This is a genomic window from Rhizobium ruizarguesonis (genome assembly GCF_017357285.1).
Classification (GTDB): Bacteria; Pseudomonadota; Alphaproteobacteria; order Rhizobiales; family Rhizobiaceae; genus Rhizobium; species Rhizobium ruizarguesonis.
This window is the reverse complement of record NZ_CP071682.1, coordinates 57672-288357: the sequence shown is the minus strand read 5'-3', so window position 1 is coordinate 288357 and position 230686 is coordinate 57672. Positions and strand designations below refer to the sequence as shown.

Here is a 230686-nt window from a genome sequence, read left to right as displayed (position 1 = left end):
TTCAAGTACCTGCACGAGACCAGCGCGTACCAAGGTGCCGGGGCTTGTGCGTAGGACATCGAGCCCGTCAAACCGGATACTGCCTGAAACGACCTGCCCACGTTCGGCTGGAAGCAGGTTGGACAGCGCCTTGAGCGTTGTCGTCTTGCCGGCGCCGTTGGCGCCGAGGAGTGCCAGGATTTCACCGCGTGCCAGATGGATGTCGACGCCATCGAGGGCCGTGATGGCATGATTGTACGTTGCCTTCAGACCATCGACGGCAAGCAGAGCAGTGTCGTGACCCATGATCGTGTTCCTGTCCATGCCTGAGAGCTGCAATTGAAAAAGGAGAAGGCGCGAGGCTGGGTTGAGAGGGAACAACAGCCATTCCCACGCCTTTGCTTGAAGCCGCGCCCGCCGCGCGCGGCTTCAATGGATCAGTTGGTCGCTGTTTCGGCGTCTGCCGCCGTACGAAGCTTGATGCCCTTTTCCGCAGCGTAAGCCTCCGACGACTTTTCGATGATCGGACGTAGCAATGCCCAGTCCGGCGCGATCCAGTCAGAGACGACGTTCCAGTTCTTCCCATTCCACTGCTGGAACGTCACGTAGCCGTTGCCCTCGTGGTTGTCCCAGGTGACATTGATTGAGTGGAACAGGCCCTTGGCGCCGAGCGCCTCGACACGCGCCGGATCGAGCTGCAGGTGTTCAAACCCCCAGCGGACCTCGTCGCCGGTCAGCGTCCGCTTGCCGAACTTCTCCTGGGCGATACGGATCGCTTCGACATTGAGGATGCCGTTGACGATACCGAGATTGTGATAGACCGAGCCAATGCGGTTCTTATCTTCGAGGTTGCCCTTGCCGGCGTCGTAGATTGTTTTGACGATTTCCTGGACGACCGGATATGCGGCGCCCGATGCCTGGGTGGTGATCGCCGTATAGCCCTTGGCGGCATCGCCAGCGGGGATGACGTCTTCTTCTGAATTGGACCAGACATTGCCGATAATGTGGTCTGCCGGGAAGCCGACCTTCGCTGCGGTCTTCAGCGCGACCGGGTTCATCACGCCCCACCCGCGCAGGACGACGTAGTCCGGCTTGGCGCGCCGGATCGTGAGCCACTGCGACTGCTGTTCGTTGCCGGGATGCGGCACCTCGATCTGCTGCAGTTCGAAACCGTATTTCTTCGCCAGCAGTTCATAGATCGGAATGGTTTCCTTGCCATAGGGCGAGCCGTGATAGAGAACGACGATCTTCTTGCCTTTCAAGCTTTCGAGTCCACCCTCCTTTCCCGCGATATAGTTCACGATGCCGGACGTTTCGCTGTAGGGATTGAGAAGCAGCGGAAAGACGTAAGGGAAAACGCGGCCGTCGGTCGAATCGGTGCGACCATGGTTGATGGTGATCAGCGGCACCTTGTCTGCGGTGATGCGATCGATCATCGCATAGGCAATGCCGACGGAGAGCGGGTTCCAGGCAGCCACGCTCGGGTTGCTCTTGAGGCGCTCGTACGCTTCGACGCCACGCTCGACCTCATACTGCGTTTCAGCTTCCGACCATGTCAACTTGACGCCGTTGACGCCGCCGTCGCGCGTGTTGATCAGATTCAGATAATCAATGAAGCCACCGAAGAAGCCGGTGCCGCCGGCAGCATAGGGGCCGACGCGATAGCTCTGGAGCGGGAAGTATTGTTCATCCGCGTGGGCCATCGGCAGCGCCACCGTAATGGCGAGGCTGGCGGCAAGAGCCACGATCTTGAATTTGGCAAGGATCGTCATTTTTGGACATACTCCGGGTATCGACCGGGCAAGGCGCCGGTTCGGGTTGATCTGATGAAGGCTGTTGGTATTTCAGAGCTTTGAAGGCTCCGTTTCGATCAGGACCGCACGATCGCGGCGCCGATGCGTTTTCGAACCCGGTCCCAAAGCGCGACAAGCCCATCCGGTTCGAGGATCAGAAAGAGAATGATGAGTGCGCCGAGCACGATGCGCTGGCTCATATCGAGCACGCCCGAATTGAAGATGTCGCCGAGCAGGAACGAACCAAGCCGCGACAGGACTAGTGGAAAAACAACGATCAACGCCGCTCCAAAAAAGGCCCCCCGGATCGAGGCAAGCCCACCGATGATGACGATGAACAGGATCTGGAATGAGCGGTCGAGATTGAAGCCGGCAGGCTCGACCGTGCGGAGATAGGCGAAGGCCCACAGGACGCCGGCAATTCCGATGATGAAGGAGGAGACCGCGAAGGCCAGAAGCTTGGTCTTCAGCACCGGCACGCCAATGATCCGCGCCGCTGTCTCGTTGTCGCGCACGGCAATGAAATTGCGGCCGGTCTGCGAATTCATCAATCGATAGGTCAGCACCGTGAGGACGGTGACCACCGTCAGCGCTAAATAATATCGTCCGACCGGGCCATCGAAGACAAGGCCGGAGACCGAAAGCTGCGGCGCATCGATCACGCCGGATGCGGAATCGTTGGAGAACCAGCTGAATTTGGTCAGCGCCCACTGTACGAAAAACTGCGCGGCGAGGGTCGAAACCGCAAGGTAAAAGCCCTTGAGGCGCAGGCTTGGGAGGCCGAACACCAGGCCGATACCGGCGGCTGCTAAACCCGCAAGAACCATGCTGACGATCAAAGGCAGACCGTCGACGCGAAGGTTGAAATTGAACGCGGCGAAGGCGCCAACCGCCATGAAGGCAGCACTTCCAAGCGACACCTGCCCCGCATAACCCGTCAGGACATTGAGACCGAGGCCGGCGAGGCTGAGCGCCAGGAACGGCAGCAGGATAGCCTCGAACAGATAGTCGGACCCGAGAAGCGGCACAACGACATAGGCAATGGCAAGCGAGGCCAGTGGCGTCGCCCAGCGGGCGGGGAAACTGTATGCCGGAAGATCATGAGTGATCGTGGACATCGGTCAGACCCTTTCCACGAGCTTCTGGCCAAACAGGCCGGAAGGTCGCACGAGGAGGAAGGCGAGCGCGATGACATAGGCAAACCAGCCCTCGATACCGCCGCCAAAATATTCACCAATATAGACCTCGGCCAGCTTCTCGGACGCACCGATCAACAGTCCGCCGACGATCGCACCGAGGATCGAGTCAAAGCCGCCGAGCACAAGAACAGGCAGAGCCTTCAGGACGATCAGCGACAGGGAGAATTGCACTCCGACGCGGGCTCCCCACAACAGGCCGGCGACCAGCGCCACTAGGCCTGCAGCCGCCCACACCGTCGCCCAGATCCAGGGGAGCCTCAATCCGACGGTGAGCGCCGCGAACTGGTCGTCGGCGACGGCGCGAAAACCAAGCCCGATGCGGGTGTAACGGAAGAAGAGAGAAAGCAGCAGCACCATGGAGGCGGCAACGACGGCTGCGAAGATGTCGAACTGACTGATGTAGACACCACCGACGTCGAACGGCACGTCCTCGATACCGAGGTTAAGGCCGTGCACCTGCGTGCCCCAGATCAACTGCGCCGCCCCCTCGATGATGTAGGAGAGGCCAAGCGTCGCCATGAAGAGCGTGATCGGCGGCTTGTTGGTCAGCGGCCTTAACACCGTGCGCTCGACGGCTATTCCGATAACGACCATGATCGCGAAGGTAATAGTGAATGCCAGCGGGAAGGAAATGCCCCGTTCTGTCAGGCTGACGAAGGTCAACGCCGCGAACAGAAGCATCGCCCCTTGCGCAAAATTAAGAACGCCGGATGTCTTGTAGATCAGCACGAAGCCGATCGCGACCAGCGAATACATGACGCCGGACAGAAGGCCGCCGACGAGGACCTCGGTGAAGAACAGCCAGTCGAAATCAGCCATTAGATGCCCTCCCCGTTTTCGTTCTCAGGGGCGACACCGAGATAGGCATCGATCACGCGCTGGTCGCGCTGGACCTCGTGGGGCGTTCCATCGGCGATCTTGCGGCCGTAGTCGAGCACGGCGACGCGGTCGGAGAGGTCCATGACGACCCCGATATCGTGCTCGATCAGCACGACGGTGGTACCGAACCTGTCACGGGCGGCGCGCACGAAACCGGCCATCTCGTTCTTTTCCGTCGCCGTCATGCCGGCCATCGGCTCATCGAGCAGCAGGATGTCGGGCTCGGCCACCAGCGCGCGCGCCAATTCCACCCGCTTTTGCAAACCATAAGGCAGTGTACCGGCCAGACGATCGCCGAAATGCGAGAGGTGGAGGAACTCGAGCACGTTCAAGGCCCGACTGCGGGCATCCGTCTGTTCCGTGCGGGCACGACCGAGGCCGACGATCTGTTCGATGAAGCTCGACCGCGTCGTGTGCGCCCGACCAATGACGACATTGTCGAGAACGCTCAAGCCCTTGAACAAGGCCAGATTTTGAAACGTGCGGGCAATACCCAAACGGGCGAGCTTCTGTGTCGGGACCTGGGTGTAGAGGCGCCCGGAGAGCCGCACATGACCGCGATCCGATCGGTACACGCCGCTGATCACGTTGATGATTGAGCTCTTGCCCGCGCCGTTCGGCCCGATAATGGCGAGGATTTCTCCCCGACGCGCTGACAGATCGATGTCCGTCAGGGCGACGACACCGCCGAACGACAAGGTCACCCCGACAAGATCTAGAATTGTCTCACTTGTGGTCGCTTGCCGCTCGCCGTCCTGGCGCAGCTGACCGTCAAGTCCAGCCAAGTGCTCCTGTATTTCCGGCGGAAAAGGCGCGGAACCCAGCGATCCAAAAGCCAATGTCATCGTGCGCATGCCCCCGTTTTCCATTACGCCCAGTCGATAGCTTTTTGCGCAATATCCCGCCCGCAGGTGTCGCCATCTGCGGCTCCGTTATTCCCCGTGGCGGCCGAAAACCGGCCGCCTGTCTCATGATGACTTATTCCGCAGCAATTGCGCTCGAAGCTTCGGCCTCTTCGATCGCCCGCACCAGCGGGATCACGTGTTTGCCGAAATACTCGACCTCTTCCTGGAAATGCAGGAAGCCGAGCAGGATGAGATCGGCCCCGGCACGCTTTAGATCGACCACACGCCGCGCCACCTGCTCCGGCGTACCGATCAGGTTGGAGCGGAAGCCGTCATTATATTGGACCAGATCTTCGAAGGAGGATTTCGCCCAGTTGCCCTCGCCTTCAGGCGACGCCTTTCCGGCATTCTTGACCTCGTGGCCAAAGGCATTGACCGCGTCCGGATTGGCCTTCTCGATGATTTCGGCAAGGACGGACCTTGCCTCTTCCTCGGTCTCGCGGACGATGGCGAAAGCGTTGACGCCAACGCGGACGGAATGACCGTTGCCCTTGGCCTTGCCCTGAATGTCAGCGACCTGCTTGCCGATTTCCTCTGGCGTGTTGCCATTGGTGAAGTACCAGTCGGAAACGCGCGATGCCATGTCGCGCGCGGCGCGCGAGGAGCCCCCCTGGAAGATTTCCGGCTGCGGATCGATCGGCTTGGGCTTCAGCGAATAATTGTTGAAGCGATAGAAATCGCCGTGGAACGTGAAATTATCCTCGGTCCAGATACCACGTAGCGCGCGGATGAATTCCTCCGAGCGGCGGTAGCGCTCGTCATGATCTAACCAGTGCTCGCCGATCGCGTGGAACTCGCCGCGGAACCAGCCACTCACGACATTGACGGCGACACGGCCATTGGTGAGGTGATTGATCGTGGCAATCTGCTTGGCCGCCAGTGTTGGGTTCCACGGTCCCGGCAGAATGGCTGCGATCACCTTTAGTGTCGTCGTGGATTCCAGCAGTGCATGGCTAAAGGAGACTGATTCATGCTGGAACTCGGCGCCGTAACCGGCGGTGAAGCGAATCTGGCTCAGTGCGTAATCGAAGCCGCTCGCCTCGGCGATTTGCGCCAGCTTTCTGTTGTACTCGATCGTCCAGCTGGTGCGTTGCTCGATGTTGGAAATGACGAGGCCGCCCGAAACATTGGGCACCCAGTATGCAAATTTGACCGGCTCTCTACTGGCATAGGACATGGTACTCTCCCTTAAAATGGCTAGGCTGACGCGGCGACGAGCGCTGGACGGTTTCCACGAGCGCGGGCGGCGGCAGTGTGATCGGCGACGGGCAGCACCTGCGCGAGTTCCGAAACGGCGCGCTCAATACGCTCGCGAAGCACAGGGCTGGTGATCTCATAATCCACGAAATCGGATTCGGTGGCGTAGATCGAAGTCGGCAGCGTCAGGGCGTTGAAGAAGCCGAACAGCGGGCGCAACTGATGTTCAGTCATCAAACCGTGCAGCGGTGTGCCGCCTGTGGCAGCTAGAATGACCCGCTTGCCGGTCAGCGCGCGGTAGTCAACAAGATCGAAAAGATGCTTGAGGGCGCCCGTATACGATGCCCGGTAGACCGGCGACCCGACAACCAGGACATCAGCCGCCTCGACGGCGTCGATAATCGCACGCCCCGCGGCATCCAGCTGGTCGGATCGAAGCGCCCTGAATAGAATCGGAGCAGCGTCAAACAGCTCTATGGTTCGGCTTTCGAGGCCCAGCTTCGATGCCGCTGCAACGACGACGGCCTCCACAACAGAGGCAGTTCGCGACGGCTGCTTGACATTGCCCGATAGACCCAGAATTTTCATTTCGCAAAACCTCATTTGTTGTCATAGTCTATATATTTAATATACTAATGATAACGACAGGATGCTAATATTCCTTCCAGTTGTGGAATTCTGATCCTGAAATCGAGCATGCCGGCCGAAATAATAACTAAGCAGCCCGTGCGCGGAGCCTCTATGTGGCGTGACTTCGGCGCGCCATTGGCCACCAACCGGTGTGCTGAAGATAATCGTCTTATAGGAATTCGAACCACCGCCAAAAGTCTAAGCGGACGATTTCCCCTTAGATGCCTCCGTTCCCTCGATCTGACATTTGAGATCTGATCTGCTGGTCCTGAAGGGAGCCGAACCGGTGGCTCGTTAGAAGAATTTCAAGGCACTAATTAATTGGGTTATATTGAGATGGACAGGCAACACGATGTTGATTGCGACTTAGAATTGACCCAGCGCCGGGTCAATTCATAGCGGTTATCAACATCGTAGCTTGAAGGCGCTACCTCCGCGCCACCATATCGCTGAAGTACCTTTGGCCGCAGCAATCGCGTCCGTTGGCCACAATAGCTTGAACCACCTTCCCCGTTCGATGCGGGCTCTGCGGTAAGGGTACGTTCGCGCTGATAACGGCTTGCTGCCGCACAGTCTTGCGAGCAGCCGAGCTACGCCATCCAGGATAGCCTATGTGCTCGACGAAATCGTGCAGGTTCGCCGCAATACCAAGGCTGCCAGTCGTTTGTTGATGCGTCTGCTAAAAAACCAGGGCATGGTGCCGAGGCGCATGATCACTGACAAGCTCCGCTCGTATGGAGCGGCAAAACGTCAGGTCATGCCGGGTGTTGAGCATCGCTCACACAAGAGCTTGAACAACCGGGCGGAGAACTCGCATCTGCCGTTTCGAAAACGGGAACGAACGCGCCAGGGATTCCGATCAAACGGGAGCCTGCAACATTTTGTCTCGCTGTTCTCCGCCGTTCGCAATCTCTTCGTTCCAGATCACACAAAACCTTCTGCCAACCAAATTCGCAATCACCGACCGCATGCCATGGCCCATGGGAAAAGCCGTCAGCGGCCAGCTCGTCTGAAAACTGTCCGCACGAGCCTTGATTCGTGCCCATGCTCAAGGCTTCAGACGAGTTCGTCAGAAGCGAAAGTTGAGGCCCGCCTTGATTACATTATCGTTGAGGTCGGACTTCGAGCCGATGCCTGCGCTCGGGGTCGGGACGGCGTTGTTAATGACGTAGTTGTACTCGATCTTTGCCGACACGCCGCCCGAAAACGCGTGCTCGACGCCGCCGCCGAAGAGGTAGCCCTGTTTCCAGCTATCCGGTCCGGATTTCCACTTGTCCGATCCGGATGCGGGGCGGCGGCCCTCGAACTCGGTCGTTGTGACGCCCGCGGTGCCGTAGACGAAAGTGCGGTCAAAGCCCAGACCAGCCTTCGCCTTCGCGGCACCGCGGAAGCGGCTTTCCACCTTACCGCCAGGCACACGCACTTCGTTGTTCATGTAAGAGCCTTCCAGTTCTGCGCCGAAAACGCCTGGTCCGGCCTGGAAATTGTAACCTACCTGAGCGCCCACCGCTGGGGCGCGATCATTGTTGAACGGGTTGAATTTGGAGGCCGCGACACCTCCGTGAAGACCGGCGTAAGCCCCGGCCCACGAGAAGGTTCGCGGTGCGTCATAAGAGGGGGCGTTCGGAACGCTGTGGTCAGCTAGATCGGCCGCCGACGCGCCGCATGCCAATAGGATCGAGACGCCCACGGAGAAGATTTTTCTTTTAATTAGCGACATATATAACTCCATAACGAGCGGAAACTAACATCCGGTGCTGGGCTGGACTCCCAAAGGTCTGCAAACCCCGCCCGACCCGCGATAGCCGCGGAGAGGGCATCATGAGCTTCCATGAGAAGAGCCAGATCGCTCGACTGGATCAAGTTTCGCATCGCGTCCGTTGGGTCTTGTGTCGACCCGACGCTTTTTGGGACATAGGGGCGTTGTCCCCTGCTGTGCCGGAGCCTACCTCCTGGACCATAGCCCCGGACGTTCTTCCCTGCGACAGCCCTTCGCCTGTTGAATATTCCAGCGTTGTCACTTTCATAAGCAGACTCTCTACAAATACGTGATTCAAGACAAGGGACGCAGAGGATATATTTAATATTATATTCGTTTAGTCTATGTAAAAGAACGGTAATGCATTGATAGTTCACCAATAATTGGAAAAATATACAAAAATATATTTACAAATATATTCTGGTTTATTTTCCAGCTGGTGACCTGAAAGATGCGCTTTTTGGTTGTATGTATCAAGGGTATCTAATATGGTTTTTAGAGTTTAGCCGCCCACCGAACTGGGCACTCACTGCTTAGATGTGACGACGTTAATCTTGAGCCGAACCGGGAGGTTGTCGTGAAGGAAGAATCCTCAACGGTCTCGAATCTGGTGTTCGATTTCCTGTCAGAGTCAGCCAGTGCAAAGAGCAAAGACGATGTGTTACTCTTACTTGGCAAAATTTCACAATATTTCGGGTTTAGTTATTTCGCGATATCCGGAATCCCCTCGCCTCCGGAGCGAATTGATCCCTATTTCGTTTTGGGCAATTGGTCCGCCGGGTGGTTTGATCGCTATCGTGAAAACAACTATGTCCACGCCGACCCCATTGTACAGCTTAGCAAGACATGTGATCACGCATTTGTTTGGTCGGAAGCTCTGCGAGATCAAAAACTCGATCGGCAGAGCCGTCGCGTCATGAATGAGGCACGCGAATTCAAGTTGATTGACGGCTTTAGCGTTCCTTTACACACTGCCGCTGGGTTTCAATCGATTGTCAGTTTTGGAGCGGAAAAGGTAGAGCTCTCAACCTGCGACCGAAGCGCGCTCTATGTGATGGCGGCTTACGCGCACAGCTTGCTCCGCGCCCAAATTGGGAATGATGCCAGTCGAAAAATTCAGGCCTTACCCATGATCACAACGCGAGAGCGCGAAATCATCCATTGGTGTGCCGCAGGCAAAACAGCAATAGAGATTGCAACGATTCTCGGACGATCCCATCGAACCATCCAAAATGTCATTCTGAACATCCAGCGAAAGCTCAATGTGGTTAATACACCTCAGATGATTGCCGAAAGCTTTCGTCTCAGAATCATTCGCTGAAATATATGGAGTTTTCGGGCACTTCAAAGATCGGGCCTATTGGATCACGACAGCCATCACGATCAGATAGTAGCCCCGTTGAAATGCAGAGCTAAATTTGCGCCTGAATTGATAGACAGGCGCAACACAGTTTTCGGTAGGTCGAGCAGACAGGATCCATTGGGTGGCTGCGAGGACGTGCTTTGAATTTGTTTCCTCAGAAGTCGTCCAATGACCACCTACCGCCAGACGGCCCCCCCGAATTGACCAGTCGCGTCTTTTGGGGTGATCCCCGACAGATCGCAGTGGCTGGCATTTTCTGGTCGGGCAGCTTGGATTAGCCGCGCACTTTTGACCGGCGCATTTATCATGCAATACGCGTTAAAGCGTGCAGGTAGCCCAGGCAATGTATTCGCCAGGTTACCATTTGGTCTGCAGTTGACGCTTGCCCCCTCCAAACGTCCGGATGGATCCACGGGCTCACCGCTGAAGTCGCATGTTTTCCCGGTTGACGTTCCCGGATTTCCAAGCGGGCCGGCAAGCGTGACGCCGCGGATCACAACGCCAGTTTCTACGGGCTTCGCCGCGACCTTGCCTTTTTGGTGCTCCTCAGCTGCGGCTCCCTGCGCGAAGGTGACGGTCAGGGCGAAAGCAGCTAGGTATCCGAAAGCTCTCAAAGTAGCGGTCATTAAGCTTCTCCTCTTTTGCCGGCCGGCAAGATGTCGCTTCCGGACTGATGTCTCTGAATCGAATGAAAGGATCTGCGACCCTTTCAAGTTACCGAAACTTGATCAGGTAGTTCACGGCCACGTTCTTGGGACGCGTCTCAAGAGCTGTGCGTGCCGGATTTTCCGGTGAGCCTGTCGATTTGCTTGAAATGGAAGTTCCGGCGGCACTGCCTTGTTGCGAAATTCCCGCCGGCGTCGTTATCTCATAGGGATGCGCATGAACTTGCAGAGCATCGCATTGGAGTGATCCAACAACATTCGCAACATTATTGCCAGTTGGATCTAGCCGTCGTTTCGCGTCAGGGTCCATACCGGCACCGGCATCGAAACCACGCAGGAACAGCCCACGGTAGTCTGGAATCCGAAATTCCAGATCGGCCGTAGAATTCCGCTCTCCATAGAGTCCGCCGAGAACGGCGTAGAGTTCTGGATAGGCGGCTGCCCTGAGATAACGTCCGTCGCAAAGCATCCATCCCTGGGCTTCGATGTAGCAGATAGGAGCTTCCGCATTTGTACCCGCAGCCACGCCAGAGCTCGCGCAGGATGTATTGCTCCAGATTGTATTGACCGAGCTCGAGATAGGGGCAACTTGCCCCGCAAACGAACACACCGCACCGATTGGAGGCCCTGCAAACATCTTTGGTTCCTCGGTCAAGATTGATGTGTGAGTGAAGGAGTGCCACTTATCAGCAACAAGAGGCACTCCCATGCATCAGTTCCGACCTGACCGGCGGAGCTGAAGCCAATTCACCTTGCCATCAAGCCGGGTTGACATCCCAGGTATTGTCCTCGTGGAGCACGCCTACGAGATTGAAGACGGCAGAGGGAAACTTGGCTTCACTGGTCTGGGTGATCGTGTCGATACTGAGCACCGAGCCGATAGACACATTCGTTCCCGCCGCAATCCAATAGCTCGGAGTCGGCGTGAACGTGTGGAACAGATTGGTGCCCGCTTGTACAACATAAGTTCCTGTTCCGGACATGCCGATGCCCACGGAGAACCGGTTGTTTGGCACATTGCCAGCATCGTTGATGACCAGTGATCCTGCAGGATCCGCCTTGATCGGCACGGTCAGGCCGGGTCCACCACTTAATGAAAAAGTAGTGGTGTTTTTCCCGCTGGGGCTGCAGTCCTCCACCCCGGAGGCAAAAAAGTCCACGCCAGGAATCAGTTGTCCCGTGTCGCTCCAGACGAAATTATAGGCGAGCTCCCAAGTGAATTTGATTTGATTGCCAACCCGAATTTGATACGGAGAGCAGAACCATGCCAAGGAGAAAACATTGGCAACAGGTTGAGGCATCTTTTGATAGACATAGAAGGTCCAAGGTTGCGCCGATTGATTCTTCAACAGCAACGAATATTGCGTTCCTTGGGCAAGCGCCGCGCTTCCCGGCTGTGATGCACGGGCATGATCCGTCATTTCCTTGTCTACGTAGCTGACATGCAAGGACATTTGATTCTCCCTTTCCGCTGATTTTCTGTCTTCACGCCAGGACCGATCCAAACGTTTGGACTGCTCCTTGGCCCAGCTCCAACTGAGGCGAGTGTTATTGGAGACACCAATTCAGCTATAATCATTTCTGGGTGACGTAAATGAGTAGATATACTCCCTGACAGACCATCACGAACCCATAGGCATGCCCCCGAGACCCGGGACGGAAAGAGCGGTCGAAGCCTATTTGGTCGGTAGCGGATAAGCACCGGCCGAGATGGTTTTCTAACGTGATCCCATCAACGAAAAGCTGCCTGAGAGGCGGCTTGATCGAGCCTTAGGCGCCTTTGACGCACACCGGATGCTCTGCAAATTTACTCTAGCGGTACGGGATGATGGCATTCTTAAGCCCGTTTTGGCCGATCTTTCCGTTACCGCCATTTCCCATGCCGCGCGGATTGTTTGATTTCAAACCATGGTAGCGCGACGAACGACGTTAATCATCCGCGACCTAACTCAGAAATGAGTATTTCTACTCATTTTGAAGGACAGAAAGATCGCGCATAGTGATCTCCGGGGGCAGGGAGCGATGATGAAGATTTGTATTGGGGACTCTCGGGCTAACGCCGTGCTCATGGAGAAAATCTGGCGATTTCGACACCAGCAATTTGTGGAACGACGTGGATGGCAGGCATTACGCAAGAGTGACAGACGGGAAATAGATCAGTTTGATCACGATTGCGCTATTCATTTTAGCGTTCTCAAGAACGACGCGGTGATCGGGTATTCTCGGCTCCTTCCTACGGTGCAGCCACATCTTCTTTCAAGCGTCTACCCGCAAATCATGCGGGGCCAAAAGTGGCCAAGGTCGCACGACGTTTTCGAATGGACGCGGTGGGCGGTTGCAAGCGGTGACGAAAGGATTGACGGGGTTCGAGTATCGCGGGTTTTAATGATCGGGTTGATGGAGTTTTGCCGCGTTGCCGGCATCACCTCGCTTATCGGCGAGACGCACCCAAAGCTGATAAACTCCTTGCGCGCCAACGGGTGGCAAACACACATACTCTCAGAGCCCAGCATTTTCGAAAACGAATTAGTCGTGCCACTCGAAGTCATCCCCTCGTCCGCCCCGCAGACGTTGAAGGCAACTAGCTAGCATAGGAAATTCCGCTCGATGTTTGAACCTTACGGCTCAGGAAGTTTTGGTCACCAATTCGCCGCCAGTCCGGCTCATAAGCGCACACAAGTCCCCGCCTGGAATTCTTTTGCACAAGCGGTGCTACATCGCAATCAATGCTTAGGTCAGAGAGCCAGTCACGTAGCCGCCCGGATCGATTGCAGCCTAATGATTCCGCAGCCTATGCCACCCTAGAACGGCATGGGACAGTCAGTGTACCTCAGTCACTCGCGTCATTGGCATCCCTTTAGGGGGACGGCGAGGAAAGCAACCAACGGAGAGTCATAACATGGAAACGACAACTACCCGCAAGCCCGTTAATCTCATCGGTAGCGAGTTGAGCGTGTTTGCCAAGGCGCCGCGCGTCGGACCGACCCCTTCGACCACAGAAATTGCTGCCATGATCAAGGGGGGCAAGCCAGGCGACATGGACAAACTGGACGTTTAAGTTTCATCCGTGTGACCGTCGCCAAGGCGGCGGTCACTGCCCCTTTAGATTTTCATCAACTAAGCGATCACCCATGTTCAAGGGAACGATTGACCGAGGTCATCTCGAGTGCGTGGCTGAGCCCCCGATGTACCCGCCGCCCTACCCCAACATCTCTATCAAGATCCTAGACCATCCTTTGCTCGAAAGCTTCCGGTGGGACACCACTGATCAAATCATCCTGATCTGCCGCGAGCGTTCCGCCGAAGCGAATGGGCAGCTTGTGGCACTCAGGGATTGGCCGATAGAACGAGCGCAGGATTTCTGTGCCTTTGGGCAATGGCCATTGGACTATCAGACAATTTCGATCAACCGCCATTCCGGCACGGTGACCTTCAGCGCCGGACATGGAGGTGTTGCGCCACTTTATCTGAAGGTCAGCGGCGAGCGCATTGATCTCTCCTGGTCGATAGCGGACTTTTATTCGGGCATGACCCTCGCCGACATCGACACGGACCGAACTGGCCTGCGTCTTGTCGGCACGCTCCCCTATGCAACAACCACGATGTTTCGCGGTGTTTTCATGCTGACGGAGCGCGCGTCGCTTTGCATCAGCAGGACAGGAGACGTCGAGACGAAATATCCCCCTCCGGCACCGTATTTCATCCCGACCCCGCTTGTGGATGAGGCCGATGTTGCAGCCGCAGCATGCCGTTTGATCGACACCCTGCTGCGTCGCTGGCCCCTCACGCCGGGCCTCACGGCTAGCGAATTCAGCGGAGGATTGGATTCGGCAGTCGTTGCCGCCATTTTGGCGGGGCAGCAACCTGACGCCCTGCAAACCTATGCCTTGGAGGTCGAGGGGCCAGCTCGAAGTCAACAGACTTCGCGGCGCGAAATAGCAATCGAGCACTTTGGCTTTCGCGACCAAACGCTGCGTGTTGACACGATACCAATGGTTCCGTGTGGGTTCGAAGTGAGTAGCGACTACGTCCCCGCTCCCTACAATGCCGATCTGCAGCGGCCCCTCCATCAACTATTGAAGTCGCTCGCCACTGCCTCAGCCCCGCGGGCGGTCGCAACTGGTACAGGCGGTGATGAGTTGCTAATGGCCCATGCTTTCGAGCAAAATCACGAGCAATTCGCTCGTAATATTAGCGATGCATTCCTTCCTGCGATCCTTCCCTCCGCCATGACGCTGGTGCTCAAAAACCGATTGCCCGACTATGCAGCAAGCTGCGATCGGGCACCCTTCCCTATCCTGCCAATCTCGGTACTGGAGGCACACGCCGCGCGTGCTCCTTTGTTTGCGAGCCATGGCATATGGCCAATTAGCCCATTCGCCCAGCCAGAAGCCGTACGATTTTATCGGAGTTTGCCTTTTGCCTGGAGGCACGAAAAGGCGCTGCATCGCCGGATGTTGGAACGGCTTGGATATCCCAAACGGTTCTTCGGCGTTTCTATAAGAGAAAATTTCGAACACTATCTGACCGGCTCGCTGATTATCGGTGCTAGCGAGATCACTAGTCAATTATCCCGTCGTTGCCTGCTGCATGAACTGGGGCTGATCGATGCTGACCGCCTGATCGCCACAATAGACGACATCCGATACGATTCTCCGCTTAGCGAGCTCGGCTTTATCTTCCACGCAATTAACGTTGAACACATGCTTCGGCGAATTGACGGAACTTGAAGGAGATCACCCACTAACGCAGCGGGACTTCGACACGCCTGCAATTAGGTCCCTTACAATTCCGCCTGGTGCCGTCGCGAGGCAGATCGTGATTACTCTCGCAATACCGGCCAATAAGACTTTCGATTTCCTTCGCTACAGATAGAACCCGGCCGTCCGCACCTCGTGCACCAATAATCTGAATACCGATAGGTAGCCCCGTGGCGCTAAAACCGCAGGAGACCACACATGCAGGTTGCCCTGTCAAATTTAGCGGGTAGCTAAAGCCAGTCCATTCAGTCCAACTCTTGACTCCGGTATCGGGTGGAGCGTTCATGGCCGTTGCAAAAGGGAGATGGGCGGCGGCGGGCGAGATAACGACGTACACGCCGTTTAAAGCCACATCCAATGATGATCGAACAAGTCCAAGACGTCATCGATTGGAAGTGTAAATGGGGTGATGGATGCGCCCTGATCTGCTAGCGTTTCCATCGCTGACGACACAGCGTAAGCGCTCCGACTGGAGGCTGTCTCCAGAAACCTATTTTCATCGAGCGAAAACTAACCTCTAACATCGTCCTCTTACCGGCACGAGCGCCGGCAAGGTCCCCTCCCTGCCCGCCCCTCACGGCATAGCCGCTGGGACGGGTTAATTGGTTTCTCTGCGTTCCGCGTCCAGCCAGTTTTCGAGCTTCAGTCCGGGATACGCCAGGAAGTCCCGCGTGTTGTTGGTCACCAATACCGTGTCCAGAGCGATCGCATGCGATGCGATCAGTTTGTCGAGATGATCTTTCTTCCGGTCTCTCGTCGCCATTCGAACCGGACCGTAGGCACGCGCTGCTGCGATCCCAAACGGCTCTACCGTGATTAGCTCGGCCAGGGCGGTGAGATTATCAAGTTCTCGTTCCGGATCATCGGATGCGGAAACACCGTACTCGAGTTCCGCGAAGGTGATGGCGGACATCACGACGTCCCCCACATAGCAACTGGCAAAGCGGCGAGCGACCTGCTCCGGCTGGTTTTTCATCAGGTAGATACACATGTTCGTATCGAGCATGTAGCGCGCCATCAGATCTTGTCCCGCTCGTCTTGCTCATGGGACTCTCTTCCGTCACGCATGAAATCCGGAGAGAAGCGGGCGAATACATCCAGAACGCCGGCCAGGGAGCGATGTACAGGACGGATTCGAAGCTCGTCGCCGATGCGCTCGATCTCCAACTCAACATCGGTTCGCTCAAACGCCAGTTCCGCCGGTATGCGAACCGCCTGGGAATTTCCATTCTTGAAAGCTTTAGTGGTGTGCATGTCATTAACCTTGTGTGTACGTGGATGTACTATATCCTAGGCTTTCCAAATAGTACATCCCCAGTGTGTACGTAAATGTTTGGCGCTTGGGGCGACGGGGCGCATCTCGCAACAGGGTGAGGTCGCTCGTGCCGAATCGTGTGCTGGTCCACCCGCCAACGGGTATTGGCCAGCGGGGCATCAAGGCGCCCATCCTTCGGCGGCTCGGGTCGCGCGAGCCACCGTTTCTTCTGAGCGCGGCCGCGAGGAAGGCCCTGATCCTAGTATCTGGCGGGGGTAGCGGGTCGCCGAAGTGTCGATGCGACGTCAATCTTCGTCAACCCCGCGGTTTTGGCCGCCCTACTCTTGCATCCCGCGATCGGAGGGTGAGCACTTTTGCCGATGTTCATAGCCACCCCTGTCAACTTCATCGAAATGAAATCAGAAATTTGTCCACCGAACTTGATAGGCTTGCCGTTTATCGTGACGTCGCTGACCAAATAGCCCCGATCGGCGGGTACTTCAAAAACAGCGCGGACAGCCTTTTCAGCTGTTCCACGCGTAATTTTCCAGAAGAGGGCCGGTTGCGTCCCATCGGGGCTTGCCCAACCGGCCGTGTTCAAACCTGCGAAATAGATACCAACCGGATTGGCGAGTGAAATGTTTGCCTCAGTCCGCGCCAATAAATTGACGCCGCCCCCGATGGTCGGGTCACTATGCCTTTCCGCTTGCCCATAAGCGCCGCATCGAATGAGGTCCTGGTCGTTCGTTAACAGCACGCCTTTAGGCGCACGCGTATTGCTCGCCCCGGCGGCGAGTTCAATCTCTGCGCCAAGAGTGTTGTTCTGTTGGATCAGGTGCATGGCACCCTTAGACGTCCCGCTGTTCCACTTGTTTCTCGGATTATAAGTTCCGGCCGAGGTCAAAAGATCATTAGGCTGAACCGCAGGGTCTATGTGGCCACGGTAAAGGTCCAAAACTTTAGCTGGATCGGTTGCCGCGAGAAATTGCCAGTATTCGGGCCCCTCGCAGGTAAATGTCACGCGCGAAATACGCCCGTCGGCCAAGCGGGTTACACTCCACTCGCAATATTCGTCCTGCACGTCCCTGCTTCCATCAGCGGTCTTCCAACGCTCTTCGTCGGTGGCCGCATCGATTGCCACCAGGCGGGGAAACGCGGTCCAGCTTATATCTTTTTCGACAGCATCTGCCGCCAACGGCGTCTTAGTGACGTTGAAGAAGCGTGGGCGCGGGGCGTCAAAATCGTAAACGTCCGGCTGTCCGGCCTTCGCATCGTCAAGCTGTTGCGACATCCAGTCACTCCAAGCCTCTTGTTGCTGCTGGTTGAAGTCCTGCAAGAATCCAGGTGGGTCAAAACTTGGCATCACGCTTCCTCCGGGTCGGGTAAAACATGGGCGTCGACATCCATGCGTAGAAAATCAGTGATCTCAAGAGTGCTGGCGATCGGCAATGTCAGACCGAACTCCGACAAGGGGCGCTTACGGAACTGCCGACGTCTGGATTCGGCCAGCCGAAAAATTTCGTCAAAGCCATCTGCCGTACCCAACTTCTCGGTGAGCTTCGTCCAATGGGTCTCGATCATCGTTGCGAACGACTGTTCCCAGCCGCTTGGATCGACGTCCCATAGGGAGAGGAACTCTGCCCCCATTTCGCCTCCGGGATCGCGAACGGCCTGAACGAAAAGCGCCTCGCCGCTGCCGTCCAGCTTCATTTGGGTGGGGAAAAACCGCAGCAGATATTCTCGTTTTCGGGAAAAGATCGGGTTCTGGAAATCGACCATAAGCAAACAGGCTGCCAGGCGACGGGACAGAACACCTCTTCCCAGCAGGCCGGCTAGAATAACCCGGTCCTCCAGAGACGGCTCCGGAACGGCGAAGGCGAAATCGACATCCCCTTGAACCACGACGCCCCCGTCCTGCCGTTGGACGGCGTATCGACTGAGGCAATTCGTATAGAACGCGCCCGGAACTTTCAGACGCTGGATGTTCGCAGGTATGTTCAGTTCATCAAGCAGGCACTCTGTGTTCAAGAAGAACGTCGTGGGCAAGCGAAGCAGCTCATCTGGCGCCAGTGATGCCGACTGTTGAGGAGAGGATGTAAGATTGACCGTCGTCGTCGTGACAACTTGTCGTAGGAAGCTCTGGGCATTGGAAAGGATGCCATTTTGAGCCTCACGATCGAATCTCGATTTCGTCCAACGGGAGGTGCCAGAGCGCACGATAAGTTCGAGATCCTCAGCACCCTTGACCTGCGAACTGTGGTAGAGAGTGTCTGATCGCAACGGATCGTCAGGAGCAAAGATCTCGTCTTGAATCGGCGACGCCTGAGAGTGCCAGTGTAGCCATGGCACTTTCAGCTCTTTCATGACCGGTCCGCCGTTTACATGGCTGTCGAACGGACCGCGCCCCCGGGTTGGCGCTCGTAGCGAATGCCACGAGTTCCCAGCCCAAGACCAGGTTCCACTACGCCGCTCGTAAAAATTATAAGCGCCCGCGACCGGATCCCAGGCAAAAACCTGTAAAAAGATGCCGCTGGAATTGAAAGGAGGCGCCGTCGATACGAATATCTCGGCATCTTGTTCGCGGTGCCGTGTCACAACCAGCCTCAAATGGCGATCTAGATCTGCAGTGGAAGGATCCCAGGCAATTTGCCCGCCGTCTGCGACCCGATAGATCCGCTGATCTGGGAGCGCATCTGGGCCGACAACAGCATCAAGGACAGCCAGCAATTCAAGCAGGGTCTCCGGCCGGTGCCCGGGAGCAAGGACCAGCTTCGCAAAAGCGTCATTGACTGGTGAAGCTTCTGCCCTTGGATCGAGCACCGACGCCTTACGGTCGATCCCTAGGATAAAGCGCGCCGCGGCGCCGGTCGGTATATCCTTTAGGGGATCGGCGAGCCCGTCACGAGACAGCCCGGAGGCATTCCGGTGGTAAGGAAAATTACGAGTGGGAAATCTTGAGGCGCCTTCAAACTTCATGTTTGTCACCACTGCGTTTTGGTGGTTGGCCGCTGAATTCTTTTACTGCTTTGTCTCATTAGGGCTCGGCTCTGGCCTTTCGAGAGCAACCCCCGATTTAGCTTACCGGGGGCGGGCCACGCTCACCTACGAACCCAAGCTCATGGCAGCCTATGTCCGGCCCTCCCGCAAAGGCACCTAGTTGAGTGGAATCGATTCCACATTCGCCGGAGCTGTTGCACCGTCCGAACCAGCGGTCCCCTTATTCGCCAGAACACGATATTGGATCGTGTTCTGGCCTGAGATGACCTTTCCTTGAATCGTCGAGATCTTCAGTTCACCGGCCACTGAATAGTCGTTGCCGGTATTGATGATGTGAGCTTTGAGCGATACGATCCGCCATATCTGCGATCGTCGAAACAAGTGTTTTAATGTTATCCTCTGATAGGCCTACGTTCTTTAGAAGGTGGCGTATTTTATCATAACCTGCCTCAACGCCGCCGAAAAGATATCGGAAGAAATTCAGGTTCCCCTTTCCATGGACGCTTTCATAATGTTCGACCTCTTCACGAGCTGATGCCGAAAGAAGGGATTTGAACAGCGCGTCAATATCCTGAGCTTCTTGGCTCGTCAGTGCTGGGACCTTAATTTCTGCGTCCACCCAGCCCTCTGAACGCGCTGGATCGTATAGTCGATGCCCGAAATTATTCCGTCGCCATGAGCATCGACCGATAATGAATCTTCCGCTTACGGGCCTTGAGCGCCATCAGGAGCTAACACCCCATGCAAAAGCGAAAATTGTATTTTCTGAACTGCCATTGATTTTAACCCTTCAGGAGGAATCTTCGTGGATTTAGACTTTTGGTTCGCCAAAAAAAATGTGGCTGCGGTAGTGGTGATCTACGTCATGGTAGTGCCGATAGCCACCGATCACATGGGCGTCGTCCTTCCAAATGCCCTGGCCTCGGCTGAGCTCCTTCGCCAGAGTATTAGCCTTTGATTTGGTCGTATATACGTCCTTGCCGTCCTTCAGCCGCTGTATTGCTTGCGCCTTATCGATCCCATGAAGACGATAGATCTTTACGCTTTTATTTACGCCTTTAGATATTATCTGCGCTGGGTAGTAATCCATGCCCGTATAACTCCTTTCTGACGACGTTTAATGGCTTTAGTGCTGCCATGGTTTGTGAATCGTCCGTCCGCAATACAGGAGCCAAGCCACGTTCGGCGAGCGCGATACATCAGGAGTATAGCGTGCCAACTACCGGCAGGCTGTCGCCGTCATTTGTATTGAGGTGTACTTTGGGAGCCAAAAATCGCAGTTGCTTGTGATATTGCCCTTGTTGGATTGTTGCATCCATAACGATTGCAAAGAGACTACCGGTCACGTCATAATCGAAGTCGCGGTTATATATAGTGCCCTTGTAGTTGAACGTTGACTCGTTCTGAGCGATCTCCATCATGCCGTTAACGATTTTCCGCTGGTCCTCCGCACTCAGGCCCCAACCGTCCAACGTGTGTTTGACATCACTATAACTTGCTGACACGCCGCCCGACCAAAAAGCGAAGAATCCTAAGCCTCCGCTAACGTTCGTCGATTCTGTTTCCTCAAATTTATGAGAATGCGAAGCGTCAAGCATTCCTTTTATCATGTTGTTCAATGCAATCACGTCTGATGGAGTAACACACTGAAGTTTAATATTTAAGGCGACATCAATTTGCCCATGTGCAGGCACTGTATACATCACGCCTATGAGCTGTCCGCGACCGTATGAGGTAATTGATACTCCGTTCTCAACGGCCGGATCGGATCTAAATACAGAAATATGGTGCAGTACTGTCTCTATTCTTCCGACATTCGTGATTGGTTCAAATGTTAAGATGCGTGCTTTTCTAAGTCTGCCGTTCATTACATCCTCCAAAAGTTGATCCATCGCTCCAAGAAGCCAGTCTTTTGAGACCTTCTCAATTGCAAGGCGGACAAATTTGCGTAGAATCAGGCAGCCGGCCTCCATGTCTTGCAATTTGTCAATCAACATGTCTGCATAACTGGAGTAGGTTGAGGCTGTCCGGCATAACACTGATGCCATCGTTCTAGTAACGAACGTGCCGTCTCCCAATCCTTCGCGTCTATCGCCGTCCAGATGCGATCGATCAGGGATTGTTCAGCGGAGTCCATTGAGGGAGCTGTTTCACCTACCTTTAGGTTGGGCATGCTTGGCGTTCCTTCATGTGTTCGAAGCAATGCGGTTATCCCGCAATGCGGATGCGGAGGCCGTTCCGCTGCCTCGCAATAGCTCTCAAGATTCGTGCCAGGCAGGCCGATTGAGATGACGAACAATAATTCGCTGCGATTCCAGTTATGTGGCGCGAAAATACGCGATTGAGAACAAGGGCGCCTGTCACGTAACCGACAAAGGTAGCGACAATGCCGCAACGTCATGACGTACCCCAATTGAATAGGCCATTTGGAATTTGCCAGTTACGATCCCTGACGGTACTGGTAACCCTCCCCGCCATTAAGGGGCTTCAAAAGTGGAATTTTCTCGGGCTTTATGATCGAGGAGATTTCGATGAAGACGAGCAGATTTAGCGAACCACAAATCCTTGCCATTCTTCGCCAGGCGGAAGGCGGTGTCCCTGTACCCGAGCTTTGCCGGGAATATGGCATGAGCACGGCGTCATTTTACAAATGGCGATGGCGTTGGTGCACGGATGTGGAACTGAAGGGATGGGGATCTTTGAAACGGCTGATTATGGCTTGGCTGCCTTGCGGCGGACGGCTTTCGGGCGTGCGCAAGCAAGCATGCGGTTGAGGACGGCGCAGCCGATGGCGACTTCGGTCTGCTGACCAGGCAGCGACCTGGCCCGCAGACGCCGCCCGATGACGGACTTGTATCGCCCGATTGCCGTCTCAACCAGCGAGCGTTAGCCGTAGCCGTTAGAGACCTGCCATTTCATCCGGCCGTCACTGTTGATTGCGGCGATATGCCGGTTCCGTTGGCCGGGAGGTCTATCGTCGCTTGGCTCGACCGCGTTGGCGCGAGGCGGAATGACGATAGCCGCCGCCGCGCTATGATCGATGACTGCCTCGTATGTAGGTTTTCCATCATAGGCACCGTCGGCTGTGAACTGTCCGATCGGACCGCCAATCTGGTCCAGGAGTGGCGCAACTTGAGAGACATCGCCAGCATCCTGATGGGACTGTCAGGAATTTCGTGTACGGGCGTGCATAATGGGTACGAAGGAGACCACCCATGGCACGACGGAAAGAGCCTATCATCGCGGACAGCATTTTGGACCAGCTTCTCGCCGGTTCTGATGCGAAAACGGCTTTCGAGAGCAACGGTCTGCTCGATCAGTTGAAGAAGGCGCTGGCGGAGCGGGCGTTGAATTCGGAGATGGATCATCATCTCTCCGACGAAGAGACCGTCGGCAACAGCCGCAATGGCTACGGCCGCAAGACAGTGCTGACGGATAGCGGCTCTTTGGAGCTTTCCATCCCGCGCGACCGGCAGTCGAGCTTTGATCCTCAATTGCTTGCCAAGTATCAGCGCCGCTTCCCTGGCTTCGACGAGAAGATCGTGTCGATGTATGCGCGTGGGATGAGCACGCGTGAGATCGTGGGGCATGTCCAGGATCTTTACGGGATCGACGTGTCGGCCGACTTGATCTCGGCCGTCACCGACGCGGCGCTGGACGAAGTTGCGACCTGGCAGTCGCGGCCTCTGGAGCCGGTCTATCCGTTGGTGTTCTTCGATGCGCTGCGGGTCAAAGATCAGAGACGAAGGCCATGCAAGGCGGTGCACATCGCGCTCGGCGTGCGCGGCGATGGCACGAAAGAGATGCTCGGCCTGTGGATCGAAACGAATGAGGGTGCCAAATTCTGGCTGCGGGTGATGAACGAGATGAAGAACCGCGGCGTCGAGGACATCCTGATCGCCGTCGTCGACGGCCTGAAGGGCTTTCCAGACGCCATCAATGCCGTCTTCGCGCAAACGACGGTGCAGACCTGCATCGTCCATCTGCTGCGCAATTCTCTGGATTTTGCATCATGGAAGGACCGCAAGGATTTGGCCCGCGAGCTGAAAGCAATCTACGTAGCCATCGATGACAAGGCGGCGGAGGCGGCGCTGACAACGTTCGAGGGTGGCTTTTGGGGTCGGAAATTCCCAGCCGTCGCCCAGATCTGGCGGCGAGCCTGGCAGGAGGTCATCCCCTTCTTCGCCTTTCCAATGGATGTTCGCCCGATCATTTACACCACCAACGCCATCGAAGCCCTAAATTCCAAGCTGCGTCGCGCCGTCCGGGCAAGAGGTCATTTTCCGAGCGATGAGGCGGCGACAAAACTGCTCTACCTGGTCTTGAACAGATCGGAGAAAGAGTGGAAAATGCCGCCGAGGGAGTGGCGATGGCAAAATCCCAATTCGCCATTCTCTTTGCGGACCGCTTTCAGGCCGCAAGGGCGTAAGAGCAAATGTTCAACCGCACGCCCGTACACGAAATTCCTGACAGTCCCTCCGAAACCTCTTCGTCCCATCCCAGACCAACCGCTCCGCAGCACAAATTCGAACCCATCGACGCCAGGCAATGGCCGCGTGGGAAGCCGTGAGTGCACGGCCTGCCTGAAAAGCGCAGGCTCGGCCTCACGTGGCCACATTCAAACAACGTGACAACGCCCATCCGGGAGCTGGCGACGCAATCATCTCGAAACAAAGGACGACCTCATCGGAAACGGCAACAAACTGAGCAATAGTACTTATTTACGACATCACAAATATAGCTAGTCTAGCGGCGTCTTGTCCCGCCAAATTTCAATCAATTGTGGAGTCAGCCGATGACAGCAGCGTTTTGGAGTCAGCCGACGACACTTGCGGATTTGACCAGTACAGGCGTGGCCATCGGCGCTCTTGCGCGTGTGGTTACTCTGACACCTGCCTTCGCGCAGACCGACTTGGTTGCGTTGTCGCGCTATTTTTCCTGATGCGGCTTTGCGGGAATGATGGAGGATCAAAGTGCTTTTCCCACTCGAATCAGCACTGAAGGCGGATTCCAAGTCTGTCGCAGCGTCTGGCGATTACGATATCGTCATCGTTGGTTCCGGCATTTCCGGAGCTATAATTGCCAAGCAGGCTGCAGAAGCTGGCAAGCGTGTCCTTGTGCTTGAAGCCGGAACCGGTGCCAATAGCTCTTTGGCAGGCTATAACGATCTGCTGACGACCTTCTATTCGGCAGCCACCAAGGATAACCAGTCGCCCTTTCCGCTGAATGCGAACGCGGCCATGCCCCGCAGCACGCAGCTTCGCAAGCTGCAGGCGGGGGAAACCGATAGCTCGACCTATATCGTTCAATCCGGACCTTATGCGGCAATATGCGGCCCATCCTGTCGTTCACGGTTCCGGAATATACCATGAAGGGTGCCGCCTATGGCCGCCAGTTTGCGCGCACCGTCTTTACGCGTCTGGGCGCGCAGGATCATACCCATTACGACCCTAGCGATTTCGGCTGTGTGGCCTATGAGGGGCAAGGCTATGCGATCCGCGGCGGCAATCATCTGGCCGGCACCCACATCATGGGAACGACGAAGACCAATTCCGTCGTGGACAAGAACCAGCGCAGCTGGGACCACGAAAACCTCTACCTCGTGGGCGGCGGCAGCATGCCGACGATCGGCACGGCCAATGTCACCTTGACGCTGGCCGCCATGTGCTTCCGAAGCAGTCGCGACATTCTGAAATATCTGCACTGAACAAAGACCAATATCCGATACGCGGAACGAACTGCGGAACTCGATGCAAGCGACACGAAGCCGGACTGTGCACCTAACTATATTCCAGGGAGCTTGAGGATGGATCCTTATGGCATTAAGACGCTCGATGAGTTGAAAGAGTTTCTCTACCGGGCGATGCAGCTCGAACATGCGACGATTCCGCCGTATCTGACGGCGCTTTACTCGATCAAGCCCGGTGTAAACCGGGATGCGGCGCAAGTTCTGCGCGTGATCGTCGTGGAAGAAATGCTGGATTTGACCATTGCGGCCAATATCCTCAATGCCATCGGTGGCACGCCGGATCTTACTAGGCCAGATTTCGCGGTTAACTATCCCGCCTCGCTCCCTGACGGCGAGACCGACTTTAAGGTCAGCATACAGGCTTTCGGCCGTGAAGCGCTGGCGACATTCTTGAAAATCGAGCGGCCGGCCCGGCGCCCCGAACATCTCGCTGGCAAGGGCCTGATACAACGCAAGAACTCCCCGCATATCACAGCGCTTGGCAGTGATCCGAGGCACGAAGATCTCCATTTTTACAGTATTGGCGAGTTCTATTCGGCAATCGCAGACGGCATCAAATACTTAGAAGCCGAAGCGCGCCGGGCGGGCACAACGATTTTTATCGGCGACAAGTTTCGCCAGATTACCTCGGAATATTATTATTCCGGCGGCGGTGAGTTGTTTCCCGTGACCGATCTGAAAAGCGCCCTCGAAGCCATAGAGCTCATCATGGAACAGGGCGAAGGTGACGGTGGCGGTATCTACGACGATGACGAGCACGAACTGGCCCATTACTATCGTTTCGATGAACTGGTCAAAGGCCGCTATTACCGGAAAGGTGATCAGCCCGACCACCCCACGGGTCCGCATTTGCAGGTCGACTGGGAAGGCGCTTATCCCATCAAACCGAACCTCAAGGTGGCGGAAATATCCGAAGGCTCGGAATTGCGTGAGGCGGCGACCGACTTCAATACATGTTATGGCGAGTTTCTGGAGCTTTTGACGCGTGCCTATAATGGCCAGCCGAGCTTGCTGCTGGAAGCCGTTCCGATCATGTTCGAATTCCGCAATATAATCGTTGAACTGATCCGCAATCCCCTGCCGGGCCATCCCGGTAAGTACAGCAGCCCCACCTACGAGATTCCCCACAGTGCCAAACAGGCAGCTGTCGCCGGGCAGGCGGAGGTGATCGCATGAGCAGCCGTTTCGATGCATTTCTCGACCTTTCTGTCGAATTGACGGCCTTTTTCCGCTTCGATCTTTTGGGAACGGGCCTGGCGGAACTCTATCTGGCATCGTCAACTTAACGGAATGTGGAATTCGATGTGCGATGAAGGTTCATGACAGACCGTGATCCAGTCTATCGTCGACATCGCTTTCCCGCTGAAGTTATTGCCCACGCCGTGTGGTTCTATTTCCGTTTCCCTCTGAGCCTGCGAATGGTCGAGGACTTGCTGGCTGCCCGTGGGATCATTGTCTCGCACCAGACCGTCCGGCTGTGGGCGGAGAAATTCGGCCGCACCTTTGCCAACGAGATCCGTCGTCGATCATCCGGTCGGCTTGGGGACAAGTGGCATCTCGATGAAGCCGTTGTTTCAATCCGCGGCAAGAAGCATTGGCTGTGGCGCGCAGTTGATCAGGACGGTTTCGTCTTGGAGTTTCTCGTACAAAGCCGCCGAAATGCAAAGGCTGCCAAGCGCCTGATGCGCAAGCTCTTGAAGGGTCAGGGACGGTCGCCGCGTGCGATGATCACCGACAAGCTGCAGTCCTACGGCGCAGCAAAGCGAGAGATCATGCCGGGTGTAGAGCATCGCTCCCACAAAGGGTTGAATAATCGGGCGGAGAATTCTCACCAACCAGTCCGGCGGCGAGAGCGGATCATGAAGCGCTTCAAGTCACAGCGACATCTACAACGCTTCGTCTCCATCCATGATCCGATCCCAACCTACTTCAAATCCCGCGCCACGACATCTCCTCCGGCCACCAGCGCGAACTGCGCACGGCGGCGATGAGCCTGTGGGCGAAATTGCCCGAGCATGAGAGATATCTGCGGATGGCGTCTTTCGCTGGCCTTTCATCCGTTAAGTTTACGATGCCAGATGAGCACCCTCAGCGACGCGCAAAACCGAGCGCCAAAGGCACCGATAATGGCGTTTCGTTGGCGGGATTGGCAGATGTGCCTGCCATGATCTGCGCAAACAGGTGCGAACAGTTAGGGCTCGATCTTACCATGCAGTCAGGACTTGATGTAAGGTCGCACCAATTGCTTTGCCTTTTGAAAAGATCCGCTCGTTCGTCAGGCGAGCAAATCAGCTACGAGGCAATACTAGCAATCGCCTCCAGGAATGCATCGATCTCTTCCTCGGTATTGTAATAATGTGGCGACGCTCGCACCACGGGCGGGAGTTGTCGCGTATAGGCGTCGACGGGTGTACTAGAAGGAGGGGAAACTGAGACGTTGATTCCCTTGCCAGTCAGATAAGCCATGACGGATGACGAGTCCCAGTCGTTGACAGTGAATGAGATGATGGAAGCAAGGGGCCTCCCGAGATCATGCACGGACACGGCTCGTATACCCCGCAAGCCTTCGCGAAGCTTTGACGAAAGGTGATTGCAGCGCTCTTCGATATTTTCGAGCCCAATGTCGAGCGCGTAGTCCACTGCTGCCCGCAGGCCGAGACGAACCGAACAGTTCTTCTCCCATGTTTCAAAACGCCTGGCATCAGGGCGCAATTCGTATCGATCCGGACCAGTCCAGGGCGCGCCATAGAGGTCGATCATCGCTGGCTCGATCTTATCCACGAGTGATTTACGCATGTACATGAATCCCGTTCCGCGTGGCGCTCGGAGAAACTTCCTGCCGGTAGCAGTCAGGATGTCGCAGCCGAGCGCGTTGACATCGATCGGGATTTGACCCGCAGCTTGGCATGCGTCGAGAAGATAGAGGATGCCGTTTTTTCGCGCTATTCGACCGATCGCTGCTGCTGGATTGATAAGCCCGCCGTTGGTCGGGATCCAGGTAACCGCTATCAACCGAACGCGATCATCGATCATTTTCGCCAGTGCGTCCGGATCGAGGACCCCAGAAGCGTCATTCGGAATGACTTCGATCGATACGCCGGTGCGTTTGGCAACCTGCAGAAAGGCGATGTAGTTGGCTGCAAATTCGACACTTGCCGTCAGGATCCGGTCTCCAGGTCGGAAAGAGAGGGAATAGAAGGCGCGTTGCCAGGCGATCGTCGCATTTTCAGATATCGCAATCTCGTCGCGGCCACAGTTTACGAATGTAGCCAAGCTGTCATATGTCCCCTCCAGTAGAGAGTTGGACTCAGCTGCGGCTTCGTATCCGCCGATCTCGCCTTCCCGGCTTAGGTACCCAACCACCGCTTCAATAACAGGGCTCGGCATCAGCGCAGCACCAGCATTGTTAAGGTGGTTTCTGTTTTTTGTGCCGGGGGTATCAGCACGCAAGCGAAGAAGGTCCAAAGTCTTGCGAGCGTCGCGGCTGATTTGCGACATGAGGGGTTCCTTCCTTTGATCGAGCGTCAATCTTGTTGACGCAATCGGCGTTGTCACGGAAGCTGACAACTTCGCAACCCGATGTGCAGAATTGAGCGACGGGACGTAAGCGTCCGCCAATTCGGCCGGCAAGAGCGCTCCGCGCAGTCCGATTTGCGAAACTTCACGAAGACCAAGGTGAGTTTCTCAGAAGGCGTTGTTCGTCTCGACGTACCAGCTCTTTCACGAATTGCTTTACGGCTCTCACTCTTGGAAGATAAGCTAGATCCTGGTGTGCTGACATCCAGATCTCGCGCTCGCCGCTCAGTTCGTCGAGCACTGGAACGAGACCCAGGTTTAGACTGAGTGCGAATTCGGGAAGGGCTACAATTCCTGCGCCCGCAGACGCCGCGAACATCTGCGACATCATGCTATTTGAGCTGAACGCAATTTTTGGGGTGGGTACGAGTTCCTCTAGCCAGAGCACGCTTTCAAGCTGAATCAGCTCCTCAATATAGCCAACAAAGCGGTGCTCGCTAAGATCCGCCGCCTGAGAGGGAACTCCATTGCGCTCAAGATAAGCCTGCGAAGCGAATAAGCCAGTCTTGAAACGTCCGATCAGCTGACTGTCCAGAGAAGTTCCATGGGGCTTGAAGAAGCTTAGGAATAAATCCGCTTCCCGGCGAGCGACCCGAACCGTTTGCGGCGACGTTACAAGCTCGAGGTCAAGATCAGGGTGCCGGCTACTGAGTTCAACGAGGCGCTCGGAGAGATAAAGCGTTGCGATGCCTTCCATGGTGGCCAATCTGACTGTGCCGCGTATTTCGTCACGATTGCTTACGTCGCTGCGAAGAGCATTCACGCCGTTCTCGATTTCCTCCGCTCGCCGCATTGTAACCAGGCCGGCCGGTGTCAGCAGAAGTCCGTCCTTGGTCCGCTCGACGAGGGCACCGCCAACCGTATATTCCAGACGAGCAAGCCGGCGAGATACGGTGGAATGGCTGACTTTTAGTTCGCGAGCGGCGCCGGTCACGCTCTTGCACCGGACGACGATGAGGAAGAGTTTGAGATCGTCCCAATCAAGATGATCGATTGCAGTCGCCATGCTACCTCCGTCTATTTTTGCACAGGGTAGTGCATCCTATTCGGGTTGGCTCGCAAATTCGTTTTGATAGTTTCAAACGTGCTGTGCCGCTGTATGTGTGGTGCGCAGTGAAGCAAAATATCTTGCGGAAACGCTTATCGCCAGCAGCCCGCACTACTTGAACCTACCTTGGGAGAACGCATGTCCAGACGAACTGTGAATGCTTCAAACGCTTCGGCAGTGGGACCGTATTCGCACGCGATATGGGCCGGCGATCTTCTGTTCTGCTCCGGCCAGACACCGCTAGACCCCGGCACCGGCAAACTTGTCGACGGAAATGTAGCCGACCAGACACGCCAGTGTTTCGATAATCTGTTTCAAGTCCTTGAGGCAGCGGGCCTGGGGTCGGATGATGTCGTATCCGTCAATGTCTATCTCACCGACATGGGTGACTTTGGCCAGATGAATGAGATTTACGCGACGCGTTTTTCATCGCCCTACCCGGCCCGCACCACAATCGGCTGCGCCAGCCTGCCGCTTGGAGCACGCATTGAAATCGGTCTAACAGCAAAGCGGCAATTTTGAGCCTGCCTTTGCCGAGCTAGTCGAGATGGCTGATGGCGAGCCCGGATCTGTAGAGGAATGTCGATGGGAAACATGAAATTCTGGGCCGCGGCTGCTCATATTGCCCCCGTCTATCTCGATCCTGGGGCGAGCGCGGAAAAAGCTTGCTCGGTGATAGCAGAGGCTGCCCGAAACGGCGCATCGCTCGTGGTATTTTCGGAGAGCTTTCTTCCCGGTTTCCCTGTCTGGGCAGCACTTTACCCGCCCATTCAATCGCACGAACATTTCAAACGCTTCTTGAAAGCTTCGGTGTACATTGACGGCCCGGAAATTGAGCGTGTGCGAAAGGCCGCCTCCGAGAACGGTGTTTTCGTTTCAATCGGTTTTTCCGAGCGCAACCCGGCAAGTGTCGGAGGTTTGTGGAATAGTAATGTTCTGATTTCCGATACCGGCCAAATCCTGATCCACCATCGAAAACTGGTCGCAACCTTCTTTGAAAAACTAGTTTGGGATCCGGGCGATGGCGCAGGATTGGTCGTCGCAAACACGAGAATCGGTCGCATTGGCGGCCTAATTTGCGGGGAAAATACTAATCCGCTCGCGCGCTATAGTCTGATGACGCAGGGCGAGCAAGTTCATATAAGTAGCTATCCGCCGATCTGGCCCACTCGCGTTCCCACAGAAAGCGACAACTACGACAACCGAGCAGCCAACCGCATCCGTGCCTCAGCGCACTGCTTCGAGGCCAAGTGCTTCGGGATCATCGTGGCGGGGCACCTGGACGAAGTCGCACGCAAATCCATTGCCTTGGATGATCCTGCGATCGAAGCGATCATAGATGCCAGTCCGCGGGCCACTAGCTTTTTCCTAGGGCCGACTGGAGCGGCAACTGGTGACGAAATGACCGACGAAGGTATCGGCTATGCCCAAATCGATCTCGACGACTGTGTTGAGCCGAAACGATTTCACGACGTCGTTGCTGGTTACAACCGATTCGATATTTTCGACGTCACCGTGAACCGGATGCGTCGAAACCCAATCAGATTTTTGGAAGGCCGCGCTGAGGACGCTCTAACGAGCCCTGAGGCCGTGGCCATGCCGGAGTAAAGGTGATGGCGCGGACGGGTATGCACTTGACCAAGAAGGGTTTCTCCTTCCAGGGCCCTGCCGACGGCGTTCATGCCCTTAAATCGTGGATCACCCCTGAAGATGATCTTTTTCTGGTAACGCATATGGGGTTCCTGGAGATCAACCCCGAGCATTGGCATTTGGATGTCGATGGCCTCGTGGGTAAACCGACGAGATTGCATCTGTCTGACCTTCAAGCAATGCCACAGCGCGAGTACATGTCGTTTCACGAATGCGCTGGAAGTCCGCTTGCTCCGACAGTGGCTAAACGCAGGATCGGAAATGTAGTTTGGAAAGGTGTGCCGCTGTCGCTTATTCTGGAACGCGCAAAGATCAGCAGCCATGCGTCCTACATCTGGACTTCCGGCCTCGAGTGGGGCGAATACGCAGATGTTGGAGAAGCTTATCAAAAAGACCTGCCGATCGGCAAAGCACTTGCAGAAGAAGTTATCCTCGCACTTGAGATCAACGGTCGGCCACTCACTCCCGAGCGCGGAGGACCGGTTCGACTGGTCGTGCCAGGTTGGTATGGTACAAACTCCGTAAAATGGGTTGGTTCGATCACGGCTGCGGATCGGCGCGCAAGCGGCGCCTATACGACGCGCTTCTATAATGACCCTACGGCGTCGGGGATGAAGCCGGTTTGGGGCGTCGCCCCGGAGTCCGTTATCGTATCGCCGTCCCCAAATGATCTGCTGTCAGCGGACATGCCAACGAAAATATGGGGCTGGGCTTGGGGAGATCACCAGATCTCCAGCGTCGAGGTCAGCGTGGACGGTGGAGGCTCCTGGCGGACTGCCTCAGTAGGGCCGCGCGAGGGAAGGAGTTGGCAACGGTTCGAGTTGTCGTGGACCCCTAAATCAGGCCAGAATATCTTGCTATGTCGGTGCACGGATGAATGTGGGGAGGGACAGCCGCTGACTGACGCGAGAAATGCGGTGCACACGGTTAAAGTTGAAGTTGATCCTTGATCCGGAGCCCACTGCGACATTGCGATGGGCGTCCACCGACGCACGAAAAAATCGAGATTTCTCGATGAGCCAGCGGCACTACGGTCGGCCAGATCGACAGGACAAGAGCTTTCCTGCGAAAGTTACGGTCGGGTGGCACCGAATGGGGGGACCGCTGTCACTCCAGCCTACGCATGACAAACACCGCCCATTGAACGGTCGAGGCGAGGACCGCGAGCAATACGCGGTAGATCAGCAGCTGTCGCAACACCTTCCCCGGGCCATCCTGGGTGCATTTCGTTTGTGACTCGATTGAGAAAACCATCCACATGCGCCTTCACGTCCTGCCAAATCTGGGAGGCGCGCTTCTGAACGGCCGCCGATGTACTCGGGTTACCCACAATCTGGACAACCTCATTTGTACGCCGATTGTGGGCACATGGGCCCGACGAACATGTCTCGCTTTCTGTTACTCGCAAAGAAATTATGAAAATGACCGGTATTCTTCTCGACATCGGCGAATGTGCGTCGGCTCGTGGCTGCCATGGGGGAGTATGACATTAATCGGCTGTACCTTTGCTAAATCTGCTGCGAGACTGTTCACCTCTGTAGGTGCGTAACCGCCGGCGCGATAATCTAGCGTGGCGCGCCCAACGATTCTCGCGGCGACAATTACGTTCGTCGAATGTGCACGAATAGTAGCTGACCCTGCTACCTCATCCGGAAGACCGGATTGTCGGGAAAACCTTTCGCCTCCCAAGGCAGCGTGGTTGTCGTCGAACTTGTTTCGACGGCAGCCACGTGTTGTGGCTATGAGACCGCCTGTGTCGCGAGGATAAAGTATCAGTGTTCCGGGAGCGAGCGCCGGTGACTGGCACGATGAGAATGCCGTTCGTTTTTGCTATGCGCTGTGTCGCTCGCCCAGCGAAACTAGTCGGATCTACCGCAAGGGGGAGCCAGGATGTCATCGTTTCCGACCTGCCGAGAACGCTTTCTGTGCCGGCCGAATATAATGGTGGTCCGAGTAAACTGACTTCGGTGTAACCGGTGTTCTTCCCACGCGTTCTCCTGTCAGCGATCTGTGTTCGACTTTCAATACAAGAGCGAAGGAAGTGTCTCCGTCGAGAGTCAGATTCTGCCAATAAATTCAACTCACTGGCGATCGGCCCGATGGTGACGAAATACTCAACCCGACCAACATGTCGGGGTTGTCAGATAGAGGGGAACGTTTTGTGCTGCTTGAGGGAGTCATAGCCGTACATAACCACTTCGAGCTTTGGCCATCACCAACGGAAGATTGTCAGCTCGAACATTCGCGGACTCAAGCAAACCTTCAACGCACTTGCACAATACCATATCGTATCGAGTTTTGTATTCGATCACGAAAGTATAAACCTACGCTACGGCGATTTGCCAAATATATCAAAAAATATATTATTGTTAAATATTGATCTATGGCGGAGCGCCGTCTAGACCTGCTCAACACGCGGCAGGGGACTACCCTGGTCAGCGACGGGAGGGTTAGATGAACCGACGTGACAAAATGCATCCAGACAAAGCCAGGTGTGATAGCCCGGAAATGGGGCTCGCCTTCCTCGATGGCGAACGTGTGGTTGCTCCACGGCGTGCTATACGCTCGCCGGCCGCACGGAACGAGCATCTGGATGCGCTTCGCGAAGTCGCAGATAGCGAAGATATTATCGGGTTAACTGTCCCGTGGTGACCGGCATGGAGCTGAGCATTGAAAAATTGCCGACATTGCAACAACCATCTGCCGAATACGAGGCAAGCATAGGCCTGGGCCTAACCAAGGCACTTCTCGCCACCAACCACGAACCGGAACGAATGGGTCAGATCACATGGTCTCTTTCAAAATCTGAACGTGTCTTTGATTGCGCTGGAGGTGATTCTGACAACGGCGAAACCATCGCTACTGATGGACAAGTCGAGGCTCTCGCGAGCCGCGGATACATCAAACCCGCCGATGCCTATTGTCGGCTGGTTGATAGGGATAACCGATCGGCAAAATTACTCATTGACGATGAGGCCGACGCACGTCCACCGAAGAGCTGCCATGAGCATGTTGATTTCGAAAACTACCACTACATTGATGGCACTTGCAGGCCTTGGAGACACGGTTCGCTTAAAGCCGGCCGCTTACGCGAAATACGACAGGCGGTAGGCATTGGACCAGCGCGCCATCCCGACGCAGTCTTGTGCCTATGGCATTGAAATTAATGGCAGAATGCGATAGCTGCCAATTACGGCCGCGGCTGTAATACAGGTGGTTGATGCCGAATCTGGTTCGGGCGCGAAACACGGTGCCGGTATGGAAGGGCCGACTAGTTCGACCTTCAATTCGAAGCGACCGTCCGGTCTCAATGCAAGAAGCTCCTGTAGGGTCCTTGAAGGATATCGACAGAGGAAAACTATCAAATGCGGTGTTGCAAGAACGCGCCCCAAGGTCGTGGGGGTGACCTAAATGTTTCTACTGAACCAGAACCTGCAAAGGCCGATATTGCCTACGATGCTATTCGACAAATTCTCCACAGTAACGGTCGTGTGCCGGGGCAACATCTCAGGGAACAGGATCTAGCGTCTAAGCTCGATCTTGGTCGAACTCCAGTTCGCGAAGCGCTTCAGCGGCTTGCAGCTGAAGGGAAGATCCAATACATCCCTCAAAGAGGCTTTTTCACGAGGCCGATGTCGGAAAGAGCTCTGTTAGATTTTTATGTTGTCGGACGTGAGACCCTGATCTCGGCATTAAATCGAATGCGGCCGCAGGTCCCAGAGAGCTGGACCGTGACGGATAAATTGTCCCCTGACGAACTTGCCTTAAGGGCAGAAGCGATATTCACTAAAATCGCCCAAGAAGCATCGAATTGCGAGGCTTGCAAAATCGTCCACCGATTCTGTTTTTGCACTCACCCTTTACGAATGGAAATAACTGCGTCGGAACTTCGGCCCGCGTTTGTCGAAAGCCTCGAGAAGCTAATTGCCGCAATGTCTGAACTAGGCACGGCAACGACCCTGGTGGAGTCCGCGTTGGTGAACCACCTTGATCTAGAACAGGGTGCCGTCTCAAGGATTGTACAAGAGGTGAACGAACGTGGATTAACAGGGTTTCCGGGGCCTGCGAAAAGTTTGTGACATCGCATACCGTCATCTCGACGAAATGATCCTAATCAACGAGCTTGAAGAATTTTGTCGAGTGCCGCGCATATCTGCGGCTGCTGCGGGCAATCCAAAAGCCGACGTCGGCATCACCTACCAGCATTTTAATGATGTTGCCAAATCAAAGAGGCTGCCGCCATCGCTTCAGCATTCCAGAATACAGCGCCGGCAAAGCGAAAGGTGCTTGTGTCCTATCGAGCGACGCCCTCCGCAGGTTTCCATTTGCCGCGGCTTGCCCAGGCCAGCTATGATGATCGAGCGACGTTTTCAGCCGAAGTGCTAAAGGAGATCGTGCCAAAGATCATAACAGCCAACGGGATCGACGCTGCGACCTTGAGGACAGAGGTTATGCCAGGCGGGTATCTCCTCAAAACCAATGCATCGCTTCAGACCGAGGGTGATCTCGATGACGCCGCGGCGGGTCGACTTGCCGGCTCCCTGGGCTACGTCTTCCGCCAATATCGCGTCCTTCCTCTCGCCTCAACGACACGACAGGTAAGACAGGCTTTGTTGTCGTGCGGTTTCCGCAGGGCAGCCTTAACGCCACCGTCGCGCAGAGATTCTTCGAGGCAGCGGACGCAACGAAAAAAGGCTTGGGCGGCGGATATGCCGTGTTCGGTGACGAGCAGATCTTCCTTAATGCAACGAATTCCGAAGGAAAGCCTTATAGCGGACTCGATGACGCAAGCTTCCAAGACGGATTGAGCCGCGCAGCCGTATCGTTTGGCAGCCCCAAACCAATGGTTTCTTCCCTCGGCAATGCGACCGCGCGCTTTATTGGGAATGATTGGCAGAGGTCAACAAGAGGCGAGGACTATCAAACCTTGCTCGGTGGATCGGACGGCGAGTTAGTGAGAAAGCTCGACGAGATCAGCAGGTGTTATGCATTCCTCCTCGCGAAGACAGCCGACAGCAAGGGCTGGACCAAAGATGAATAAGGGCCGGACGAGGACCTACGCTCAAGTCGCTTAGCGAGTTCAAATGGCATTTCGCAAAACGGATCTCGCAGTCGATACGATTTTGAGTGATCGTACGCTGGCCACCTGGGGCCGCGCCGGAGAAAATCTCACTGCTGCAATGCTCGAGAAATTCAAGACGGCTTAATCCTGCTTTGGTTCTGGAATATCTTAGCGGTATTCCCACGGTGACGGCCGTCTTGTGATGTGAAGCCGAACATTGGAAGTCCTGGTGGTAGCACTAGGAGTAGTCCTATGACGAAGCAGCATATTGAGGTGATCACGTCGGTCGAGCGTCGCCGGCATTGGTCTCGCGAAGAGAAAGAACGGCTGGTCGCGGCGACGTTAGAGCCGGAAGCGGTTATCTCGGATGTGGCGCGCTCGGCCGGGATTCATGTCAGCCAATTATTCCGGTGGCGCAAAGAACTCTGCCAGATATCAGCGCCGTCCGTTCCTCCATTCATTCCGATTGAGGTCGTGGCGGCGTTGCCAGCGCCTGATCCTTTGGAGACGACACCGGCACCACGGGCGCGCAAGAAGACAAGCATCGTGACGATCGAGCTTGGCCGCGGCCGGCGCATTCGTGTGGACAGCGATGTCGATACGGAAGCTTTGGGTCGAATTCTCGACGTGCTGGAGCGACGATGATCCCGGTTCCGAGCGGCGTAAAGGTCTGGCTGGCGACCGGCTATACGGACATGCGGAGGGGATTTCCTGGCCTGTCGCTGATGGTGCAGGAGACGCTGAAGCGTGATCCGCATAGCGGCCATTTGTTCTGCTTCCGCGGCAGGAAGGGCGGCCTGATCAAGGTGATCTGGCACGACGGCCAGGGTGCCTGCCTGTTCACGAAGAAGCTGGAACGGGGGCGCTTCATCTGGCCATCGGCGGCCGACGGGACGGTGGTGATTACGCCGGCGCAGCTCGGCTATCTGCTCGAAGGCATCGACTGGCGGATGCCGCAAAAAACCTGGCGTCCGAGCTCGGCTGGATAGTGGAAATGGCTGGAAAGGTGGGAGCGAATATGATTCCATCTCGTTATGACCGATGCGGCAGATCAGCTTCCCGACGACCTTGCCAGCGCGCATGCGATGATCCTCGCCGAGCGCGCGGCACGCCGTGAAGCCGAGGCCGTTGCTGCCCGTGCCCAAGCGGTGAACTCACATTCGGATGCGCTGATTGCCCGGCTCCGGCTGGAGATCGAGAAGCTCAGGCGCGACATCCACGGCAGCCGCTCGGAGCGCAAGGCACGCCTTCTCGAACAGATGGAATTGCAGCTCGAGGAGTTGGAAGCTGATGCCAGCCAGGACGAAATGGCTGCGGAGCTGGCGGCAAAGTCCTCTAAGGTCCAAGCCTTCGAACGCAAGCGTCCATCCAGGAAACCGTTTCCGGAACACCTGCCGCGCGAACGTGTCGTCATTAGCTCGCCGACAAACTGCCCATGCTGCGGCTCGGCCAAGCTGGCGAAACTGGGCGAGGACGTTACCGAGACATTGGAAGTGATCCCGCGCCAGTGGAAAGTCATCCAGACGGTGCGCGAGAAGTTCTCATGCCGGGAATGCGAGAAGATCGCCCAGCCGCCGGCACCCTTCCATGTGACGCCGCGCGGCTTTGCAGGGCCAAACCTTTTGGCGATGATCCTGTTTGAGAAGTTCGGTCAGCATCAGCCGCTGAACCGGCAAAGTGAGCGCTATGCCCGTGAAGGCATCGACCTCAGCCTCTCGACGCTTGCCGACCAGGTTGGCGCTTGCACCGCGGTCTTGAAGCCGCTGCATGGCTTGATCGAAACGCATGTGCTTGCTGCCGAGCGTCTGCATGGCGATGACACGACCGTGCCGATCCTGGCGAAAGGCAAGGCCGATACCGGGCGCATATGGACCTATGTCCGGGATGATCGGCCGTTCGGCGGAACATCACCGCCAGCAGCTCTCTATTATGCCTCGCGCGATCGGCGGCAAGAACACCCCGAGCGCCATCTGAAGACCTTCACCGGCATTCTGCAGGCTGATGCCTATGGCGGCTACAATCCGCTGTTCAAGGCAGAGCGCCATTGCGGTCCGCTGACCCAGGCATTGTGCTGGGCGCATTCGCGTCGCAAGTTCTTCGTGCTTGCCGACATCGCCACGAACGCCAAACGGGGAAAGAACGCGACGCCGATCTCGCCGATGGCGCTCGAGGCAGTGAAACGGATCGATGCCCTGTTCGACGTCGAGCGTGACATTAATGGTCTCGCTGCAAGCGAAAGACTGGCGCGACGTCAGCGGGACAGCCGTCGTCTTGTCGAAGAGCTTGAGGCTTGGATGCGGGCCGAGCGGACAAAGCTGTCGCGCAGCTCGCCGGTCGCCGAGCCAATCGACTACATGCTAAAGCGCTGGGAGGGGTTTACCACCTTCCTAACCGACGGACGGATTTGCCTAACCAACAACGCGGCTGAACGGGCGCTGCGCGGTTTTGCTCTCGGCAGGAAATCGTGGTTGTTCGCCGGTTCTGATCGTGGTGCCGATCGCGCGGCCTTCATGGCAACGCTGATCACGACCGCCAAGCTCAACGATGTCGATCCGCAGGCATGGCTTGCCGATGTCCTGGCACGAATTGCTGACATGCCGACAACAAAGCTTGCAGAGCTGCTGCCTTGGAATTGGACAGGTCCGCGTCCTATGATGGCGTTGGCATCATGACCGTCGATCGCATCGCCAGGCTACATATCCAACTCGACGGTATCGAACCTTTGATCTGGCGCAGGGTCGAGGTTCCACTCACGATGAGCTTGAAGGGGCTCCACGATGTCATTCAGGCCGTGATGCTGTTCGAGGATTATCATTTGTTCGAGTTCGAGGCTGGTGGGCGGTGTTACGATGTGCCGGATCCAGAAGACCTCTATGAACGCAAAACCTTTGCAGCTCGCAACGTCCGCATCGCGGCACTCATCGAGCGTGGGATCGCGACCTTTAGCTACACCTATGACTTTGGTGATAACTGGCGACACACTATCACGGTCGAGGCAGTGGAGGATGGAAACCCCAGCATCGAATATCCGCGCTTCATCGATGGTGAGCGCAGAGCGCCGCCGGAAGATATTGGCAGCACCTCGGGGTTCGAGGAATTCCTGAACGTCATGGCGAAGCCACGACATGCGCAGCATCGAGAGTTCGTGCGTTGGTATGGTGGCCGCTTTGACCCAGAAGATTTAAGCGTTGATATCGTTCAAAACCGTGTCGCTAAAATTGCCCGCCGTCGGACACTCGGAAAAGCTGGATTTGCGAAGAGCCAAAACCGGCAGCACTGACCAAATCTGAAAGACACAGAACGAGGCATCATGGGCTACCGCAACTCCGCCCTCTATACCCTGAAATATGTCGCAGCGATGCTTGATGAGGACGAAGACTTCTTGCGAGAATGTTCGATTGAGATGTTCTCTGAAGATGGCTGCTTGTCTGCATATGACGACTATCCGGCCTCGGAGCTCAGCGAGCACATCATCTTGTTCACCCAAGTGGGGATCGAAAACCTTCAACAAATTATCCGCAATCTTCGCGGAATTGGCGACCCGCCATCGAAACCAGCGGCAGAAAGAAATCGCAAAAAGCCTCGGCTACTGCGGTCCTGACCGGATGGTTACTCTTAGCGCGGCGACGTCACAGCTTGAGTGGTCACCATCTTTGCTCGATCTGGCTCAGACATTCGCTGCGCAAGCAGCCGGGATTGCGGCATCGCGGTAGCTGAAACTGATGGCATCTGATCGCCGTTGGAACAAATGAGAGTCGTCCAACATCGCTATTCAAAGCGTTCGATATTGATGCGGATCGCATCACCAGCCACCGATTTTACATTCGACGGAGGATTGCCAGGACGAGCCGTGCCGCAGGGAGTCCTTATCTCGCCGGAAAGGTACTGGCCGCTGTTGCAGGGCAGCATAGTGACGTCGAGAAAGTCGCTCCTCTTCAGGGAATTCTGATACGCTATGACTTCTTTCATCGACAAGGGGTTCGAGAAGATCGTCACTCCCTCAAATCCCGGTAGCGCCTCAATTGGCTCAATCATGGGCGATGTCTGACCGGGCACTGCTGCAGCGCCAATAACCCATGGTCCAACCGATCCGAAAATGACAGATTTCGGACGATCGGCTGGCGTACCAGAGCTGAAAGGAGAATGCGGGAACCCACTGTCGAGCACTGCCTCATCCCATTGGTAAGCTGTAAAAGCTAGAAAATAGGTATACGGCGCAAAACGGTCGATGCGCACTTTGCCGTCTGGAGTAAAGGTATAGTAAATCCACTCTGTGCCGGAGAATGCCCCTGTTGGCCCCACGACGTTCATATCCCAGGGCTTCTGCCACCATGCAATAGACGCCATGTCGCTTTGAAGCAGGCTTTTCGCAAAAGACCACTTTTGACCATTCGGATTGGGCGTGGCTCCCAACGCGAATGATAGGTAAGCATCGTTCGAATTAGAACTTAGAAGCGATATGGCGCTACCGCCGTTAGGAACGGTATTTTCACGGGTCTTTTCGACCAAAAGGACAGTGAACCCCGTGTCCGGTCTGATCGACGCGCTTTGACTAGTCACGATTGACGCGTGCGGTGGAAAGTTGAAGGAAGTCTTGTTGGTATAGAAGTCAAATGCCTGCCTCGTATCTTCGGGCACCGGATAATCCGCTTCTGCCGCCGAGTCGTGGATGTACAGCTTTGGAAATTCCCAGAAAATTGGCACTACCTTCGGTGTGAGCGTCTGAGATACTTTGTCCGACGCGCTTCTAAGACAATTGGCTTCATTGGTGCATGATGCCCCTTGCCCTTCGCCAGCGACAAGACAGCCCAGCGTGGAAAACAATAGGAAGAATTTCATTCCATTATTCATCAAAACAATCCCGTTTTTGGAAGCGGAGGTCTTGCTCTAGCGCGTGAGCTCGGTGGTGTTGCGGCGCCCTATCTGACGCAACATATCGCCGACTACGTCGGGCCAATCAGTGGTGATAAGATTGGTACGATTGACGATCGCCATCTCCGGATCTCCTCGGTAATCTGGTACGATCCCTCGTTGAGCGGTCGATTTCGGATCCGTGTTGTGGTCAAAGCAGCATTTTCCGGCGCTGTTGGCGACGCCCTCTGGAAAGTAGTTACTTTCATGATAGGTGGCGAAGCCCTGCTTCTGGTCGATATAGTCGAAATATGCCTGCAGACCGTCACCTTTATAGAATTGGTTCATTTCAAACTGAATGGAGAACGGCGCCACATTCCATTGATCGTAGATTGAGTCCTCGTGGGGATCGTAGCTGGAATCCTTCACATTCTCGTCATCCGGGTTTTCGACGACAATTAGCCCGCCAATGAGGTTGGGGTCGTAGGTCGTCCGATTTAAAATCGTGCCGACATCCACCGCATCCTTTGCTTTGAGCTTGAATACAACGGCTTTGCTGAGTTTCGCATTTCCCTTGGTCGCGAGAATGTCAAGGCAGCGTTGCATGAGCTCGATGGGATCAGTAGGGTCCTGATCATCGACTGCCGCCTTGATATCGACGATCATCACGTAGCCATGACCATCATCGGAGACATATTGGGCGAGTAGATCGAGCGCGGCAGAGAACGTCAGGAACTTCGCCTTTCGCCCTTGTGAATCCGTAAAAACGCGGCCATGTCGGTCCCGTAGATCGGCCTGTCGTAGCTGCGAAAAGTTCTGATTATATAATAGGCCGCTTCCAGTTGACTCGCGCTCAATCCTGTAGTCGTGAGATAGAACGACTTCATTGTCAGCGGTGAAGCGGGCATCGACTTCCACGCTCTCGATCTGCGAATTCCAGGCGTCTTGCAAGGCATAGGCTGAATTCTCGGGATAGATCTCCCAAGATCCGCGGTGCGCAGATAGCAGGACCAAGTCATCGTCGGGTTTCGGCAGCTTAAACATGTTTCTTGTAATCGCACTTACAAGATATGGTGAAGGCTTTACCGGAAGCAGCGCCTCTGCTTCGGCATAGGATGGAATAGCGAAAGCAAAAAAAGAAGTCAAAATGAGCGATGCCCGCAGATCCCGTCGGCCGCCGAGGTAACCAAAACGCGAGGCGTAAGAATTTAGGATCGCTGATGCTACGTTGTTGCTGGTGTGCATAAGGTTTCGGAACCTTTCGATGAGAATTTGGGTAGCTCGCTACGTTGTACGGCCTGTTCCTGGGGCTTTTTGCAACAGCACGAACCGCCTCAGCAGTGGCTAAGGCCTGGGCTGGGAACGAAAGAGGGGAGATGGCCTCGCTACGCGATGGGATTTGTTAGCCGACCGCCTGGTTCCCCCCTTGCTCTATGGCTGTAATAACAGGCTGTTCGACATCAAGATGATCCATAAAAGCGGAGCCTAACAAAGGCGTTGCGTTGCCGGGTCGCGACATAGCGTGCTCCAGGGTTGAGAGAGTTTCGGTGAAAGCAGCTTGGAGCTCGACACGATTATTTTCATCCTGGTGCAGCGGTTCTCAGGTGAGGAGGCGTTGGCAGGGTTTTCTCCATCAAAGCTGCTGCGCCATAGGGTGTTTGGACGCAATCAATTGCCTGCCAGCCGCTCTTTTCGTAAAGAACTCGCGCGTCCTCCGTTATCAAGAAAAGGCTTTTGTAACCGAGGCGCGATGCTTCGTGCTCCAGCCGCTCGATCAACAACGTGGCTATCCCTTTCTTGCGGTGAAATGGATGGACAAAGAGCGACTTAAGCCACGGGGATAGATGAGATTTTCCATCGAAATCACGATCAGCCAACGTGACCATCCCAACCGGCAATGCGTTTTCAATGGCAATCAATGTTAGCGGTATCGAATTTTTTGTTGCTGCTTCAAACTCGCCCCGCGTTTGTTCGTACGAGCCATTTGATTGACAACCCCATTGTCCGAAAGTCCAACTTGCGCAAATCGAAATGAATTTCGGAAGTCTTTCCAGGTACTCGATCGTTACCGGAGTTGCAGCTACCATTGGTTTCGCGGTCATAGTATCTCCATTCTTCTGGCGGGCCGAGCAATCGAGCGAGGATCGGTCAATTTGAGGTGAAGCCCGTGCACCAACCGATGCTATCGGATCCCACGATATATCCTGGACGGTGACGCTGCGATTCAAGACGCTTCGCCTGAGCGCAACTGCGTGATCACAAAGCTGCTAAGATTTGTGGCAACGCCGTCATGCGGCTAAACAGCTTTGTGGCACCTGCCTCCATCAGTTTGTCTCCATGCCCAGCAAGGCAATGAGAGCCACCCACGAAGCCAATCACCATCATCCCGGCTGCCACTGCCGCCTGAGTTCCAGCAACGCTGTCTTCAATAACGAGACAACTGCCAGCCGGTGTGTTCATATTCTGTGCTGCAAACAGAAAGAGATCCGGCGCTGGCTTACCACGCGCAACTTGCGATGCGCTGAAGACATGGGGCCAAAAGAAATCATGCAGGTCTGTGACTTTAAGAGCCAAGCAGAGCTTCGCAGCATCACTGTTCGACGCCACGCACTTCCTTAAATTGATAGCTTCCAAGGTTTGCCGAACGCCGCTGGTTGCACGCAGATCACGAGCATATCGATTTGCAACTTCGGCCATCACACGTTCATGATGATCCTCCGGTAGGCGCAAGCCGCCCTCGGATTCTATGACTGAATAACTTTGCTGGTCAGTCATTCCTATGAAGCGATCGTTATACTCTTCAGCGGATATGATATAGCCACATTTCGCCAAAGCTTCGATGTGCACCCTGGTTGCGATAAGCTCGCTATCGACGAGAACCCCGTCGCAGTCGAAGATCAGTAATTCCGGACTTTTTGAAAAAGACATACAAGGAGTCCTCGTTGTAGAATCGCTCTGAGTTTTGTCCCAGCGCAGCTTTCAATCTTCCGGGCATTGAGCAAAGTATGATTGAAAAGGATCGGATGTTGACCATTGCGGCACTGGGAAATTGGTGCGACGCGCGAGGCTCAGCCAGAAATTGCTCCTGCGGCGACCTTCGGACCTTGCTTATGAAGAGCATTCCAAACCTTGTGAAACGCCTCTGCATAAAACTTCATCAATTCGCCATCGTTGGGTGGCGCAATCTCGGAAACGTAAAACATCGTATCCAAGAGTTTCACTGTATTCGGAAAATCGGCGGCCTTCCAGTTGTCGCGAATGTCTGGAAGATATTCGAATACGGGCTTCGTGAGCCAAACACAGATAGGCACGCCTTCGGCCTGCAGCGATTTCACCACGAAATCCCTTGCAGCCGGGCCTGGCGCGAAGCCAAGTGCCGCAGGTTCGATCCGGAGGGGAAAGTTGAGCATCGAATGGTCGCAGTCAGATGGGTTGAAAAGAGGAAATATACCCACAAGCTCGCTGATCATCTCCCATAAAAGCTTGCTATTGTCTCTTCGGATTTGCAGTTGCGTATCCATCTCAGTGACCCGCAAGTTCGCTATAGATGAAGAGAATACGTTGGGCCTGTAGTTGTACCCTTGGGAATAGGGCGAGAATATTCGCGCTCCGCTCCGAGACGAGCTGGACAGCGATACGCGATCAACATGTGCAATCAAGTTGGCGTCTTCCGTGATGACAAATCCTAGCTCCCCAGCCCCAAGGTGCTTGGCGCCGTTTCCGGATAGAGCGAGTGCGTCTGCATCAAGATGCGCACCGTCGACGATTGGTTTCGCGGCGCCGATCGATTGGCAGATGTCGTCGATCACAGCAATGCCTTGAGCTCGCGCTGCAGACCTCGCGTCGGGGACGAGAACATTGTTTCCGAAAAGGTGAGTGACTAAAACTGCAGCCACGTTGGGGCCGAACTCTTCAGCGGCGGCGCACTGATCAATCCCGGCCAAGTTCATGTCGACATCAACGAAGACGGGTTGAAGACCGCTGATCGTGATTGGCCCTACCGCTCCCGGCCAATTCAATGCTGCGGTAACAACTTGCTCGCCTCGCTCTTTGACGTAGTCGAGCTCGATGTGAATGGCTGCCGTTCCGCTGCCGACAGCGCGCACTTGCCACTTCCCGGTCCACCTTGCAAGGCTTTCCTCCAAACCGCTCACAATTGGATGATTAACGCGGTGATATCTTCCACCATCCACAACTCCACGCAGGGCATCCGAGTGCTTCTTCTCCGCGGCGGGCCAAGGTGTAACACGTCCCTGGGGGACCACAGGCTTCCCACCGAAAACGGCGAGCTTCTCGACTGAGAAAGCACCAGTTGCGTTGCGAGTTATGAGCCGTAGTGCACCGAATCCGTTCATCTCGATCTCCAATCATGCTCATTAGAATGCTGATCAGCCCACACAAACGCTAGCACTGCTTTCCCAGGTATGATAGCTCAAAATAAGTATATAAAAAAGTATATGCTAAATTATATTCAAGATACGCGAGATAAAATAAGTATAATATTCGATTCTGTCGTGTATGGTCAGGCAGCTGCTTGGGCGTCACCTTGGTCAGCTTCTGCACGGAGCGCTTGGGATATTTCAATAGTTTTTAACGATTGGGCGGACAACTAAGATCACTGAATGAAGGCTTGGGACGGGAACCGGCCAAAGTTTCCCGTAAACGCCAGGTGCCGATCATAAGATGCGTTGGAAGAACAGCACATGGCCCCCAGATCATAACCCGAGCCTCACCAGATTGCGAAGAAGCGGTTAGCCCCCTGATAGTGCTGGCCGTTGGCGGCGCAATTGGTTCGGCCAACAGGATTGGATGCCATGGACTCTTTGATAAGAAGACTCGAAGCTCACCGACTGGGAGAAAGTGAGGGCAGTTCTGACGATCGCCATAAAGATGAGAGCGCTAAGGGTATAGTACCGGCCCAAAAACTGATTCCAACGCGAACCTTGGGCCCTGCGAATCGGGGCCGATTGCTGCAGGCCTTGTACGACATAGGGCCATCCAGCAGGGCGGACCTGGCCCGCCTTGCGGGTGTGACTCGAGGGACTATCGGAGGGATTGTGCAGCCCCTGATCGATCAGGGTGTTCTTGCGGAAGGAGAGGTGATCCCTCCCAACGAAGCAGGCGGCAAGCCGGCTACCAAGTTGTGGTTTTCCAAGGATGCAAGGCCAATATGCGCGGTGCTCCTGATGCACGACCGCGTGAGTGCTTGTTTGGTCTCTTTGGAGGGCAAGGTCTATGCTCAACACGCCGCCGATTTTCCGAAGAACCTTACACACCCCACCGACGCATTCCGAATTATAAGCACCTGTGTCGAAGAAACCATCGCATCTGGCAAACCGATCTTAGGGATAGGTGTAGCAGTTGCAGGAATGATCAATACGGAGACGGGCACAATCGTGACCGCCAGTCTCGGGCCATTCCTGGACGGCTTACCGCTCGAAGCCGAGTTGCACAAAAGGTTCGGCGTTACCGTGTGTGTCGATCAGGATACCAGAGCCTTGCTGGTTGGGGACCGATGGTTTGGACAAGGCCGCGGTCGGAGAAACTTCGCCTCCGTCCATATCGGCGAGACTTTGGGTGGAGCGCTTTACCTTGATGGGCATCTCTATCGGGGACCCGCAGGTGCAGGCGGCGAAATCGGTCATACGACCGTAGACATCAAAGGTCGGATATGCCAGTGCGGCCGACGTGGATGCTGGGAAACAATCGCCGGCTCGAAGTGGTTAACGGACGAGGCCAAGGTTAGGCGGTTGCCACAACCGCACTCCCTGGATGTGAGCCGATTATTGACTCTGGCCAACGACGACGTCCCAGGCGCACGAGAATTACTTCGCGACTACGCGTTCAACATTTCGGTCGGCCTGGCGAACCTCCAGCAGTTCATGGCGCCCAATTTTATCGTTATTCACGGCGACATCGTACGAGGGGGAAACCCCATGCTTCATTTAATCCAGGAAAGTTTCCGGGAATTGGTATTCCATCGCCCGGGCGATGAAATTGCCCTTGCTTTCGGAGATAGCGAATGCCTGGCGGCTTTACGCGGTGCCGCCAGTCTGCTTCTTTCTGAATTGCTGAATTTTGTCATCTAATGGCCTCCGCAATACGATCCTCAGGAAACGTCTTAAGTGGCGCCAAGGTGGGCTGCCTTTGAAAGCATCTGGCAGACGGTAGGTAGTTCTTATAGGTGGCTTTCGAACCTAAAGCACCGTCCGCTTAATCGGACGCATATCCTGGGGCTTTGAGATAGTTCCAGCATTCGGTTCTGTTGAAGAGATTGCAGATTGAGCGAGAGCGTCGGAGAGGGAATCGAAGGTTCTTGCGGCTGCGGCGCGCAGGTCAGCCTTGATCTTGGAAAATGCATCTCCATGGGATTGAGATCGGGCTGTAGGGCGGCAGAAACAGTAGCCCGGCTCCTCGTTTAACGGTAAGGCCGTATGTCCGTCTTCGCGCCTGAGGTGGCTCGCCCTACACTGGTTTTCCGAGGGTTGCTCGGACAGGCCGAGCCGATCCTCATCACAGGAGGACGAGCCGTGGCAGATTATAGAGAAGCTTTTGTCGGAATCGATGTCGCCAAGCTGAAGAATGCAATTGCTGTTGCCGAATCTGGCCGGGAAGGAGAGGTCCGCTATTTCGGCGAGGTTGATGCATCCTATGCCAGCATGCGCCGCATTATCCAGCGAATAGCCGCGAAGTTTGATCGTGTACATTTCTGCTACGAAGCTGGCCCAACCGGTTTGTCAAGCGAAGCGAAGAATTGACCCCCTTGCCGAATTGAAGAACTGACCCCCGTCATTTGTTTGTGGTTTCGTTGGTTTCGAGCGCCGCTCCGGTCTTCTGCAGAAGACCGGAGCGGCGCTTTTCGCGAAGCCGGTAGCTGTCCCCTCGGATGGTCATCACCGTCGAATGGTGAAGCAGTCTGTCCAATATTGCGGTGGCTACGACGGGGTCTCCAAAAACACTCCCCCATTCGCCGACGGAGCGGTTTGAGGTGATCAGGACCGAACCTTTCTCATAGCGCCGGGATACAAGTTGGAAGAACAGATGGGCGGCGTTGGCCTCGAAGGGAAGATAGCCCAGTTCGTCGATGATCAGCAGCTTCGGTCGCGACAGGAGTGTCAGCTGTTTGTCGAGCGTGCCGTCGCTGTGGGCCTTGGCCAGCATCGCCACCAAGGTAGCTGCCGTGACGAACTGAACGTTGTAATTCTGACGGATCGCCTCGCGGCCGAGGCTCACGGCCAGATGGGTCTTTCCCGTTCCAGGCGGCCCGAGGAACAGAACCGTATCGCCGTGGGCGATCCAGCGGCAAGTTGCCAGTTCCCTGATCTGACCTGGATCCAGCGATGGCTGCGCCTCGAAGTCGAAGCCGTCCAGTTCACGCACGAAAGGGAACTGTGCCAGCTTGCTTGACATGGAGATGCGCCGCTCATCTCGCCGTGCGATTTCGCGCGACACCAGGAACGCTAACGCTTCACGCAGGTTCATCTTTGAACGGGCCGCCTCATCCAGCAGCGTATCGAGCTGGTCGCGGATTGCCGTCAACTTCAGCCGATCGAGAGTTGCGATCAGCAAGTCGTGGTCAACGTTTGCCATCACCATCCTCCTCCGACGACAGCTTCGTATTCCGCAAGCGGACGCAAAAGAGCGGGAAGCGGAAGCTCAACGGGTGCGATGGCTCGCACCAGTCCATCTGCTCCGGCCACGCCGACAAAATGAGCCCGGTCTACGATCCGTTGTCGCCGTCCTGCGCAAACCGCATGATCGGCCACCACCTGGCCGGCATGTCGTATGATGACGCGGCCAGCCAACACCACTACCTGAACACTCTCGCCGATCAGGCGCCAGGGAACCGAATAGCTGTTCGTGTCGAGGTCGACGGCGCAATCTGACTGAACTTTGCGAACGAGATCCCGCAACTGTCCAAACGGTGCCCGACCCGCCAGGGGGCGTAGCGCCTTCGCCTCATCGCCAAACCGATCTGCCGGTTTGATGCCGGTGGTCCCGTGCTCGCGCTGATCGGCAACCTCGCGTGTCCACCGATCTAGATGTGCCTCAAATGCGGCCCAGCTCTCGAAGCGGCGACCAGCGATTGCGTTCTTCTTGACGTAACCAACCCCGCGCTCGTCCTTGCCTTTCGTGCGGGCTCGATATGGTGCGCAAGCCCGTGGCATGAAGCCCCAGTACCGAGCGAAGGCATGCAGACGCTCATTGAATCTCACCTCACGCGTCACCGCATCATGATGCTCGACCAGAGCCTTGGCATTGTCGATCAGCACTTCCGCGGGAATTCCCCCGAACCGCAGGAAAGCGCCTTCCATTCCTTCGAACCAGTCCGTTTGGCGCTCCCTGAGCGAGACACGCGTGTGCAAACGACGCGAGTAACTGAGCGTTCCGACGAACACGTGGATGCGAACCCGCTCGCCCCCGATCCACACCTTCGTGTCGCCAAAGTCGATCTGCATTTGATGGCCAGGAGCCGTCTCAAAGCGAACTGTCGCACGTTTCTGCGCCTTCAATTCCCGCCGCCAATGACGAACTCTCAATTCCACTGAGCGCAGGCCGATGATGATGCCGTGCTCACTCGCCAACTCCTGACGGATTACATCTGAGTTGCCATCGTGCCGGAAAAAGCGCTCGCGTAGCCAGTCATCAAGTCCATCGAAAGCAGTTCGACGAACCGGCCTTTTGAAAGGTGTTGCGCCGCCCTCTCGTAGATATCGCCGAACCGTATTACGGGCACAGCCGAATTCCTTCGATAAGCGCTTGGCGCCCCAACCCAGCTCATGCAGCCGCAACATTGCCACCACCTCATCAGCCTGAAGCATATCCCCGTCCTGCATCGTTCGCGACAATGCAGGATGCGTCGAAATCTCGTTCGTCATCCATCTCTCCTCGTTTTGATACGAGGGGTCAGTTCTTCGTTTCGTTAGGGGGTCAATTTCTCATTTCGCCCGACACGGTTACGGCCTGCATCGGCTGATCCAATCCCTTGGCCATGAATGCATGGTTGTCGCTCCGTCATTGATTCCAAGGAAGCCAGGCGACAGGGTGAAGACAAACCGTCGAGATGCACTCGCGCTCGCCCGGCTATTGAGGGCCGGCGAGCTCACAGCGGTGTGGGTTCCCGATGAGGGTCATGAGGCGATGCGAGACCTCGTTCGCGCCCGGGCTGCAGCAGTCGAGACGTTGCGGGTTCACCGACAACAGATCAGCGCCTTCATGCTCAAGCATGGTCGCATCTATCCACGCAAGAAGGGCTGGACGATGCGATATCTGTGCTGGCTGCAGGAGCAACAATTCGATCACCCCGCGCATCAGATCGCTTTGCAGGAAATGGTCGAGGCGGTGCGCGTCTCGAAGGAGCGCGTCGAACGACTGGAGAAGGTCATCGAGGAATTCGTACCGAACTGGTCTCTTGCGCCGGTCGGCCGATCTCTACAGACGCTAAGAGGGGTCGATCTGATCGTGGCCGTCACCTTTGCCACGGAGGTCGGCGACGTGAGCCGATTTGAAAGCCCGCGCCAACTGATGGGCTATCTCGGCCTGGTACCTGGCGAGCGATCAACGGGTGAAACGGTTCGACGAGGTGCGATTACCAAGGCTGGCAACGGCCGGGTTCGGCACATGTTGGTCGAGAGCGCCTGGACTTATCGCCATCCGCCAAAGGTCGGCGCGAGGAAGCTGTACCGTCTGGAGCAAGCGCCGCCGAAAGTGCGGGAGATAGCATGGAAGGCTCAGAACCGGTTGACGGCTCGTTATCGAATGTTGACCGGACGCGGAAAGCGAACGACGGTGGTTTGTACCGCCATTGCCCGTGAGCTGACCGGCTTCATGTGGGCTGTTGCAAGGGAGGCGCAGGCGATCAGATCATAGATCGCCACATCGAACTTGCACCTCGCGCATGGGCGGGGGCGGAACAACGGCAGGGGAACACCCGTCAGACGCTTTGTGGCCGGCATTTGACCGACGCCCGCAGTAAGATCGGAGCAGCCCCGGACGCACTATCGGGAATGCGGTAGCCAATCCGCGCATCAGAGCTTGATCACCGACGTCCTTGAGTTCCGCCTCCACCCATACGCGATCATCATCATGAACAGCCGTTCGTTTGGGCGGTCGGTTCCTCGCGCCTAAAGCATTGACAACGGACATCAGAGCGCTGTCGTTCTGGCACCTTGACCACGATGCTTTATGCCGTTCGAAGACGGTTGCCATGACGAGGACGCTAGGTTCGCGCCAAAGCTGACTTCCGCGAACTGCTGTGCCGCTAGTTTCCTGATTTAACTCTCGGTGGCGTCCACACGCCACCGACTACGTCGGACTTGGGCCAGTATGCACGTACATAAAGCGAGAACGAACCGGATTTTGGCGCAGGCAGCCAGTTCGCTTCACGCGACTTCTCCGGACGTTCGGCCTGCACGTAGATGGTCAGCGAGCCGTCTTCGTTGAACTTCATCGCCTTGTTCTTGGTGCCGACCGAATACCGCTTGATCTCATTCGGTTCGAAAAAATGGTGCTCGTTGTAGAGCGTCAAGGACCAGAACCCGTTCACGGGCGGTGTCTGTCCCTTGGCAAAGGTGACCGTGTAGTTCCTGGAACCATCGAGCCGGTTCCCACTCTCATCGAGGTCCTGGTAGAAATATTTGGTCTCGCTCGGCGCGTTGACGAAGATGTTAGATTTGGCCGCTGCGGTGCGGGTGTAATAGTCAGTACCGAACGCGGCGTTGTTGTTCGTCGTCGTCCAATTATGCGGCAAGGGTATCCCGTAATTACGGAACTGGAAGAGCGGTTCGACCAGTGACTTGTCAGCGTCCACCGCCGCCGCATCGACTGCTTTGCGAATCTCCGGATTGTTCTTTGCCGCCTCGATGACGCTCAAGACCTGCGCATAGCGCGCTTCTTCTCCGGGCATGGGTGGAGCGTCGGCAAGGGCGATCGGGAGGCTATCCATGAATGTTTGCGGGGGGACCCAAGGCGTTTCGGAATTGCCTGAACCTTCCGCGGCGATCCTCTTCACCGCCTTCCAATCCTTCGTCTTCATCATTCCGTCGAACTGATCGAGCGGATACATCATGATGCCCGAGAGTGAGGACTGGATGGCCTTGCGATCTTCGTCACTATCGTCCTGGAAGACGCGCGGAATGACGTTGCCGGTATTGGTGGACGACCGAAAGACCTTGGTAATACCTTTGGGTGTCTCGCCCTTCCAATTTGGTCCAACAAGCATGTAGAAGCCCGGTTGGGTGCCGTACATCTTGCCGAGCTGGGCAAAGCTGTCGGTTCGGAGATCGACGACCTGATAGACCCAGAAGCGATCGCCGAAGTCGGGGACCTGGATGACGACAGGCGACTGGTCAAGCGCAAGCAAGCCCGCACCGTAGACGACGTCCTGGTTCGGGCATGCCACTGCACGCTCGTCAGGTTCGATATAGTCGGTCAGCATGGTCAGTTGGTTGAGGGGTGCGAGCGGTGCGCCGCCCGAGATTACATTGTCAGGAAGCTTGGAGAAGGTGATCCGGCGATTGGTGATGTTGACGAGCGGCCACGCCCAAAAGAAGGCGTCTCGTGTCACCAGCGCCGCGTATTCCGGGGTAATGCGCGTGCCGGCCACCGGCCCTGTTGGCATCGCAGCACTCCAGCCGGGCGACTGGCGGATCGGTTCTGCGCGGGCAACGACGCCGGAAACGCTCAGGGCAAAAAGGGTTGTGGCCATTATGGCATAGCGATGAAACATCGAGGTCTCCGTGATTGGCAGATGTTTGGGCCGAAAGGATCAAGGCTGCTTGACGATGTCGTCCGGCCTCCAGGTCTTGTCGAAGAATGCCTTGATCGGGCCGTAGAGGCGGAGCGTCGTGAACCAGCCTTTGCCAGGGATCGTCGCGATCCAGTTCTTGCCCGGTCCAGGCGATTGAGGCCCGAAATAGATGTCGGTCGAGCCGTCTGCATTCTGCTTCGGCTTGTCCATCGTGTTGAGCGACGGAAAGGGTTGCCCGTTGTCGAGGCCGGACCCGGTGATCGGATCGTAGACGGTCACTGACCAGAAGATTTTCGCAGGAATGTCCTTGGGTAGTACGAGCTTGTAACTGCGGTCGCCGGACAGGTAGTCGCCATCGGCGTCCTTGAACGCATTAGGATATTTGGCTCCCACATTCTCCATGCTGAGCGCCATGCCGGGACTGGCGGAATAGGCATAGGTGAAGAAGCTTGAGCGTTCGTCGATCTGGTTGAACGTGTCGCCCGCAAAGTTGGCGTTCGTCGGAAACGGGTTGATCCACTGACGGTCATCATAATATTTGACCGATGTCGGCCCGTAGGCGAAGGCGTGGCTCATACGTGAGGCGGTCTTGGCAGCCTCGTCGAGCACTGACTTCATCCTCTCGTCCGGCTCGAACGGCTGACCCTTGACGATGCCGAGATCGGCCGCCATGCCGCGCATCTCGAAATCCTTCGGATCGGCATATTCGTGCGCGATGAAGCGGGACAGCATCTCGAATGCGGAGCCGTCTTGGGGATAGAGCATGTTGACGGCCACGCCGGAGGCATCGGGAAACTCCATCTTCTTCGCGGACGCCTCTTTACCAAGTGGGTAGATTCTCGTTTGTTCGATGACCTTGACGGGCGCATCTAGCTGTTTGGGGTCCTGGAAAAAGCCGCGCCAGAAGACGAACACACCATAAGTACCCGAGCGGTAAGTGAGATAACCCTGTGGAATATCGCCGGAGTAGTCGGGAGGAAGGATCAGGTATTTGCCTCCCTTGCCTTTGTCCGGCCCTGGAAGGCCCACGTCGCCTGCCCAGGCGCGGCCATCGATCTGTTCTTCTGACGGGATCGGCCGCTGGAAGAAGTCGTCGAGGATTCCCTGAAGGCCGGGCGGCACCTCGATCACCATCGGACCGTCTTCCTTGAGGTCGAGGTAGCCGAGCGCGTAGACCACGTCAGAGTTCGGCGTCGTGATTAGGGTCTTGGCATTGAGGCGCTTCTTGAAGACGGGCAGGACATTGTAGCCTTTGCCAAACTTCGCCTCGGAGCCTTCCTTCATGGCGTACATGTTGAGTGCAGGCAGAGCCCAGAGATAAGTCTGGGTCGCGCGTTGGAAAAGCAGTTCGTCCTGCAGCTTTGCGACGTCGTCTTGTGCCAGATAGCCATGACTGTAAGGGACATCGGCCAGGCTGTCATCCGCCGCAAAGCTATTGGTGCTGGCAGCGATCAGCAACGCGACCGTATTGGCTAACTTCCGGATAAAATTCGACAATGGTTGCTCCTGTGAAATTTAGGAGCGATCGAAACAGAAACACAACTCTTCGGCAAGTACGTAACAGTAAATGCGGTGGTAAACTGCCCATGATTGCATCGGAAGGGATTCAAAAGCCGGTTCGGCCGACAGAAGCCCTTGGGCACATATTATCCTGCCGGGTAATTCCAAGGCAGGAGACCCTCAATCTGGCTCTGCATATGGCCGTTGACGATCGCGGTGAGCGTAGCGGTCAAATAGGCCTGCGGATCAACAGTGTTAAGCTTGCAGGTCTCGACGAGGGGGGCGATGGTCGCCCAGTTCACGGCTCCAGCGTCATGTCCAGCGAAGAGCGAGTTCTTTCGATTAAGGGCCATCCCCCGTTCATTCTGCCCATGTCGGCGACGAAGTCGAAGTCCATTATCGCTGGCATCCGTATTTCGGCCAAAAGGTGTCTGTTCGGCGCGTCGAAGAACGAGCGACAGGTCGGTTTTTGAAGGTTTTGGGACCGACAGGTGTCGTGATCGCGATTTCGGGGTGGATGATTGATCCTGTGGTGTGCAGCGGCATGACCATGGGAACGGCACGCGTCGATCTTGCGGCGCTGATCGAACTGAACAGACTGGTCTCAGGCGGTGCGAAGGCGGCACTCTTCCGAGGTGAACATAGAATCACTCAGGAGGAAGATGATGAGATCCCGCAACACGCTGGTGCCGGCGTCGGGCCGGCAGCTCGACCTGATATTCAAAACCCGCACGCTCGACGGACTGAGCGACAAGGATCGCAAGAAGGCGATATCAACACTGGCTTGCCTGCTGATGCAGGCGGCCGGTCTGGCCGTCGAGGAGCTCAACGATGATCAGCACTGATCTGATTCCGACAGTGCTGCTTGAACGCAAGGCCGTCGTTTACGTTCGGCAGTCCACTCAGTCACAGGTGATGACCAATCTGGAAAGCCAGCGACGGCAGTATGACCTTGTTGACGTCGCACGACAGCGCGGCTTTCTCGACGTTGAGGTCATCGACGATGACCTCGGACGCTCCGCCAGCGGAACGGTCGCGCGCCCCGGCTTCGATCGTCTCGTCGCCCTGCTGTGCGCCGGCAAAGTTGGTGCCGTTTTATGCTTCGACGCCTCACGGCTCGCACGTAACGGCCGCGACTGGCACCATCTGCTCGAACTATGTGGCCTCGTTGAAGCCCGCGTCATAGATCACGATGGTGTCTACAATCCATGTCGGCCCAATGATCGTCTGCTGCTGGGGATGAAGGGCAGTATCAGCGAGTTCGAACTTGGCGTGCTGAGAGCCCGCATGCTCGATGCCGCCAGATCGAAAGCGCGCCGTGGCGAATTGCGACTTTCCGTTCCGTTCGGCTACATTTGGCATCGGGAGGCGGGGCTTGGACTGGACCCCGATCTGCGTCTGCAAGACGTAATCCGATCTATATTCGCACGCTTCCACGAGCTTGGAAGCGCGCGTCAGATGCTGCTGTCGATGACGAAAGATCAAATCCACTTTCCGCGGCCGTCGGATGAAAGGCGCATGACCAACTTCGTCTGGACGCCGGTCCGTTATCGCAATGTAATCGGCATCCTCAAAAACCCCTTCTACGCCGGCGTCTACGTCTATGGGAAGAGCGAGAAGCGGACTGCCATCGTTGATGGACGAGCGCGTCGCAGCTATGGGCATGGCAAGCCTGTCGGCACCTGGGAGGTGATGATCCGGGATCATCACGAAGGTTACATCAGTTGGGACGAGTACGAGCGCAACCAACAGCAATTGGCGCTCAATAATTATGGCCGCTCGGGCGGGACTAAATCGGGCCGTGGCGGCAAAGCGTTATTATCGGGACTCCTGACCTGCGGACGGTGTGGGCGGCGGCTGAGTGTTGCTTATACGGGCAATCCACACAATCCTGTCTATCGCTGCGACAAGCAGAATCTAATGATGGGCTTGCCCCGGTGCATGACGTTCGGTGGCCCGAAGGTCGATGCGGCGGTTGCGCGCGAGTTGTTGCGCGCGGTAGAACCGTTAGCGATCGAAGCGACCTTTGAAGCAGAGCGGATGCACCGGGAGCGGCAAGAAGACCAGCGGCACATTCACGACCTGGAGCTACAACAGGCTCGCTACGAGGCCAGCCTGGCTGAGCGTCGCTATGCGGCATGCGATCCCGACAATCGTCTCATCGCCGCGCAGCTTGAGAAGAATTGGGAAACTGCATTACGCCGCGTGCGGGATCTGGAGGAGCGCAAGCCTGCCGACAGTCCTTCGACAATAGCGGTCGATCCAGGCACTTTCGCGAACTTGGCCGACAATCTCTTAGCTGCCTGGGAGTCGCCCGATGTGACCATGCGCGTGCGCCAGCAACTGCTGCGTACACTCATCGCCGACATTGTCGTTGATGTCGACGATGCGGTGCGTGACGTCGTGCTGACGATCCATTGGAAGGGCGGCCAGCATTCGGAACTCAAGGTCCGTAAGCCTCAGACCGGTGAACACGGTTGTGCCACCACTGAGGATGCCCTGGCGGTGATGCGCAGCATGGCTGGTCGCTGGTCCGATGAACATATCGCCGCGTCGCTGAATCGAATGGGCATGCCAACGGGGCAAGGAAAAACCTGGACCGCCCATCGGGTCGCTTCTGTAAGGCGGGTACGTGCGATCCACGCGTACAAATCAGCCGACAAAGACGGCGAATGGCTGACCATGACTGAGGCTGCGGCGGCATTAGGCGTAACTAACCATCGAATACGCCATCTGATAAAGATGAAGGTGTTGTCCGCCGAGCAGGTGGTTCGCGGTGCGCCGTATCAAATCAGGGTCAGCGACCTGGCTTCTGCGACGGTCCAAGCCGCGATAGCCCTGAAGGGCCGCCCGTGTCGCATTGCTGACACGGAGACGCTTCCAATGTTTACAGATACTTAGAGAAGGAGCGCACAATGACTCAGGTCCGGCAATTGGCCTGATGGTTCGCTCGACGCTGTTGTTATCGATCTCGATGCGCCCGTCGGTCAGGAACAGCTTCAGGCCATCCCAGTATTTGGCAATGTAGGCCAAAGCTTCGCCGAGCGGGGACTTGGTCGCGACACGGGCGCGGTGATGGACGAGCCAGGTCTGCATGTCGGCGATCAGCGACGCTGACCGATCCTGCCGTCCAGCAAGACGAACCTCCGGATCAAGGCCACGCAATTCGGCTTCGATCCGATACAGTTCACCGATCCGTTTGACGCCGTCCTCGGCAATCGGTGCTGAGCCGTTGCGGGTGATTTCCACCAGCTTGCGCCGGGCGTGGGCCCAACAATAGGCAAGCCGAATGTTCGGGCCGACACGGTCAGGTGCGATCAGCCTATTGTATCCGGCATAGCCATCGACCTGCAGGATGCCGGAGAAGCCCCGCAATATCCGTTCGGCATGAATGCCCCCGCGACCAGGCGCATAGGTGAAGGCCACAACCGGTGGAGCGCTGCCGCCCCATGGGCGATCATCCCGCGCCAAAGCCCAGAAGTATCCGGTCTTGGTTTTGCGCGAGCCGGGATCGAGAACCGGAGCACGGGTCTCGTCCATGAACAGCTTGGTTGAGCGCTTCAGGTCGGCAATCAGTGCATCGAAGACGGGACGCAATTCGAACGCTGCCCGGCCGACCCAATCGGCAAGCGTGGACCGGTCGAGATCGATACCCTGGCGGCTCATGATCTGGGCCTGACGGTAAAGCGGAAGATGATCGGCGTATTTGGAAACCAGCACATGGGCCACTGTAGCTTCCGTCGGTAAGCCCGCTTGGATCAACCGTGCCGGAGCCGAAGCTTGAACGACGCCGTCGGTGCAGGCACGGCACGCATATTTAGGGCGGCGAGTGACGATGACGCGGAACTGCGCCGGGACCAGGTCCAACCGCTCGGAAACATCCTCACCAATGCAATGCAGGCAACCGCCGCAGGCGCAGATCAAGCTTTCCGGCTCGATCACCTCTTCGACACGGGGAAGATGCCTTGGAAGGGAGCCGCGATTGATCGCGCGTGGTTTGGTAATCCTGTTTCCAACAGGAACGTCCGCCTCATCCTCGGCATGGATCCCTGCGATGGCCGTTTCCAGGTCTTCCAGTGCCAGATCGAACTGGTCGGGATCAGTCTTCTCGGACTTGCGGCCAAAGGCGGCCTGCTTGAAGGCGGCGACCAGCCTCTCAAGCCGTTCGATCCGCTCATCCTTGCGGGCAATCTGGGCGTCTTTGCCTGCCTCGCTTAGCCGAGCCGCGATCAGCATCGCCTTCAGGGCGGCAACGTCATCGGGAAAATCGGCGGCATCCAGCATGACCAGAAGTTACCAAATCCCGGCCCGTTTTGCCTTTGGAATTTGCCGTGCTGAGTCATCGTGCCGCAGCTATTCGGCAGTCTCCGGCGTTCTCGTCTGGACGGCATGTACCCGCCGCCAATCAAGGCCTGCAAACAGGGCTTCGAACTGGGCGTGGGTCAGCGTCATCAGTCCATCCTTGATGCCGGGCCAGGTGAAGGTGTGCTCTTCCAGCCGCTTGTAGGCCAGCACAATCCCGCTGCCATCCCAGTAGATCAGCTTCAACCGGTCCGCCTTGCGCGACCGGAACACGAAGACTGTTCCCGTGAACGGGTCCTTGTGCAACTCGTTCTTCACCAGCGCCGCCAATCCGTCATGCCCCTTGCGGAAGTCGACTGGTTTGGTCGCTACCATGATCCGAACGCGATTCGATGGAAAGATCATGTCGCCGCTGCCAAGACACGCGCGATGGCGGCGATCCGGGCAGCAGACGCACCTTCCTCAAGACGGATGGTGACAGGGCCGACGACAATCTCGGCGCGGGAGACTGCTTTGGCCGTCGGCGGCTCCGGTGCGGGCATCTCGACAACCATGGCCGCGAATTCGACTGCGTCTTCCGGCTCGGGCAAGACCAGCTTGCCCTGCCGCGCCAGTGTTCGCCAGGACGACAGGTGATTGGCCTTAATGCCATGGCGTTCGGCTACTTCGTTCACCATCACGCCCGGACGCAAACTCTCCGAAACGATCCGTGCCTTGACCTCGTCCGGCCACTGACGATGAGCCTCCCGTCGGCTCCGCCGTGTCGTGAGGACCTCCAACGTACTCTCCATGGAGAAACTCCTTGTCGCTCGTCCATGGAATGTCGATCACAGATCAAGCGACAGCGGGCAATGTGGAGATGGAACACCGGTTACGTTTAACGGCCTGTGCCGCGCTGTGTGCTTTTGTGAACGACGAGGTTGTCGAGAATGACGAGATCACCGGGTTCAAGTGTTGGCGAGAGCTGTGTCTGGACATAGGTCTCGGACGAGACGCGGTTCATGGCGTGATGGATGATCCACGGCGCGGTCAGGCCGTAACAGCGCAATGCTGCGATGAAGGTCTGCGTCCCCCAATGCGCGAACGGAGCATCCATTCGCAATCGTTCGCCGCGCAGGCAGCGTGACCACGTAGCCGGACCATCTTCGTGTTCACGGATGTTTCGTCAATGAACAAAAGACGATGCGGTTCCAGTCGCATTCGTGGCTGACGCTTGCCGATCCAGACGTCACGGTCCAGCCGCACCGTCGCGCGTGCGCGTTCGACGCCATCAGGGCTTGTTTAATATGTGAGCCCGTGGGCCACCAGGACACGCGACAGTGACGAGTGGAACCCGAACACCATCCGTGCCATCAAGCTTGTCAGCGGTTCCGGCATGGTGATGTCGGGCTTGCGCTCGACCTCAGCGGTAACCGGCGTTCCACTCCCACATTCCTCTCTTCGCCCTAATCTGTGATCGGCTTTCCATGGACGAGCGAAGGGAGTTTCTCCATGGAGAGTACAGCTCGCGCACATTACCCGGCCACCCGTAAGCCGTCATGAGGTCGAGTGTCCGGGGGTGGAAGCCGGCGACTTGCCGGTTGAACGACTGGTTGATCTGGGTAAGGATCCGCGCTGCGATCGCGGGAATGTCCTCCACCCGGTCCTTGAGCGCCGGCATGTGGATCGGAAAGGCCGCGAGCCGGTAATGAGGTCGCGACGAAACCGGCCGGCCGCCACCTCGGCGAGCAGGTTGCGGTTGGTGGCCGAGATCACCCGGACATTGACCTTGCGTGGCCGCAGGGCGCCCAGCGGCCGGATCCCGCCCTCCTGCAATACGCGCAGCAGCTTGACCTGGAAGGCGGGCGAGGTTTTCGCCGATCTCGTCGAGAAAGATCGTGCCGCTGTCGGCGAGTTCGAAAAGGCCGATACGATCCTGATAGGCGCCGGTATAGGCGCCCTTCTTGCAGCCAAAGAGCTCGCTTTCGAGCAGGTCATCCGGAAGGGCGCCGCAATTCTCCACAACAAAGGATTTTTCGGCTCGGGCCGATTCCTGATGGATGGCGCGCGCCAGCAATTCCTTGCCGGTCCCCGAGGCACCGGTAATGAGGACCGAGACATCGTAGCGCGCGGCGCGGCGGGCGAGTGTGATGGGGCCGACCAGCGGGCTGTCGCCGCGGTGAACGATGCGGTCGAAGCCGAAGGACTGGCTCTGGCTGCGGCGGCGATCGCTGATGACCTTCTTGAGCGCCTCGCTCGCCGGCTTCACCTCGATGCGCATATCGGTGACTCGTGCTGCAGACGCCAGAGATTGGCGCTTTCGCGAACGCAGTCGATCAGTTTGTCGGGGCTCCACGGCATGGTGATATATTGGTAGATGCCGGGATTGTTGACGCCCTCGATAATGTCGCTGGAATCGGTGTAGCCGGAAATGATGATGCGGATCGTGTCAGGCCAGAGTTCGCGCACGCGCTTCAAGAATTCGACGCCGGATTCGCCGGGCATGCGCTGGTCGCACAAGATCACCTGCACCATCTCGCCTTCCAGCACTTCCTCGGCTTCCTTGGCGTTGCGCGCGCCGATGACCTCGAATTCGTCGGACAGAACCCGCTGAATCGCCTCGATCGAGCGCACCTCGTCATCGACGACGAGAACGGTAGCGTGCGGGTTCGTCATCGCATGGTCCTCCCGCGGTCAGCCTCGTCGCCGGTTGCACGGTGGATCGCGAGCGTGAGGGGCGTGCGCGACTTGGGCGTCTTGCGGATAAAGTTGTAGCGCGCCACGTGATAGCTCGGATCGAAGCCGTAGAAATTGCGCCGCATGCGCCGCAATTCCTCCTCGCGATAGGCGGCAAGCGGTTTCTCGGCCTCGTCGCGGCCGCGCCGTGCCTGCTTGGCGGCAATGCGTCCGGCAAGTTCGGGAGACGCCGCGAGTTCCGCGACGGCGCGGTGCAATACCTGCTCGGCAGCGTCGATATTGCCCGGCAGGCGCCGAGTCGCGAGCCCAAACTCAAGGGCCTCGTCGATCCCCATCGGCAGCCTCGCCTGCATTACGCGGCGGGCGCGATCCTCGCCGACGCGGGCGGGCAGGAGATAGGTCCAGTATTCCGAACCGTAAAGATTGCCCATGTCCTTGTAATGCGGATTAAGAATGACGCCCTCGCGCATCCACACCTCGTCGGCAGCGAGCGAAAGGAAGACGCCGCCGGCGCCGGCATTGCCGAGCACGGCGGCGATCACCAGCCGATCGTCGGTCACGATGATCTCGCGCACCAGCTCGTTCATCGCGTTAATGTTGCGCCAAGATTCGTCGGCGGCGCTGTCGGCGCTCTCGATGATGCCGAGATGGATGCCGTTCGACCAGCAATCCGCGTCGCCCTGCAGCACAAGAACCGGAAGCGCACGCGCCTTCGCCGTCACGATCGCTTCCCGCAAAATATCACAATCCTCCGACGACATCGCACCGTTGTGGAAGCGGAACTCGAGGACGCCGACACCATTCTCCTCGCGGTAGCGGCAGGGTTGCGGCCGCGCCACGATCGGCAGAACGTCCGCGTCTACCCCAAGAAGCCGCAGCGCCGGCAGTTTCAGGCTCCGCGCTTCCGGCCGGCGAAGATGGGCGACCCAAAGCGCGCCTTCGCGGAAGGCCATGGCCACCGCCTGCCGTGACCGTCCGACCAGAGTGCCGGGCGGCCCCGCAAGCCCCTCCGCTGGCTCGGCGTCGAACACCAGGAATGTCTGGCCGACGATCGTCAGCAACGCGCCGGGATCTCCGTCCGAGGCCCGGATTATCCGGAGCGCTTCCTCGGCGGAATGAAGCGCGGGATCGAGCATGCGGTCGGACTTCCGGCAAGCGGACCGCTCGCGCCCGCGGCCCCAATTGGCCGGCATGACCGGACCTTCCCCGCGCTCGATGCGACCGAGCGCCTCGAAGACGCAGGCGGTGGCCGCCTCCGTTACCTCGCGGCGATAGAGGCTCGATTTCCGCGCGGGGCGCATCGGGAACTCCCGCCACGCCCAGACGGGGCCGGCATCCATTTCTTCCCGGGCCTCGATCAGCGTCACGCCCCAGCGCGCCTCGCTTTCGAGGATCGCCCAGTCAAGCGCACTCGGTCCCTTGTCGCCCCGGATGCCTGGATGAACGATCAGACAGAGCGTCCGGCGCCAGACGTCGGCCGGGATCGGCCGCTTGAGGAAGGGGGCAATTATGAGATGCGGCGAGAAGAGTGCGACGGCCTCGCGGGTGAGGTCGTCATGGATGTCAAGTTCGACCGACACTTCGTGTCCTGCCCGCCTCAGATCGACATGCAAGCGCTGGGAGAGCGAGTTGAAGCTGTGGCAGAGAAGCAGGATGCGCATCGTCCGCCCTCAACAGATCCGGGGCAGTTGTTCGCCCGAAAGCCAATCGACGATCCGGCCGCCGCCGAACGAGGTCACCATCTGCACGAAGTAATTGTCATCGGCCACGACATGGCCGATCAACGCCGCCTCGGCTCCCAGCGGATGGGCGTGGATCGCCGCGAGCACGGCGTCCGCGCCCTCCGGCGCGACAACCGCCACCAGTTTGCCCTCGTTGGCGACATTGAGCGGATCGAGGCCGAGGAACTCGCAGGCGGCCGCCACCTCGGGCTTCATGGGAATGGCTTCCTCGTCGATCCGGAAGCCGACCCGCGACTGGCTGGCGATCTCGTTCAGCGTCGCTGCGATGCCGCCGCGCGTCGGGTCGCGCATCAGCCGGATATGCGCGCCGCCGGCTGCGACCATGTCCGCCACCAGCCCGTGCAGCGCCGCGCTGTCGGAGACAATGTCCGTGTCGAATTCGAGGTTCTCGCGCTTCGACATGACGGCGACGCCGTGGTCGCCGATCGAGCCGGATATGATCACCGCATCGCCGGGCCGGGCGGCGTCCGAGCGGAGGTCGAGCGCATCCGGAGCCATGCCGATGCCGGCCGTCGAGATGAAGACGCCGTCGGCCTTGCCGCGCTCAACCACCTTTGTGTCGCCGGTGATAATCGGCACCCCCGCCTCGCGGGAGGCCGCGCCCATGCTGTCGGCGATGCGTTCGAGATCGACGAGCGGGAAGCCTTCCTCGATGATGAAGCTCGCCGAAAGATAAAGCGGCACGGCGCCCGCCATGGCGATATCGTTGATCGTGCCGTGGACGGCAAGCGTGCCGATATTGCCGCCAGGGAAAAACAGCGGAGAGACGACATAGCCGTCCGTCGTCATCACCATGCGGCCGCCCGGCACCGAAAAGGCCGACTGGTCATTGCCGGCCCGCAGCCAGTCATTGTCGAAGGCCTTGTGGAAGATGCCCTCGATCAGTTGGCCCATGGCGCGCCCGCCCGCGCCATGCGAGAGATCGATGCGGCCGTTCGCGACATCAAGCTTGCGTTTGTAGGCCTTGATCATCATGTTCATGCGACCGCTCTCCGCGCATCAACCTGCCGCACCTTTTCGCGGAAGCGGCCATAGGCCCAGTGCGCCGCGCAGGCGCCTTCCGACGAGACCATGCAGGAACCCATGGGTGTGTCCGGCGTGCAGACCGTACCGAACAGCTTGCAGTCGGCCGGCTTCTTGACGCCGCGCAGGATCGCGCCGCATTCGCAGGCCGGATTGTCCTTCGCGGCGGGCGTGACCATCGAGAAGCGTTTTTCGGCATCATAGGCCGCATATTGTGGCCTGAGCCGCAGCGCGCCATAGGGCACTTCGCCGAGCCCCCGCCATTCGAAGCTCTCCCGGAGTTCGAAGAAATTTGCGACCTCCGCCTGGGCCTTCTCGTTGCCGAGGGCGGTGACCGCGCGGATATACTGGTTTTCCACCTCATGGCGGCCATCGTTGACCTGCCGCACCAGCATCAGGATCGCCTGGATAACGTCGAGCGGTTCGAAACCCGCCACCACCACCGGCTTGCGGAACTCCTCGGCGAAGAACTCATAAGGCTCGGTGCCGATCACCGTCGAGACATGGGCGGGACCGATAAATCCATCGATCTTGATCGTGCCGAGCTTTCGGACATCCGGGCTTTCGAGGATGTTCTGGATCGCCGCGGGCGTCAGAACGTGATTGCAGAAGATCGAGAAATTGCCGAGCCCCCTGGCGATTGCCGCCTTGAGCGCGAGCGCGGTCGTCGGTGTCGTCGGCTCGAAGCCGATCGCGAAGAATACGACCTCGCGGTCGGGTTCGGCATCGGCGATCCGCAACGCATCGAGCGTCGAATAGACCATGCGGATGTCCGCACCGGCCGCCTTGGCCTTCAACAAGCTCGAACCGTTGGAGCCCGGTACTCGCATCAGGTCGCCATAGGTGCAGAGCGTGATTTCCGGCCGCATGGCAAGCGCGATCGCAGCATCAATGCGGCCGATCGGCAGGACACAGACGGGACATCCCGGCCCGTGGATCATCCGCACATTGGCGGGCAGCAGGTCCTCAAGGCCGTAGCGGGAGATGGCATGCGTGTGGCCACCGCAGAATTCCATGAAGTGATAGGAGCGCGCGGGGTCGGCGAGCGCGGTGATTTGCCGGGCAACGTCCTTGGCGAGGCTGCCGTCGCGATATTCGTCGATATATTTCATGCCGCATCTCCCATCGCAGCTTCGCGGATCAAAGCCAGCGTCCTCTCCGCCTCCTCTGGATCGATCTTCGCCAGGGCATAACCGACATGGAGGACGACATAATCGCCCACCTTCACATCATCGACGAGCGCCGTCGAAACGATTTTCGAGACGCCGTCGAGCGTGACCTTCGCCATGTTGTCGGGCAGCAATTCCTTAACCTGGACAGGTATGGCTAGGCACATGTCCGGTTCTCCTCGATTGATGCATGTTCGTTCATGATGACCTGCCGCGCATAGGCGGCCTGGCCGAGCGCGATACCGCCGTCATTGGCGGGCGCGAGACGCGGCAGGCTGGGCTCGAGGCCACGCTCCCTCAGAGCCCGCGCGAGGCCCGCCGCAAGGACGCGGTTCATCATGCATCCGCCGCCGAGCGCGACCTGCCGGGTGCCGCGCGCGGCCGCGCCCCTGGCCGCCCAATCCGCGAGACCCGCGATCAGCGTGCCGTGAAAGACGTCGGCGGCATCGGCGCCGCAAGGACGACCTTGTTCAGCGAGGTGCAGGATGAGCGGCCGGAAATCGAGCGTACCATCCCCAATCGAATAACCGCCGGCAAGGCAGCGCGGTGCCCGAACCAGCGCCTCGAACTCCATCGCGGCCTGCCCCTCGTAATCTTGCACGAGGCGAACACCCGCTATCGCCGCGGCTGCGTCGAACAGCCTGCCGAGGCTGCTGGTGACCGGAGTGCGCATGCTGCGCGAAAACATCGCCGTCAATTGCGTTACGCCTGAATGACCCGGCCAGAGCTGTGGCGCGAGATCGATGCGGCCGGCCGCCTGAAGCGCCGCGACACCCATGCGCCAAGGCTCCCGCGCCGCGCGATCGCCACTCGGCAGCGGAAGGGGCATGAGTGATCCCGCCCGCTGCCAGCGATGGTGGTCAATCACGACTATTTCGCCGCCCCAACTCGTGCCGTCGGTGCCGAAGCCGTGACCGTCGAGCGCAAGTCCTAGAACCGGCCCGGAAAGGCGATGCTCCGCCACCACGGCAGCGACATGGGCAAGATGATGCTGGACCGGCACAATCGGCAGGTTCAAGCCTTCCGCCGTTCGCACCGAACGGAAATCCGGATGCAGGTCGCAGGCGGCGAATTCCGGCTTCACGTCGAGGATCGAACAGAGATGGGCGATTACCTCGCGCTGGAAGCGGATCGCTTCGGCATTGTCGAGGCCGCCGATATGCTGCGACAGAAACGCCTCCCGGCCACGTGTAACGCAGATAGTGTTCTTGAGGTCCGCGCCGGTGGCGATCACGGAGGGGCCGTCCGCGCCAAGATCGACCGGCTCCGGCACGAAGCCGCGGGCGCGGCGAATGAAGGCCGGGGCGCCATCGATCACCTGCATGACGGAGTCGTCAGCGCGGACGACGATGTCGCGGTCATGGGTAACGACCAGGTCGGCGATCGCGACAAGGCGCCGCCCGGCGTCGTCATTATCGGCTACCAGCGGCTCGCCGCCGGGATTGGCGCTGGTCGCGACCAGCGCGGCGTGACAGTGCGGCGAAGAGCGGGAGAGCTCGTCGAGCAGCAGGTGATGCACCGGGGCATAAGCGAGCATGAGTCCTACCCGCGTGAGCCCGGGCGCGATCAGGCCAGAGAGTTCGCCAGCACGGGCCGCGACGAGAACGATCGGGCGTGCTGGCGAGATCAGCAACGCCTCTTCGGCTTCGTTCGGCCGTGCAAGCTGCCGCGCCGCCTCAATGTCGCGAACCATGACGGCGAATGGCTTCTGGTCGCGCGCCTTGCGCAGCCGCAACAGGCCGATCGCCCCATCGTTGCGGGCGTCGCAAAGCAAGTGGAAACCGCCGACGCCCTTGAGCGCAACGATCGCGCCGCCTTCGAGCCGCGCGGAGATTTCCTTGATCGGATGACTGAGCCTCGGCCCGCAATTAGGACAGGCGACAGGCTCGGCATGGAAACGCCGGTTCTCCGGATCGACATAGTCCGCGGCGCAAGTCCGGCACATCGGAAACGACGCCATCGAGGTGTGAGCCCGGTCATAAGGCAGGGCGCGGGTGATGGTGAAGCGCGGGCCGCAATGGGTGCAGTTGACGAAGGGATAGCCGAAGAAGCGGCTCGCCGGATCCGTCAACTCTCGACGGCATCCGTCACAGGTTGCGGCGTCGGCGCCGATCCTGGTCGCACTCCGACCGCCCAGGCTTTCGAGTATCTCGAACCGCTCGCCGCCAGCAGGGACCAGTTCGAGGACATCGATCGAATCGATGCGGGCGAGCGGCGGCGCCTGCGTCCTGACCGCTTCGGGGAAGTGGTTCGCGTCCCTACCCTCGATCTCGATCAGCACGCCCGCGCTATCGTTCAGCACGAAGCCGGAGAGCCGCATTGCCCGAGCGAGCCGATAGGCAAAAGGCCGGAAACCGACGCCCTGCACGGCGCCGCGCACCCGGAGCCTAAGCCGCCGGACCGGGCTTTCGATCTGTCGTGCAAGCGACGGCGTCATACTTCAAGCCACCTTCGAACGAATTGCCCGGCGCGCCGCGGACACTTCGAGCCAGGCGTAGAACGCCTCCATGCCCTCTCCGGTGCGAGCCGACACGGTTAATGTCTGCAGGCGCGGATTGACGCGCAGCGCGTTGGCGATGCAGAACCCGGTATTGAAATCGAGATGAGGCAGCAGGTCGGCCTTGTTGAGGATCATCAGGTCGGCGGCGGCGAACATGTCGGGATATTTGAGCGGCTTGTCCTCGCCTTCAGTGACCGACAGCACAACCACCTTGTGCGCCTCGCCGAGATCAAAGGCGGCGGGACAGACGAGATTGCCGACATTCTCGATAAAGAGCGCCGAGCCGGGCTCGGGCGCGAGATCCTCGACCGCGTGGCCGACCATATGGGCGTCGAGATGGCAGCCCTTGCCGGTATTGATCTGGATCGCCCGCGCGCCGGTCTCACGGATACGCGCCGCGTCGTTCGAGGTCTGCTGGTCGCCCTCGATGACGGAGATCGAGAGGCGGTCCTTGAGGTCTTTGATTGTCCGAACCAGCAGGCTGGTCTTGCCTGAGCCGGGACTGGAGACAAAATTCAGCGCGAAGACGCCCTGGCGCTCGAAATGTCTCCTGTTCTCGGCCGCATAGGCATCATTCTTGGAGAGGATGTCCTTCTCCACCTGGATGATCCGCTCCTGGCTCATGCCCGGCACATGCACGCCGGCGATGCCCTTGCTATAATGGACGCTGCCGTCCTCGGCGTCGTGGTGGTCATCATGATCATGATCGTGATCGTGGTGACCATCGTGATGATGATGGCCGTGGCCATCATCTCCAACCTCATGCGTGTGGCCCTCAATGGCCGACGTTCCGCAGCCGCATACCGTGCACATCAGATCACCTCCATGTCTCTGATCTTCAATTCGTCGCCTGCCGTCATCTGGACGCGATGCCGTCCGCAGTCCGGGCAGGCGCCGAACCGCTCCTCCAAAGCTACCGTCTTGCCGCAATCGAGGCACCAACCCTCGCCAGCGATGCGATTGATCTCGAGTGTCGCGCTGTCGGCGACCGTACCATGCCGCACCGCCTCATAGCAGAAGATCAGCGCGTCGGGATTGACATGGCTCAATACGCCGACATCTAGCCGGACCGACTTGACCCGCGTCGCGCCGTTCTGCCGCGCCGTCTCACAGACGATTTCGATCACGCTCTCCATCAACGACATTTCATGCATCGGCAGCCTCGCGAACGTTGATTTCAAAGGCCACGCAGGGGTCGAACAGGACCGCGAGCCGGGATATCGATCGGACCGCGGCCTCGTCGGCCCCGACCGGTGACGACAACAGCGTCTCGACGAAAGGGCCAGCCGGATGAAAATTCCACTCGGTCGGAGCAAGAATGCGATAGGCTGCGAGCCTGCCGTCACCGCCGATTTCGATCTGATGATAGAGCCTGCCGCGCGCGCATTCCACCGCGCCATAGCCGCCCGCGCCCGGCGTCGGGCCGCTGCAAGCGAGTGAAGCGCAGTCGAAGTCGCCGGTCCTCGCGAGAGCGGTGAGCTGCGTGAGCGAGATGCGGACATCGCCGATCCGGGCCCGGAGGCGCCGCGCCAGATGGGGCGCCTCCGGGAGGCCGGCGGACGCGGATCGGGCATAGGCTCCTGTCTCCGCGATGCGGCCGGAAAGATGCGGCAGGCTGGCATAGCCGGCTTCGTCGCGAAGCCGCGCCACGACCTCAGCGTCGTCACTGATAGTCAGCGGGTCGGGTCGTCGACCGGCGAAGACGTGGTCGTCCTCGACATCGCGCAAAATCGCCGCGCAGGCCGTCTCCGGCAACGGCGTGTCGCCCCGGCCCGGAATCCCGAGCGCCGTGGCCGCCGCTGAAAGCCGCTCGGCCGCGGCCGCCAATCGCGGTCGGCTGGTTCTCCCAGCCTTGGCATGCGAGATGATCGCCAGCGAGGCGGCCAGCGCCTCCCGGAGATGTCTGCCGGCATCCGCTGCAAAGCGCTCTGGCAGCGGCGTCGGCCACTGAAGGATGAGCGCGCGCAAGGTTTCGAAAATCCGCTCGGCGAGCAAGCCGGCACTGGCGCCGAGACGCTCCTCGTCGTTCATCGCCAGATCCGCCGCGGCGAGGACGGCGAGCCGCGCCGCCACCGATTGCGCAAAGCCGCAAAGCGAAAAGACCTGGCCGGCGAGAACGGGCGCCTCCTCGGGCTGGCGGCCGACGAACATGCGCGTCAGCCCCCGCGGGCGGTTCGCCTTCACCGCAACGGAACAGGCGAGCGCGCGCGACACCGTCACGTCGATCCCTATCGTGCCGGCCCCGAGAAGGAATGTCATTCCGATGCCTCCTCGCGCCCGCGGAAATGTCCGCGCAGCAGGTCGCGCCGATTGACGGCCGCGGGTGGAGCCGGCGGCGGTTCGAGCGTGGCGGGATCGAAGAAGGCGCGGACGGCTTCCTCCGCGGTTTCCAGCGCGGCTTCCATGGTCGCGAACTCGAAGACCGGCGAAAACAGCGAGCAGGAATCGATCCGGCCGATCGCATCGAGTTGGCCAGCGATGAATTCGACCTCGCCCGCCGGCAGGTTGACGCGCAGGGTTGTGCCCGTGGCGGCTGGGCCGGTGGGCACGCCATCTGGCAGGTCGGCGGCCACGAGGTTCATGAACCAGGGCGTGGTGACGATGCCGAGGGCGCGTCCGCCATAGGTCCGGAAGCCGGTCGCGGCGACGCCAAGCGCGGGGTTGCAGATAGGCACGTCAGCCATCGCGGTCGCATAAATCTCCCGGTAGCGCATCTCGAGCTGCAGCCCGAGCGCCAAAGCCGGATCGATGGCCGCGACATCGTGCGACTCAGCGTCCATCGCCAAGCCTCATGAACTTCGACTGCAGGGCATCGCAATTTGGGCATCGCCAGTCCTCGGTCAGATTGGAGAACGGGGTGCCTGGCGGGATCTGCCAGACCGGGTCGCCTTCGGCGGGATCGTAGACATGCCAGCAGATCCCGCATTCCATCCGGTCGTCGGACACTGTCTCGCGCTTGCCGAAATTCTCGAAGGCGCTCATTTGAAATAGGCCTCCCAGATGTCCCGCAGTCGCGCCTCGGAGTCGCGGAAATCCTCCTCGGCGGCGATGGCGACCGAAGGAATGTTGCAGACCTCCAGCGTGTCGAGGATGATCGTGTCCATGGCGTTGTAGAACTGAACCGACCAGACATTGCGCGCGCCGGTCGCCACGACGCGGCAGGTGCCGTAGCCGCGCGAGGTAAGCTGCACCGGTCCGGCCCCCAACGCATCCTGCAGGAACGCCATGTCCTCCGGGCTCATCGGGAAAAGCGAGAAGGTGATGACATGGGCCGGATCGCCGTCGCGGTACCGGGCGATGCGGTCGCCGATCTCGGTCAGCACGGGCATGACGTTCATGGCGCCCGCCGGCGCCGGTCCGTGGCTAATCGATGCGGGCAGCCCCGAACACGCCTGCCGGACGGCGGCGGGAATGCTCGCCACCTCGATATAGTCGGCAATGAGCCGACCATCGACGTCGGTGAAGCGGATGCGCCAGACGCCAGCCATCACGGCCTCCTGCATCTGGGCCGTGACGCCGTTCGCCAACGCAGCGACGCCGGCCACCTCGCCTTCACCAAGGGTCTGGGTTATCAGTTCCCTGTCGTCGTCGGGGAAATCGGTGATGTCGAACAGCCGGCCCGGCTGCTCGGCCTTCTGAACCGCGAGCGCATCGGCGAGCTCCGGCAGGAGCATCGCCGTCCGCCGGCATCGACGGATCATTTCCTCGGCGCTGCTCGTGGCGAGAAAATTGAGCTTTCGGGCGCGAAGTGGCGGTTCGGCGCCGATCGGCATCACCGTCATGGCGGCGCCTTCGCCCTCGGGGGCAACCCAAAAACCAGCCTTCATCGCGCGATCTCCTTGCCGGCATGGGTGATCTCGACCTTCGGCCCGCCCGAGGACACCATGACCGGCACGTCGGGCGACAGCCATGCACTGATCTTCTCGACATATTCCGACCAGTCGCGGATCTTGCCGAGCACGCCGACCGGCTGGTCCCGCCGCGTCACGACGAGGCTCGGCATGACGACGACGTTGAAGCGCGCCTTAAGCTTGTCCTCCGTCGCACGGCGAACCACCGCGCCCCGCAGGCGGCCACGGAAGACCTGCATGAGTTCTGGAAGAACCACGGCGACATCATCGGCCTCGGGCCGTTGCGCCGGATCGCCGGTGAAGAACAGGACGGCATTGTCGGGCTCGCCCGCAGCCGGGGCGAGGAAGGCATCGATATTCGTCTCATCGACGACAGGTAGGTGCGCCCGCTCGCTCAGGGCGCGGACCAGGGCAGATGGCATTGTCTCCTCCACAAATCACGATGCAAAACATTGCGAATGATGATCTGCAAACGGCGTGCCAGACTGAGGAAAGTAGGATTCCATTGATCTGGAAGGGAAATTTTCGCTAGAGGAAAATATCGCCAACATCTGGGTGGAAACTCAAATTCCATTTTGGAAGTTCTCTTTTCACTCGCCGCGCAAATGCGGCGGCAATTCCGGCTCGCGGGAAATGAGATCGGCGAAGAGCATATCGAAGGCTCTTCCCTCCACCGCTTCGGCAAGTCCGGCGAGCGCGTCGTCGATTGCGCGGGCCTCGTCGGCATCGAGCACGCGGATGGCCGAGCCGAGATGGGTGAGCAGATGGGTTCCGGGCGCCTGCGGGCCGACCAGCATCAGGGAAATCGAGGAGATCGCGCCATGGCGCTCGCATTGCGCGATGAACTCGCTGCCGACGACGACCCGCATGGGAATGCCGATGCACATGACGCTCTATCTCCGTCCGAATCTAGTGAAATCGGGAGCCACGACGGAGCAGGGGTGCCCACGCGGCTCACGGAAGGCCTCAGCCTTGGGAGTGATTCGGCCGACCAGCAGTGCCGCGCCGGCCAGGGCGACGGCCCCGCCGGCCACCCGCGCGACCACCTGTCCGGCTTTGCCGAACCTCAGCGAAGCCAGCCCGATGCCGAGGACGTGCAGGATGACCGTCGCAGCCAGGAAGCCCGCCACGTAGCCCGTCGCGTTTGACATTGTCGGCAACTCGATGCCATGGACGTGGCCGTGGAAGAGCGCGCATATGCCGACGACGATCGCGGCCACCGGGGTGGGAATCTTCACCTCGAAGGCCACCAGCAAGCCGAGCATCGCCACGGTCAGCGCGAATGCAGTTTCGACCATCGGCAGCGCGATACCCTCGATACCCAGGACGCCGCCACCGGCCATGACGATGACGAAGGCGGAGGGCACGATCCAGACGGCCTTGCCGCCCAGCGTCGAGGCCCAGAAGCCGACCGCGACCATCGCCAGGATATGATCGAGGCCGCTGAACGGATGGTTGAGACCCGCAAGCGTGCCATCGGCGTGCAGCCCGACATGGGCGTGGGCGATGCTCGGTAGCGCCAGCGCGGCGAGCGTCGTCGTAATCTTACTATACTTCATGGATGTCCTCCTCAGCAGTTCAACGCGGCCGGTTCGGCACGGCGCTCGTAACGTTCGAAATCGATATCGTGTTCGAGGAGCGGCGGAACCGCCGCGCCTTCCGGGCGCGCCGTGACGGCGACACCCCAGCTTCTCAATACTCGGACCGCCGTTTCGATGGCCGCGGGTATGACTCCCCTGACCGGCGCCGTCAGCGGGCCACCCCAATCCTCGAGATCGAGTGGCTGGCAGCCAATCAGGGTCAACCGCTCCGGATAGTGCCCCATGAAGTCGGCGGCACTCAGCACCTCCTGGAAGCCGGTCTGGTGCAGGCTCATCTTCTTGGCGCCGGTGAATTTCGGCACTTCGTCGTCTTCCACCACCTTCATCGTGCCCGGCTCGAGGCCGTAGTCGATCGCATCGAAGACGATCAGCCGGTCGTGCTCGTTGACGAACTGCACGAGATAGAGCCCCTGCGTGCCGCCATCGAGAATGGTGACATTGTCGGACAGTTCATAGGCTTTGTGGAACGCCTCGACCGCGCGCACGCCAAAACCCTCGTCGGCCCAGAGGATATTGCCGATGCCAAGCACGAGAATACGAGGCGCCGGCGGAGGTCCCAGGGGATACGGGATGGTCATCTAATCCTCCCTGTCCTTGAAGAGCCGTTCACCCGAGATCATCGACGAGATGATGCTCTGCCGGCTCATAATGTCCTCGCGCACCGCCACATAGATGTGGACCATCACGAAGACGAGGATCACCCACATGCCGAGATGGTGGTAAGTGTGGATGTCCTGGCTGTTCGGCCAGATCGAGAACACCCAGCCGAAGAGCGAATATTCCCAACTGTCGCGGCCGGCACCTTCGCTATAGAGTGCAAAGCCGGTGATCGCCATGAACAAGAGCGGCAAAGTGAACATCAGGAACATGGTGAACTGGGGGAGCGGATTGTGGCCGACATATTTCTTCGGCTGCCGCACCAGAAATGTATACCAGCCCACCTCATGCAGCCATTCCTTCCAGAAACGGCCGCTCCAGAACGGCACGTAGAAGATCTGCCGGGCATGGACGTTGCCGACGAAGGCCCAGTAGACCCTGAGGATCAGGAACACGGCGAGGAGCTGCCCCGCCGCGAAGTGGATGAAACGGATATAGCCCATCAGGAAGTTGGCGCTCGCCTCGCCGGGCACGGAAGGAAGCGGCGAGCCGATGAAGTAGCCGGTCAGCGCGAGCGTAAGAATCGAGAAGGCGTTGATCCAGTGCCAGATGCGCACCGGAGCCTCGTAGACATAGACGCTCTGGCGCTCGATGGCCTTTTCGCCATGGGCGTCGGCGGCGAGTGTTTCGTGGATAGTCATGACCGAACCTCCCTTATCGGACCCGGACCCTGGCCATTTCTTGCCCATCCGGGCTCATGACATGCGTCGAGCACGCCAAGCACGGATCGAAGGAATGGATGGTCCTGAGGATTTCGAGCGGCTGGGTGGGATTGGACATCGGCGTATCCATCAGCGACGCCTCGAAGGCGCCGATATTGCCGGTCGGGTCGCGCGGGCTACCATTCCAGGTGGTGGGGACAACGCACTGGTAGTTGTCGATCTTGCCGTCCTTGATCCTGATCCAGTGCGCGAGCGCGCCGCGTGGCGCCTCGGTGAAGCCGACACCCTTGACCTCCTTCGGCCAGGTTTCCGGCTTCCACTTGTCGACAAAGGCGGTGTTCGAGTCTCCGGCCTTGATGTTGGCGATCAGCTTGTTCTGGAAATAGCGCATCTGGTAACCCGCCCACTGCGATTCCAGCGCGCGGGCCGCCGTGCGGCCAAGCGTCGAGAAGAGCGCCGTAACCGGCAGGCCGAGGTCCTTCAGCACCTTATCAACCGGGTCCTTGAACTCGGCCTTGTTTTGAGCATAGCCGATCACCCAGCGCGCCAGCGGCCCGACTTCCATGGCATTGCCGCGCCAGCGCGGCGCCTTGATCCACGAATATTTGGCGCCCTCGTCGAGCTGCTCGATGTTCGTCTTGGTGCCCTTGGCGTTGGGGCCGAGTTCGTAATGCGGCTCCGTGATGCCATCCCAGGGATGCAGGCCCTTGGACTCGTCGGGATACTTGTACCAGGAGTGGGTGACGAATTCCTGGATCTGCTCGGGATCTGCATGATCGACGGGGAAGACTTCCGCGAGGTTGCCGTTGATGATCGCGCCGCGCGGTAGCTTGAGGCTCGCCTCCGAATAATCATTGGCATGTTCCGGCACGTCGCCATAGGCAAGCACGTTCTTGCCCGAGAGACCGCCGCCATAGAGCCAGTCCTTATAGAACGAGCCGATGGCCATGATGTCGGGGACATAGACCTTGTCGTTGAACTCGATCAGTTGGTCGATGATCGAGGTGACCATGTTCAGCCGTTCCATGTTGATCGCGCCGACGGCACCGGTGCCATCGACGTTGATCGGACAGGGCACGCCGCCGACGAGCCAGTTCGGGTGCGGGTTCTTGCCGCCGAAGATCGTGTGGATCTTGACGATCTCCTTCTGGAAGTCGAGCGCCTCGAGATAGTGCGCCACCGCCATCAGGTTGGCCTCGGGCGGCAATTTGTAGGATGCGTTGCCCCAGTAGCCATTCTTAAACGGACCGAGCTGGCCCGACTCGACAAATTTCTTGAGCCGCGTCTGGATGTCCTTGAAATAGCCCGGCGACGAGAGTGGCCAGTCGGATATCGACTGTGCGAGCGCCGAGGTTGCCTTCGGATCGGCTGAGAGCGCCGAGACCACATCGACCCAGTCAAGCGCATGGAGGTGATAGAAATGCACCACGTGGTCATGGACCTGAAGCGCGAGCTGCATCAGGTTGCGTATCGAATTGGCATTGTCCGGAATGGTGATGCCGAGCGCGTTTTCGACCGCGCGCACCGAGGTCAGCGCATGCGTTCCCGTGCAGACGCCGCAGATGCGCTCGGTGAAAGCCCAGGCATCGCGCGGGTCCCGATTCTTCAGGATCACTTCGATGCCGCGCCACATCGTGCCGGTCGACACCGCGTTGCGGATGATGTTGTTCTCATCGACATTGACCTCGACCCGCATGTGACCTTCGATGCGGGTGACGGGATCGACGACGATGCGCTTGCCGGAATTGTCCAGCGTGAAGCCGTTCGGAGTTTGAATCGTCATGATGGTGTTTCCCGCCCAGAATGTTAAGCGTCAGCTTTTTCGCGCTTGGTGGTCAAGCGCTTGACGGCGGTCACCGCGGCATGTGCCGCGATCGCGCCGCCCACGACACCGGCGGCGGTCATGCCGACCTTGTCGGCGTTGGCCTCGATGCCGAACTGGTGGATGTTGGTCAGCCGGTCATAGAAGCTGCCATTGTCCCAGAAGCCATCCTCCGAGCAGCCGATGCAGCCGTGGCCCGACTGGATCGGGAAGGAAACGCCGCCGTTCCAGCGCACGGTTGAGCAGGCGTTGTAGGTAGTCGGGCCCTTGCAGCCCATCTTGTAGAGACAGTAGCCCTTGCGCGCGCCCTCGTCGTCCCACTCCTCGACGAACTGACCGGCGTCGAAATGCGGACGGCGATAGCACTTGTCGTGGATGCGCTGCGAATAGAACATCTTCGGCCGGCCCTGCCGGTCGAGTTCGGGGAGCTTGCCGAAGGTGGTGATGAAGGTGACGACGCCAGTCATCACCTCGGCGATCGGCGGACAACCTGGGACCTTGATGATCGGCTTGTCGAGGACGACCTTGTCGATCGGCGTCGCCTGGGTCGGGTTCGGCTTGGCCGCCTGGACACAGCCCCAGGAGGCGCAGGCGCCCCAGGCGATGATCGCCATGGCGTCCTCGGCCATCCATTTCAGCTTCTCGACGAAAGGCTTGCCACCGTCGATGCAGAACATGCCACCCTCGTTGAGCGGCGGATTGCCCTCGACGGCGAGGATGTACTTGCCCTTGTACTTCTCTTTGGTCTCCGCAAGGATCGACTCTGCCTGGTGGCCGGCCGCGGCCATGATCGTATCGTCATAGTCAAGCGAGATCATCGACAGCACGACGTCCTTGACCAACGGATGGGCCGATCGGATGAAGCTCTCCGAACAGCAGGTGCATTCGAGGCCATGCATCCAGATGACCGGAACACGTTCCTTGGTCTCAAGCGCCTCCGCCATAGCGGTCGCCGCACCCGGGCCGAAACCGAGGCTCGCGGCCGTCAGGCTGCAGAACTTGGTGAAACTGCGCCGGGTTATCCCCTGGCGGCGAATGACGTCATAAAAAGTCTCGGCAGTTGCCATCTTGCTCCTCCAGCAATCCCATCCCCATCACATCGCTCAGGATGACATCCCGGCTCTGTCATGAGTGCTGCAAGAAGCGGACCAGTTCGAAAATGACCCTCAAATTTCGCGGTAAATAGTTGATATTTAATGTTTACCTTGAGGATGGCGGCGGCAAGAGAACCGGATAAGCGGGATTGAACTCGGCGCATCAAGCAGACAATGGCGACGTCACTTGTAGACTTTGTCATCGCCTTGCCTGTACCGGTCTGCAGCTCCCTACCTGATGCTGAGCCCTCCGGTCACCAAGGCTCGCGGAAGGGCCGCAATTCCGTCAAGAACGACCAGGCCGAACGCGGCTGATGGGTGACGTGCCAGACCTCTTCGGCGATGTCTGATGGCCGTATGAAAAAGTCATCTGGTTTGTCCGCGAACCGCGCGCGGGTCCAAGGCAAGTCGATAACCGCGTCGATCATCATGAAGGACGCATGTACACCCCGCGGGCCCATCTCGCGGGCAATGCACTCCGTCAGAACGCGTTGCGCCGCCTTGCTTGGCGCAAAGCCGGCAAAGGCGGCCTTGCCGCGGTATGCCGCGGTGTTGCCAGTCACCAGCAAGGCGCCGCCCCCTGCCACCTCCATTCGCGGTGCAGCCCACCTGGCCAGTTGTAGCAGTGCCATGACGTTGATCTGGAAATTCTGCTGAAGGACTTCCGGTTCGATGTCGAGGAAATTGCCGAAGGCCCCGCCCACGGCGTTGTGGATCACCACCTTGGGTGCGCCGGCGCGTTGCTCGATGGTTTCAAGGGCGGCTGCGAGCGCTGCAGGGTCGGCCACATCGCAGGGGACTGCAAAAGCGTTTGGAAGTTCGCTCTCAAGATCGCTCAAGCGTTCGGCTGTGCGGGCTAGCATGGCGACCTGGTAGCCGCCGTCATGGAACCGCCGAACCATTGCCGAGCCGGTACCTGGCCCCACCCCGGTGATGATAACGAGCGGGTTCATGCGGCGCGCGCCAGATGACCCTGCATGAAGTGCAGGCGGTCATTGCCGAAGAACATCTCGTCACCCACGAATAGGGTCGGCGCGCCAAAAACGCCGCGCGACACCGCGTTTGCGGTTGCCTCGTCCAGCAGGTCCTGCGCCGCCGGCTCGTCCATTCGCTCTGCAAGTTCCTCGGCGTCGAGACTGGCGGCGCCCAGCACGGCGGCGACCTCTGCTGCCGTCGCCAGCGGTGCCGGAGCCGACCGTATCGCGTTGAAGATCGCTTCTACCGCCGTGGGCATAGCGCCCAGTTGCCCAGCCACCAGCGTGGCGCGCAATAGCCGGCTGGCATCGATCTCCAACAGCTGGGGGTGCCAGTTAAGCGATACCCCATAATGGACCGCCCACCGCTGAATATCGGTCATCACATAGCGACCCTTGGGTGCGCAGGTGATGCTCGTTGGCACGTTCCCCACCTGTTTCATCAGGTCCCCGATTTCTAAAGGATGGAAGGCGATCTCGACATCCATCTTGCGAACCTGGGACAGGGCCAGGAAGCTGTAGGGACTGCGATAGTCGAAATAAAAGTCGAACGTTCTCATCGAGGCTCCTTGAAGCAATCCGTCGTTATACAAAATGTTCATCGTCGAAGCCGGCTGCGATCTTGGCGAGATAGACGGAACGCCGGCCCAAGGCCGGTCGTAGAAAAAGATGGGCGTCTAGGGCAACTGACGGTCTGCCTTGGCCATTAGCATACAAATAAAGGAAGGGTTCAAGGCGGGTCGCCTGTAATACCGGACATTACCCATCGCTTTTATTACAAGCCGCACTCGCCGATTTTATCAGTGAAGGCTATTTTGCTATCCACCTTTGACGGATGAACCGACTTTACGGGGAGCGTCAAAAGGGTCTTTGTCGGCCTGTGTCAGCGTCATCGCGGCGGGTGGCTCTCTATCGAAGAGAATGACGCTGCCATGCAGCTTGTCGCCCGCGTCAATCTGAAACTCCGCCACAATCCCGCGCAACTGTTTTACCTCGATGGCAAGTGCCGTACTTGCAGCCGTGGATTCCTCGGACATGGCTGCATTTTGCTGCGTAACCTGATCCATTTGATTGACTGTCCGGTTGACCTCAAAAAGGGTTGCGGACTGCTCGTTGGAAGCGGCGGTGACGGCATCAAGCTGAGTGTTGATCAGGACTATCTGGTCCACGATGATCTTGAGCGCCTCGCCGGTATCGCGGACCAGCTTGACGCCACTGCTGACCTCATCAACCGAATTGAGGATAAGATCCTTGATCTCTTTTGCTGCATGCGCAGAGCGTTGAGCAAGCTCCCGCACCTCCTGGGCAACCACTGCGAAACCTTTTCCTGCCTCGCCGGATCGTGCCGCCTCGACGCCTGCGTTGAGCGCCAGAAGATTGGTCTGAAACGCGATTTCGTCGATGACCCCGACAATACTGGAGATCCGCGAGGATGACCGTTCGATGCGTTGCATTGCCGCGACAGCGCTGGAGACCACTTCCCCGGAGTGGCGCGCCGACTTGTTTGCCTCGATCGCAACATGTCGCGCCTCCGCTGTGCGCTTTGAGGAACTGGCGACGTTCTGGGTAATTTGATCCAGCGCGGCGGCGGTTTGCTCCAGTGAAGCAGCCTGATGCTCTGTGCGGCGTGACAGGTCCTGCGCGCTCAAACTGATTTCCTGAGCGCCATCATCTATCGATTCAGTTGCGTTCGACACAGCTCTCAAGCTCTCAGCGAGTTGGGCAACAGCAGCATTGAAGTTCGCCCGCAACGGTTCGAAGTCCTCGGCGAACTTGTCGTCGAGGCTGAACACGAGGTTCCCGTCGGCGAGATGCCTTAGGCCCTCTGCAAGCCCGGACGTTGCCTCCGCCATATCCCGCGCTCGCTGACGCTCGGTCTCGGCGAGACGCGCACGTTCAATCTCATTTGCGCCACGACTTGTCTCTGCATCCTTTCCGAGATCGCGCGCCCTTAATTCGTTGTCCTTGAAGATCTGTACTGCCCGGGCCATCGATCCGATCTCGTCGCGGCGAATCGTTCCCTCGACAGTCGAAGTGAGATCGCCGTCGGCTATGACCTTCATCGTCGTAACCATCTGCTTGATCGGTTTGACCAACCAGGCGCGAATTGCGAGAAAGCCGAAACACGAGACAGCGAAGAGTGCCGCAATAGCTGTTCCCAAACTCAGCACGGACGTGTCACGGACAACGCTTGAAACGTCAGCACGCTTTTGCTCTGCGTCCGAAGCGAGTTTTTCCGTGACGGATGTGAATCTCGGTGAGATGGCAGCAAAGGCGGGTTGGCAAAGAGTGAGATAGAGTTGCTGCACCATGGCAAGCTCGGCTTCACTAGTTGCGCCGCGACCAACTGCGATGGCTGCACCACACGTATCGGTCAGGACGGAGAATCCATCGGCCTTCAATTTCGGCAGTTCGCTCTGCTCAGGAACGGCAGCGATCGCCAGATCCATGAACCTGACGAAGTTTTCTCGTGCGTCATTCAAGCCAAATTCTGCGCGCGCCCTCGCCTCTTTCGACCGCGTCATCACCATGTCGCTGATGCTGGCACGCGCTATTTCCAGACTTCGGTTCGACTGGGTCAAGCGAAGTGCTGCAGATGCATCTTTGTCGAGAAGCTCCTGATAGCTGTCGTTAACTTTCAACATTTGCCGGCTCTGATAGAACGTCAGACCGAGTGCCATGACGCCAAAGACGGCCATGATGATAAAGAACTTACCGACAATGGAAATGTGTTTCACGGGCCACTCCTCTAAGCTCGGTGTCACTTACGGCGGATGGATGTTCAGATTCTGATGGTTTGATGTCTCGAGTTTTAAAAAAATGGCTGCCGCCGACCTCGTAATCGACGACAGCCAAGTTGCCTGGGAGGGCAGGAGAAAAGAGTTGAAACCCCAGCTGGCGATATTTCGTGCACGTTCTGTCAGTCGCGGATCGCAGCCCCCGTTACTGGGTCGAACCAGTGCAATTTCTCCAGGTCGACTGTCAATGGCAGCACCTGATTGGGTCGAGGTGTCAGCGCCGGTGGTATACGCGCCACAAGCCGGTTCTTACCCTTATTGGGAAAGTCTTCGGTATCCTCAGCATCGTTGATATTGACCGGCGGTGAGGCGATGTCGAAAAACACGAAAGTGTCGGCTCCAAGCGCTTCGGCAACCGGGATCTGCTCATTGAACAACGCCTCGGCCTCGGGACAAACCTTGAACATCTCCGGGCGAATTCCAACAATGACTTGTCGCCCGGCAAAGACCGACAATGCTGGCTGGGCGGGGATGGAGAAGGATATATTCGTCCCGGTAATCGCAGCTTTCAGCGTCCCGGCTTCCGCTGTCAGCTCGATGCGTACGAAATTCATGGCGGGCGAACCGATGAACCCCGCGACGAACAGATTGGACGGCTTGTCGTAAAGCTTCTGCGGCGTGTCGATCTGCTGAAGATTACTCTCCTGTCCGTTAAACACCGGCTTCAGCACAGCCACGCGATCGCCCATGGTCATAGCCTCGACCTGATCGTGGGTCACATAAAGGGTTGTGACGCCGAGCCGCTGATTAAGCAGCTTCAGTTCACCGCGCATCTGCACGCGGAGCTTGGCATCCAGGTTGGAAAGAGGTTCGTCCATCAAGAAGGCCATGGGATGGCGAACGATCGCTCGACCCATCGCCACGCGTTGGCGTTGACCACCAGACAATGCCCCCGGTTTGCGCTCGAGATAGCGCGCGAGATCAAGCATTTCGGCTGCATCGCGCACCAGCTTGTCAATCTTGTCCTTGGGCATTTTGCGCTGCTGCAAGCCAAAAGCCATGTTGTCGTAAACAGTCATATGAGGGTAAAGCGCGTAGTTCTGAAAAACCATCGCAATATCCCGGTCCTGTGGCTCGGTCTCGGTGACATCGGCGTCATCCATGAGCAGCCGACCGCTGTTGAGCGTTTCAAGACCCGCAGCCATCCGCAATAAAGTTGACTTGCCACAACCCGACGGGCCGACCAACACGACGAATTCTCCGTCCGCGACCGAAAAACTTACATTCGCAACAGCAACGGTTCCGTCCGGAAAGGTCTTGCCTATCCCATCAAAGGTCATGGACGCCATTTTTATCTACTCCCAGTATTTTTGGGCGAGGCAAGCCGAACTGTTATGCGGACATGCCCCGCGCCTTTGGTTCCGGCTTTATCCGATGTTCACAGCCTTGCCGGTCGCAACGGATTCCTCGATGGCGGCCAGGATCTTGGTGTTTGCCAGGCCGTCCTGCGCATCTGCCAGCAGCGGAGCGTCACGCACGACGCTATCGACAAAGCGAGCAATGGACTCCAGGACAAAGCCGCCGATACGCGTCGCGCCGGTGGGCGTTATGCCGATATAGTCATTGTATTTCAGTCCGCCGTCGACGATACGGCGCAGGCCGCCGCTATGGGTCGGGTCTGCCTGGATCTGGCCCTTTTCACCAACGAACTCGACCTTGAAATCGACGAGCGAGGGATTGTCGCGCGACAGGATCCAGCTGTTCTCCATGGTCACGACCGTGCCCTTGGAAAATTCAAGGATCGACGCATGGAAGTCTTTCGTATCCACGCCGCCGGCAGACAGTGTCCCAGAGCGGGCGACGGAGTAAACACGCACGACCTCGTCTGCGAGAATGAAACGCAGGACATCAACGAGGTGGCTGCCCAGGAACCAGAGTGCCGAAGACTTTGCAGCCCAGCTCAGCATTTCGAACGGAACGAATGTCGTATTCGAAAGACGCGCGGTCCCGTGTTTGGCCAAGCCGATCTGACCGTCCTGGATCATGTCGCGAACCTGGGCGAGGATGGGATTTACACGGTTGTGGAAATCAATCATCAGCTTGCCCTTGGATTTTGCGGCAGCCGCCGCAATTTCCTCGGCTTCACTCACCGTCGTCGCAAGCGGCTTTTCGCTCAACACGTGTTTGTCAGCTTTCAGAGCGGCGAGGATTATCGGCGTGTGGGTAAAGTCGGGTGTCGCAACCGAGATCGCATCGATCTGATCGCTGGAGATCAGCTTCTGATAATCGGTGAAGGCCCGCGTTGCGCCGTAGGTTTCCTTCATCTTCAGCGCCCTGCCCTCATCGAGGTCGCAGACGCCGACCAGCTCGGTCTCCGGCAAGACATTAAAGGTGTGGGCGTGATTGCCGCCCCAAAGACCGGCGCCAATGACGCCCATTCGCAGTCTGCTCATTTCATTACTCCATTCATAAAGGGAAGCTCAGCCCTTCACCGAACCAAAGGTGAGGCCTCGTACGACGTATCGATCGAAAACAAGGAAGATGATCATCGGAGGTATCATCGCGAGCACTGCTGCGGCGGCGATGTAGTTCCAGGTCACTCCGCTCGTTGCGAAATATCCAAGTGTTCCGATCGGAAGAGTGGCGGTCGAGCGTGAGCTCAGCACCAGCGGAAAAGCGGCATTGTTCCATGCGAACACGAAGGCGAACATCGACGTGACAATGATGCCGGGACGTACGATGGGCAGCGTGATCCGCAACATGATCGTGTACCAGCGGGCGCCGTCGACCCGGGCAGCCTCCTCCAGTTCCACCGGCACTTCATCGATGAAACTCTTCATCAACCAGACGGAAAACGGGATCGTCAGCGTCTGCAGGACCAGGATCATGGAGAAATAGGAACCCTGCAGACCGATGCGCGTGATGAGGATGAAATAAGGGATCAGGAATGCGACCGGCGGGGCCATCAACAGCCCGAGATACCACAACATGATGTTCTTCTTGCCGCGGAGCTTGAAACGGGACAACGCATAGGCCGCAGGAACCGAAAAGGGCAGATTGAGTAGCACAGCACCAATCGCGACGATGAGGCTGTTGACCAGTTGCCGCGCATTGGTGCCCGGATCGACGAGGATGTGCCGGAATGCGTCGAGATTGGGCTCGAATGTGAGTTGCGGCGGCATGGCGAACGCCGTCTCGGCCGGCCGGATCGCAAGGGCGATGAACCAGAGGATCGGACCGACGAAGATTGCCAGGAAGAGGAGGCCGGCGGCGTAGGTGAGTGCCGTGTTGAAGCTCGTGTGGCGCCGGGACATTTTACCACTCCTCGTTTCGGAACGCGAAGAAGACGTAGAGGGCAACGATGACGTTGACGATCAATACGGTGATCCAGGTCATGGCGCTGACCAGACCGATGTTGAAGTTCACAAGGCCCTGTTCGTAGAGAGAGTATCCAAGGGTGCGCGTCGACGTGCCCGGTCCGCCGCGGGTGAGCACAAGCACCGTGTCGAAGGTGTTGAAGATCTGCATGAAGCGCAGCATGACGATAATGATTGCGGTGCGTTTGATCAGCGGCAGCTTGATCCGCATCAGGATCGTCCATGCAGACGCGCGATCCAGGCGTGCGGCCTCCAAAATCTCGTCGGGCACGGCCAAAAGGCTCGCATAGAGAACGATTGCAAAGAACGGCGTCCACTGCCAGATGTCGACGAAGAGGATGGCCGCGAGTGCAGTCGATGGCGAGCCAAGAATTCCCTCTGCTGGAACGGGGAGCCAGAGCGACTGCAACAGCCAACTCAACAGTCCACCGCCGGGATCATAGAGGTAGCGGAACAAAAAGCCGACGACGATGGGTGCGATCGTTGTGGGCAGGATCAGCAGGGCCCGCACGATGTTCATGCCAGGCAAGGCCTTGAGCAGAATGAGCGCGATCGCCAGGCCGAATGTGAACTCAAGTGCCGTGCCAAGGATCGACAGGATCAGGGTGTTGGTGAGCGCGGCGCGAAAGTCGAATGCGTTGAAGGCCTGCACATAATTTTCGAACCCAACGAACTGGAGCGGTTCCGGGCCGATTTGCAGGTTCCAGAAGTAGAAGCTCGATCTGAGGGCAAACAGCAAAGGATAGGCGATGAGCGCGAGCAGCATCACGACCGAAGGCGCGATCAGAAAGTAGGGCAGGTTTCGTCGGATAAAGCTCTTCCGGGCAGGCCCGAAGGCTCGCGGAGAGCGAACAGTTGTCGTGTGCATTGCCAGATCCAGTTCTTCTTCAAGTGGATGCCGGCGCGATCGCTGTCGCGCCGGCCCGAGGAGAACCCTGTTACTTCTTGGCGATCAGGGCTTTGGCCCCATCAAGAGAATCCGCGTAGCTGTCCTTTTGATAAGGGATCATGAGATTGCCCTTCAGGATGCTCTCGAACAGGCTGTTGGCGCGCTCGAGGCCGGTCTTCGGCTCCTCGTTGCCGGTCAGAAGCTGGTTCAATGTGAGACCCAACACGCTTTCGACAGCCGTGTAACCAGGTACAGGTGGGCGTGTGACCTTGCCGTTGCCCTGCTTCATCATCGCATACTGCACATCGAGGTAGGGATAGATCGCCTTGACTTCCTCGTCTTGATAGAGCGAAACGCGCGCAAAGTCGGAGAACTGGTAGTTGAGGTCCGGCCAAAGAGCCATTTTCTTCTGCGTGGCCTTCGAGGTCGCCCATTTGATGAAGGCGTAGCCTGCCTCTTGCCTTTCGGAACTGGACGGGATGCCAAGGCTCCAGCCGCCGAGGCTGACCGTCTGAGGCACGCCCTCAGCTTTCGGTAAGGCTGCGGTTGCATACTTCTCCATTACGTCCGACTTCTTGCCGGTCATGTAGCCGGAATTCTTGATCAGATAGAAGTACGGGGTCCACCAGTAGAACATGCCGATGTCGCCCTTGGCGAAACGGGTGCCGGCGTCGAACCAGACATAATTGATGGCTTCAGGCGGAGACAACTTGTAGAGCTGCCTGTAGACTTCGACAGACTTGATCCAGGCGGGGCTTGTCAGTTGCGGGGAGAAATCCCACGGAGCGGCCGGGAACGATTTGAACCAGTTCGCCCCGTGGCTTGCTGAGACCTGCGTAAACATGTGGACGATCGGCGACGGCTGGGAACCGCAAACGACGGTTGGGAAGAGCGGCTTGCCGCCAAATGATTTGCCTTCCATCGACTTCAGGGTGTCAACGTATTTCGTCCAGGTCCAGCCTTCCGATGTCTCGGTCGGCGGTGCTGCAATGCCGAGTTCGTCAAAGACGTCCTTGCGGTACATAACCCCCTGGGCATAGGCGGCGACCGGCAATGTGCCGACCTGGCCGCGCCACATATTCGAGGAGTAGAGGACCTCCGGGATGAAGTCTGAGAGATCGAATTCGTTGTCCTTGGCAATAAAATCATTCAGCGCGATGATCCAGCCATTGTCGAGGTACTGCCCGAGCCACATCTGATCCACAACGATGACGTCGGCGTCTGAGGTTTTGGCGACAAAGGCAGAGACGAGGCGCGATTGCAGGGCGTCATACGAGAGGCTTTCCAGTTCCACCTTGATGCCGGTTTCCCTCTCGTATTCTGGCACCAGCGCCTTCATTGAGAAAAAGAATGGGTCTTCAACGGACAGGACGCGCACCGTGTTCGCATCCTGCGCGGCACCCCTCCGTGGAATGGCCAATGATCCCGCGCCAGCCACAAGAGCTGCGACGGAAGCGCTTTTCAGCAGGTCACGTCGCGACATATTTCCGATATCGATTGTCATAAACAGCCTCCTCAGTTGCTTCGTATCCCAACCCCGGCCCTTCAGCGCAGCCTTGGGCTTCCGCTTGTCGATACTGAGATTGTTACCCCTAATGTGCTTTTTGTAAGCAGTTAGTTTGTACCTCGCACAAACTTATGTTAGTGTCAAGAAGTTGTCGCGGCGAAAATTTCCGCGCAGTACCGCGGTTGTCATAGACGTCCTGCTTGCATCACCGGAAAGGGCCTTGTGCTGTATGGCCGTTCGATAATGTACGGGCTAAAAGGGTCCGGTAGATTGGAGAAGAGAATTGAAGTTTGAGAGCCAGCCGTCCTATTCGTTGGGCCAGCGGACCCCTGCCAGCAGAGAAGTCGCCGCCGGCGAGAACGGCGGCAACGTGACACTTGTCTCCCAATCGGCACTTGGCGCGATAAACCGCGGTCGCGTCCTTCAGGCCTTATATGATAACGGACCCAAAAGCCGGGCAGATCTCGCTCGACTTGCAGGTGTCAACCGGACCACGATAACCGGTATTGTGCAGCCGATGATCGAAGACCAGCTTCTTGTTGAGGGAGATGCGTCACCTTCCGACGTCAAAGGCGGCAAGCCGGCTCGTCCGCTTTATTTTAACCCCGATGCACCGATGCTTGGCGCAGTCCTCCTTCTGCCCGGTACGATACAAACATGCCTCGTGGCGCTAACCGGTGAGATCAAGGCCGTTGCGAAAGCTGAGTTTGATACGCATGGCGACACAGAAGCATTCATCGCGGTCATGACGGAGACGCTTACCGCCACACTGTCTCAGGCCCAGCAGGCGCCTTTCGGCATTGGCGTGGCCTCTGCTGGAATGATCGACAGTGACAATGGAACCATTCTTACCGTCAACCTTGCTCCCGTTCTAACGGGACTTCCCCTCGTAGCAATACTACAAGAACGCTTCTCTCTTCCGGTTGTCATCGATCACCACCCCCGTGCCTTGCTTGTTGGGGACAGATGGTTCGGACCCGGTCGCGGCCAACAAAATTTCGCAGCAGTCTATACTGGCGAGGTTCTCGGCGGCGCCTTCTTCATCGACGGCAAGGTCTATCGTGGACTCGCCGGATCCGGCGGTGAGCTCGGTCACAGCGTGGTGCAGATCGATGGTGCCCTTTGCAATTGCGGAAAGCACGGCTGCTGGGAGACCGTCGCTGCCCTTCCTTGGTTACGAAAGGAAGCCGCCCGATTGAGCTTTCCGCATCCCAAGAGCGTCACCTGTGCCAGGCTTGTCAAGGAAGCAGACGAAGGCTCGAAGGCGGCAGAGGAGCTTCTCGACCGTTATACGCGGAACGTAGCTTTCGGCATCGTCAATCTGCAGCAAACACTCTCCCTCAACTCCTACGTCCTTCATGGAGACGTCGCCGGAGGCGGAATGAAGGCAGCAGAGCTGATCAGGCAGCATGTCGAGCAACTGGTGGTGAAGAGACCTGGTCAGGAGATATCGATCACGGTGAATGGTATCGGCGAAGGCCATACGGCTCTGCGCGGCGCTGCGGGTCTAGTTTTATCCAGTCACCTCAAGCTGGTCATTTGAGGCTTTGTAGCGGCACCGATCTGCAAGGAAGGGCTTGCGGACCTGCAAGGTGCGGTTCGCGCCTGGGTCTGCCCCGTTTGACCTCTTAAAGAGACTCAGGCGCGCAATCAAATTTTCTAAGGTCGGGATTTGGGCTTGCGACCGTTAAGGTAAGGACTGCCATCGTCTGCGACGGCGGCGGAAAAGAGAGAGGCAAAGAACGGAATGCAGGCCGCCCCGATCGCGCCGGCGCGAGGGCCAAGTCGAGAGGCCTCGACTGCGGCAGCCTCCAAGCCGCGCGACGGGCCAAGGATTGGCTGACTGGAAATTGCGCGTACTAGCCTGTCTGTCACGAGTTCTGGCAGCCGTCCCCCAAGGACAATCAGCGCGGGGTCGAACATCGCCGTTGCTACACGTACCGTCTCGCTGAGCTGCTTTCCGGCGCGTTCAACCCAGATTTCTAACGCCGCTTCGGCGCTATCTGGCAACCGCTCGAGATCGATGAAGTCGTGGATGGCGAAGCCGGCGCCGTTGAGGGTGGCAAAGAGGTCTTGGCCGGATGGGCGCGGCTGGTCGTACGGGTAGAGAACTCCGGGCAGGCAGGCGTTTCCATTGACACCGCGGTACGGCCGTCCGTCGATAACCGCCCCTCCCCCGACGCCGTGTCCGATGTGAATGAAGAACATCGGATCAGGCTGCGGGATGCGTCCGCCGAACACATACTCTCCGAGCGCTGCAGCTGTTCCATCATTCTCGATGTAATAGGGCGCTTCGAAAGTCGCTTTAAAAGCTTGGTCCGCCTCACCATCATCGAAAGCCGGGAAGAAGCTGTGGGCCTTGAGGATGTTCGACATCGTGCCGAAATTGCCGGGTACCGAACACCCGACCCCGAGAAGACGATCCTTAGGCGTGCCAAGGTCGGCCAGCATCGTTGCGATAGCCGCCTGCGCCGCCTCCGCCACAGACAAAGCTGTGCTGGTTTCGATGTCGGCTGAGCGGGAGGTAAGAATCCTACCCGCTAGATCAACGATTGCTACCTCCATTCGGGACACCGAGAATGTTATCCCGGCAGAAAGATACCGATCAGCCCGCAAGCTCAGCAAGCGCCGGGGCTGGCCTTGGGCGCCAGTCCGCTCGGCCACCTCGACCAAAAGTCCGATGTCCAACAGGCGGCCTATCAGCCGAGTGATAGAAGCACCCGTCATGCCGGACCGTTCGGCCAGGTCGACGCGCGCAATCTTCTTGCCTACGAAAATCAGTTCGACCAGTCGTCGTTCGTTCCGTGAAAGGTCCAAGAGTGCCTCAAATCGCCAGTAGCCGCCAAAGAGCTATTGCAATATATATTAAATTACGCAATGTAATTAATCTGTCATGAAGCTCCTTTAAGAAGCCAAACCGGAATGACCGCCGAAATTGAAATGGGAGAACACCATGCACCAGATCACACGTTTGTTGACCTTCGCGGCCGTGCTGGTCGCGATCGCCTCTCCGGCCTTGGCAAAGAGTCTCGTCGTTTATTCACCTCAGGGAGAAGAGAACGTTCAGTGGATAATCGACCAGGCAAAAGCCGCCGGTCACGATGTGCAGTTTCTGCGCGCACCCGGAGGAGAACTTTTTGATCGGCTGGTCGCCGAGAAGAACAACCCCCAGGCCGATGTCGTACTCGGTATGGTCGACACGTCTATGGCTCTGCTCAAAAAGAACGGCCTGTTCCAGCCATACACACCAGCCTGGGCGGCGGACCTCCCTGCGCAATACAAGGACAAAGAAGGTATTGTCTACAAATTCTGGAGCACACCGATCGTCATCGCCTATGATCCCGAAAAGCTAGCCGCTGCTGAGGCCCCAAAAAGCTGGCTAGACCTGATAAAGGGCGAATACAAGGGCAAATACGTCATCGGCAACACTGCCTGGCAGACGACAAGGGTCTATCTGGCCGGCATCCTGGCGCGGTTCCTCGACGACAAGGGCGAAGTCACTCAGGCTGGATGGAATTTTCTTGGCGCATTCTATGCGAACGCGATCGTTGTCGATGACGCCGATGCGCGCAAGGAAGCCTTCAAATCGGGCGGTGCGGTCATCAATCTGAACTGGTTCGGCGGCGTCATCAAGGACGCCAGGGAACTCGGCATGCAAGTCAAGGTCATTGACCCGGAAGGTGGCACGCCCGTCATCTCCGAAGGCGTGGCGATCATGGCGAGAACCGATCAGCTGGAGCAGGCAAAGGCATTCGTCGACTGGTTCGGCTCTGCCGATGTCATGGCCGGCTACGCCAAAAAGTTCGGTCAGGTTCCGGTGCTGCCGGCGGCGCTGGCTAAATCACCGCCAGAGGTGCAGGCGAATGCGGAACTAGTCAAGGCCCAGCCTATCGACTGGGATGCCGTCGCGCCCAAACTGGACGGCTGGTTGCAAAAGATCGAGCTTGAAATCCGGTGAGCATGTAGGACCGGGCGATGCAGATCGCCAGGCTTCACAGGAGTATGATCATGCCGGCCCCGATCCTCATCATCGATAAACTGCATATTGGCTATGGCGATAAGGTAGTCATCCGCGACCTCTCGCTTGAGATTCACGAAGGCGAGTTCGTTGCTCTGCTCGGGGCTTCCGGCAGTGGCAAATCCAGCGTTCTAAGGACCCTCGCCGGCTTTCATTCGGCCATGAGTGGGCGGATTATTCTTGAAGGAAAAGATATCACCAACGAGCCTCCGGAACGCCGCAATATCGGCATGGTATTCCAGAACTATGCACTGTTTCCAACGATGACGGCGTTCGAAAACATCGCCTTTGCTTTGCGTGTGGCGAAGAATTCGCAGAGCGAGATTGACAAGCGCGTCGCCCAGATCGCCGAAACATCCGGGATTACGGAGCAGCTGCACAAGAAGCCAGCGACCATGTCAGGCGGGCAACAACAGCGGGTCGCGATTGCGCGCGCGCTCGTCGCGGGCTCCAAGGTGCTTTTGTTCGACGAACCATTGTCCAATCTCGACGCCAAGGTGCGAGTGACGATGCGCCGCGAGATCAAGAGGCTCCAGCAGGAATTTGGCTTCACGGCAGTCTTTGTCACGCATGATCAGGAAGATGCACTCACGATGTCCGACACGATCGTCGTGCTGGCGAACGGTGGCGTTGAACAGATCGGTGACGGACGTACTCTTTACCGGAAGCCTGCGACGCCGTTCATCTGCGAGTTTATCGGCACCGCCAACGAACTGCCCACGCCGCTTGCCGGGCAAATCCTGGGCAGCGACGTTCGGGGGCGGATTTTTGTTCGCCACGAAGATGTACTCGTTGGGAAAGTGATACCAGCCGGGTTGCCGGCGACCGTCCGTCATGTGGAATTCCTTGGCGCCCACAGCCGCATCGACCTCGATGCCAGCGGATATTTCATTTCGGCCGCCAGGATGGGGCACGAGTTACCCGAAATCGGTGAGACCGTGTCCTGGACGATCCGGCCGGGCTCGGTGCATATCTTCGAGGAAGCGGACAGATGAACCGCGCGGCTGCCGTCGAGCGCGTAGTCTATTGGATCGGGTTGGCGGCCCTGATCTGGATCGTCGTCACCTTCCTGATACTGCCGCTCGTCGCGTCACTTCAAACGGCATTTTTCAGGGACGGCAGCCTGGTGGTCGGTCAGACCCTAAGCGAACTTTCAAGATCACGAAGAGTGCGCGCTGCCCTTTGGAACACGGTTTGGATGACGTCAGCGACCATGGTCACGGTGACCATTGTCGGGATTTTCCAGGTGGTCGTCCTTGAATATTTTCACGTACGCGGTCGCGCACTCTTGAAAATCGCCTATGCAACGCCGCTGGTCTTCGGCGGTGTCGTTGCGGCGGCGGGCTATAACTTCACCTATGGTCCCGGCGGTGCGGTGACACATCTGGTGAAGGCGATCGTTTCCAGTCTCCCGCAAGACTGGTTCATCGGCTGGTTTGGCGTGCTCTTCACGCATACCTTTCTGATGACCAACTTTTACTATCTTTTTCTGCGTGCTGCGATGCGCCGCGTCGACTACGCAACCATCGAAGCCGCGCGTAGTATGGGTGCTTCGGAGTATACGATCCTGTGGCGTGTTGTACTGCCAGCAATCATGCCGACGCTCCTCGCCGTCACCCTTCTCACCCTTTACACCGCGATCAGCTCTTTCGCCGCCCCTCAGGTGCTGGGCGGTCGCGATTTCCACATGCTGAGCCAGATGGTGCTGACTCTGAACAGCCTGCGCCGTCCCGACATGGCCGCTTTACTGGCGCTTATGATGGGGCTGTGTCTCATGGCGCTTATCCTGCTGTCTCAATATTACGAAGCGCGCGGCTCCTATGTCGGCGGCGCGAAAGCGACTGCGCCCATCCAGCTACGCAAAATTTCCAGCCCGATCGGCAATGCAGTGCTGCATTTTTTTGCCTATCTTCTCGTGGCTATCTATGCGGTGCCGATCGCTCTTGTCGTACTCTTCTCCTTCGCCCCGGCCGCGAGCATCGGCATCGAAGTGATCCCATCCAGCCTGACACTGAAGAACTATGCCCGCGTCTTTACCGAAGGCGCCGCCTTTCTTCCGTTCTTCAACTCCATAGTGATGAGCCTTGTCGCGGTATCGGCGGCGCTCGTCGTTACACTGTTTGCCGTCCAGGTTATTCTTGGCCGGCGCAGTTGGCTGACGCGCCTTCTGGACATCACTTTCTTCCTGCCATGGGTAGTTCCTAGTATTCTGCTCGCAGTCGGGCTGATCGTCACCTTCGACACGCCAAACCCGCTCGTTGGAAACGCAGTCCTCCTCGGCGGCTACTGGCTCCTGCCGATTGGCTACGCCATCGTCGCCTTGCCGCTTATGGTGAGGTTCCTGCGGGCAGCCTTCGTAGGAATCGATCCGGCCTATAACGAGGCGGCCCGCTCGATGGGCGCCACTGGTCTTTATCGCTATCGCCGCATCATTCTGCCGATAGTGGCGCCGACTGTAATCCTCGTCGCCGGGATGGCCTTCAACGATCTCCTGTCGGAATACCCCTTGTCGGCGTTTCTATACAACGTCAACAACAAGCCTTTGCCGATTGCAATCGTAGACAGCTCGCTGTCTGTCGATCCTGAGCAGGCCGCGCTCAACCTTGTCTACGTCACTCTGATCATGGTGTTTTCAATGGCGATCATTCTGTTGGCCGAGCGCATCGGCCTTGGCAAAGGTCCAGAAACCACAACATTGTAGAACCGGAGACTGATCCATTGGATACCTGCATCACCGTCTGGCATTGGCCGCACCAGGAGCGTTGGTACGACGAAGGCATTCGCAACTCGCTCATCCTCATCAAGGAAGCTGGCTTCACACACATCAACTGGAATCCCGACTCCGGCAGTTCGTACTGGCTCGCCGACGCCGAGATCGAGTTTACAAGCAGGATCGTGGCCGATGCTGGGCTGAAAGTGCACTCGGTTCATGGCAGCAATGGCCGCAATCCTATCACCGAGATCGGCCACAAAAACCCTGGCCCTTTCGCGATGGAGACACGCAAGGACTTCCTGTCGCCGCATGAATGGCAGCGCCGCAGCGGAGTCGAGCTGTTGCGTAACCGTGTCGACCTGGCGGCCGCGTTCCAGTCCCCAAATATTGTTCTGCACATTGATATCAACGACAACGTCTTCGGCAGCGAAGCCGCCGAACGAGCGTTCTTCGACCCCCTTTTCCAGTCTCTCGACGAGATCAGGTCCTACTGCGTCGAAAAGGGCGTCCAGATTGCCGCGGAAACTCTCCTTTGCGCCAACGCCCAGAATTTCCTCAACCTCTATGATCGATTGTTCGCTCGATACGGCAAGGAGTTCATCGGCGTCTGCTTCGATTGTGGCCACTGGGAACTGATCGAGCCAGGCAAGCTCAGCGTGCTTGAGCGTTTCGCGGATCGCCTCATCGCTACTCACATTCACGACAATTTCGGAGCAATGGATAACCATCTCTTGCCATTCGACGGACGATTAGATTGGCACACGATCGCCTCGGCGATCGCCGCAACTCCTTATCAGACTCCGCTCAACTTCGAGACGCCGATGGACCGATATGGGATTCCAGAATCCGCCTACTATCGCCGCGCTCACAGTGTTGCTGTTAGGCTCGAGGAGATGGTCGCCGAGGCGCGCGAGAGGAAAAGCACGTGATGGCGAATGCGCTTACCCTCGACATTTCTCCACTATGTCGTGACAAAGGTAGCAGCGTTGACGCTTGAACAGTTCCGGGGCGGAAGCCGAAACGGGTCTGCTGCCGGTCGAGCCTTGAGAGATAGACGATCGAGTCGTGGACATTGGCCGGCGTAACATGAGCATCGGTGATGATGGCGAGCTTGCCGTGCACCGTGCGATGATCGAGAGAGAAGAAGCCCTTCGGCTTGCCGTCGCGCACCATATAGTCGCTGTCTGGATCGCTGCGGGAGACCTGCTGCGGCGCGGGTTTCTTCAACATGTCCCACTGAATCATAAACCCGCAGCCAAGGCCAGGGGTTTGTCAGCAATCTGACGGCGGGGAAATCCCCGCCGCTTCGAAGTTATCTTGGAAAGGCCGGCTTACGCCATGGCCTTCTGCAGGTTCTGGTCGATCTTGTCGAGGAAGGCAGTGGTCGAGAGCCATGGCTGGTCGGGGCCGATCAGCCGCGCCAGGTCCTTGGTCATGAAACCGGATTCGACGGTATCGACGCAGACCTTTTCGAGCGTCGCGGCGAAGCGGGCGAGCTCGGCATTGTCGTCGAGCTTGGCGCGGTGCGCCAGGCCGCGGGTCCAGGCGAAGATCGAGGCGATCGAGTTCGTCGAGGTTTCCTGGCCCTTCTGGTGCTGGCGGTAGTGGCGGGTGACCGTGCCGTGAGCGGCTTCGGCTTCGACCGTCTTGCCGTCGGGCGTGAGCAGAACCGAGGTCATCAGGCCGAGCGAACCGAAGCCTTGAGCGACCGTGTCGGACTGGACGTCGCCGTCATAGTTCTTGCAGGCCCAGACGTAGCCGCCCGACCACTTGAGCGCCGAGGCGACCATGTCGTCGATCAGGCGGTGTTCGTAGGTGATGCCGGCTTCCTTGAACTGATCCTTGAATTCGGTCTCGTAGACTTCCTCGAAGATGTCCTTGAAGCGGCCGTCATAGGCCTTGAGGATGGTGTTCTTGGTCGACAGATAGACCGGCCACTTGCGCATCAGGCCGTACATCATCGAGGCGCGGGCAAATTCGCGGATCGATTCGTCGAGATTGTACATGGCCATGGCAACGCCGGCGCCCGGTGCGTTGAAGACGTCCTTCTCGATGACGGTGCCGTCTTCGCCGACGAACTTGATTGTCAGCTTGCCCTTGCCGGGGAACTTGAAATCGGTGGCGCGGTACTGGTCGCCGAAGGCGTGGCGGCCGACGACGATCGGCTTGGTCCAGCCGGGAACCAGGCGCGGCACGTTCTTGCAGATGATCGGCTCGCGGAAGATGACGCCGCCGAGAATGTTGCGGATCGTGCCGTTCGGGCTCTTCCACATTTCCTTGAGGTTGAATTCCTTGACGCGGGCCTCATCCGGCGTGATCGTCGCGCACTTGATGCCGACGCCGTACTTCTTGATGGCGTTGGCGGCGTCGACAGTGACCTGGTCGTTGGTGGCGTCGCGGTTTTCGACCGAGAGGTCGAAATAGTCGATGTCGAGGTCGAGATACGGATGGATCAGCTTATCCTTGATGAGCTGCCAGATGATGCGCGTCATTTCATCGCCGTCGAGATCGGCGACGGGATTGGCGACCTTGATCTTGTTCATGTATCTGCCTCGTTCGAGCTTCAATAGGGACGGGCGTCCCGGGTGGGTGATATGATCCGGAGCGCTGCTGGCGCCACAGGCTGGCCTCGCCAATACCCGCGTCGTGATCACGCGCTGATTCCGAATTCGGCAGATGATCCCGTTCTATGCGCTGATCATCCGCTCCAGTTCATCCATGTCGGGGACGATGATATGTCGAAAGTTCTCGATGCGAATGACACCGCTCTTGCGCAGCTTGGTCAACTTGCGGCTGACGGTTTCAATGGTCAGACCGAGAAAATCGGCGATCTCGGCGCGGGACAGCGGCAGGTCGAAAGAGGTGGTCGTGGCGGTCTGCGGTTCGGCGTGGGTGGCGATGAGGTGGAGCAGGCTTGCGACCTTCTCCTCGGCGGTGCGCCGGCCGAGCGTCAGCATCCATTCGCGCGCGGCGTCCAGCTCCTTCAGCGCCTGATCGTACAGGCTGCGCTGCAGCTTCGGCGTCTCCGATATCATGCGGTCGAGCAGGTCGCGGGGGAAGACGCAGATTTCGGCGTCGGTCGCAGCCTGAGCCGACAGCATGCTTTCGGGCACGAAGGGCCTGCCGACGAAATCGGGGGCGAATTGCAGGCCGACGATCTGCTGGCGCCCGTCCGGCATCACCTTGCAGAGCTTTACTACCCCGCGCATGATGTTCGAATAGAAAGAGCTTTCCGACCCTTGAGCGATGATCTCGCTGCCGGCATCGACCGTGCGGCGCAGCGACTGGCGGCCGAGCTCTCGGAGTTGGCCGCTCCACAGCGCGCCGCAGACGACGCCGTGCCGCGCTTGGCAGGAAGCGCAAGCGACGGGAGTGCCGGTGTCGGAAACCTTACTGCGTGCAACGTCCATTTCCTGATCCCTTCAAAATCCGCGTGTGCCATGATGTGGCTGCGCATGCTGGGCATACCCCAGACGATTACGCCGTGATTGCGGGTTCGGCTATCCCGATTTCTTCCGGCGCGGCTTGATGACTACCAATTTCGCTGGGACCGCGAGTTGATCCAGATCAAAGTTTCGGTGCCATGGCTGTTTTTGGAAGCGCCTGCCTCGACACGAGGCCGTCCCGCAGAATCCTTCAAACTTGGACGACGGAGCAAAGATCTTCCAAATCCTGGGCGACGAAGCCGCCGACGTCTTTGCGCACGAGCATTTCCCAAATTGTATGACGGTTACTCGCGACGGGGAAAGGGTTCAGGTCGAAAGGCATTACGGGTTCCTTCAGCTGGGTCGCCCATACTCTCTCTAGCCGGTTTCCACTTGACAATTCCGGTATGTTTGTGCGACGTACGTACGAACACAGTGCGCGCAGCTGGTGCGGCCCGAACGCGATCGACGTTGTGTCAGATGACCTCCTGAAGGAACGGGCGGATGACTGTCTATCTAATCGGAATCGACGGCGGTGGCACCAGCTGCCGTGCGGCAGTCGCCGGTGCGAACGGGAGTATCCTTGCGCGGGCTCAAGCCGGGCCCGCCAACATTCTTTCCGATCCGGATACGGCCCTCGACAACATTGCCAGTGCGACCCGCGCGGCTTTCTACGCAGCTGGCATCAATGCGCGTAGCATCGCCTCGGCGCGTGCAGTTCTTGGGGTCGCGGGCAATAATGTCGGCGAGGCCGTTCACTACGTGAAAAACAGGCTACCCTTCGCCCAGGCGGACATCGAGTCAGACGGGCTGATCGCGCTACAAGGCGCGCTTGGTGATAAAGACGGAGCCGTCGCCATTTTAGGAACAGGCACGATCTACATTTCCCGCCACTGCGAAACGGTGACCTACGTCGGCGGATGGGGCTTTACTGTGGGCGACCTCGGCAGCGGCGCTCGTATTGGACATGCGCTTTTGCAAGAAACGCTGCTCGCATATGACGGCATTCACGACATGTCCGCGATGACCGCCTCCGTCCTTGCGGAATTCAAAAATGACCCACGCAATATCGTCGAGTTTGCGCGGCAGGCAAAGCCCGGCGCCTTCGGCCGCTATGCGCCGCGCGTATTCGAGCACATGAAACAGGGCGATGCCGTCGCCGCGCGCCTGTTGCAAGAAGCCGCTGTTTCAGTTGACGAAGCACTTGATCGTCTAGTCGCGCGAGGAACGCAGAAGATTTGTCTGCTCGGGGGATTGGGGCCGCTGTATTCGTCCTGGATCGCTGCACGGCATCAAAGTTTATTGGTAACGCCCGAAGGCGATGCAGTGAGCGGGGCCGTGTGTCGCGCTTCGGGCATCTGAAAGCGATCGAATGAGTGACAGGCTTGCGGCCATGCTTCCAGGATGGGGCATAGACATCAAGGGCGCCGGCCCGCTCTACCATAGGCTTCGCCTGGTGCTTGAAAAGGCTATCCTGTCGGGTAAACTCAAAGAGGGCGACGTTCTTTATTCCGAACGAGACCTTGCTGAACATCTCCGCGTTAGCCGTGTAACGGTCCGCAAAGCAATCGACCATCTCGTCCAAGACGGCTTTCTGGTCTGTCGCCGAGGCTCAGGAACCTTCGTTGGCAGATCGGCGGTCCACGCAGATCAGCCTCCGTTATGCGCGAACTCTTTGACGGGTAACATTTCCTGGCGTGGATTGGACACGAAAGTCGAGTGCATCGGGCGCAGCACGTCTCATCCCGCACCAGAGGAGATGATGACGCTCGGCTTGTCAGGCGACAGTCACGTCGTGCGCATCACCTGCTTGCGGAGCTCGGCGGGCCAGCCGCTTGCGATCGAACGCACATGCATTTCCTCGGAGTTCCTGCCCCACGTTCGTACCGTTACCTCTTCTATCTGCAACACACTCGCGGACGCAAACTTTAGACCCGTTCGTGCGATCCAGCGCACTTTCGCATCCAACATCGAAGATCCGGACGCCTCCTTGCTTGGCGTCGCGATTGGAACGGCTGGTCTTTTGACAAAGCGCGTTGCCTATCTTGCTTCGGGCCGTGCGATCGAATTCACCCGCTCACTTTTTCGAGGCGATGCCGAAGGTTTTGTCAGCGAGCTCACCTTTCTCGAAAACTGACCGCTCTTCTTACAAGACAGGATCCTATCATGCGGGCCACCGTGCAAACGAACATGTGCCGTGAGATCGACGAAATTCCAGAAGCTGCGGCCAGATTACTCGATCGCTTAGCGAAAGACTTCGCTGCCACCGGAGCGGCTTTGCGGGCCGAGGACTCCACATTCGTCGTCACAGCCGCGTGCGGCTTGTCCGACCACGCCGCCATGTCCCTGAAATATTCAATCGAGCTAAGTGCGAAATTGCCGTCGCTTCGATTCGGCTGTCACTCGCTTCAATCTACGGTCTCGAGCCCAACTTGGTCGCGGGCCCCCTTCCCAAGGCAGCCACGCGCGCCATCGCCGCTTGGATTGCTCTGACAAATACGCTTCCCGCTTGCGGGACCCACCAACGCCATGAGCATGCTGAGTACAAAGGTCGGCTTGTGCCTGAAGACGACGCAGATCTCGTGGTGTTGACCCCCGAGTTTGAGTTGAAGTCGAGCTGGACAGGTAGGCCAAAGGGTTTCGAAACAAGCGATCATGGTGATCTTGGATCAAATTTGCACAGGTTCTCCAATCTTATGGTTGATGTTTTCCGCTCGGAAACCTGCTGGCTTTAGCTGAGTGGGACCAGCGCGTCATGAAGATAGCAATGCTCTCGCCGTTTGAACGAACCTGTCTCCATTGGATATCGAGAGGCTGGACTGTGGCTGATATAGCGTTGATCGAGGGAAAGGATACCGCTGAAATTCAGGCGTGCGTGGAGCGTGCGGTTATTTCGCTCAACGCCGAATCATTGGAACAGGCGCTTGAGAAAGCGAAGCTCACGCGATCAGACTGATCGCATCATGGTCGCGGGCGCCGGACACTTTCACCTTACCTTGCATGCTGCTTGTAAATGCACCGTTTTTGGCGACGTCAGGCGCAGCAAGGTCGCGCCATCGGTTTTGAAAACACGGAGACAATGGCTCCTGCGGTCGGTGCGGAACGTAGCCGAACCGAGGTGGCCAGGAAAGCAAACCAATCCGCGTTTTCCCCGCTGTAAGGTCCCACGCCTTTGAGGAGCCATCGAGCGGGAATTGGCCGGCTCCCGCTGGAGCCTCTCTAAAGTCGCTCGGTCTTTCCCGCGCACAGTGCCGCTCCTTCCAGCTCCCATGACCTCATGGTCCGGTCACCGTCTTTGAAGTCGACGGTGAATACAGCGTCTTTTCCTCTGCCGAGATCGATGCCGACGACGACCTTGAGATCGTCCATGAATCCTTTCCCTGGCCGGCTCATTGGAGGCGGCCTTGCCTTTGGCGTGCCGCTTGCGAGCCGCATGCCGCAAGGGAGGCTTCGCCGCGACCGGGCAGATCATTGCATGATCCGACAGTTGCCGGCCGCGCCCTTGCAGCCTTTGCTCTTCGCGGCGCGAGGAAGTGTCCGGAAACAACGGGCAGGGACGGGCAACGAGGGCCGATCGCCGGGCGATCGGAAATGAAATGAAGAGAAGAGACATAGAAGCGCTCCGCGAACGGGTCAGTTGCGCGGCCGTTCTCGAAAAGGCGAGCTTCGCCATCGACATCAAGGAAAGCACCCGGCGGGCGATGAAGTTTCGCCGTGGCGGTGAAATCATCATCGTCACGCATGAAGGGCGTGGATGGTTCGATCCGCTCAGTGATGCGAAAGGCGATGTGTTCGGGCTAGTCGAGCATCTCGATCATGTCGGATTTTGCGAAGGCGCCGAAAGGGTCGCGGATCTCGTGGGATTCACGATCACCGAGCCGGAGTGGCAGTCGTTGGAGCCTGATGGAGGATACGACCTCTCCCTCCCCGATCGTTGGCAGGCGCGCCGCCGCCCATGGCCCGGATCGTCGACATGGCGTTATCTCAATGGCGAGCGTTGCCTGCCGTCGTCTTTACTCCGCACCGCGATCAAAGGCGGCCTTCTTCGAGAAGGCCCGCATGGCAGCATATGGGCAGCTCATACGGACAAGACCGGAGTTGTGACCGGCTGGGAGGCACGAGGGCCGCAATACCGGGGCTTCTCCTCTGGCGGAAGGAAGGTTCTCTTCCGTCTCGGGTCGGTTACTGCGTCGCGCCTGGCCGTCACGGAAGCTGCGATCGATGCCATGAGTCTCGCGGCGATCGAGGGGATGCGGGAAGGCACGCTCTATCTCAGCACCGGCGGCGGGTGGTCGCCGGCCACGCAGGCCGCGCTGTGGGACTTGGCCTCCCGACAGGATGCCCGGCTGGTCGCTGCGACGGATGCCAATGCACAAGGCGATCTGTTTGCCGAGCGATTGCGGGCGATCGCAGAGGAAACTGGCTGTGACTGGACGCGGCTGCGCCCGCCCGAGGAGGACTGGAACGAGACCCTGAAGATCAGGGAGAAGGAAATGAGGGAACGAAGAGAAAGAGGCGTGCCGCATTCCCGCCGCCCGCGTCAAGGGACGCTTCGCCCGGCTGAGCCGGCCCTTGACCCGGCCGGTCGCGATGCCGGCGGCAGGCAAGGGGTCATGGAGAACTGAAGAAGATGGCGAGGTCGAGAGGACGGCGCCGCACATCAGTTCGGAGACGCGCAAGGAGCCGCAGATGATCCCCTCTCCCGCAACCACCTGGAGGCACCGCTTTCCACAAACCCGGAAGCGACGCACCTGCGGGCGCAGTTTGCGCCGGAAACCATGCAGCTCTCCGTAATCACGCGCTTGTAGCTCGCGATCGCTGCAGCCGAAACCAGGTCCATCCCTCACCTCATTTTCATCCGCCTTCGCAGCCGCGGGACCTGTCCCGTGGGCGATGGCGCACATCCTCGACAAGGAGTTTTCCATGTCCACCGATCCCTTCACCCTCGATATATCAGGCAGCAGCGCATTGTCGCTCGGGCTTGGCTTGGGCGTCACCGCGTTTGGCGGTTTCGCCGCCAACGACGACGATCCCGATCCGCCGCCGCTCTCCCCGACGCCGGCATTGCATCTGCCAGCTGCGAAGCGGCCGGCACCGCGGAGACAGGGCGCGTGCGCTAACTTCTATCTCGAGGATGGCGATCGTGGACTTGCGATCGACTGGAAGCAAAGAGCGAAGGCGAATCTTGCAGCCATCCTGACGGCCAACGAAATCGAAAAGCAGGATCGACCCGCCATCCGTGACGAGCAGGCGAAGCTGATCCGCTTCACCGGTTTTGGCGCATCGGAACTCGCGAACGGCATGTTCCGGCGTCCAGGCGAAGTCGATTTCCGGGAAGGCTGGGATGACCTCGGCAGTTCGCTGGAAAGCGCCGTCACCGATGCCGATTATGCTTCGCTCGCGCGCTGCACCCAATATGCTCACTTCACTCCCGAGTTCATCGTCCGGGCGATCTGGGCGGGCTTGCGGCGGCTCGGATGGCGCGGGGGCCGCGTGCTGGAGCCGGGAATCGGCACGGGCCTGTTTCCGGCGCTGATGCCAACGGCGCTCCGCGACACAAGCTATGTCACCGGCATCGAACTCGATCCGGTGACGGCGCGGATTGTCCGGCTTCTTCAGCCGAAGGCGCGCATCATCAACGCCGACTTCGCGCGCACCGATCTCAACGCGATCTATGATCTCGCGATCGGCAATCCGCCCTTCTCCGATCGAACAGTTCGGTCGGACCGGCAGTACCGTCCGCTCGGTCTGCGGCTGCACGACTACTTCATTGCCCGGTCGATCGATCTCTTGAAGCCCGGTGCACTCGCCGCGTTCGTGACAAGCAGCGGCACGATGGACAAGGTGGACAGCACAGCGCGAGAGCATATCGCCAGGTCCGCCGATCTGATCGCAGCGGCCCGCCTCCCCGAGGGCGGCTTCCGCCGCGACGCTGGCACGGATGTGGTCGTGGACATCCTGTTTTTTCGCAAGCGCAAGGCCAGCGAGCCGGAGGGTGATCTATCATGGCTCGATCTCGAAGAGGTTCGTCCTGCGACATCCGACGAGGGGGCGATCCGCGTAAACCGCTGGTTCGCACGGCACCCGAATTTCGTGCTCGGCGAGCACGCCCTAACGTCTGGCTCGTTCGGCGAGACCTATACGTGCCGGCCACGCTCCGGTGAAGATCTGGAAACGGCACTGAAGGCAGTGATCGCTCTACTCCCCGAAGATCGGTATGACGGCGAGCCGTCGCAGATCGACATCAATCTGGAAGAGGAAGTGGGCGAGATCGTCGATCTCCGCCACAGCAACGACAAGGTCCGCGAGGGCAGCTTCTTCCTCAACAGCCGCCACGGTCTCATGCAAATGATCGACGGAGCCCCGCTCGCGGTGTCGGTGCGAAAAGTCAGGTCAGGCGAAGGCCTGTCCGAAAAGCATGTCCGGATCATCAAGAAGCTGATCCCGATCCGCGACGCCGTGCGCGAGGTGCTGAAAGCGCAGGAACGCGATCAGCCGTGGCGGGATCTGCAGGTTCGGCTGCGCATCGGCTGGTCGAGCTTCGTCCGAGACTTCGGGCCGATCAACCATACGACGGTTTCGATTTCTGAGGATGATGAGACGGGCGAACTCCGCGAAACCCATCGCCGGCCGAATCTCCAGCCGTTCCTCGACGATCCCGATTGTTGGCTGGTGGCCTCGATCGAGGACTACGATCTCGAAACCGATACGGCAAAGCCCGGTCCGATCTTCACCGAGCGGGTGATCTCGCCGCCCGCGGCGCCGGTCATAACCTCGGCAGCCGACGCGCTCGCCGTCGTTCTCAACGAGCGTGGCCGCGTTGATCCCGACCATACTGCCGAGCTGCTGCACCGTGATCCGGATGCTGTGATCGACGAACTCGGTGACGCCATCTTCCGCGATCCCGCCGATGGCTCCTGGCAGACCTCTGACGCTTATCTCTCAGGCCCGGTCCGCACGAAGCTCACGGTCGCCGAGGCAGCCGCGTCGCTCGATCCAGTATACGAGCGCAATGTCCGAGCGCTGCAGGACGTCCAGCCTGCCGACCTCCGGCCGTCAGATATCACCGCCCGTCTCGGCGCACCCTGGATTCCGGCTGCCGATGTCGTCGCCTTCGTCAAGGAAACGATGGATGTGGACATCAGGATCCACCATATGTCGGAGCTCGGGTCATGGACCGTCGAGGCACGGCAGCTTGGCTACAATGCCGCCGGCACCTCCGAATGGGGCACGAGCCGCCGTCACGCCGGTGAATTGTTGGCGGATGCGCTGAACAGCCGGGTGCCGCAGATCTTCGACGTGTTCAAGGACGTTGGCGGTGAACGCCGCGTTCTGAATGTCGTCGACACGGAAGCAGCGCGCGACAAGCTGCAAAAGATCAAGGAGGCTTTTCAGAACTGGGTCTGGACTGACCCAGACCGCACCGACCGGCTTGCGCGGGTCTATAATGACCGCTTCAACAACCTCGCGCCTCGAAAATTCGACGGCTCCCATCTGAAGCTTCCCGGCGCCTCCGGCGCCTTTGTTTTGTATGGGCACCAGAAGCGTGGAATCTGGAGGATCATCTCCTCCGGCTCGACCTATCTCGCCCATGCTGTCGGCGCCGGCAAGACGATGACGATGGCAGCCGCGATCATGGAGCAGCGCCGTCTCGGCCTGATCGCCAAGGCGATGCTGGTCGTGCCAGGCCATTGCCTCGCACAGGCGGCGCGCGAGTTCCTGGCGCTCTATCCGAACGCTCGTATCCTCGTCGCCGACGAGACCAACTTCACCAAGGACAAGCGGGCACGTTTCCTGTCGCGAGCCGCCACGGCCCCCTGGGATGCGATCATCATCACCCATTCGGCCTTCAGGTTCATCGCCGTGCCGTCGGCGTTCGAGAGCCAAATGATCAATGATGAGCTCGAGCTCCACGAGGATCTGCTGACCAAGGCGGACAGTGAGGATCGGGTGTCGCGAAAGCGGCTCGAGCGCCTGAAGGAAGGTTTGCAAGAGCGGTTGGAAGCGCTCTCAACCCGCAAGGACGACCTTCTCACGATCTCGGAAATCGGCGTCGATCAGATCGTTGTCGACGAGGCGCAGGAATTCCGCAAACTCTCGTTTGCGACCAATATGTCGACACTGAAAGGCATCGACCCGAACGGATCGCAGCGGGCCTGGGACCTTTATGTCAAGTCCCGCTATATCGAGACCAAGAATCCCGGCCGCGCGCTCGTGTTGGCCTCCGGCACGCCAATCACCAACACGCTCGGTGAAATGTTCTCGATCCAGCGACTGCTCGGCCACGAGGCGCTCCGCGAACGCGGGCTTCATGAATTCGACGCCTGGGCCTCGACCTTCGGCGACACGACGACCGAACTCGAAATCCAGCCGTCCGGCAAATACAAGCCAGTGAGCCGGTTTGCGAGCTTCGTCAACGTGCCGGAACTGATCGCCATGTTCCGCTCGTTCGCCGACGTTGTGATGCCGCAGGACCTGAAGCAATATGTGAAGGTTCCGGCACTCTCGACCGGTCGGCGGCAGATCCTGACGGCGCAACCGACGGCGGCATTCAAACTCTATCAGCAAATCCTCGACAGCCGCATCAAGGCGATCGAGATGCGCGAGGGGCCGGCTCAGCCCGGAGACGATATCCTGCTGTCCGTCATCACTGACGGCCGCCATGCGGCGATCGACCTGCGCCTGGTCATTCCGGCAAACGACAACGAGCCGGACAACAAGCTCAATCTTCTCATCGAGAACGCCTTTCGCATCTGGACGGAAACGAGCGAAAACACCTATCTTCGTCCGGACGGCAAGCCCTATGAGCTTCCGGGCGCCGCGCAGATGATTTTCTCCGATCTCGGCACCATCAATGTCGAGAAGACGCGCGGTTTCTCCGCCTACCGCTGGATCCGTGACGAATTGATCCGACTTGGCGTACCCGCGTCGGAAATCGCCTTCATGCAGGACTTCAAGAAGACAGAGGCCAAGCAACGTCTGTTCGGTGATGTCCGTTCGGGCAAGGTTCGCTTTCTGATCGGCTCGTCTGAGACCATGGGCACCGGCGTCAACGCTCAACTCAGGTTGAGGGCGCTGCATCACCTCGATGTGCCGTGGCTGCCGTCGCAGATCGAGCAGCGCGAGGGCCGCATCGTCCGCCAGGGCAATCAGCACGATGTCGTCGATATCTTCGCCTACGCCACGCAAGGGGCACTTGATGCTGCCATGTGGCAGAACAACGAGCGCAAGGCCCGCTTCATCGCGGCGGCCCTTTCCGGCGACACCTCGATCCGTCGGCTGGACGACCTCGGTGACGGCCAGGCCAACCAGTTCGCCATGGCCAAGGCGATTGCCTCGGGCGACGAGCGCCTGATGCAGAAGGCAGGGCTCGAAGCGGATATCGCTCGTCTCGAGCGGCTACGCGCCGCCCATGATGACGACCTGTTCGCGGTGCGCCGGCAGGTCCGGGACGCCGAACGCGACATCGAGATATCAATCCGTCGGATCGGCGAGATTGGCAAAGACATCGAGCGGCTGGTTCCGACTGCGGGAAAGGCTTTCACAATGACCGTCACGGGTGTTTCATATGATGAGCGAAAGGATGCCGGCCGCGCGCTGATGAAGGAAATCCTCACTCTCGTTCAGCTTCAACAGGAGGGTGAGATCGTCACCGCCTCCATTGGTGGCTTCGATCTCGTCTACGATGGCGAGCGCTTCGGCAAGTCTGACGGTTATCGCTACACCACCATGCTTCAGCGCACGGGCGCGGACTACGAGATCGATCTCGCCGTCACGGTGACACCGCTCGGCGCCGTCTCCCGCCTCGAGAATACGCTCGATGATTTCGACGGGGAGCGGGAACGCTATCGCCAACGGCTGGAGGAAGCGCGCCGGCGTCTTGCTTCCTACCAGTCCCGTCAAGGTGGCGATTTTGCCTTCGCAAGTGAGCTGGCCGAAAAGCGTCGCCAGTTCCAGGAGGTTGAGGCGGAGCTCGCGGCCGAGGCGCGCGAGGCAGGGGCCTCTGCTAGGGAGGCAGCCTGATTTTGGGAGCAGTGCAGCATGTGCATAGGTGCATTGCACAATAAATGTTTTCTATCTGATCAAAATATCATCATAGTGCACACAGCTGATGCACATGGCGGTCTCCTCCCAGTGCCGCCGCAACAGCTGTTCCCCTCTGGAGGTTAAATAACCTTCACACTTCATGGGCCTCGGTTCTTCCGACGGCCCATTTTTTTGTTCCCGCTCAACCCAGATTCCGAGCGCTGTAGCAGAGCGCTTATCAGAAGAAGTTGGGAAATGGAGAAGGGGAAACGGAAGAAAACCGGTCGCAGATCGGTCCTCCCGTCGCCGCTGGCGCTCAACCGCCGCCTGCGCATCCCGGGCACTCGTCCTTCGCAAGGCTGTTAGCCTCGCTTGTCCTTCGCGGCAGGGCTGCTCGACCGCGGTTGCGCCGGTCCGACCGCTTTGCGGTCCGGGAGGTGTCTTCAGGAAAAATGAAGACAGAAAGGACCGGCAGAGGGCCGCGTCCGCATCCCCGGAAAGGAACACTCCCATGCAACTCATGAAGGTCGATCCGCGTGCGCTGAAGGACAATCCCGACAATACTCGCCAGTCGAAGTCGACGCCACAGGCCGACGCGCTGCTGCTTGCGACCATCAAGGCTGTCGGCGTCATCCAGCCGCCCGTCATTTTTGCCGAAGCCGGCGGCAACGGCTATGTCATCGAAGCCGGTCACCGGCGCACCCGCATGGCCATCGCCGCCGGCATCGAGGAAATTGATGTTATCGTCGTCGAGGCGGCCAACGACAATGGCGCGATGCGTTCGATGATCGAAAACATCGCGCGCGAGCCGCTCAATCCGGTCGACCAATGGCGTGGCATCGAGCGCCTCGTTGCACTCGGTTGGACCGAGGAGGCGATTGCGATCGCGCTGGCCCTGCCGGTCAGACAAATCCGCAAGCTTCGCCTGCTCGCCAATGTGCTGCCTGCGATGCTCGATCACATGGCCAAGGGCGACATGCCGAGCGAGCAGCAGCTTCGCACGATTTCCGCGGCGTCACTCGATGAGCAGAAGGAAGTCTGGAAGGCACACAAGCCGAAGAAGGGTGACACAGCATCCTGGTGGGCGATCGCCAACGGCCTCACCAAGACCCGCATGTTCGCGCGCGATGCGAATTTCGGCGACGATCTCCGCCAGGCCTACGGCATCGAGTGGGCGGAAGACCTGTTCGGACCCGCCGACGAGGATAACCGCTACACCACCAACGTCGAAGCATTCCTCGGCGCGCAGCAGGAGTGGATGAGCAGCAATCTCCCGAAGAAGGGCGCCATCGTTGAGGTCAACAATTGGGGCCAGCCGCAACTGCCGCCGAAGGCGGAGCGTATCTATGGCAAGCCCTCCAAGGGCGATTGCACCGCCATGTTTCTCGATCGTGAGGGCAAGGTGCAGTCTGCCCATTTTCGGATGCCGGAAGCCAGACAAGCGAAAGGCAAGGGCGATCCGACCTTGCCCGGCGGCGAGGAAGGAAACGAGGCCATCGACGTTTCAGCCAAGACCCGGCCGGACGTGACCCGAAACGGCATCGACATGATCGGCGATTTCCGCACCGACGCGCTGCACGAGGCGCTGGCACGGGCTCCGATCGAGGACGATACGCTCATGGCAATGCTGGTGCTTGCGTTTGCCGGGCAGAACGTCTCGGTCGACTCCGGCTCCGAAGTCTCCGGGCATCTCTATGGGTCCAGGCGGTTCGTCCGGCACGTCGTCCGGCTGATCGGTGAAAGCGGCAAGCTGGAGTTCGACATGGATACGCTACGCGTCGTGGCTAGATTGACCTTGATCGACGCGCTGTCGGCCCGCACCAATCGTTCGGACAGCGGCGTCGTTGTCCGGGTCGCCGGCGATGCCATCGGTGCCGACGCTTATCTTCCGAACATGGGCACGGAGGAGTTCCTCGCGTGCCTCTCTCGCCCGGCATTGGAAGCGTCCTGCGGCGGCACGAGTGTCGTTCCCTGCCCGCGCGTCCGGGACACCCGCGCTGCCCTTGTCGAACACTTCAAGGAAGAGCGCTTCGTGCATCAGTCTGCCCTCTTCGCGCCCGATGACGCGAAGCTGGCCGAGTGGCTTGCCAAGAGCGTGGAACATGGTGGCGAGGACGGCGAAGCCCCCGCCGACGGGCCGGTCGGCGGCAGCGAGGACGGTGAGCCGTCGGTCGAGGACGAAGCGGAGACCAATCCGCGTGTACCGGAAGCCGAGGACGACGGCAAAGCGGCGGACGCCGAGCACGAAGAGTTGGACGAAGCCGACGCTGACGCCAGCGCCAATGGCCTCGAGACCGCTTACGGGATCGCCGCCGAGTAGCAATCTCCTCACTTCGTTTCGACCGATACCACCGCCGGCCATCACCGGCGGCGGCTTTGTTTCCACACATCAAAACAGGAGAACGAAGATGTCTGCGTCTTTGGTTTATGAGCTCGCCCCGAGTGGCTTGATCGTCGCCTGGTGCGACGGCCCGCCTCGCCCGCCCGAACGTCACCGGAAGAAGCTCGCCGCAGGGAAAGCCGCTACAGCAAGGGAGGCTGATCCGCTGACCTGCCACGTTGTGTTAGTCCATTTGGGACTGGAACTGGTTGCGCCTGCCTAGTTTATCAGCGAGATCGGTACCTCATTGCCGATTGCACCATGAGGCCGTTCTTCGTTGTAATCTACGCCAATCCTCCATCGTTTCGGGCGCATCCGCAAGTGTTAGAAACCAATGCTGGTTCAGACTTTCCGCGCGGAAGCGGCCATTGAGCGCTTCAATGAACGCATTATCGGTCGGCTTGCCTGGGTGTGAGAAGTCCAAGGTCACCCCCTTGGCTTAGGCCCAAAGGTCAAGATCGCGGGATACGAACTCCGTCCCCGCGTCGACACGGATCGTCTTCGGATTGCCGACGTTCCGGCACACCCGTTCCAAGGTTTGCACGACATCTTCACCTCGATAGCTGTGGCGTGGATCAAGCACGGGAGTATAACGCGAGAAGGTGTCGACCATCGTCACAACGCGCAGTTTCTTTCCGGTGGTGAGCTGATCGTGAACGAAGTCCATCGCCCAGACATCATTCGCTCCGACAGCCATTTGCCGATCCTCGCGAAGTTTGGCCTTTACCCGGCGCTTGGGCGTCTTGTTCCGCAATTGCAGGCCCAAGTCCGTGTAAAGGCGATAGGTTCGCTTGATGTAGGTGCCCCAACCCTCACGTTCCAACAGCACGTGCACGCGACGATAGCGGTACAAATCTCCCCGCTCGTAGCGCAGCCTTCATGACTTATCCGATTGGAAGCCCATCGGACCGCCTCTCCAACGCGGTAGTGATCGCGGGCGGATTGCGACACGACATGTCGGAAGCCCTACAAAACCCCTGCGAATAGCGACAACAGCACATGTGCAATCTCAAAGGCTTATCGGCGCAACCTGACTGGCACGAGTAGTGCTCAGAGTAAGCCGGGTCGCTACTGACCTGTTCCGATTTCGGGAGATCAAGTGACTATGCACACTGTGCCTTTTATCAAACGGGTGTCGGACATTCAGGCGCCTGATCGTCGTTCCGGAAAGCGGACAATTGATGGAGACCCGGCCCCGGTCGGATCCGCAATTGCAAAGAGGCTGAACCTCCGGCGCCTGACTTATAGACGTCCCTTGCACGACCCGCGGCGTCTAACGCGGAGAAGCATAAGTGGTGTTCATGGAAAGACCTCCATCTGCATCAAGGCTCGGCGTCTACCTGTCACGACGGAAACATCGCTCCCAAAAGAAGGACACTCGCAATGGCCGCCCGCACCCGCAGAAGCCATTTTAGAAGACGAGATCACAAGCGTGCGTCCAACAGACGGAACATGCGCAGCGTTTCGAAATCGAACAACCCGAGCTGATACTTCACACGCTCATCCCTGGCGCACGAAGCGTCGGATAACTACCGGTGGAGAATGAAAATGACCTCCAGCTTAAATAGCGGCTCTCCAGCCCCGTCGATCAACGTGCAGCATTGGCTGCGCGGCGATCCGCTTTCCAACTTCCAGCTGGGCAAAATATACATCCCTGTGTTCATTTCGATTACCTGCAGTGGTTGCGGGCCGGCGCTGGTCCGCCTGGCTCAGTTGCAAGAGCAATACCGGGACATCGGAATTGAGGTCATCGGCATTGTAACGGCTGACGAGGCCCTAGCTGAGGTGGACGCATGGGTAACCAAATGGCTCCCGCATGCGAACATACGGATCGGGTTCGACTACTCAGGCGAAATGGATAAGCATTGGATGGGTGCCAGTCTATCTTTCTGCGTTCCACAGGCGTTCATTGTCGACCGAGACGGCAGCATCGCCTCTATCGGTGATCCGGATGAACTCAAATTCATTTTGCCAAGAGTGATTGACGGCAGTTGGCGCGCCAGCGCGGAAGCAAAAAATGCCGAAAAGGCGCGGATTGCTGAAGGCGAGAGCGATGTTTCGTACAACGCGTTGCGTGATCGAATCCGGGCGGCGACAGAGATTGAGGATTGGAAGGCGGCGCTCGCGGCCTTTGAAGAGGGCATCAATCTTTTCCCGGACGACATCTCCTTGCGGCAGCGGCATGTCGCGACATTGATCGGAAGAATGCGCGACATGGATGCGGGCTGGATAGCATTGGCTCAATTTGCTCGCGATGCAATTGAACGAAACTCTGAAGATTGGCTTGTCGAGGCGCTGGAACAACTCTTCGGTTGGTACGATTACTCGGGCCTTCCAACGGTGGAACGCTTTTCGATGGGCAAGGAGCTCTCCGAACGAATCCTGAGGCTGTATCAGCAACAGGCTCTGTCACCTGATTCTTCTCTGTCGGTTGCCCTTTACTACCATGAGAGCGGCGACAACGGCCGGGCTGTGGATTTGCTCGAGCAGGCTTTGAGGTTCCTAGATGGAGCGTCTCTCCCGGAGGTCGAGAAGCATGAACAGATGGCGCAATTGCTGCATACCCTGGCGGAATACAAGGGTGAGCAGGTTTGTCACGGGAAACATTGCGTGCCACCGCCGAAGCAGCCTTGAAAATAGGAACCTGTTGGCGCTGCTCAGACAGCGTCGACAGGAATTCTAACGAACCATTGGAGCGAAAACGCATGTTTGATCCGACCGGATCGCCCGCGTTTCGCGCGAGCTTCTGCATCGGACAGGTTCGCGGATCTGTGGGCCCGGTCCCTTCGCACTCGAGTGTACCCCGAAAGGTGGTGGCTCTGTGCCAGAATGTCATGTCGAGCTAAGGGATCTCCTGAACGTCGCATCGAGGGTTGCCCAAAGCCAGAAAGTCCAAACATCTCCGGACAATATCCAAAACTTCACAAGCAAATACCGGATCTCGAAGACGCGACCCGCAATCAGGCGATTTAAGCTCGCTTTAAGAACGAAAGCCGCGTGTCTGGCCCAAAGTCTTTGCCATTCTCAATCTGTATCCGCCGCAGCGGGCGCAGTTGGCGGGTCAAGCGAGCTGAGGTGGACGCTGAAGATTGGGGAGGGACGTGACGATGCCGCGCGGCTTGAGGACAAGCAGTCGTCACTTGTCAGCTCACGAGAGATCCGGCGCGTGTCAAACGACAATTCGAACGCGGCGCGCAAGCTGGTCAAAACGGTTTAAGACAAGGGAGAATAAAGTTGCTACGCAAAAAAAGCAAGGTCGCTCTCACCAGTGCATCTCGTCGGCGAACGCTCTTTGCCGCATTAATATTTGCCCTCATTTGCGGACGATCGGTTGAGGCCGACGCTCCTCAAGTCATCAATCACGACGAGGTCCGAGGGTTTCCCGACAGCACCTCCGAATTCCTCAAGACCTACCAGCCTTACCTCAAAGTCAATAGCGGCTGTGTGCCTTTCCCGGCAGTAGATGCCGCCGGCAACGTCAGCGGCGGTCTGAAGCCATCTGGTTTTGCGTCGGACGGGTGCTCAAAAAACCTTGGACAAATTTATGTCAGGGCGGATGAGTTTGAGGGCGAGTGCGCGGTCATGTATTCTTGGTTCTTCCCAAAGAACAAGATCGGAGATTGGCCAACCGATGTGGGGTCTCGATATGATTGGCAGAATGTCATCGTATGGCTATCAAGTTGCGACGGCCAAGCGCACGTCAACGCGGTTAGTTACTGGAGCAATCGTGGTTACCATACGACGACAAAGCCGCATATGGATGGAACGCATCCACTGGTTGCGTATGTGCATGACTATTCAATCGGGCACAGAGTCGTGGGCACGAGAACCCGTGGCGGTATGCAGCCTGCGATCGGTTGGTTCGATCTGACCGATGAAGCATCGCTCACGCTCGACTTGTATGACTTCGGCGTGAGCGTGCCGTTCATCACACGCAATTTTTATCAAAATCTGGCTAGGGCGTATTATCGTTGATGCTGGGGTTCCTTGCGGCGCTAGAAGATCGCGGATGAATTCGTCTGCCTTCCAGGCGCAGGGATAGGCGCGACCGCGGTCAGTTCCGGTCTTCTTCTGTCCCGCGTGGTGACGGCGAGGCGAGAGATAACCCGCTATCCCGGTCGCATTGCCGGCAGATTAGGCGTCGGACCGAGCGCATCGCGGTCACGGAGAAAGCCGCGCTCCACTCGCACCGCTGGGTGGGTGGCGCTGGACCGGCCGATGAACAGCTGTTTCAGGATCTCATCGAGCGGTGCACCTTCGAGCGACGAACGGAAATCGCTGCGCTGGCTCGCAAGCTTAAACGTCAGGAGGGGCGATCGCCGCCATGCGTCTGACGCTCGGCGATGACACGGATGGTGCGGCGGCATGGGCCCGGCCGAGAGGGTGCGTTTTTGGTGTGGGCTGATGCGCTGGAGGAGGAATGCGGGCTGTCGGTCGCAGAGGTTCTCTCCTTCGGGATTTCGGAGTCATAGCCCGAAGCCTGCCGGCTTGCCCTTCGTTTTCGCTGCGGTCTGAACCGGCGGCCGGTCGTTTCAAGGCCGCTGGCGCGCCGCGGAGCGGCCGGTGCAGCCTTCCTCGCAAAACGGGTTCGCGCCCTTCGCAGGGCTTTACCCCCGCTTGTCCGCAAACCCGTTTCGCTCGCTCTGCCGTCCCGGACCTGTGAAAGCGCCCGTCCTCAGCCGGTTCCTGTCGACCGCGTCGAAGGGCAGACCGGCAGGGGCCGGAGCCGCTTCGGTGGAAACCACGAAAGGAAGATCCCATGGCCAAGCCCGCAACCAATCGACCTGCCGCCCGCGTCGTGCCGCTCCGCAAGGGCGCCACCCTCGAAATGGTCAGGTTCACTTGCCCGGACACCGCGCAGGCAATGCTGATCGCCGAGAGTTTCGGGACCGCGGTGGTCGACAGCGATGGCATCCGTGAACTCCACGAGCGCCTGATAATCGAAACCGCCGACAGCCTCTCGAACGGCCTCGGCGAGAAGGCGATGCAGATCCATCTCCAGCGCATCGTCGGAGCCTATGTCGGCTCGGCGCACGGAGCCGGCCAGTTCTACAGCCGGGCAGTCTCCGAGGCGCGAGACGCCACCGCCAAGTCGGCAAACGATGCCCGTGACGAGGATCTCGATGGCCCGGTCGGCTACGATAGCGCCGCCCAGCGAAAACGCGAGTTCGCGGCCGACATGGGCATTCAGTCCCACGCGCTGCGGATGGCCGCTGAGGGTGCCGTCGCAGCCTACGGCCAAGTCATCGGCGAAGCCTGGAAGCCTTTCGACCGCCCAGTCGAAAACGCGGGCCACTCGCTCGACCGCAAGGCGGCCGAGGCGCAGCTGGCGGCTCTCGGTTGAGCCGCGTTTGGCGGAGCTTCGGCTCGCCCATTTCCCTCTCTCTTAATTCTCGGGCCGGTTCCTTTGGGACCGGCCTTTTCCGTGTCAGGGGAAGGAAAGGAAGGACAAGGACCCAGCCCGCCACGCCGGCCCCGTCCCGGTCGGCGGTCCTGCAGGAGCCGGCGGTCAGCCGCAACGGCTTTGCCGTCCTCCACTCCGTTCTGGCCGTTCCGGTGCCGCGAGCCGCCTGATCGCTCCTGCCTTCGGACCTCCGCGACGGGGTCGCGATGGCGCGGCCTCAAACGAAGGATAAGGACATGAGCAGGAAAGCCGAAGGCGAACGCGCCGACATCTATGCGCGGATCACGGATAGAATCGTAGCCGACCTTGAAAAGGGCGTAAAACCCTGGATGAAGCCATGGCATGCGGCCAACACCAATGGCCGGATTACCCGGCCGCTGCGCCACAACGGTCAGCCCTATTCGGGCATGAACATTCTCTTGTTATGGTCGGAGGGGATGGCGCGCGGCTTCACTTCGCCCATGTGGATGACCTTCAAGCAGGCGCTTGAACTGGGGGCGGCGGTGCGAAAGGGCGCGACCGGTTCGACGGTCGTCTTCGCCAGCCGGTTCACCAAGTCCGAGGCGGACGGCAGTGGTGGAGAAGTCGATCGAGAAATCCCATTCTTGAAGGCTTACACAGTGTTCAACATCGAGCAGATCGACGGACTGCCCGAACACTATCGTCACCCACCGACCCCGGTGCTCGATGCGATCGAGCACATCGAGCACGCCGATTGCTTTTTCCGCAACACGGGCGCTGTCATCCGCCATGGTGGAGCGCAGGCCTATTATTCCCCTATCACGGACCACATCCAGATGCCGCCGTTCGAAACGTTCCGCGACGCGGCGTCCTACGTGGCCACGCTCAGTCACGAAAGTTGCCATTGGACTGCGCGCCCCGATCGCGTCGATCGCGATCTTAGCCGCTATGCGAAGGACAAGACCGAGCGGGCTCGCGAAGAGCTGATTGCGGAGCTCGGGAGTTGCTTCCTATGCGCCGATCTCGGGATCGCACCGGAGCTGGAGCCACGGCCGGACCATGCGTCTTACCTGGACTCGTGGCTGAAGGTTCTATCTGACGACAAGCGGGCTATCTTCCAAGCTGCGGCGCATGCCCAGCGTGCTGTCAGCTTCCTGCACGGTCTCCAGCCCGTTCAGGCCGACGAGAGAGCGGCCGCGTAGGAGACGTCAAGGTCGGTCGTTGTCACCCGCAACGGCCGACAGCTCTTTCGGCGCTCTCTCCGCGAGCGCGTGCTCATCGGACGTGAGGTCCAGCCTCCCCCAGATCGATGGTTTCCGATCGTTGGCTTTCAGCTTTCGGGACTGCTTGATTTCGACGGTAAACGGCTTTGTCTGCTGACGCATAGATCCTCCAGGCGACGAATCGCGGCCCGACAATATTGCGTTGATGAGAGGAGACAACTGCCCGGACGGCCGAGTTTGTCGCATCCGAAGCCGACGCTATGCTTTAGAGACCTGGGGAACGGCTTCGCGGCCGGGCTGTTCTGCCGGGGCAACGCACGGCGAGGGCCATGACCAAGTTCCTTCCACCGCTGTCATAGGCCACGCCCTCCGCGGGCTCGATGAGGCATGTCTGATCGGAGACCGGCTTCGCCTCGATCGTTCTCCCGCAACGGCCGTCCGCAACTTTCTTCCCCAGCGAACTGCGTTCGCATTCCTCGCGCGACAACAAAGTTTCTCCCGACCGCCCTCCATTTCATTACGGCCTTCCAGGTGCGGTCCGATCGTCCCCGATCCTTGCGACAGCCATCGAGGCCGCGAAGGGCGCGGCCCGAAACAACCGAAAGGAACAGACAATGGCTACCATCGGCACTTTCACCGCAAACGAAAACGGCTTCACCGGCTCGATCCGCACCCTCGCACTCAACGTCAAGGCCCGCATCGCCCGCGTCGACAGCCCCTCCGACAAGGGCCCGCACTTCCGCATCTACGCCGGCAATGTCGAGCTCGGTGCGGCTTGGCAGAAGCGCTCCGGCGAGAGCGACCGCGACTATCTCTCGGTCAAGCTGGACGACCCGAGCTTCCCCGCCCCGATCTACGCAACGCTCTCCGAGGTCGAAGGCGAGGACGGCTACCAGTTGATCTGGTCCCGCCCCAATCGGGATTGAGATCCCAACAAGGCCCCGCCACCGAGGCGGGGCCAACTGGCCGCTTTAAGAAAGCCGGCAACGGGCGTCGAGCCCGCGGCCGACTTTTAGGGTGCCATACGGAGAGGTGGGGGTCTGCTCATATCGGGCCTATCGTGCCGTGGAGCCGGGACAGCCTCAAGGACGAGCGGTTCCCCCAAAATGCCGGCGCATTTCGGCTCCCCCACTCACCGCCGCTGGCGGTCGCATGCGCGATCCTTGACCCTGACCCACCGCCACGCCGGCGGGCGTCATCTTTCTCAAACATCAAGGAGATGACGATGATCGAACAACAAATCGAAGAACTGCGCGCCGAGCTGAACGCTTGCATCGAGCCCGCCGAGCGTCGCGAGATCGAAGCCGAGCTCGAAATCGCCCAGGCCGAGCTGATCATGATGCTTGGCGAACAGGATGGTTCCATCGACGCCGAGCCGCCCTTCTGAGGGCGGCATACCACCAGCACTGGGGGACCGCCGGCATCCAGGATCCCGAGAGGGGCGATCCGCTGCGACTCTCCTTTCGATCTACCGTCATCGACATCGGGGATGCTGCATCCCGTCCGTCGCCCGCAACCAGCCGGCGCCAGAATTTTCCCCGCCGTATTGCGGCTCCTCGCGTGCTAAATTCTTGGCGCCGGCAGGTCCTTCACTCTCGTCTCGTCCTTTCAGGTGCGTCCCTCCTTGTCCGCCATGCGGCCTATCCCCGCGATATCCGCATTTCGAAAGGAGAAAATACCGTGCAACAGCTCGCTCAGTTCCTCACCGCCACCGGCCGTCGGCTCCGCACCCTCGGCAAGGTGATCTGTCACTACTTCCGCAAGGGGAAACTCGGCCTGAAACTGGCCATCAAGATTCCGTTCTTCGTCGAGATCGAGGCGTCGTTCGAGACCGACTGGAACCGGCGCGAATAACACGCCGTGGGCCGCTTCAGCGGCCCCTCCCCTACCAGCTGGAACGCGGAACACAATCATCGTCAGCTCGGCGAATATCGGCAGGTTGTTTTTGGCCGATAGCCGCGACCACGTTTTTGCTTCAACAGCTCAAGGAACAAGCGAACCGCTTCCTCCTCCCGTTCGAACACATGCTGCTTTTCCTGTCCACGCTTGCCGATCCGTCCCCATCGCCGGGTCAGGCAGGCCTCTCCGAACATCGTCTGCCCGATCTCCATGGCATAATACCGCGCCATGTTCTTGGCTGGATCCGTTCGTTCGACATAGAGCTGGTATGGTTGCGAAATCATGCCGGCATGATCCTCACACGGCGCCGCTACGTCCAACGACATATGTGAATCCTACAGATACGACCGATTCATTTTCGTGAAGAATGGGGCTTGGGCGAGGCGCCGATGGCGCACGGCTCTGGTCGCACCGCGACCGGAGCCCGCACGCGGCCTCCGCGCCGCCGGGTTACGATCCTCTCGCAGCAAGAAGCATGCCTCTGCGAAATCTCATTGTCCGGAGACAGCCGGAGCCTCCCGTCGCCATCGGAGATGGCAAGCGGTCGCGTCCCTTCAGGACGCGGTTCTATCTCTCTCTGACGTCCCATTTTGCACCCGCCGTTCCGGCGTCAAGGACATCGCGGCCCCTCCAATTTTCCCAACGCCGCAAGCGGCACAGAGAAAATCGGTTCCTCCGCTCGCCGCAGGGCGGCCGCGTTCCGCGGTCCCTGACCCCTCACGGACTACGGTGCCGACACCTTTCGTCAGAAAACGAAAAGGAGACTCTGATGACAAAGCATCAATTCGCTCGTGTGGTGGAAGAAGATCAGAAGCGGCCGGATCAACAGCCGGATTGGCTTGAACGACTGCGCCGAAATTTTGATCATGAGCCCCTCCAGCCGGATCGACCGAGCCGAGCGGCTATGAAAGGGGGGCTCTGCCGCCCCTCTCAATCTCACCCCATGAAGGAAGGGCAATGCCCCTCCTTCAAACTTCCTCCCATGGAGAAAGGGGACGGTTCCCTCCTCCCTTTCCCCAAGCCCCTATCCCTCTCCCGTGCAGGGAAGGTGATGATGGCTGTCACCCGCCCTGGCACCAGCCGTGTCGGGCACCATCCCATGATCGGGCAAACCCTTCCTTGATCAAGGCATCGCCCAGCGAATTGCCTGCACGAAATACGGTTCGCAGTTTGCGTCCATATTTGTCTTCGTCACGGAACCCGGCCGCTAGCGAGAATTTTCCAGCGTTGAGCAGCGTCAGCAGGCGGGATTTTGCCGCCTCACCCTTTATCCGTTCGGCCTCGCAGCGGGGCGGGCTGAGTTCGGGCGTATCGATATCGGCGATGCGGATTTTCTGGCCCTCGAACCAGAAGGTGTCGCCGTCGACGACGCAGTTCGCTCGATGGCTTCCGTCGCAGATCGAAAATGCGGCCGACAATGAATCCGTCGTCGGTGTCTTGGCCAAAGTGGCGAAACCGGGGAGAGCGTCGGCGCCGCCATAGGCAAGCCAACCTCCAACAGCAATGATCACGGTGCATAGAACTGCCGTCGAGCGTTTACGCCATCTGTTCCGGCCAGATCTCAGCAATCCTCCACCCGCGCGCTGCCGGTCGCGACCGCCTCCGGCCTTCGGCGGCTTTCTGAACGGAACCACATTTGATTTCGCCACTTTCCGATCCCCTCGTTTCGTCTCAACCTATGTCGGACCCGGTTTCATCTGCGTTTACGGAGGAGCTTGGCTCCGGGCTGCGGTGTGGCCGGCAAAATGGTGCGCGACGGGCGGGGGCAGTCGATCCCGCCTCCCCTTCGGGCCACTATGTTGAGGCTCCTGCGGCTGCCCTGTTTTCCTCCCGTCACGCAACGAGAATTCCCGAAATCTCGCCCGTCGGGCGTCGCTATGCTGATTTCTCCGATACTCTTCTTTTTCCTGGATCAGCCTTGCTCGGTTGCACCGCGCGCCGGCTTGGATCATGCAGGCTTTGGCGTATCCCCGACCATGTGAAACCTGTTCGTGCCGACGCATGCCTTCATGTCGTCGCGCCGGAACCAGATAGCTCGTCCGCATCGAAGCGGCGCGTTTCCTGCGGTGAAGACGATCTGTTCGTCGGCACGTATGCGCAGAACTTCATGGGGCTGAATGAGTGGTCTGGCAGCGAGCTGCTTCGAGCGTGTCCGCGATGATCCCTTTGCCTGGAAACTCCGGCTCACCTGGTCGATCTCGACCGTGGTCATGCCGCAGCGTCGGGAGATGTAATCGGCGGTTTCGGGATCGTTGATCGCGGCAAACGAAATCCAGCTGGCACTCTCGAACCACTTACTTGCCGCGTCGCGACCGCCATAGGTTTCGCGCATCTGGCCGATCGACTGATAGATCATCGTGAGCGTGATGCCGTATTTGCGACCGGCATCGCGCGCCGTCTCTATGATCCGCATGTAGCCGAGGCGCGCGACCTCATCGAGGAGAAACAGGGCGCGCCCCTTGATCTGTCCGTCGTGATTGTAGATCGCATTGAGAAACGAGCCGATGATGACGCGCGCGAGACCGGAATGGGTCTCCAATGTCTTGAGGTCTATGTTGATGAAGACGTCCGTATTGCCGGCCGCGATCTCGTTGGTCGCGAACTTCTTTCCAGACACGAGTGCTGCGTAGTTCGGATAGGAAAGCCAGTGTGTTTCCTTGACCGCGTTGGCGTAGACGCCGGAGAAAGTTTCCGGCGTCATGTTGACGAAGGCTGCGACGTTTTCCTTCACAAAATCCGAGCCCGAATTGTCGTAGATGTCTTGCAGCCGTTTGCGCAATGTCGGCTCCGGCTCCGAGAGGTTCATGCGCACCTGCCGAAGCGTCTGGTCGTGCCCGTCCGTGTGACCGGACAGGCAGACATCGGCGATCAGCGCTGTCAGCAGTTGCAGCGCCGATGCGCGAAAGAAGTCGTCACGGACACCACGCACGCCTCCGCCATCGCTCATGATCCATGAGGCGACCGAGGCAATATCCTCTTCCTTCGTCCCGCCGAAACGACCGACCCAGTCCAGCACGTTAAAACCGATGTCAGGCTTCCTTGGATCGAGGACGAATACATCCCTTCCGGCTCCGCCGCGATGCCCGGAGACCATCGGTGCGACCTCGTTCGAAGGATCGAGCACGATCAGAGTGCCGCCCCATTTGAGCGCCGTCGGGATCGTCACCGACGTCGTCTTGAATCCACCGGAACCGGCAAAGACGATCCCGTGCGACGAGCCGAACGAGCCATCGAAGCACAGCAACGGCGACTTGCCGCCGGCGCCCCATGTCTCAGCGCTGTCGGCGCGAAACGCTTGGCTCCCGACACTGTCCTTGTCGACCCGATAGCGCTCGCCGATGATGATTCCACCGGCATCGGGAAACAGCTTTGCCGCCTCTGTGAGCTTCATCCAACCCGCTTCGCCATGGAGCGCCCGCTTGCCCTGAATGCGCTTCGGCTCGGCCCTTGCGAATGCCGCATTGCCGATGAGCGCCACGCGAAGCGCGAAGCCGGCACATAAGAGCGCCGCACTCGCGCCGATCGACGTCGCCGGATCGAGAAAGGCCCAGACCGTCTTGTCGGCGGGTACTGTCATGAAAGCGGAAAGGCGCATTGTTTCGCGAATGGCTGCGATCAAGATCGTCCCACTGCATCCCGCGACGACGCCCCAACCTGCCTGTTTGATATTGATCGAACCGGCGCTCGAAAACAGCAACAGAATTCCGATCGCTGCACTCGCCACATAGGGCAATGCGATGCCCGTCCGCCCCCATGCCAGTCGCGCGGCCTCGGTCTTGCCGAAACCGGAAAGCCACTGCTCGATCCCGGTCATTCCGATGACGACCAGGATCATCAACGTCCCTGGCACGACGACGAGCGCAATCCTATTGATCGTCATGGCCGAAGGCCTCCACGCCGATTGCCGTGAGCCTGGACCGCTCGCCCTCATCGCCTTTGATCCGGCGGGCGGCATCGAGAAGCGCGCCTAGCAACAGCGCGCGCTTCTCGTAGCGCAGCCCGGCTTTGACGATCAGCCCGCCGAGCTCGATCTTTTCGCGCGTGTCCTTCTTGCGGGTGTCGGATGTCATCGTCCTCGCCATGCGCTCAAGCCTCGCCAGCGCTGCCCGCGCCCGGGCCAGACGCGTCCGCCGCGGTCGACGCTTGTCCGCTGCTGTCGCCGGCGCCCTTCTTCCCTCCGGTCGTAGCGCCATGCCCTCCACGAAATCGCTTGGTCAGTTGCTCAAACGCTGCCTGAAGTTCCGCCTCGTCGATTTCGATCTCCCCTAGGCCCGCCTTGAGCGCGATCCGGCCGATACGTTCCGCTTCCCTGGTCTCGGTAATCTTGAGCTGCTCCTGCAGTTTGGCAATTTCGTCGCGGATTTTCGCGGATGGCTTCTTCATGTCCGTCTGTCTCCCTGGCTGAGAAAGCGTGTCTTTCGAAGCCAGTTTTTCGGAACAGGGTGCGGAACGCACTACTGTCAATCCGACAATCGCCAACGGCGATGCTCTGGAGAATGAGCCTGGCCGTTCCGTGGCGGTGCTATTTCCTAAGCCGATATCGATACGAAGTTCGCGTTAGCGAATACCGACCTCGGTTGGAAGCGGATTGTCATAGGGGCCTCATGGGTACGTGAAACGAGGGCGGAGAGGCACAAGGCGAGCCGCTGTAAAATGCCGCAGTCGATTGACCCATTTTGCAACTCTGACGCGACTCATGTACTTTCTGGAATCCCGAAAGAAAGCGAGTCGATCAAGTAGTCGTCGATGGAGCAACCTGTTGGAAATGCGGCTCAGTTCTCAAATAAAATCACTGATCTATCCATTTCGGCGGATTACTACACCTATCGTTCGACAGCAATTTTCCGGAGGATTGAGAGGTGTGACGCTTATGACTGCCTTAGAATCTCGCGGATGCGCTTGCACCATCTGGTAACTACTTCCGACGGTAACACTTTCTTAAAATGATCGAAAGTGTAGTTTCGCCATTGCCTCGAAACCGAGGGGTACAGCATTAGATATTCTCGTTGATCATGCTCCGGGCGCGACCCGTCCGCTCGCGCGAACGCATTCCCATGTGCATGCAGACATGCGCTTCGAGGTGTTGCCAATGCCGACAGGTCGCTTTCAGAACCCCAACATCGTCGGCGCATCGCTGCGCGAGCAGATACAATTGGAGATCGACGCCGAGCGTGCCTTTGCGGCTGCCAGCCACGACCAGACCCATAGCAGTGACGGGACCGGTACCTGTCATCACTACGCGACGCCGAAAGCCTTCCCTAGCGCCGAGGAACTTCGCCTCGCGCTGAGAAACGTTCGGGAACTTATCGCGCCCCAATCCACACAAAGGAGAAGTACGATGGCAACGACAACAGTGCGTTGGAGCGTTGAACGCGACGGCGATATCCTTGAATCCGCGACTACGTTCAACGATGGCGAAGTTTCAGTGGAGACGATTCTATCCGGTCTACGCGATGCGCTGAGTAGCGGCCCGGAGCAAGTCGGAAGTGTCGCAACTCAGGCAGCCACCGCGCGTGCCACTCCACGACAAGCCGCTATCCGTGCTTCGGCTTCAGGCACGGCGAGCTTCGGTCAACCTGCTGCGAACGCGAGCGGTGACGATATGCATCACCAAACCCACTCCGAAGGCGCTGACGTCCAGTTAGGACTTGACCGCCAGCTAACGCGGGGTCTTGAGGACTCGATGCACGGCCAGACGCATAGCAGCGGCGGCGGTGGTGGTGGGGGTGGAAGCATCGGCGGCTTGGCTCGTGGTGGACAGATCGCAACGGGGCCGCAGGCGGCTGGGCGATTGGCCGGACAGCGGCTCGCCTCCATTGATGAGGACGTGATGCATGATCAGACACATTCCGAGGGCGGCGGGCATATGCAGGAGCTCTCCCGCCAGCGGGTTCAAACAATCGCGTCCGGTCTCGATGATGCGATGCACGATCAGACCCATTCGGAAGGCGGCGGCAGCGCGGTCGAAGCTCAAAGGGGTATCTCCAGCCAGCTAACGCGGGGTCTTGAGGACTCGATGCACGGCCAGACGCATAGCAGCGGCGGCGGCGGTGGTGGTGGGGGTGGAAGCATCGGCGGCTTGGCTCGTGGCGGACAGATCGCAACGGGGCCGCAGGCGGCTGGGCGATTGGCCGGACAGCGGCTCGCCTCCATTGATGAGGACGTGATGCATGATCAGACACATTCCGAGGGCGGCGGGCATATGCAGGAGCTCTCCCGCCAGCGGGTTCAAACAATCGCGTCCGGTCTCGATGATGCGATGCACGATCAGACCCATTCGGAAGGCGGCGGCAGCGCGGTCGAAGCTCAAAGGGGTATCTCCAGCCAGCTAACGCGGGGTCTTGAGGACTCGATGCACGGCCAGACGCATAGCAGCGGCGGCGGCGGTGGTGGTGGGGGTGGAAGCATCGGCGGCTTGGCGCGTGGCGGACAGATCGCAACGGGGCCGCAGGCGGCTGGGCGATTGGCCGGACAGCGGCTCGCCTCCATTGATGAGGACGTGATGCATGATCAGACACATTCCGAGGGCGGCGGGCATATGCAGGAGCTCTCCCGCCAGCGGGTTCAAACAATCGCGTCCGGTCTCGATGATGCGATGCACGATCAGACCCATTCGGAAGGCGGCGGCAGCGCGGTCGAAGCTCAAAGGGGTATCTCCAGCCAGCTAACGCGGGGTCTTGAGGACTCGATGCACGGCCAGACGCATAGCAGCGGCGGCGGCGGTGGTGGTGGGGGTGGAAGCATCGGCGGCTTGGCTCGTGGCGGACAGATCGCAACGGGGCCGCAGGCGGCTGGCGGAAGCGCTCGCGCAGACTCTTTCGGCCGTGCTTTTCGAGATGGTTCCCATCTGCAAAACCACAGCGAAGGCGGGGCGCATGCCGAGATGATGCGTCGCCGAGGGAACCATGAGCGGGTTTCGGAAGCACTAGGCAAGGCAGTCCAATCGGAATTGTCGCGCAGCAAATAGGACTTGAATGGGCGGCCTCGGTTCGTGCGCCGCCTCCTCATCGCCCCACGATGGAGCCCGCCATGAACGCGTTGACGCCGAGTTTCGATCCTCAGGTCATACAGCCGCTGACGCTTATCATCACCAAGCTTACCGCGCGCTGTAATTTGGACTGTCCCTATTGTTATGAGTTCAATCTCAAGGATACGACATGGAAGGACAGCCCGAAGAAAATGTCCGACGACGTTTTCGACGCACTGTTACTGCGCGTCGGCAATCACGCGCGTCTTGCTAGGCAGCAACGCGTCCACTTTTCGTTTCACGGCGGCGAGCCGACGATGGTCGGTGTTAAGCGCTTCGAAGAGCTGGCGGACAAAGCCCGGCGGTCGCTCGATGACCTGGATGTGCACATCAGCATCCAGACCAATGGGGCCTTGCTTAACCGCGATTGGGCACGCATGCTCAGGCGCCTGAACGTCAATGTCGGAGTTAGCCTCGATGGCCCGAAGCACGTGCACGACCGGATGCGCATTGACCATCGGGGGCGCGGCTCCTACGACCGTGTGAGGCGTGGCATTGAGGCGCTGCAGGATGCAGATGTTCGCTTCGGAATTCTCACCGTCCTTACACTAGGCTCTGATCCGCTGGAGATCCACCATCATCTGCTTGAACTCGGCTGCAAAAGCCTGTCCTATCTCCTTCCCGATCTCACCCACGATACGATTGGCACCGTTCGCGAACAATTCGGGCCGACCCCTTGCGCGGACTTCCTCATCCCCATCTTCGACGACTGGTGGTTCAATTCGACTTTGGATGTCCGCATCCGCAATTTCTGGGACATCGCCCGCGCCATTATGGGCGGCCACAGCCATGTGGACGCGCTGGGCAACCGGCCATTGCGCTACGTAGTTGTATCGTGCGGGGGCGATATTGAAGGGTTGGACGTCCTCAAGGCTTGCGAGGATGGAATGGTGAAGACGGGCATGAATGTCCTCTCCGACGAATTCAGCGCGCTGCCGCAAAAGAGCCCCTTGCACTCCGAAATGGTGTTCGGGCGCATGCCGCTATCGAAACAGTGCCAGAGCTGCGCCGAGCGCGACACCTGCGGGGGAGGGTATCATCCTCACCGCTACGCGCGCGCCAACGGATTCGAAAACCCGAGCGTGTGGTGCGCCGATCTGATGAGACTTTTCACCCATATCCGTGTGCGAATGGAGATTGATCACTCTGAGACAAACCGGCGCCGCTCGGAATTGATGACCACTGCGCCTATCGCCGCGCCGATGGAAGATGAGGTTCCCGCATGAACCACCACGTCCCGCCGGAACGGGGGGAAGGCCCGCTCGATATTGTCGGTTTCCTTCAATTGGAGCCGACCTCCGTGAACCAGGCGCGTATATCAAGCTTTCGCCATTTCAGTCTGCGCGAGGCGCAGCTGAGATTGGCCTGCCAGCGCTGCGGTATTGCCGTCTGGCTCGACCACCTGCCGGCAGCATCGATATCGAGGATAGCCGAGGCGCCGGTGTTCAGTGAACTCTTGTCCAGCGGCGATACGGCATCGGATGCGGCGCGTGAACTGCTGCTTGGCTGGATAGATGCGGAATCGTGCCTACTCGGAGAACGACCGTCAGGTCATTTAGAGTGGACGGCCCTCGGAGACTATCGCTTCGCTCCGTCAGGCAGGCTCGCATATGCCGCACCGCGCCTGCATGGACTGGTACTTGATAGCGGTAGCCCGTGCGTTCTGGCGCCACCCCTTCTGCCGCCGGAGAAGCGCGTGAGGACCGAACCTCTCACGGACTTTGGGCCTGCTCGCGCAAAGCTTGGCGAAGCGCTCGCAATTATCGATCTTGCTGCTCCGGCCGGGGTGGAAATGATCCTTGGCACATTGCGCGTAATCCATCTCTATGCAGAAAACCGCTCTGGATTTTCGAGTGGTTCGCCGCGGCGCTATCCCGGTATCACTTCGCTTGGTAACGCGCACAAGCCTACCATTTCCGCGCATCAGGTGGCCGACGCGCTGCTCCATGAAGCGACGCACAGCGTTCTATATCTTGCAGAAGTCGACACCCCTTTTTTCCGAACAGCCGAAATCGAAACGCCGCGTGTGAACTCGCCGTGGACCGGCGCCTCTTTGGCCATGCATAGTTTCGCTCATGCATGCTGCGTCTGGTATGAATTGGCTAACTTCTGGGCGCGAATGCTAGAGACGGGCGATCGCCATCCGGAAACCGTGCGCCTATTGCGGCGTTCAGCTACAGGATTCCTCAAGCAAGATTACGAGGACGCGCTGATGCTCATCGCCGACGGGATAACGCCGTTCTGTCGCGACTTGCTGGAGAGCCTAGCCGCCGATGTGAGGTTGCAGTGGGGACGGGCAGTATGATGTCTTCAGCCAACCCCGAGCAGACGAATCGGCGCGAGCGGCGTAACCTCTACCTCCAGCCCCATAAACGTCGGTGGCAGCGGGGGGGCTGTCCCGGTTTCGACGGTGACCGCCAGCCGAGCGGTGCCGCTGTCGCTGGCGACCAGTCCGACGGAAATGACGCCCGGCAGGGGCAGCCATCGGAGCGATGCAAGCTGCTTTACGTGTTCCGCGGAGGCCATGCCGTTTTCAACTCCATCGAAAAGGTCTGAGATATGCCCGGCCGGAACGATCTATCACATCTCGCCGAGGCAAAGACAGCTGTTTCGCGACGGTTTCTTTTGGCCGACGCCGGTGTCGTCAGAGCTTTAGCCGTGCGTCGCGTCGTGTCGACTACTCCAAACATCAACCTCCAAGGTGTGGGTATCGGCTTTAAGCTCGTGTCGGGCCGCACAACCTCGGAGCCTGCACTGAAATTCTATGTCCGGCGAAAGCGGCCCAAGTCTGAGATCGGCACGGACGATCTACTACCCGAGCAGATTGACGGCATTGCAACCGATGTGGAGGAAATCGGATTCCTGCAGCCGCTGGCTCCCCCCCCCACCCATCGGCGCCCGGCGCAGCCCGGCTGCTCGACGGGCTTTGCGGATCCCGATCCACTAAACTTGCTCGCCGGCACTTTCGGTGCGCTCGTGGAAGACAGTCTCGGCCGCTACGTGCTGTCCAACAATCACGTCCTCGCGGACCAGAACCGGCTTCCCTTCGGTACGGCCGTATTTGAGCCTAGCCCATTCGATGGGGGCAATACGGAGCGGGATAAGATCGCCGAGCTGGAGGGATATGTCCCGCTCGATGCATCTCAAACAAACTACGTGGACGGCGCTATCGCCCGACTGGTGCAGCCGAACCTTGCAATCGCGGATATTTTGGGAATTGGGCCTCCTGTCGGCTTCAAGTCGGCTGCTCTTAACACGATCGTCGAAAAGTATGGGCGCACGACCGGCTACACGAGGGGTTATGTCGAAAGTATCAGCACTGACCTTAAGGTGCCGTATGATATCGGTACGATCTTGTTCCACGATCAGATCGCCATCAAGTCGATCGATGCCCTCTCATTCAGCGAGCAGGGAGATTCGGGAGCGCTCGTCCTTGAGCAGACGACGGGCATGGCCGTCGGATTGCTGTTCGCGGGAAGTCCAACTGTTTCTTTTGCCAATCACATCTCTGATGTCCTCGATTCGTTCGGGGTTAATCTCGTGACGTCCTGAGCAAACAATTTTGTTATCTAGCGGAGTTTCGGCTCCGGTTCGACAGATTGGCACGCACCTCGCGAACGTGTCGCTCATTTTCCGTGTGACCGGACAGGCAATCATCGGCGAAGATTGCAGTTTGCAACTGCAAGCCAGAGTTCGGCAGAAATCATCTCGAACCCGCTCGCGCGACTGCTGTCACTCATGATCCAGGACGCGACCGCGGCGATATCCTCGTCCTTGGTTTCGCCAAATTTGCCAATCCAGCCCCGCATGTTGAAATCGGAGCCGAAACCGTTTCGCCAGATACTCGAAAGCCGCCTGAAGCTTGCCTCCGTCGATCTCGATATTGCTAAGTCCGCCCTTCAGCTCGATCCGCTTGCCCTCGCGGGTCTCTGCCGCCTTGAAGGTTCTTAGAGCCCGGCGATTCATCGTGGATCTTCGAGCCAGGTTCTTCATAACCGGTAGTCATCCTGGGTGAGAAAGCTTGTCTTTCGAACCCAGTTTGCGGAGGGGAGTGCGGAATTCACTAGTGTGAATCCTACAATCGCCAACGGCGATGCTTTGGTGGATCATCCCGGCCGTTCCGAAGGAGCGGCTTCCAAGGGCGCAATTATACGTCGCTGGCGCGACGTGTTGCTGAGAGAACCTGGTGGGGCCACTGCTCCCAACGAACTCTTTGATTTCGTTCGCAACCGGGAGAGAACTCCGCCGTGGCCGTCCCTCACTTCTCCGTCAGCGTCGTCGCCCGTGGCTCCGGCCGCAGCGCCGTCCTGTCGGCCGCTTATCGGCACTGCGCCAAGATGGAGTTTGAGCGAGAAGCCCGGACGATCGACTACACGCGAAAGCAGGGGCTCCTGCATGAGGAGTTCGTGATCCCTGCCGACGCGCCGGAATGGGTGCGCAGCATGATTGCCGATCGCTCGGTCGCCGGCGCGTCCGAGGCCTTCTGGAACAAAGTGGAGGGCTTCGAGAAGCGATCCGACGCGCAGCTCGCCAAGGACGTCACCATAGCCCTGCCGCTCGAGCTGACGGCCGAGCAGAACATCGCGCTCATGCGCGACTTTGTGGCGGGCCACATCACCGCGCAGGGCATGGTCGCGGACTGGGTCTATCACGACGCCCCCGGCAATCCTCACGTCCACCTCATGACCACATTGCGGCCGCTCACCGAAGACGGTTTCGGTTCGAAGAAGGTCGCGGTGCTCGGCCCGGACGGCAAGCCAATCCGAAATGACGCCGGCAAAATCGTCTATGAGCTGTGGGCCGGTAGCACTGAGGATTTCAATGCGTTTCGCGACGGCTGGTTTGCCTGCCAGAATAAGCATCTGGCGCTTGCCGGCCTCGATATTCGCATCGATGGCCGTTCCTTCGAAAAGCAGGGTATCGACCTCGAGCCAACCATTCACCTCGGCGTCGGCGCCAAAGCGATCGAGCGCAAGGCCGAGCAATCCGACCACAAGTCGGAGACCTCGACTCCCAAACTCGAACGTATCGAGCTTCAGGAGGAGCGCCGCAGCGAGAACGCGCGGCGCATCCAGCGTCGTCCGGAGATCGTGCTCGACCTGATCACGCGGGAGAAGAGCGTCTTCGACGAACGCGATGTTGCGAAGGTCTTGTATCGCTATATCGACGATGTCGCTCTGTTCCAAAGTCTGATGGTCCGCATTCTGCAAAGTCCAGAAGCGCTCAGGCTCGAACGCGAGCGAATCAACTTTGCGACAGGTATTAGGACACCCGCGAAGTACACCACGCGCGAGATGATCCGCCTTGAAGCCGAGATGGCCAATCGCGCGATCTGGCTCTCCGGTCGCGCCTCTCTTGGTGTGCGCGAGGCGGTTCTGGAGGCGACCTTTGCGCGCCATTCCCGTCTGTCGGACGAGCAGCGAACGGCGATCGAGCATGTCGCCGGGGCCACGCGGATTGCCGCTGTCATCGGCCGCGCCGGCGCCGGCAAGACGACGATGATGAAGGCTGCGCGCGAGGCGTGGGAAACGGCCGGCTATCGTGTGGTCGGCGGAGCGTTGGCTGGCAAAGCCGCTGAAGGTTTGGAGAAGGAAGCTGGCATCGTTTCCCGCACGCTGTCGTCGTGGGAGCTTCGCTGGAACCAGGGTCGCAACCAGCTCGACGACCAGACTGTTTTCGTACTCGACGAGGCCGGCATGGTGTCGTCACGGCAGATGGCGCTGTTCGTCGAAGCTGTCACCAAGGCCGGTGCGAAACTGGTTCTGGTCGGCGACCCCGAACAGCTTCAGCCGATCGAGGCGGGAGCCGCCTTCCGCGCCATTGCCGATCGCATCGGCTATGCCGAACTCGAGACGATCTATCGTCAGCGCCAGCAATGGATGCGCAACGCCTCGCTCGATCTCGCGCGCGGCAATGTCCGCAAGGCTGTCGACGCCTACACCGCCCATGGTCGAATGATTGGTTTGAGACTGAAGGACGAGGCCGTCGAAAGCCTGATCGCAGCTTGGGACCGGGACTACGACCCTTCGAAGACGAGCCTGATCCTCGCACACCTTCGCCGCGACGTCCGAATGCTCAACAATATGGCCCGCGCCAAGCTGGTCGAGCGTGGCGTCGTCGCACACGGATTTGCGTTCAAGACAGAGGACGGAACCCGCGTGTTTGCGACCGGCGATCAGATTGTGTTCCTCAAGAACGAGGGCAGCCTTGGCGTCAAGAACGGCATGCTCGCAAAGGTGCTTGAAGCCGTAGCTGGCCGGATCGTTGCGGAGATTGGTGACGGCGAGCACCGCCGTCAGGTTACGATCGAGCAGCGCTTCTACAACAATCTCGATCACGGCTATGCGACGACGATCCACAAGAGCCAAGGCGCGACCGTCGACCGGGTGAAGGTACTTGCTTCCCTGTCGTTGGACCGGCATCTGACCTATGTGGCTATGACTCGCCATCGTGAGGATCTCGCCGTCTATTACGGCAGTCGCTCCTTCGCGAAATCCGGCGGCCTCATCCCGATCTTGTCGCGCCGAAACGCCAAGGAGACGACCCTCGATTACGAGAAGGCGTCGTTCTACGGCCAAGCGCTGCGCTTCGCGGAAGCGCGGGGCCTTCATCTTGTCAACGTCGCCCGCACGATCGCACACGATCGCCTCCAATGGGCCGTCCGGCAAAGCTCGAGGCTCGCCGACCTCGGCGCCCGTCTAGCCGCCATCGGTGCGGCACTTGGACTGGTCCGCGACAGCAACAAACACTCCGTCCCGGACACAATCAAGGAGACCAAGCCCATGGTATCAGGCATCACCACCTTCCCGAAATCGCTCGACCAGGCTGTCGAAGACAAGCTCGCCGCCGATCCCGGGCTCAAGAAGCAATGGGAGGACGTCTCGACCCGCTTCCAGCTCGTCTACGCGAAGCCGGAAGCTGCCTTCAAGGCGATCAATGTCGATACCATGTTGAAGGACCAGTCGGTCGCGCAGTCCACCCTGGCAAGGATTGCCGGCGAGCCGGAGAGCTTTGGCGCGCTCAAGGGCAAGACGGGTCTTCTCGCGAGCCGTGGCGACAAGCAGGACCGGGAAAAAGCGCTCGCCAATGTACCGGCGCTCGCCCGAAATCTTGAACGCTACCTTCGTGAACGGGCCGAGGCCGAATTGAAACACGAGACGGAGGAGCGCGCGGTCCGGCTCAAGGTTTCGGTAGACATCCCGGCGCTCTCCCCATCTGCCAAGCGAACGCTCGAACGCGTGCGCGATGCGATCGATCGCAACGATCTTCCGTCCGGCCTCGAATACGCGCTCGCCGACAAGATGGTGAAGGCCGAACTCGAAGGTTTTGCCAAGGCGGTTTCCGAGCGTTTCGGGGAAAGGACCTTCCTGCCTTTGGCTGCGAAAGACACTGATGGCAAGACTTTCGAGACCGTCACATCGGGCATGACGGCCGGCCAGAAGGCCGAGGTCCGGTCCGCGTGGAATTCCATGCGGACGGTCCAGCAACTTGGCTCTCATGAACGAACGACGGAAGCGGCCAAGCAGGCTGAGACGATGCGTCAGACGAAGAGCCAAGGGCTCTCGCTGAAATGACCGGGGCTGCAACCCGCCGGTCGATGACCACGCAGCAGCGACGAGCCATTGTGGTTCAGTCGATGGCGGCGGTGGCCGCCATCCTGCTGGCGGTGACTGCCGTCGCCAGCGGCTACCGCATCAATCTGACACCGAGCGAGCCGCTTGGCCTGTGGCGCATTATCCCGCTTCATCGACCGGCAGCAGTCGACGACCTCCTGTTCATCTGCCCGCCGGAAACGGCGGCGATGCGGGCAGCGAGGGCACGAGGCTATCTCCGTTCCGGTTCCTGCCCGGGCGGGGTCGCACCGTTGATCAAGACAGTGATCGCCGTTGCAGGACAAAATGTCGAAATCGGCGTCAGCGTGAGCGTGGATGGGCGGGGGGTTTCCTCTTCCAGTCTCGCACTACGAGATGGAAAAGACCGGCCGTTGACGCCCTTTCCAAGCGGCATCGTACCGCCAGGATATGTCTTCTTGCATTCCGCATTCCCCGGCTCCTATGACTCCCGATATTTTGGCCCGGTGCCGATCTCCGGCATTCTCGGGCTGGCGCAGGAGGTGTTCACCTATGTGCCGTGATTACCTTCGGCCGGCGCTGCTGATATTCGCTTCGATCGCGATCGGCGTGGTGGGCTGGAGCGGCCATGTGTTGCTTCTACCTGTCGCGCTGGGGTTTCCGGTTCTTTGGTCAATCGCGCGAACGAGATCAGTGGCGGCACTTGTCTCCGCCGGATATTTTCTGGCCGCATCACGTGGTTTGCCGCAAGGCGTGGCCGCCTTCTATTCGTCGGATATCTGGCCGGGCTTGTTGCTCTGGCTGTGCGCCTCTTTGAGCTTTGTGGTGGTGCATGCTGTCCTCTGGACAAAGAACACGCGCGTTCGTCCTTCTCGCTATCTCCTTGCGGCCGTCATCATGGCCATCCCACCATTCGGCATCACAGGCTGGGCGCATCCTGTCACGGCGGCGGGTGTTCTGTTCCCGGGATGGGGATGGTGGGGCCTTGGCTTCATGACAGCCGGCCTTGCGGGCCTCGCAACACGCATTTGGCCAGCTGTCGCCATCGCCTTTGCAGGCCTTTGGCTGTGGTCCGCCGCGATCTGGACCGATCCGAAACTACCGGAAGGCTGGCGCGGCGTTGATCTGGAGTTGGGCGCTTCGCTCGGCCGAGAGGCCGGTCTTCAACGCCAGCGTGACATAATCGCAACGGTGCGGAACGCCGCCAGCGACGGTGCCCGCTATGTCGTGCTGCCGGAAAGTGCGCTTGGCTTCTGGACCCCGACCGTGGCGCGGCTTTGGACAGGCGCCCTCAGCGATAGCAATGCCACAGTGATGGCCGGGGCCGCGGTGGTCGATCCCGGGGGCTACAACAATGTTCTGGTCGCGATCGACAGGAAGGGCAGCCGCATCCTCTATCGCGAACGCATGCCGGTTCCCGGCTCGATGTGGCAGCCGTGGCGTTTCTTGTTCGGGGAGAGTGGCGGTGCCAGGGCGGATTTTTTTGCGAACCCGGTCGTCCCGATCGGTGCCGGCCGCGCGGCGCCATTGATCTGCTACGAGCAACTGATCGTTTGGCCGGTGCTTCAGTCCATGCTGCACGATCCGGGCTTCATCATTGCCGTCGGGAACGGTTGGTGGACCGATGGGACGTCGATCGTCGCCATCCAGCGGACTACTGCCACGGCTTGGGCAAAGCTCTTCGCAAAGCCGCTTGTTATTGCCTTCAACACTTGAGTGCCCAGGAGACACCATGATCGACGCAGCCCTGATAAACGAATGTGCAGACCCTTCTCTCAAGCCCGCGATCATCGAGCAATTCGTGATGGCAGCGGGCTCGGATGATCCCCTCGCCGTCACTGTTAAATCGGGCGGCCGGTTAATACTCGTTCCGAAAGCCACATCGACTGAGGAGGCGATGGCGATCATGCGCCAATACGCTGGTCAGGCGGTCGTCCGAGTCGGTCTGACTCAGTTTCCTGCTGGGGTTGGAGTCAAGCAGCCCGCTGATTTGAAGCCTGATTTCGTCGATCCTTGCCAGAACCTCCGCAAAGGCACGACGATGTTCGCCAAGGTTCTGAGGATCGTTGCGAAATGGTATGGCAACCCCACGAGCAAAGATGTCTTCCCGCAGATTTTTGATGATGCAGTCTACGCATGGAAAACCGGCGAGTTCGAGGGCGTGAGTGTGTTTCAGGCCGAGGATCCTGGAATACCCATCGAAGCGCCGCAGCAAAGCGATGAGACGCGTCCCGCCGAGTCAGTGGATGGTGAGGAAGCGACGCCGAAAGACGTACAGCCAGGGACGGTACAGGATGTTGGACGCGCGGGGATGCGGATCGATCTTTCCCGCATTGGTGGTCAGCAATAGCGTTGAGTTCACCTCCCATTCGCGGGGCATCTTCCGGCCAAGCCAGAATTTAGCGCGGCTCCAAAGCATGAAATTAGTGTGCTTTCGACGCATGAAATTAAAGTGAGACAGATTGCGAGCAAACCGCTCACTAGTCCAGCCTCGCAGCCGCGACCGCGTGCGGCATCAGGAATGTGGCAATCTCCGCGATGACGTCTGTCAGATCGCCAGGATTGTGTGCAACGCCTTCAACGAAAGCTCGCCATTGCCGCTGCTTTTGCTGGTCATTGGCAAAGGCGTCCGTTAGGGCGTCGGGGAGGTCAATGGGGATCGATGTCGCGCGGCGATCAAAGGTAGCGGCTATTGCGCGCGCCAGCCGATCATCGCTGAAGTCGAAAGACCTGCTGAGGATCCAGATGTCGTAGAAATCCTTCATGCGGCTGTTTACTCGCCCCAGCATCACCATTGCCTGGAACTTCTCGGCAATGACCGTTTCTCGCGCATAGGCCCGAAGCCGCGGCATCGGAAAATCGAGCATAGAAGGATAATCCAAAACCTCCACCCCAGGCTCAAGCGCATCGCCAAAACCGATGTCGATCGTCAGGTTGATCCGGGCTCGGCTGATCGAAGCGATCACCCGCAGCCTGAGCCCACCATAATCCAATGCCTCGCGAATACGATCCACATGCAGCGTATCAGCGTCAAACGTAACGCCATCGTCGGCCTCTTGCGCCAGAATTTCCCGAAATGTCTCAAGCATCGGGTCCGGACTCGGATCACCGAAACCCAAAAGATCGAGGTCGCGGGTGCCTCGGTGCGGATTGTCGAACCAACTCATCATCAACATCGCCCCTTTTAGAACGAAGCGACCGGCGTGGGCGACTGGCTAAGCCGGAACAATAACCGTTCAAGAGCGAAACGCGTCAGGACCAGATCGAAGCTTTGTCCGCTTGCCTTGGCGAGTTGCAACAGGCGGGCGCGAACCGAAGCACCGACGTTTCTGATTTCTTTAGCCATTGGCGGTCAGCGCCTCGAGATACGGCCGGATCACCGATCCGGCGCCACCGCGTTCGGCCTGGTTGGCGATTTCGCCAGGAGTAGCCCTTCGTTGCCGCAGCGCCTCCTGCAGCCCTTCTATCGCTACTGAAAGGCCGATCTTGTTGCGATAGCGAAAGCAATCGGCAATTGTCTTGGCAATTCCAAACACCCTCACAGGAACGCCTTCAATGACATGGGTTTCGACGCTTTCGTTGAGAAGGCTGTCTGTGAAACGCACGATGCGCATAGCGGGGCTGTCCAGTTTCGGAGCCCAGTCCTTACGGGCTATGGCAAGCCAGATTTGTCCCGGGAGCTGATCTGTCAGGCCGTGGAACGCCAATGCTGAAACGAGGCAGATAACGCCTTTTGGCGCGCGTTTGGCAACCTCCGCCAGACTGTGGTTGACGTCGAGCTGCGCATCAGGAAGTTGATAAAGACCGCGGGCAAGCCGGAGCACTTCACCATCTCGTTCCATTCGGCTCATGGTGGCAGCCGTCACACCTGCGTTCCGCAGTTCCACCAAACGTGCTATTCCGCGCTCAGTTAGCACGGTGCGGGCAATTTGGCGTTGCGTGACGGGCCTGGGCATTGATATAAAAGCTCGGAGAATTGGATCTATTATCCTAGGATTTGTATCACAATCCCTAAAGCCGAGAAAGCCATCATCGCCTTGTGAATTCTTCACCACGAATAGTTGCCTCGATTGGATGAGAGCTGACAAATCCAGTGGTCGTCAAGAGTAAAGATGTAGCCTTGCCGACGGACCTAGCCAATTGACGTGAAAGCATTGCCGGCCGGGCATGAACTCGTCAGTCCGCAGGACAACTTCTCTTAATCGTCAAGCTCGGCGGTTGGCATCTGTGACTCCTCCGGGGGCCGTTTCAGTAACTCACAGGCTTCGATGCCCAAGACTGTCGCCAAACGGTCAACGACATCGATGCTTGCATTGTAGACGCTACGCTCGAGCGAACTGATGTAGGTGCGATCGATGTCCGCGCGATGGGCGAGTTCCTCCTGGGACAAGCCTTTAGCCTGCCGTGCAGCTCGCAAATTACGCGCAAATACCTCTCGAATCTCCATGATCCGGAGAACAGCGGCTTGATGAGTTTCCTACCACGGAGTATTCTCTACAGCACAAGCGAGGGTCGAATCCTTTTGAACAAATAAGCAAGACAGTGTCGTTCAAGTCCCTGCACTCTTCGACGTCGGTATGGAGAGGCGCGAGATGAAATTGCACAGGACCCAGATGATGCTCAGCGGATATTGTGATGGCGCTCAACCGATATAATAAGGCTGCAGCCTTAGGTTCGGGCAGCAGAATGAAGTTAGGGAGAAGCGGATGAACGATGTGGGCTCATCTCGCCACAGTTTGATGGAAGAGTCAGAACTAGAGGTGCTGGCAGTTGCTGCGATCCGTGAGCACCGCCATCTTATTGCCGCCGATGAGGCTGTCTATGAGGAATGGACTCGCGCGAGCGCCGATCCGTCGGTCTCCGCCGCCGTACTCAAAAGCCTGCAGGATGAGTATGTCGCACGTCAGAAAAAATCCGAAGCCCAGCAGGAGTTGTTGTCGGAAATCATCGATGCGCTTGGCTACGTCCCTAAAGTTGCCCCAGATGGCGAAGCCTGACGCTCATACCAGACCGTGATCTTTGGCGATCGCGACAAGTTGCGGAACGGTTGCTGCTTCGAGCTTTTCGCGCGCTTTATCAAGGTAGTGCTGCACTGTCCTCGGATTAATCCCTGTCAACATTGCGGTTTCCGGAGCGCTTTTGCCCTTTGCCGCCCACATTAGGCACGTTGCTTCTCTTGGTGAAAGTACCCGTTTCGGAGCGACAATCGTCGTCGCAGCTATGATTTTCAGGCGGTAGTGGATCGCCAGTACCGCCTGGATCGCTTTTTGCGCATCCTGCAGCTTTTTAGCGTCAGCCGTCTGAGCTGAGGATGCAAACGTCAACATCATCGTCGACCCGAAACTTCCTTCGACGGGTATAGTCACCCCACTCCGAATGCCGTAATCGATCGCCTGGTCCCGAAAACGCCTGAGTTCGGAGGTTCCACGAGCGGGCCAATCGTCGGCCGTCCAGGAAAACATTTCCATGCGACGCTTGGCTTCAGTAACGACCGGGTCGATGCGGGAGTACTGGCCTTCGAGATAAACGCCCTGCCATTCCTCCGGATAGGAGTTGAATGTGCGGATTTCCAACCCCTCGGTCTGCAGATAAGCAAAACGGTCGAAGCCACATGCGTGCGCAAATGTCTTCAAAGCACTTTTGATCATACGTTCATCATGTGCGGCTTCTGTCATATCGATGAGAGAGCGAAGGTCACCGTCCACTAACTTTTCTCCTTTTGCGACGGTGCAAGCCTCCCACTCGTGGCGCCATTCTGACGCCGCTAGGTACCGGTTGGCACCGTTCGGCTAGCCGGAGCCACATGGGACATTGGACCACATGGCGGTTGCTTCTACGCGAAGCAGATCCACGTTCGTTGCATCCCTTAGGTCTATTCACCTCTGCCGAGTATTCAACTCTTTCTGATCTAAAGACGATGATTTTTGTAGAGATTTTTAGTCACACCTGCGCCGCCGCGCGGAATGACCTTGCGATGTTCAGCGACAAGCGAAAATCTGAGGGTCCACTAGCTGGTTAGCGGCCGCTATAGACTGACGGAAAAACAATATCCTGATCGACCAGGACGTTGAACTTGTAGCCCGGCCGGATGCGAATTGTCGGCTGAACGTTCAGATTCTTCGAGATCGTCTCTTCCGCTACCCGGCCGAATGATTCGGCAAAATTACGTCGTGCTGCATCCGAGGCGGTGTCCTGCGTCGCGAGCGTCGAACTCTCAGGCATCGACATATCGATACCAGTTCCGATGATTGCCACCAGCGCAGCCGAACCGAACGTCCTCCAGAGATGGCGGTCGACCTTATCCTGGAAGCCGCCATATCCTTCGGCGTCGGTGCCAGCCATGCCTCCGATCTGCAGCGTAGCCCCATTCGGATAAATGAGGTCCGTCCAGACGACGAGCACACGTTCCTGGCCAAAGGACACCTTGGAATCGTAACGGCCGAACAGCTTTGCGCCCTGCGGGATGAGAAGGCGATAGCCGGTCGCGCTGTCGTAGACATTCTGGCTGATCTGAGCTGTAATGCGCCCTGGCAAATCGGAATTCAGGCCGGTGATCAATGTCGCTGGGATGACCGAACCGCGCTTCAATTCATTGGGTGACATCTGCGGCACCACCTGGTTTGGCAGGTAGCCGAGATCCTTGATGTCCTGATTGAAGAAATCCTCCTTCGACGTCTGCCCGTTCTGATCGACGTTCTCTCCCGTCAGGCCGGATTTCATGGCGGCGGCATAAAGGTCTGAGGCGCTGTTTGCTGCGACGTTTGTCGGCTGGCGGCCGGTGTCATTGGTGGAGCTTGCAGCCTTCTCGACATCGGAGATGTCGACCTTCAGTGGCGAATCGAGCGCCGTGGAACGGGCCTGGAGACGCGCCATCCGCTGCCGCTGCGCCTCGCGCATATATTGTTCATCCTGCTCTCGCTTCAGGCGAGCCTTCCATTCCTCTTCGGATTCGAGCTTTTGTCTGCGATCTTGTCGCTCCGTTGGTTGGCGCTTGACGGCCGGTTCCTGCTCTTCCTTTTTCTCGACCACGACGGGTGTCGGTTGAAACACCTCCTGCTTTTCTGGGTCACCGATAATGCCGTCCGTGACACCCCGCTTAAGCTGGTCGCCGAAACTGGTCGCAGGGCTGTTGGAAGCGCTCTCGATGTCGCCACGGTTGAAGGAAAGCCCGCGCAGCGACAGACCAATCACAACGACGCCGACGAACAGCACGATGACGATGATGGCGACGATGATCGGCAGGCGGTTGAGCCGCCGCATGCCCTGCTGATCGTCGGCCTGGCTAGAGGTGCCAAGCTGGAGCGACTGGACCATGTTAATCTCCGTCAATTGCGCTGCATGATCGAAAGGGAACTGGCCGGCACAGCACCCGCCGCCGTCGGCGTGTAAGCGCGGCCGAGAGCGATGGATGACGTCGAAAGCCGCGCCAAAACCTGCCCGTCAAAGCCCTCGATCGAATAGGAAAGCTCGATCGGCTTGACGTCTTTGGCGATCTTGCCGTCCGTGACGACCGTGTAGCCCCATCCCTTCAGGGCGGCTTCGAGGGCGGTCGCGAAGTCCGACGTGTCCTTCTCCATTTTGATCGTCGTCGTAGCACCGGCCGGGCCGATCTGTTCAGCCAGACGGCTTGCCATGTCGCCGGCGATGGCGCTTGCAGCCGGTCCGGTGACGGCCACCGGCGTCGAGCTGGTGGTCAGTGCGTCGTCGGCCGTTTGGCAGCCGGAGAGCAGCGCGGCCGCGATGAAGAATGCGAATAGCTTCCGCATGGTTCAGCCTCCCCGCCGGATGGTGATCTTCTGCTGCCGCCAACCGACGCCGGAAACGAGGATCGCCTTGTCGATCGCATAGTCGACGGTCATCATGTCGTTCTTCATCCGGTAATTGACGATGCGATTTTGACCGCCGGAGACGACGAAGAGCACAGGTGCATCCTGACCGGAGATCGACTTCGGGAACTGGATGTAGGTCTTCACCCCGTCAGAATAGACCCGCTTCGGTTTCCAGGGCGCGCTCCCGCTCACCGAGTAGGAGAAGTTCAGCTTGTCCGGCGCTGTGCCCGGAATGCCGCCCGTTTCGAGACGGGCGTTTATGTCGGCGAGCTTGGTGGACACGTCTTCCGGATATTCGAAGCCAATGCGCGCCATGTACTGGCTGGGATGGGATTTGAGCTGGATGTGATAGGTTCGACGTGACGTGGTGACGACCATCGAGGTGAGAAGCCCTGGCTCAGATGGTTTTACTATGAGATGGATGGCCTGTCCGCCTGTCGCACCCGAGGTGGCTGGCTCTACCTTCCAGCGCACGGTGTCGCCGACGAGGACGTCGCGAACGATCTCGCCACCCTGAAGTTCGATGTCGCAGACCTGTAAAGGCGAGCAGACGACGGAAGGTTGCGTTTCGCCGAACAAGAAGATCACCTTTCCGTCCGGTCCCGTCGTGACCAGTCCCGGCGTGCCGCGCCACTTCCTGGAAAGATTTGTTCCTTTCACCTCGTTGCTCGTCATGCTTTGCGCCTGCGCGCCCGCGGCAAGCAAGAGTCCGGCTATGCAGCCGGCGGCTGCGATCAATCCCGTTTTTTTCATTGAAAGTATCCCTGCCCTTAAAGCTGTGCCGTCCAGTCGAAATCCCGGACATAGAGGCCGATCGGATTTAGGCGGATCGTCGCCTCATCCTGTGGCGCGGTGAGCGTCACAGTCGCGATGCCGCGGAAACGACGCGTGCCGGTTTCCTTGCCCTTGCGGTCCCGCTCGTATTCCGTCCAGTCGATCTGATAGGTCTGGTTCGAAAGCGCGACGATGTTGTTGACCTCGATGGCAACGGTCGAAGACTTCGCCTTCTCGAACGGGGAGTTGCCCCGGAACCAGGTGTTGACCTTCTCGGTCGATGGGTCGGGCGTGCGCAGAAGGGCGTAGGTACGGTCGATATATTGCTTCTGCACCACCGCATCCGGCGTGATCGATCGAAAGCTTGTAATGAAGTTGCCGAGTGTGGCGCGCACCACACGGGCATCGGCATACTCGATCTGCTCGGGGAAGCCTGCCGTGACTGCCGTCCCGAGCTTGTCGACCTCGACGATGTAAGGCACGAGCCTCACCTGCGTGCTCAAATACATCGCGTAGCTGAAGCCGATGACGGCCATGACCAGACCGAGGACTCCCACGATGCGCCATGCGGCTGCGGCCTTCACATAGGAGCCATAGCGTTCGCTCCATTCCTGGCGGGCGGCAAGATACGGGTTTTCCGGGGCGCGGTTCGCTGCCATTTATTCTTCCCTTGTCTCGATTACGGTTTGTCGTTGCGTTCGGGAGGAGGCTTCGGTGTGCTATGACCGCCGCGATGCTCATCGAGCTTGGCATTGGCCAGTCCGAGAATGGACCCGGCATAAGCGCCCGGAGAGCCGATTGCCTTTTCCTTGGCGGCTGATCCGGCTGCTTGCGCGCCGGAAGAGAAGCTCGCGCCCACTCCGCGAAGAGCAGCACCTGCAACGGATGAACCGCCAGCTCGTGCGGCTTGAGCCGCCGCAAACCCCGCGCCGGCAGCGCCGGCGGCGAGGAAGCCAGCGCCTGCGGCGAAAGACGCCGCTTGCCCGCCGTGGCGGATCGCTTCCATTCCTCCGGATACCGATGCGCCCTGGACGACGCCCTGGATGATGTTCGGGACATACATGGCGATGATGAAGACGACGACGGAGATACCGGCGATGGCCAAGGTCGTGACGAACTGATCCGACGAGGCAGTCGGTGCTTGAGCAAGGCCAAGCAGGACGTTCGATCCGATCTTGGCGATCATCACCAAGGCCATGAGCTTCATGCCGACGCCAAAGGCATACACCAGGTATCGAACAGCAAAGTCTTTCGTGAAGGACGAACCACCCAGCCCGAGCATGATCATGCCGGCGAGCAAGCCGACATACATTTCGACCATGACCGACACGAAAATAGCCGCAACCAGCGAGAAGCAGATGACAACGATGCCCATGGCAAGAACGGCGGCAATCGCGAGCGCATTGTCTTCGAACACCCCGAACTGTGCTTGTTGCGACATTTGGGAGGCGACGCGGATGCCAGCATCGAACACTTCAGCAGGCGAAGCTGAACCACCGCCGGCGCCAATCTGGAAAAGGCTGTCGACCACCGCTCGCGCAAAGGTCGGACCCTGGGTCAGAACGAATGCGAAGAACCCGATGAACATGATCCGCCGCACCAGTTCGGCGAACCAGCTGTCCAGTGAGGCTGACTGGATCGCCAACCAAACGGCCGCAATGCCGATCTCGATCGTTGCAAGAATCCAGAATAGGGATTTCGCTGCCTCCATGATGGTGGTCTCCCACCCCTTCGCAGCGGATGAGACCTGGTTTTCCAGTTCCGTGAGAACCTGTCCCTCCTGCGCGAATGCGGGAACAGCATAGGTGAGGAAAAAGAGACCTGTAATCAGGAACGAGCGTGCGACAGTTACTTTCACCATCTCGGGCGCATCTCCTGACCTTCCTCGATCGGCGGCAGCTCCTTGTCGGAGCCGAAGAATTTTTCCCGGACGGCGCGCTGCTCCTCGGTGAGCGCGGGTATTCCTGTGTTTCGGGAATTGACGATCAGCACTGTCGCTGCAGACGATGCAGCGGCGACAGCCAACAGCAAGGCAAGCAGAACAGGGCGGCTCACCATCGCGGTTCCATTTTCTGGCCTGCCGGAACGCTCTTGATCTCGGCGTTGAAGAATTTTTCCCGCCGCGCCTGCGCCAGGTCCTTGTCGGTCTGTTCCGTCTGAAGCCAAGTTCCCATCATTGTCATTTGTTGGGACACGAGACCGCGAAGCTTCTGCATTTGCGCGACTTGCTGGGCGGCGATCTCGTGGCCAACCTGCAAAGCCTTCATCTGCCCGTCAGCCGTTTCGGACATCGACCGCAGCGAGGACATCGTATCTTCCTCACTATCGAACTGGTCGGCCGTGAGGCTCGCCGCTTTCAGCGAGCTGGCGATCGTGTCGCGGTTGGTGTTCGACCAGGACTGGTAGGTCGAGGAGAACGTCGCGTTGTCCGGCAAGTTGGTCTTGAGATCGCCATAACTGTGAAAGCGCTGCTGAAGAACGTCGTCCGCATTCCCCATCGAAAAGGCGATGCCCTGTCCCTGGTCAACGATGCTGCGCAGCTGGTTGAGATCGCTTTCGACCTGACCCCAGACATGGTCAGGAAGCTGCGCCGTGTTTTGCAGCATGTTCTCGTAGATCTTCAGCTGGTTCTGGATCTGCTCTGCAAGCTGGCTGATCTGGGTCAGCTGATTGTCGACCTGGATGCCGGAGCTTTTCATGAGATCCACGAGCTGCGCATTGTTGGCGAGCTGCGTCCATTCGGTCGCAGCGCCGGTGGCTGTACCGGCTTGCACTGAGCCTGCAGCTCCGATCGTGAGAGCGGCGGCGGCTAAGCAGGCGAGCCATCTATTTGAGTAGCGATGCGGCATCGTGGATTCCTCTCGTTTCAAGCCAGTGGATCGGCCATTCGTGGCCATGTTCGGATTTCAGGCCGCGGATGCGTTTGAGGTCCTCTTTGCCCGACGCGCCGACAAAGCTCAGCGCAACTGGCCCCAGCGCCATGTCGAAGAGCCGCCGACCTTCCGGCGTGGCGACGTAGTATTCGCGCTTCGGAATGGCGGTTGCGACGATCTCGATCTGCCGCTCGTTGAAGCCGATGCGCTCGTAGAATTCGCGCGTTCCCGACTCGCGAGCGGCGCCATTGGGAAGGCAAATCTTGGTGGGGCAGGATTCTTTTAGTACGTCTATGATCCCGGACCGCTCGGCATCGGAGATCGATTGGGTCGCAAGAACGACGGCGCAATTCGCCTTACGCAGCACCTTGAGCCACTCGCGAATCTTGTCGCGGAATACAGGGTGGCCGAGCATCAGCCACGCCTCGTCGAGCACGATCAGTGTCGGCGACCCCTCCAAACGCTTTTCGATCCGGCGGAACAGGTAGGTCAGCACTGGCACGAGATTGCGCTCGCCCATATTCATCAGCTGCTCGATCTCGAAAGTCTGGAAGGCGCCGAGTGTGAGGCCGTCCTCTTCCGCATCGAGGAGCTGTCCCATCGGGCCATCGATGGTATAATGATGCAGTGCGTCCTTGATCTCGCGCAGTTGCACGCCGCTGACGAAATCCGAGAGCGAGCGACCGGATGCACTCGCCATCAGTCCGACTTGCCGAGAGATGGCGTTGCGATGATCGGGTGTGATCGTGACACCCTGCAGACCGACCAACATCTCGATCCATTCCGTCGCCCAAGCCCGGTCGGCGTCACTTTTGAGATCGGACAATGGGCAGAAGGCCAACGCTCTCCCCTCTTCCGCATTGTCGCCGCCGATCTCATAGTGATCGCCGCCGGCTGCGAGCGTGAGGGGTAGAAGTGAACTGCCTTTGTCGAAGGCGAAGATCTGCGCATGTTCATAGCGGCGAAACTGTGCGGCGATCAGGGCGAGCAACGTCGACTTACCAGAACCGGTCGGACCGAAGATCAGCGTGTGCCCGACATCATCGACGTGCAGATTCAGACGAAACGCTGTCGATCCGCTCGCAACCTGCATCAAGGGCGGGGAATTCGGCGGATAAAAAGGGCATGGTGCGACAGGATTTCCGGACCAGACCGAGTTCAGCGGAATCAAGTCGGCGAGATTGCTGGTGTTAATCAGCGGCTCACGGATGTTGCAATACCAGTTGCCCGGTAAGCTGCCGAGATAGGCGTCGGTGGCGTTGAGCGTTTCGATCCGCGCCCCGAAACCTTCCGCCTGGATCAGCCGCCGGATCGCTTCGGCCTTCTCCTGGAGTGCTTCGCGATCGCTGTCGAATAGCACGACCACCGGTGTGTAATAGCCATAGGCAACCAGCTGCGACGAGGCCTGCGCGATCGCATCCTCGGTCTCGGCCACCATAGTCATCGCGTCTTGGTCGACGGATCGACTTTGTGTCTGGAATATCTGGTCGAAGAACGGTCGGACCTTCTGCTGCCATTTCTTGCGTGTGCGTTCGAGCTTTTGTCGGGCTTCCTCGGCATCAAGGAAGATGAAGCGCGATGACCACCGATAGGTGAGCGGCATCAGGTCAAGGCTGTTCAGAATGCCCGGCCAGCTTTCGGCCGGCAGACCGTCGATCGCAACGACGCCGAGGAAACGGTTTTCGACCTTTGGCGTCAGTCCGTGTTCAAGCTCTGCGGTGGCGATCCAGTCGAGATACATGGGAATATCGGGAAGCCGGATTGGATGGCTTTCGCCGGTGGTGCAAAACCGGGCGAACTGGAGAAGCTCGTCATATCGGGCAATCCTCTCCCCTCCCCCTTCGACCGTTTCGCGGGTTTCCATTCGCCGGATCGAAAGAGTGTTGGCAAAATACTGCTCAAGCTCTCGCACCGCGTTCTTGAATACGAAGAGTACCGTGTCCGCGTAGGACTTCGTCCGGCTTTCCTCGTCCGAATAGATGTATTTGCTGAGAGCAGTCTTCTTGGACTCGAGTGGCCGGTAGGTCAGGATCAGCGCATGCTTGCTCTCGAAATGCCCCTGCTCGCGTGCGAAATGTGCGCGCCGCTCGGCGTCGATCGCGCGGGTCACCGGGTCAGGGAAATGGCAACGATCCTCCGACGGATAGTCGACCGTCGGAATGCGGATGGCATCGACCTGGATCATCCAGCCGCTTCCAAGCCGCGACAGAACGGCATTGATCTGCCTCGACAGCTCGGTGCGCTCGAGGTCGGTCGCACTTTCCGAGTCCGGTCCTGCGAAGTACCAGCCGGCCATCAGGCTTCCGTCCTTCAAGAGGAGGACACCATTGTCGACAAGGCCGGCATAGGGAACGAGATCGGCGAAGGACGGGCCGGTCACCCGGAAGCGTTTGAGAGCTACCATTGCCGCCTCCTCAATACCGGCGCCACGGCGAAGTGGTCGCCTTGTAGTAGGGCTTGTAGGAAATGTGCCTGATATAGACCTGTCGCATGAGCGGGTCGGACTTCGCCATCATCCTGAGTGCCCCAACGATGACGATCCAGACGGCGACGCCGAAGAGCGCAGAATAGACCGTGAGAACGACGAAAATGAGAATGACTGCTGCAAGACCGGTGATCAGCACCAGCTCCCGGTCGGCACCCATCAAAAGGTTTGGGCGTGACAGTGCACGGTGGATGCGGTTGCGTCGCAGGCCGGACAGGGAGTCAGCCATGATTGCCCTCCCCTCCTCCGTTCGAACCAGTTGACGTGATCTGCTCGTCGGTCAGCCCGATCGAGGCGCCGGTCGCACCGAAAAGGCCGACGATGTTGGTGGCGCCGAGCAGGATGCCGGCGACAAGAACGACGTACACAAGGCGCCGCGCGAAATCGTTCAGTTCCCCGCCGAAGATCAGCATGCCGCCGGCAATGGCCACGGCCGCAAGCGCGATTGCGCCCGCGACCGGTCCGGTGATCGACTCCTGGATCTGCTGCAGCGGTCCTTCCCATGGGAGACTGCCGCCCGAACTGGCAAGCGCCGGCGCGACCGAGGCAAGAACGATGGGCGCCGCCACGAGCGCGGCGGCGATGAATGCGTACTTACGCGACATGGCGCGCCTCCTGTTCTTCGATGAACTGATCGGATTCGATCTCATATTGTCCGTTGATGAACCGCTCAACTTGAATGATGTCGCGAACAAGCCGCCCACGCGGCGTCCGTTCGATCGAGATGACCAGGTCGACGGCCTCTCCGATCACCTCGTGCATCGGCTGCTGGCTTGCTTCGGCTGTCAGTTGTTCAAGCCGACGCAGCGCTGACATGGCGGTGTTCGAGTGAATGGTCGCGACGCCGCCCGGGTGACCGGTGTTCCAGGCCTTGAGCAACGTCAGGGCCGCTCCGTCGCGGACTTCGCCAACGACGATCCGGTCGGGGCGCAAGCGCATGGTGCTCTTGAGGAGCCGAGCCATGCCGATCGAATCGCTGGTATGCAGGAGAACGGCGTTTTCGGCCGCGCACTGGATTTCCGCTGTATCCTCAAGAATGACGAGACGATCCTGGGGCGCAGATTTGACGATCTCGTGGATGACCGCGTTCGCTAGCGTTGTCTTGCCCGAGCCCGTTCCCCCGGAAATGATGATGTTCAGCCTCGTGGAAATGGCACTGCGGATCGTTGCGGCTTGGTATTCTGTCATCACGCCGGCGCAAATATAGTCTTCGAGCGGAATGAGGCGCGACGCCCGGCGACGAATCGTGAAGGCAGGCTTGGTGACAACGGGGGGCAACAGTCCCTCGAAGCGGTGGCCACCGATTGGCAGCTCGCCGGAGATGATTGGCTGTTCCGTGTCGACCTCTGACTGAAGTGCGTGCGCCACTGTTCCAATGACCATCTCCGCGGCAGCGGATGACATCTCGCCGGCGGGTGCAACGCCGTGACCTAGCCGTTCGATGAATATTTTGCCGTCCGGATTGAGCATGATTTCGACGACGTTCGCGTCGTCCAGGGCAACACAAAGCTGATCGCCGAGCGCCTCCTGAAGTTTGCGGACGAGCCGAGGGTGCGAGCGAAGCTGGTTCACGGATTTCTCCTTAGGCTGCCTGGCTGAAAGGGGGCGAATTCAGAACGGTAGTTGGAGGGGCGAAGCCTGACGAACGTATCTGCGTCGGCGGCCAGTGTGCCCGCTACGGCCATCGTCACGCCAATCTTCTTGGGTTCGCCCAAACGCTGCAGCGGCCATCCGACGCGAGCGAGGATTCGCTCGAATCTAAGATCGGTCACCGTGACAATCTCGGTATAGCCATTAGCCATGCACCATTCGATGATGCCAGCGAACATGGTCAGCGTGGCTTCATGAACCGAGCCGTCGCCCCTCCCCTCCGCAAGTGCCGTGTCGACGCAGAAGCGAGAACTCTCAATCATCGCGGCATGACCGTTGAGTTGACCGTCTGGGAGAAGCGACGAGAAAACGTCGGCCACCATTGTCGGTCCAAGCGCAGGAAGAAGCCTCGCGCACCCCGCCAGTTGGCCGGTCTCTGCGATGGCGAGAATATAGGTCGGCCGAAGCGCATCGAAACGATCGGACTCGCACCCCGCCGTTACATCGACTTCCCAACCCAGGCGATCGGAAAATACCCGAGCACGAAGCCGGTAGTGGATTTGTAGGAGATGCGCCTCTTGGATCGTCCGGGGTGTTGAGAGCGCGAGAGCCTGCATGATTTTTCTCCGTCGTCGTTGGTCGGCGGGAAATCAGCACAGTTTGGAATCGGAGGGCAGTTGTAGGATTCAACATGCGCGTAGCGAGGTGAGTCGCGGTTCATGAGGGGTGTGGCGCTACAGAACCGCCTAATCTACTTGCTGCTACACTGTTCGGATTTGTAGGATTCACAGGAGAACATTCCGGGATCACCGAGCCGGGCATTTGAGGCTAACTCCCGGAGCGGAAAAGCAAAAATCCGAACAGCCTTATGCAGATTGTCCCCGGTCGTTAACCTTTTGTTAACCCTAAACCTCTGGACCAGTTCGGAGAATCGTGTTCTATTTTTAGCGGGCAATGGCCGGTAAACCGGCGAAAAGCCGCCAAGAGGGACAGATGGCGATAGCAAACCGAGTAGAAGCAAGTGTTGGCTCGAAGGAAGATGCCGGCAGCAAAATCATGCGCCATGCCGGGCTTCTGTCCGGGCAATTGCAGCAGCTCAGAACTCGTATGTATCCGCCAAAATCGGAAAAGACCCTGCGTCCCTTTCTGACCAACGAAGTGTCGAAGCTGACGTCTATACCCGATTCCACCCTGAAGCTCATGTCCACCGAAGGACGTGGGCCGATTCCCAGTAGGCTGGAAAATAACCATCGCGTCTACACGCTGGACCAGATCAATGAACTGCGTGAATTGTTCGCGATTCAGAAACCCGCAGACGCCTTGCGGTTCCTTCCTCGTCGTCGTGCCGGCGAGCACCTCCAGGTTCTTGCTATAGCCAACTTCAAGGGCGGCAGCGCGAAGACGACAACCTGCGTCCATCTTGCCCACTATCTCGCCCTTCATGGGTATCGCGTCCTCGCACTCGACCTGGACCCGCAAGCATCCTTGTCCGCTTTGTTCGGTGCTCAGCCAGAAATTGACGTCGGGTCGAATGAAACGATCTATGCCGCTTTGCGTTACGATGACGCCGAGCGTCGTCCCATCCGCGATATAATTCGCAAGACATATTTCGATAGCATCGACCTCATTCCTGGCAATCTTGAGGTCATGGAGTATGAGCACGAAACGCCACGGATCTTGGCGAACAAGGGCAACTCCGGCGCAATCTTTTTTGAGCGACTGAAACTCGCCCTTTCGGAAGTCGAGGCGGACTACGACATCGTGATTCTCGACACTCCGCCGTCCCTCGGCTTTCTGACGTTGAGCGCGATATACGCCGCGACTAGCATGATCATTACTGTCCACCCGGCTATGCTGGACGTTGCGTCGATGAGCCAGTTCCTTCTCATGATGGGCGATCTGATTAGTGTTCTGAACGAGAGCGGCGCGCAGTTGGACCAGGACTTCATTCGGTATCTGGTTACACGACACGACCCCAATGACGCGCCACAGTCGCAAGTCGTTGCGATGCTTCGGCACTTGTTCGGCTCCGATGTACTATTGCCCACCGCCATTGAAAGCACCGCCGTTGAGGCAGCCGGCTTGGCAAAACGTTCGGTATACGAGCTCGAATTGGGGCAGATTGGGCGCGATACTCACAAGCGTGCTCGCGAGGCGGTAGACGCTGTGAACGAGGCAATTGTTCGCCTGGTCAATGAGAGCTGGGGGCGGACATGAGCAAATCCTCTCGAAAGTCGATTGTCGCCAGTTTCGGGTTGCTTTCTGCGGAGCTGGAGAGTGATCAGGCTGCGGATCAACAGCAGCCGTCGCAGGACCCTGCCCCGGTTCCCGGAAATCGTGTCGGAGCAGGTGTGATCGGTGCTGCTCACCGAGCAATCGACGACATTCGAACAGAGCGAGATCGCTTGAAGGCTATCGTGGAGTCAGGCGGTGGTGCGGTTCGCGAGTTGGATCCGTCGCTCATTGACCCTTCCCCTTATCCGGACCGGCTGCCGGACGATGATGCGTCGAGCTTCGAGGCGTTCAAGCGGTCGATCGAGACTGAGGGGCAAAAGGTTCCCGTCCAGGTCCGCAAACACCCCTCGTCCCCAGGTCGCTATCAGATCGTTTACGGTCATCGACGCTGGCTCGCTGCCATGCAGCTTGACAGGCCTGTTCGCGCTCTCGAAGTCGAGATTTCCGACCTCGACCTAGTTCTTGCACAAGGCATCGAAAACGCAGGGCGCCAAGACCTGACCTGGATCGAGCGCGCGCTATTTGCGTCGCGAATGGATGATGCGGGGATCAAGCCTCGGCACATCTACGCTGCGCTTTCGATCGAGGACGCAGAACTGGCTCGGATGCGGAATGTCTACAGGGTCGTTCCCGCGGATATCATCGAGGCGATTGGGCGGGCGCCGAAGATTGGGCGGCCACGATGGCTCGATCTTGCCAAGACGGTTGCGGGCGACACGGGAGCGCTCGGCGCCCTAAGGGCGGCGCTGGTTAGGACGGGCGATGCGGTTGAGACGTCCGATCAAAGGTTTCAGCGTGCATTGAACGCCATCAAGCCAGTATCGACTGGTCGGAGAGAGCCAAGCCCGATTACAGACAAGAGCGGAACGAAGCTTGGCGCCCTGTTGATATCCTCGAAAGAGGTTCGAATTTCGGCTGAGGGTTCACTCGGGGGCGACTTTTTGAAGTTTGTTGAGGCGGAGCTCCCAGCGCTAACGGAGCGCTTTGTCCGCCTGCGAGAAGACGAGAAACCCTGACAGCTGTCAGGGTTTGGAGATGAAAAAAGGACGAACTGCAAAAGAAAAAGGCCCCCAAACGTTGCCGTCGTGGAAGCCTCTCTCAATGTGTGACAACTAGAGAATCGCATTTCCCCGAATCCCAGTCAAGAGTCTTTGGCACCGTAATTTGGTGAGCAGGTTTCTTTTGCCTTTTTGAAGGTGAAGAAAATGCAGATTGGAAGTGTGACGACGCCCTTTGGGCGGCGGCCGGCGACGCTTGCCCTGGTGAAGCGGCAAATCGAAACGAGTAAGATCAAGCCGGGCAAGACAGCGGACAAATGGAAAGTCTTTCGGGACGCATCCGAAGCAAGGGAGCTGCTTGGCCTGCAGGATCGCAGCCTGGCCGTCCTTGACGCGCTCCTGAGCTTTCATCCGGACACCGAATTGCGCCAGGATGCGCAGCTCATCGTTTTTCCGTCCAACACACAATTGACACTTCGGGCGCACGGTATCGCCGGCGCTACCCTTCGCAGACATCTGGCCCTTCTCGTTGAGGCAGGACTGATCGTGCGGAAGGACAGCGCGAATGGAAAGCGCTACGCCCGGAAGGATAGGGCGGGTGCGATCGATAGCGCATTCGGCTTTGATCTGTCACCGTTGCTCATGCGAACAGATGAGCTTGCCATGATGGCGCAACAGGTCGTTGCAGATCGTTTCGCCCTCCGTCGGGCGAAGGAAAATTTGACGATATGCCGGCGTGACGTTCGAAAGCTCATTTCTGCCGCGATCGAGGAAGGTGCGTCAGGCAACTGGGGAAACATCGAAGCGATGTACATCGGTCTCGTAGGCAGGATTCCGCGCGCTCCGACGCTCTGTGATGTGAATTCAATCCTGGACGAGATGGAGCTCTTGCTGCAGGAGGCGGTCAACATCCTGGAAATGCAGCAAAAAGACGAAAATAATAGCACCAATGGTGACCAAAGTGAGCGTCACATACAGAATTCAAACACCGACTCCATCTATGAACTTGAACCTAGCTCAGAAAACGAGCAGGGCGCAAAGACGGTGGACGATGATCGGCCGAAGCGGGAACCAGTCCGGAATTTTCCACTTGGCATGGTGATGCGGGCTTGCCCCGAGATCGCGATATATGGCCCGGGCGGTACGATCGGGAGTTGGCGCGAGATGATGGGTGCAGCGGTGGTCGTCCGGTCGATGCTGGGCGTCAGCCCGTCAGCCTATCAGGAGGCCTGCGAGGTGATGGGGCCGGAAAGTGCGGCCACGGCGATCGCCTGCATCCTTGAGCGGGCAGGGCACATCAACTCGCCTGGCGGATATCTGCGAGACCTGACACGCAAGGCGGCACGTGGCGAGTTTTCACTTGGCCCGGCGCTTATGGCGCTGCTTCGGCTGAATGGCGATAGCGATCGCAGGACGGGATAGTTGATTACCTAGGCTGTTGGTCGGCTGGTCAAAACCCTGACAGCTGTCAGGGTTTTGCGATCGGCGGATGCTGGAGCGGGGAAGGGTAGATCAACTCGGCTGGCGGATGCTGACATCATCCGACAAGGCAAGTTTTCGCTCGGTCCGATGGGCAAATTAAATGAAGTTGCTTGCCTGGTCCGAGCCGTGCTCTGCTGGCCTTCGAGACCGTTTTAAAAATGAGGAAGAGCAATGCCGTCTGAAACTCGATCTCCGCGCCTCGCTGTTCTGATTGATGCGGACAATACATCCGCTAAAATCGCCGACGGGCTGTTCGAAGAGGTAGCCAAAATCGGGGAGGCGAGCGTGCGTCGCATCTACGGTGATTTTTCTGGCACCCGCTCCAAGGGTTGGGCGGACGTGCTCGCAAAGCACGCGATTATCCCGCAGCAGCAATTTGCGTATACAACGGGAAAGAATGCTTCCGATATCACTTTGGTCATCGATGCAATGGATTTGCTGCACAGCGGGAGGTTCGACGGCTTCTGCCTAGTGTCCTCGGACAGCGATTTCACGCGGCTTGCCGCCCGGATCCGCGAGCAGGGTGTCGATGTATTCGGCTTCGGCGAGCAGAAGACACCGGAAAGTTTTCGCCAGGCCTGCCGGCGGTTCGTCTATACCGAAAATCTGCTTCCTGGCGCGATCAAGGACGAGCAGAATACTGCTTCCACCGACAAGCCGCTGCAGCCGGCAACATCGGCCGTGCCGCTGATCAAGAAGGTACTGTCCCAGGAGGATAGCGATGACGGCTGGGTCAACCTTGGCACCGTCGGCAAGCAGTTGTTGAACCGGCGCCGGATTTCGACCCGCGTACATTCGGCTTCCGAAAACTCAGCGATCTTATCCGCAAGACGAACCAGTTCGAGATTCGCCAGGCCGAGGGCGGTCCGATCAGCATCCGGGTGAAACAACGAGGCAACAAGTAGCACCATCGTCGAGGCGATAGAGAGCGAGGGAATACCGGGAAACCTCGACGGTGAGTATGGGCTTTCCCGCGCGGCAAGAAGCGTCTATCAGTGCTGCCGCAAAGAATACTGTCAAACGAGCACGCTTCGGCAATGCGATTGATCAAAGGAAGATGTCATGGCGACCGGTACGGTGAAGTGGTTCAACGCAACGAAGGGCTTCGGGTTCATCCAGCCGGACGACGGCAGCGCCGATGTGTTCGTCCATATTTCCGCAGTGGAGCGGGCCGGCATGCGCGGCCTCAACGACGGCCAGAAAATTACCTATGAGCTGGTAAAGGATCGCAAGTCCGGCAAGATGTCTGCAGACAACCTGCAGGCCTGAGTCTGACTGCAGTTGGATGGTCGGATAGGCCGGGTTAGCCCGGACTATCCTTTTTTGCAAGCCATGTGCGCGGTGCGAGCGCGGGACCTCAATGTTCTGCATTGCAGTATTACCCTCAGAGTGTTCAAGCGGTTCACCTCCTCCCGAACCGCTTGGGTCCGACGGACAGCAGGCTGTCAGTCACTATCGGACGCCCGCGCCCCGCATCCCTTGCTGGGCTTTCTGTTGCGCAAGCAGGACGACCGCCACATCCCTCATTACGATTTTTGCCATCCTTATCGATCAAGGCCCCACGAGATCGCCCCAATTGTCTTGACGGATCTGTTCTTAGAGCCGGCCGGCCGGCCGCAAGGACGCCATCGACGCATTTAATTTCGATGCGGCTGAGAGGATGCAGACCAGAAGCTTAGAGACATCAGCAGCATCCCCGTTTCGCGAGTACTAGGTTCCCTCGTGATGCTCCATCTGCGCCCGCTGAGGGACGATTAACGTGACCGACACCAAGCGGGCGAAGGTACAGGGGCGCACGTATTTGCTTCTAATCTACGGTCCCCCGCCCGCCAGCTTATGACAGGAAGGAAGCATTCGGCGCCCCTGGAGTGAAGGGCTGACGCGCGGATATATCAAACTTGGCAATTGCTCTGATGCTGTCGAAAATTCCCATCTTTGCGAGGAGTGCTGAAGGGGTGAAGGTCACGCTGCAACGTAGACGTACTTCAACTTAATCTCGGTTCATCGCTCGCCCCATCTCGGGGAAAGCGTTAGTAAAATTACCTGGCTGTAACCCACTTCTGACCACTGGAGCCGGAAGCAGCCTTCAGAGCATACGCGTAGCGCGTCCGCTGCGACGGGTGGCATTGTTGTAATAACTCGAGGCTTGCTGAACCGAGCGATGTCTCGACTGTTCCATCGCCTCGGGGAGCGGAATCCCGCGGATGGCAGCCTCAGTCAGATATCCCGAACGCAATCCGTGCGCGGAAAACTCCCCAGGCTCCAGCCCCGCCATCGCCGCCCGCTGCTTAATGATTGCATTGACCGACTGCGGATCGATCGCCCGCCGCGAAACCGTCCCCCATCGGCCGACCGCTCGGAACACGCTCCCCTTGTCGATCTTGGCTGCCGTCATCCAGGCATTCAGCACCTCGACCGGCCGCCCAGTCAGATAGACGACGTCGTCCTGCTCAGCGCTGCTCGTTTTGGTCCGGCCGAGATGGATGGCAAGAGAGGGGAGGGGAGGGCCATTGTCCCCCGGGATTGGCGGCTCGACGGTTAGCTGCTCGCTGCGCAGCCCGGCGATCTCGCTGCGCCGGCGACCGCCGGAGGCAAAGGCGACCATCAGGATCGCCCGGTCCCGGAGATCGCGCAGACTGTCGGTCGCGCAGGTCGCCAGCAGTTTTGCCAGCACATCGCCGGTGACGGCCTTGGCGCTCTTGCGACGCCGCGTCCGGGGGACGGCGCGAACGGCGAGACGAATGGCTGATTTGAGGGCAGGGGAGGTGAAGGCGCCGTCGAGGCCGCGCCACTTGCTCAGCGTCGACCAGTTCGCCAGCCGCCGGCGCACCGTCGCCGGCGCATGCGGCCCGACAGATTTCAGAAACCCCTGTTGCCGGAGCTTTTCGTCGACGTCGGCCGGCATGCCATGATCCGAATCGGTCTCGCGGTGTTGCGGGTCCCAGAGATGATGGGCGACGAATTTGAGCAGCAGGGCTTCTGGCGCCGGCCAGGGCAGCGACTTTCCAGTCGCCGCTAGTCCCCAAGCTTCGAGATAGGTCAGATCCGAGGTCAGGGCGCGCAATGTGTTGTCGCCCATGCCCTGGTTGACGAGATGGCGCAGCGTTTCGACGTCGTGGTCGGTGAGCAGTTCGGCGAGTTCGTCGCGGCGCTCCATCGGCAGCACGGCGGCAATGGTGTCGAGTTCTTCGGCGCGGCGCTCGACGGCGGTCAGTGATGTCTTGGGTTGGGCCACGGGCGCTCCAAAATCGCGGGTTTCGGTGGCCTCTAGGACCGTGATTTGCCCCGATTGTCGGTGATTTGCGCCCTGAAATCAATCTACCATCGATAAACGTTGGTTATCGATGGTTAAAACGCCGGCTGTGGTTCATGGTTGGTTGCGGAAGCAAATGTCTGTTTAAATGCCGTTAGGCGCCCTAGTCGCCTATGATTCAATGGCCTAACTGCCGCGATCCGGCGGAAACAATCGTCAAATTCGGGTACGTGGGGCAGATTTGGTGGCGATGCCGGTTTGTCAGGCAATTGTGTCGCTGACCAGCTTCTATCATAATCCGCTTCGTCCTTGAAGAAGACTGCCATTGAAGGATGGATCCGTGCCATGACCAACATCGATATCGATAGGCTCGATGAGGCCGAACTGCTGGCGTTGAACGAGCGTATCGTCGAACGGCTTCATCTTCTGCATCGGCAAAAGACAGATCAAGCATTGCAGCAGATCAAGATCGGCAGTGCCGTGATGTTCGAGGCACCCGACGGCCGAACGATTACGGGTATCGTCATTCGCCGCAATCGCAAGACCGTCACGATCCATACCGACGACGAGAGGCACTGGAACGTCTCACCGACGCTTGTCAGGCTGACCGGTCGGCATGCTCTGGATGGGGTGGCGTCCAAGGACGGGCGCGTGCTGCCATTTACGAAGCCCGGCACGCGGTAGCGGCGTTCAGGCTTTCGCCGCGATAAGGCCTGCCAATTGCGGGATGGCTTCGCCGCCGAGGCCAAGCCGGTCCCCAAGATAGTGATAAAAGGAAAGCTTGAGTTTCTGGCAGGTCTTCAAGAGACCAAGCATGGTGTCGCGGGCAACACGACCATCGCGGCTCATGGTGCCGCCGGAGATCTTTCGTTTGGTGACGAACGTCCGCAGGTCATTCTCTGACGCATTGGTGTGCAACGGTGTTTGCGGGTAATCGAGCACCTTTAGCAGCTCGTTTTTACGGCGATGCAGCCGCTCAAGCAACTTGTCGAGTGCCCCATAGCCGGTGCGCAGGCTAAAGATCCTATCGAACCGTTTTCGGAACGCGGGAGCGGACTGAGGGGAAGGGTTCAGCTGATAGGCTTTCAACGCCTTGTAGAAACGCCAGACGAGATCGCGCACGACAGCGACCCAGCGCTCCTCCTTCGCAGTCGCCGGCATCAGCTTTTGCAGAAGACGCTCGCCGTGGACCCAGCATAGCGCGTGGTTGCCGACGCGGAACTGGCCGGCGTCGTCGGACACGATCACCATGTCACCCACCAGACCATGATGACGGATCGAGCCCCAAAGGCCGGCCTCTGCAAGCGTACCAATGTCCTGCCGGTCGAAGATGTCGATACCCTTGCCGCCCAGATGCTCCATGAACGGTACCTGGTTGCAGAAGTGTTGCAGTTCAACAGTCCGCAGTCCGGCGGCCAATGCTGGACCGCCATGGCGTTCCTCCAGATAGTCGATAGCCGCATCGTTCAACACGTAGTCCAGATAACTGCCACGCAGCAGCGACAGGAAGTTCAGCCGTGATTTTGATTTCGTGGTGCGGAAAATGGTAAAATGCTCGCCGCCGATATGGGTCGTGTGGAAGTTGGCATGGGCATGGCGGGCGCCGGTATCATCGACCGTCACGTAGGCCGACGACACCAGGCCAGCATGCAGCACCGCCGCATCTTCAGCGACAAAGCCATCCAGATCCTTGGTCAGAAGCCGCACGATCTGACGCTTGGAGATGTCCAGACCGATATCGTTCAGCAATGTCGTCAGCCGCGCCATCGTCACCTGTCCTTGCGCGTGGAGCATCAGGCACAGCCGCTTGAGGTTTGCCCCGTAACCGCCTGTGATCCCCACTGGCAACGGCGCGAGCACCGTCTTTCCATCCGGCGTCACCCAGCATTCGCGGCGATAATGCACGAGCTCGGCCTTGAGGATAAGGTCGCGGACGTAGACGCTTTTGTATCCCTTGAAGCGCGAGCCGCTGGGAACATCGGCGCGCAAGACTTGCCGCCGGCTCACCCGCTTCACATCCAGTTTTGGACCCCGTGGCTTCTTCTTGGCGCCCGGCTTCTCGTCAGGCTTCGTGTCGGTTGCCTTTTCCATGCCGGACGATCGAAACGGCGGCCGCGGTGGCAGATTCTTCAGCCGGGCGATCTCATCGCGCAGCAGCTGGTTCTCGAGTTTCAGCCGGGTATTTTCCAGGCGAAGGGCGGCGGTTTCTTCGCGCAGCTGGATGGTCTCGGCCTCAAGCTTCCCGAGCCGAGCTTCCGCCTGCTGCGCCCGCTCCAGCAGACCCGTCACCAATCCGCGCAACGCATTCAGCGAAAGCGTGTCGGCATGCTCGGGGGAGGGAAGCCGTTTCTTCATGGCAGAATCGAATCATGATTTGCCCCGTTCAGGGAATCCCCCAAGCCGACAAACTGTTCTCAAAGCGTACGGTTATGCACACTTTCTATGCCCGGCGCCGAAACGCCGCCACCGAATCTGCCCCACGTACCAAATTCGGGCGGCGACCCTCGGCGATCGGCGGGGAGGGGACCTTCTGAAAGAATTCGAAGGCGGAGAGATCGAAACGTTCGTCGCTGCCCACCACCGCGACCGTCCAGAACTCGCAGGCTGCGCCGAACACCGTCGAGATCTGGACAACCTCGATATCACGCTCGGAGATCGACGTACCTTTTGCCGGCAGACGGCGAGCCCAGTAGAAGCGGTTGGGTTCCAGTTGGTCGGTGCTGATCGTGTTCATGCGCCTTGTCCTATCAGACGTTAATGAAAGGTTAGCGCAGAATTTCGCAAGAGTCTCGGGAGAGGCAGGGGAATTCACAGGAATCGGTTACTGCCGAAGCCGTCTCGCGAGACGACGACAGCATAAAAATCTGCTATCGTAGCGACTGTATTGTCGTTGACCGTAGGTCGTTTCGGTGAAAACCTATTGACCTGAATCAGGAACCACACTTGAATGGGCACAGTAAAGTTATCAGCGGATTGATGCAGCGATAGCTGGCCGGGACGGCTGTCAGGCTGCGGCGACACACGCGATTTTGTTCCAGATTTGCATGGCGGCGTTACGCAGGTCTCGATGTTGAGCCGATGACAGCGTATTGCGGGGAAAGTGGAACAGGTTGGCAATCGGATCATGGATGGAAACGAACCGCTGAAGCTGGCGTGCCGACTTGAAGCGTTTCATGGTCCTTTCGCGTCGTCGGGTCGGCTGGTGCGAATTTTCCGCTCGATTATTGAGGCCTTTGTGCGACCGGTGTTCGACACCGGGCATGAGGTCGCGCCTGGCGGCGTCATAGGACCGGAGCTTGTCGGTGATCATGACTGGAAGTTGGAATTGCAGAAACTGGCCGACGAGACCGACTTGATCCTTCACGTCCACCATTATCCGCCCGGTACCTCGAAGTGGAACAAGATCGAGCACCGCCTGTTCTGCCATATTACTCAGAACTGGCGCGGTCGCCCGCTCGAAAGTCGCCTGGCCGTGGTCGAACTGATCGGTGCCACCACGACAAAGACCGGCCTCAAGGTCGAATGTGCCCTCGACACCCGCACCTACCACAAAGGCGTCAAGGTCTCCGATGCCCAGATGGCAAAACTCCACATCACCGGTGACGCTTTCCATCCAGAGTGGAACTACACAATCACCCCAAGAAACGTGTAGCGGTTATTCTGCGAACTATCCTAACTTCTAAAAGGTCGTGATCTCGGCGAAAGCCTTCGCCGCGACTGAAGGCCCAGCTTTCCATTTTGAGCGGCTGATACCGGCGATGTGTAGGGAGTTGAAATGTTGGTTGCAAAGGTTTTTGCAACGAGCAAACTGGAACGACCTCTGCTTGGTGCGGCCCGCTAAGCTTGTGAACTGTCGCCAACAGGAACCTAGTGGGTTGGTTGGTACCGTCTGGGCCTGGAGGCGATTAGGGCACAATTCTCAAGCCGGTCCCACGCCTTAACCGATCACCTGCTGATCGCTGGTTCTGGGTGCTGTGGACCAGGATGAAGACACTCTCTTCCCAATAGGTCGCCACAAGACGCGGACGTCGACCCAAGGCGGCATGTTTGCTGTGTTGCAAACGATTCCCGACGATGCATTGGAATAACTGGGGAGCAGTAACGGTGTCTGTCCGCATGGTGGGCATCAGTAGAGTCCCGCTCAAGAAATTCATTTGCAATCTACATTAAATTGCATTATCACCAGACACACCAGATAGTTATAACTCAGCATTGCATCTCGGCTTCTTCTTTCCTCTTCCGTTGCTTCGGCACGTCATCCGGATAGGCCTACATGCATCCGAACAGTCAATATATCCACGCCGATAATACGGCGCTCATTTTCGAAGAGTTGAAGTTTCGATCGCTGACGGTGAAGAACCGTCTTTTCCGATCCAGTATATCCGGTCAGTTCGATGACTATAATGGTCACGGCGGCAACGCCCGGCTGAACTGGGAGGAAAAATTCGCGCGCGGCGGCATTGGCTGCATCATTTCCTCCTTCACGCCGGTCTCAGTGCGCGGCCGGATCCTCGTGCGTTACGCGATGATCGACGATGACGACAAGATCCCCTTTTGGCGGGAAGTAGGCCGCCGCGTCCATGCCCATGACTGTCGGTTCATCATGCAGCTCAGCCATTCCGGCCGCCAGCAGGACATGGGTGGCGTCGAGAACCTGTTCAGCAAGGGCCTGAGTTCGACCAGCAAAAGCGATTACTTCCACGGGCTGCTCGCCCAGGCGATGACGAAACCCGAAATCACCGAAGTGGTGGAACAGTTCGCACAAGGGGCGCGGCGCGCGCGGGAGGCGGGGCTCGACGGTGTCGAGCTTCACGGCGCCAACGGCTATCTGCTGACACAATTCCTGAGCTCCGGCATCAACGACCGGACCGACGAATATGGCGGCGGCTGGGAGGGCAGGGCGCGTTTCGTGCTCGAGATCGTCAGGGCGATCCGGCGCGAGGTCGGGCACGACTTTCACCTGCAGATGAAGATCAACGGCGTCGACCACAATGACTGGCTCTATCCCTGGATCAGGAAAGGCAACACGCTCGACGAAACCGTCAAGATCTGCACGATGCTGCTCGATGGCGGCAAGGGTGTCGATTCCTTTCATGTTTCAAGCGGATCGACCTTTCCGCATCCGCGCAATCCGGCCGGCGACCTTCCGCTGAACGACCTTCACCGCTGGTATGACGGCATGCTCTCGCAGGGTACGCGGGCGCCGATGAACTATGCGATCTTTTCCAATCCTTTGCTGGCGCGCGCCTTCCAGGCGCTCTGGCGCTGGCGCAGGGGCAAGGTCATCGAGGGCATCAATCTCGATTATGCACGCGCCGTTTCTGAAGCGATCGGCAAGATCGACCCCGATATCAAGGTGCTCTGTACCGGCGGCTTCCAGCATGCCGACAGGATCGCCGAGGCCATCCGTTCGAAAGCCTGCGATGGCGTCACCATGGCCCGCCCGCTGATCGCCAACAACGATCTGCCGGAGATCCTCGCCAAGGCAAACGGTCCGGAAAAGGAATGCACCTACTGCAACAAGTGTCTGCTCAACGATCTCGAAAACCCGCTCGGCTGTTATGACCTCAGCCGATTTGACGGAACGAGCTTCGAGGATCGCTACGACAAGATGATCAAGCAGGTCATGTCGGTTTTCGAGCCGCCGACCTTCCATTGAGACGCGCCATCGCCCGCGCATTCGGAGTGGACTCATGAGCAGCGACAACGACCGCAAAACGCCCGTCGAGATCGCAGTCGCCCGCCACCGCCGCTGGTGGCTGGCGATCGTCGTGCTGCTGTTGCTCGCAGTCGTCTACTATCTGGTTTTCGTCAACCAGTATGTCGTCGCTTTCAAAAGCCAGAACGAGCATTTCATGCACGGCTCTATCGGCAGCGAGACGGCGACGGGACCGCCCTACTGGGTCTTCAAGGCCTTGCCGGTCATGTATGCCGACAAGCTCGGGCCGGAAGGCTGGAGCCGTTTCGGCTTCCTCTACGAAAAGCCCGGCGACGACCTTCCGATCGGGGTGTCACGCCGCGTGGTCTCAGGCGTCGAGCGGGTCTGGCTCAACTGTTCCGTCTGCCATGTCGGCACATATCATCTTCCCGGCGATCCGGTTCGCCATCTCATCCCCGGCGCACCTTCCAATAATCTGCGCCTGCAGGAATTCATTCGCTTCTTCATCGATGTCGGCCGCGATCCCGGCTTTACCGCGGATGCGCTGATTGCGACGATCGACGGCCCCAAGGTCGGCGGCGATCTCAATGTCTTCGAGCGGCTGGTCTACCGCTACGTGGTCTTTCCCAGGGTCAAGAACGCCTTCCTCGATCTCGGCACCCAACTCGATTTCGTCAAGCGGCAGGAGGAATGGGGGCCGGGCCGCGTGGATACGTTCAATCCCTATAAGGCGCTACAGTTCAACTTTCCGATGGACGAGGCGCATATCAGCGGCGCGGCGCTGAACGGCTCTTCCGACTACCCCGCCATCTGGCGCCAGCGCCCGCGCGAGGGCATGAACCTCCATTGGGACGGCAACAATGATTCCGTGGCCGAACGAAACCTGAGCGCCGCACTTGGCGCCGGCGTCACGCCCGTGACGGTCGACCGGGCATCGATCGCGCGTATCGAGGACTGGATGTGGGATCTGCCTTCGCCGCCGTTCCCCGTCGCCGCCAAGATCGATCAGGCGAAGGCGGCAGAGGGCAAGACGCTGTTCATGCACTATTGCGCCGATTGCCACGGCTTCAAGGATGCGAACGGCTACAGCTACGACAGGCAGCGTTTCACGCGCCTCGGCAAGACGGTTCCACTCGCCGATATCGGCACTGATGCGGGACGCTGGACCTCTTATACGGAAAATTTCGCCGCCGAGCAGAACCTGCTCTATGCCGGCTATCCCTGGCGCTTCAGCCGCTTCCACAAGACCGACGGCTATGCCAATCACCCGCTCGACGGCATCTGGGCGCGCTCACCCTATCTGCACAATGGCTCGGTGCCGACCCTGCGCGATCTGCTCGAGTCGAGCGCCAAGCGGCCGCCTGTCTGGTTCCGCGGCAGCGACGAGTTCGATCTCGCCAGGGTGGGTTATCGGTCGGACCAGTCTGCCGGCGGCGATCTCTTTCGCTACGACACGGCGCGGCCCGGCAACGGCAATGCCGGCCATGAAGGATATCGCTACGGCACGGACCTGCCGGACGCGGCAAAAGACGCCCTCGTCGAATATATGAAGACGCTATGACCCAGTCGCGATCGCTCAGCAAATGGAAGGCACGGCATGCAGTCCTCGTCTGGATCGGCATCCTGCTGAACTTCGCCTTCGTCCTGCCGCTCATCTTCTGTCCGGAGTGGATCCTCGGCCTCTTCGGCATTAGCGTGAACCAGCTGATCTGGCCGAGATTTGCAGGCCTGCTGCTCGGGATCCTGTCGATCTTCTATATTCCGGCGACGCTCGATATCGACCGCTACCGCGTTTTCGCCTGGCTTGCGGTCTTTCCCTCCCGCACGCTCGGCACGGTTTTCTTCTTTCTCGCCGTCTTCGTCTACGACCAGCCGCTCGGCTACCTCGCCGGTGTCTTCCTCGACGGGTCGGTCGGCATTGCGACGCTTTTCTGTCTCCTGCGCATCCTGCGGCTCGAACAGAATATCGCCGAAGGCGAGACAGGCATGAGGCGCGTCTTCTGGAAATGGCTTTTAGCCGTTCTGGTGCTGCTCGTCGTCGGCGCTTTCGCGTTGTTCTTCCTGCTTTTCCGGCCGGTCGCCCAGCCGAAGACGAACGATCTGGCTGAAGTGTTCAACCACGGTTCGATCGGCAATGAAGAGGCGCAGGGAATTCCCTACTGGATCTGGCGGGTCCTGCCGCAGCTCTTTCCCGAACATCTGCCGGCAAACGCGGACGGCTACGGCGCCTTCGGCCTCTACTGGCGCGCCGGCGACGAGGTTCCTGTCGGCCTCTCGGTCAAGACGCTCGGCGTCATAGGGCGCGTCGCGCCGAACTGCGCCTTCTGCCACCAGGGCAGCTACCGGCTGCGTGCCGACGAGCCGGCGCGGCTGGTCGAAGCAGGCCCGGGAACGAGGGTCAATCCGCAGGCCTATATCCGTTTCCTCATCGATGTCGGAGCCGATCCGCGGTTTACCGCCGACCGGGTGATGGCGGAGATCGGCAAGGTCTACGACATGCCGGTCTGGGAATGGGCGCTCTATCGCTTCGTGCTGGTGCCGGCGACCCGGGCGGCCCTCCAGGAGCAGGGGGGGCGCTTCGCCTGGATGAAGGATCGGCCGGACTGGGGCCCGGGCCGGATCGATCCCTTCAACCCGGTCAAGTTCCAGAACCTCCGTCTTGCCGACGACCACACGATCGGCAATTCCGACATGATGCCCCTGTGGTCGCTTGCCGGTCTCGCCACCACCAATACGCGCCGCTTCTCGCTCCACTGGGACGGATTGCAAACCGATCTCTACGAGACGGTGGTCTCGGGTGCGATCGGCGACGGGATGACCTACAAATCTTATGGGGGAAGCGAAGAGGGCCTTCGCCGCATTATGGATTTCATCCGCCTGCAGGGGCCGCCGCCCTCGCCGTTTTCTCCTCTCAGGCCGGCAGGCGATCCCTATCATGTCGATGCGGCGGCGGTCGACGCCGGCCGTGGGATCTATATCGCGCAATGCGCCGTCTGCCATGACGCCAAAGGGCCCCGTTACCGGACGCCGATCTCGATCGTCGAGCTCGGCACCGACCGCCATCGCCTCGACATGTGGACGCCCGCGGCCCGCGACCGCTACGCCGCCTACGAGCCGAGTTACGCTTGGAGTTTTACCAACTTCCAGAAGACCGACGGCTATGTCGCGACAGGCCTCGGGGGCCTGTGGCTGCGCGGTCCTTACCTGCATAACGGCAGCGTCCCGACATTGCGGGCCTTGCTTCTTGCGCCAGCCGAGCGGCCGGGGCAGTTCTACCGCGGCTACGATCTCGTGGATGCCGAGAATGCAGGCTTCGTAAGCATGCCGGATACGCCGGGGGAACGGTACGGCACGCTTTACGACACAAGCCGGCCGGGCAACGGCAATGGCGGTCATCTCTGGGGCACGGATTTGCCGCCGGAGGCGAAGGAGCAGCTGCTTTCGTATCTCAAGACACTTTGACCATCAGGAGGGATCGATGGCAAACATCAGACAGCGCATCATGCGGTTTATCGCCTGGATCGTGGCGACCGTCGTCACCCTCGCCGTTATCGCCGTTGCTGCGGTTGCGCTCATCGTCTGGTGGCTGATCGAGCCGGATGCGGGCCAGTTCGGCCATGTCGAGGATGAGGCGAAGCAAGCCCATCGCAAGGTCGAGGAATTTCCCGGGGCGGGAGAGCCTTACTTCGCGGCAATGGACAAGGGCCTGCTGCTGCCGCCGACAGCCGGCGCCGATTATCCCGACGAGATCAAGGAGGTCGCAACCGCCACCGGGCTCGATCCGGAGGCCGTCCGCAAGGCGGCGATCCGCGGACAGAACACCTGGACCGTCTGGACTGGCGGCAACGACCGTTTCTGGGACTTCGCCGCCCGCGCGACAATCGGCTCCTTCGACCTCCTGAAGACCATCTCGTCCCATCCGACGATGGCCTATGGCCGCGACAACCGCTTCCGCTATCTCGGCCTCGTCAACGAACCCTGCTTCACAACCCCGAAGAGCGCCGATCCCGATCATTGGGGGCTGTGGATCGATCAGCGCAAGACGGAGTGCCCGGCCGACAGCTTCGGCGGCAATACCGAGGCGGACGCACGCTATCCCGGCGTGCGGATCGGCTCGCGCGGCACCACGGTCAAGGTAAGGGGCGAGGAGAAGAAAGTCCCGGTCGGCTCCTACTACGGCGAGCCAACGGGCGTAATGGGCCTGCGTCTCTTCCCCAATCCCGCCTTCGACAGCAAGGCGGCCGAACATTGGGATGCGGTGCGCTATTATACCGATCCTTCCTACTACAACGACAAGGATCTCGTGCGTCCCTATCGCGTCGGCATGTCCTGCGCCTTCTGCCATGTCGGCCCCAGTCCGATCAATCCGCCGAAGAACGTCGAGAGCCCGGAATTCCCTGAAATCTCCTCCAATCCCGGCGCCCAGTATTTCTGGGTCGACCGCATTTTCTTCTGGAACACCAAACCGCGAGCGACGCCCGTGGAACCGGCCCCTAACGAAGGGAACTTCCTTTTCCAGCTGTTCCATACGAACCCGCCCGGTTCGCTCGATACCTCGCTGGTTTCGAGCGACTACATGAATAACCCTCGTACGATGAACGCCGTCTACAACGTCCTGGAGCGGTTGCGCATCGGGGCAAAGACGGGCAAGGAAACCATCAAGGGAGACGAGAAAGACAACAAGCAGGCGCAGGACTATCCGCAGACCGCAGCCTTCGGTTCCCTCTACGACAAGGCGACCGGCACGGTCGCCTCGATGCGCGTCCTGAAGGACGGAGCCGATTCCGTCGGCACGCTCGGCGCGCTCAATCGCGTCTATCTCAATATCGGCCTGTTCAGCGAAGAATGGCTGCTGCATTTCCGCCCCTTCCTCGGCGGGCAGAAGATCTCGCCGATCCGCATCACCGACGCCCAGAAGAATTCGGTCTACTGGCAGGCCACCGAGACGATGACGCCCGACATGGCGATATTCTTCCTGGTCGCGGCCCGCGCCGATCATCTGAAGGATACGGCAGTCGGAGAGCAGGTGCTCCAAGCGCGCGATCCGGCCGAGGTCGATCGCGGGAAGATCGTTTTTGCCGAAAACTGCGCCGCCTGTCATTCGAGCAAGCAGCCGGTGCCGGCGCCGGACCTCGGCGTCGATCAGGGCATCTGCGCAGGCGGCGGAGCCGGCCCTCATTATCGCGAATGCTGGGATCGCTATTGGGCCTGGGCCCAGTCGGATGCCTTCAAGCGCGGCATGGTCAAGCTCGTCACCGAAAAGGATGAGGACGGAAAGGACTTCCTCGACAGCAATTACCTCTCCACGGAACGGCGCGTGCCGATGGATATCGTGCGCACCAATGCCTGCAGCGCGATCGCCACCAACGGGCTTTCGGGCGACGTCTGGGACAATTTCACCTCTTCCACCTACAAAGCGCTGCCGCCTCCGCATGAGGTGACGGTCAATCATCCGGTTTCGGGGGCGGCAACGCCGCTGCAGGCGGCCGGCAACGGGCGCGGCTATCTGAGGCCGCCTTCACTCGTCAGCCTCTGGTCGACTGCGCCTTTCCTGCTCAACAATTCGGTCGGCCACGAGGAGAGCTATCACGGAACCGACTACTACAATCAGGACAATGCCGGCGGCTACGGCGCTGGGCGCGGCACCGCCTGCCCCGCGGCGGATGCCGGCGATCCCTATCTGCCCTGCGTCGAAAACAGGCTTACAGTCTTCGATCGGTCGATCCGCCAGATGCTCTCACCGCAGACGCGCCGCATGGATAAGATGACCGAGGCGCCGGTGCCGGGCTATATCTACCGGACGAGCGCGCCCTCCTGCCTCATCGTACCGCCGGGCTTCGTGCCCGACAAGGTGAAGCCCTTCACCGGCATGCTGAACAAGGTCGCCGGCTGGGCCTTCAAAAAGGACGGCTCGATCACCGTCGGCCCGTTCCCGGCCGGTTTCCCGATCAACGCGCTGACCAACACCGAGCTGCTGCCCGACAATGACGAGGAGGACAAGTTCGCCAATTACAAGCGCCTGATTGCCGCCGGTCCGGCGCTGATCGGAGCCTTTTCCGAGCTCGGCGGGCAATGTACGCCGGAGGAACTCGCAGATCCCGCAGTGCTCGCCAAAGCCGAGAAGGTGGTGCGCGACACGAAACTCGTCGACCGGCTGGTGGGCTTGAGCAAATGCCCGGATTACGTGGTCAATGGCGGGCACACATTCGGCGCCGATCTCTCGCAATCGGACAAGAATGCCCTGATTTCCTATCTGAAGCAGTTCTGACGATGTCCGACGGGCCGACCCACGATTATATCGTCATCGGCAGCGGCGCCGGTGGCGCCGTCGTCGCCGCGCGGCTCGCCGAAGAGGGCCGGACGGTGCTCGTCATCGAAGCCGGCGGCGATCCGCTGGCCAAAGCCGACGACGGCACCGACATGCCGCTTGCCGATGCCTCTCGCGTACCGGCCTTTCACGCCTTCGCCTCCGAACATCCCGGCATGGCCGAGAACCATTGGGTGCGCCACTATGAAAATCAGGAGATGCAGGAGCGCGACTGGCGCTACAGCAAGGAAAAGGACGGCGTGCTGTATCCGCGCGTGCGCGGGCTCGGCGGCTGCACCGCTCATCATGCGATGATCGTCGTGCGGCCCAATCATTGCGACTGGAACCACATCTTTGCGGTCACCGGCGACGAAAGCTGGAAGGCCCCGCACATGCAGGGCTATTTCGAGCGCATCGAGCGCTGCCGCTACCGCTTCTTCTTGTGGCGCTGGCTTGCCGCCGCAACGGGCCTCAATCCGACGGGCCATGGATGGTGGGGGTGGATGACCACGGAGCGCGCCGTGCCGCTGCGGGCCTTGCGCGACTGGCCGCTGTGGCGGGCGCTGCTGCGCTGCGTCGGCGCGGCGGCCGACGCCTTCGGCAAGCGGGGCTCCGACTGGGAGACGACCGAGATCGACCCGAACGACCACCGCAACTGGAACGTCGGCGCCTGCGGCGTGCGCGTCACACCGCTTTCGACGCGCCGCCACACCAGGCACGGGCCGCGCGAGCGGCTGCTCGACGTGATCAAGCGGCACCCCGACCGCCTGACGCTTCGCCTCAACACCACCGTCACGCGCATCGAATTCGACGGCAAGCGGGCGGTGGCGGTTCGCTGCATCGACGGGGAGGGGCGCGAGGAGATCATTCAGGCCGGCCGCGAGATCATCCTTGCCGGCGGCGCCTTCGCCTCGCCGCAGCTTCTGATGCTCTCCGGCATCGGCGATCCCGGCCATCTCGACGAGCACGGGATTCCCGTCGTCGAGGCTCTTCCTGGTATCGGACGGAACCTGCAGGACCGCTACGAGGTCGGCGTCGTCAGCCGGATGAAAGAACCCTGGTCGGCCCTCAAGGGCGTGACCTATACGACCCGCGATGTCCATTACCGGCGGTGGCGCAGATTCCGCATCGGCAACTATACGAGCAACGGCGTCATGTTTTCCCTGACGCTCAAATCCCGCGACACGCTGCCGGAACCGGACCTGCATTGCTTTTCGCTGCTGGCCGATTTCCGCGGCTATTTTCCTCGTTATTCCGCGCGCATCCGCAAGCCGGATTACATGACATGGGCGATCCTGAAGGCCTATACCGAAAACCAGGGTGGAACGGTGCGGCTGAGAAGTGCCGATCCAGCGGTCCTGCCTGCCGTCGTGTTTCATTCCTTCTTCGAAGGAACCGGCGATTACGACCTCGATCTCGATGCCGTCGTCCATGCCATCCGCTTCGTCAGGAAGGTCAACGATGCGATGGACGATCTCATCGCAAGCGAAGAGGAGCCCGGCCGGCAGAACGAGAGCGACGAGGCGCTTCGCCGCTATGTCGCGGAAAACGCCTGGGGCCATCATGCCTGCGGCACCTGCGCCATCGGCCCCCGCGAGGATGGCGGCGTGCTCGACAGCCGCTTCAGGGTGCACGGCATCGAAGGCCTGCGCGTCGTCGATGCTTCCGTTTTCCCCCGCATTCCCGGCTACTTCCTTGCCACCGCCGTCTACATGATCGCGGAGAAGGCGGCAGACGTCATTCTCGCCGACAGCTGACTGGAAACACGCTGATGAACGAACACCCTACCCATCGGGAAGCCAGCATCTACAATTGGCTCGGCGAACACGTCCGGAGTTTCGTTCGATGGTGGCGGGAATTCGATGCCTGGCTGAACCAGCCGCTGCCGAAGGGGCGGCACATCGCCTGGCGATGGCTCGCCCCCGACGGTTACGCCTGGTTCGTGCCGGTGCTCGCGGCTATTCTGACCCTTGCCATGGCGCTCGGCCCGACCGTCGAGATGCGCTGGGGCAATCTCGGCTTGCTCGCGATCGGTTTTGCGCTTCTTTTCCTGCTGCATGCGGCCGCTGGCCGCCAGGCGCTCTTTAACCAGTATCTGCTGGGAGGACAGCTCGTCATCCTTGCGGCCCTTGCCCTGCTTCTCCTCGTCAATTCGCGCCCGGAAACCTACGGCATGATGACGGCGCGGCCCCGCCTGCATGTCGGCGTCGCGATCGTCTGCGCACTTGTCCTTGCGCTCCCGGCGGCCTGGCTGCTCGCATCGAGCCTGTTCCGCTCCAATGCAGGCGGCGGACTTGCCGACAGCCTGCCGAAAGTAGAGCTCTTCCTGCCCAAGAACCGATACGATTTCATGGGTCGCGGACCGATCGCCGCGCTGGTATCGGCCCTTGTCATCGCCCCGATCCGCTATCCGGTCGAGTTGCTTCTGCCCGGATCGCTGCTTACCCTGTTCGTGCCGGACCATTATCTCTGGTACGCATTCGGCGTGACCGCCCTTGTCGCATGGATTGTCCTTTTCCTCGGCATCCTGTTCGACCGGTTGATGGAAATCCTGAAGACGGTCGGGCGCCTCTTCTTCATCGGCCCGCAGCGGGTCATCAGCGTTCTCGTCATCGTCGTTGCGGTGCTGCGCCTCGCCGACGTCCATTACATCACCTATCTCTTCAACGCCGGCTCTAGAGGCTACGGCAACACGACGATCATGCGCTATATCGTATTCGCCTATGCCGTCGCCTGGTACTACGGCTTCTGGTGCGATCACTTCGTCGCGCGCCGGCTGATGCGCCTCATCGACAAGCAGCACCTATCGATCACGCCGGTCGAAATCGCTTACGACTATGAAGGCAGCGAGACCTTGAGCACCGTCCGCAACCGGGGCCGGACGATCGCGCTGCATGGCGCGGGGCGTTTGAAGATCGAGGGCCGCTACGAGGATCCGTATCAGCGGCAGACCAAAGCCGCATCGAACAGGGCGATCCAGTTCATGACGCCGGCGGAAATGCTCGCGCAGTTTCGTACGCAGCTGGAGCGCCTGCCCGCCGGACAGGCTCCAACGGGAGACCTGCTTGCAAGCCTGCGCAACTTCCAGCGTTCGACGCTCGTCTATCCCGCCCTCGTCGGCGCCCTGGCCTATGGCCTGATCGGCGGTCCCGCCGTCTTCAGCTTCCTGCGGGCGATCCAGCCGCCGGAACTTGCTATCCGCTTCGAGCGGCACGTGAACAAGCAGCCGGCAGCGCTATTGTTCGAAAGCAACCAACCCAACGGCGGCTGCGGGCCGCTGCAGCCCACCATGCCGAGAATTGCCGTCGTCGCCTCCGGCGGCGGCACACGTGCGGCGATCTATACCGCCTCGCTGCTGCGGGGGCTGGCCGAACACGACCAGATCTGCAACGTCGTCCTCGTCAGCGGTGTGTCAGGTGGCAGCGCCGCGCTCGGCTATTTTGCGCTTCACGAGAAAGAGCTTCGCCGGCCGCGCGACACTATGGATGTCAAGGCATGGGGCGATTTCTCGCAAGCCATGGCGCTGCCCTTCATCGAACAAGTGATTGATGGAGCAAGCGACATGCGCTTCGCTTTCGGGCGCTGGCGCTGGGCGTCCTCAGCCTGCCATGAAGCTCAAAGGCCGGATGAAGACGTAACGGGCTGGATCCCCGCACGGTCGAGACTGGGCGCGATACTCGCCGAATCCTTCGTCTGCCACATGGGCACCGGAACAATGGAAGCGCCGTCCTTCGGCCTCATGCTCAACACCGCGATCGTTGGGTCTTTTTCCAATAACGGTCAGCCCTGCCAAGCCAATCACAACCTTTCGCTACCCGAGAGGGCTACGCGCTGCCGCCAGTTCCTGGATGCCGGCCAGGCGGGCGGGCGGTTGGTGTTGACCAATCTTGCCGCGCCGGCGTCTCCACCGGACGACGGATCGCTGCATATGCAGCTCGTAACGCTCGACAACGCGGATATATCGATCGCGCGTGCTGCAGCATTGAGCGCAAATTTTCCGCCCGTCTTTCCCGATGCCGCAATCGACATCGAAGCATCAGGAGAAGCAAGGATGCGATACTGGGTGACTGATGGCGGAGCGGTCGAAAACCGTGGCGCCATGACGCTCTACTATTCCATCCGCGACGCGTTCCGATCGGCTCCGCAAGAACCGCAGGCCCTGCCGCCGCTGCACGTCGTCATCGCCGATGTTTCGGCCTCGGCCGGCCGCTATAGCGAGAGCTTCGGTTTCGGCTCAGTGCTCGGCGCCGGAGGCCAGCTGGGCCTGGGACTGGAGACGGAACTTCGCGCGGCAATCGAGAGGCTTTACTGCGATCATAGTTCCGAGATCAGCATACACGAGATCGCCATGCCTCGCGTTTTCAGGGACGGCGGGATTGGCACACATTGGCTGCTTCCCAACTCGCTGTCGTTCGCAAATCCGGCAAAACCATCGGAGACCGAAGTCCTCTCCGCCCATGACGTCGAAACGCTCGTTCTGGCATTGCATAACGATATATCGGAAACATACCAGGACGAGGCCGCAGCCAAAAACGTCAAGCTTTGGGCGCAAGATGACGCGGCCGCGAAGCATGACGCGAACTGGAAGGAATTTTTGGCGAGCCTAAAGGCAACCCAAAGCGAGCACCGGTGTCAGGGCTAGAGAGGAATTAAGGACCAATTGAAAGGGTAAGCCGGCTTCGAACAACTTGAACCCTGGCTGGGTCTCCCCGATTCCTGAGAACTGAAGGGTTCGCTGTGTCCTCGTAGCGGCCTGTCAACATTGACACGCGTTCCGCTGCACAAGTATGCATGACGCAACGGTAATGAATTTCTCGACCGTCCGTACAGCTCGGCAAATATATTGCGGGCGATAGCCAGCGCGTTGCATCCCGGCAATGTACCGATCAATGTGGTCTCGAAAAATCCACCCATTAAACCGCTGCCATAGCTGGCTGCTAAACATGGGGTAATCGCGGCGCGATTGTCCCAGGCCATTTTACAAAGGAGCGCTGGCGAGGGTGGTTGCCCCCGATAGGATGGAAATACGGGCTCACGATTGGAACCAGGCCCAAACATCATTGGAGGCAACCATGGTCGAATATATCGGACTGGACGTTTCATTAAAAGAGACCGCGATCTCGATCCGACAAGATGGGAAGCGGATCTGGCGGGGCAAGTTTCCTTCCGATCCAAAGCTTTTGGCACAGATGATCCGCAAACACGCCCCGCACGCCAAGCGCGTTGTATTCGAGACAGGACCGTTGTCGACATGGTTCTATCATGCGCTAACGGCTGAAGGGGTTCCAGCAATCTGCATCGAAGCGCGGCACGCGCAAAAGGTATTGGACGAGACGCTCAACAAGACCGACGCCAATGACGCGGATGGCTTGGCCCAGTTGGCCGAAGCCGGCTTCTACAAGGCGGTCCGGGTAAAGGCGTTCGATAGCATGCTGACGCGCGCGCTGGTGGCGGCTCGCAATCAGCTATTGAGCATCGCAACCCAACTCAGCAACCAGATCCGCGGCCTGATGAAGACGTTCGGTCTTATCATCCCTAAAGGAACAGGTCGGGTATTTGATGGCAATGTGAGGGAACTCCTGGATGGCAATGACAGCCTGGCCAGGATCATATTGCCTCTACTTGAAGCATGGCGCGACATACGCAAGCGCGCGGCCGATCTTGATCGCCAATTGCTCGCAGCGGCGCGGGAGAGCCAGGAGGCGAAGCTTTTGATGACGATTCCGGGGATTGGCGCCGTCACCGCCGTCTCCTATGTCGCAGCGATTGAAGATCCAGACAACTTCAGAACGTCACGCTCGGTCGGCGCTTGGCTCGGGCTGACAACGCGGCGTTATCAGTCGGGCGAGGTTGACTATGATGGCCATATCTCGCGACGAGGTGACAACCATTTACGGGGATTACTTTACGAGGCGGCGACAGTGCTCCTCACGAGAACCAGTGCCAGGACTGAGAGCAGTCTCAAAAACTGGGGGCTTAAACTGCGTGAGCGATTGGGCTTCAAGCGCGCCGCAGTGGCGGTCGCGCGAAAGCTTGCGGTCATCATGCACAGCATGCTCAAAACAGGAGAAGTGTTCAACGCATTGGCTGGCGCTACCGCATAAGCGAAAGAACCAGCCTTCTCACCTCAGCGCGTCGAACTTGATTTGATGCACTGAGCGTCCGTGCTGCGGACGTGGGTTGGATTATTCCGTTAACGATCGCTGCAACTCTTTGAGAGACTGCGCGCTAAACATAGGAAGATCCACCCTGCGAAGACCCATTGTGCGGCGACCATATGTCGACCGCGGAGACAACGTTGCTCCCAGCATCGGATAGCTCTGAAGAAAATATCAGCGCTGAAGCCCGATCAATCATTTAACTTTACGCCGCCTTGCGCGTTCCCCCGTACGGTGCCGATATCGCGTGCTCAAAACACATTGACTAACGGAACGCTATTAGACAACAGATCAAAGGCGACTGTCATCTTGCGCTCCTCTGATTTGTTGCAAGAGTGCACAATACTATGCCGAGCGCGGACGGCCGTTTTTACCTGAAATTCCGTGGCTTAGGCAGCTTCATCGGCATAGTCTCCGGCTCGGGATAAACCCCCGACCTGCATATCGATACGCTCAAGGTGAAGAGCCGGAATTTTCACTGAGCTCGCAAATCTCGGACGCGACTAGCCTGCCCGAATTTCTTGGTCAGGCTGTCACGCGGCACCCGCGGTCAGAGCACGCTGACGTTCTCGGCCTTCGACTTCCCGGTCTTGCGGTCCTGGCCTACCTCGAAGCTGACCTTGTCACCTTCTCTGAGCGAGCCGCCTCGCTGCAAAGCAGACACGTGAACGAATACGTCCGCTCCTCCATTTTCTGGCGTGATGAAGCCAAACCCCTTATCATCGTTGAAAAATTTAATAGTACCGGTCGCCATCTCAGTTCCTCTTTAGTCTTTGCGGCATATTCACGCGCGAAACGAACCTATAGCGGGAGCAATTGCCAATCAACGGATGAACGTCGTCGATGAGAAGGCGCGAACGCTTTTGCCGCGGCAAGCCAGAGCTTGCACAGTAGTTTTTGTTTGTTTGCTGCGCAGTACATATCGACATTTTCGCGGATATGCTGCATAAAGGCTATATTTGCTGCGCAGGGAATATCGATGGAAGAGCCTATAGCTTTCGATATGTTGAGTGAGTTGACGGCCAGCCTCATGGAGGCCGGCGGGGAAATCACGTCCGAGCCCATGTTTGAGGCGCAGATGGGAAAATCTTACGCAGATTTCGTTATAGACGCGCGATTTTTTGATGCGATTCTCAAACTTGTTGTCGAGGTCAAAAGATCGGCTTTTCCAAGAGACGTCAGGGAAGCGATCTGGCAGCTGAAAAAATACATTGCCGCCATGCCGCCCGGCAATTCCAGAGTTCTCCCCCTATTGATGGCCGATACCATTTCCCCAGGTGCACGTGCACTCCTGCGCGAGGAGAAGATCGGTTATTTCGATCGTAGCGGCAGTCTCTATCTTTCGGCCGACAATCTCTTTGTTCTCGTCGAAAAGCCAGCCTCGAAGCAGCAGGCTCGATCGCTCAACAATCTGTTCGTTGGGAGTCGCGCACAGGCCCTCCATGCCGTCTGGACATTTAAGGACCAATGGTTCGGTGTGCATGAACTGGCCGAGCGGGCATCCGTATCTCCGACAACTGCATCCCAGGTTCTTATCGAACTAGAGCGCCGCGAATGGGTGAACTCCAAGGGTGCCGGTCCATCGAAGGAAAGGATACTCTCCAACCCCCGCGCGCTGCTTGACGAGTGGTCTTCCTATGTCGCTTCGATCAAGCCGAAGCCGCTCCGCTCTTACTATATGCGGATGGCCAATATCGATGAGGCGATCCATGAGATTGACCGCATCTGCGATGAGACGGGAGTTCGCTACGAAATTTCCGGGCTCATGGCCGGGCAGATCCATGCACCGCACCTCTCGAAAATATCTCAAATCCATTGCCGTATCGATCACGGCGGCGAAAGCCTACTTCGAAAACTGGGAGCAAAGGCTGTCAAAGAGGGCTGGAATCTGGGAGTTATATACTCTAATCCACGCCACGACTTTCTGTTTCGTCAACGGGTCGGTCATGTCTGGGTCACAGATCCACTTCAAACCTATCTCGACCTCCTGCAGCTTGGCAGCGGTCGCTCAAAGGAACTGGCCGACCATCTTCGGCTGACAAAATTCGCGGGACCCGAATGACAAAGCCCCAGATACTCACCGAATACAGTGCCGATGTCACCCGCGACTGTGAGCGCGTCCTGGTTACGTTTTTCAGCGGGCTCGGCCCCTGGCGTGACTCCGTCCTTCTGGTCGGTGGGCTGGCGCCGCGCTACATCGTCACCAAGCGGCCGCCTGACGTCCCGCCTCATGCAGGAACCGGCGATATCGATGTCGTCGTCGATCTGTCGATCCTCGCCGACACAGAGGCATACCGGACACTCGAGCAGAACCTCAAGAAAATGGGTTTCGAGCGTGCGCAAAATGACAAGGGCAATAAGGTCAACTGGCGTTGGCAGACCATGACCGAGCACGGCATTCTCGTCATTCTGGAGTTCTTGGCCGACGATCCGAAGCTCCGGGGTGGCGCATTGCAGGAACTGCCGACGGAAGGAAATGTTTCTGCGGTGAATATTCCTCACGCGTCGCTCGTGTTCAGGCACCACGATCGGATGGGCGTTGTTGCGTGGATCACCCGTCGACTGATATTGAGCGGTGGTTTTCAGTCTCAAGTTTTCAGTCTCCTGATGTGGATTTCGACGATGCCGCACAAGTTCAATGCCGATCGGCGGGACAAGATTGCCAAGCAGAAATATCAAGTGACGAATTGGCCGGCATATAATGAAAGCCTGCGTCAACGTGGTGATTTGACCATCTGGGTGAAGGATGAGGCCCTGTCTTTATGGACGGCGCGGAGGCGGACATCGCGGGGTGGTCAGCCGAAATACTCGGATCTGGCGATTACGTTGTGCTTGACCCTGCGCGTCGTCTACGGGCTGGCGCTACGCCAGACCCAAGGCTTGATGCGCAGTGTCGCGGCGCTGATGGGGTTCGATATTGCCGTGCCTGACTTCTCCACCCTGTCTCGCCGGAGCAAAGGGCTGGCGTTGCCGTCGACAAAGTCCCGAGCCACAACATCAGGTCCGGTCCATCTGGTTGTCGACAGCACCGGCTTGAAGGTCTTCGGCGAGGGCGAGTGGCTGGAAAACAAGCATAAAACCAAGGCCAAACGCAAAAGATGGCGCAAACTGCACCTTGGTCTCAATCTTGTCAGTGGTGAGATTGTTTGTTCCGATCTGACCGTGGATGATGTCGGCGATCCGACAGCGTTACCAGGACTTCTGGACCAGATCGGTGGCCCCGTCGAGAAGTTCATTGCCGACGGCGCCTATGATGGAACGCCAACCCGAGATCTTCTGGCGACACGCTTTGGTGAGATCGTGGAGATTATTATCCCACCTCCCAAGACTGCCGTTGCCAGCCCTCAATCGGTGCTGGTTCCATCTGTCCGCGATCGCCATATTGCAGAAATCCAGACCAAAGGGCGGATGGCATGGCAGAAATCCACCGGCTACAACAAGCGCAGTCGCGCTGAGACCCAGATGGGTCGATGGAAGGCTGTGATCGGGCCCAAACTCAAAGCCCGACATTTTGACAATCAGAAGACTGAAGCGAAGATTGGCGTCCGTGTTCTTAACCGGATGACAGAACTTGGCCGGCCTAAGTTCGAGCGCGTTGCATGAAAAATGCAGTGGATAGGGTTGCCTCGTCCAAAGTCTGATCCATGCAACAGTGCTTCAACGTGGTGTGATCGGGCACAGACAGATCCAATCCCATCATGTCGAGCACCGAACTCAAAAGCCCTTCGCTCTGGCGCAAACGCAGCCCAAACACCATGCCCAGCATCAGAGTAGTTTCGATCGCCAGATCCGAATAGAGAGGCTGGCCACCACGCGTCCTGCGACGTGGGGCAGCCCAACCGATCAAAGCTTCCGGCGTTATCCAAACGGTCAAACTGCCACGGCGGCGAAGCGCCGCCTCATACTCCGCCCAGTTCGTCACTTTGAACTTCATTTTTCCGATGTGATGGCGGCGGGCGGCGTTATATTTGTGCGGCAATGCTGGATCAATCAACCTATTTTCGATCCGGCCGCATAGATGAAAAATGTTGAAATTTGATCCCTGCACCAATTCCCGCCCGTACACGAAATTCCTGACAGTCCCAAGCCGAAGAGCAATATTACGCCATGCTAGTGGATTGATTCCAACGCTTGGTGCCCACGTTTGACCGCTGCAATGATCTCGTCTGGATCTGCCCTCCAGATGAAGGGCTTTGGTTTTTGGTTATGCTCTTTGACGAAGCGGTTAATGGTAGCCTGGAGGTCGACGACGGACTGGAAGACGCCGTACTTCAGACGTCGGCGCGTCAGCTTCGCAAAGAAGCCCTCGACGGCGTTCAGCCATGAACAGGATGTAGGGACGAAGTGGAAGGTCCAGCGCGGATGCCTGGCTAGCCAAGCGCGGACCTTCGGCTGTTTATGGGTCGCGTAGTTATCGAGAATGACGTGGACGGCCTTATCCTTTGGCAACTCCGCCTCTATGGCGTTGAGAAAACGGATGAACTCCTGATGCCGGTGACGCTGCATGTTTCGACCGATCACCGAGCCGTCGAGGATATTGAGGGCGGCAAACAGGGTGGTGGTGCCATGGCGCTTGTAATCGTGAGTCATCGTGCCGGCGCGCCCTTTCTTCAGGGGAAGTCCTGGCTGCGTCCGGTCGAGTGCCTGGATCTGGCTCTTCTCATCGACGGACAGGACAATGGCATGGGCCGGTGGCGAGACGTAGAGCCCGACGACGTCATGAAGCTTCTCGGCAAAGGCCTTGTCGTTCGATAGTTTGAAGGAGCGCCAGCGATGCGGGGCAAGGCCATGCTCATGCCAGATCTTCACAACCGAAGAGGCTGCAATCCCAACGGCCTTGGCCATCGCACGAACAGTCCAATGCGTTGCTTCCTGTTGAGGCGTCTCAAGCGTCAGTGCGACGACCCGCTCAACGAGTTCGCCATCAAGCGGCGCAATGCCGGGCGGTCTGCTCTTGTCGTGCAAAAGGCCATCGACGCCCTCAGTCATGAAGCGCTCCTGCCAACGCCAGACACACGTTTTGGATTTGCCGGTTGCCTCCATGATTGCGACCGTTCCCGAGCCATCACCGCTCATCAAGATGATCCTCGCTCGCCACACGTGCTTCTGAGCAGAAGTTGGAGCTGCAACAATCGCTTCCAAGCGGGCTCGATCCGCCGCGGCCACGTCAAATCTGATACCTGTACGCATACGATATCGTTGCACAACGAAAGTCGAAAAGGAATCCCAACTCGGACTCCTTTGTTTCAATCAATCCACTAGACGAACCAGCCATGGCCGCATAACTTAAACGCAATAGCCTCCGGCAAACCCGGCGCGGTTCACTAAGATCCGCCTTTTCTGCAACGCTCACCACCACGGCTCTTTACCGTCGCAGCTTGCAGTGGTTTGAAACCTACCCCTGACGGTCGGTTTCGAGGGACCTACCCTCATCTTCCGTGCAGCTCGGCTCCCACATTGCTGTGGATGCCTCGCGGCACACCCTCGTCCAGATGCCACACATCATCTGGGCTGGCGCCTTCCGCCGCAAGCGGCGCGCATAATCCGGGCCGAACTTCCTCGCCCAACACCGGATCGTCTCATAGGAAACCACGATGCCGCGCTCCAGCAGCATTTCTTCGACCAGTCGCAGGCTCAGCGGAAATCGGGTGTAGAGCCAGACCGCGTGAGAAACGATCCGCGGCGGAAAGCGGTGACGCTTGAAGCTGATATCTCGTGTCTGCATCGCCGAAATCTACGCCCAACCCGTCAGGCAGGCAACCGCAGCCCAGTTAACGTGACAATACCGGCAGCGCTTATCCCATCAAAGCAGAGCTGATTCGCATGTAAACCTTTGCTCGGAGCCATCTCGTAGGGCGACGGGCAACCATCGTCTATTCCGAGATGCGGGCGGCCCTCAGGCCGTGCATCCATGAACGCTCCATCCAGCCTCCACGGGACCTGAACCTACTCAGTACATACAGACGCCAACAAGGAGACGCCAATGATGACTTGTGCCGACGAGACCAACGAAGGGGACATCCACACAGCTCGGGCAGACCACCCACCGAAAGTACAGTCCCATAGCCCGGTTCAGCATCTGGCCGTGTTTGCCTTTTGGCGCAAGGAGCCCTCCACGCGATCTGCCAGGGTGGCCAACGCCGACGTTCTAGGGGGCCTTCGTGGGGGACGGATAAACTTCTCAGCAACAGCCGGAAGTGCAAGGACACGTGTGCGCAACTTCCAAACGACTGATCTGGCGTAGCCAGCGCAAAGCCCAAGCAAATTAAGATCATGTCCGCCCAGCAAAAAAGCCAGGTCTCAGATCAGTTGGATCAACGCATTACGCTCGTTCATGAAAGTTGGAGATGACCGAATGAGACATACCTTCCCTTCAAAGCTAACCATCGGCATCTTTGATCACTTAGACGACGACGGTCGCGACATCGCACAACAGTACGCAGACCGCCTGACGTTAGCCGAGACGTGCGATCGGCTCGGTTTTTATGCATATCACCTCGCGGAGCACCATTGTACCCCGCACGGGAGAGGCGCATCGTCGAATTTGTTATTGTCGAGCGTCGCACAGCGCACTCGGCAGCTTCGTGTCGGCCCCTTGGTCATGTTGCTCAGCCTTTGTCATCCGCTACGCGCGTTTGAAGAGATCTGTACGCTGGACCAGTTGAGCGGTGGTAGGCTCGAGCTTGGCATAGGGTGCGGCTCTCTCCCGATCGAATTGAGTTACTTCGGGATTGGTGCAGACGCGGTGGCGGAGCGCTACTTCGAAGCCAGCGAAATCCTCATGAAGGCAATCAAGGGCGGCACACTATCCTACCAAGGCAACCATTTCGAGCTAAACAATGTCCCTTTGACGCTGCGGCCTCATCAGCGTCCGCATCCGCCTATATGGGTCGCCACCAACCGGCCCGAGTCTGCGGCTTGGGCCGCTGCGAACGGCGCAAACATCGCGTGCCAAGGACCCGCGTCTGGTGTTCGCAAAATTACTGATGCCTTCCGTTCCCATCGAGTGCACAACACTGGCGCGGACGACCCAGTGCCTTTTCTCGGATTGCTCCGAATGGTAATGGTCGGACGTTCTGCCGCGCATGCCCATTCACTCGCGGCACCTGCCTACGGCCGATGGGTCAAGAACTTCAAATTCCTGTACGATCTCAACGCGATCCCCGTTCCGCCAAACTTGCCGCTGACCTTAGATGCCGCAATCGAGAGCGAGTTATGCGTAGTAGGAACGGCAGCTATTGTGCGCCGGGCTCTCCTCGAGCAGTTGGAAGAGGCGGGCGCCAACTACCTTCTTTGTCAACTCGCGTTTGGAGATGTGCCACTGGAGGCCTCCCAGTTCACCGCCCTGGCCATTCAGTCCGGCCTTATGGATCGAAGCTGATTGAATGCGTAAAGCCGTCCCGAATTGCGGCTCCATTGCCGTATCGTTTCGTAAGACACGACAATGTCGCGCCCCAACAGCATTTCCTCGACCGCCGCCGGCTCAAAGGGAACCGGAAGTACAGCCAGATTGCGCGGGCGATGATCTGCGGTGGAAAGCGGTGGTTCTTGTAACTCAGAGTCAGCGATTTCATCTCAGCCCCTCATGAGGCTGTGACCTAGAAAAGGACCATGACGCCGGCATGGACAAACAGGCTTGGCTAAGTCCCGCAGCGGGGGAGCGCGCTAGCAGCTAACTACGGCATTTGCCGGATACAGTGGTCAAGGACATCCACAGAGGAAAAACTAGCAAATGCGGTGTTGCAAGAAAGCGCCACAAGGGCGTGGGGTTGGCTCAAATTGTACTACTGAACCACAACCTGCAAAGGTCGACGTTACCTACGATGTTACCCTGCGTCTACTCTACAGTTACGGCCGTGTACCGGGGCTGCATCTTAGGGAACAGGATCTCGGCTCGGTGTCTCGGGTGCCAGCCGATCGAGAGAAGGATCATGCCAACAGGCCAAGTGAAATACGCATCCGAAATGACGCCCATGGAACAGACGCGCTCCGTCTCTGCCGTCCACCTGCCCACCAGGGAGGGTATTGCACGAACCGCAATTGTCGCGCCCAAGTGGGCTCGTTGCTTACGCTATTGAGGAATTGCTGCTGCTCAGCGATCCGTCGACCAGGCTTCGGTTTGCGGATGAGGCTACCCTGCCATCAAAACAACGACCACAACGAGATTGTGACAACGCGGGATCATTTGCGAACCCGATCCATGGGAGATTGCAGGCCCTTATACGGAGATGGAGAGCACTACAAAGGGCCTGCAAATCTGATCTCAGCCCTAAGGTAGACAAATAGGCGAATGCGAAAATTACCCTTTGATACCGTTCTGATCGCCAATAGAGGCGAGATTGCCGTACGCATCATCAAGACCCTGCGCGAGCTTGAATTGCGCTCCGCAATTGTCTACCATGATCTCGATGCGGGAGCGCCGGCCGTCTCAATGGCCGACATGGCGATTGCCGTGAGCGGTCGCACGCCAGTGGCGGCCTATCTTGATACCGCACAAATCATCGCTGCCGCCCGCGAGGCGAGCGTCGGGGCGATTCACCCAGGCTATGGGTTCCTTGCAGAGAATGCGGACTTCGCAAGGGCAGTGGTCGAGTCTGGGTTCATTTTCGTCGGGCCTACTCCTGAGAGCATCCAATTGATGGGTGACAAGATTCGGGCCCGCAACTTCGTTCAGCGGAACGGGATTCCGGTCGTGCATTCAGCGATCGAAGAAGATGACCCTGCCTCATTCATTCTGAGGGCGCGATCCATTGGAGCGCCTTTGCTGGTAAAAGCATCAGCCGGCGGCGGCGGCAAGGGCATGCGGATCGTCCGCGACCTCGACACCTTGGAAGACGCCATTGCGGAGGCACGCAGCGAGGCGCAGCGCTACTTCGGGGATGGCCGGCTCTACATCGAACGATATATCGAAAAGGTACGGCATATCGAAGTACAGGTGCTCGGCGACTCCTTCGGAAGCGTCGTTCATTTGTTCGAGCGGGAATGCTCGGTCCAGCGCAGATTTCAGAAGGTCATTGAGGAGGCGCCCGCGTCAACGATTTCCCCGCGGTTGCGCCAGAGAATCTGCGAAGCTGCCGTGCGCATCGCTCGAGCCGCCAACTATCGAAATGCAGGAACTGTGGAATTCATCGTGGATGGAGGAGAGTTCTATTTCCTCGAGATGAATACGCGCCTGCAGGTGGAGCATCCCGTCACCGAAATGATCACTGGCATCGATATTGTTGCCGAACAGCTCTATGTCGCCGGGGGCCATGAGCTTAGATTTTCACAGTCAGATATCGTGTCGAGAGGACACGCGATCGAAGCGAGGGTGTGTGCTGAAGCTCCTGAACGCGGCTTTTCTTCCACGACGGGGAAGGTACTGGTGCTCGAGTATCCCGGCGGTCCAGGCCTACGGATCGACAGTGGCATCTCGCAGGGTCAGCAGATAACGACAGCCTTTGATTCCTTGCTGGCGAAGGTGATCGTACATTCGCACACGCGTAATGAGGCTGCGCTGAAGGTCGAACGCGTGATGCGGGAGCTGGTGCTCCTCGGCTGCGAAACAAACGCGAGCTTTCTAGCGGGCGTCCTTGCCGACGAGCAATTTTTAAGCGGACAGGTCCATACTGGATATCTTGACGAAAATCCGCAGATGACCGCTGGCGACTCCACTTCGGACTTGTCGACCTTCCTAGCAGCCGCCGCTCTCCTGACGAGGCCAGTGTGCGATTCGGCAGATGCCGTACCTGAGCTTCACGCCTCGCTCGGCGGCTGGAGAAACGCGTGAACCACGTTTTTGAGCTTGAAGGTGTAGATTATCAGTTGTGGCTTTCACGCTGTCAGCAGGGGTATCGCCTGCATTTGGGGAACGAAATACTCGTACCGCTCGACTTCTCCCATCAAGGCGACGGTAGCGGCCTTCTTACTATTGCCGGCGCAAACGAGTCGGTAAGGTTTGCGATCGATGGTGACACTATTCATCTGCATATTCGCGGCAGGACGCGCGTTCTGCGCTACCGAGACCCATTGTTAGCCCATTCGCTCGTGAAAAAGGATGCAGGTCTTCTTGTGGCGCGCGCGCCGATGCCAGGCGTGGTGGTTAAAACGTCGGTTTTGCCCGGCGACCAGATTGCCGCAGGCTCCGGGCTGATGGTGATCGAGAGCATGAAGCTGGAAAGCGTCATACGCGCGCCACAGGACGGGGTGGTCGACCGAATTCATTTTAGCGAAGGCGAGAGCTTCGAGCATGGCGCGGTACTAGTTACGATCAAAGAGGAAGGGCATTAAGATGCAGCGCATCGCTTCTCTTGTCGACGTGAACTCGCAAGAATTTCGCCTCAACGAGCTCCACAACAGAAGACTTGCGGCCGAATTAAAGGAGCGCCAGCGTGCGGTCCGCTTCGACCGTCCCGAGCGCGACCGCGAGCGCCTGCGGCGACAAAACAAGCACTTTGTTCGCGACCGGGTGGAGGCTTTGCTTGATCCAGAAACCCCTTTCCTCGAACTTTCGACACTGGCTGCGAACGAGGCTTACAACGGGGGCGTGCCCAGCGCAGCGCAAGTCGTCGGCATCGGCATCGTTGCGGGACGCGAGGTGATCGTTCACGCAGATGACCCGAGCGTGAAGGGTGGAGCATGGTATCCGCTGTCAGTCAAAAAGATCGTCCGATCCCTGGATATAGCAATCGAAAACCGTCTGCCCGTCGTTCATCTTTGCGACTGTGGCGGTGGATTTCTGCCTCTGCAGGCGGAACTCTTCGCGGATCGCCACCACGCGGGCAGAATCTTCCGCAACCAATCCATTCTCTCGAAGATGGGCGTGCCGCAGGTCGCCCTCGTGATGGGACATTGCATCGCGGGAGGAGCTTTCGTTCCTGCGCTTAGCGAGTACAACATTATCGTCCAGGGAAGCGGAGCGATATTTCTCGGCGGTCCATCGGTTGTAAAAGTTGCGACTGGCCAGCACGTGTCTGTCGACGAGCTCGGCGGTGCTGACATGCAAACCAGTGTATCGGGAACGGCCGACTGTATCGCGGATTCAGAGATGCACGCGATTGCGATTGCCCGCGACTTAGTCGGCCGTATCAATCGTCCCGAAAAAGTCTCGATCGATCGAGTCGCTCCCGAGCCGCCCGCCTATGATGCATCTGAGCTATACGGCATAATTCCAAGAGATCCTCGAGTGCACTTTGATATGCGGGAGATTCTCGCGCGCTTGGTCGATGGCAGCAGGTTCCATGAATACCAACCGCTCTACGGGCGAACTCTGGTATGCGGGTTCGCGCGCCTTCATGGATACCAAATCGGTGTTCTGGCGAATAACGGCGTGCTGTTCGACGACAGTGCGCTGAAGGGCGCTCACTTCATCCAGTTGTGCGACATGAATCGGACGCCGCTGTTGTTCTTGCAGAACATCACCGGCTTCATGGTGGGCAGCGAATATGAGCGACGTGGCATCACCAAAAATGCCGCCAAGCTACTCATGGCCGTGTCTGGAGCGGCGGTGCCCAAATTCACGGTCATTTGTAACCATTCTCACGGTGGGGGAACATTCGCTATGGCCGGGCGCGCTTTCGATCCGCGTTTTCTGTTCACCTGGCCGCAGGCTCAGATTTCAGCCATGGGTGCCGATCAAGCGACTCAAGTGCTTACGGATGTGAAGGCAAAGCAACTGGCGGCCGATGGTAGGCGCCTATCGGCGCAGGAGTACGAAGTCACGAGACAGTCGATTTTGGAAGAGTATAGGGAGCGATCAAGCGCTTACTACGCAACGTCTGAAATCTGGGACGACGGGATTCTTGATCCTGTTGACACCAGAAACGCGCTCGCAATCGCCATGAGCGCCTCGCTCAATGCTCCCATTGAGACGCCACATTATGGCATCTTTAGAATGTAGTGCGGCTCCCCCTCTCGGCCTTCCTTCTGATCGAAAAATATGCGCGGACGGGTCTAAGTGATAGAAGACGCAGAGAAGAACATTGAACCAATCGCGCCCGCCAACGAGCAACGGAATCTTGAACTAGCAAGCCGGATCGTCGCTTCCTATCCAAGCGACAGTATCGTTTTCTGCCAGGCCTGCGGTTCTCGATGCTTTCTCGCCCTTGTCCAATCAAATAAGCGCTGAAGCACCCCGCCAAATTCGTCGCCGATGCCTTCACGCGGCGATGTCACGTTATCAGCAGCTTAACTGCGCCGGACCAAGTCTCATGCGGCTCCAGACAGAAGGAATAGGTGACAATGGATCTCTGCACACTGATTGACCGCAATGCGGCGTTTGCTCCAAACAAGGCCGCAATTCATTTCGAGGGTGAGACCCTAAGCTACGCCGCGTTGCGCGGATCTATCGAGCAAGCCGCGCGGGCCCTGAACAAAGAGCTGAGAGTCACGAAAGGCGACCGCGTCGCCATCCTCAGCCTGAACCGGCCCGAGTATCTAATTCTTCTCTATGCCTGTGCGCGTCTTGGCGCAATTATGCTGCCTTTGAATTGGCGGCTCGCGCCGGCTGAGCAGCTCTTCATCTTGTCCAATGCCGGAGCAAGGGTATTGGTTGTCGAGCAGGCGTTCAACGGCCTTCTGCCGCATCTGGCACACACACTGCCCGACACCTCAGTCGTCGGTTTGGACTTCACGCCCCCTCGCGGGAGCACATGGGGTAACCTGTTGGCCCAAGGCAGCGGTGATAGCCGCAACTCACATGCTGACTTGAGCTGCCCGCTTCTGATCGTCTACACTTCTGGCTCTACCGGGCGGCCGAAAGGCGCGGTCCTCCGACAAGAAGCTTTGCTCTGGAACGGGATGATGAGTCAGCACATGCATGCTCTGACGTCGGAAGATCATGTGTTGTCGGTACTGCCGTTCTTTCACGTGGGTGGGCTCAACATTCAGACCACTCCGGCTTTGCACCATGGTGCGACGGTCACTATCCATTCCCGATTTGCGGCAGGTGCGACACTTACTGCATTTGAGCACGATCGGCCAACACTTACGGCATTGGTACCGACGGCCATCCAAACATTGACTGACCACGCCGCGTGGTGGACGGCCGACCTGTACTCCTTGAAGGCCATTTCAACCGGCTCAACGATTGTGTCCCAGGCCCTGATCGAACGCGTTACCGCGCGAGGGGTACCGGTCCTTCAAGTGTATGGCTCCACAGAAACCTGCCCCATCGCCATCTACACGAGGCTTGGGGGTGATCTCTCACGCTGCGGGTCTATTGGCCTGCCGGGTCTATGCTGCGATGCGATGATCATTGATGACGCCGGCAAGGAGTTGCCGGCCGGTGCCCCAGGCGAAATCGCAGTGCGCGGCCCGAATGTCTTCTGTGAATACTGGGGCGATCATCAAGCGACCCGCGAGGCACTGTGTGACGGCTGGTATCGCACTGGTGACATCGGGCACCGGGATGCCGGCGGTTACTATTGGGTTCGCGATCGCAAGAAGAACCTCATTATTTCCGGCGGAGAAAACATCTATCCAGCCGAAGTCGAGCGTGTGCTCGGGGAGCACCCTGATGTCAAGGAATGCGCCGTTGTCGGTCGGTCTGATTCGCGCTGGGGCGAGGTGCCGGTCGCCTACGTGGTCAGGCGGGTGGGGGCACGGATCGAAGCGGAAGCATTGGCCGCGCATGTGCAGTCCCAGGTCGCTCGCTTCAAGGTTCCGCAGGAGTTCATTTTCACGAGGGAATTGCCGCGAACAGCGCTGGGCAAGATTCAGTACTCGATTTTGAAAGAGCTCCAAGCGCGGTCCAGCGAGCAAGAAGGCAGCAACTGATAAACTGACATCGCTCTTGGAGCGCGTCTCGGGGTGTTGTCACGTTAAGTTTCTCTGGCTGGAAAGGTCAGCGGCTCGTGGATATTCAGGCGACACAGGCCGCAATTTTCCATGCATCGAAAGCTTCGAGCCGATGGTAGCGAATTGTTTGCGCGGCGCGGCGACGGGACGGAACTGAAAAGCAATTGCGGGTCGCTGAGTGCATGGAGACGAACCGTTGCAACGTGATCGGTGGCCTTGCATGGTTCGTTCCCGTTTTCGAAACGGCAGATGGCTGTTCTCGGCCCGATTATTGAGGCCCTTGTGCGACCAATGGTCAAGGCCGGGTGCCACTTCCGCCTTGCTAATCAGAGCCCATATCGCCGCGGTCGACCGAATACATACGGACGATACCCCAGTCGATGTCCTCGACCCTGGGCGAGGAAAGACAAAAACCGGGCGGGTCTGGGTCTATGTCTTCGATGGCAGCGGCTATCAAGATCCCACGCCCAGAGCCATAGCCTACTACTATAGCCCCGACCGCAAGGGCGCGCATCCAGCCGACCACCTCGCTGCCTTCAGCGGCGTGATGCACGCGGACGGCTATGGTGGCTATAAGAAGCTTTACGGCAACCAGATCATCGAGGCCGCCTGCATGGCGCATGTACGCCGCAAGTTCCACGATGTGATCAAGCTAAAGCCATCTCCGATCGCTGACGAAGCGCTGTCGCGCATCGGTGCGCTCTACGATATCGAGGATCGTATCCGCGGCATGTCGGCTGAGGAGCGGCGTACACTGCGCCAGCAACACGCCAGGCCCCTTCTGGCGGACCTCAAGAGCTGGATAGAAGAGACGCTTTCGACCCTGCCACAGAAGCAGAAGCTGGCGGAAGCGATGCGATATGCCCTCTCGCGATGGGCAGCGTTGAGCGTTTACATCGACGATGGCCGTGTTGAAATCGATAACAACATAGCTGAACGAGCCATGCGTCCGCTTGGAATCGGAAGAAAAAATTGGCTCTTCGCCGGGTCAGACAAGGGCGGTGAGCGCATCGCCAACATCCTGACCATCATCGAGACTGCCAAACTCCATGGCCACAATCCGGAGGTCTATCTCACAGACGCCCTGACCCGGATCCAGAGCCATCCCAAGGATCGGCTCCAGGAATTGTTGCCGTGGCAGTGGGTGCCGGCGAAAGACCGATACGAGGCTGCGTGATGGCACGCTCGAGGTTCATCTACACGCTCAAAGAAGTCGCCGTCATGATCGGCGAGAACCTTGAACTACTCGAGGAAGTCACCGCCAACTCGGACAATATCGCCGAAGGCGAATTGGTATATGTCCGCGATGGCAGTGAAGATGGCACAAAAGGCCTGACCGAAAATGGAATTGACGACCTTCGAGATCTCCTGGCCGACATACGGACGTGGGATGGTGGAATCCGCCAGTTCCTCGTCGATGAACAATGCGATCCCGAGATGATCGAGCGCGTCATGGCAGATGAGCTAAGCCGCAAGTCCTAAACTGCGCCTCGTAGACGCAAGAAATGCATTCGCCGGACGCTCACTTTTATCACGCCGCTTCTGCAATATCTCTTCGAGAACGGTGCCATGTTGATCGACCGCACGCCAGAGCCAGAATTTCTCTCCAGCGCATTTCACGACGACTTCGTCCAGATACCAAATATCGCCGGGGCGCGCCTGCCGCCGCCGCAAGTTGCGTGCGATCTGGGGCCCGAACTTAGCGATCCAGCGACGGACTGTCTCGTATGACACGTCGATTCCACGCTCGAGCAGCATTTCCTCAACTTCACGCAGACTAAGGTTGAACCGCAGATAAAGCCAGACGGCGTGAGCAATGATCTGCGGCGGAAAACGGTGACGCTTGAAGCTGATATCTCGTGAATGCATCGCCGAAATCTACGCCCAACCCGTCAGGCAGGCAACCGCAGCCCAGTTAACGTGACAATACCGCCGTGGGCCATTCGTTGCGCTCACGCTCAAAGATGCCCGCCGCACATCCCAAGAATGGAACGACTTCCTCGACAGCTTTGTTGACGACGAGCTGCTCGTCGCTCGCATCAAAGCAAAATCTCGGCGGTAGCAATCGGGCGGTTACTCTTGTTTTCACTGCGTTAAGTTTACACTGCCTCCATGAACGCTCCATCCAGCCTCCACGGGACCTGAACCTACTCAGTACATATAGACGCCAACAAGGAGACGCCAATGATGACTTGTGCCGACGAGACCAACGAAGGGGACATCCTTGCGATCTTAATCGGAAAGATTGAACGAAACCCTGAAGATTGGCTTCTCGCGGCGATGCAAGAACTCTTCGGTGCACACTACGAGTACGCGAGCCTTCCAATGTGCCCAGCGCACGGCCGCGCTCCGCAGAGCATCGACAGTCGGCTTAAGGTTCGCTCGCCCATGCGAGACGTCGCGCCGAGCTTCTGCTTTACGCCCGTGGGATGCTGCAGAGGGCGATGTCACGTTATCAGCCTATGCGACGGAATGGCGCTTCAATATCAAGCAATAGGTATTTTCATGAACAGTCATGCTCAACCTCTCTACAATGGTATCGAAGCGCCTGATCGCTATACGCACCATCGCTTCGATCGATCCATCACCCGTGATATCAAGGCTCTTGAGACTGACAATTGGCATGGCCCAGGTTACATCGTGAAGGACTATGCGATGATCGCTACCCTTGTGTGGCTGGTCGTTGATGTAAGCTGGTGGTTCTATCCTCTCGCGGTAATCATGATCGGCGCGCATCAAAGGGGCATTTCCACCATTTTGCACGATTCCGCGCATGGCGTTCTGACAAAGAATCGTTTGCTGAACTTCCTGCTCGGCACGTGGCCAACCGCCTGGCCGATCTTTCAGCGCCACTTTGCCTACAAGGAATCTCATGTCCATAGTCATCACCCTTTCCTCGGCAGAGCCGACGCCGATCCCGACCTGGAGTTTTTTTTAAAGGAAGGCGTATTCACGCCGCGGACGGATCGTTCCTTTTTCTGGAGGATCATCATTCTTCCGTTACTCGGATCGAAGACCTGCGCTTATTTCGAGTATCTGGTACGTAACAGATACCAGGTAATTGTCGCTTCCCTTTCCGGCAAGGAGAGCGCTACGCGAGTTCAGCGTGGAGAAGGGTGGCGCTATGAATTCGATCGCTGGGGCTTCTATGCATTCTGGGCGTCTATTGCCGCGACGGGTCTGGTCTCCGGCTATTTCCTGGAATTCCTCCTTCTCTGGGTCGTTCCCTACGTCACCTCATTCCATATCATCGGATGGTTCATCGAGATGTCTGAGCACTGCAGCTCCATCGACAACCAGCACGTCAACCTTCATATGGCGCGAAACCGTCAAAGCCGGAACATCGAGAAGTGGCTGACGGGGATCAACAACGACAACTATCATCTCGATCATCACCTCGATCCGACCACCCCATTCTGGCGTCTACCTGAGGCGCACGCCATCCGCATGCGCGATCCCGAATATGCGGCGCACTGCTCCGAGACAGGCGGGATATTTCAGTCTGGCCCAAATGGTGAACCTTCCATTCTGATGCTGATCAGGGACCAGAATCGGAAGCGCTTCATCGAAAGAGCGCTGTTGCCGGCTTAAACGCCAATTCTCGAGAAGAACAGATTTCCGGAGACAATCAATGTTGACCAAAACCCAGAGAAATATCGCCACAACACAACCCGTTCCGACGCCCGCGCTGCACGTGGAGACGGCGGTGCTTCATGGCAGCTATCGTTACGATCCGACAACTCTCGCGACGACTGTGCCGATCTATCTCTCGAACGCCTATGCTTTTGAATCTATTGACCACGCATCGGACGTGTTTGATCTGCGCAGAGAGGGACGCACCTATTCGCGGTTGATGAACCCGACGACGGATATATTCGAGCAGCGCGTTGCTTCTCTGGAGGGCGGCGTCGCGGCTTTGGCAACGTCGTCGGGCCAGGCCGCGATTATGCTCGCCATTTTGAATATTGCGGTGGCGGGCGACAACATTGTGAGTTCCGCTCATCTATATGGCGGGACAATCAATCTGCTTTCTAATACCTTTCAAAGGCTCGGGATCGAAACGCGTTTCGTCGATCCGAGCGATCCTGAACGTTTCCGCGAAGCCTCAGACGACCGTACGCGTTGTTGGTTTGCCGAAGCCTTGCCTAATCCGAAACTCACGCCTTTCCCGATCGCGGAGGTCGGCGCGATTGCGGATGAAATGGGCATTCCGCTTATCGTTGACAACACAATGACCCCTCTCATCACACGCCCGCTTGAGCTCGGTGCGCATGTGACCTTGCACTCCACGTCAAAATACATCTGCGGCCACGGCACCACGATTGGTGGCGTTGTTGTGGATGGCGGCACCTTTGATTGGAATGCCTATTCCGAACGATTTCCGTTGATGACGCTCCCTGATATCTCCCATGGTAATATCCGTTGGCTTGAAGCTGCGCGTGATCTGCCCGGTCCCTATGGAGCCAGCCCGTTCCTGCTCAAGATGCGCAATACGCTCATGCGTGACTTCGGCCCCTGTCCATCACCATTCGCATCGTTTCTCTGCATCCAGGGCCTGGAGACGCTGCCATTGCGAATGCCGCGACATTGCTCCAATGCCCGCCGCGTCGCTGAATATCTCAAGGAGCATCGGAACGTCCTCGAAGTGACCTATCCGAGTTTTGGCGGAACGCTGGAACGGCGTCGCGCCGAGCAAAACATGGGCGACCATGGCGGCCCGATGATCGTTTTCGAGATCGCCGGCGGTATCGATGCCGGCCGCCGGTTTATCGAGCGCCTACAACTCGTCTACCATGTTGCAAACATCGGCGATGCGAGGACACTCGCCACGCATCCGGCCTCCACGACGCATGCGTCGGTGCCGCAAGCGGCGCGCCTGGCTTCCGGCGTGCGCGACGGAACGATTCGGATTTCTGTCGGGCTTGAACATGTCGACGATATCCTTGCTGATATCGGTCAAGCCCTTGAGGGGGCCTGACACAGTGGCCGCTATGGCAGAAGACAGCCGGGCGATCGTTGGTGTCGTTTGCGATCGCCAGACGGTCGACGGCGTTGATTACGATGTGGTACGCGTCCGTTATCTCGAAGCCTTGCACCTCACCGCTGGCGTCCTGCCAGTCCTTATCCCCGTGGGACTTACCGACAAAGAGTTGCGGACCTGCCTGTTGGCCTTCAACGGATTGCTCCTGACCGGCGCGGCGTCAAATGTATCACCGTCACGGTACGGGGGTTCGATGGCTTACGCCAGCACCCTTGATCTTGATCGCGACAGGACGAGCATCGCTGCGATCGAGACTGCTTTGTCGCTGGGCGTCCCCTTGTTCGGAATCTGCCGTGGGTTGCAGGAACTCAATGTTGCACTTGGAGGCACCCTTTCAAGCGATATCTCGGAAGGTGAAGGCCGAGGTGTGCATGTCGAAGATCTGTCTCTCCCGCGTGATCTTCAATACGCTCCCTCACATGCAATTGTCGCTGAAGGTAATGGCCATATCGCGGAGTGCATTCGCCGCCTGAATACAAATTCTGTTTCGGTCAACACACTGCACCAGCAGGGCATTGCGCGGTTGGCGGATGGTCTTGCTGTCGATGCGCGGAGCGTGGACGGCGTCATCGAAGCCGTATCGGTAAAGGAGGCAACGACATTTGCCGCAGCTGTGCAATGGCATCCTGAATGGTTTCACGTCGAGGATCCGCTCAGCGGTGAAATCTTCCGCGCCTTCGGTGAGGCGTGCCATTTGCATGTGAAAAGAAAAATGCTACAGCCATGAAAAGTCGTTATCCTTCGCCAATTCTCGGCGCTGCTTTCGCCCTTCTTGCGGCCCTTTCAAATGGAACTGTCGGTGTACTGTCCCGCTCCGCCTTCAAGGAAGGTCTCGATCCCACGGCTGTCGCGTTCTGGCGTTGCGGTATCGCGCTTTCGCTGATTTCGATCGTCGTTCTCTGGAAAGCTGGGGGTCTGGTCCGATTAACTTCCGCTTTCGCGGGGTCGTGGAAAATTGCGGTGTGCTCCGCACTTGGCATCTTTACGCTTTATCATTTTGAAACCAGCGCCTTCGCTTATGCGCCGATCCCGCTTGTCGCCATCCTCGTTTTTGCCGGCGGGCTTGGCGCAATCGCGTTCGACATCATCATCCTGAAGGAAAGAGTAACGACGCGGAAGGCGTTTGCCATGGTTATGGTCTTTCTCGGCGGTTTCTTCCTGATCGCTGGCGACGGGCTGGCAACGGTAAGTATGATGGGCGTCACTCTCGCCCTCATTGCTGGCCTGGGTTATGCCAGCTTCATCTTCGCATGGAAATTCTTCAAGCTCCGCTCTTCCTTGGAAAACTTCTGGTTGTTCCTGGCGTATGGGCTGGTCATGCTCGCCGTGCCCTATTTCTGGAGCGGTGCACAAATCCCATCACCAAACGCATTGCCGAGCCTGTTGTCGCTGGGCATTATTCCGTCATTTTGTGGCTTTTACTGCACGATCCTCGCCCTGCAGCATATCGAAGCGTACAAAACACAGGTCATCGAATCGAGCGAGCCGTTCTTTTCCGCGCTCTTTGCCGCCGTGTTCTTCGGCGAATGGCTGACAGGTTCAGGAACGTGTGCGTCCCTAGCTATCATTCTTGGTGCGTTAATCACGTCAATGCCTGATCGTCGCGGCGTCCCCACACAGTTACGCCCAATCGGCGAAAGGGAGTAACGTGACAACACCAACGACGCATCTTCGATGACGCTAAAAAGTTCGGTTTGAACGCGGGTGTTACTGTTCCCTTTCGCGGGCAGGCGGGCATTTCTCGACCATGAGTTTTGTTCAAAAAGAAGCGAGTGAACTGAAGGACTTTGAATCAACCACCTCCAATTTGCCGCCTGGTTATTTCACGTGAAGGTCGAGAACACCTTAGACTGCAACGACTGGGAGTGAAAAGGAGTGTCTTTCATGGGTCGCAAAAGGAAAGTCGTCTTGGGACATAAAAACGGCATGAGGAAACTGAAGACCCGGAACAGAATAGTTGCCGTATTGAGAGCAGTAAGATTCGGATTGATTGAGGTTCAGCCGTAGTAACCGTAAATACACTGCGGCGCAATTCCTCTAAAGTCCAACACTCCATACTACCAAAATATGTATAAATGTCATGGTAGAAGGCCTTGTCTGAATAATGGCCGATCGCTCTTTGGCAAAATATATGTTCCGAGGCGAGGTCATCGCCGTTTATTCTTCCCTGGGTTGGTGTCCACGTTATGGCCGGGCACATAAGCTACGTGCTCAATAAAGGTTGCAGCGATTCGAGTTCACGGTTTGACCCGACGCGTCGCGATACCTCTTTGGCACCCATTACTTTTAGGAGGCACGCCATGTGTAATGAATTGATCCTCATCATCGACGACGATGAGGAAACTCGTGCTCTGTTAAAAATTTACCTTAACAGAGAAGGAGGCTTCCGATGGAGAAATAGGCCTTGCGCACCACTGGACGCTGAAACCCGATCTCGTCATTCTGGACGTCTCGTTGCCCCGCCGGGACGGCTTTGACGTATTGGCTGAAATCAGGCGGCGCGGCCATACGCCGGTGATTATGGTGACGGGGCGGGGGAAGCCTATTGACGAACTGCAGGGCTATCGATGCGGAGCAGATGATTACATTGCCAAACCGTTCGAACCGGACTTGGTGGTAGCCCATACCAACGCGGTGCTAGGGAGGGGCGGTGATCGCACCGCCAATTTGCCAATCCGCTTGGGAAAACTGACCGTCGACCAGTCCGCACGCACCGCATGGGTAGATCAACCGACTGGACGAAAAGACCTGAAGCTAACTCCAACGGAGTTCAAGCTTATCTATCGTATGGCTCGTTCCCCCGGCCGCCTGTTCGAGCGTCCTGAATTGACTGACGAATGTAATCCAGACGATCCGCCGCTCGAGCGGACCATCGATTCTCATATGTACAATCTGAGATCCAAACTAAATGCGGCAGGCCTTCACGGTATGTTGGTCTCCCGCAGGGGCGTTGGATACCGAATGGATAATACACATGACTAGATACAAGACTAGAAATGTCAAAAGGATGATCTTTCGCGCTTTGAGCGTGCAAACCTTCATATCTTTTGGGGCCTTTTACCTTGGAGTTACAATATATTTCGCGACATTGGATGAATTGCTTCCCCAAGACTATGAATCGCCCTGGGGGGATGTCGCCGTAACCAGCATAATGGCAACAATCGTTCTTATTCCCGCCGCCATTGTCGGCCGTCGCCTAGCCGAAGACATCGTGAGTGCTCTGCCACCCATTGCAGCTGCAACCCATTCGATAGCCGCCGGTGACTATTCAGTGCGTGTCACGGCGCCCCCAAACTCGTTCGAGGAGACCTATGCCCTTACCGCCGATATTAACGCGATGGCCGAACGCCTGGAGGAGTTGCAAGTAGACCTCAAATACTGGAACTCAGCGATTGCGCATGAATTCCGAACGTCCGCGACCGTGCTATTAGGTAATCTGCGTGGACTTTCGACTGGTGTGATCGAACCAAGCCCGGAGCTCTTCGCTCGCATGATTCCCTATGTCAACTTTCTAACTTCTATGGCCAACGATTTAGAAAAACTTGATTTCTCGAGGGCCCACAAGCTTGATCTTAATATCAAAGAGATCGACCTCGCGGTGGAAGCTGAGACGTTAACCGCCTCGACGGAGCACGATTTGGTGCCTGCCAGCATCAAAATAAAGCGACAGTTCGATCGCGCAGTTTGCCTCGCCGATCCCGAGAGAATGCAGCAGTTGCTGCGCCTGCTGCTCGACAACTGCCGCCGCTACGCACCGGGGAGTACCGTGACCGTCCAGACCTATGAGGACGAGGATTGGGCTGTGATGGTTTGCGCGGACACGGGCCCTGGCTTGTCGGCCGCGGTGCGGGATAGAGCTTCCGATCGGAACTGGCGCGGCAGAGACTCGCCACAGCGCGTTCCCGAGGGTCGCGGTCTTGGCCTGGCAATTGTGAAGACGATAGTAAATGCCCATCACGGCGAGCTCTCCATAGATACTGATTGCGGACGAGGCTTCAAAGTCACGATCCTGCTGCCAAAGCACGCCTCCGGCGTAGAGAGGGTTTAGAGGGGGCTGTCGCAAACATTTCTGCGGCTCGCAATTATCCCATGAACGGCGTCATTTTCATGCTTTGTTAACTTTTTGAAGTCCGAAGAGGCGCGCAAGCAGATCATTCTGATCGTTGACGGTCCAGCCGCCAGAAAAGCCGAAGCCCTTCCTCAACCACAGTATCGCCTCGAAACCTGCGATCGTTCGCCGGGCTGAATTGAATGATCGAAACCCACCGATTTTCGGCATGTTCTTTTTCACCCGAAAATGGTCGCTTTCAATGCCTTGCTGCAGGTGCTTGGTGACATAATGCACGGGATCAGGATGGAGCAGCCCCTCTTCGACCGAGGTTTTGATCGTTGAAGGAAAGGTATTGGCACCATCTGTGCCGATTTTGCCGGGTGAAAGCAAAGGCTCATCCTTCAGCATCTTGCGAAAGAAACGCTTGGCAGCGTCGAGGTCACGCTTTGCGGTGAGCAGGAAATCCACCGGATTGCCGTGTTTATCGATAGCCCGGTACAGATAGCGCCATTGACCCCGAATTTTCACGTATGTTTCATCGACCCGGATCGAACCACAATGCGGTCTCCGGAACTGGCGCAACCGCTTCTCAATCATCGGCGCATAGGCCAACACCCAACGATTGACGCTGCTGTGATCCACCTCGAAGCCGCGTTCCTTGAACATTTCCTCGAGATCGCGATAGCTCAACGGATAGCGCAAATACCAGGAAACCGCCTGAATGATCAGCCACGCTTCAAATTGCCGGCCTTTGAAATCGTCCTTCGACTGGCGTTTAAGTTTTTCGGCAATCGCATTCAGAATCATGAAACCGCGCGCCAACAAATCGGAGCGCCGTTTCACCATCCAAATCTCAAATCCGCGTTAACAGAAAACTTTGCGACACGCCCGGCGGATCTGTATCTTTGGCCGATCTGCATGGGCGGCTATCATGCCAGCAATCGTCCTTACCAGCGCCTGATCGGCGATGGAAAGCTGATTGACTGCCGTATTAAGGAAGACGAGCGGCCGATGCTCGGATCCAAATATAGCTGCTTTGAGAATGTCGAGCGGAAGACCTAAAAACTCAAAAAGCCTCCGATGTTTCCATCGAGGCTTTTGGGCGACCGCAAAGGCGATCTCGTGGGCCAGGCCCGGCCGAATAACTATCGTACCCCATGATTTGTTGCAAGGAATTTTTCGTTAAACCGAATTAACCTGACGGTGGTCTGAACGAAACATTCGTCGAATCATGTACGAACTGGCATCGCTCGTTCCCGCGTAACCTATCAGCAAGCGGCTGTTGTTGTCGACATACCCCCGCGCGATGAATTCCACGGTCACCGTCCCGCGCGGCTGCCGACTTCGTCGATCAGAAGCTCGATCCCGACCACCTTGCCCTTAGGATAATTCCTTGAAAAACGATGATGTGTGCGATCCGGCACATCAGGCTGCGATGTTAAATTTTGCGGGCATTTGCTCCCGAGTCTGAGTACCGCCGAGAAATATCCGACATGATTACAGGCCAATTACGGATGACGCGCCAGCTAACTTATAGCTGGATAGGCCGATTTCAGGTCAGCTTTTAGGTACTTTCGGATACGCCGAAAACCGCGAAAATGAGGGCGCAAACCAACCAAATTTCCCAGCGCTGAGAGGAGGCTCGCTCGGCAGCTGATCCGATTTGCACAGATCTTCATGGGGTATGCATTGACGATCCGCGCAAGCCCTGGCCAACTCTAGAGGTCGCACTCTACCACGTGCTGCTAAACTTCCGTGGGTACAACCCGCTGACCTGGATCATCGACGTTCTTATAGAATTGAACTGCCTTGCCGTTATGAGCTGTTGGCGGCTATCGATCGGGGCCGGACCTGAAAGCCAAGTCACAAAATTCTTCGTTGCAGCCAGGAATCTGTGTAACATCCACGTTGCAATGGGACTGGGGGGCATGGGGTGCCATTCTACATACGCAAGTCAGTCAAGGCGGGACCATTCCGGTTTAATTTTTCCCAAGGAGGTATCGGCGTCTCTGTCGGCGCGAAGGGCTTAAGGGTCGGTACCGGACCTCGGGGCCACTATATCCATGCCGGACGAGGCGGACTGTATTATCGAACGTCACTTGGCAATGCTGGCCAACGTCGACAGCGGGCTGTGAGCGAGCCACCGCCCGCTCAGGTCACTTTTGAAGTACCTGCGGTCAACATGATCGAGTTCGAGTCCGGCGACGTCTTGTTGATGCGCGACGAGAACTTCGGCGAAGTGTTGGACGAAATCAACGCGAAGGCCAATCAATGGCGGTTGTCGGCTCTTTTCGGATGGCTCACGGCCCTCCTCGGCATCCTTGTGCTGGCGAAAGCGCCGCCAGTGGGGATTTGGGTCCTGATCGCGACCCTTCCCGCCTGGGCGGTGGGGTCGTGGTTCGACTCGTACCGCCGGTCGACAGTTCTCTTCTATGATATCGATGGCCCGGTCGAGCAGGCGTACAAGGAAACGATCGCGGCGTTCGACAATTTGAGCTCTTGTGCCGGGAAATGGCATATCGAGGCTGGCGGTGCGATCAACGATCTAACGACCTGGAAACGAAATGCAGGCGCATCCCACCTGGTGAAGCGAACCGCCACGAAGCTCGTCTACGCTTTGCCGAAGGTTATCAAGAGCAACATCACACCGCCCTCGATACATGTCGGCAAGCAGATCATTTATTTCATGCCAGACGTTGCTTTGGTCGCCCACAACTCGCGCTTCGGTGCACTGTCATATTCTGATCTCCGCGCTCGCTGGCAGGCGTCACGGTTTATCGAAGATGGTCATGTCCCTCATGACGCGAAAGTCGTCGACCGCACTTGGCAGCACCCCAACAAGAATGGCGGGCCCGATCGGCGTTTTCGAAACAACCGCCAACTGCCCGTCTGTCTGTACGACACCCTCCATCTGCAAAGCGACAGCGGTCTCAGCGAGGTACTGGAATTTTCGCAAGTGGGAAAGCTGGCGAGTTTCGTCGCCGCTCTCCAAGCTTTAGCGAAAGCAAAGATGGAGGCTGCACTGGCCCCGAAAGCGATCCCACCGAACCCGACGTCAGTATCGCCACCAGTGGCACCAAGTTCGCCTGTGCCGGATGAACAGAGACGAAAGAGCGGTGTGCCTGCTATAGCCCTCATCATTGGGGGCATCTTTGGACAGCACTGTTGCATGGATCAGACTTTGGACGAGGCAACCCTATCCACTGCATTTTTCATGCAACGCGCTCGAACTTAGGCCGGCCAAGTTCTGTCATCCGGTTAAGAACACGGACGCCAATCTTCGCTTCAGTCTTCTGATTGTCAAAATGTCGGGCTTTGAGTTTGGGCCCGATCACAGCCTTCCATCGACCCATCTGGGTCTCAGCGCGACTGCGCTTGTTGTAGCCGGTGGATTTCTGCCATGCCATCCGCCCTTTGGTCTGGATTTCTGCAATATGGCGATCGCGGACAGATGGAACCAGCACCGATTGAGGGCTGGCAACGGCAGTCTTGGGAGGTGGGATAATAATCTCCACGATCTCACCAAAGCGTGTCGCCAGAAGATCTCGGCTTGGCGTTCCATCATAGGCGCCGTCGGCAATGAACTTCTCGACGGGGCCACCGATCTGGTCCAGAAGTCCTGGTAACGCTGTCGGATCGCCGACATCATCCACGGTCAGATCGGAACAAACAATCTCACCACTGACAAGATTGAGACCAAGGTGCAGTTTGCGCCATCTTTTGCGTTTGGCCTTGGTTTTATGCTTGTTTTCCAGCCACTCGCCCTCGCCGAAGACCTTCAAGCCGGTGCTGTCGACAACCAGATGGACCGGACCTGATGTTGTGGCTCGGGACTTTGTCGACGGCAACGCCAGCCCTTTGCTCCGGCGAGACAGGGTGGAGAAGTCAGGCACGGCAATATCGAACCCCATCAGCGCCGCGACACTGCGCATCAAGCCTTGGGTCTGGCGTAGCGCCAGCCCGTAGACGACGCGCAGGGTCAAGCACAACGTAATCGCCAGATCCGAGTATTTCGGCTGACCACCCCGCGATGTCCGCCTCCGCGCCGTCCATAAAGACAGGGCCTCATCCTTCACCCAGATGGTCAAATCACCACGTTGACGCAGGCTTTCATTATATGCCGGCCAATTCGTCACTTGATATTTCTGCTTGGCAATCTTGTCCCGCCGATCGGCATTGAACTTGTGCGGCATCGTCGAAATCCACATCAGGAGACTGAAAACTTGAGACTGAAAACCACCGCTCAATATCAGTCGACGGGTGATCCACGCAACAACGCCTCGAAATGGCATCCGAGGCGGGAGCCGGTCTTGAAGACGAGTTGTCTGCAAAGCTTATGGCTGCGGTGCCAAGTGCGACAGGCGACGCGATTTCCGTCGGCCGCATAGTATTTGTTGCCGGGAACAGTAAGATGTGGGGCGTAAGGGTTTCCTGGCTCCCGCTGTCGAGAATGTCGCGACCACTGCTGTTTGCGATGGCATTTGGTTGGATCCTGATGGCTGGCTCAGATGTCGTCCCCGTAATGCCAGCCCTATGCCTGTCGGGTCCGTTCGGACAGGCGCTTGCCAGGAGGACAGAGGCAACGCTTGCTGGTGGGGACGTGATTGAGATCGCAGTCTCATGGGTCGCCATGCTCGTCGCAATGATGGCTCCCCTTCTGTCCGCTCCGCTCAGGCATGTCTCTCGGCAAAGACTAAGCCATCGTCGGTGGCGGTGCGATCGGGCTATTCCTGCTGGGTTATACGGCCGTCTGGCTCGCCGCCGGTGTCGTGCTCATCCCGATTGCGATGACAATTCAAGCCGCGGCCTATGATTTTGCTTTTGTGCCGGCCATTTTGGGATGCGTCGTCGCCCTGATTTGGCAAGTCACGCCGGTCAAGCAGCTGTGCCTGAATGCTTGCCACAGGCTGCCTCCGCTTGCAGCTTGCGGAGTTCGCGCAGATGCCGATGATGTCCTGTTCGGCCTATCTCATGCCCGCTGGTGTGTTGGGACCTGCTGGGCATTGATGCTCTGCACGATCATGATCAGAGGTCCGCTCCACTGGGCCGTCATGTTCGCGATCGCCTTGTTTCTGATGTTCGAGAGAAGCCGTGCGCCGCGTCCGCCGAGATGGCTTGCCGCACTTGTCCTCATCACCCCCACTTTCACGCGGTCAACCCTGCCCAGCCGAGGTGCACCATGATCATCAGCATTCCTGTGTACGACTAGGTCGATCTCCTTGATGTGGCCGGGCCGCATGAAGTCCTCAAATGGATGGATATTGCTCCCGAGGTTCGGCTTGTTGCTGCTACGGCAAACGCGACAATTGTGACCCGCGATGGCTTTCGCTTCCTGTCGACACACTCTTTTGACGAGGATACGGCCCCCGATGTTCTATGGGTTCCAGGGGGAGCCCCGGTAGCCCTGGCGCCAATAATGAACGGCACTGGAGATCGTCGCTATGTCGACTATCTCGTTCGGGTCGCTGCTGATGCCAAGTGGGTCTGCTCGGTTTGCGAGGGAGCTCTTCTCTTGGCTGCTGCCGGCCTTTTGGATGGCTATGAGGCAACGACGCACTGGAAGTTCCTGCCCTGCCTGAAATCATTTGACAAAGTATGTGTTGTGCCAGGATTTCCCCGCTTCCATCTCGATGGAAATCGCCTGACAGGCGGCGGAATTTCGTCTGGCCTTGATGAGTCCCTCGAACTTGTTCGCCTGCTTACGAACGACGAGGATGCTGTTCGCGACGTACAGCGAACGCTGCAATACTATCCGGTGCCTCCCTTCCCGAGCGATCTGCGGAAACCGCTACGCTGCATGTTCTCCTGGTGAGTGTCGCTTGCCGCCTGCTGCTCGGATCGAGGCCGGCGCCGCTGCCAAAAACCTATATCCCATCGCGCAGCAGCGGCGTAATGGGCCGCAAGCGCGGGGATATAGTCGGCAAAACTTTGCGAGGCGATCATGGCGTAGCGCATGCGGGCGAGTTCGCCACGTCCATTGATCATGTCCGATGCGGCGTAGGCGGCAACGATACCTGAGCGCAGCGCATGCACAATGCCGCGTGACGACAGCGGATCGGCGCAGAACAGGCAGTCACCCGCCGCGATCCAGCGATGGCCCGCGGCCGGGTCGATCGTCGCCGTTCCCGCAGAATTAACCGATGCCGCGATTTCACGCGCGCCTTGGGGCAGGAGCGGGGCGATGAATTGCGTCGCCGCCAGTACGCGGTACCACGATTTCGGATCGCGCAGTTCGCTTCCGAGATCCGGATCGGTCAGGCACGAGACCACTCGACGCTCGCCAGGCAAATCGGCGCTGTACCACCAGCCCTCGGGGCGAGCCTCGATAACCATTCGGCAATCGCCCGGCACGCCATCGAAAAAGCGGGTATATGCCGCAAGATGCCCATGCACTCGGAGCTTCGCGCCGAAGGATCGGGCCAGCTTCCAACTGCGGCCGGTCGCCCAGATGACCGCGCTGGCGATGATCTTTCCATCGGTCAGTTCGAGGCGCCAGCCTTCGTCCTCACGCACAGCCGAACGCACGGCGTTGCCAAGCCGCACCTCAACGCCCGCATCCGATGCCGCTTGCACCATAAGTCGATCGAACCGTGCCCGATCGAGTTGCCAGCCAGCGCCGTGTGCTGAGAATATACTGGGTCGCTCGTCGAGCGCTTCGTTTCCCCAAGACGAAATCACCGCGCGGCTCTCCACGAAACCGGCGGCCAGGAATGGCGCCCATACGCCGAGTTGGCGCAGCAACCCCTGCGCCGCCGCCGGCAATATTTCGCCGGGTTTTGCCAGCTCGCGCCGTCCGGCATCGAAGAGAACCACGCGCAAATGGGGCGCATGGCGGCGCAAGGTCAGCGCCGCCGCTGCACCCGCCGGCCCGCCGCCGATGACGACGATGTCAGCCTGCTCGCACGGCATAGAAGGACGCCACTACTCCGGCCGGATGTATGCTGCCGCCGTCCCCTGAATGCGGGATCGTGCGCACTACGGAACCAACGATGGCGGGCACTTCCAGTCGGTCGGTGCTGTTGGGCCAGACCGGCACCAGCCAGCCAATATAGTCGTAGATCCACTCCTCGCCGCCGACCACGCCCTTGCCCTGGAAGCGGACCTGCATCGGAGATCCGTAACCGAAGCTGCCGCGCAGATCGAGCGACCAACCCGGCCCGCCGATCGTGCCCGAAAGCTCGGCCACCGACTGTTCCGCAATGGCGATCGTGCCTTCACCGAACAACAGGTCGTTGGCAGCCTTGCTGATATCGGGGTCGTTGAGGAAGCTGCGATAGGTCCAGTTGCCGACAAAAGGATTGGTCATGGTGTTTCTCCTGAATCTTCGACACAGATGTATTTGATCCCGGGCGAGGGCTGATCGAGCCCGCCGGCAGGGTTGCGGATCATGAAGCCGAGCTTCGACCACTCGGTCACCATCTTGAGATCGCCGGCGAGCGTCTGCGGAATGCCGCGCGCCCAGTTGCGGAACTGGAAATCCTTGCCGACGGGGTAGTAGACCTGCATTGGCCGATGTGCCGGCCACCAGAGGGTCTCCCAAACACGCCGCTCGCGCTCCATGAGCGTGTTGCCGACGCTGTCGGGATAAAGGACGTTCCATTCCTCGTAGGTGACGTCGATCGTCTGGGTGGAGCATTCGTTGAAATCGGCCTGCCACGGCAGTCCGCTGAGCTTGGTCAGGTCGCCGGGCTGCAATCCCACGTCAAGATCGCTATCAAGCGACAGCGGGTCGGAAGCATAGGCGATATAGCCTTCCTCGCTGACACCAGATCCCCATCGGTTGGCGTTCTCCTGCGCCGCCGTCAGCGCAAAACTGTACCATTCGGGGTCGGCCTGGATCCGATAGGGCTCGCGCCAGATCGCCGGATTGCGGATGATCCACGTCACTTCACCGCCGGGACAAAACGCGCCGCCGAGCCCGTTCGACAGCACACCCTGGTCGAGACCACGTCCGCCCGGCACGTTCCAGTCCTTGTAGGGCTTCCACGGATCGATCGCGGGGGCAAAGCCCGCATCCACTTCATCGATGAAGATCCCTGTCGCCCACTGCCGCAACAGGAACAGCTGTGTGTCGGTCAGCCGCAGGAACTTGCTCACCGTCTTGTTGGTGATCGGGTTGTCGCCCGCCAAGAGCGGCATCAGCGGCAGGTGATAGGTGCGGGTCGCCGGATTCGCCTCGAGGTGAAAAAGGTTCTCTTCGCCAGGCTTCCTCAGCAGATCGAACAGATATTGCCGCGCGGGGCGCCCCGGATCGGTGGTCGCGTCCTTTGCTGCGACGGTGAGGGCATGATCGAACAGTTGGCCCGACCGATAGTCGAACGCCAGCCGGCGTAGTGCTGCTTCGATCGGCTCGTCCGGATCGGTCGTGCGATCCGGTTCGGCAGGCTCCTGCCGCGATGAAGAGCGGGCGAGCTTCAGCATCCGTTTTGGCGACGGTGAAGCCGCTGCCGCGATACGCTCGATCACGCCGGCGACGGCGGCGTCGAACGCATCGCGCGCGTCGGCATAGGCGGGATCGGCCACCGTGTCGTTGGCGCCGAAGATCTCCCGCCAGCGCGCGGCATAGGCGCGTGGTGTCTCACCATCCCCTGGCGGGCAAACCGCTGCGGTGAAAGCCGCTGATGCCGCCTTCAGAGTGGCGCCTGCGTCGCCAACCACGGCATCTTTCGCGGCACCCGGCGCCTGTGTCGCATCGAGCAGCATCAGGCTCGGTTCGATCGCTGCCTCAAGCAGCCGCCCGCCGACATGATCGTCTTTCGCGCGATCCTCCTTCTGTGCCAGAGCACGCGGCGCGATCCGTGGCGGGATGCACAGGCGATAGGGGTCGAATGTGCCCCGGCTCGACTGGTTGTGCGGAAAGTTCGACTGCTGGAGGATGTTGGCGAAATAGGAGAACTCGTCGGCACGGAAAATGATCGGCCAGATGTCGCGCCAAAACCATGGCCTATAGGCCGGATTCCACTCCACCGGTCCGGCCTTCCAATGAAGCAAGGCCGGTGTGTCCGTGGGATCGATCTTCTGCGGCGCGTTGAATGTTCCGGCCGTGCCGTACATGTCGGTGCGGTAGGCAAATTCGCGGATCGACATGTCCTCGACCACGTCCTCCAGTGTGATCATGTCGAGCACCTCGGGCGCGTAACGGGGATAGCCGACAAGCACCCAGGCGGGATATTCGACATCGACGTAGCGCAAGGCCTGGACACGCTCCTCCATCATCACCAGCCGCGCCATGACCGGCCCATCCGAGATGTCGTCGAACCAGCCATCGCTGTTGGCATAGGTCTCGATGCGCGGATGGCCGAACCCGTTGAGAAACGAGCCGCTATTGCCATGCCCGCCAAGCACAAGCAGCCGCCCGCTGTCATCCGTCATCATATCGCCCAGCGTGTCGATGTCGCTCGGCGCCATCCCGGTCGGCGGGAAGGTAACGGCGTAGGCCGGATTGGTGTCCCGACCGAAACTTGCCTTGCGCCGCGCGGTGCAGTCGACGGCTTGCGGACCGGCGTCGATGATCAGTTTCTGCCGTTCAACGGGATCGGTAATGCCTGGGTTGCGCAGCGGCGTATCGGCGGGATAACCCGCCTCGCCACGCAGCCCGTCGAAGGTGAACCATGCCGCCTTCTTGTTGGCAAGCTGAACACGCCACTGGATGTCGACCAACTTGCCGCGATTGCCGCCACCTTCGACATGGTCGCCGATCTTGAGCGGAATACCGTCAGGATTGGCCACGTCATAGACGAAAATCTGGAAACGCGCCGCCTGGCGCTTGATGCGGCCCTTGCCGTCCTTGAAGTGCTTGATCGGCGCGTCGCCCTTGGCGGCATTGCCGTTGGCATCGCACTCGATCGGTAACTGCGCCGGCTTTTCCGGCGAGATGCAGAAAGCTTCGGGACTGTCGCCGAGGCGGGCGATACCGACGGCCGGGTGAATACGATAGACTGTTGGGTCGGCCATATGATTTCCCCTGCGCCAGCGTTTGACGTGTCTGTGATCAGTCGAGAAAGTTGAGAGAGACCCCGTCGAGCCTCAGCAATTCACGGTCTTCCTCGTAGGAGGCGCCGATCACCACCAGGCTGACCGTCAGGTCGGTAGCGCCGGCCGCGATCAGCCGGCGGGCGGCGCGCGTAACGTCGATCCGGTGATTGCGTGGCGTGTTCATGCTACGCTCGCGCAGGTCGAACTTGCGGCTCTCCGTAGACGGAATTTCGCAGTGCCCCGGACCCCCATAACACTCGCCATGGCCGAAAACCGCGGCATAGCCTGCATAGCCCGGCACGTTGAGTGGCGTGCTGGCGTCGGCATCCGGCGTATTGAGGAAGACGCGGATGAAGCAGGAGCGGGGCAACTGAGGCACCCGATGTAATCGCACTTCGGCCGAGCGGAAGCTCTTCGTCGCGTCGGGAACGGTGATCGGCGCTGAGACGAAGCGTCCAACCGGGTTGGTCAACCCGACCGGCATCAGGCATCCGCCACGAACATATTCATAACCGAAGCGGTTCATATCGAGCGTATCGCGCACCGCATAGCTCCACGGCGTCAGCGCGGATTCGAGGTCGGCCGGCAGTCCGTCGGGATGATCCTGCTGCCAGCGCCACCAGAGCCGGTCGATATTGGCATGAACCGGCCAGAAGATCGGGTCGTAGGATGCCGTCAGGTTCGAGAACATGTCGCCGAACTGCGGTTCTGAATAGAGGTCGTCGCGCTGGTGAAACTTGCGCCCAGCGACGCGTACCGCGCTGTTGCGGTCGGCGGGAGCATCGGTCTTGAATGCCGGGTTCATGCCCCCGGTCCAGATATGCATGGTGTTGTGTGGGTTCTGGTCGATGAAGCCGAAGCTGTCGACATAAAGGCTGCCGCCGCCGAAGTCGCGGAAGGTGCGCAGGCTGAGGATCTCGTCGATGTCCTCCTGTGCCGGGTAGTGGTAATGGATGACAGCGTTGATCGTGCCTTTGCCGAACTGGCCGGAATAGCGCAGCGGATACCAAAGGGAATTCGCCTCGAGCAGCGCGTCGATCAGCCGTTTGCGGTTCTCCCCCTCCACATAGTCCTTGCCGCAGGCCTTGCTGACCGCGTCATAGACCTGCGTTGGATTGGCCCATAACTGGCCCACCAGCGTGTCTATCTTGGCAGGGAAACCGTGACCGCGCAGGAAACGTGCCGAGGCCTCGTTCAGGAAGCCCTTGAAAGCATCGGGAAGGATCGCGCCCTTGGCTGGATCCTCGGGCTTGTAGCGCGCGGCCGGGAAATCCCACCACGGCATAGTCACGTCAGGACAGAAATCCTGCAAAGCCTGTTCGAATTCGTAAAGATACACGCGATGCCAGGGCAGGAAGCGCTCCCAGCCATGCTGGCAGTGGTTTTGGTGGATCAGGGCCAGGTTGTTGTAGCTGCGTTTGTCGCCGACCCATTTGTTGAGCTTGTACAATTCGCGAAACGCATAGCGCAGGCGCTCCTTCTGCGGCTCGTCCAGCACGTCGACGTCCATGCGCTGCCTCAGTTCGCCCTTGGCGTAGCGCCAAGCAGCAGGATCGGATGCCGGGCCGAAGATGGGGCCGGGAAGCCCCTTCACCTCGACGCGGCTCTCGGTCGCAACGCTCACCTTGCCGGCGAGCTCGGCCGATCCGATCAGCGCGCCGGGACAGCCCTCCTCGATCCACGTCTCGATCCGGTCAATGTCGTCATCCGCGACCGCCGAGCCGCCCCAGGGCAGGCGAGGGAACTGCTTGCCATCGAACGGCGGAAGTCCGCGCAACCCTCGGATCAGCGTCGAGCGAGCGCCACGCCCCTTCGCATCGCTGTTGCCACAGCAGGTGGTCGAGAGTGGCGCGATCAACGGCATCCCATGAAGCTGGCATGTCAGGAATTCCGGCAGGGTCAGCCCCGTCAGGCTACCAGGACCGCCGGAGCCGCCCGCCGCGGCGAGGATCGCTTCGACGTCGCTCCAGGTGAACGGTGCAATAGGTATCGGTTGCGCTTTACTTGTGGTCATCGTGGCCACCCATCTGCATGGCGGCACCCTGGGTTGTGTCGCCTACCTGGTCGGGCAGCACCACGGCAACGTTCTGCATCATGCCCTGGTCTTCATGATCGAGGATGTGGCAGTGAAGCACATATTCGCCAATGTAACGCTCGTAGCGGGTACGGACCTTGACCGTATAGATGCCGGAGAAGCCGGCGGGCAGGGATTGCGGAATAAGGCTCTTGATCCACAGCGTATCCTTCCACACGCCCTTCAGCCCGACATATTGCGGATCATAGGGCGCACCACCCGCATCATCGACGGCACCCGGCGCACTGACATCCTTGCCGTTGGGATCGGTGATCGAGACGATCTGGAACGGATTGACGTGGATATGGAATGGATGGCTGACGAAATGCGATTGCAGCGTCCATTCCTGCGCCTTGCCCAGCGGCAGGGCGCGGTCGATGCGGTTGGGATCGTAAGGTTTGACGTCCTCCGTCTTGAGTGTATTGCCAACCTCGAACTTCGTGTCCGGTCCGGTCGTGTCGATGAAGAAGGTCAGTTCCTGCGTGCCGTTGCCTTCTACTTCGTCGTCGGTGATATCGGGATGCGGCGTGAAGCTGGTGAATTTCGTGCCCGCCTTGAGATCGGCCACCACCGTCTCCTTGACATTTTCGGGCATGTTGGTTTCGGCGAGGGTAACCAGCTCGCGGTTGACATAGGCGTTCACGTCGTCAACCGGCTTGCCTGGAGCAACGTCGACCAGGCCGAGCAATTGCGGTCCGACGTCGAGGGCGTTCACCGAACCCGATTTGGGTGCCGAGGAATCGATCACGCAATAGCGTCCTGCTTCCGGGAAGACAACCAGCGCGTCGAAACGATAGCCGGGTTGGAACGTTGCAAGCTTGGTTGTCTGTGCCGCCGCCATCGTAAGGCCGTCGGCTGCAATCAGCTTGTAGGGCACGGGCGTGGTGTCGCAGGTATCCTTGATGAACGCGGCGGTAGTATCTGCCCTGAGCAGCGTCTTCACGCCGGGCTTCAGTTTGCCGTCGAGCACCTTGAAGAACTGCAGGCTGATCGTGTCGCGCACACCGGCATGGATTATCCGCCAGCGCTCGATCTGACCCTGCGTCGCCGTCATCAGATCGTTGGGATTGAACACCTTGCCATTAAGCGATGTGTACCGCCCGGATGCCGGCCAGGTGCCCGGTCCAAACTGGTCGTAGCCTTCGATACCGCCGACATCATCCGGATCGCAGAAATAATGGCCGTTGCTGTCCTGCTTGATCGAGCCGAGATCTCCGGGTTTGGCTGGGGTGCCTCGGCAGGCGTACTGGATCTGCTGCATCACCAGCACCCGCTCGGGGATCGCTGATGTCGGGATCAGCGTATCGATGTCGCCATGGGCCGTCGGCGTTGGAAAGCGGTTGCCGCGGATGATCAATGCACCGGCCATGCCGCTCGACACCTGCAGCGCGGTCGAGCCGTGGCGGTGTGTGTGATACCAGAACGTGCCGGAGGGATGATCGGACGGAATGTTGTATTCGTAGGTGAACTTTGTCTGCGGGTTGATCGACAAGAGCACGTTGTCGCTGTTGCCTGACGGACTTACCCAGAGCCCATGGGTGTGAAGATTGGTGCCATTGAAGCAGTGCGGGATGTCGGGCATCGTCTGGCCACCGGGCATGCAGCCGGGGTCGCCGGGCTGCGATCCTGCCGGCAGCTGATTGTCGAGGGTGACGCGCACCGTGTCGCCGGGAGTTGCCTCGATCGTCGGCGAGACATAGGGCGCATTGGGATCGACGCCCTTACCGGTATAGCCACGCAGATGAACCTTGTCGTAGCCGCCTGTAGACGGATTGTAGATCTGGTTGTCGATGTACTGGATCTTGAGATCGAGCAGGCGGTCTCCGCGCACCGGCGTCGTGTTGCCGGGCAGCGGCTCTGCCGGCGCAGCCTCCGCCAAGGTGGGCTTGGCAATCGGCGCCCGTTCATCCTGCAGGACCGGTGGATTGAGGATCTCTGCCGCTGCGGGCAATGCGGCCATTGACCCCAGACTACCGCCGAAAACAGCCGCGAAAAACCGCGCACGCACCATCGATCCACCACGCGACATAGGGGCTCCTCCACCTAACTCTGGGTTGCATTAGAATATAATATGCATGCGATCCGAACGCATGTCCAGATCGATAAATCTAAAATGGCATAATTTACTTTATCGCCTCGCAGACCGATGCGACCTTCTCCAATTTGTGTGGTTCGCTGGTGGTGCCGGATCAAGAATGAAAACGTCAGAGATTCGCCGGCAACTGCCGACGATCGCTCTGTCTAATGCGCGTCGCACAAGGAGGGTTGCCGAGATCGCTGGCCCCACCTTCATAAGCGCCGGCGACAATGAGGTCTGCCTTGAGCCTGTGCGCAACGTCGATGACCGCCATCCCTATATCGCCCGTCTGTCGTGGCTCGACGATGCTCCTGGCTCGAACCGAATGGCGTGTCAGGAACCGAACGGTGTCAGCCAGGGCTTTCTCTTCGACACCGTGACTCTCCTTGATCGCGAGAACGACGACATCCCCTCTGCCGAGGTCAACAGAGGCATCGCATCGACGATTGTTCACCGCAGTTCCTAGGTATCTTTCCAGGCAACCACGATCGTTCGAGCTTCCGGAGAGATCTGGCAGGCCGAAGGTAGTAGCACAGGTCGTCCCGCCGCCAGGAGGACATCGCCTATATTGACCGTGCGCCGGGAATCGAGTGCCTGACCTTTTTCCACATCGATGAGTACAACAAGGTCGGCGGCTCGTGTGGAAGAACAGCATTTCATTTATAAGCTTCGGTTCATAAAGCTTAAACTAATAGTTGTAAAATTGCCCCTTACCACTGGAAGGAGGGGCTTGTTGCGGGTTACTGCCGAAGAACTGACTTCTCCACCTAGAGGGGAAAGCGCAGTCGCGAGCCTCAATTTCACGACTACCGACGCTTCCTCTCCCCTTGAGGCGTGGCGCTCTCTTCTTGTTTGTCTATTCGACAGTCTCCTTCCCGGCGCGTCGCCATCTAGCCCGTTCAAAGCCAATCTTGTTGTTCATCACTTCGGCACGTTTCTACTTTGCCACAGCGTCGTCGACGGCGGGCGATATCGGCGTACGCCGGCCCGCCTTGCACATGATGATATAGATCACATCGTCGTTTCTTGCCTGCAGCGCGGCGCCGTCACGCTGGCCCGCCCTGCCGCACGCAAGCTGCTTCCGGGCGACGTGGCCGTGCTGGATCTCTCGGCCCCAGTGGTTTTTGGCGTTAAATCGGCCGAGGCAATGCATCTGATCCTTCCGCGCACCTTGCTTCCAACTACAGTCGCACCGGCGCAACCAGCGGGTGGGAGGATTCTGGCGGGAGATGCGGCCATGGGGATTCTCATTCGGAAGTGCCTGGAAGCGTTGTGCGAGGCCGCGCCTACCCTTAGCCCTGGCGAGGTGCTGGCTCTCGGGGCCTCTGTTCCCGATCTGCTCGCATCATGCCTCGGTTCCATTGTTGCCATCAAACCAACGGAGGCTCGGGGCAACCTCGGGCGTCGGTTGCGCCGACACATTGAGGAAAACCTGCATCGCAAAGACTTGAGCCCTTCGACGTTGACCCGCGACCTCGGTGTCTCTCGCAGCCAGCTCTACCGGCAATTCGGGACCGGGGTTGGCGTCGAGACCTATATACGCCGCCGCCGTCTCAGACGCTGTCTGCTCGTTCTTTGTGACCCGCGCTACGCCGACCGCCGGATTGGCGACATTGCATATGACATGGGTTTCACCGACGAGGCCCATTTTAGTCGGCTTTTTCGCCAAGCTTTTGGTCTTTCACCGAGGGCTGCCCGGAGCGCCGCCAGGCTGGGCCAGGGACCGGAACTTCGGAAGATTGTGCCACCTGAAGGCGCCTCATTCGCACATTGGGTGACCGGGCTCGGTGCTGGCTAAAATGCCACCCGCTCTTTGGGACGCTCGTCCATGTTTTTGGAACACCCATCCACAGACACCCTCAGCTGACCTGCATAGGATCACGACAACACAAGAGAGCAACCAAAGCCTCAGCGAGGAAACAGACCGATGCCTAAACCGACAGCAAACACCGCACCGCCGAGCAACACGCCTGTGGAAAGTGAAATTAAATTCAACCTGACTGCCACCAACAAGTCGAGTGTGCCAGGTCTACAATTTTTTAGCGTCTTCCCGCCTGAATTGAAAAGCGTCGCACCAAAGCAGCAGCAACTCGTCACGGCGCTCGTATCCGGCCCAACCACGCAGGCCTCGTCGCCTCAGATCCTCACCTGGAAGGGTGGGACGGGCGCGCTGACCCTGCTGGCTTTCCGCGGTACGTCACTCCAGAGTTTTCAGACGACTCCGGTTTCGCTGGGCGAAAGCGTAACGGTATCCTGGAGCCAGGGGGCTTTCGCCTTCGCCCGGATAGAGGGGGCCTCGAAGGACAAGGTAGCCGTCACCTTCGCTTCGGGGACACCGACGGACGGTTTCATCGGCCTAACCGTCGGGCCGGCTCCGATTCTGCTGTCGATCCCGAAAAGCCTCACCCCACTCAGCCTCGAACCCGATCTGTCGCCGACAGTTACCGTGGTCTTCGGCACTCCCTTCGAGTTCCCATGTCCCAATCAGTCGGACCTCAGCAAGGCTACGAGTGTTTATTTTGCCCAGGGTTCCGGATGCGGCGGCCTGACATACAGCGCACAGATCAATGTGGGGCCGGAAGACGTGATTGTCCAAATCGGCTGAACCACCGACCTTCCCGGCCTCTCTCACGCCGGGTAGCTCCCTTGCCGCCACTCCTCCACCCGCGGCGAGGGATAGGTCGGCACCGTCCCAGCCCCGGGGGCGGTGCCGATTCCCCCATCCTGGGCGATCCTCCGAAAGGCCGTTGAAATGACCAAATACTCCCTGACCTGCATCAACAACTCGCAACTGCACGGCAGCTTCGCGGTGTTCCAAAAAGCCCCGCCGACCACGATTCCCGGTAACGTGTTTTCGCTTGCCTGGTTCGCCCGTCCGACGGCACCGGGAAGTCGGGTAACGTTCACCTGGGGCGTCGAATACAGCTTCGTCTGGTCGGAAACCGGGCTGCTGCAGCCGGGCATCAACTTTTCGGCAAGCCAGACCGTGCCGGCCGATCCGGATCGCCAAAACCTGGTCCAGCTGACGAAAGACCAGTACGGTGCGACCACCTTCGGAAGCCGAAGCGGTACGGGCGCGCTCGGTTCGCTTACCATCCAGCAGTTGTCCAACGTCGCGCCTAATAAGACGTCGGTCGGCATCGGTATGTCCGGTTCGGGCACTTTCGCCGTCCAAGCGGCTCCAAACATGACCGCGGTCTTCACCCCGCATCCAAACTACTGGGTGGTCTTCGGCAACTACGAGACGGGCGACGTGATGGACATCCAGGATGTGACCGAGGCCGTCGAGGTCACCTATGGCGGCTCCCTGACGTCGCGCACTGCAGAACTCAACCTTGAAAACCTGATCGGGGTCTCGTGATCAAGGACTGACGGCGGCTGGTAAGCCGCCGTCACCACCGGGTATCAAAGGCCAGCCCGAAGCGACGAGCGTCTTCTCTTCACACGACAAAGGCTGACAGGCCCCTTCCCGTACCCCAGCGGCACCCACCTCGCGCATAACCGCTCCGACAAGCGGTTTGAACGGGGCCCGCGAAAAGACCTCATGCGGCGCAATCCCGCGCTTTCGTCTTAACACCAGTCATCCGGCGGAAGGCGCCGCCGGTCAGCGCCCCCGCATGGCGTGGAGGCGTTTACCCTATCGTGAAAGGAAACGGTTATGAACAGCAATAAACGACCATTCAATGTTATGGCAACCACGTTCGCTCTCCTTGCCGCGCTCTGCGGAGCAAGCACTGCAAGCGCCTATTCCGTCTACCGGGGAGTGGTGGCCGACCCTCAGCATCATGTGATCTGGGAAGCGGGGAACTTTGGAGTGAGCGGCGGCGCACCGACCCTCTCTTTTTTCCATTATTTGGATGACGCAGCCGCAAGAGCCGCGATGCCTAACTCCCAGTGCCTGGTCAAGATCGATCTTGGCAACGTCGCGCCAGCGCCGGGTGCCAACTTTCAGGTCGGTAACGTGGGCATCGCCTTAGGCGCGTTCGCCATCGACCAACCCGTTGCTTTTCCCTGGCAGATCGACTTCGACAACAATCCAGCCAGTCACTGGAGCATTGCAAGAGCCCAAATCTCGAATGGAAACAATACCGCTGCATCCAGGGTGGCGGCGGCCGGAGCAGCCAATCTTGTCTTCAACGACCCAGACGTTACCGTCATTAACGGGAATACAACTGGGTGCGCCCGATAGACCGGCCAACTGAGGTAAACTAGCCTAGATAACAATCGGGCATGCTGCCGGGGTCATACCTTGGCAGCATGTATGAAAGGACCGCCTGAGAAGCAACCGAGTTGGACGGCAATTCGGCACGAGGGCCTTTGCCGTTCTTGTGCATGCCTCCAGCATCCATGCGATCAGCAAAGTAGTCTTCCGCCTGTAGGCTCGCTCCTTCCAGCTCGTCCCAAAGCCGCCTTCAGCTCCTCCAAAGATACACCCGGCTGCATCGGAGCCAATCTCGCATTGTCAATCGGCATGCGCGTCCTCTCTCGGTGACCGTCCCGCGCAGGAGATAGGACGGGTTGGAGACAGGGCAATGACGTAGCGGGAGGTTGGAGGCTCAGCGTGGCTGGGCAGGCGCCCAGCCGTTCACGCGGAAAAGCGCGAGGTCCTGATAGCTGACCTCGCTCTTTCCTTGGGGTTCGCGTTCGGCGGTCATCCAGCCCCTTCCCCATGGTTAGAGTGCCTCGCCTGGAATCGAACCCGCGACCCGTTTCGTCATCGCGGAAGCTGTTGAAATATCGCGAAAATAGGTGTTCAACAGATTGCTAAGATCTTCTACGTATAGTTGAAAGATAAATGCATCTTGGAAGCACTCCGCTTCGGGATCTGTCAGCCGATAACTGGATCCACGCTTTGCCGAAACGCTTCATTTTCCGCATGGTAGACCATAGGGACTGCGCCCGGTTTTTCAAAGATGGTGAGTTGCGTTCAAAAAACCATCCGCAAGCTCAACTCTGCCATCAAGCATCATATGCGGAGATCGTAAGCCGCCGCGGTGGTCCTGGCTTGAGTACCCCTGCCGGGCACGTCATTAACGACCATGTTGCGTTCTATTTCTCGCCGTTGACCGGCATGGCGTTTGCGATCCATAGCGGGCATGTGAATTCACTATCACCTGACGGAGCTCTCCTGGGAAAGGCAACAATGGATGACAGAGTGTTCTTCGTTGCAAACGTCGAAAATTTCCGCGATTCAGGACGAGAATATTGGTTCAGCAATATAGCGTGCAATTCGCTTGCCCCCGCTCCCTCGTTCACAGACAATCTCGACGCTATCGAAAATCATGTCGCTTGGGACCTTTTCGACGAGTCTCCGATTGCGGGACGGATAACCGAAATTGGATATACCGGATGTACGACATGGCAGCATAATCGCGATGATCCTCCTCGCTACCAAAATCGGAAACAAAAGCGCATGGCGGAGTTTTTAGTTCGAGATGCCGTTCCATTGTCAATGTTTGATTGCATTATCTGCAAATCTGGTCTTATCAAGACCGCAGTAGAGGGTATGATGCAGGGAACGAACGTCGATCTGCCCATCTACGTTAAACCAGGATGTTACTACTGATGGCTCTGATCTTCAAAACCGGCGACATGTTCGAAGAGCCCGCGGAAGCGATCGTGAACACGGTCAACTGTGTCGGCGTTATGGGTAAAGGCGTAGCGCTCGAGTTTAAACGCCGTTGGCCCGAGAATTTCAAGGCTTACAAGCGACTGTGTGACAAGCATGACCTGCGACCCGGCAAAGTGTACGTTCACGAGAACACCGGCATGTTTCATGCCGACGGCCGGAAGTTCCTGATAAATTTCCCGACAAAGGATCACTGGCGGGCGAAGTCGAAGATCGAGTTTATCGAAGCCGGCCTCGACGATTTTGTTGAGCAGGTGTCCAGGCTGAAGATACGCTCGGTCGTGCTACCTCCGCTGGGTTGTGGCAACGGAGGCCTTGACTGGCGCGATGTGAAGCCTCTGATCACCGAAAAGTTGAGCCGTGTCACGGATGTAGATTTCATCGTTTTCGTTCCGGAAGGAGAGAAGGACGCGATTGAAGCTGTGAGAGCCTCGACGGTTCGGATGACATTCGAACGCGCGGTTCTGCTTAAAGCGTTCAATGATTTGGCGATCCATTTTGACGGCAGCCTCACTCGCATCACCATGCAGAAGTTGGTGTACTTTCTGCAGGAACTGGGCGTGGACTTCGGATTGCCGTTTGCTAGGAACGAATTCGGCCCGTACTCAGAAAATCTGCGTGAGGCGTTCATAGCAATGGAGCGACAAAACCTGATCTCTGGGTTTATCACTGGTGCGAGACAAACGACCGTGACGAAGGAAGGCCTTCGGTGGGCGGAAGATTTTCTGAGTCGAAACGACCGTCTTCGCGCGGAGCAGCTCATTGCGGCCCTTAGCCGGCTCGTAGAGGGATACGAGAGCCCGTATGGCCTGGAACTTTTGTCTTCAGTTCATTTTGTTGCAAACTACGAAGAAATCAAAGGTGTTGACGCCATTGTTGATACGCTGGGAAATTGGAGCAAGCGTAAGAGCTTGGAATTCGACTCCAAGATGATTGGAGTCGCTATTGATCGGCTAACCGAAGATCGTCTTTTGCATTGACACAATGCAATAATGGTCGCGGCGCGATGGCGCAGCCCCCGTTAGGGTTGGACATCCGCGTCCGCGATCACCACGAAGTCTACACCGAGAGACAAGAAATCGGCTCGAGCTCCGAGGAGAAGAGCATCGAGCTGCTGCATGCGCCGAATGGGGCCTGTCGCAAATTTTTGCGTTTAACGGTATGTTGACCGCCGGAGGAGAAATTTCCGCTCCAAATGTTGTGGAGCGTACGGATGATTCTGAATGCTATTGCCGAAAAGCTGAAGCGGCAGTCGAAGGATGATTTCAAAGGCAGGCATTTCGAGGCATGGCTGATCGTACAGGCGGTCACCTGGTATTTGAGATATCCCCTGAGCTATCGAGATCTGGAAGAAATGTTCGAAGAGCGCGGCTTCGAGGTCGATCATAGCACGATCAACCGCTGGGTATTGAGCTATGCGCCGATGATCGAGAAGCGTCTTCGCCAGTTTCGCCGGCCGCATTGCGGATCGGTTCGGATTGACGAGACCTACGTTAAGATCCGCGGCAAATGGCGCTATCTGTACCGAGCCATCGATAAGCATGGCAACCCGGTGGATTTCCTGCTTTCTGCAAAGCGAGATCTCGAAGCCGCCAAGCGGTTCTTCCGCAAGACGCTGAAAGATCAACCCTTACTGTCGCCGAACAAGATCTGCACAGATGGTGCCAATACCTTCCCGTCGGCGATCAAAGCTTCGGTTGAAGACGGGCTCCTACACCCCGACCCCGTGCACTATGTGACCAAGCACCTGCAACAAGGCATTGAGAGCGATCACTTCCGTGTGAAAAAGAACATGCCGAAGATCGGCGGCTTCCAATCCTTCAACACGGCGCGGCGAACGATTGCCGGTTTCGAGGCGATGCTGTGGTTGAGAAAAGGCTTCGGCTTTTCCGGCGGCTGGACGATCAACGATCAAAACGATTTGGTTGCGCGCCTCTTCGGACTTACAAAGGTTAACAAAACATGAAAATAGCATCCTTCAGGGGATAGCCGCGGCCTCTGTGGAAGTTTGCGACAAGCCCGATGAACTTCAAGGGCGGCTCGGGCAAAACTACTACGTCCGCGCATCTGGCCCAATATCTGGCGATGCGCGGTTATCGTGTGCTGGCGATCGATCTCGATCCTCAGGCCAGCCTGTCTGCCTTGTTCGGCAACCAGCCGGAAATTCACGTCGGTACGAACGAAACACTCTACGGCGCAATTCGCTACGATGAAGAGCAACGCCCGATCGAAGAAGTCGTCAGAGCGACTTATATTCCTGACCTCCATCTCGTTCCCGGCAATCTCGAACTTATGGAGTTCGAGCACGACACACCGCGCGCCCTGATGAGCCGCAAGGAAGGCGACACGCTATTCTACGGGCGGATCAGCCAGGTCATTGAGGACGTCGCGGACAATTACGACGTCGTCGTCATCGATTGCCCTCCCCAGCTCGGCTACCTGACACTTTCGGCTCTGACGGCAGCAACCTCCATCCTGGTGACGGTGCATCCGCAGATGCTCGATGTCATGTCGATGAACCAGTTTCTGGCAATGACGTCGAACCTGCTGCGGGAAATCGAGAACGCTGGCGCCAGGTTCAATTTCAACTGGATGCGGTATCTCATCACCCGCTTCGAGCCGAGCGACGGCCCGCAAAACCAGATGGTCGGTTATCTCCGGTCGATCTTCGGCGAAAACGTGCTCAATTTTCCGATGCTGAAGACGACGGCTGTCTCCGATGCCGGGCTGACAAACCAGACACTCTTCGAAGTCGAGCGCGGCCAATTCACGCGTTCGACCTACGATCGCGCCTTAGAGGCGATGAATGCCGTCAACGATGAGATCGAGTCTTTGATCAAAAAAGCGTGGGGTAGAACCACATGAGCCGAAAGGACATTTTGGGCGTTTCCGCAACCGTACCGGCCGCGCCCTCGCCGCACGACCCGCAATTGGCAAAGAGCCGAACCATGCCGCTTCTCGGCGTTGCTCGCAAGGACCGTGACCCGGCGACCAAGCTGACCGCCAATATCGGCAACGCTTTGCGCGAGCAGAACGATCGCGTCGAACGAGCCGAAGAAATCGAACGGCGTCTTGCAGAGGGCCAGGCGGTGATCGATCTCGATCCGAACGTCATCGATCCCTCGTTCATGCAGGACCGGATGCCGGGCGACATTGATGGGCTGCTTGCGTCTATTAAGGAACAGGGCCAACAGGTGCCGATCCTCGTGCGCCCTCACCCTCATACGTCCGGCCGCTATGAAGTTGCCTTCGGTCATCGCCGCTTACGCGCGGTGACCGAACTCGGCCTGGCGGTCAAGGCGGTCGTCCGGGACCTGACGGACGAGCAACTGGTCGTTGCCCAGGGCCAGGAAAATAACGAGCGCCAGGATCTTTCCTTTATCGAGAAGGCGCGCTTTGCCGCCCGTCTGAAGGAACGTTTCCCCCGAGACGTGATCATCTCATCGATGTCCGTCGACAAGGGCGATCTCTCCAAGATGCTCTCCATCATCGAAGCCCTTCCCGCGGACCTGATCGATACCATCGGCCCTGCCCCCGGTATCGGCCTTAGAAGCTGGCAGGAACTGGCCGAACTGATCGAAAAGGCTTCCTCGGCCGACAACGTCCTCGAACGTGTGCGTTCCAGCGAAATTCGGGCGCTTCAGTCCGCCGACCGGTTCAAGGCGCTGATTGCGCATCTGAAGCCGCGCCGGTTGGAACGCGGTCTCCCTGAGGTCATGGCGAGCCCTGCTGGCGAGCGCCTGGCGCAGGTGAAGCAGAGCAAGGCGAAGGTGGAAATCATGATCGATCGGAAGGCGACACCGGACTTTGCGGCCTTCGTGCTCGAGCAATTGCCGACGCTTTATGAAGCGCACCGTGCGAAACAGAAACAGAAGAAGGAAGCGTAACGCGCAAAAGAAAAGAGCCCCCTCAACGTTGCCGTCGCGGAAGCCCTTCTGTCTCTTTAGCACGAACAGAATCGCATTTCCTCGAATCCTCGTCAAGAGTCTTTGGCACCGATTTGGTGAGCAAATTTCTATTGCCTGCTGAAAGGTAAGAGACGATGCAAACGGGAAATGTGACGACGCCCTTTGGGCGGCGGCCGGTTTCGCTTGCCTTGGTTAGACGGCAGCAAGCTGTTGCCGAGATCAAGGCGGGGAAGTCGGCAGAGAAGTGGAAAGTCTTTCGCGACGTTTCTGCGGCAATGGCGCTGCTTGGCATTCAGTCGAACAGCCTGGCGGTGCTTGACGCCTTGCTGAGCTTCTATCCGGAAAATGACTTGCGCCAGGACGCGCCACTGATCGTTTTTCCGTCGAATGCGCAACTGTCGTTGCGTGCCCATGGCATGGCGGGTTCCACCCTCCGACGGCATCTTGCGGCGCTTGTTGAGGCCGGCCTGATCGTTCGAAAAGATAGCGCCAACGGCAAGCGCTACGTTCGCAGAGACCACGCGGGTGATATCGAGAACGCCTTCGGTTTCGATCTTTCGCCATTGCTGTCTCGCGCGGAAGAGCTCGCCATGCTGGCGCAGCAGATCGTGGCGGAGCGTGCCGCCTTCAAAAGGATGAAGGAGAATCTGACGATCTGTCGGCGCGACGTGCGCAAGCTGATTTCGGCTGCCATGGAAGAAGGAGCGGCAGGCGATTGGCAGGCGATCGAAGGCATTTATGTAGGGTTGATTGCCCGACTACCACGCACGCCATCGCCTGCTGATATAAGCACAATCCTCGAAGAAATGCAGATGCTGAAAGAGGAGGTGCTCAACAGGCTGGAAAATCAGGAAAAAACTGAGAATCCCGGCGGCAATGCTGCTCATACTGAGCGTCACATACAGAATTCAAAACCCGAATCCTTTAATGAACTTGAACCTAGCTCTAGAAAGGAGCAGGGGGCAAAATCGAGCGGGGCGGATGGAATCCAGCGAGAGCCGTTGAAGGCATTCCCGCTCGGCCTGGTGTTGAAGGCCTGCCCGCAGGTTATCGACTATGGGGCCGGCGGCGCGATCGGGACCTGGCGCGAATTGATGTCCGCAGCCATCGTCGTCCGGTCGATGCTGGGGATCAGCCCTTCGGCCTACCAGGAGGCCTGCGAGATCATGGGGCCGGAAAATGCGGCGGTCGCCGTTGCCGGCATCCTGGAACGAGCAAACATGATCAATTCTCCGGGCGGATACTTGCGGGATCTCACGCGACGGTCGGAGCGAGGCGAATTTTCGCTGGGGCCGATGATCATGGCCTTGTTGAAGGCGAATGGTCTGGCGCAGACGAGAGCGGGGTAGGGGCGTTCGGGCCATTTCGAAGAGAACCGCGGGGACGTTTGCCCTCCCAAAGGCTTCGTAGAAAAGTTGGTCGCGACCAACTCTGCTAAACCCTTGTAGCCGTTGGATTTTTGAATTTCGATATTTTGGAGCGAAATCATCAGTTGGAAGTGCGGCATTCGAGGAAGACCGAGGGGAAATCTCCGATAGGCGCGGCGTCGGGCGGTAGGAGAAGCGAGCCAGTCGTCGGATCGGATCGGCCAAAAGCGCATCATCGTGCGAAGAGGCGCTCGATCTCCTCGCGCTGCTCGGCGTCTTTGGGCGGATTGTCGTTCCTTAGTTTTTTGCAGGTTGAGGATCTTCCAGCGGACGGCCGGCAAGGCGAGGGCGTGCGGCAAGCCGATAACCTCGAAGTCGGGGTCACCATCGTGAAGGGACAGCAGAAACGTGCGGGCCTTGTCATCAAGGCGCGCCTGGATGTCCTTCAGGAACCGCTCCCGGACGTCCAGCAATTCGTCCAGCGAGACCTTCTCGATTGTCATCCCATCGAATTCTTGATTGAAGACATGTGCGACGTCGGCCCTACTGGGCTGCAGCAATTCGTGGGGCGGGCGTCCGGAACTCGCCACGTAGACGAGGAAGGTGCGAAACAGCGGGTCCGTCAGTCCTTCGTGTTCGTAGAGCAACTTTACGTCGAAGAGATCGCGCGGATGCTGGCGATCGACTGCTGCATGCACCTTGCCACCGAAGAGATCTTCGAAGGCGACAACCTGCATTTCTGCAAAACCAAACTGGTCTTCGACTCGCTCGCTGACCCTGCGTTGTTCGACGGGGTGCACCGTGCCGCGGGCGACCGGAGAGGTTTCGATCTTGATTGCGGTCTGGCCCCGCCTCACCTCGACGCGTGTATCGCCGCCACCACCGCCGGCTATTCGCTTTGTCCGGACGCCCTTGATGCTTTCGACCTTCCCAGCGACCCGGTCGAGGGCCTCGTCGATTTCAGCCAGGCTCTCGACCTCGGTTTGAGCGGAAGGTAGGTCAGGTCGATATCGACCGAGAGACGCGGGAGATCTCTGTAGAAGAGATTGATGGCGGTTCCACCCTTCAAGGCGAAAACTGGTTCGTCGGCAATCATCGGCAAAGCCTGGACGAGGAGCTCGAGCTGGGAAATATACTGGTCACGGGCCATCGCTGCCCTCCGGCTTTCCAGGAAGGTAGTCTTCGGGAATGGTGATGCGGTATGTAGGATGCAGCTTGCCGCCCTTGATGAATGAGCGGTCGCCGCTTCCAAGATCGATGATCGATCGGTCGACATGCTTGAGCCAGGCGTGCTCGTGGCGGTCCGCAAAGACGAAGAAGAGCCGTTTCACCTGGACTTTGGTGCAGTCGGCCAAAAGCTCGGTGATGCGGCGCGGACGCAGGTTAGTCAGACCCTCGAAAATCGTATCGATGTTGTGGAAGCTTTCGTTTTCCGGCAGTTCGTCCAGCGCTTCGAGGATGGCCCGCTCCGGCGTTGAGGCGCGTATCGTCCAGTTCTGTAGAAACAGGATGGCGTTGCCGTCCTGTTCAGCCGCCAGGGGTTCGATCCCGAGATACGCCGTCTTGAAAAGTCGCGTGCTGCGGAGGACGGGGAGACCATTGGTGGGGAGGTTCGCGAGCCATCGGGGAGCATCGCCATAGATGAAGATTTTTTCGGCGGCCCCTAGCGCCAGGTAATGCACATGCCCGCGAAGTCCGAGCGCCGTGCGGCCGCCGATATGGAACGGGTAATTCATGATCGTCTGTGCAGACATGACCGCAATGCGCCAGTCGGTGCGTTCTTCTGCCGAACCATCCCGCCCCGAGGGACGCCGATAAACGCCATGCATGACGGGCTCGAGCCAGCCTCGGCGGAGATAGTCATGTGTCGAACTCCGGCGGATTTCCATTTTCCGCATCCATGCAGAATCCACGATGAAGCCTGCCGGGACCTCATCAAGCATCGACTTTAACTTATCGCGCTTTTGTTCGCTCATGACGGACAAAAATGGCATCTTTAAAAGTGCTGCGCAAGGAGACTTTATAAAAGAGGAAAATTGTCCGTTCCAAACGGATTTTCAAGGCCGATCTGGCGACGGTGACGCCCGCCCGTCATCGTTCGTTTTGAAGCCATTTTGCCCAAGGCTGTAGGAAGGCGCGACAGTTCTTCATGGCCACGCGCAGAAAATGCAGGCTTCGATCTTGCGATCCTTCCCTTTCGTACTCACGAAACAGAACGCCGAGCCGACGCGCCATGTGTGGCTCGGCCGTGCTCGTCAAAGATAAAAGCACCCCGAACCTGATTGTATAAGTCGCCAGTCTCTAGCGACCAAGATGTAACGGTCATTGTTCGCCGATCAGAACGCGGTTGACGAGGAGCGCTGCGACTTGCCTCTGCCAACAAGGGTCGCGCGTATCTGCTCGCTTTTCGTCATCGCCGACGCAGCGGGGGGAGGGGAAGACGAATCGGACCTGCCATCGGCGTCGGCGGCCGTCTTTTGCTTCAGCGCCAGAAAGCGGTTCTGTGCTGTCATACGGTCGTCGTCGCTCATTGGCTCTAACTGTCTGCCATCAATGTCGTGGCGGAAGGAGTCCGGCTGGGCGCTCGCAAAGTAGTAACGCTTTGAATGCACGAAGGCGGCTACAGCACGCCGCAGCGTCGTCACACCAACACACGGCTTCAGGAGCGCGCGTATTTCCTCAAAAAGGCCAGTTGCGAAAGGTCGGATATGATCGCCAAGTTTGCTAGGGAGGATACCGATCGGACGGACAAGCAGGGCATTGATCGCCTCAGCTTTCCGGATATCGATATCTGCTGCCACGATTGGGCCACGGCTGACCATCCAAGGTTTCGTCATATCGTCTCAGCCCCTCTATCGTTTCCTGCGTGGTGGTTCTGCGATAATCTGGATCCTTGATCGCTGCGCACATCCTGCCGCAGAAATGTGTATTGGAACAACCGATCTCAAGGAATGGATTGCGCTTCATTTCCATTTACCTTCTGTAACGGGCGTGCGGCGCTTTATGCAGAGGCTTCGCCAGCACAGGAGTGGCAGTCTTGGATAGAATCCATTATATTGCTGGCATGAGCGACGAACAGACCATATCGAACACGACCAAAAGTGCCGTCGAAAAGGTGCTTCGCGACCGTCTCGGTCCGGCAGGCTTTTCGGGAGCTGACATCCGCGCGGAACATGATAGCGATGGCGACCCGATTCTGCTCGTCGATGTGAAGTATGTCTACTCGGACAAGCCGATTAGTTCGAAGCTCACCTACGGGCTTTCGACCGAGGTCCGCAAAGCATTGAGCGCGCTTGGCGAGACGCGGTTCCCGCATATCCGACACCATTTCGACGAACAGCAGAAGATCGCAAGTTAAGCCGTGTCGCACGATCTGATCGCTACGGCACGGCGGCTCGCAAAAGCAAGCCCACAGCGTCCGCGCCAATCTGACCTGAAGCGCGGTGTGAGCACGGCTTACTATGCCCTGTTCCACGCCCTCGCGCGTGACTGTGCCGACCTGCTCGTGGGAACTGGCGATACGCGGAGCGAGCCGGCCTGGGCGCAGGTCTATCGAACTCTCGAACATGGGGTCGCGAAGAATTCCTGCAAGGCTTCAGCGGGCCGGGGATTTCCCGGTAGTATAGTCTCGTTTGCAGACACGTTCGTGGTCCTGCAGGAAGAGCGCCACCGCGCCGACTATGACCCGCTCGCGCGTTATGTCCGCGCCGAAGTCCTCGTACTAATCGACAACTGCGAGCAGGCCATCAAGGACCTTGCCTCCGCGCCACGATCGGACCGGAAGGCATTTGCGATCTGGGTGCTTTTCCAAAAAAAGCGATAGCCCATACTTCGTTTTTGACCCGGCCCCCAGGGCTTGCCGGCTCAGCCCTTCGACTTTTGCGATCGTCGCGGCTGCGTCTTCGTACCTTGGACAAATGGGAAAAAGCGCGCATCTGCTACCGAAGCGACCAGGCGGCGCCCGTCCGTGGTGCTGCCGTGCAAATTTCAATCGTGGTGGCCTTTGAGACTTATCGAGTGCCTGTCGCTACGACCCAACACAGATATTGCTGTCAATCGTGAGATATCTTTAATGACGGAACAAACAAAGAACATAGCTTCCGGACATGACTTCTTCATCCGAAGCGTGCAGAAGATAGGACCATCCCGCAAGGTGCCGTTTCCGCCCGATGCCCCTTTAGAGTCGATTCAAATGTTGCTGCATTTCGTTGCCCCTACGGAAGAATGTCGCCCATTTCTCCTCGATAAAGACCAACGTCCCGCTTCTCGGATTGCGTCCGGACCGTGAGCATCGGTTGCGCATGGAAAATAGCCCCAAGCGCCGACCTCGACGCGCCCGTTTGCTCCCAAGATTTCCGCTAGCTCATCAAGAATTGTGTCGACGATCCGCCCGGCATCGCTGTGACAATTGCCTGGTTTTTATCACTGGTCCCTCATCGGAGCTACAAGTGGGCGTGTTGCGGGTATCGGAATAGGGGGAGCCTGAAGTCGATCAACGGGGGAGGGAGGTTGTACCGCAAGGTAAGGCGTAGGCAGGAGGCGGTGCAGAGGGAGAGGAGGGAAGGGAAAAGCTGTGACGGATTGAGAGGGTTGGAGAGAGGCTCCGCCCGATCCGTCATGGAGAAACCGACATGGTCCAGGCCATTCAGAAAATCACCCTCAGTGCAGCCCGAGATATTCCCTTCAACAAGCTGGTGCTCAGCCAGCAGAACGTCCGCAAGATCAAGGCGGGCGTCTCAATCGAGGACCTGGCGGAGGACATCGCCCATCGCGGGCTGCTCACCAGCCTCAACGTCCGCCCCGAACTCGACGACGATGGCAACGAGACGGGAAGTTATCGGATTCCGGCCGGCGGACGCCGTTATCGCGCCCTTGAGCGCCTTGTCGCGCAGAAGCGATTGGCCAAAACCGCCGGCGTTCCCTGCATCGTCAGCAAAGGCGAAACCCTCGAAGTCGAGGACTCGCTCGCCGAAAACGTCCAACGCGTCAGCCTTCATCCGCTCGATCAGTTCCGCGCCTTCCAGACCTTGCGCGAGCAGGGGCTTGGCGAAGAGGAGATCGCCGCGCGCTTCTTCGTTTCGGTCGCGACGGTCAGGCAGCGGCTTCGGCTGGCATCCGTCTCACCGCGGCTTCTCGATCTTTATGCCGAGGATGAGATGACGCTCGAACAGATCATGGCGTTCTCAATCACCAACGACCACGTTCGCCAGGAGCAGGTCTGGGACACGATCTCGCGTTCGCATAGCCGCGAGCCCTATTACGTCCGTCGGCTGCTGACCGAAACCGCAATCCGTGCCAGCGACCGCCGCGCCGTCTATGTCGGCATCGAAGCCTACGAGGCCGCAGGCGGTGTGACCATGCGCGATCTGTTCGAGCAGGACCAGGGCGGCTGGCTGCAGGATCCGGCGCTGCTGGAGCAGCTTGTGATGGAAAAGCTCAAGACTGACGCCGAGGCGATCCAGGTGAGCGAAGGCTGGAAATGGGTCGAAGCCGCGTTCGATTTCCCCTATGGCCACACATCCGGCCTGCGCCGCTTCTACGGCGAGCAGGCCGAAATGACTGACGATGAACTGGCCCGCTATGACGCCACCCGCGCCGAATACGACAAGCTCGATGCAGAGTATGCGGAGGCAAACGAATACTCGGAAGCGACCGAACAGAAGCTCGAGGAACTCGGCAGCGAACTCGACCGGCTCAACGACCGGCCATTCGTCTTCGATCCTCAGGATATTGCTCGCGGCGGTGTTTTCGTGTCGCTCGGCGCCAGTGGCGAGATCAAGATCGAACGAGGCTTCGTGCGTCCCGAGGACGAGCAGCAGGCTGAGGCCGATCCGTCGACTGATGGCGGCGACGGTCGTGCCGATCATGGCGGTGCTCTTACGGTAACCGGCGCGGCCGGCGGCGAGGACACCCAACCGGACGACGAGGACGAAACGATCAAGCCGCTTCCCGACCGCCTGGTTCTCGATCTGACGGCGGCGCGCACCGTCGCGCTGCGCAATGCATTGGCAAACAATCCTGTCATCGCCTTTATCGGCGTGATGCATGCCTTCGTCCTGAAGACCTTCTACGTCTATGGTTCCAATTCGTGCCTGGAGGTGACGCTGCAAAGCGCTCGCTTCAGCCAGACGCCCGGCCTCGGCGATACGGTCTGGGCGAAGGAGATCGATCAGCGGCACGATGGTTGGGGCCAGGATCTTCCCAAAGATCCAAACGATCTCTGGGATTTCCTGATCAAGCTCGATGAGGTCAGCCGGCAGGCGCTGTTTGCGCATTGCGCCTCGCTGTCGGTCAACGCGGTGATCGAACCCTGGAACAAGCGGGCTCGGGCGATTGCCCACGCTGAGCAGCTGGCCCGCTCGATCGGCTTCGACATGGTAGAAGCCGGCTGGGTGCCGACCGCCGACAACTATCTCGGCCGCGTCACCAAGGCCCGCATCCTGCAGGCCGTTCGAGAGGCCAAAGGTGACCAGGCGGCGGAGCTGATTGGCCATCTCAAGAAGACTGACATGGCCCGCGAGGCCGAACGGCTGATCACAGGCTGCGGCTGGTTGGCGGAACCGCTTCGCATGACGGTCGAGGAAGGCACCATCGAAAGCGACGCCGTCGCCGATGAGGCCTCCGTCGGGTCCGACGAGCCCGGGAATATCTCCGAAGCTCAGGACCTACCGGTCTTCCTGCTCGATGAGCCGGAAACGTCGGACGACGACACCGGCGATACGGAGAGTGGGATCGACGGGGAGCATCTCGCTGCCGCCGAATAGTGTCACGAGCATCACATCAGCCTGACCCGATCGCATTTGCGGTCGGTCTTCTTTCCCAACAGCCCGGCCATCGCGCCGGGCTTTTCCGTTTCAGGAGGCACCTATGCCTGACTTCACCATCGAGACCACCTATCACCTGCCGGTCTTCCGGCATCGCACCTATGAAGCGGACACGCTGGACGAGGCGTGCCGTGCTGCCATCGAAGATGACAGTTGGGATATCGCCGAGAAGGACGTCGATTCTTCGGGCGCAATTCATATCACCGGCATCTGGGACGGTGCACATGCGGCCTATGCGGGACCGCCGCTCCAGATCCCCCAGCAATTCGACGAACCTGTCCAGCGCCGGGCGCGTCATTTCGAGATCCTGCTCGGCCTGTTGAAGATCCTGTTCGATGACGTCCGTGCGGCCCGGCCACCGTCGCTCGATTGGCTCGCTCGATCTGCCTGGGCGATCACACGAGGAGAAGCCATTCTCGCCGGAGACCCGGATCCTGAAGAGCCGGTCGATCCGCCAAAGCCTTCCCACGTCCTGGTCAGGCTGCAGGAGGGTGGTGTGCGCGACGCAATCACCGCGGTGCTCGAAGTCGACCCGAGCTTTAAGGGTTTAACATCCGAGGCGGTGACCGACGACGAGGTCCATGCTGCATGCCTCTCTGTCGCCACCACGATGGATTTTTCCGACATGGTCGGGAACGCCGAATTCCAGGCGGCGCTCTTGGCAATCCGGTCGGCGCACCGCCGGCTGGCTTCCGATTGATTCCTTTTCCCAGCATCCTTCTCAACCTCGCCCGGCCATCGCGCCGGGTTTCCGCTTTTAAGGAGACAGCTTATGACAACTCTCACCTCCAACAACCCGTCCGCCCGTTCCGCCTTCAAAGTCGATATCTCCCGCGGCGAGCGGATAGGCCGCGTTTCGTCGGAATGGTTTTCCCGTCCTGACGATGAACGCTTCCTGTCGCTGACCGAGCTCTACGACACCGTCCGGTCCCGCGCCGAGCGCGCCCATGCCCGAACGATCGAAAGCGCTGCGATCCGCGTCGAAGCAACGCGCGACAATGCGGAGCGGCTTGAGCTTGTTGTCCCAGGTCAGCGCCAAGCGATCGCACCGACCCACTGGAGCTACGGGCAGCTTTGCAGCCTGGTTGGCGCTCCCGCCACCTATATGCGGCAACTGCCGGCGCCGCTTGCGGCCATCAACCTGCAGCATGGCCTGCTCAACCATCGTGCCGAGCTCGTCAAGACGCTTGAGATGGATGACGGCCGGCTGGAACTGCGCGCAGTGACCGGACCGGAATACGGTCGGATCTGGGATCATGAACTGGTCTCGTCGGTTATGAAGATCGCCGGCAACGGGACCGGCGACACGATGTGGAAAGTACCAGGTGTTCTCGACTGGGCGACGATGACCCACAATCCCTTCGTCGACATCACCAAGGACACGACCACCCTTTATGCCAGTGATCGAGACGTCTTCCTGTTCCTGGTCGACGACACCCATCCGATCGAAGCCGGACGCCTGCCAAACGGTGAGCCCGACCTCTATTTCCGCGGCTTCTACGCCTGGAACTCGGAAGTTGGATC

General features: G+C 58.7%; 192 protein-coding genes and 30 pseudogenes (2 of these 222 only partly in view). 106 read left to right on the top strand and 116 right to left on the bottom strand.

Annotation, left to right across the window (positions count from 1 at the left end; genetic code table 11):
* The 7 genes from J3P73_RS35675 to msuE all read right to left on the bottom strand — a co-directional run.
* A protein-coding gene (locus J3P73_RS35675; RefSeq protein WP_131619062.1) for an ABC transporter ATP-binding protein crosses the window boundary here: on the bottom strand, positions 1–285 show its 5' portion. The gene continues 498 nt to the left of window position 1, outside the view; 285 of the gene's 783 nt are visible here — the first part of the coding sequence; its start codon is at positions 283–285; its stop codon lies beyond the left edge, outside the window.
* Between the two features lie 131 nt (positions 286–416).
* Positions 417–1751, bottom strand: a complete 1335-nt coding sequence (locus J3P73_RS35670) for an ABC transporter substrate-binding protein (RefSeq protein ID WP_207580396.1) — start codon at positions 1749–1751, stop codon at positions 417–419.
* Between the two features lie 98 nt (positions 1752–1849).
* Positions 1850–2890 (bottom strand): branched-chain amino acid ABC transporter permease, encoded by a 1041-nt coding sequence (locus tag J3P73_RS35665; RefSeq protein ID WP_018484270.1) that lies wholly within the window; start codon positions 2888–2890, stop codon positions 1850–1852.
* A 3-nt stretch (positions 2891–2893) separates the two neighbouring features.
* The gene (locus J3P73_RS35660; RefSeq protein WP_168318707.1) at positions 2894–3790 is read right to left on the bottom strand and encodes a branched-chain amino acid ABC transporter permease; all 897 of its coding nucleotides are present in this window, start codon (positions 3788–3790) and stop codon (positions 2894–2896) included.
* Positions 3790–4704 (bottom strand): ABC transporter ATP-binding protein, encoded by a 915-nt coding sequence (locus J3P73_RS35655; protein ID WP_131619128.1) that lies wholly within the window; start codon positions 4702–4704, stop codon positions 3790–3792. The genes J3P73_RS35660 and J3P73_RS35655 overlap by 1 nt, the downstream gene beginning before the upstream one ends.
* Before the next feature lie 124 nt (positions 4705–4828).
* A complete protein-coding gene (gene sfnG, locus J3P73_RS35650; RefSeq protein WP_018517082.1) occupies positions 4829–5932 on the bottom strand; it encodes a dimethylsulfone monooxygenase SfnG in 1104 nt (367 codons plus the stop codon).
* A gap of 20 nt (positions 5933–5952) precedes the next feature.
* Complete coding sequence (msuE, locus tag J3P73_RS35645; RefSeq protein ID WP_131619129.1) at positions 5953–6540, bottom strand: FMN reductase; 588 nt, start codon at positions 6538–6540, stop codon at positions 5953–5955.
* A gap of 652 nt (positions 6541–7192) precedes the next feature.
* Between msuE and J3P73_RS35640 the strand changes: the two are divergent.
* Positions 7193–7573 (top strand): annotated as a pseudogene (locus J3P73_RS35640) (DDE-type integrase/transposase/recombinase); the annotation flags it as partial.
* A 78-nt stretch (positions 7574–7651) separates the two neighbouring features.
* On the opposite strand, the gene J3P73_RS35635 reads toward J3P73_RS35640, so the two are convergent.
* On the bottom strand, positions 7652–8302 hold the full coding sequence (locus tag J3P73_RS35635; RefSeq protein WP_207580395.1) for an outer membrane protein: 651 nt from the start codon (positions 8300–8302) through the stop codon (positions 7652–7654).
* A gap of 616 nt (positions 8303–8918) precedes the next feature.
* On the opposite strand from J3P73_RS35635, the gene J3P73_RS35630 reads away from it, so the two are divergent.
* Entirely contained in the window at positions 8919–9662 is a 744-nt protein-coding gene (locus tag J3P73_RS35630) for a helix-turn-helix transcriptional regulator (protein WP_131619131.1), read from the top strand.
* A gap of 218 nt (positions 9663–9880) precedes the next feature.
* Here the strand turns inward: J3P73_RS35630 and J3P73_RS35625 are convergent, their stop codons facing one another.
* The 3 genes from J3P73_RS35625 to J3P73_RS35615 form a co-directional block, all read right to left on the bottom strand.
* The gene (locus tag J3P73_RS35625) at positions 9881–10330 is read right to left on the bottom strand and encodes a protein rhiC (RefSeq protein WP_131619132.1); all 450 of its coding nucleotides are present in this window, start codon (positions 10328–10330) and stop codon (positions 9881–9883) included.
* Positions 10331–10418: 88 nt separating this feature from the next.
* The gene (locus J3P73_RS35620) at positions 10419–10895 is read right to left on the bottom strand and encodes a tail fiber protein (RefSeq protein WP_334582525.1); all 477 of its coding nucleotides are present in this window, start codon (positions 10893–10895) and stop codon (positions 10419–10421) included.
* A gap of 232 nt (positions 10896–11127) precedes the next feature.
* Complete coding sequence (locus J3P73_RS35615; RefSeq protein WP_018484262.1) at positions 11128–11823, bottom strand: hypothetical protein; 696 nt, start codon at positions 11821–11823, stop codon at positions 11128–11130.
* A 568-nt stretch (positions 11824–12391) separates the two neighbouring features.
* Here J3P73_RS35615 and J3P73_RS35610 point away from each other — a divergent pair.
* The 3 genes from J3P73_RS35610 (at position 12392) to J3P73_RS35600 (ending at position 15099) form a co-directional block, all read left to right on the top strand.
* Positions 12392–12958 carry an acyl-homoserine-lactone synthase gene (locus J3P73_RS35610; RefSeq protein ID WP_024323795.1) on the top strand — a complete coding sequence of 189 codons (567 nt, stop codon included), beginning with the start codon at positions 12392–12394 and terminating at the stop codon, positions 12956–12958.
* A 310-nt stretch (positions 12959–13268) separates the two neighbouring features.
* Positions 13269–13427: a hypothetical protein gene (locus J3P73_RS35605; protein ID WP_017958612.1), complete on the top strand. Its 159-nt coding sequence runs from the start codon at positions 13269–13271 to the stop codon at positions 13425–13427.
* Between the two features lie 73 nt (positions 13428–13500).
* Positions 13501–15099 carry an asparagine synthase-related protein gene (locus J3P73_RS35600; RefSeq protein ID WP_131614721.1) on the top strand — a complete coding sequence of 533 codons (1599 nt, stop codon included), beginning with the start codon at positions 13501–13503 and terminating at the stop codon, positions 15097–15099.
* 13 nt (positions 15100–15112) lie between these two features.
* On the opposite strand, the gene J3P73_RS35595 is transcribed toward J3P73_RS35600, so the two are convergent.
* The 8 genes from J3P73_RS35595 to J3P73_RS35560 all read right to left on the bottom strand — a co-directional run bounded on the left by J3P73_RS35595 (position 15113) and on the right by J3P73_RS35560 (position 21378).
* Complete coding sequence (locus J3P73_RS35595; RefSeq protein WP_231528645.1) at positions 15113–15466, bottom strand: amidase family protein; 354 nt, start codon at positions 15464–15466, stop codon at positions 15113–15115.
* Positions 15467–15727: 261 nt separating this feature from the next.
* Positions 15728–16147, bottom strand: coding sequence for a type II toxin-antitoxin system VapC family toxin (locus J3P73_RS35590; protein ID WP_018068333.1), 420 nt, complete (start codon positions 16145–16147; stop codon positions 15728–15730).
* Positions 16147–16383, bottom strand: coding sequence for a type II toxin-antitoxin system VapB family antitoxin (gene vapB / locus J3P73_RS35585; protein WP_018496487.1), 237 nt, complete (start codon positions 16381–16383; stop codon positions 16147–16149). The genes J3P73_RS35590 and vapB overlap by 1 nt, the downstream gene beginning before the upstream one ends.
* A gap of 260 nt (positions 16384–16643) precedes the next feature.
* The gene (locus tag J3P73_RS35580; protein ID WP_207580394.1) at positions 16644–17747 is read right to left on the bottom strand and encodes a hypothetical protein; all 1104 of its coding nucleotides are present in this window, start codon (positions 17745–17747) and stop codon (positions 16644–16646) included.
* Complete coding sequence (locus J3P73_RS35575; RefSeq protein ID WP_131612452.1) at positions 17747–19360, bottom strand: hypothetical protein; 1614 nt, start codon at positions 19358–19360, stop codon at positions 17747–17749. The genes J3P73_RS35580 and J3P73_RS35575 overlap by 1 nt, the downstream gene beginning before the upstream one ends.
* A 316-nt stretch (positions 19361–19676) precedes the next feature.
* Positions 19677–20000, bottom strand: coding sequence for a hypothetical protein (locus J3P73_RS35570; protein WP_131589529.1), 324 nt, complete (start codon positions 19998–20000; stop codon positions 19677–19679).
* A 192-nt stretch (positions 20001–20192) separates the two neighbouring features.
* On the bottom strand, positions 20193–20471 hold the full coding sequence (locus J3P73_RS35565; RefSeq protein ID WP_018068327.1) for a hypothetical protein: 279 nt from the start codon (positions 20469–20471) through the stop codon (positions 20193–20195).
* Between the two features lie 109 nt (positions 20472–20580).
* On the bottom strand, positions 20581–21378 hold the full coding sequence (locus J3P73_RS35560) for a hypothetical protein (protein ID WP_018068326.1): 798 nt from the start codon (positions 21376–21378) through the stop codon (positions 20581–20583).
* 534 nt (positions 21379–21912) lie between these two features.
* Between J3P73_RS35560 and J3P73_RS35555 the strand changes: the two are divergent.
* A pseudogene (locus J3P73_RS35555) lies at positions 21913–22038 on the top strand (transposase); the annotation flags it as partial.
* Between the two features lie 55 nt (positions 22039–22093).
* Here the strand turns inward: J3P73_RS35555 and J3P73_RS35550 are convergent.
* A pseudogene (locus tag J3P73_RS35550) lies at positions 22094–22537 on the bottom strand (transposase); the annotation flags it as partial.
* 59 nt (positions 22538–22596) lie between these two features.
* Here J3P73_RS35550 and J3P73_RS35545 point away from each other — a divergent pair.
* The 6 genes and pseudogenes from J3P73_RS35545 to J3P73_RS35525 form a co-directional block, all read left to right on the top strand.
* Positions 22597–23810: pseudogene (locus J3P73_RS35545) on the top strand (IS256 family transposase).
* A gap of 366 nt (positions 23811–24176) precedes the next feature.
* Positions 24177–24320, top strand: a pseudogene (locus J3P73_RS35540) (glycoside hydrolase family 15 protein); the annotation flags it as partial.
* A 34-nt stretch (positions 24321–24354) separates the two neighbouring features.
* Positions 24355–24753: an FAD-dependent oxidoreductase gene (locus J3P73_RS38390; RefSeq protein ID WP_018068325.1), complete on the top strand. Its 399-nt coding sequence runs from the start codon at positions 24355–24357 to the stop codon at positions 24751–24753.
* Positions 24705–25088 (top strand): annotated as a pseudogene (locus J3P73_RS38385) (GMC oxidoreductase); the annotation flags it as partial. The gene J3P73_RS38390 and the pseudogene J3P73_RS38385, both read left to right, overlap by 49 nt.
* Before the next feature lie 99 nt (positions 25089–25187).
* Positions 25188–26306 (top strand): ferritin-like domain-containing protein, encoded by a 1119-nt coding sequence (locus J3P73_RS35530; RefSeq protein WP_131589527.1) that lies wholly within the window; start codon positions 25188–25190, stop codon positions 26304–26306.
* A gap of 143 nt (positions 26307–26449) precedes the next feature.
* A pseudogene (locus J3P73_RS35525) lies at positions 26450–27138 on the top strand (IS6 family transposase); the annotation flags it as partial.
* A 284-nt stretch (positions 27139–27422) separates the two neighbouring features.
* On the opposite strand, the gene J3P73_RS35520 reads toward J3P73_RS35525, so the two are convergent.
* Together J3P73_RS35520 and J3P73_RS35515 are read right to left on the bottom strand one after the other, a co-directional pair.
* A complete protein-coding gene (locus tag J3P73_RS35520) occupies positions 27423–28628 on the bottom strand; it encodes an aminotransferase class V-fold PLP-dependent enzyme (protein WP_164598216.1) in 1206 nt (401 codons plus the stop codon).
* Positions 28629–28791: 163 nt separating this feature from the next.
* The gene (locus J3P73_RS35515; RefSeq protein ID WP_018484257.1) at positions 28792–29712 is read right to left on the bottom strand and encodes a LysR family transcriptional regulator; all 921 of its coding nucleotides are present in this window, start codon (positions 29710–29712) and stop codon (positions 28792–28794) included.
* A 180-nt stretch (positions 29713–29892) separates the two neighbouring features.
* Here J3P73_RS35515 and J3P73_RS35510 point away from each other — a divergent pair, with 180 nt between their 5' ends.
* The 11 genes from J3P73_RS35510 (at position 29893) to J3P73_RS35460 (ending at position 40067) form a co-directional block, all read left to right on the top strand.
* Positions 29893–30276, top strand: coding sequence for a RidA family protein (locus J3P73_RS35510; protein ID WP_207580393.1), 384 nt, complete (start codon positions 29893–29895; stop codon positions 30274–30276).
* A gap of 63 nt (positions 30277–30339) precedes the next feature.
* The gene (locus tag J3P73_RS35505) at positions 30340–31362 is read left to right on the top strand and encodes a carbon-nitrogen hydrolase family protein (RefSeq protein ID WP_207580392.1); all 1023 of its coding nucleotides are present in this window, start codon (positions 30340–30342) and stop codon (positions 31360–31362) included.
* Between the two features lie 5 nt (positions 31363–31367).
* Positions 31368–32354 (top strand): molybdopterin-dependent oxidoreductase, encoded by a 987-nt coding sequence (locus tag J3P73_RS35500; RefSeq protein WP_207580391.1) that lies wholly within the window; start codon positions 31368–31370, stop codon positions 32352–32354.
* A gap of 1707 nt (positions 32355–34061) precedes the next feature.
* The gene (locus J3P73_RS35495; protein ID WP_207580390.1) at positions 34062–34565 is read left to right on the top strand and encodes a hypothetical protein; all 504 of its coding nucleotides are present in this window, start codon (positions 34062–34064) and stop codon (positions 34563–34565) included.
* A gap of 204 nt (positions 34566–34769) precedes the next feature.
* The gene (locus J3P73_RS35490; RefSeq protein ID WP_207580389.1) at positions 34770–35483 is read left to right on the top strand and encodes a GntR family transcriptional regulator; all 714 of its coding nucleotides are present in this window, start codon (positions 34770–34772) and stop codon (positions 35481–35483) included.
* A gap of 539 nt (positions 35484–36022) precedes the next feature.
* The gene (locus tag J3P73_RS37915; RefSeq protein ID WP_245002810.1) at positions 36023–36445 is read left to right on the top strand and encodes a hypothetical protein; all 423 of its coding nucleotides are present in this window, start codon (positions 36023–36025) and stop codon (positions 36443–36445) included.
* 273 nt (positions 36446–36718) lie between these two features.
* Entirely contained in the window at positions 36719–37111 is a 393-nt protein-coding gene (gene tnpA, locus J3P73_RS35480) for an IS66-like element accessory protein TnpA (protein WP_207580290.1), read from the top strand.
* Positions 37108–37455: an IS66 family insertion sequence element accessory protein TnpB gene (gene tnpB / locus J3P73_RS35475; RefSeq protein WP_014330938.1), complete on the top strand. Its 348-nt coding sequence runs from the start codon at positions 37108–37110 to the stop codon at positions 37453–37455. Before tnpA (J3P73_RS35480) ends, tnpB (J3P73_RS35475) begins: the two co-directional genes overlap by 4 nt.
* 45 nt (positions 37456–37500) lie before the next feature.
* On the top strand, positions 37501–39138 hold the full coding sequence (gene tnpC / locus J3P73_RS35470; protein ID WP_207580289.1) for an IS66 family transposase: 1638 nt from the start codon (positions 37501–37503) through the stop codon (positions 39136–39138).
* A complete protein-coding gene (locus tag J3P73_RS35465; protein WP_207580288.1) occupies positions 39135–39746 on the top strand; it encodes a plasmid pRiA4b ORF-3 family protein in 612 nt (203 codons plus the stop codon). The genes tnpC (J3P73_RS35470) and J3P73_RS35465 overlap by 4 nt, the downstream gene beginning before the upstream one ends.
* Before the next feature lie 30 nt (positions 39747–39776).
* Entirely contained in the window at positions 39777–40067 is a 291-nt protein-coding gene (locus tag J3P73_RS35460) for a hypothetical protein (RefSeq protein WP_207580287.1), read from the top strand.
* Between the two features lie 167 nt (positions 40068–40234).
* On the opposite strand, the gene J3P73_RS35455 is transcribed toward J3P73_RS35460, so the two are convergent.
* The 5 genes from J3P73_RS35455 to J3P73_RS35435 form a co-directional block, all read right to left on the bottom strand.
* The gene (locus J3P73_RS35455; protein WP_207580411.1) at positions 40235–41305 is read right to left on the bottom strand and encodes a hypothetical protein; all 1071 of its coding nucleotides are present in this window, start codon (positions 41303–41305) and stop codon (positions 40235–40237) included.
* A gap of 48 nt (positions 41306–41353) precedes the next feature.
* Entirely contained in the window at positions 41354–42562 is a 1209-nt protein-coding gene (locus J3P73_RS35450) for a glycerophosphodiester phosphodiesterase family protein (protein ID WP_020572027.1), read from the bottom strand.
* A 335-nt stretch (positions 42563–42897) separates the two neighbouring features.
* The gene (locus tag J3P73_RS35445; RefSeq protein WP_244666026.1) at positions 42898–43419 is read right to left on the bottom strand and encodes a GNAT family N-acetyltransferase; all 522 of its coding nucleotides are present in this window, start codon (positions 43417–43419) and stop codon (positions 42898–42900) included.
* A 154-nt stretch (positions 43420–43573) separates the two neighbouring features.
* Complete coding sequence (locus J3P73_RS35440) at positions 43574–44245, bottom strand: HAD family hydrolase (RefSeq protein WP_018517066.1); 672 nt, start codon at positions 44243–44245, stop codon at positions 43574–43576.
* A 140-nt stretch (positions 44246–44385) separates the two neighbouring features.
* Positions 44386–45672, bottom strand: a complete 1287-nt coding sequence (locus J3P73_RS35435; protein WP_207580388.1) for a DegT/DnrJ/EryC1/StrS family aminotransferase — start codon at positions 45670–45672, stop codon at positions 44386–44388.
* Between the two features lie 459 nt (positions 45673–46131).
* Between J3P73_RS35435 and J3P73_RS35430 the strand changes: the two genes are divergently transcribed.
* Positions 46132–47406, top strand: coding sequence for an ROK family protein (locus tag J3P73_RS35430; RefSeq protein ID WP_026242369.1), 1275 nt, complete (start codon positions 46132–46134; stop codon positions 47404–47406).
* Positions 47407–47847: 441 nt separating this feature from the next.
* Positions 47848–48051, top strand: a pseudogene (locus tag J3P73_RS35425) (IS110 family transposase); the annotation flags it as partial.
* 55 nt (positions 48052–48106) lie between these two features.
* Here J3P73_RS35425 and istB read toward each other — a convergent pair.
* Positions 48107–48907: an IS21-like element ISSme2 family helper ATPase IstB gene (gene istB, locus J3P73_RS35420; RefSeq protein ID WP_130693048.1), complete on the bottom strand. Its 801-nt coding sequence runs from the start codon at positions 48905–48907 to the stop codon at positions 48107–48109.
* A complete protein-coding gene (istA, locus tag J3P73_RS35415) occupies positions 48907–50196 on the bottom strand; it encodes an IS21 family transposase (RefSeq protein ID WP_130718813.1) in 1290 nt (429 codons plus the stop codon). Before istA ends, istB begins: the two co-directional genes overlap by 1 nt.
* Positions 50197–50272: 76 nt before the next feature.
* On the opposite strand from istA, the pseudogene J3P73_RS35410 reads away from it, so the two are divergent.
* Positions 50273–51187, top strand: a pseudogene (locus J3P73_RS35410) (IS110 family RNA-guided transposase); the annotation flags it as partial.
* 391 nt (positions 51188–51578) lie between these two features.
* Here the strand turns inward: J3P73_RS35410 and J3P73_RS35405 are convergent.
* The 3 genes and pseudogenes from J3P73_RS35405 to J3P73_RS35395 form a co-directional block, all read right to left on the bottom strand.
* A complete protein-coding gene (locus J3P73_RS35405; protein WP_425328914.1) occupies positions 51579–53024 on the bottom strand; it encodes a DUF1254 domain-containing protein in 1446 nt (481 codons plus the stop codon).
* A gap of 60 nt (positions 53025–53084) precedes the next feature.
* Positions 53085–54551, bottom strand: coding sequence for a DUF1254 domain-containing protein (locus J3P73_RS35400; protein WP_207580409.1), 1467 nt, complete (start codon positions 54549–54551; stop codon positions 53085–53087).
* A 161-nt stretch (positions 54552–54712) separates the two neighbouring features.
* A pseudogene (locus J3P73_RS35395) lies at positions 54713–54925 on the bottom strand (transposase domain-containing protein); the annotation flags it as partial.
* Between the two features lie 306 nt (positions 54926–55231).
* On the opposite strand from J3P73_RS35395, the gene J3P73_RS35390 reads away from it, so the two are divergent.
* Positions 55232–55411 (top strand): hypothetical protein, encoded by a 180-nt coding sequence (locus tag J3P73_RS35390; protein ID WP_025393262.1) that lies wholly within the window; start codon positions 55232–55234, stop codon positions 55409–55411.
* Positions 55398–56495 (top strand): annotated as a pseudogene (locus tag J3P73_RS37910) (recombinase family protein); the annotation flags it as partial. The gene J3P73_RS35390 and the pseudogene J3P73_RS37910, both read left to right, overlap by 14 nt.
* A 774-nt stretch (positions 56496–57269) precedes the next feature.
* Here J3P73_RS37910 and tnpC (J3P73_RS35380) read toward each other — a convergent pair.
* The 31 genes and pseudogenes from tnpC (J3P73_RS35380) to J3P73_RS35230 form a co-directional block, all read right to left on the bottom strand.
* The gene (tnpC, locus tag J3P73_RS35380) at positions 57270–58850 is read right to left on the bottom strand and encodes an IS66 family transposase (protein WP_245002808.1); all 1581 of its coding nucleotides are present in this window, start codon (positions 58848–58850) and stop codon (positions 57270–57272) included.
* Between the two features lie 69 nt (positions 58851–58919).
* Positions 58920–59273 carry an IS66 family insertion sequence element accessory protein TnpB gene (gene tnpB / locus J3P73_RS35375; RefSeq protein ID WP_207580386.1) on the bottom strand — a complete coding sequence of 118 codons (354 nt, stop codon included), beginning with the start codon at positions 59271–59273 and terminating at the stop codon, positions 58920–58922.
* Positions 59270–59659 carry an IS66-like element accessory protein TnpA gene (gene tnpA / locus J3P73_RS35370; protein ID WP_207580385.1) on the bottom strand — a complete coding sequence of 130 codons (390 nt, stop codon included), beginning with the start codon at positions 59657–59659 and terminating at the stop codon, positions 59270–59272. The genes tnpB (J3P73_RS35375) and tnpA (J3P73_RS35370) overlap by 4 nt, the downstream gene beginning before the upstream one ends.
* Positions 59660–59745: 86 nt before the next feature.
* Positions 59746–59964, bottom strand: a complete 219-nt coding sequence (locus J3P73_RS38380) for a transposase (RefSeq protein ID WP_246726406.1) — start codon at positions 59962–59964, stop codon at positions 59746–59748.
* A 405-nt stretch (positions 59965–60369) separates the two neighbouring features.
* Positions 60370–61523: pseudogene (locus J3P73_RS35360) on the bottom strand (sigma-54-dependent transcriptional regulator); the annotation flags it as partial.
* Positions 61520–63205 (bottom strand): hydrogenase maturation protein, encoded by a 1686-nt coding sequence (locus tag J3P73_RS35355; RefSeq protein WP_018517063.1) that lies wholly within the window; start codon positions 63203–63205, stop codon positions 61520–61522. The gene J3P73_RS35355 and the pseudogene J3P73_RS35360, both read right to left, overlap by 4 nt.
* 9 nt (positions 63206–63214) lie before the next feature.
* Positions 63215–64267, bottom strand: coding sequence for a hydrogenase expression/formation protein HypE (gene hypE, locus J3P73_RS35350; RefSeq protein WP_207580384.1), 1053 nt, complete (start codon positions 64265–64267; stop codon positions 63215–63217).
* Positions 64264–65421, bottom strand: a complete 1158-nt coding sequence (hypD, locus tag J3P73_RS35345) for a hydrogenase formation protein HypD (RefSeq protein WP_207580383.1) — start codon at positions 65419–65421, stop codon at positions 64264–64266. Before hypD ends, hypE begins: the two co-directional genes overlap by 4 nt.
* On the bottom strand, positions 65418–65645 hold the full coding sequence (locus J3P73_RS35340) for a HypC/HybG/HupF family hydrogenase formation chaperone (protein WP_018517060.1): 228 nt from the start codon (positions 65643–65645) through the stop codon (positions 65418–65420). Before J3P73_RS35340 ends, hypD begins: the two co-directional genes overlap by 4 nt.
* The gene (gene hypF / locus J3P73_RS35335; protein ID WP_018517059.1) at positions 65636–67915 is read right to left on the bottom strand and encodes a carbamoyltransferase HypF; all 2280 of its coding nucleotides are present in this window, start codon (positions 67913–67915) and stop codon (positions 65636–65638) included. The genes J3P73_RS35340 and hypF overlap by 10 nt, the downstream gene beginning before the upstream one ends.
* A 3-nt stretch (positions 67916–67918) precedes the next feature.
* Positions 67919–68791, bottom strand: coding sequence for a hydrogenase nickel incorporation protein HypB (hypB, locus tag J3P73_RS35330; protein WP_207580382.1), 873 nt, complete (start codon positions 68789–68791; stop codon positions 67919–67921).
* Entirely contained in the window at positions 68791–69132 is a 342-nt protein-coding gene (gene hypA, locus J3P73_RS35325; RefSeq protein ID WP_026242366.1) for a hydrogenase maturation nickel metallochaperone HypA, read from the bottom strand. Before hypA ends, hypB begins: the two co-directional genes overlap by 1 nt.
* Positions 69125–70237, bottom strand: a complete 1113-nt coding sequence (locus tag J3P73_RS35320; RefSeq protein WP_018517055.1) for a nickel-dependent hydrogenase large subunit — start codon at positions 70235–70237, stop codon at positions 69125–69127. The genes hypA and J3P73_RS35320 overlap by 8 nt, the downstream gene beginning before the upstream one ends.
* Entirely contained in the window at positions 70234–70758 is a 525-nt protein-coding gene (hybE, locus tag J3P73_RS35315) for a [NiFe]-hydrogenase assembly chaperone HybE (RefSeq protein ID WP_018517054.1), read from the bottom strand. The genes J3P73_RS35320 and hybE overlap by 4 nt, the downstream gene beginning before the upstream one ends.
* A complete protein-coding gene (locus tag J3P73_RS35310) occupies positions 70748–70960 on the bottom strand; it encodes a rubredoxin (protein WP_018517053.1) in 213 nt (70 codons plus the stop codon). The genes hybE and J3P73_RS35310 overlap by 11 nt, the downstream gene beginning before the upstream one ends.
* Positions 70957–71805, bottom strand: a complete 849-nt coding sequence (locus J3P73_RS35305) for a hydrogenase expression/formation protein (protein ID WP_018517052.1) — start codon at positions 71803–71805, stop codon at positions 70957–70959. Before J3P73_RS35305 ends, J3P73_RS35310 begins: the two co-directional genes overlap by 4 nt.
* Positions 71802–72251 (bottom strand): thioredoxin domain-containing protein, encoded by a 450-nt coding sequence (locus tag J3P73_RS35300; protein WP_027667916.1) that lies wholly within the window; start codon positions 72249–72251, stop codon positions 71802–71804. Before J3P73_RS35300 ends, J3P73_RS35305 begins: the two co-directional genes overlap by 4 nt.
* Before the next feature lie 168 nt (positions 72252–72419).
* Entirely contained in the window at positions 72420–72716 is a 297-nt protein-coding gene (locus tag J3P73_RS35295; protein ID WP_018517050.1) for a HypC/HybG/HupF family hydrogenase formation chaperone, read from the bottom strand.
* 6 nt (positions 72717–72722) lie between these two features.
* A complete protein-coding gene (locus tag J3P73_RS35290) occupies positions 72723–73388 on the bottom strand; it encodes a HupE/UreJ family protein (RefSeq protein WP_245002807.1) in 666 nt (221 codons plus the stop codon).
* Between the two features lie 11 nt (positions 73389–73399).
* Positions 73400–74008: a HyaD/HybD family hydrogenase maturation endopeptidase gene (locus J3P73_RS35285; RefSeq protein WP_018517048.1), complete on the bottom strand. Its 609-nt coding sequence runs from the start codon at positions 74006–74008 to the stop codon at positions 73400–73402.
* Entirely contained in the window at positions 74009–74728 is a 720-nt protein-coding gene (cybH, locus tag J3P73_RS35280) for a Ni/Fe-hydrogenase, b-type cytochrome subunit (RefSeq protein WP_018517047.1), read from the bottom strand.
* Between the two features lie 13 nt (positions 74729–74741).
* On the bottom strand, positions 74742–76532 hold the full coding sequence (locus J3P73_RS35275) for a nickel-dependent hydrogenase large subunit (protein ID WP_207580381.1): 1791 nt from the start codon (positions 76530–76532) through the stop codon (positions 74742–74744).
* 23 nt (positions 76533–76555) lie between these two features.
* Positions 76556–77638 carry a hydrogenase small subunit gene (locus J3P73_RS35270; RefSeq protein WP_207580380.1) on the bottom strand — a complete coding sequence of 361 codons (1083 nt, stop codon included), beginning with the start codon at positions 77636–77638 and terminating at the stop codon, positions 76556–76558.
* Between the two features lie 281 nt (positions 77639–77919).
* Entirely contained in the window at positions 77920–78618 is a 699-nt protein-coding gene (locus tag J3P73_RS35265; RefSeq protein WP_065284337.1) for an SDR family NAD(P)-dependent oxidoreductase, read from the bottom strand.
* Positions 78615–79199, bottom strand: a complete 585-nt coding sequence (locus J3P73_RS35260; RefSeq protein WP_207580379.1) for a 2-hydroxychromene-2-carboxylate isomerase — start codon at positions 79197–79199, stop codon at positions 78615–78617. Before J3P73_RS35260 ends, J3P73_RS35265 begins: the two co-directional genes overlap by 4 nt.
* Positions 79200–79457: 258 nt before the next feature.
* Positions 79458–81377 (bottom strand): methyl-accepting chemotaxis protein, encoded by a 1920-nt coding sequence (locus tag J3P73_RS35255; protein WP_050566336.1) that lies wholly within the window; start codon positions 81375–81377, stop codon positions 79458–79460.
* A 182-nt stretch (positions 81378–81559) separates the two neighbouring features.
* A complete protein-coding gene (locus tag J3P73_RS35250) occupies positions 81560–82726 on the bottom strand; it encodes an ABC transporter ATP-binding protein (protein ID WP_018517042.1) in 1167 nt (388 codons plus the stop codon).
* Positions 82727–82804: 78 nt separating this feature from the next.
* Positions 82805–83830: a Gfo/Idh/MocA family protein gene (locus tag J3P73_RS35245; RefSeq protein WP_028756217.1), complete on the bottom strand. Its 1026-nt coding sequence runs from the start codon at positions 83828–83830 to the stop codon at positions 82805–82807.
* Positions 83831–83857: 27 nt separating this feature from the next.
* Positions 83858–84691: a carbohydrate ABC transporter permease gene (locus tag J3P73_RS35240; protein ID WP_207580378.1), complete on the bottom strand. Its 834-nt coding sequence runs from the start codon at positions 84689–84691 to the stop codon at positions 83858–83860.
* A 1-nt stretch (position 84692) separates the two neighbouring features.
* Complete coding sequence (locus tag J3P73_RS35235) at positions 84693–85622, bottom strand: carbohydrate ABC transporter permease (RefSeq protein WP_018517039.1); 930 nt, start codon at positions 85620–85622, stop codon at positions 84693–84695.
* 70 nt (positions 85623–85692) lie between these two features.
* Positions 85693–87147 (bottom strand): ABC transporter substrate-binding protein, encoded by a 1455-nt coding sequence (locus tag J3P73_RS35230; RefSeq protein WP_168575419.1) that lies wholly within the window; start codon positions 87145–87147, stop codon positions 85693–85695.
* Positions 87148–87433: 286 nt separating this feature from the next.
* On the opposite strand from J3P73_RS35230, the gene J3P73_RS35225 reads away from it, so the two are divergent.
* Positions 87434–88693, top strand: a complete 1260-nt coding sequence (locus J3P73_RS35225) for an ROK family transcriptional regulator (RefSeq protein WP_018517037.1) — start codon at positions 87434–87436, stop codon at positions 88691–88693.
* 116 nt (positions 88694–88809) lie between these two features.
* Here J3P73_RS35225 and J3P73_RS35220 read toward each other — a convergent pair whose 3' ends face one another.
* Complete coding sequence (locus J3P73_RS35220) at positions 88810–89967, bottom strand: ROK family protein (RefSeq protein ID WP_018517036.1); 1158 nt, start codon at positions 89965–89967, stop codon at positions 88810–88812.
* Positions 89968–90103: 136 nt separating this feature from the next.
* On the opposite strand from J3P73_RS35220, the gene J3P73_RS35215 reads away from it, so the two are divergent.
* The 4 genes from J3P73_RS35215 to J3P73_RS35200 are packed head-to-tail and all read left to right on the top strand — an operon-like array spanning position 90104 to position 94810.
* Positions 90104–91108 carry an extracellular solute-binding protein gene (locus J3P73_RS35215; RefSeq protein ID WP_018517035.1) on the top strand — a complete coding sequence of 335 codons (1005 nt, stop codon included), beginning with the start codon at positions 90104–90106 and terminating at the stop codon, positions 91106–91108.
* Positions 91109–91158: 50 nt separating this feature from the next.
* Complete coding sequence (locus tag J3P73_RS35210; protein ID WP_164598178.1) at positions 91159–92163, top strand: ABC transporter ATP-binding protein; 1005 nt, start codon at positions 91159–91161, stop codon at positions 92161–92163.
* On the top strand, positions 92160–93869 hold the full coding sequence (locus tag J3P73_RS35205) for an ABC transporter permease (protein WP_164598176.1): 1710 nt from the start codon (positions 92160–92162) through the stop codon (positions 93867–93869). Before J3P73_RS35210 ends, J3P73_RS35205 begins: the two co-directional genes overlap by 4 nt.
* Before the next feature lie 17 nt (positions 93870–93886).
* Positions 93887–94810, top strand: coding sequence for a sugar phosphate isomerase/epimerase family protein (locus tag J3P73_RS35200; RefSeq protein WP_164598174.1), 924 nt, complete (start codon positions 93887–93889; stop codon positions 94808–94810).
* Positions 94811–94892: 82 nt separating this feature from the next.
* Here J3P73_RS35200 and J3P73_RS35195 read toward each other — a convergent pair.
* The 4 genes and pseudogenes from J3P73_RS35195 to J3P73_RS38115 form a co-directional block, all read right to left on the bottom strand.
* Positions 94893–95087, bottom strand: a pseudogene (locus tag J3P73_RS35195) (IS5/IS1182 family transposase); the annotation flags it as partial.
* 125 nt (positions 95088–95212) lie between these two features.
* A complete protein-coding gene (locus tag J3P73_RS35190) occupies positions 95213–96424 on the bottom strand; it encodes an NADP-dependent isocitrate dehydrogenase (protein WP_207580377.1) in 1212 nt (403 codons plus the stop codon).
* A 144-nt stretch (positions 96425–96568) separates the two neighbouring features.
* On the bottom strand, positions 96569–97291 hold the full coding sequence (locus tag J3P73_RS35185; protein ID WP_164598170.1) for a Crp/Fnr family transcriptional regulator: 723 nt from the start codon (positions 97289–97291) through the stop codon (positions 96569–96571).
* Positions 97292–97517: 226 nt separating this feature from the next.
* Positions 97518–97649 (bottom strand): hypothetical protein, encoded by a 132-nt coding sequence (locus J3P73_RS38115; protein ID WP_261316454.1) that lies wholly within the window; start codon positions 97647–97649, stop codon positions 97518–97520.
* A gap of 161 nt (positions 97650–97810) precedes the next feature.
* Here J3P73_RS38115 and J3P73_RS35180 point away from each other — a divergent pair, with 161 nt between their 5' ends.
* The 4 genes and pseudogenes from J3P73_RS35180 (at position 97811) to J3P73_RS35170 (ending at position 100262) form a co-directional block, all read left to right on the top strand.
* Positions 97811–98668: a glucosamine kinase nucleotide-binding domain-containing protein gene (locus tag J3P73_RS35180; RefSeq protein ID WP_207580376.1), complete on the top strand. Its 858-nt coding sequence runs from the start codon at positions 97811–97813 to the stop codon at positions 98666–98668.
* 10 nt (positions 98669–98678) lie between these two features.
* Positions 98679–99443 carry a GntR family transcriptional regulator gene (locus J3P73_RS35175; RefSeq protein ID WP_207580375.1) on the top strand — a complete coding sequence of 255 codons (765 nt, stop codon included), beginning with the start codon at positions 98679–98681 and terminating at the stop codon, positions 99441–99443.
* Between the two features lie 29 nt (positions 99444–99472).
* A pseudogene (locus J3P73_RS37905) lies at positions 99473–99816 on the top strand (SIS domain-containing protein); the annotation flags it as partial.
* Positions 99817–100061: 245 nt separating this feature from the next.
* Positions 100062–100262 carry a helix-turn-helix domain-containing protein gene (locus J3P73_RS35170; protein WP_018516749.1) on the top strand — a complete coding sequence of 67 codons (201 nt, stop codon included), beginning with the start codon at positions 100062–100064 and terminating at the stop codon, positions 100260–100262.
* A gap of 263 nt (positions 100263–100525) precedes the next feature.
* Here J3P73_RS35170 and J3P73_RS35165 read toward each other — a convergent pair whose 3' ends face one another.
* A complete protein-coding gene (locus tag J3P73_RS35165; RefSeq protein ID WP_155755858.1) occupies positions 100526–100675 on the bottom strand; it encodes a hypothetical protein in 150 nt (49 codons plus the stop codon).
* 227 nt (positions 100676–100902) lie between these two features.
* Between J3P73_RS35165 and J3P73_RS35160 the strand changes: the two genes are divergently transcribed.
* The 3 genes from J3P73_RS35160 to J3P73_RS35150 all read left to right on the top strand — a co-directional run bounded on the left by J3P73_RS35160 (position 100903) and on the right by J3P73_RS35150 (position 109652).
* A complete protein-coding gene (locus J3P73_RS35160; protein ID WP_207580374.1) occupies positions 100903–101931 on the top strand; it encodes a DUF3991 and toprim domain-containing protein in 1029 nt (342 codons plus the stop codon).
* 298 nt (positions 101932–102229) lie between these two features.
* Positions 102230–107329 (top strand): DEAD/DEAH box helicase family protein, encoded by a 5100-nt coding sequence (locus J3P73_RS35155; protein ID WP_207580373.1) that lies wholly within the window; start codon positions 102230–102232, stop codon positions 107327–107329.
* A 514-nt stretch (positions 107330–107843) separates the two neighbouring features.
* Positions 107844–109652, top strand: coding sequence for a ParB N-terminal domain-containing protein (locus J3P73_RS35150; RefSeq protein ID WP_207580372.1), 1809 nt, complete (start codon positions 107844–107846; stop codon positions 109650–109652).
* Between the two features lie 279 nt (positions 109653–109931).
* Here J3P73_RS35150 and J3P73_RS35145 read toward each other — a convergent pair.
* Positions 109932–110562: pseudogene (locus J3P73_RS35145) on the bottom strand (IS3 family transposase); the annotation flags it as partial.
* Between the two features lie 698 nt (positions 110563–111260).
* Here J3P73_RS35145 and J3P73_RS35140 point away from each other — a divergent pair.
* The 4 genes from J3P73_RS35140 (at position 111261) to J3P73_RS35125 (ending at position 116279) form a co-directional block, all read left to right on the top strand.
* The gene (locus tag J3P73_RS35140) at positions 111261–112346 is read left to right on the top strand and encodes a redoxin family protein (protein ID WP_207580371.1); all 1086 of its coding nucleotides are present in this window, start codon (positions 111261–111263) and stop codon (positions 112344–112346) included.
* Positions 112347–112946: 600 nt separating this feature from the next.
* Positions 112947–113687, top strand: coding sequence for an NPP1 family protein (locus tag J3P73_RS35135; RefSeq protein ID WP_131704625.1), 741 nt, complete (start codon positions 112947–112949; stop codon positions 113685–113687).
* Positions 113688–114471: 784 nt separating this feature from the next.
* Positions 114472–115056, top strand: coding sequence for a hypothetical protein (locus tag J3P73_RS35130; protein WP_131704624.1), 585 nt, complete (start codon positions 114472–114474; stop codon positions 115054–115056).
* A gap of 296 nt (positions 115057–115352) precedes the next feature.
* Entirely contained in the window at positions 115353–116279 is a 927-nt protein-coding gene (locus J3P73_RS35125; protein WP_207580370.1) for an ArdC family protein, read from the top strand.
* Between the two features lie 6 nt (positions 116280–116285).
* Here the strand turns inward: J3P73_RS35125 and J3P73_RS35120 are convergent, their stop codons facing one another.
* Positions 116286–116462, bottom strand: coding sequence for a hypothetical protein (locus J3P73_RS35120; protein ID WP_018482051.1), 177 nt, complete (start codon positions 116460–116462; stop codon positions 116286–116288).
* A 452-nt stretch (positions 116463–116914) separates the two neighbouring features.
* Between J3P73_RS35120 and J3P73_RS35115 the strand changes: the two genes are divergently transcribed.
* The 3 genes from J3P73_RS35115 to J3P73_RS35105 all read left to right on the top strand — a co-directional run bounded on the left by J3P73_RS35115 (position 116915) and on the right by J3P73_RS35105 (position 118154).
* Positions 116915–117226, top strand: coding sequence for a DUF736 domain-containing protein (locus J3P73_RS35115; RefSeq protein WP_018482050.1), 312 nt, complete (start codon positions 116915–116917; stop codon positions 117224–117226).
* Positions 117227–117525: 299 nt separating this feature from the next.
* A complete protein-coding gene (locus tag J3P73_RS35110; protein WP_018516739.1) occupies positions 117526–117687 on the top strand; it encodes a hypothetical protein in 162 nt (53 codons plus the stop codon).
* Positions 117688–117980: 293 nt separating this feature from the next.
* Positions 117981–118154: a hypothetical protein gene (locus J3P73_RS35105; RefSeq protein ID WP_018482048.1), complete on the top strand. Its 174-nt coding sequence runs from the start codon at positions 117981–117983 to the stop codon at positions 118152–118154.
* A gap of 62 nt (positions 118155–118216) precedes the next feature.
* On the opposite strand, the gene J3P73_RS35100 is transcribed toward J3P73_RS35105, so the two are convergent.
* From J3P73_RS35100 to traC, 5 genes are all read right to left on the bottom strand, one after another.
* Positions 118217–118525, bottom strand: a complete 309-nt coding sequence (locus tag J3P73_RS35100; RefSeq protein WP_131704622.1) for a WGR domain-containing protein — start codon at positions 118523–118525, stop codon at positions 118217–118219.
* A gap of 735 nt (positions 118526–119260) precedes the next feature.
* Positions 119261–119710 (bottom strand): thermonuclease family protein, encoded by a 450-nt coding sequence (locus tag J3P73_RS35095; RefSeq protein ID WP_130692300.1) that lies wholly within the window; start codon positions 119708–119710, stop codon positions 119261–119263.
* A gap of 437 nt (positions 119711–120147) precedes the next feature.
* Positions 120148–122079 (bottom strand): Ti-type conjugative transfer system protein TraG, encoded by a 1932-nt coding sequence (gene traG / locus J3P73_RS35090; RefSeq protein WP_207580369.1) that lies wholly within the window; start codon positions 122077–122079, stop codon positions 120148–120150.
* Positions 122066–122281 (bottom strand): type IV conjugative transfer system coupling protein TraD, encoded by a 216-nt coding sequence (traD, locus tag J3P73_RS35085; RefSeq protein WP_168334982.1) that lies wholly within the window; start codon positions 122279–122281, stop codon positions 122066–122068. Before traD ends, traG begins: the two co-directional genes overlap by 14 nt.
* Positions 122282–122285: 4 nt before the next feature.
* Positions 122286–122582 (bottom strand): conjugal transfer protein TraC, encoded by a 297-nt coding sequence (gene traC / locus J3P73_RS35080; RefSeq protein ID WP_207580368.1) that lies wholly within the window; start codon positions 122580–122582, stop codon positions 122286–122288.
* Between the two features lie 685 nt (positions 122583–123267).
* On the opposite strand from traC, the gene J3P73_RS35075 reads away from it, so the two are divergent.
* From J3P73_RS35075 to J3P73_RS35060, 4 genes are all read left to right on the top strand, one after another.
* On the top strand, positions 123268–125166 hold the full coding sequence (locus J3P73_RS35075) for a hypothetical protein (protein WP_207580367.1): 1899 nt from the start codon (positions 123268–123270) through the stop codon (positions 125164–125166).
* Positions 125167–125228: 62 nt separating this feature from the next.
* Positions 125229–126452, top strand: coding sequence for a radical SAM protein (locus J3P73_RS35070; RefSeq protein WP_207580366.1), 1224 nt, complete (start codon positions 125229–125231; stop codon positions 126450–126452).
* Positions 126449–127531, top strand: coding sequence for an aKG-HExxH-type peptide beta-hydroxylase (locus tag J3P73_RS35065; RefSeq protein ID WP_168334979.1), 1083 nt, complete (start codon positions 126449–126451; stop codon positions 127529–127531). The genes J3P73_RS35070 and J3P73_RS35065 overlap by 4 nt, the downstream gene beginning before the upstream one ends.
* Positions 127532–127785: 254 nt before the next feature.
* Positions 127786–128778 (top strand): chymotrypsin family serine protease, encoded by a 993-nt coding sequence (locus J3P73_RS35060; protein WP_168334978.1) that lies wholly within the window; start codon positions 127786–127788, stop codon positions 128776–128778.
* Between the two features lie 20 nt (positions 128779–128798).
* Here the strand turns inward: J3P73_RS35060 and J3P73_RS37900 are convergent.
* Positions 128799–129041, bottom strand: a pseudogene (locus tag J3P73_RS37900) (type IV secretory system conjugative DNA transfer family protein); the annotation flags it as partial.
* Positions 128959–129219, bottom strand: a complete 261-nt coding sequence (locus J3P73_RS35055) for a TraC family protein (RefSeq protein WP_168334977.1) — start codon at positions 129217–129219, stop codon at positions 128959–128961. The gene J3P73_RS35055 and the pseudogene J3P73_RS37900, both read right to left, overlap by 83 nt.
* A gap of 254 nt (positions 129220–129473) precedes the next feature.
* Here J3P73_RS35055 and traA point away from each other — a divergent pair, with 254 nt between their 5' ends.
* The 4 genes from traA to J3P73_RS35035 are packed head-to-tail and all read left to right on the top strand — an operon-like array spanning position 129474 to position 135147.
* Positions 129474–132800, top strand: coding sequence for a Ti-type conjugative transfer relaxase TraA (gene traA / locus J3P73_RS35050; protein WP_207580365.1), 3327 nt, complete (start codon positions 129474–129476; stop codon positions 132798–132800).
* The gene (traF, locus tag J3P73_RS35045) at positions 132797–133360 is read left to right on the top strand and encodes a conjugative transfer signal peptidase TraF (protein ID WP_207580364.1); all 564 of its coding nucleotides are present in this window, start codon (positions 132797–132799) and stop codon (positions 133358–133360) included. Before traA ends, traF begins: the two co-directional genes overlap by 4 nt.
* Entirely contained in the window at positions 133350–134513 is a 1164-nt protein-coding gene (locus J3P73_RS35040) for a conjugal transfer protein TraB (protein ID WP_168334974.1), read from the top strand. The genes traF and J3P73_RS35040 overlap by 11 nt, the downstream gene beginning before the upstream one ends.
* A gap of 16 nt (positions 134514–134529) precedes the next feature.
* Entirely contained in the window at positions 134530–135147 is a 618-nt protein-coding gene (locus J3P73_RS35035; protein WP_164021400.1) for a TraH family protein, read from the top strand.
* 130 nt (positions 135148–135277) lie between these two features.
* Here the strand turns inward: J3P73_RS35035 and J3P73_RS35030 are convergent.
* From J3P73_RS35030 to J3P73_RS35020, 3 genes and pseudogenes are all read right to left on the bottom strand, one after another.
* A pseudogene (locus J3P73_RS35030) lies at positions 135278–136143 on the bottom strand (nucleotidyl transferase AbiEii/AbiGii toxin family protein).
* Complete coding sequence (locus tag J3P73_RS35025) at positions 136136–136753, bottom strand: type IV toxin-antitoxin system AbiEi family antitoxin domain-containing protein (protein WP_077988207.1); 618 nt, start codon at positions 136751–136753, stop codon at positions 136136–136138. Before J3P73_RS35025 ends, J3P73_RS35030 begins: the two are co-directional and overlap by 8 nt.
* Before the next feature lie 242 nt (positions 136754–136995).
* Positions 136996–137244 (bottom strand): helix-turn-helix domain-containing protein, encoded by a 249-nt coding sequence (locus J3P73_RS35020; protein WP_027668121.1) that lies wholly within the window; start codon positions 137242–137244, stop codon positions 136996–136998.
* Between the two features lie 259 nt (positions 137245–137503).
* On the opposite strand from J3P73_RS35020, the gene J3P73_RS35015 reads away from it, so the two are divergent.
* Positions 137504–137794 carry a transcriptional repressor TraM gene (locus J3P73_RS35015; protein ID WP_077988208.1) on the top strand — a complete coding sequence of 97 codons (291 nt, stop codon included), beginning with the start codon at positions 137504–137506 and terminating at the stop codon, positions 137792–137794.
* 3 nt (positions 137795–137797) lie between these two features.
* Here J3P73_RS35015 and J3P73_RS35010 read toward each other — a convergent pair whose 3' ends face one another.
* The 13 genes from J3P73_RS35010 to traI all read right to left on the bottom strand — a co-directional run bounded on the left by J3P73_RS35010 (position 137798) and on the right by traI (position 148965).
* Complete coding sequence (locus tag J3P73_RS35010) at positions 137798–138502, bottom strand: autoinducer binding domain-containing protein (protein ID WP_077988209.1); 705 nt, start codon at positions 138500–138502, stop codon at positions 137798–137800.
* A gap of 310 nt (positions 138503–138812) precedes the next feature.
* On the bottom strand, positions 138813–140111 hold the full coding sequence (gene trbI, locus J3P73_RS35005; RefSeq protein WP_207580363.1) for an IncP-type conjugal transfer protein TrbI: 1299 nt from the start codon (positions 140109–140111) through the stop codon (positions 138813–138815).
* Between the two features lie 11 nt (positions 140112–140122).
* Complete coding sequence (gene trbH / locus J3P73_RS35000; protein ID WP_131624155.1) at positions 140123–140563, bottom strand: conjugal transfer protein TrbH; 441 nt, start codon at positions 140561–140563, stop codon at positions 140123–140125.
* Between the two features lie 3 nt (positions 140564–140566).
* Positions 140567–141379 carry a P-type conjugative transfer protein TrbG gene (trbG, locus tag J3P73_RS34995; RefSeq protein WP_131624153.1) on the bottom strand — a complete coding sequence of 271 codons (813 nt, stop codon included), beginning with the start codon at positions 141377–141379 and terminating at the stop codon, positions 140567–140569.
* Positions 141380–141396: 17 nt separating this feature from the next.
* Complete coding sequence (locus J3P73_RS34990; RefSeq protein ID WP_131624151.1) at positions 141397–142059, bottom strand: conjugal transfer protein TrbF; 663 nt, start codon at positions 142057–142059, stop codon at positions 141397–141399.
* A 20-nt stretch (positions 142060–142079) separates the two neighbouring features.
* Positions 142080–143261, bottom strand: a complete 1182-nt coding sequence (gene trbL, locus J3P73_RS34985; RefSeq protein WP_207580362.1) for a P-type conjugative transfer protein TrbL — start codon at positions 143259–143261, stop codon at positions 142080–142082.
* Positions 143255–143455 carry an entry exclusion protein TrbK gene (gene trbK / locus J3P73_RS34980; RefSeq protein WP_207580408.1) on the bottom strand — a complete coding sequence of 67 codons (201 nt, stop codon included), beginning with the start codon at positions 143453–143455 and terminating at the stop codon, positions 143255–143257. The genes trbL and trbK overlap by 7 nt, the downstream gene beginning before the upstream one ends.
* Complete coding sequence (trbJ, locus tag J3P73_RS34975) at positions 143452–144249, bottom strand: P-type conjugative transfer protein TrbJ (protein ID WP_131624147.1); 798 nt, start codon at positions 144247–144249, stop codon at positions 143452–143454. Before trbJ ends, trbK begins: the two co-directional genes overlap by 4 nt.
* The gene (locus J3P73_RS34970; protein WP_207580361.1) at positions 144227–146677 is read right to left on the bottom strand and encodes a conjugal transfer protein TrbE; all 2451 of its coding nucleotides are present in this window, start codon (positions 146675–146677) and stop codon (positions 144227–144229) included. Before J3P73_RS34970 ends, trbJ begins: the two co-directional genes overlap by 23 nt.
* A gap of 10 nt (positions 146678–146687) precedes the next feature.
* A complete protein-coding gene (locus J3P73_RS34965; protein ID WP_027668110.1) occupies positions 146688–146987 on the bottom strand; it encodes a conjugal transfer protein TrbD in 300 nt (99 codons plus the stop codon).
* Entirely contained in the window at positions 146980–147363 is a 384-nt protein-coding gene (locus tag J3P73_RS34960) for a TrbC/VirB2 family protein (RefSeq protein WP_164021416.1), read from the bottom strand. Before J3P73_RS34960 ends, J3P73_RS34965 begins: the two co-directional genes overlap by 8 nt.
* Positions 147353–148330, bottom strand: coding sequence for a P-type conjugative transfer ATPase TrbB (gene trbB, locus J3P73_RS34955; protein WP_131624138.1), 978 nt, complete (start codon positions 148328–148330; stop codon positions 147353–147355). The genes J3P73_RS34960 and trbB overlap by 11 nt, the downstream gene beginning before the upstream one ends.
* Entirely contained in the window at positions 148327–148965 is a 639-nt protein-coding gene (gene traI, locus J3P73_RS34950; protein WP_131624136.1) for an acyl-homoserine-lactone synthase, read from the bottom strand. Before traI ends, trbB begins: the two co-directional genes overlap by 4 nt.
* A gap of 376 nt (positions 148966–149341) precedes the next feature.
* On the opposite strand from traI, the gene repA (J3P73_RS34945) reads away from it, so the two are divergent.
* The 5 genes and pseudogenes from repA (J3P73_RS34945) (at position 149342) to J3P73_RS34925 (ending at position 154332) form a co-directional block, all read left to right on the top strand.
* The gene (repA, locus tag J3P73_RS34945; protein ID WP_032991837.1) at positions 149342–150565 is read left to right on the top strand and encodes a plasmid partitioning protein RepA; all 1224 of its coding nucleotides are present in this window, start codon (positions 149342–149344) and stop codon (positions 150563–150565) included.
* Positions 150562–151599: a plasmid partitioning protein RepB gene (gene repB / locus J3P73_RS34940; RefSeq protein ID WP_164021417.1), complete on the top strand. Its 1038-nt coding sequence runs from the start codon at positions 150562–150564 to the stop codon at positions 151597–151599. The genes repA (J3P73_RS34945) and repB (J3P73_RS34940) overlap by 4 nt, the downstream gene beginning before the upstream one ends.
* A 189-nt stretch (positions 151600–151788) precedes the next feature.
* Positions 151789–153003 (top strand): plasmid replication protein RepC, encoded by a 1215-nt coding sequence (repC, locus tag J3P73_RS34935; protein WP_207580407.1) that lies wholly within the window; start codon positions 151789–151791, stop codon positions 153001–153003.
* 231 nt (positions 153004–153234) lie between these two features.
* Positions 153235–153968: pseudogene (locus J3P73_RS34930) on the top strand (NYN domain-containing protein).
* Positions 153969–154125: 157 nt separating this feature from the next.
* Positions 154126–154332 carry a cold-shock protein gene (locus J3P73_RS34925; RefSeq protein WP_027511051.1) on the top strand — a complete coding sequence of 69 codons (207 nt, stop codon included), beginning with the start codon at positions 154126–154128 and terminating at the stop codon, positions 154330–154332.
* Between the two features lie 817 nt (positions 154333–155149).
* On the opposite strand, the gene J3P73_RS34920 is transcribed toward J3P73_RS34925, so the two are convergent.
* Positions 155150–156298 carry a site-specific integrase gene (locus tag J3P73_RS34920; protein ID WP_207580360.1) on the bottom strand — a complete coding sequence of 383 codons (1149 nt, stop codon included), beginning with the start codon at positions 156296–156298 and terminating at the stop codon, positions 155150–155152.
* 327 nt (positions 156299–156625) lie between these two features.
* Here J3P73_RS34920 and J3P73_RS34915 point away from each other — a divergent pair, with 327 nt between their 5' ends.
* On the top strand, positions 156626–157000 hold the full coding sequence (locus J3P73_RS34915) for a hypothetical protein (protein ID WP_072642649.1): 375 nt from the start codon (positions 156626–156628) through the stop codon (positions 156998–157000).
* Between the two features lie 6 nt (positions 157001–157006).
* On the opposite strand, the gene J3P73_RS34910 is transcribed toward J3P73_RS34915, so the two are convergent.
* The 3 genes and pseudogenes from J3P73_RS34910 to J3P73_RS34900 form a co-directional block, all read right to left on the bottom strand.
* Positions 157007–158671 (bottom strand): IS66 family transposase, encoded by a 1665-nt coding sequence (locus J3P73_RS34910; RefSeq protein ID WP_207580359.1) that lies wholly within the window; start codon positions 158669–158671, stop codon positions 157007–157009.
* An 85-nt stretch (positions 158672–158756) separates the two neighbouring features.
* A complete protein-coding gene (locus tag J3P73_RS34905; protein ID WP_207580358.1) occupies positions 158757–159050 on the bottom strand; it encodes a hypothetical protein in 294 nt (97 codons plus the stop codon).
* A 270-nt stretch (positions 159051–159320) separates the two neighbouring features.
* Positions 159321–159626 (bottom strand): annotated as a pseudogene (locus J3P73_RS34900) (DDE-type integrase/transposase/recombinase); the annotation flags it as partial.
* 3 nt (positions 159627–159629) lie between these two features.
* Between J3P73_RS34900 and J3P73_RS34895 the strand changes: the two are divergent.
* The 8 genes and pseudogenes from J3P73_RS34895 to J3P73_RS34860 all read left to right on the top strand — a co-directional run.
* A pseudogene (locus J3P73_RS34895) lies at positions 159630–159968 on the top strand (ISAzo13-like element transposase-related protein); the annotation flags it as partial.
* Positions 159969–160589: 621 nt separating this feature from the next.
* Positions 160590–161975 carry an NADH:flavin oxidoreductase gene (locus tag J3P73_RS34890; protein WP_207580357.1) on the top strand — a complete coding sequence of 462 codons (1386 nt, stop codon included), beginning with the start codon at positions 160590–160592 and terminating at the stop codon, positions 161973–161975.
* 34 nt (positions 161976–162009) lie between these two features.
* Positions 162010–163536 (top strand): c-type cytochrome, encoded by a 1527-nt coding sequence (locus J3P73_RS34885; protein ID WP_130785119.1) that lies wholly within the window; start codon positions 162010–162012, stop codon positions 163534–163536.
* A gap of 425 nt (positions 163537–163961) precedes the next feature.
* Positions 163962–165437 (top strand): c-type cytochrome, encoded by a 1476-nt coding sequence (locus tag J3P73_RS34880; RefSeq protein ID WP_207580406.1) that lies wholly within the window; start codon positions 163962–163964, stop codon positions 165435–165437.
* A 16-nt stretch (positions 165438–165453) separates the two neighbouring features.
* Complete coding sequence (locus J3P73_RS34875) at positions 165454–168243, top strand: hypothetical protein (protein ID WP_207580356.1); 2790 nt, start codon at positions 165454–165456, stop codon at positions 168241–168243.
* A 2-nt stretch (positions 168244–168245) separates the two neighbouring features.
* The gene (locus tag J3P73_RS34870) at positions 168246–170039 is read left to right on the top strand and encodes a GMC family oxidoreductase (protein ID WP_207580355.1); all 1794 of its coding nucleotides are present in this window, start codon (positions 168246–168248) and stop codon (positions 170037–170039) included.
* Between the two features lie 14 nt (positions 170040–170053).
* Positions 170054–172924 (top strand): patatin-like phospholipase family protein, encoded by a 2871-nt coding sequence (locus J3P73_RS34865; protein WP_207580354.1) that lies wholly within the window; start codon positions 170054–170056, stop codon positions 172922–172924.
* A gap of 430 nt (positions 172925–173354) precedes the next feature.
* Positions 173355–174386, top strand: coding sequence for an IS110 family RNA-guided transposase (locus J3P73_RS34860; RefSeq protein WP_207580353.1), 1032 nt, complete (start codon positions 173355–173357; stop codon positions 174384–174386).
* Between the two features lie 604 nt (positions 174387–174990).
* Here J3P73_RS34860 and J3P73_RS34855 read toward each other — a convergent pair.
* The gene (locus tag J3P73_RS34855) at positions 174991–175194 is read right to left on the bottom strand and encodes a cold-shock protein (RefSeq protein ID WP_027690931.1); all 204 of its coding nucleotides are present in this window, start codon (positions 175192–175194) and stop codon (positions 174991–174993) included.
* Positions 175195–175419: 225 nt separating this feature from the next.
* Between J3P73_RS34855 and J3P73_RS34850 the strand changes: the two genes are divergently transcribed.
* Both J3P73_RS34850 and J3P73_RS34840 read left to right on the top strand, forming a co-directional pair.
* Positions 175420–176502, top strand: a complete 1083-nt coding sequence (locus J3P73_RS34850) for a hypothetical protein (protein WP_207580352.1) — start codon at positions 175420–175422, stop codon at positions 176500–176502.
* A gap of 560 nt (positions 176503–177062) precedes the next feature.
* The gene (locus tag J3P73_RS34840) at positions 177063–178043 is read left to right on the top strand and encodes an IS5 family transposase (RefSeq protein WP_207580405.1); all 981 of its coding nucleotides are present in this window, start codon (positions 177063–177065) and stop codon (positions 178041–178043) included.
* 55 nt (positions 178044–178098) lie between these two features.
* Here J3P73_RS34840 and J3P73_RS34835 read toward each other — a convergent pair.
* From J3P73_RS34835 to J3P73_RS34825, 3 genes and pseudogenes are all read right to left on the bottom strand, one after another.
* Positions 178099–178419 (bottom strand): annotated as a pseudogene (locus J3P73_RS34835) (transposase); the annotation flags it as partial.
* Between the two features lie 131 nt (positions 178420–178550).
* Positions 178551–179630: an IS630 family transposase gene (locus J3P73_RS34830; protein ID WP_164580004.1), complete on the bottom strand. Its 1080-nt coding sequence runs from the start codon at positions 179628–179630 to the stop codon at positions 178551–178553.
* 287 nt (positions 179631–179917) lie between these two features.
* Positions 179918–180165, bottom strand: a pseudogene (locus J3P73_RS34825) (IS6 family transposase); the annotation flags it as partial.
* Between the two features lie 630 nt (positions 180166–180795).
* Between J3P73_RS34825 and J3P73_RS34820 the strand changes: the two are divergent.
* A complete protein-coding gene (locus J3P73_RS34820) occupies positions 180796–181821 on the top strand; it encodes an LLM class flavin-dependent oxidoreductase (protein ID WP_207580351.1) in 1026 nt (341 codons plus the stop codon).
* A gap of 5 nt (positions 181822–181826) precedes the next feature.
* Here J3P73_RS34820 and J3P73_RS34815 read toward each other — a convergent pair.
* Positions 181827–182014 (bottom strand): annotated as a pseudogene (locus J3P73_RS34815) (IS6 family transposase); the annotation flags it as partial.
* Between the two features lie 716 nt (positions 182015–182730).
* Here J3P73_RS34815 and J3P73_RS34810 point away from each other — a divergent pair.
* The 4 genes from J3P73_RS34810 to J3P73_RS34795 all read left to right on the top strand — a co-directional run bounded on the left by J3P73_RS34810 (position 182731) and on the right by J3P73_RS34795 (position 188195).
* On the top strand, positions 182731–184209 hold the full coding sequence (locus J3P73_RS34810) for an acetyl-CoA carboxylase biotin carboxylase subunit (RefSeq protein WP_028744283.1): 1479 nt from the start codon (positions 182731–182733) through the stop codon (positions 184207–184209).
* Positions 184206–184709, top strand: a complete 504-nt coding sequence (locus J3P73_RS37890; protein WP_050578840.1) for an acyl-CoA carboxylase biotin carboxyl carrier protein subunit — start codon at positions 184206–184208, stop codon at positions 184707–184709. The genes J3P73_RS34810 and J3P73_RS37890 overlap by 4 nt, the downstream gene beginning before the upstream one ends.
* Before the next feature lies 1 nt (position 184710).
* Positions 184711–186318, top strand: coding sequence for an acyl-CoA carboxylase subunit beta (locus tag J3P73_RS34800; protein ID WP_028744282.1), 1608 nt, complete (start codon positions 184711–184713; stop codon positions 186316–186318).
* A 341-nt stretch (positions 186319–186659) separates the two neighbouring features.
* Positions 186660–188195, top strand: coding sequence for a class I adenylate-forming enzyme family protein (locus J3P73_RS34795; protein ID WP_164580011.1), 1536 nt, complete (start codon positions 186660–186662; stop codon positions 188193–188195).
* An 85-nt stretch (positions 188196–188280) separates the two neighbouring features.
* Here J3P73_RS34795 and J3P73_RS37885 read toward each other — a convergent pair.
* Positions 188281–188540, bottom strand: a pseudogene (locus tag J3P73_RS37885) (IS6 family transposase); the annotation flags it as partial.
* Here J3P73_RS37885 and tnpC (J3P73_RS34790) point away from each other — a divergent pair.
* Both tnpC (J3P73_RS34790) and J3P73_RS38215 read left to right on the top strand, forming a co-directional pair.
* A pseudogene (gene tnpC / locus J3P73_RS34790) lies at positions 188536–189393 on the top strand (IS66 family transposase); the annotation flags it as partial. The pseudogenes J3P73_RS37885 and tnpC (J3P73_RS34790) overlap by 5 nt on opposite strands.
* Positions 189393–189698, top strand: a complete 306-nt coding sequence (locus J3P73_RS38215) for a hypothetical protein (protein WP_128412837.1) — start codon at positions 189393–189395, stop codon at positions 189696–189698. The pseudogene tnpC (J3P73_RS34790) and the gene J3P73_RS38215, both read left to right, overlap by 1 nt.
* Before the next feature lie 48 nt (positions 189699–189746).
* Here the strand turns inward: J3P73_RS38215 and J3P73_RS34780 are convergent.
* Positions 189747–190085 (bottom strand): annotated as a pseudogene (locus J3P73_RS34780) (IS6 family transposase); the annotation flags it as partial.
* Between the two features lie 603 nt (positions 190086–190688).
* On the opposite strand from J3P73_RS34780, the gene J3P73_RS37880 reads away from it, so the two are divergent.
* From J3P73_RS37880 to J3P73_RS34745, 7 genes are all read left to right on the top strand, one after another.
* Positions 190689–191807, top strand: a complete 1119-nt coding sequence (locus J3P73_RS37880) for a fatty acid desaturase (RefSeq protein ID WP_342357700.1) — start codon at positions 190689–190691, stop codon at positions 191805–191807.
* Positions 191808–191847: 40 nt separating this feature from the next.
* Positions 191848–193194 carry an O-acetylhomoserine aminocarboxypropyltransferase/cysteine synthase family protein gene (locus J3P73_RS34770; protein ID WP_164580007.1) on the top strand — a complete coding sequence of 449 codons (1347 nt, stop codon included), beginning with the start codon at positions 191848–191850 and terminating at the stop codon, positions 193192–193194.
* 13 nt (positions 193195–193207) lie between these two features.
* Positions 193208–193984 (top strand): gamma-glutamyl-gamma-aminobutyrate hydrolase family protein, encoded by a 777-nt coding sequence (locus tag J3P73_RS34765; RefSeq protein WP_164580008.1) that lies wholly within the window; start codon positions 193208–193210, stop codon positions 193982–193984.
* Positions 193981–194904: a DMT family transporter gene (locus J3P73_RS34760; RefSeq protein ID WP_207580350.1), complete on the top strand. Its 924-nt coding sequence runs from the start codon at positions 193981–193983 to the stop codon at positions 194902–194904. Before J3P73_RS34765 ends, J3P73_RS34760 begins: the two co-directional genes overlap by 4 nt.
* A 20-nt stretch (positions 194905–194924) precedes the next feature.
* Entirely contained in the window at positions 194925–195008 is an 84-nt protein-coding gene (locus J3P73_RS38375; protein ID WP_128408929.1) for an autoinducer binding domain-containing protein, read from the top strand.
* A gap of 646 nt (positions 195009–195654) precedes the next feature.
* Entirely contained in the window at positions 195655–196239 is a 585-nt protein-coding gene (locus J3P73_RS34750; RefSeq protein WP_342357699.1) for a response regulator, read from the top strand.
* On the top strand, positions 196232–197305 hold the full coding sequence (locus J3P73_RS34745; RefSeq protein ID WP_207580349.1) for a sensor histidine kinase: 1074 nt from the start codon (positions 196232–196234) through the stop codon (positions 197303–197305). Before J3P73_RS34750 ends, J3P73_RS34745 begins: the two co-directional genes overlap by 8 nt.
* A gap of 57 nt (positions 197306–197362) precedes the next feature.
* Here J3P73_RS34745 and J3P73_RS34740 read toward each other — a convergent pair whose 3' ends face one another.
* Positions 197363–198115, bottom strand: a complete 753-nt coding sequence (locus tag J3P73_RS34740) for an IS6-like element ISRle39A family transposase (protein ID WP_184328265.1) — start codon at positions 198113–198115, stop codon at positions 197363–197365.
* 1126 nt (positions 198116–199241) lie between these two features.
* Between J3P73_RS34740 and J3P73_RS37875 the strand changes: the two are divergent.
* Positions 199242–199340: pseudogene (locus J3P73_RS37875) on the top strand (DUF4236 domain-containing protein); the annotation flags it as partial.
* A gap of 150 nt (positions 199341–199490) precedes the next feature.
* Positions 199491–200543, top strand: a complete 1053-nt coding sequence (locus J3P73_RS34735; RefSeq protein ID WP_245002819.1) for a hypothetical protein — start codon at positions 199491–199493, stop codon at positions 200541–200543.
* Here J3P73_RS34735 and J3P73_RS34730 read toward each other — a convergent pair.
* Positions 200521–201501 carry an IS5 family transposase gene (locus J3P73_RS34730; protein WP_164580068.1) on the bottom strand — a complete coding sequence of 327 codons (981 nt, stop codon included), beginning with the start codon at positions 201499–201501 and terminating at the stop codon, positions 200521–200523. The two genes, J3P73_RS34735 and J3P73_RS34730, sit on opposite strands and share 23 nt — an antisense overlap.
* 576 nt (positions 201502–202077) lie before the next feature.
* Between J3P73_RS34730 and J3P73_RS38370 the strand changes: the two genes are divergently transcribed.
* Both J3P73_RS38370 and J3P73_RS34720 read left to right on the top strand, forming a co-directional pair.
* Positions 202078–202491, top strand: a complete 414-nt coding sequence (locus J3P73_RS38370; protein WP_425328913.1) for a copper chaperone — start codon at positions 202078–202080, stop codon at positions 202489–202491.
* A 71-nt stretch (positions 202492–202562) separates the two neighbouring features.
* Complete coding sequence (locus J3P73_RS34720; RefSeq protein WP_245002805.1) at positions 202563–203120, top strand: DJ-1/PfpI family protein; 558 nt, start codon at positions 202563–202565, stop codon at positions 203118–203120.
* Here the strand turns inward: J3P73_RS34720 and J3P73_RS34715 are convergent.
* Genes J3P73_RS34715 through J3P73_RS34695 form a run of 5 tightly spaced genes read right to left on the bottom strand, consistent with a single transcriptional unit; the run spans position 203057 to position 211386 of the window.
* Positions 203057–204217: an NAD(P)/FAD-dependent oxidoreductase gene (locus J3P73_RS34715; RefSeq protein WP_207580348.1), complete on the bottom strand. Its 1161-nt coding sequence runs from the start codon at positions 204215–204217 to the stop codon at positions 203057–203059. The two genes, J3P73_RS34720 and J3P73_RS34715, sit on opposite strands and share 64 nt — an antisense overlap.
* Positions 204198–204614: a hypothetical protein gene (locus J3P73_RS34710; protein ID WP_028744280.1), complete on the bottom strand. Its 417-nt coding sequence runs from the start codon at positions 204612–204614 to the stop codon at positions 204198–204200. Before J3P73_RS34710 ends, J3P73_RS34715 begins: the two co-directional genes overlap by 20 nt.
* Entirely contained in the window at positions 204611–207262 is a 2652-nt protein-coding gene (locus tag J3P73_RS34705) for a LodA/GoxA family CTQ-dependent oxidase (RefSeq protein WP_207580347.1), read from the bottom strand. Before J3P73_RS34705 ends, J3P73_RS34710 begins: the two co-directional genes overlap by 4 nt.
* Before the next feature lie 37 nt (positions 207263–207299).
* The gene (locus tag J3P73_RS34700; RefSeq protein ID WP_207580346.1) at positions 207300–209297 is read right to left on the bottom strand and encodes a tyrosinase family protein; all 1998 of its coding nucleotides are present in this window, start codon (positions 209295–209297) and stop codon (positions 207300–207302) included.
* Positions 209284–211386 (bottom strand): multicopper oxidase family protein, encoded by a 2103-nt coding sequence (locus J3P73_RS34695; RefSeq protein WP_028744277.1) that lies wholly within the window; start codon positions 211384–211386, stop codon positions 209284–209286. The genes J3P73_RS34700 and J3P73_RS34695 overlap by 14 nt, the downstream gene beginning before the upstream one ends.
* 166 nt (positions 211387–211552) lie before the next feature.
* Between J3P73_RS34695 and J3P73_RS34690 the strand changes: the two genes are divergently transcribed.
* The 11 genes and pseudogenes from J3P73_RS34690 (at position 211553) to repC (J3P73_RS34640) (ending at position 222320) form a co-directional block, all read left to right on the top strand.
* Complete coding sequence (locus J3P73_RS34690) at positions 211553–211900, top strand: hypothetical protein (protein ID WP_207580345.1); 348 nt, start codon at positions 211553–211555, stop codon at positions 211898–211900.
* Between the two features lie 267 nt (positions 211901–212167).
* Positions 212168–213232: a helix-turn-helix domain-containing protein gene (locus J3P73_RS34685; RefSeq protein ID WP_207580344.1), complete on the top strand. Its 1065-nt coding sequence runs from the start codon at positions 212168–212170 to the stop codon at positions 213230–213232.
* A 129-nt stretch (positions 213233–213361) separates the two neighbouring features.
* Positions 213362–214039, top strand: coding sequence for a hypothetical protein (locus J3P73_RS34680; RefSeq protein ID WP_207580343.1), 678 nt, complete (start codon positions 213362–213364; stop codon positions 214037–214039).
* A 147-nt stretch (positions 214040–214186) separates the two neighbouring features.
* Positions 214187–214795: a hypothetical protein gene (locus J3P73_RS34675; protein WP_130827358.1), complete on the top strand. Its 609-nt coding sequence runs from the start codon at positions 214187–214189 to the stop codon at positions 214793–214795.
* Positions 214796–215092: 297 nt separating this feature from the next.
* The gene (locus J3P73_RS34670) at positions 215093–215623 is read left to right on the top strand and encodes a hypothetical protein (RefSeq protein WP_207580342.1); all 531 of its coding nucleotides are present in this window, start codon (positions 215093–215095) and stop codon (positions 215621–215623) included.
* 606 nt (positions 215624–216229) lie between these two features.
* On the top strand, positions 216230–217000 hold the full coding sequence (locus J3P73_RS34665) for a DarT ssDNA thymidine ADP-ribosyltransferase family protein (protein WP_080667731.1): 771 nt from the start codon (positions 216230–216232) through the stop codon (positions 216998–217000).
* Positions 217000–218043, top strand: coding sequence for a type II toxin-antitoxin system antitoxin DNA ADP-ribosyl glycohydrolase DarG (gene darG / locus J3P73_RS34660; protein ID WP_028744355.1), 1044 nt, complete (start codon positions 217000–217002; stop codon positions 218041–218043). The genes J3P73_RS34665 and darG overlap by 1 nt, the downstream gene beginning before the upstream one ends.
* A 233-nt stretch (positions 218044–218276) precedes the next feature.
* A complete protein-coding gene (locus J3P73_RS34655; RefSeq protein WP_164579992.1) occupies positions 218277–219029 on the top strand; it encodes an IS6-like element ISRle6 family transposase in 753 nt (250 codons plus the stop codon).
* Between the two features lie 50 nt (positions 219030–219079).
* Positions 219080–219928, top strand: a pseudogene (gene repA, locus J3P73_RS34650) (plasmid partitioning protein RepA); the annotation flags it as partial.
* Positions 219925–220950, top strand: a complete 1026-nt coding sequence (gene repB / locus J3P73_RS34645; RefSeq protein ID WP_164579968.1) for a plasmid partitioning protein RepB — start codon at positions 219925–219927, stop codon at positions 220948–220950. The pseudogene repA (J3P73_RS34650) and the gene repB (J3P73_RS34645), both read left to right, overlap by 4 nt.
* 155 nt (positions 220951–221105) lie before the next feature.
* Positions 221106–222320: a plasmid replication protein RepC gene (repC, locus tag J3P73_RS34640; RefSeq protein WP_164579969.1), complete on the top strand. Its 1215-nt coding sequence runs from the start codon at positions 221106–221108 to the stop codon at positions 222318–222320.
* 250 nt (positions 222321–222570) lie between these two features.
* On the opposite strand, the pseudogene J3P73_RS34635 reads toward repC (J3P73_RS34640), so the two are convergent.
* From J3P73_RS34635 to J3P73_RS34625, 3 genes and pseudogenes are all read right to left on the bottom strand, one after another.
* Positions 222571–223488: pseudogene (locus tag J3P73_RS34635) on the bottom strand (nucleotidyl transferase AbiEii/AbiGii toxin family protein).
* Positions 223478–224332, bottom strand: coding sequence for a type IV toxin-antitoxin system AbiEi family antitoxin (locus J3P73_RS34630; protein ID WP_164579970.1), 855 nt, complete (start codon positions 224330–224332; stop codon positions 223478–223480). The pseudogene J3P73_RS34635 and the gene J3P73_RS34630 overlap by 11 nt, the downstream one beginning before the upstream one ends.
* A 342-nt stretch (positions 224333–224674) precedes the next feature.
* Complete coding sequence (locus J3P73_RS34625; protein ID WP_064251028.1) at positions 224675–225175, bottom strand: ProQ/FINO family protein; 501 nt, start codon at positions 225173–225175, stop codon at positions 224675–224677.
* Positions 225176–225366: 191 nt separating this feature from the next.
* Here J3P73_RS34625 and J3P73_RS34620 point away from each other — a divergent pair, with 191 nt between their 5' ends.
* Both J3P73_RS34620 and J3P73_RS34615 read left to right on the top strand, forming a co-directional pair.
* Positions 225367–225696, top strand: coding sequence for a hypothetical protein (locus J3P73_RS34620; RefSeq protein WP_245002804.1), 330 nt, complete (start codon positions 225367–225369; stop codon positions 225694–225696).
* 3 nt (positions 225697–225699) lie between these two features.
* A complete protein-coding gene (locus J3P73_RS34615; RefSeq protein WP_164579971.1) occupies positions 225700–226161 on the top strand; it encodes a hypothetical protein in 462 nt (153 codons plus the stop codon).
* 354 nt (positions 226162–226515) lie between these two features.
* Here the strand turns inward: J3P73_RS34615 and J3P73_RS38365 are convergent.
* Positions 226516–226742: pseudogene (locus J3P73_RS38365) on the bottom strand (HU family DNA-binding protein); the annotation flags it as partial.
* Between the two features lie 227 nt (positions 226743–226969).
* Between J3P73_RS38365 and J3P73_RS34605 the strand changes: the two are divergent.
* The 3 genes from J3P73_RS34605 to J3P73_RS34595 form a co-directional block, all read left to right on the top strand.
* Positions 226970–229102 carry a ParB/RepB/Spo0J family partition protein gene (locus tag J3P73_RS34605; protein ID WP_164579972.1) on the top strand — a complete coding sequence of 711 codons (2133 nt, stop codon included), beginning with the start codon at positions 226970–226972 and terminating at the stop codon, positions 229100–229102.
* Positions 229103–229205: 103 nt separating this feature from the next.
* Complete coding sequence (locus tag J3P73_RS34600; protein WP_164570222.1) at positions 229206–229862, top strand: hypothetical protein; 657 nt, start codon at positions 229206–229208, stop codon at positions 229860–229862.
* A 72-nt stretch (positions 229863–229934) separates the two neighbouring features.
* Positions 229935–230686 carry the 5' portion of a DUF932 domain-containing protein gene (locus tag J3P73_RS34595; protein ID WP_164579973.1) on the top strand. Its footprint extends 439 nt past the window's final position, so the window shows 752 of its 1191 coding nt (coding positions 1–752); it begins with the start codon at positions 229935–229937; the stop codon falls past the right edge of the window.

Bases quoted from the DNA above. Each gene is read 5' to 3' on its own strand.
- J3P73_RS35670 (WP_207580396.1), bottom strand. From the start codon at position 1,751: ATGACGATCCTTGCCAAATTCAAGATCGTGGCTCTTGCCGCCAGCCTC.
- J3P73_RS35665 (WP_018484270.1), bottom strand. From the start codon at position 2,890: ATGTCCACGATCACTCATGATCTTCCGGCATACAGTTTCCCCGCCCGC.
- J3P73_RS35660 (WP_168318707.1), bottom strand. From the start codon at position 3,790: ATGGCTGATTTCGACTGGCTGTTCTTCACCGAGGTCCTCGTCGGCGGC.
- J3P73_RS35655 (WP_131619128.1), bottom strand. From the start codon at position 4,704: ATGCGCACGATGACATTGGCTTTTGGATCGCTGGGTTCCGCGCCTTTT.
- sfnG (WP_018517082.1), bottom strand. From the start codon at position 5,932: ATGTCCTATGCCAGTAGAGAGCCGGTCAAATTTGCATACTGGGTGCCC.
- msuE (WP_131619129.1), bottom strand. From the start codon at position 6,540: ATGAAAATTCTGGGTCTATCGGGCAATGTCAAGCAGCCGTCGCGAACT.
- J3P73_RS35635 (WP_207580395.1), bottom strand. From the start codon at position 8,302: ATGTCGCTAATTAAAAGAAAAATCTTCTCCGTGGGCGTCTCGATCCTA.
- J3P73_RS35625 (WP_131619132.1), bottom strand. From the start codon at position 10,330: ATGACCGCTACTTTGAGAGCTTTCGGATACCTAGCTGCTTTCGCCCTG.
- J3P73_RS35615 (WP_018484262.1), bottom strand. From the start codon at position 11,823: ATGTCCTTGCATGTCAGCTACGTAGACAAGGAAATGACGGATCATGCC.
- J3P73_RS35610 (WP_024323795.1), top strand. From the start codon at position 12,392: ATGATGAAGATTTGTATTGGGGACTCTCGGGCTAACGCCGTGCTCATG.
- J3P73_RS35605 (WP_017958612.1), top strand. From the start codon at position 13,269: ATGGAAACGACAACTACCCGCAAGCCCGTTAATCTCATCGGTAGCGAG.
- J3P73_RS35600 (WP_131614721.1), top strand. From the start codon at position 13,501: ATGTTCAAGGGAACGATTGACCGAGGTCATCTCGAGTGCGTGGCTGAG.
- J3P73_RS35590 (WP_018068333.1), bottom strand. From the start codon at position 16,147: ATGGCGCGCTACATGCTCGATACGAACATGTGTATCTACCTGATGAAA.
- vapB (WP_018496487.1), bottom strand. From the start codon at position 16,383: ATGCACACCACTAAAGCTTTCAAGAATGGAAATTCCCAGGCGGTTCGC.
- J3P73_RS35580 (WP_207580394.1), bottom strand. From the start codon at position 17,747: ATGCCAAGTTTTGACCCACCTGGATTCTTGCAGGACTTCAACCAGCAG.
- J3P73_RS35575 (WP_131612452.1), bottom strand. From the start codon at position 19,360: ATGAAGTTTGAAGGCGCCTCAAGATTTCCCACTCGTAATTTTCCTTAC.
- J3P73_RS35565 (WP_018068327.1), bottom strand. From the start codon at position 20,471: ATGGATTACTACCCAGCGCAGATAATATCTAAAGGCGTAAATAAAAGC.
- J3P73_RS35560 (WP_018068326.1), bottom strand. From the start codon at position 21,378: ATGTTGATTGACAAATTGCAAGACATGGAGGCCGGCTGCCTGATTCTA.
- J3P73_RS35530 (WP_131589527.1), top strand. From the start codon at position 25,188: ATGGATCCTTATGGCATTAAGACGCTCGATGAGTTGAAAGAGTTTCTC.
- J3P73_RS35520 (WP_164598216.1), bottom strand. From the start codon at position 28,628: ATGTCGCAAATCAGCCGCGACGCTCGCAAGACTTTGGACCTTCTTCGC.
- J3P73_RS35515 (WP_018484257.1), bottom strand. From the start codon at position 29,712: ATGGCGACTGCAATCGATCATCTTGATTGGGACGATCTCAAACTCTTC.
- J3P73_RS35510 (WP_207580393.1), top strand. From the start codon at position 29,893: ATGTCCAGACGAACTGTGAATGCTTCAAACGCTTCGGCAGTGGGACCG.
- J3P73_RS35505 (WP_207580392.1), top strand. From the start codon at position 30,340: ATGGGAAACATGAAATTCTGGGCCGCGGCTGCTCATATTGCCCCCGTC.
- J3P73_RS35500 (WP_207580391.1), top strand. From the start codon at position 31,368: ATGGCGCGGACGGGTATGCACTTGACCAAGAAGGGTTTCTCCTTCCAG.
- J3P73_RS35495 (WP_207580390.1), top strand. From the start codon at position 34,062: ATGGAGCTGAGCATTGAAAAATTGCCGACATTGCAACAACCATCTGCC.
- J3P73_RS35490 (WP_207580389.1), top strand. From the start codon at position 34,770: ATGCGGTGTTGCAAGAACGCGCCCCAAGGTCGTGGGGGTGACCTAAAT.
- tnpA (WP_207580290.1), top strand. From the start codon at position 36,719: ATGACGAAGCAGCATATTGAGGTGATCACGTCGGTCGAGCGTCGCCGG.
- tnpB (WP_014330938.1), top strand. From the start codon at position 37,108: ATGATCCCGGTTCCGAGCGGCGTAAAGGTCTGGCTGGCGACCGGCTAT.
- tnpC (WP_207580289.1), top strand. From the start codon at position 37,501: ATGACCGATGCGGCAGATCAGCTTCCCGACGACCTTGCCAGCGCGCAT.
- J3P73_RS35465 (WP_207580288.1), top strand. From the start codon at position 39,135: ATGACCGTCGATCGCATCGCCAGGCTACATATCCAACTCGACGGTATC.
- J3P73_RS35460 (WP_207580287.1), top strand. From the start codon at position 39,777: ATGGGCTACCGCAACTCCGCCCTCTATACCCTGAAATATGTCGCAGCG.
- J3P73_RS35455 (WP_207580411.1), bottom strand. From the start codon at position 41,305: ATGAAATTCTTCCTATTGTTTTCCACGCTGGGCTGTCTTGTCGCTGGC.
- J3P73_RS35450 (WP_020572027.1), bottom strand. From the start codon at position 42,562: ATGCACACCAGCAACAACGTAGCATCAGCGATCCTAAATTCTTACGCC.
- J3P73_RS35445 (WP_244666026.1), bottom strand. From the start codon at position 43,419: ATGACCGCGAAACCAATGGTAGCTGCAACTCCGGTAACGATCGAGTAC.
- J3P73_RS35440 (WP_018517066.1), bottom strand. From the start codon at position 44,245: ATGTCTTTTTCAAAAAGTCCGGAATTACTGATCTTCGACTGCGACGGG.
- J3P73_RS35435 (WP_207580388.1), bottom strand. From the start codon at position 45,672: ATGAACGGATTCGGTGCACTACGGCTCATAACTCGCAACGCAACTGGT.
- J3P73_RS35430 (WP_026242369.1), top strand. From the start codon at position 46,132: ATGGACTCTTTGATAAGAAGACTCGAAGCTCACCGACTGGGAGAAAGT.
- istB (WP_130693048.1), bottom strand. From the start codon at position 48,907: ATGGCAAACGTTGACCACGACTTGCTGATCGCAACTCTCGATCGGCTG.
- istA (WP_130718813.1), bottom strand. From the start codon at position 50,196: ATGACGAACGAGATTTCGACGCATCCTGCATTGTCGCGAACGATGCAG.
- J3P73_RS35405 (WP_425328914.1), bottom strand. From the start codon at position 53,024: ATGGCCACAACCCTTTTTGCCCTGAGCGTTTCCGGCGTCGTTGCCCGC.
- J3P73_RS35390 (WP_025393262.1), top strand. From the start codon at position 55,232: ATGAGATCCCGCAACACGCTGGTGCCGGCGTCGGGCCGGCAGCTCGAC.
- tnpC (WP_245002808.1), bottom strand. From the start codon at position 58,850: ATGCTGGATGCCGCCGATTTTCCCGATGACGTTGCCGCCCTGAAGGCG.
- tnpB (WP_207580386.1), bottom strand. From the start codon at position 59,273: ATGATCTTTCCATCGAATCGCGTTCGGATCATGGTAGCGACCAAACCA.
- tnpA (WP_207580385.1), bottom strand. From the start codon at position 59,659: ATGGAGAGTACGTTGGAGGTCCTCACGACACGGCGGAGCCGACGGGAG.
- J3P73_RS38380 (WP_246726406.1), bottom strand. From the start codon at position 59,964: ATGGATGCTCCGTTCGCGCATTGGGGGACGCAGACCTTCATCGCAGCA.
- J3P73_RS35355 (WP_018517063.1), bottom strand. From the start codon at position 63,205: ATGCGCATCCTGCTTCTCTGCCACAGCTTCAACTCGCTCTCCCAGCGC.
- hypE (WP_207580384.1), bottom strand. From the start codon at position 64,267: ATGAACATGATGATCAAGGCCTACAAACGCAAGCTTGATGTCGCGAAC.
- hypD (WP_207580383.1), bottom strand. From the start codon at position 65,421: ATGAAATATATCGACGAATATCGCGACGGCAGCCTCGCCAAGGACGTT.
- J3P73_RS35340 (WP_018517060.1), bottom strand. From the start codon at position 65,645: ATGTGCCTAGCCATACCTGTCCAGGTTAAGGAATTGCTGCCCGACAAC.
- hypF (WP_018517059.1), bottom strand. From the start codon at position 67,915: ATGACGCCGTCGCTTGCACGACAGATCGAAAGCCCGGTCCGGCGGCTT.
- hypB (WP_207580382.1), bottom strand. From the start codon at position 68,791: ATGTGCACGGTATGCGGCTGCGGAACGTCGGCCATTGAGGGCCACACG.
- hypA (WP_026242366.1), bottom strand. From the start codon at position 69,132: ATGCATGAAATGTCGTTGATGGAGAGCGTGATCGAAATCGTCTGTGAG.
- J3P73_RS35320 (WP_018517055.1), bottom strand. From the start codon at position 70,237: ATGACATTCCTTCTCGGGGCCGGCACGATAGGGATCGACGTGACGGTG.
- hybE (WP_018517054.1), bottom strand. From the start codon at position 70,758: ATGGACGCTGAGTCGCACGATGTCGCGGCCATCGATCCGGCTTTGGCG.
- J3P73_RS35310 (WP_018517053.1), bottom strand. From the start codon at position 70,960: ATGAGCGCCTTCGAGAATTTCGGCAAGCGCGAGACAGTGTCCGACGAC.
- J3P73_RS35305 (WP_018517052.1), bottom strand. From the start codon at position 71,805: ATGAAGGCTGGTTTTTGGGTTGCCCCCGAGGGCGAAGGCGCCGCCATG.
- J3P73_RS35300 (WP_027667916.1), bottom strand. From the start codon at position 72,251: ATGCCATCTGCCCTGGTCCGCGCCCTGAGCGAGCGGGCGCACCTACCT.
- J3P73_RS35295 (WP_018517050.1), bottom strand. From the start codon at position 72,716: ATGTGCATCGGCATTCCCATGCGGGTCGTCGTCGGCAGCGAGTTCATC.
- J3P73_RS35290 (WP_245002807.1), bottom strand. From the start codon at position 73,388: ATGAAGTATAGTAAGATTACGACGACGCTCGCCGCGCTGGCGCTACCG.
- J3P73_RS35285 (WP_018517048.1), bottom strand. From the start codon at position 74,008: ATGACCATCCCGTATCCCCTGGGACCTCCGCCGGCGCCTCGTATTCTC.
- cybH (WP_018517047.1), bottom strand. From the start codon at position 74,728: ATGACTATCCACGAAACACTCGCCGCCGACGCCCATGGCGAAAAGGCC.
- J3P73_RS35275 (WP_207580381.1), bottom strand. From the start codon at position 76,532: ATGACGATTCAAACTCCGAACGGCTTCACGCTGGACAATTCCGGCAAG.
- J3P73_RS35270 (WP_207580380.1), bottom strand. From the start codon at position 77,638: ATGGCAACTGCCGAGACTTTTTATGACGTCATTCGCCGCCAGGGGATA.
- J3P73_RS35265 (WP_065284337.1), bottom strand. From the start codon at position 78,618: ATGAACCCGCTCGTTATCATCACCGGGGTGGGGCCAGGTACCGGCTCG.
- J3P73_RS35260 (WP_207580379.1), bottom strand. From the start codon at position 79,199: ATGAGAACGTTCGACTTTTATTTCGACTATCGCAGTCCCTACAGCTTC.
- J3P73_RS35250 (WP_018517042.1), bottom strand. From the start codon at position 82,726: ATGGCGTCCATGACCTTTGATGGGATAGGCAAGACCTTTCCGGACGGA.
- J3P73_RS35245 (WP_028756217.1), bottom strand. From the start codon at position 83,830: ATGAGCAGACTGCGAATGGGCGTCATTGGCGCCGGTCTTTGGGGCGGC.
- J3P73_RS35240 (WP_207580378.1), bottom strand. From the start codon at position 84,691: ATGTCCCGGCGCCACACGAGCTTCAACACGGCACTCACCTACGCCGCC.
- J3P73_RS35235 (WP_018517039.1), bottom strand. From the start codon at position 85,622: ATGCACACGACAACTGTTCGCTCTCCGCGAGCCTTCGGGCCTGCCCGG.
- J3P73_RS35230 (WP_168575419.1), bottom strand. From the start codon at position 87,147: ATGACAATCGATATCGGAAATATGTCGCGACGTGACCTGCTGAAAAGC.
- J3P73_RS35215 (WP_018517035.1), top strand. From the start codon at position 90,104: ATGCACCAGATCACACGTTTGTTGACCTTCGCGGCCGTGCTGGTCGCG.
- J3P73_RS35210 (WP_164598178.1), top strand. From the start codon at position 91,159: ATGCCGGCCCCGATCCTCATCATCGATAAACTGCATATTGGCTATGGC.
- J3P73_RS35205 (WP_164598176.1), top strand. From the start codon at position 92,160: ATGAACCGCGCGGCTGCCGTCGAGCGCGTAGTCTATTGGATCGGGTTG.
- J3P73_RS35190 (WP_207580377.1), bottom strand. From the start codon at position 96,424: ATGAACAAGATCAAGGTCGCCAATCCCGTCGCCGATCTCGACGGCGAT.
- J3P73_RS35185 (WP_164598170.1), bottom strand. From the start codon at position 97,291: ATGGACGTTGCACGCAGTAAGGTTTCCGACACCGGCACTCCCGTCGCT.
- J3P73_RS38115 (WP_261316454.1), bottom strand. From the start codon at position 97,649: ATGCCTTTCGACCTGAACCCTTTCCCCGTCGCGAGTAACCGTCATACA.
- J3P73_RS35180 (WP_207580376.1), top strand. From the start codon at position 97,811: ATGACTGTCTATCTAATCGGAATCGACGGCGGTGGCACCAGCTGCCGT.
- J3P73_RS35175 (WP_207580375.1), top strand. From the start codon at position 98,679: ATGAGTGACAGGCTTGCGGCCATGCTTCCAGGATGGGGCATAGACATC.
- J3P73_RS35170 (WP_018516749.1), top strand. From the start codon at position 100,062: ATGAAGATAGCAATGCTCTCGCCGTTTGAACGAACCTGTCTCCATTGG.
- J3P73_RS35165 (WP_155755858.1), bottom strand. From the start codon at position 100,675: ATGGACGATCTCAAGGTCGTCGTCGGCATCGATCTCGGCAGAGGAAAA.
- J3P73_RS35160 (WP_207580374.1), top strand. From the start codon at position 100,903: ATGAAGAGAAGAGACATAGAAGCGCTCCGCGAACGGGTCAGTTGCGCG.
- J3P73_RS35155 (WP_207580373.1), top strand. From the start codon at position 102,230: ATGTCCACCGATCCCTTCACCCTCGATATATCAGGCAGCAGCGCATTG.
- J3P73_RS35150 (WP_207580372.1), top strand. From the start codon at position 107,844: ATGCAACTCATGAAGGTCGATCCGCGTGCGCTGAAGGACAATCCCGAC.
- J3P73_RS35140 (WP_207580371.1), top strand. From the start codon at position 111,261: ATGACCTCCAGCTTAAATAGCGGCTCTCCAGCCCCGTCGATCAACGTG.
- J3P73_RS35130 (WP_131704624.1), top strand. From the start codon at position 114,472: ATGGCCAAGCCCGCAACCAATCGACCTGCCGCCCGCGTCGTGCCGCTC.
- J3P73_RS35125 (WP_207580370.1), top strand. From the start codon at position 115,353: ATGAGCAGGAAAGCCGAAGGCGAACGCGCCGACATCTATGCGCGGATC.
- J3P73_RS35120 (WP_018482051.1), bottom strand. From the start codon at position 116,462: ATGCGTCAGCAGACAAAGCCGTTTACCGTCGAAATCAAGCAGTCCCGA.
- J3P73_RS35115 (WP_018482050.1), top strand. From the start codon at position 116,915: ATGGCTACCATCGGCACTTTCACCGCAAACGAAAACGGCTTCACCGGC.
- J3P73_RS35110 (WP_018516739.1), top strand. From the start codon at position 117,526: ATGATCGAACAACAAATCGAAGAACTGCGCGCCGAGCTGAACGCTTGC.
- J3P73_RS35100 (WP_131704622.1), bottom strand. From the start codon at position 118,525: ATGTCGTTGGACGTAGCGGCGCCGTGTGAGGATCATGCCGGCATGATT.
- traG (WP_207580369.1), bottom strand. From the start codon at position 122,079: ATGACGATCAATAGGATTGCGCTCGTCGTCGTGCCAGGGACGTTGATG.
- traD (WP_168334982.1), bottom strand. From the start codon at position 122,281: ATGGCGAGGACGATGACATCCGACACCCGCAAGAAGGACACGCGCGAA.
- traC (WP_207580368.1), bottom strand. From the start codon at position 122,582: ATGAAGAAGCCATCCGCGAAAATCCGCGACGAAATTGCCAAACTGCAG.
- J3P73_RS35075 (WP_207580367.1), top strand. From the start codon at position 123,268: ATGCGCTTCGAGGTGTTGCCAATGCCGACAGGTCGCTTTCAGAACCCC.
- J3P73_RS35070 (WP_207580366.1), top strand. From the start codon at position 125,229: ATGAACGCGTTGACGCCGAGTTTCGATCCTCAGGTCATACAGCCGCTG.
- J3P73_RS35065 (WP_168334979.1), top strand. From the start codon at position 126,449: ATGAACCACCACGTCCCGCCGGAACGGGGGGAAGGCCCGCTCGATATT.
- J3P73_RS35060 (WP_168334978.1), top strand. From the start codon at position 127,786: ATGCCCGGCCGGAACGATCTATCACATCTCGCCGAGGCAAAGACAGCT.
- J3P73_RS35055 (WP_168334977.1), bottom strand. From the start codon at position 129,219: ATGAAGAACCTGGCTCGAAGATCCACGATGAATCGCCGGGCTCTAAGA.
- traF (WP_207580364.1), top strand. From the start codon at position 132,797: ATGACCGGGGCTGCAACCCGCCGGTCGATGACCACGCAGCAGCGACGA.
- J3P73_RS35040 (WP_168334974.1), top strand. From the start codon at position 133,350: ATGTGCCGTGATTACCTTCGGCCGGCGCTGCTGATATTCGCTTCGATC.
- J3P73_RS35035 (WP_164021400.1), top strand. From the start codon at position 134,530: ATGATCGACGCAGCCCTGATAAACGAATGTGCAGACCCTTCTCTCAAG.
- J3P73_RS35025 (WP_077988207.1), bottom strand. From the start codon at position 136,753: ATGCCCAGGCCCGTCACGCAACGCCAAATTGCCCGCACCGTGCTAACT.
- J3P73_RS35020 (WP_027668121.1), bottom strand. From the start codon at position 137,244: ATGGAGATTCGAGAGGTATTTGCGCGTAATTTGCGAGCTGCACGGCAG.
- J3P73_RS35015 (WP_077988208.1), top strand. From the start codon at position 137,504: ATGAACGATGTGGGCTCATCTCGCCACAGTTTGATGGAAGAGTCAGAA.
- trbI (WP_207580363.1), bottom strand. From the start codon at position 140,111: ATGGTCCAGTCGCTCCAGCTTGGCACCTCTAGCCAGGCCGACGATCAG.
- trbH (WP_131624155.1), bottom strand. From the start codon at position 140,563: ATGCGGAAGCTATTCGCATTCTTCATCGCGGCCGCGCTGCTCTCCGGC.
- trbG (WP_131624153.1), bottom strand. From the start codon at position 141,379: ATGAAAAAAACGGGATTGATCGCAGCCGCCGGCTGCATAGCCGGACTC.
- J3P73_RS34990 (WP_131624151.1), bottom strand. From the start codon at position 142,059: ATGGCAGCGAACCGCGCCCCGGAAAACCCGTATCTTGCCGCCCGCCAG.
- trbL (WP_207580362.1), bottom strand. From the start codon at position 143,261: ATGGTGAAAGTAACTGTCGCACGCTCGTTCCTGATTACAGGTCTCTTT.
- trbJ (WP_131624147.1), bottom strand. From the start codon at position 144,249: ATGCCGCATCGCTACTCAAATAGATGGCTCGCCTGCTTAGCCGCCGCC.
- J3P73_RS34970 (WP_207580361.1), bottom strand. From the start codon at position 146,677: ATGGTAGCTCTCAAACGCTTCCGGGTGACCGGCCCGTCCTTCGCCGAT.
- J3P73_RS34965 (WP_027668110.1), bottom strand. From the start codon at position 146,987: ATGGCTGACTCCCTGTCCGGCCTGCGACGCAACCGCATCCACCGTGCA.
- J3P73_RS34960 (WP_164021416.1), bottom strand. From the start codon at position 147,363: ATGTCGCGTAAGTACGCATTCATCGCCGCCGCGCTCGTGGCGGCGCCC.
- traI (WP_131624136.1), bottom strand. From the start codon at position 148,965: ATGCAGGCTCTCGCGCTCTCAACACCCCGGACGATCCAAGAGGCGCAT.
- repA (WP_032991837.1), top strand. From the start codon at position 149,342: ATGGCGATAGCAAACCGAGTAGAAGCAAGTGTTGGCTCGAAGGAAGAT.
- repB (WP_164021417.1), top strand. From the start codon at position 150,562: ATGAGCAAATCCTCTCGAAAGTCGATTGTCGCCAGTTTCGGGTTGCTT.
- repC (WP_207580407.1), top strand. From the start codon at position 151,789: ATGCAGATTGGAAGTGTGACGACGCCCTTTGGGCGGCGGCCGGCGACG.
- J3P73_RS34925 (WP_027511051.1), top strand. From the start codon at position 154,126: ATGGCGACCGGTACGGTGAAGTGGTTCAACGCAACGAAGGGCTTCGGG.
- J3P73_RS34910 (WP_207580359.1), bottom strand. From the start codon at position 158,671: ATGAAGAAACGGCTTCCCTCCCCCGAGCATGCCGACACGCTTTCGCTG.
- J3P73_RS34905 (WP_207580358.1), bottom strand. From the start codon at position 159,050: ATGAACACGATCAGCACCGACCAACTGGAACCCAACCGCTTCTACTGG.
- J3P73_RS34890 (WP_207580357.1), top strand. From the start codon at position 160,590: ATGCATCCGAACAGTCAATATATCCACGCCGATAATACGGCGCTCATT.
- J3P73_RS34885 (WP_130785119.1), top strand. From the start codon at position 162,010: ATGAGCAGCGACAACGACCGCAAAACGCCCGTCGAGATCGCAGTCGCC.
- J3P73_RS34880 (WP_207580406.1), top strand. From the start codon at position 163,962: ATGAGGCGCGTCTTCTGGAAATGGCTTTTAGCCGTTCTGGTGCTGCTC.
- J3P73_RS34875 (WP_207580356.1), top strand. From the start codon at position 165,454: ATGGCAAACATCAGACAGCGCATCATGCGGTTTATCGCCTGGATCGTG.
- J3P73_RS34870 (WP_207580355.1), top strand. From the start codon at position 168,246: ATGTCCGACGGGCCGACCCACGATTATATCGTCATCGGCAGCGGCGCC.
- J3P73_RS34865 (WP_207580354.1), top strand. From the start codon at position 170,054: ATGAACGAACACCCTACCCATCGGGAAGCCAGCATCTACAATTGGCTC.
- J3P73_RS34860 (WP_207580353.1), top strand. From the start codon at position 173,355: ATGGTCGAATATATCGGACTGGACGTTTCATTAAAAGAGACCGCGATC.
- J3P73_RS34855 (WP_027690931.1), bottom strand. From the start codon at position 175,194: ATGGCGACCGGTACTATTAAATTTTTCAACGATGATAAGGGGTTTGGC.
- J3P73_RS34850 (WP_207580352.1), top strand. From the start codon at position 175,420: ATGGAAGAGCCTATAGCTTTCGATATGTTGAGTGAGTTGACGGCCAGC.
- J3P73_RS34840 (WP_207580405.1), top strand. From the start codon at position 177,063: ATGCCGCACAAGTTCAATGCCGATCGGCGGGACAAGATTGCCAAGCAG.
- J3P73_RS34830 (WP_164580004.1), bottom strand. From the start codon at position 179,630: ATGCGTACAGGTATCAGATTTGACGTGGCCGCGGCGGATCGAGCCCGC.
- J3P73_RS34820 (WP_207580351.1), top strand. From the start codon at position 180,796: ATGAGACATACCTTCCCTTCAAAGCTAACCATCGGCATCTTTGATCAC.
- J3P73_RS34810 (WP_028744283.1), top strand. From the start codon at position 182,731: ATGCGAAAATTACCCTTTGATACCGTTCTGATCGCCAATAGAGGCGAG.
- J3P73_RS34800 (WP_028744282.1), top strand. From the start codon at position 184,711: ATGCAGCGCATCGCTTCTCTTGTCGACGTGAACTCGCAAGAATTTCGC.
- J3P73_RS34795 (WP_164580011.1), top strand. From the start codon at position 186,660: ATGGATCTCTGCACACTGATTGACCGCAATGCGGCGTTTGCTCCAAAC.
- J3P73_RS38215 (WP_128412837.1), top strand. From the start codon at position 189,393: ATGGCACGCTCGAGGTTCATCTACACGCTCAAAGAAGTCGCCGTCATG.
- J3P73_RS37880 (WP_342357700.1), top strand. From the start codon at position 190,689: ATGGCGCTTCAATATCAAGCAATAGGTATTTTCATGAACAGTCATGCT.
- J3P73_RS34770 (WP_164580007.1), top strand. From the start codon at position 191,848: ATGTTGACCAAAACCCAGAGAAATATCGCCACAACACAACCCGTTCCG.
- J3P73_RS34765 (WP_164580008.1), top strand. From the start codon at position 193,208: ATGGCAGAAGACAGCCGGGCGATCGTTGGTGTCGTTTGCGATCGCCAG.
- J3P73_RS34760 (WP_207580350.1), top strand. From the start codon at position 193,981: ATGAAAAGTCGTTATCCTTCGCCAATTCTCGGCGCTGCTTTCGCCCTT.
- J3P73_RS34745 (WP_207580349.1), top strand. From the start codon at position 196,232: ATGACTAGATACAAGACTAGAAATGTCAAAAGGATGATCTTTCGCGCT.
- J3P73_RS34740 (WP_184328265.1), bottom strand. From the start codon at position 198,115: ATGATTCTGAATGCGATTGCCGAAAAACTTAAACGCCAGTCGAAGGAC.
- J3P73_RS34735 (WP_245002819.1), top strand. From the start codon at position 199,491: ATGATCGAGTTCGAGTCCGGCGACGTCTTGTTGATGCGCGACGAGAAC.
- J3P73_RS34730 (WP_164580068.1), bottom strand. From the start codon at position 201,501: ATGCCGCACAAGTTCAATGCCGATCGGCGGGACAAGATTGCCAAGCAG.
- J3P73_RS34720 (WP_245002805.1), top strand. From the start codon at position 202,563: ATGGATATTGCTCCCGAGGTTCGGCTTGTTGCTGCTACGGCAAACGCG.
- J3P73_RS34715 (WP_207580348.1), bottom strand. From the start codon at position 204,217: ATGCCGTGCGAGCAGGCTGACATCGTCGTCATCGGCGGCGGGCCGGCG.
- J3P73_RS34710 (WP_028744280.1), bottom strand. From the start codon at position 204,614: ATGACCAATCCTTTTGTCGGCAACTGGACCTATCGCAGCTTCCTCAAC.
- J3P73_RS34705 (WP_207580347.1), bottom strand. From the start codon at position 207,262: ATGGCCGACCCAACAGTCTATCGTATTCACCCGGCCGTCGGTATCGCC.
- J3P73_RS34700 (WP_207580346.1), bottom strand. From the start codon at position 209,297: ATGACCACAAGTAAAGCGCAACCGATACCTATTGCACCGTTCACCTGG.
- J3P73_RS34695 (WP_028744277.1), bottom strand. From the start codon at position 211,386: ATGTCGCGTGGTGGATCGATGGTGCGTGCGCGGTTTTTCGCGGCTGTT.
- J3P73_RS34690 (WP_207580345.1), top strand. From the start codon at position 211,553: ATGAAAACGTCAGAGATTCGCCGGCAACTGCCGACGATCGCTCTGTCT.
- J3P73_RS34680 (WP_207580343.1), top strand. From the start codon at position 213,362: ATGCCTAAACCGACAGCAAACACCGCACCGCCGAGCAACACGCCTGTG.
- J3P73_RS34675 (WP_130827358.1), top strand. From the start codon at position 214,187: ATGACCAAATACTCCCTGACCTGCATCAACAACTCGCAACTGCACGGC.
- J3P73_RS34670 (WP_207580342.1), top strand. From the start codon at position 215,093: ATGAACAGCAATAAACGACCATTCAATGTTATGGCAACCACGTTCGCT.
- J3P73_RS34665 (WP_080667731.1), top strand. From the start codon at position 216,230: ATGCATCTTGGAAGCACTCCGCTTCGGGATCTGTCAGCCGATAACTGG.
- darG (WP_028744355.1), top strand. From the start codon at position 217,000: ATGGCTCTGATCTTCAAAACCGGCGACATGTTCGAAGAGCCCGCGGAA.
- J3P73_RS34655 (WP_164579992.1), top strand. From the start codon at position 218,277: ATGATTCTGAATGCTATTGCCGAAAAGCTGAAGCGGCAGTCGAAGGAT.
- repB (WP_164579968.1), top strand. From the start codon at position 219,925: ATGAGCCGAAAGGACATTTTGGGCGTTTCCGCAACCGTACCGGCCGCG.
- repC (WP_164579969.1), top strand. From the start codon at position 221,106: ATGCAAACGGGAAATGTGACGACGCCCTTTGGGCGGCGGCCGGTTTCG.
- J3P73_RS34630 (WP_164579970.1), bottom strand. From the start codon at position 224,332: ATGCCATTTTTGTCCGTCATGAGCGAACAAAAGCGCGATAAGTTAAAG.
- J3P73_RS34625 (WP_064251028.1), bottom strand. From the start codon at position 225,175: ATGACGAAACCTTGGATGGTCAGCCGTGGCCCAATCGTGGCAGCAGAT.
- J3P73_RS34605 (WP_164579972.1), top strand. From the start codon at position 226,970: ATGGTCCAGGCCATTCAGAAAATCACCCTCAGTGCAGCCCGAGATATT.
- J3P73_RS34600 (WP_164570222.1), top strand. From the start codon at position 229,206: ATGCCTGACTTCACCATCGAGACCACCTATCACCTGCCGGTCTTCCGG.